At 69.5% G+C, this 227,639-nt stretch carries 204 protein-coding genes and 15 pseudogenes (2 of these 219 cut by a window edge); 106 read left to right on the forward strand and 113 right to left on the reverse strand.

Annotation, left to right across the window (positions count from 1 at the left end):
• Positions 1-463: the start of a helix-turn-helix domain-containing protein gene (locus OG285_RS36605; protein ID WP_331760176.1), read on the reverse strand. The gene continues 518 nt to the left of window position 1, outside the view; only the first 463 of its 981 coding nucleotides appear in the window; its start codon is at positions 461-463; its stop codon lies off the left edge, out of view.
• A gap of 135 nt (positions 464-598) precedes the next feature.
• Here OG285_RS36605 and OG285_RS36610 point away from each other — a divergent pair, with 135 nt between their 5' ends.
• Together OG285_RS36610 and OG285_RS36615 are read left to right on the forward strand one after the other, a co-directional pair.
• Positions 599-1,561 (forward strand): NADP-dependent oxidoreductase, encoded by a 963-nt coding sequence (locus OG285_RS36610; protein WP_331760177.1) that lies wholly within the window; start codon positions 599-601, stop codon positions 1,559-1,561.
• Positions 1,558-1,773, forward strand: coding sequence for an NmrA family NAD(P)-binding protein (locus OG285_RS36615; protein WP_371793711.1), 216 nt, complete (start codon positions 1,558-1,560; stop codon positions 1,771-1,773). The genes OG285_RS36610 and OG285_RS36615 overlap by 4 nt, the downstream gene beginning before the upstream one ends.
• A 779-nt stretch (positions 1,774-2,552) precedes the next feature.
• Here the strand turns inward: OG285_RS36615 and OG285_RS36620 are convergent.
• The 3 genes and pseudogenes from OG285_RS36620 to OG285_RS36630 form a co-directional block, all read right to left on the reverse strand.
• Positions 2,553-3,176: a hypothetical protein gene (locus tag OG285_RS36620; protein WP_331760179.1), complete on the reverse strand. Its 624-nt coding sequence runs from the start codon at positions 3,174-3,176 to the stop codon at positions 2,553-2,555.
• 183 nt (positions 3,177-3,359) lie between these two features.
• Positions 3,360-3,887 (reverse strand): HNH endonuclease, encoded by a 528-nt coding sequence (locus tag OG285_RS36625; protein ID WP_331760180.1) that lies wholly within the window; start codon positions 3,885-3,887, stop codon positions 3,360-3,362.
• A pseudogene (locus OG285_RS36630) lies at positions 3,870-5,002 on the reverse strand (reverse transcriptase domain-containing protein); the annotation flags it as partial. The pseudogene OG285_RS36630 and the gene OG285_RS36625, both read right to left, overlap by 18 nt.
• Between OG285_RS36630 and OG285_RS36635 the strand changes: the two are divergent.
• Positions 4,947-5,207 carry a hypothetical protein gene (locus OG285_RS36635; RefSeq protein WP_331760182.1) on the forward strand — a complete coding sequence of 87 codons (261 nt, stop codon included), beginning with the start codon at positions 4,947-4,949 and terminating at the stop codon, positions 5,205-5,207. The pseudogene OG285_RS36630 and the gene OG285_RS36635 sit on opposite strands and share 56 nt — an antisense overlap.
• Positions 5,208-5,210: 3 nt before the next feature.
• Here OG285_RS36635 and OG285_RS36640 read toward each other — a convergent pair whose 3' ends face one another.
• Complete coding sequence (locus tag OG285_RS36640) at positions 5,211-5,708, reverse strand: hypothetical protein (protein ID WP_331760183.1); 498 nt, start codon at positions 5,706-5,708, stop codon at positions 5,211-5,213.
• A 158-nt stretch (positions 5,709-5,866) separates the two neighbouring features.
• Here OG285_RS36640 and OG285_RS36645 point away from each other — a divergent pair, with 158 nt between their 5' ends.
• The 5 genes from OG285_RS36645 to OG285_RS36665 all read left to right on the forward strand — a co-directional run bounded on the left by OG285_RS36645 (position 5,867) and on the right by OG285_RS36665 (position 7,929).
• Complete coding sequence (locus tag OG285_RS36645; protein ID WP_331760184.1) at positions 5,867-6,058, forward strand: hypothetical protein; 192 nt, start codon at positions 5,867-5,869, stop codon at positions 6,056-6,058.
• A gap of 308 nt (positions 6,059-6,366) precedes the next feature.
• Complete coding sequence (locus OG285_RS36650; protein ID WP_331760186.1) at positions 6,367-6,603, forward strand: hypothetical protein; 237 nt, start codon at positions 6,367-6,369, stop codon at positions 6,601-6,603.
• Positions 6,604-7,057: 454 nt separating this feature from the next.
• Entirely contained in the window at positions 7,058-7,306 is a 249-nt protein-coding gene (locus tag OG285_RS36655; RefSeq protein WP_331760187.1) for a DUF6355 family natural product biosynthesis protein, read from the forward strand.
• A gap of 10 nt (positions 7,307-7,316) precedes the next feature.
• On the forward strand, positions 7,317-7,700 hold the full coding sequence (locus tag OG285_RS36660) for a hypothetical protein (RefSeq protein ID WP_331760189.1): 384 nt from the start codon (positions 7,317-7,319) through the stop codon (positions 7,698-7,700).
• 94 nt (positions 7,701-7,794) lie between these two features.
• Complete coding sequence (locus OG285_RS36665) at positions 7,795-7,929, forward strand: hypothetical protein (RefSeq protein WP_371793712.1); 135 nt, start codon at positions 7,795-7,797, stop codon at positions 7,927-7,929.
• Between the two features lie 75 nt (positions 7,930-8,004).
• Here the strand turns inward: OG285_RS36665 and OG285_RS36670 are convergent, their stop codons facing one another.
• Entirely contained in the window at positions 8,005-8,424 is a 420-nt protein-coding gene (locus tag OG285_RS36670) for a nuclear transport factor 2 family protein (RefSeq protein WP_331760191.1), read from the reverse strand.
• A gap of 282 nt (positions 8,425-8,706) precedes the next feature.
• Positions 8,707-9,876 (reverse strand): cytochrome P450, encoded by a 1,170-nt coding sequence (locus OG285_RS36675; RefSeq protein WP_371793713.1) that lies wholly within the window; start codon positions 9,874-9,876, stop codon positions 8,707-8,709.
• A gap of 829 nt (positions 9,877-10,705) precedes the next feature.
• Here OG285_RS36675 and OG285_RS36680 point away from each other — a divergent pair.
• From OG285_RS36680 to OG285_RS36700, 5 genes and pseudogenes are all read left to right on the forward strand, one after another.
• Positions 10,706-10,966: pseudogene (locus tag OG285_RS36680) on the forward strand (alcohol dehydrogenase catalytic domain-containing protein); the annotation flags it as partial.
• Positions 10,967-11,232: 266 nt separating this feature from the next.
• Positions 11,233-11,400 carry a hypothetical protein gene (locus tag OG285_RS36685; protein ID WP_331760194.1) on the forward strand — a complete coding sequence of 56 codons (168 nt, stop codon included), beginning with the start codon at positions 11,233-11,235 and terminating at the stop codon, positions 11,398-11,400.
• 20 nt (positions 11,401-11,420) lie between these two features.
• Complete coding sequence (locus tag OG285_RS36690) at positions 11,421-11,546, forward strand: hypothetical protein (protein ID WP_371793756.1); 126 nt, start codon at positions 11,421-11,423, stop codon at positions 11,544-11,546.
• A 118-nt stretch (positions 11,547-11,664) separates the two neighbouring features.
• Positions 11,665-12,276 (forward strand): NAD(P)-binding domain-containing protein, encoded by a 612-nt coding sequence (locus tag OG285_RS36695; RefSeq protein ID WP_331760195.1) that lies wholly within the window; start codon positions 11,665-11,667, stop codon positions 12,274-12,276.
• A gap of 33 nt (positions 12,277-12,309) precedes the next feature.
• Positions 12,310-12,651: a nuclear transport factor 2 family protein gene (locus tag OG285_RS36700; RefSeq protein WP_331760196.1), complete on the forward strand. Its 342-nt coding sequence runs from the start codon at positions 12,310-12,312 to the stop codon at positions 12,649-12,651.
• Here OG285_RS36700 and OG285_RS36705 read toward each other — a convergent pair.
• Positions 12,646-13,107: pseudogene (locus OG285_RS36705) on the reverse strand (transposase); the annotation flags it as partial. The gene OG285_RS36700 and the pseudogene OG285_RS36705 overlap by 6 nt on opposite strands.
• 180 nt (positions 13,108-13,287) lie before the next feature.
• Positions 13,288-14,148 carry an alpha/beta hydrolase gene (locus tag OG285_RS36710; protein WP_331760197.1) on the reverse strand — a complete coding sequence of 287 codons (861 nt, stop codon included), beginning with the start codon at positions 14,146-14,148 and terminating at the stop codon, positions 13,288-13,290.
• Positions 14,149-14,217: 69 nt separating this feature from the next.
• Here OG285_RS36710 and OG285_RS36715 point away from each other — a divergent pair, with 69 nt between their 5' ends.
• A complete protein-coding gene (locus tag OG285_RS36715) occupies positions 14,218-14,343 on the forward strand; it encodes a hypothetical protein (RefSeq protein WP_371793714.1) in 126 nt (41 codons plus the stop codon).
• Between the two features lie 102 nt (positions 14,344-14,445).
• Here the strand turns inward: OG285_RS36715 and OG285_RS36720 are convergent, their stop codons facing one another.
• Positions 14,446-15,315, reverse strand: coding sequence for an SDR family NAD(P)-dependent oxidoreductase (locus OG285_RS36720; protein WP_331760198.1), 870 nt, complete (start codon positions 15,313-15,315; stop codon positions 14,446-14,448).
• A gap of 58 nt (positions 15,316-15,373) precedes the next feature.
• Between OG285_RS36720 and OG285_RS36725 the strand changes: the two genes are divergently transcribed.
• Positions 15,374-16,027, forward strand: a complete 654-nt coding sequence (locus tag OG285_RS36725) for a TetR family transcriptional regulator (RefSeq protein ID WP_331760200.1) — start codon at positions 15,374-15,376, stop codon at positions 16,025-16,027.
• A 111-nt stretch (positions 16,028-16,138) separates the two neighbouring features.
• Here OG285_RS36725 and OG285_RS36730 read toward each other — a convergent pair whose 3' ends face one another.
• The gene (locus tag OG285_RS36730) at positions 16,139-27,880 is read right to left on the reverse strand and encodes a hypothetical protein (protein ID WP_331760201.1); all 11,742 of its coding nucleotides are present in this window, start codon (positions 27,878-27,880) and stop codon (positions 16,139-16,141) included.
• Between the two features lie 1,978 nt (positions 27,881-29,858).
• On the opposite strand from OG285_RS36730, the gene OG285_RS36735 reads away from it, so the two are divergent.
• Positions 29,859-30,206 (forward strand): hypothetical protein, encoded by a 348-nt coding sequence (locus tag OG285_RS36735; RefSeq protein WP_331760202.1) that lies wholly within the window; start codon positions 29,859-29,861, stop codon positions 30,204-30,206.
• Between the two features lie 330 nt (positions 30,207-30,536).
• Here the strand turns inward: OG285_RS36735 and eccCb are convergent, their stop codons facing one another.
• The 3 genes from eccCb to OG285_RS36750 all read right to left on the reverse strand — a co-directional run bounded on the left by eccCb (position 30,537) and on the right by OG285_RS36750 (position 35,921).
• Positions 30,537-34,595 (reverse strand): type VII secretion protein EccCb, encoded by a 4,059-nt coding sequence (gene eccCb / locus OG285_RS36740; protein WP_331760203.1) that lies wholly within the window; start codon positions 34,593-34,595, stop codon positions 30,537-30,539.
• Between the two features lie 109 nt (positions 34,596-34,704).
• Complete coding sequence (locus OG285_RS36745) at positions 34,705-35,163, reverse strand: WXG100 family type VII secretion target (RefSeq protein ID WP_331760204.1); 459 nt, start codon at positions 35,161-35,163, stop codon at positions 34,705-34,707.
• 29 nt (positions 35,164-35,192) lie between these two features.
• Positions 35,193-35,921, reverse strand: a complete 729-nt coding sequence (locus OG285_RS36750) for a ricin-type beta-trefoil lectin domain protein (protein ID WP_371793715.1) — start codon at positions 35,919-35,921, stop codon at positions 35,193-35,195.
• A 465-nt stretch (positions 35,922-36,386) separates the two neighbouring features.
• Here OG285_RS36750 and OG285_RS36755 point away from each other — a divergent pair, with 465 nt between their 5' ends.
• The 4 genes from OG285_RS36755 to OG285_RS36770 all read left to right on the forward strand — a co-directional run bounded on the left by OG285_RS36755 (position 36,387) and on the right by OG285_RS36770 (position 41,293).
• A complete protein-coding gene (locus OG285_RS36755; RefSeq protein WP_331760206.1) occupies positions 36,387-36,752 on the forward strand; it encodes a WXG100 family type VII secretion target in 366 nt (121 codons plus the stop codon).
• A gap of 70 nt (positions 36,753-36,822) precedes the next feature.
• Complete coding sequence (locus tag OG285_RS36760; protein WP_331760208.1) at positions 36,823-37,137, forward strand: WXG100 family type VII secretion target; 315 nt, start codon at positions 36,823-36,825, stop codon at positions 37,135-37,137.
• Between the two features lie 51 nt (positions 37,138-37,188).
• Positions 37,189-38,544, forward strand: a complete 1,356-nt coding sequence (gene eccD, locus OG285_RS36765; protein ID WP_331760209.1) for a type VII secretion integral membrane protein EccD — start codon at positions 37,189-37,191, stop codon at positions 38,542-38,544.
• 43 nt (positions 38,545-38,587) lie between these two features.
• The gene (locus OG285_RS36770) at positions 38,588-41,293 is read left to right on the forward strand and encodes a right-handed parallel beta-helix repeat-containing protein (RefSeq protein ID WP_331760210.1); all 2,706 of its coding nucleotides are present in this window, start codon (positions 38,588-38,590) and stop codon (positions 41,291-41,293) included.
• Between the two features lie 57 nt (positions 41,294-41,350).
• On the opposite strand, the gene OG285_RS36775 is transcribed toward OG285_RS36770, so the two are convergent.
• Entirely contained in the window at positions 41,351-41,935 is a 585-nt protein-coding gene (locus OG285_RS36775; protein WP_331760211.1) for a hypothetical protein, read from the reverse strand.
• Between the two features lie 193 nt (positions 41,936-42,128).
• On the opposite strand from OG285_RS36775, the gene OG285_RS36780 reads away from it, so the two are divergent.
• Entirely contained in the window at positions 42,129-42,431 is a 303-nt protein-coding gene (locus OG285_RS36780) for a WXG100 family type VII secretion target (RefSeq protein ID WP_331760212.1), read from the forward strand.
• Positions 42,432-42,685: 254 nt separating this feature from the next.
• The gene (locus OG285_RS36785; protein WP_331760213.1) at positions 42,686-43,309 is read left to right on the forward strand and encodes a response regulator transcription factor; all 624 of its coding nucleotides are present in this window, start codon (positions 42,686-42,688) and stop codon (positions 43,307-43,309) included.
• Between the two features lie 13 nt (positions 43,310-43,322).
• Here OG285_RS36785 and OG285_RS36790 read toward each other — a convergent pair whose 3' ends face one another.
• Both OG285_RS36790 and OG285_RS36795 read right to left on the reverse strand, forming a co-directional pair.
• Positions 43,323-46,226 (reverse strand): AAA family ATPase, encoded by a 2,904-nt coding sequence (locus tag OG285_RS36790; RefSeq protein ID WP_331760215.1) that lies wholly within the window; start codon positions 46,224-46,226, stop codon positions 43,323-43,325.
• A gap of 530 nt (positions 46,227-46,756) precedes the next feature.
• Positions 46,757-47,188, reverse strand: a complete 432-nt coding sequence (locus OG285_RS36795; RefSeq protein WP_331760216.1) for a VOC family protein — start codon at positions 47,186-47,188, stop codon at positions 46,757-46,759.
• A gap of 43 nt (positions 47,189-47,231) precedes the next feature.
• Here OG285_RS36795 and OG285_RS36800 point away from each other — a divergent pair, with 43 nt between their 5' ends.
• Positions 47,232-47,834 carry a TetR/AcrR family transcriptional regulator gene (locus tag OG285_RS36800; protein WP_331760217.1) on the forward strand — a complete coding sequence of 201 codons (603 nt, stop codon included), beginning with the start codon at positions 47,232-47,234 and terminating at the stop codon, positions 47,832-47,834.
• 684 nt (positions 47,835-48,518) lie between these two features.
• Positions 48,519-50,270: a LuxR C-terminal-related transcriptional regulator gene (locus OG285_RS36805; protein WP_371793716.1), complete on the forward strand. Its 1,752-nt coding sequence runs from the start codon at positions 48,519-48,521 to the stop codon at positions 50,268-50,270.
• Between the two features lie 131 nt (positions 50,271-50,401).
• Here the strand turns inward: OG285_RS36805 and OG285_RS36810 are convergent, their stop codons facing one another.
• The 16 genes and pseudogenes from OG285_RS36810 to OG285_RS36885 all read right to left on the reverse strand — a co-directional run bounded on the left by OG285_RS36810 (position 50,402) and on the right by OG285_RS36885 (position 68,053).
• Positions 50,402-51,061: an HD family hydrolase gene (locus OG285_RS36810; RefSeq protein WP_371793717.1), complete on the reverse strand. Its 660-nt coding sequence runs from the start codon at positions 51,059-51,061 to the stop codon at positions 50,402-50,404.
• 145 nt (positions 51,062-51,206) lie between these two features.
• Positions 51,207-52,142: a nucleoside hydrolase gene (locus OG285_RS36815; RefSeq protein WP_331760542.1), complete on the reverse strand. Its 936-nt coding sequence runs from the start codon at positions 52,140-52,142 to the stop codon at positions 51,207-51,209.
• A gap of 112 nt (positions 52,143-52,254) precedes the next feature.
• On the reverse strand, positions 52,255-53,469 hold the full coding sequence (locus tag OG285_RS36820) for a cytochrome P450 (protein ID WP_371793750.1): 1,215 nt from the start codon (positions 53,467-53,469) through the stop codon (positions 52,255-52,257).
• 270 nt (positions 53,470-53,739) lie between these two features.
• Positions 53,740-54,204: pseudogene (locus tag OG285_RS36825) on the reverse strand (MOSC domain-containing protein); the annotation flags it as partial.
• Between the two features lie 455 nt (positions 54,205-54,659).
• Entirely contained in the window at positions 54,660-55,376 is a 717-nt protein-coding gene (locus OG285_RS36830) for a class I SAM-dependent methyltransferase (protein ID WP_331760222.1), read from the reverse strand.
• A gap of 256 nt (positions 55,377-55,632) precedes the next feature.
• Positions 55,633-56,241, reverse strand: a complete 609-nt coding sequence (rdgB, locus tag OG285_RS36835) for an RdgB/HAM1 family non-canonical purine NTP pyrophosphatase (protein ID WP_331760224.1) — start codon at positions 56,239-56,241, stop codon at positions 55,633-55,635.
• A gap of 98 nt (positions 56,242-56,339) precedes the next feature.
• Positions 56,340-57,620, reverse strand: a complete 1,281-nt coding sequence (locus OG285_RS36840) for a transposase (RefSeq protein WP_331760225.1) — start codon at positions 57,618-57,620, stop codon at positions 56,340-56,342.
• The gene (fabI, locus tag OG285_RS36845; protein WP_331760226.1) at positions 57,617-58,396 is read right to left on the reverse strand and encodes an enoyl-ACP reductase FabI; all 780 of its coding nucleotides are present in this window, start codon (positions 58,394-58,396) and stop codon (positions 57,617-57,619) included. Before fabI ends, OG285_RS36840 begins: the two co-directional genes overlap by 4 nt.
• Positions 58,397-58,400: 4 nt before the next feature.
• Positions 58,401-60,362 (reverse strand): anthranilate synthase family protein, encoded by a 1,962-nt coding sequence (locus OG285_RS36850; protein ID WP_331760228.1) that lies wholly within the window; start codon positions 60,360-60,362, stop codon positions 58,401-58,403.
• Positions 60,359-60,982 carry an isochorismatase family protein gene (locus tag OG285_RS36855; protein ID WP_331760229.1) on the reverse strand — a complete coding sequence of 208 codons (624 nt, stop codon included), beginning with the start codon at positions 60,980-60,982 and terminating at the stop codon, positions 60,359-60,361. The genes OG285_RS36850 and OG285_RS36855 overlap by 4 nt, the downstream gene beginning before the upstream one ends.
• 99 nt (positions 60,983-61,081) lie before the next feature.
• Positions 61,082-61,852 carry a 2,3-dihydro-2,3-dihydroxybenzoate dehydrogenase gene (locus OG285_RS36860; RefSeq protein WP_331760230.1) on the reverse strand — a complete coding sequence of 257 codons (771 nt, stop codon included), beginning with the start codon at positions 61,850-61,852 and terminating at the stop codon, positions 61,082-61,084.
• Positions 61,853-61,908: 56 nt separating this feature from the next.
• Entirely contained in the window at positions 61,909-63,087 is a 1,179-nt protein-coding gene (locus tag OG285_RS36865) for a 3-deoxy-7-phosphoheptulonate synthase (protein ID WP_331760545.1), read from the reverse strand.
• A gap of 49 nt (positions 63,088-63,136) precedes the next feature.
• Entirely contained in the window at positions 63,137-63,901 is a 765-nt protein-coding gene (gene fabG / locus OG285_RS36870; RefSeq protein WP_331760232.1) for a 3-oxoacyl-[acyl-carrier-protein] reductase, read from the reverse strand.
• Complete coding sequence (locus OG285_RS36875) at positions 63,898-65,145, reverse strand: beta-ketoacyl synthase N-terminal-like domain-containing protein (RefSeq protein ID WP_331760233.1); 1,248 nt, start codon at positions 65,143-65,145, stop codon at positions 63,898-63,900. The genes fabG and OG285_RS36875 overlap by 4 nt, the downstream gene beginning before the upstream one ends.
• The gene (locus tag OG285_RS36880; protein ID WP_331760234.1) at positions 65,142-66,263 is read right to left on the reverse strand and encodes a beta-ketoacyl synthase N-terminal-like domain-containing protein; all 1,122 of its coding nucleotides are present in this window, start codon (positions 66,261-66,263) and stop codon (positions 65,142-65,144) included. The genes OG285_RS36875 and OG285_RS36880 overlap by 4 nt, the downstream gene beginning before the upstream one ends.
• Positions 66,260-68,053: an AMP-binding protein gene (locus OG285_RS36885; protein ID WP_331760235.1), complete on the reverse strand. Its 1,794-nt coding sequence runs from the start codon at positions 68,051-68,053 to the stop codon at positions 66,260-66,262. The genes OG285_RS36880 and OG285_RS36885 overlap by 4 nt, the downstream gene beginning before the upstream one ends.
• A 201-nt stretch (positions 68,054-68,254) precedes the next feature.
• On the opposite strand from OG285_RS36885, the gene OG285_RS36890 reads away from it, so the two are divergent.
• The 3 genes from OG285_RS36890 to OG285_RS36900 all read left to right on the forward strand — a co-directional run bounded on the left by OG285_RS36890 (position 68,255) and on the right by OG285_RS36900 (position 71,867).
• Positions 68,255-69,943, forward strand: a complete 1,689-nt coding sequence (locus OG285_RS36890; RefSeq protein WP_331760237.1) for a long-chain fatty acid--CoA ligase — start codon at positions 68,255-68,257, stop codon at positions 69,941-69,943.
• Positions 69,940-70,398 carry a hotdog fold thioesterase gene (locus OG285_RS36895; protein WP_371793718.1) on the forward strand — a complete coding sequence of 153 codons (459 nt, stop codon included), beginning with the start codon at positions 69,940-69,942 and terminating at the stop codon, positions 70,396-70,398. The genes OG285_RS36890 and OG285_RS36895 overlap by 4 nt, the downstream gene beginning before the upstream one ends.
• A 686-nt stretch (positions 70,399-71,084) precedes the next feature.
• The gene (locus OG285_RS36900) at positions 71,085-71,867 is read left to right on the forward strand and encodes an AfsR/SARP family transcriptional regulator (RefSeq protein ID WP_356830587.1); all 783 of its coding nucleotides are present in this window, start codon (positions 71,085-71,087) and stop codon (positions 71,865-71,867) included.
• 77 nt (positions 71,868-71,944) lie between these two features.
• On the opposite strand, the gene OG285_RS36905 is transcribed toward OG285_RS36900, so the two are convergent.
• Entirely contained in the window at positions 71,945-73,354 is a 1,410-nt protein-coding gene (locus tag OG285_RS36905; protein ID WP_331760240.1) for an MFS transporter, read from the reverse strand.
• Between the two features lie 247 nt (positions 73,355-73,601).
• Between OG285_RS36905 and OG285_RS36910 the strand changes: the two genes are divergently transcribed.
• Positions 73,602-74,057 (forward strand): Rrf2 family transcriptional regulator, encoded by a 456-nt coding sequence (locus tag OG285_RS36910; RefSeq protein WP_331760241.1) that lies wholly within the window; start codon positions 73,602-73,604, stop codon positions 74,055-74,057.
• Positions 74,058-74,226: 169 nt separating this feature from the next.
• Here the strand turns inward: OG285_RS36910 and OG285_RS36915 are convergent, their stop codons facing one another.
• Positions 74,227-74,574 carry a cupin domain-containing protein gene (locus OG285_RS36915; protein ID WP_331760242.1) on the reverse strand — a complete coding sequence of 116 codons (348 nt, stop codon included), beginning with the start codon at positions 74,572-74,574 and terminating at the stop codon, positions 74,227-74,229.
• A gap of 534 nt (positions 74,575-75,108) precedes the next feature.
• Positions 75,109-75,507, reverse strand: a complete 399-nt coding sequence (locus OG285_RS36920; RefSeq protein ID WP_371793719.1) for a winged helix-turn-helix transcriptional regulator — start codon at positions 75,505-75,507, stop codon at positions 75,109-75,111.
• 112 nt (positions 75,508-75,619) lie between these two features.
• On the opposite strand from OG285_RS36920, the gene OG285_RS36925 reads away from it, so the two are divergent.
• Positions 75,620-76,471: an alpha/beta hydrolase gene (locus OG285_RS36925; RefSeq protein ID WP_331760245.1), complete on the forward strand. Its 852-nt coding sequence runs from the start codon at positions 75,620-75,622 to the stop codon at positions 76,469-76,471.
• A gap of 19 nt (positions 76,472-76,490) precedes the next feature.
• Positions 76,491-76,701, forward strand: a pseudogene (locus tag OG285_RS36930) (transposase); the annotation flags it as partial.
• A gap of 11 nt (positions 76,702-76,712) precedes the next feature.
• On the opposite strand, the gene OG285_RS36935 reads toward OG285_RS36930, so the two are convergent.
• The 5 genes from OG285_RS36935 to OG285_RS36955 form a co-directional block, all read right to left on the reverse strand.
• Positions 76,713-77,393, reverse strand: coding sequence for an XRE family transcriptional regulator (locus OG285_RS36935; protein ID WP_331760246.1), 681 nt, complete (start codon positions 77,391-77,393; stop codon positions 76,713-76,715).
• A gap of 267 nt (positions 77,394-77,660) precedes the next feature.
• Complete coding sequence (locus OG285_RS36940; RefSeq protein ID WP_331760247.1) at positions 77,661-77,963, reverse strand: hypothetical protein; 303 nt, start codon at positions 77,961-77,963, stop codon at positions 77,661-77,663.
• 245 nt (positions 77,964-78,208) lie between these two features.
• Positions 78,209-78,580, reverse strand: a complete 372-nt coding sequence (locus OG285_RS36945; RefSeq protein ID WP_331760248.1) for a hypothetical protein — start codon at positions 78,578-78,580, stop codon at positions 78,209-78,211.
• Positions 78,581-78,986: 406 nt separating this feature from the next.
• Positions 78,987-79,502: a hypothetical protein gene (locus OG285_RS36950; RefSeq protein ID WP_371793720.1), complete on the reverse strand. Its 516-nt coding sequence runs from the start codon at positions 79,500-79,502 to the stop codon at positions 78,987-78,989.
• An 85-nt stretch (positions 79,503-79,587) separates the two neighbouring features.
• A complete protein-coding gene (locus tag OG285_RS36955) occupies positions 79,588-79,830 on the reverse strand; it encodes a helix-turn-helix transcriptional regulator (RefSeq protein WP_331760250.1) in 243 nt (80 codons plus the stop codon).
• Positions 79,831-80,343: 513 nt separating this feature from the next.
• Between OG285_RS36955 and OG285_RS36960 the strand changes: the two genes are divergently transcribed.
• Both OG285_RS36960 and coaD read left to right on the forward strand, forming a co-directional pair.
• Positions 80,344-81,309: an MFS transporter gene (locus tag OG285_RS36960; protein ID WP_331760251.1), complete on the forward strand. Its 966-nt coding sequence runs from the start codon at positions 80,344-80,346 to the stop codon at positions 81,307-81,309.
• Positions 81,310-81,675: 366 nt separating this feature from the next.
• Positions 81,676-82,095, forward strand: coding sequence for a pantetheine-phosphate adenylyltransferase (gene coaD, locus OG285_RS36965; protein WP_331760253.1), 420 nt, complete (start codon positions 81,676-81,678; stop codon positions 82,093-82,095).
• Between the two features lie 451 nt (positions 82,096-82,546).
• Here coaD and OG285_RS36970 read toward each other — a convergent pair whose 3' ends face one another.
• Positions 82,547-83,248, reverse strand: coding sequence for a DUF4232 domain-containing protein (locus OG285_RS36970; protein WP_371793721.1), 702 nt, complete (start codon positions 83,246-83,248; stop codon positions 82,547-82,549).
• 647 nt (positions 83,249-83,895) lie between these two features.
• Here OG285_RS36970 and OG285_RS36975 point away from each other — a divergent pair.
• Together OG285_RS36975 and OG285_RS36980 are read left to right on the forward strand one after the other, a co-directional pair.
• Entirely contained in the window at positions 83,896-84,045 is a 150-nt protein-coding gene (locus OG285_RS36975; RefSeq protein ID WP_356830609.1) for a hypothetical protein, read from the forward strand.
• A 1-nt stretch (position 84,046) separates the two neighbouring features.
• Positions 84,047-84,451 (forward strand): rodlin, encoded by a 405-nt coding sequence (locus tag OG285_RS36980; protein WP_331760254.1) that lies wholly within the window; start codon positions 84,047-84,049, stop codon positions 84,449-84,451.
• A 414-nt stretch (positions 84,452-84,865) separates the two neighbouring features.
• Here the strand turns inward: OG285_RS36980 and OG285_RS36985 are convergent, their stop codons facing one another.
• The gene (locus OG285_RS36985) at positions 84,866-85,270 is read right to left on the reverse strand and encodes a nuclear transport factor 2 family protein (RefSeq protein WP_331760255.1); all 405 of its coding nucleotides are present in this window, start codon (positions 85,268-85,270) and stop codon (positions 84,866-84,868) included.
• 39 nt (positions 85,271-85,309) lie between these two features.
• A complete protein-coding gene (locus tag OG285_RS36990; RefSeq protein WP_331760256.1) occupies positions 85,310-86,155 on the reverse strand; it encodes a DUF1684 domain-containing protein in 846 nt (281 codons plus the stop codon).
• A 279-nt stretch (positions 86,156-86,434) separates the two neighbouring features.
• Between OG285_RS36990 and OG285_RS36995 the strand changes: the two genes are divergently transcribed.
• Positions 86,435-86,563 (forward strand): hypothetical protein, encoded by a 129-nt coding sequence (locus tag OG285_RS36995; RefSeq protein ID WP_331760257.1) that lies wholly within the window; start codon positions 86,435-86,437, stop codon positions 86,561-86,563.
• Between the two features lie 2 nt (positions 86,564-86,565).
• Positions 86,566-87,558 carry an NAD(P)/FAD-dependent oxidoreductase gene (locus OG285_RS37000; protein WP_371793722.1) on the forward strand — a complete coding sequence of 331 codons (993 nt, stop codon included), beginning with the start codon at positions 86,566-86,568 and terminating at the stop codon, positions 87,556-87,558.
• 33 nt (positions 87,559-87,591) lie between these two features.
• On the opposite strand, the gene OG285_RS37005 is transcribed toward OG285_RS37000, so the two are convergent.
• The 3 genes from OG285_RS37005 to OG285_RS37015 all read right to left on the reverse strand — a co-directional run bounded on the left by OG285_RS37005 (position 87,592) and on the right by OG285_RS37015 (position 89,840).
• Entirely contained in the window at positions 87,592-87,909 is a 318-nt protein-coding gene (locus tag OG285_RS37005) for a hypothetical protein (RefSeq protein ID WP_331760259.1), read from the reverse strand.
• 296 nt (positions 87,910-88,205) lie between these two features.
• Entirely contained in the window at positions 88,206-89,030 is an 825-nt protein-coding gene (locus OG285_RS37010) for an SDR family oxidoreductase (RefSeq protein WP_331760260.1), read from the reverse strand.
• 231 nt (positions 89,031-89,261) lie between these two features.
• A complete protein-coding gene (locus OG285_RS37015) occupies positions 89,262-89,840 on the reverse strand; it encodes a TetR/AcrR family transcriptional regulator (RefSeq protein WP_331760261.1) in 579 nt (192 codons plus the stop codon).
• Between the two features lie 90 nt (positions 89,841-89,930).
• Here OG285_RS37015 and OG285_RS37020 point away from each other — a divergent pair, with 90 nt between their 5' ends.
• From OG285_RS37020 to OG285_RS37035, 4 genes are all read left to right on the forward strand, one after another.
• Positions 89,931-90,377: a DUF1772 domain-containing protein gene (locus tag OG285_RS37020; protein ID WP_331760262.1), complete on the forward strand. Its 447-nt coding sequence runs from the start codon at positions 89,931-89,933 to the stop codon at positions 90,375-90,377.
• Positions 90,378-91,500: 1,123 nt separating this feature from the next.
• Positions 91,501-91,938, forward strand: a complete 438-nt coding sequence (locus OG285_RS37025; RefSeq protein WP_331760263.1) for an XRE family transcriptional regulator — start codon at positions 91,501-91,503, stop codon at positions 91,936-91,938.
• 8 nt (positions 91,939-91,946) lie between these two features.
• On the forward strand, positions 91,947-92,537 hold the full coding sequence (locus OG285_RS37030; protein WP_331760264.1) for a toxin: 591 nt from the start codon (positions 91,947-91,949) through the stop codon (positions 92,535-92,537).
• The gene (locus OG285_RS37035; protein WP_331760265.1) at positions 92,534-93,769 is read left to right on the forward strand and encodes an MAB_1171c family putative transporter; all 1,236 of its coding nucleotides are present in this window, start codon (positions 92,534-92,536) and stop codon (positions 93,767-93,769) included. Before OG285_RS37030 ends, OG285_RS37035 begins: the two co-directional genes overlap by 4 nt.
• A 123-nt stretch (positions 93,770-93,892) precedes the next feature.
• On the opposite strand, the gene OG285_RS37040 is transcribed toward OG285_RS37035, so the two are convergent.
• Together OG285_RS37040 and OG285_RS37045 are read right to left on the reverse strand one after the other, a co-directional pair.
• Entirely contained in the window at positions 93,893-94,741 is an 849-nt protein-coding gene (locus tag OG285_RS37040) for an SMP-30/gluconolactonase/LRE family protein (RefSeq protein ID WP_331760266.1), read from the reverse strand.
• 66 nt (positions 94,742-94,807) lie between these two features.
• Positions 94,808-95,944: a DUF1611 domain-containing protein gene (locus OG285_RS37045; protein WP_371793723.1), complete on the reverse strand. Its 1,137-nt coding sequence runs from the start codon at positions 95,942-95,944 to the stop codon at positions 94,808-94,810.
• Between the two features lie 340 nt (positions 95,945-96,284).
• Here OG285_RS37045 and OG285_RS37050 point away from each other — a divergent pair, with 340 nt between their 5' ends.
• Complete coding sequence (locus OG285_RS37050; protein WP_331760269.1) at positions 96,285-96,656, forward strand: antibiotic biosynthesis monooxygenase family protein; 372 nt, start codon at positions 96,285-96,287, stop codon at positions 96,654-96,656.
• Between the two features lie 151 nt (positions 96,657-96,807).
• Here the strand turns inward: OG285_RS37050 and OG285_RS37055 are convergent, their stop codons facing one another.
• Positions 96,808-97,626 carry an aminoglycoside phosphotransferase family protein gene (locus OG285_RS37055; RefSeq protein ID WP_331760270.1) on the reverse strand — a complete coding sequence of 273 codons (819 nt, stop codon included), beginning with the start codon at positions 97,624-97,626 and terminating at the stop codon, positions 96,808-96,810.
• 425 nt (positions 97,627-98,051) lie between these two features.
• On the opposite strand from OG285_RS37055, the gene OG285_RS37060 reads away from it, so the two are divergent.
• Entirely contained in the window at positions 98,052-98,492 is a 441-nt protein-coding gene (locus tag OG285_RS37060) for a VOC family protein (RefSeq protein WP_331760271.1), read from the forward strand.
• 189 nt (positions 98,493-98,681) lie between these two features.
• Here the strand turns inward: OG285_RS37060 and OG285_RS37065 are convergent, their stop codons facing one another.
• Positions 98,682-98,915 (reverse strand): hypothetical protein, encoded by a 234-nt coding sequence (locus tag OG285_RS37065; protein WP_331760272.1) that lies wholly within the window; start codon positions 98,913-98,915, stop codon positions 98,682-98,684.
• Between the two features lie 311 nt (positions 98,916-99,226).
• Here OG285_RS37065 and OG285_RS37070 point away from each other — a divergent pair, with 311 nt between their 5' ends.
• A complete protein-coding gene (locus OG285_RS37070) occupies positions 99,227-99,442 on the forward strand; it encodes a DUF6243 family protein (RefSeq protein WP_331760273.1) in 216 nt (71 codons plus the stop codon).
• Positions 99,443-99,802: 360 nt separating this feature from the next.
• Positions 99,803-100,645 carry a phosphotransferase gene (locus OG285_RS37075; protein ID WP_331760274.1) on the forward strand — a complete coding sequence of 281 codons (843 nt, stop codon included), beginning with the start codon at positions 99,803-99,805 and terminating at the stop codon, positions 100,643-100,645.
• Positions 100,646-100,857: 212 nt separating this feature from the next.
• Here OG285_RS37075 and OG285_RS37080 read toward each other — a convergent pair whose 3' ends face one another.
• A complete protein-coding gene (locus OG285_RS37080) occupies positions 100,858-101,754 on the reverse strand; it encodes an SDR family oxidoreductase (protein WP_331760275.1) in 897 nt (298 codons plus the stop codon).
• Positions 101,754-102,152 (reverse strand): nuclear transport factor 2 family protein, encoded by a 399-nt coding sequence (locus tag OG285_RS37085; RefSeq protein WP_331760276.1) that lies wholly within the window; start codon positions 102,150-102,152, stop codon positions 101,754-101,756. Before OG285_RS37085 ends, OG285_RS37080 begins: the two co-directional genes overlap by 1 nt.
• Before the next feature lie 26 nt (positions 102,153-102,178).
• On the opposite strand from OG285_RS37085, the gene OG285_RS37090 reads away from it, so the two are divergent.
• Together OG285_RS37090 and OG285_RS37095 are read left to right on the forward strand one after the other, a co-directional pair.
• Complete coding sequence (locus OG285_RS37090) at positions 102,179-102,802, forward strand: TetR/AcrR family transcriptional regulator (protein WP_331760277.1); 624 nt, start codon at positions 102,179-102,181, stop codon at positions 102,800-102,802.
• A 255-nt stretch (positions 102,803-103,057) separates the two neighbouring features.
• Positions 103,058-104,428 carry a DEAD/DEAH box helicase gene (locus OG285_RS37095; protein ID WP_331760278.1) on the forward strand — a complete coding sequence of 457 codons (1,371 nt, stop codon included), beginning with the start codon at positions 103,058-103,060 and terminating at the stop codon, positions 104,426-104,428.
• A 63-nt stretch (positions 104,429-104,491) separates the two neighbouring features.
• Here OG285_RS37095 and OG285_RS37100 read toward each other — a convergent pair whose 3' ends face one another.
• On the reverse strand, positions 104,492-104,800 hold the full coding sequence (locus tag OG285_RS37100; protein ID WP_371793724.1) for a hypothetical protein: 309 nt from the start codon (positions 104,798-104,800) through the stop codon (positions 104,492-104,494).
• A 12-nt stretch (positions 104,801-104,812) separates the two neighbouring features.
• On the opposite strand from OG285_RS37100, the gene OG285_RS37105 reads away from it, so the two are divergent.
• Together OG285_RS37105 and OG285_RS37110 are read left to right on the forward strand one after the other, a co-directional pair.
• Positions 104,813-105,112: a hypothetical protein gene (locus tag OG285_RS37105; RefSeq protein WP_356830644.1), complete on the forward strand. Its 300-nt coding sequence runs from the start codon at positions 104,813-104,815 to the stop codon at positions 105,110-105,112.
• A 255-nt stretch (positions 105,113-105,367) separates the two neighbouring features.
• Entirely contained in the window at positions 105,368-106,780 is a 1,413-nt protein-coding gene (locus OG285_RS37110) for a threonine/serine exporter family protein (RefSeq protein ID WP_371793725.1), read from the forward strand.
• 388 nt (positions 106,781-107,168) lie between these two features.
• On the opposite strand, the gene OG285_RS37115 is transcribed toward OG285_RS37110, so the two are convergent.
• Positions 107,169-108,020: a class I SAM-dependent methyltransferase gene (locus OG285_RS37115; protein WP_331760281.1), complete on the reverse strand. Its 852-nt coding sequence runs from the start codon at positions 108,018-108,020 to the stop codon at positions 107,169-107,171.
• A 276-nt stretch (positions 108,021-108,296) separates the two neighbouring features.
• Between OG285_RS37115 and OG285_RS37120 the strand changes: the two genes are divergently transcribed.
• The 4 genes from OG285_RS37120 (at position 108,297) to OG285_RS37135 (ending at position 112,251) form a co-directional block, all read left to right on the forward strand.
• Complete coding sequence (locus tag OG285_RS37120; RefSeq protein ID WP_331760282.1) at positions 108,297-108,572, forward strand: hypothetical protein; 276 nt, start codon at positions 108,297-108,299, stop codon at positions 108,570-108,572.
• A gap of 354 nt (positions 108,573-108,926) precedes the next feature.
• Positions 108,927-109,802 carry an aminoglycoside phosphotransferase family protein gene (locus tag OG285_RS37125; protein ID WP_331760283.1) on the forward strand — a complete coding sequence of 292 codons (876 nt, stop codon included), beginning with the start codon at positions 108,927-108,929 and terminating at the stop codon, positions 109,800-109,802.
• Entirely contained in the window at positions 109,799-110,266 is a 468-nt protein-coding gene (locus OG285_RS37130) for an NUDIX domain-containing protein (protein ID WP_331760284.1), read from the forward strand. The genes OG285_RS37125 and OG285_RS37130 overlap by 4 nt, the downstream gene beginning before the upstream one ends.
• Before the next feature lie 23 nt (positions 110,267-110,289).
• Positions 110,290-112,251, forward strand: coding sequence for an ABC transporter ATP-binding protein (locus OG285_RS37135; protein WP_331760553.1), 1,962 nt, complete (start codon positions 110,290-110,292; stop codon positions 112,249-112,251).
• A gap of 244 nt (positions 112,252-112,495) precedes the next feature.
• Here OG285_RS37135 and OG285_RS37140 read toward each other — a convergent pair whose 3' ends face one another.
• Positions 112,496-113,815: a PAS and helix-turn-helix domain-containing protein gene (locus OG285_RS37140; RefSeq protein WP_331760285.1), complete on the reverse strand. Its 1,320-nt coding sequence runs from the start codon at positions 113,813-113,815 to the stop codon at positions 112,496-112,498.
• A gap of 308 nt (positions 113,816-114,123) precedes the next feature.
• On the opposite strand from OG285_RS37140, the gene OG285_RS37145 reads away from it, so the two are divergent.
• From OG285_RS37145 to OG285_RS37155, 3 genes are read left to right on the forward strand one after another with little or no spacing between them, the layout of a single operon-like run.
• Positions 114,124-115,488, forward strand: coding sequence for an ATP-grasp domain-containing protein (locus OG285_RS37145; protein ID WP_331760286.1), 1,365 nt, complete (start codon positions 114,124-114,126; stop codon positions 115,486-115,488).
• A complete protein-coding gene (locus OG285_RS37150) occupies positions 115,485-117,497 on the forward strand; it encodes a PEP/pyruvate-binding domain-containing protein (protein WP_331760287.1) in 2,013 nt (670 codons plus the stop codon). The genes OG285_RS37145 and OG285_RS37150 overlap by 4 nt, the downstream gene beginning before the upstream one ends.
• Positions 117,498-117,556: 59 nt before the next feature.
• Positions 117,557-118,804: an MFS transporter gene (locus OG285_RS37155; protein ID WP_331760288.1), complete on the forward strand. Its 1,248-nt coding sequence runs from the start codon at positions 117,557-117,559 to the stop codon at positions 118,802-118,804.
• A gap of 135 nt (positions 118,805-118,939) precedes the next feature.
• Here the strand turns inward: OG285_RS37155 and OG285_RS37160 are convergent, their stop codons facing one another.
• Entirely contained in the window at positions 118,940-119,515 is a 576-nt protein-coding gene (locus OG285_RS37160; protein ID WP_331760289.1) for a CGNR zinc finger domain-containing protein, read from the reverse strand.
• Between the two features lie 103 nt (positions 119,516-119,618).
• Between OG285_RS37160 and OG285_RS37165 the strand changes: the two genes are divergently transcribed.
• From OG285_RS37165 to OG285_RS37180, 4 genes and pseudogenes are all read left to right on the forward strand, one after another.
• On the forward strand, positions 119,619-120,791 hold the full coding sequence (locus tag OG285_RS37165; protein WP_331760290.1) for an epoxide hydrolase family protein: 1,173 nt from the start codon (positions 119,619-119,621) through the stop codon (positions 120,789-120,791).
• Positions 120,792-121,317: 526 nt separating this feature from the next.
• Positions 121,318-122,391: a C40 family peptidase gene (locus OG285_RS37170; RefSeq protein ID WP_331760291.1), complete on the forward strand. Its 1,074-nt coding sequence runs from the start codon at positions 121,318-121,320 to the stop codon at positions 122,389-122,391.
• 4 nt (positions 122,392-122,395) lie between these two features.
• On the forward strand, positions 122,396-123,307 hold the full coding sequence (locus OG285_RS37175; RefSeq protein WP_331760292.1) for a hypothetical protein: 912 nt from the start codon (positions 122,396-122,398) through the stop codon (positions 123,305-123,307).
• Between the two features lie 159 nt (positions 123,308-123,466).
• Positions 123,467-123,553: pseudogene (locus OG285_RS37180) on the forward strand (IS5/IS1182 family transposase); the annotation flags it as partial.
• 27 nt (positions 123,554-123,580) lie between these two features.
• On the opposite strand, the gene OG285_RS37185 reads toward OG285_RS37180, so the two are convergent.
• From OG285_RS37185 to map, 3 genes are all read right to left on the reverse strand, one after another.
• Entirely contained in the window at positions 123,581-124,477 is an 897-nt protein-coding gene (locus tag OG285_RS37185) for an alpha/beta hydrolase (protein WP_331760555.1), read from the reverse strand.
• A 555-nt stretch (positions 124,478-125,032) separates the two neighbouring features.
• Positions 125,033-126,748, reverse strand: a complete 1,716-nt coding sequence (locus OG285_RS37190) for a glycosyl hydrolase family 18 protein (RefSeq protein ID WP_331760293.1) — start codon at positions 126,746-126,748, stop codon at positions 125,033-125,035.
• 617 nt (positions 126,749-127,365) lie between these two features.
• Positions 127,366-128,148, reverse strand: coding sequence for a type I methionyl aminopeptidase (gene map, locus OG285_RS37195; protein WP_331760295.1), 783 nt, complete (start codon positions 128,146-128,148; stop codon positions 127,366-127,368).
• A 413-nt stretch (positions 128,149-128,561) separates the two neighbouring features.
• Here map and OG285_RS37200 point away from each other — a divergent pair, with 413 nt between their 5' ends.
• Positions 128,562-129,392 carry a class I SAM-dependent methyltransferase gene (locus OG285_RS37200; RefSeq protein WP_331760296.1) on the forward strand — a complete coding sequence of 277 codons (831 nt, stop codon included), beginning with the start codon at positions 128,562-128,564 and terminating at the stop codon, positions 129,390-129,392.
• Between the two features lie 202 nt (positions 129,393-129,594).
• Positions 129,595-130,317, forward strand: a complete 723-nt coding sequence (locus OG285_RS37205; protein ID WP_331760297.1) for a hypothetical protein — start codon at positions 129,595-129,597, stop codon at positions 130,315-130,317.
• A 190-nt stretch (positions 130,318-130,507) separates the two neighbouring features.
• Here OG285_RS37205 and OG285_RS37210 read toward each other — a convergent pair whose 3' ends face one another.
• On the reverse strand, positions 130,508-131,608 hold the full coding sequence (locus tag OG285_RS37210; protein ID WP_331760298.1) for a hypothetical protein: 1,101 nt from the start codon (positions 131,606-131,608) through the stop codon (positions 130,508-130,510).
• Between the two features lie 499 nt (positions 131,609-132,107).
• Between OG285_RS37210 and OG285_RS37215 the strand changes: the two genes are divergently transcribed.
• From OG285_RS37215 to OG285_RS37230, 4 genes are all read left to right on the forward strand, one after another.
• A complete protein-coding gene (locus OG285_RS37215) occupies positions 132,108-133,124 on the forward strand; it encodes a MerR family transcriptional regulator (RefSeq protein WP_331760299.1) in 1,017 nt (338 codons plus the stop codon).
• A gap of 88 nt (positions 133,125-133,212) precedes the next feature.
• Positions 133,213-134,373, forward strand: a complete 1,161-nt coding sequence (locus tag OG285_RS37220) for a ThiF family adenylyltransferase (RefSeq protein WP_371793726.1) — start codon at positions 133,213-133,215, stop codon at positions 134,371-134,373.
• Complete coding sequence (locus OG285_RS37225; protein ID WP_331760301.1) at positions 134,370-135,005, forward strand: GNAT family protein; 636 nt, start codon at positions 134,370-134,372, stop codon at positions 135,003-135,005. Before OG285_RS37220 ends, OG285_RS37225 begins: the two co-directional genes overlap by 4 nt.
• Before the next feature lie 843 nt (positions 135,006-135,848).
• Complete coding sequence (locus tag OG285_RS37230; protein ID WP_371793727.1) at positions 135,849-136,673, forward strand: restriction endonuclease; 825 nt, start codon at positions 135,849-135,851, stop codon at positions 136,671-136,673.
• 152 nt (positions 136,674-136,825) lie between these two features.
• Here the strand turns inward: OG285_RS37230 and OG285_RS37235 are convergent.
• Positions 136,826-136,929, reverse strand: a pseudogene (locus OG285_RS37235) (IS5/IS1182 family transposase); the annotation flags it as partial.
• A gap of 33 nt (positions 136,930-136,962) precedes the next feature.
• Here OG285_RS37235 and OG285_RS37240 point away from each other — a divergent pair.
• Positions 136,963-137,172: a DUF4291 family protein gene (locus OG285_RS37240; protein ID WP_371793728.1), complete on the forward strand. Its 210-nt coding sequence runs from the start codon at positions 136,963-136,965 to the stop codon at positions 137,170-137,172.
• Between the two features lie 450 nt (positions 137,173-137,622).
• On the opposite strand, the gene OG285_RS37245 is transcribed toward OG285_RS37240, so the two are convergent.
• A complete protein-coding gene (locus OG285_RS37245) occupies positions 137,623-138,372 on the reverse strand; it encodes a thioredoxin domain-containing protein (protein WP_331760302.1) in 750 nt (249 codons plus the stop codon).
• Positions 138,373-138,518: 146 nt separating this feature from the next.
• Between OG285_RS37245 and OG285_RS37250 the strand changes: the two are divergent.
• Positions 138,519-138,947 (forward strand): annotated as a pseudogene (locus OG285_RS37250) (maleylpyruvate isomerase N-terminal domain-containing protein); the annotation flags it as partial.
• 14 nt (positions 138,948-138,961) lie between these two features.
• Here the strand turns inward: OG285_RS37250 and OG285_RS37255 are convergent.
• Positions 138,962-139,591: pseudogene (locus OG285_RS37255) on the reverse strand (transposase); the annotation flags it as partial.
• A 191-nt stretch (positions 139,592-139,782) separates the two neighbouring features.
• Between OG285_RS37255 and OG285_RS37260 the strand changes: the two are divergent.
• Both OG285_RS37260 and OG285_RS37265 read left to right on the forward strand, forming a co-directional pair.
• Positions 139,783-141,135 (forward strand): sensor domain-containing protein, encoded by a 1,353-nt coding sequence (locus tag OG285_RS37260; RefSeq protein WP_331760303.1) that lies wholly within the window; start codon positions 139,783-139,785, stop codon positions 141,133-141,135.
• A 53-nt stretch (positions 141,136-141,188) separates the two neighbouring features.
• A complete protein-coding gene (locus tag OG285_RS37265; RefSeq protein WP_331760560.1) occupies positions 141,189-141,833 on the forward strand; it encodes a response regulator transcription factor in 645 nt (214 codons plus the stop codon).
• Positions 141,834-141,864: 31 nt separating this feature from the next.
• Here the strand turns inward: OG285_RS37265 and OG285_RS37270 are convergent, their stop codons facing one another.
• Positions 141,865-142,725 (reverse strand): hypothetical protein, encoded by an 861-nt coding sequence (locus OG285_RS37270; protein ID WP_331760304.1) that lies wholly within the window; start codon positions 142,723-142,725, stop codon positions 141,865-141,867.
• 573 nt (positions 142,726-143,298) lie between these two features.
• Between OG285_RS37270 and OG285_RS37275 the strand changes: the two are divergent.
• From OG285_RS37275 to OG285_RS37285, 3 genes and pseudogenes are all read left to right on the forward strand, one after another.
• A pseudogene (locus OG285_RS37275) lies at positions 143,299-143,938 on the forward strand (hypothetical protein).
• Positions 143,939-144,104: 166 nt separating this feature from the next.
• The gene (kdsB, locus tag OG285_RS37280) at positions 144,105-144,848 is read left to right on the forward strand and encodes a 3-deoxy-manno-octulosonate cytidylyltransferase (RefSeq protein WP_331760306.1); all 744 of its coding nucleotides are present in this window, start codon (positions 144,105-144,107) and stop codon (positions 144,846-144,848) included.
• Between the two features lie 276 nt (positions 144,849-145,124).
• Entirely contained in the window at positions 145,125-145,952 is an 828-nt protein-coding gene (locus OG285_RS37285; protein WP_331760307.1) for an alpha/beta hydrolase, read from the forward strand.
• Positions 145,953-146,173: 221 nt separating this feature from the next.
• Here OG285_RS37285 and OG285_RS37290 read toward each other — a convergent pair.
• The 8 genes and pseudogenes from OG285_RS37290 to OG285_RS37325 form a co-directional block, all read right to left on the reverse strand.
• Positions 146,174-146,868, reverse strand: a pseudogene (locus OG285_RS37290) (DUF899 family protein).
• A gap of 185 nt (positions 146,869-147,053) precedes the next feature.
• Positions 147,054-149,423, reverse strand: coding sequence for a GH92 family glycosyl hydrolase (locus tag OG285_RS37295; protein ID WP_331760308.1), 2,370 nt, complete (start codon positions 149,421-149,423; stop codon positions 147,054-147,056).
• Positions 149,424-149,487: 64 nt separating this feature from the next.
• Positions 149,488-150,429: a LysR family transcriptional regulator gene (locus OG285_RS37300; RefSeq protein ID WP_331760309.1), complete on the reverse strand. Its 942-nt coding sequence runs from the start codon at positions 150,427-150,429 to the stop codon at positions 149,488-149,490.
• A gap of 106 nt (positions 150,430-150,535) precedes the next feature.
• Positions 150,536-151,933: an MFS transporter gene (locus OG285_RS37305; protein WP_331760310.1), complete on the reverse strand. Its 1,398-nt coding sequence runs from the start codon at positions 151,931-151,933 to the stop codon at positions 150,536-150,538.
• A gap of 162 nt (positions 151,934-152,095) precedes the next feature.
• Positions 152,096-153,244, reverse strand: coding sequence for a M20 family metallopeptidase (locus OG285_RS37310; protein ID WP_371793729.1), 1,149 nt, complete (start codon positions 153,242-153,244; stop codon positions 152,096-152,098).
• 17 nt (positions 153,245-153,261) lie between these two features.
• A complete protein-coding gene (locus tag OG285_RS37315) occupies positions 153,262-153,936 on the reverse strand; it encodes a DUF1028 domain-containing protein (RefSeq protein ID WP_331760312.1) in 675 nt (224 codons plus the stop codon).
• On the reverse strand, positions 153,933-154,403 hold the full coding sequence (locus OG285_RS37320; RefSeq protein ID WP_331760313.1) for a RidA family protein: 471 nt from the start codon (positions 154,401-154,403) through the stop codon (positions 153,933-153,935). Before OG285_RS37320 ends, OG285_RS37315 begins: the two co-directional genes overlap by 4 nt.
• A 41-nt stretch (positions 154,404-154,444) precedes the next feature.
• Entirely contained in the window at positions 154,445-155,737 is a 1,293-nt protein-coding gene (locus tag OG285_RS37325) for an NAD(P)/FAD-dependent oxidoreductase (protein WP_331760314.1), read from the reverse strand.
• 312 nt (positions 155,738-156,049) lie between these two features.
• Between OG285_RS37325 and OG285_RS37330 the strand changes: the two genes are divergently transcribed.
• The 4 genes from OG285_RS37330 to OG285_RS37345 all read left to right on the forward strand — a co-directional run bounded on the left by OG285_RS37330 (position 156,050) and on the right by OG285_RS37345 (position 159,891).
• Positions 156,050-157,015, forward strand: a complete 966-nt coding sequence (locus OG285_RS37330) for a glycerophosphodiester phosphodiesterase family protein (RefSeq protein ID WP_331760315.1) — start codon at positions 156,050-156,052, stop codon at positions 157,013-157,015.
• A 92-nt stretch (positions 157,016-157,107) separates the two neighbouring features.
• Entirely contained in the window at positions 157,108-158,712 is a 1,605-nt protein-coding gene (locus OG285_RS37335; RefSeq protein ID WP_331760316.1) for an ABC-F family ATP-binding cassette domain-containing protein, read from the forward strand.
• A gap of 34 nt (positions 158,713-158,746) precedes the next feature.
• Positions 158,747-159,070, forward strand: coding sequence for an alpha/beta hydrolase (locus OG285_RS37340; RefSeq protein ID WP_331760317.1), 324 nt, complete (start codon positions 158,747-158,749; stop codon positions 159,068-159,070).
• A 206-nt stretch (positions 159,071-159,276) separates the two neighbouring features.
• Entirely contained in the window at positions 159,277-159,891 is a 615-nt protein-coding gene (locus OG285_RS37345) for an SMI1/KNR4 family protein (protein ID WP_356830704.1), read from the forward strand.
• Positions 159,892-160,056: 165 nt separating this feature from the next.
• Here OG285_RS37345 and OG285_RS37350 read toward each other — a convergent pair.
• The 5 genes and pseudogenes from OG285_RS37350 to OG285_RS37370 all read right to left on the reverse strand — a co-directional run bounded on the left by OG285_RS37350 (position 160,057) and on the right by OG285_RS37370 (position 165,423).
• A pseudogene (locus tag OG285_RS37350) lies at positions 160,057-161,449 on the reverse strand (IS1380 family transposase).
• A 166-nt stretch (positions 161,450-161,615) separates the two neighbouring features.
• Positions 161,616-162,317: a maleylpyruvate isomerase N-terminal domain-containing protein gene (locus OG285_RS37355; RefSeq protein ID WP_331760319.1), complete on the reverse strand. Its 702-nt coding sequence runs from the start codon at positions 162,315-162,317 to the stop codon at positions 161,616-161,618.
• Between the two features lie 129 nt (positions 162,318-162,446).
• Positions 162,447-163,508, reverse strand: a complete 1,062-nt coding sequence (locus tag OG285_RS37360) for a phosphotriesterase-related protein (RefSeq protein WP_331760320.1) — start codon at positions 163,506-163,508, stop codon at positions 162,447-162,449.
• Positions 163,505-164,521: a DMT family transporter gene (locus OG285_RS37365; protein WP_331760321.1), complete on the reverse strand. Its 1,017-nt coding sequence runs from the start codon at positions 164,519-164,521 to the stop codon at positions 163,505-163,507. Before OG285_RS37365 ends, OG285_RS37360 begins: the two co-directional genes overlap by 4 nt.
• A 149-nt stretch (positions 164,522-164,670) precedes the next feature.
• The gene (locus OG285_RS37370) at positions 164,671-165,423 is read right to left on the reverse strand and encodes a glutamine amidotransferase (RefSeq protein ID WP_331760561.1); all 753 of its coding nucleotides are present in this window, start codon (positions 165,421-165,423) and stop codon (positions 164,671-164,673) included.
• A 127-nt stretch (positions 165,424-165,550) separates the two neighbouring features.
• On the opposite strand from OG285_RS37370, the gene OG285_RS37375 reads away from it, so the two are divergent.
• The 3 genes from OG285_RS37375 to OG285_RS37385 all read left to right on the forward strand — a co-directional run bounded on the left by OG285_RS37375 (position 165,551) and on the right by OG285_RS37385 (position 168,767).
• Positions 165,551-166,558: a LacI family DNA-binding transcriptional regulator gene (locus OG285_RS37375; RefSeq protein WP_331760322.1), complete on the forward strand. Its 1,008-nt coding sequence runs from the start codon at positions 165,551-165,553 to the stop codon at positions 166,556-166,558.
• Positions 166,559-166,620: 62 nt separating this feature from the next.
• Complete coding sequence (locus OG285_RS37380; RefSeq protein WP_331760323.1) at positions 166,621-167,733, forward strand: M20 family metallopeptidase; 1,113 nt, start codon at positions 166,621-166,623, stop codon at positions 167,731-167,733.
• 293 nt (positions 167,734-168,026) lie between these two features.
• The gene (locus tag OG285_RS37385; RefSeq protein WP_331760325.1) at positions 168,027-168,767 is read left to right on the forward strand and encodes a class I SAM-dependent methyltransferase; all 741 of its coding nucleotides are present in this window, start codon (positions 168,027-168,029) and stop codon (positions 168,765-168,767) included.
• 48 nt (positions 168,768-168,815) lie between these two features.
• Here OG285_RS37385 and OG285_RS37390 read toward each other — a convergent pair whose 3' ends face one another.
• Positions 168,816-169,664: a helix-turn-helix transcriptional regulator gene (locus OG285_RS37390; protein WP_331760326.1), complete on the reverse strand. Its 849-nt coding sequence runs from the start codon at positions 169,662-169,664 to the stop codon at positions 168,816-168,818.
• A gap of 138 nt (positions 169,665-169,802) precedes the next feature.
• On the opposite strand from OG285_RS37390, the gene OG285_RS37395 reads away from it, so the two are divergent.
• The gene (locus OG285_RS37395) at positions 169,803-170,582 is read left to right on the forward strand and encodes an NAD(P)H-dependent oxidoreductase (protein WP_331760327.1); all 780 of its coding nucleotides are present in this window, start codon (positions 169,803-169,805) and stop codon (positions 170,580-170,582) included.
• 571 nt (positions 170,583-171,153) lie between these two features.
• Complete coding sequence (locus tag OG285_RS37400) at positions 171,154-172,155, forward strand: aldo/keto reductase (RefSeq protein WP_331760329.1); 1,002 nt, start codon at positions 171,154-171,156, stop codon at positions 172,153-172,155.
• Positions 172,156-172,377: 222 nt separating this feature from the next.
• On the opposite strand, the gene OG285_RS37405 is transcribed toward OG285_RS37400, so the two are convergent.
• The 6 genes from OG285_RS37405 to OG285_RS37430 form a co-directional block, all read right to left on the reverse strand.
• Positions 172,378-174,111: an IucA/IucC family siderophore biosynthesis protein gene (locus OG285_RS37405; protein ID WP_371793730.1), complete on the reverse strand. Its 1,734-nt coding sequence runs from the start codon at positions 174,109-174,111 to the stop codon at positions 172,378-172,380.
• Positions 174,078-175,547, reverse strand: coding sequence for an IucA/IucC family siderophore biosynthesis protein (locus OG285_RS37410; RefSeq protein ID WP_331760331.1), 1,470 nt, complete (start codon positions 175,545-175,547; stop codon positions 174,078-174,080). The genes OG285_RS37405 and OG285_RS37410 overlap by 34 nt, the downstream gene beginning before the upstream one ends.
• 179 nt (positions 175,548-175,726) lie before the next feature.
• A complete protein-coding gene (locus tag OG285_RS37415; RefSeq protein WP_331760332.1) occupies positions 175,727-176,404 on the reverse strand; it encodes a hypothetical protein in 678 nt (225 codons plus the stop codon).
• Positions 176,405-177,183: 779 nt separating this feature from the next.
• A complete protein-coding gene (locus tag OG285_RS37420; protein WP_331760333.1) occupies positions 177,184-177,744 on the reverse strand; it encodes a TetR/AcrR family transcriptional regulator in 561 nt (186 codons plus the stop codon).
• A gap of 10 nt (positions 177,745-177,754) precedes the next feature.
• Positions 177,755-179,224 (reverse strand): amidase, encoded by a 1,470-nt coding sequence (locus tag OG285_RS37425; protein ID WP_331760334.1) that lies wholly within the window; start codon positions 179,222-179,224, stop codon positions 177,755-177,757.
• Positions 179,211-179,417, reverse strand: coding sequence for a hypothetical protein (locus OG285_RS37430; protein WP_331760335.1), 207 nt, complete (start codon positions 179,415-179,417; stop codon positions 179,211-179,213). Before OG285_RS37430 ends, OG285_RS37425 begins: the two co-directional genes overlap by 14 nt.
• A 160-nt stretch (positions 179,418-179,577) precedes the next feature.
• Between OG285_RS37430 and OG285_RS37435 the strand changes: the two genes are divergently transcribed.
• Positions 179,578-180,507 carry an MBL fold metallo-hydrolase gene (locus tag OG285_RS37435; RefSeq protein ID WP_331760563.1) on the forward strand — a complete coding sequence of 310 codons (930 nt, stop codon included), beginning with the start codon at positions 179,578-179,580 and terminating at the stop codon, positions 180,505-180,507.
• A gap of 42 nt (positions 180,508-180,549) precedes the next feature.
• Here OG285_RS37435 and OG285_RS37440 read toward each other — a convergent pair whose 3' ends face one another.
• Positions 180,550-181,128, reverse strand: coding sequence for a helix-turn-helix domain-containing protein (locus tag OG285_RS37440; RefSeq protein ID WP_331760336.1), 579 nt, complete (start codon positions 181,126-181,128; stop codon positions 180,550-180,552).
• Between the two features lie 86 nt (positions 181,129-181,214).
• Between OG285_RS37440 and OG285_RS37445 the strand changes: the two genes are divergently transcribed.
• On the forward strand, positions 181,215-182,096 hold the full coding sequence (locus OG285_RS37445) for an SDR family oxidoreductase (protein ID WP_331760337.1): 882 nt from the start codon (positions 181,215-181,217) through the stop codon (positions 182,094-182,096).
• Here the strand turns inward: OG285_RS37445 and OG285_RS37450 are convergent.
• From OG285_RS37450 to OG285_RS37470, 5 genes are all read right to left on the reverse strand, one after another.
• Complete coding sequence (locus OG285_RS37450) at positions 182,087-182,875, reverse strand: alpha/beta fold hydrolase (RefSeq protein WP_331760338.1); 789 nt, start codon at positions 182,873-182,875, stop codon at positions 182,087-182,089. The two genes, OG285_RS37445 and OG285_RS37450, sit on opposite strands and share 10 nt — an antisense overlap.
• A 115-nt stretch (positions 182,876-182,990) precedes the next feature.
• On the reverse strand, positions 182,991-184,535 hold the full coding sequence (locus tag OG285_RS37455; protein WP_331760339.1) for an FMN-binding glutamate synthase family protein: 1,545 nt from the start codon (positions 184,533-184,535) through the stop codon (positions 182,991-182,993).
• A gap of 128 nt (positions 184,536-184,663) precedes the next feature.
• Positions 184,664-184,894, reverse strand: coding sequence for a hypothetical protein (locus OG285_RS37460; protein ID WP_371793731.1), 231 nt, complete (start codon positions 184,892-184,894; stop codon positions 184,664-184,666).
• 232 nt (positions 184,895-185,126) lie between these two features.
• Positions 185,127-186,080: an aminoglycoside phosphotransferase family protein gene (locus OG285_RS37465; protein WP_331760565.1), complete on the reverse strand. Its 954-nt coding sequence runs from the start codon at positions 186,078-186,080 to the stop codon at positions 185,127-185,129.
• Between the two features lie 178 nt (positions 186,081-186,258).
• Positions 186,259-186,948: a restriction endonuclease gene (locus OG285_RS37470; protein ID WP_356830738.1), complete on the reverse strand. Its 690-nt coding sequence runs from the start codon at positions 186,946-186,948 to the stop codon at positions 186,259-186,261.
• 270 nt (positions 186,949-187,218) lie between these two features.
• On the opposite strand from OG285_RS37470, the gene OG285_RS37475 reads away from it, so the two are divergent.
• Both OG285_RS37475 and OG285_RS37480 read left to right on the forward strand, forming a co-directional pair.
• Positions 187,219-187,665 carry a MarR family transcriptional regulator gene (locus OG285_RS37475; protein WP_331760342.1) on the forward strand — a complete coding sequence of 149 codons (447 nt, stop codon included), beginning with the start codon at positions 187,219-187,221 and terminating at the stop codon, positions 187,663-187,665.
• 114 nt (positions 187,666-187,779) lie between these two features.
• Positions 187,780-188,601, forward strand: a complete 822-nt coding sequence (locus OG285_RS37480) for an SAM-dependent methyltransferase (RefSeq protein ID WP_331760343.1) — start codon at positions 187,780-187,782, stop codon at positions 188,599-188,601.
• Between the two features lie 258 nt (positions 188,602-188,859).
• Here the strand turns inward: OG285_RS37480 and OG285_RS37485 are convergent, their stop codons facing one another.
• Complete coding sequence (locus tag OG285_RS37485) at positions 188,860-189,693, reverse strand: PIG-L family deacetylase (protein ID WP_331760344.1); 834 nt, start codon at positions 189,691-189,693, stop codon at positions 188,860-188,862.
• A 248-nt stretch (positions 189,694-189,941) separates the two neighbouring features.
• On the opposite strand from OG285_RS37485, the gene OG285_RS37490 reads away from it, so the two are divergent.
• The 4 genes from OG285_RS37490 to pip are packed head-to-tail and all read left to right on the forward strand — an operon-like array spanning position 189,942 to position 192,802.
• Complete coding sequence (locus tag OG285_RS37490) at positions 189,942-190,133, forward strand: hypothetical protein (RefSeq protein WP_371793732.1); 192 nt, start codon at positions 189,942-189,944, stop codon at positions 190,131-190,133.
• Positions 190,126-190,797: a hypothetical protein gene (locus tag OG285_RS37495; RefSeq protein WP_331760345.1), complete on the forward strand. Its 672-nt coding sequence runs from the start codon at positions 190,126-190,128 to the stop codon at positions 190,795-190,797. The genes OG285_RS37490 and OG285_RS37495 overlap by 8 nt, the downstream gene beginning before the upstream one ends.
• On the forward strand, positions 190,794-191,831 hold the full coding sequence (locus OG285_RS37500; protein ID WP_331760346.1) for a Fic family protein: 1,038 nt from the start codon (positions 190,794-190,796) through the stop codon (positions 191,829-191,831). Before OG285_RS37495 ends, OG285_RS37500 begins: the two co-directional genes overlap by 4 nt.
• A gap of 11 nt (positions 191,832-191,842) precedes the next feature.
• Positions 191,843-192,802, forward strand: a complete 960-nt coding sequence (gene pip / locus OG285_RS37505) for a prolyl aminopeptidase (protein WP_331760347.1) — start codon at positions 191,843-191,845, stop codon at positions 192,800-192,802.
• An 821-nt stretch (positions 192,803-193,623) separates the two neighbouring features.
• Here the strand turns inward: pip and OG285_RS37510 are convergent.
• The 3 genes from OG285_RS37510 to OG285_RS37520 all read right to left on the reverse strand — a co-directional run bounded on the left by OG285_RS37510 (position 193,624) and on the right by OG285_RS37520 (position 196,060).
• Positions 193,624-194,388, reverse strand: coding sequence for a class I SAM-dependent methyltransferase (locus tag OG285_RS37510; protein ID WP_371793733.1), 765 nt, complete (start codon positions 194,386-194,388; stop codon positions 193,624-193,626).
• Positions 194,389-194,545: 157 nt separating this feature from the next.
• Positions 194,546-194,905 carry a 50S ribosomal protein L7/L12 gene (gene rplL, locus OG285_RS37515; protein ID WP_371793751.1) on the reverse strand — a complete coding sequence of 120 codons (360 nt, stop codon included), beginning with the start codon at positions 194,903-194,905 and terminating at the stop codon, positions 194,546-194,548.
• Positions 194,906-195,148: 243 nt separating this feature from the next.
• Positions 195,149-196,060 (reverse strand): MerR family transcriptional regulator, encoded by a 912-nt coding sequence (locus OG285_RS37520; RefSeq protein WP_331760567.1) that lies wholly within the window; start codon positions 196,058-196,060, stop codon positions 195,149-195,151.
• A gap of 110 nt (positions 196,061-196,170) precedes the next feature.
• Between OG285_RS37520 and OG285_RS37525 the strand changes: the two genes are divergently transcribed.
• Together OG285_RS37525 and OG285_RS37530 are read left to right on the forward strand one after the other, a co-directional pair.
• Entirely contained in the window at positions 196,171-197,694 is a 1,524-nt protein-coding gene (locus OG285_RS37525; RefSeq protein WP_331760350.1) for a dienelactone hydrolase family protein, read from the forward strand.
• Between the two features lie 22 nt (positions 197,695-197,716).
• Positions 197,717-197,791, forward strand: a pseudogene (locus OG285_RS37530) (oxidoreductase); the annotation flags it as partial.
• Between the two features lie 15 nt (positions 197,792-197,806).
• Here the strand turns inward: OG285_RS37530 and OG285_RS37535 are convergent.
• Entirely contained in the window at positions 197,807-198,808 is a 1,002-nt protein-coding gene (locus tag OG285_RS37535) for an SDR family NAD(P)-dependent oxidoreductase (RefSeq protein WP_331760351.1), read from the reverse strand.
• A 63-nt stretch (positions 198,809-198,871) separates the two neighbouring features.
• Between OG285_RS37535 and OG285_RS37540 the strand changes: the two genes are divergently transcribed.
• The 3 genes from OG285_RS37540 (at position 198,872) to OG285_RS37550 (ending at position 201,445) form a co-directional block, all read left to right on the forward strand.
• Complete coding sequence (locus tag OG285_RS37540; RefSeq protein ID WP_331760352.1) at positions 198,872-199,444, forward strand: TetR/AcrR family transcriptional regulator; 573 nt, start codon at positions 198,872-198,874, stop codon at positions 199,442-199,444.
• Positions 199,445-199,713: 269 nt separating this feature from the next.
• The gene (locus tag OG285_RS37545) at positions 199,714-200,238 is read left to right on the forward strand and encodes an ATP-binding protein (RefSeq protein ID WP_331760353.1); all 525 of its coding nucleotides are present in this window, start codon (positions 199,714-199,716) and stop codon (positions 200,236-200,238) included.
• A 202-nt stretch (positions 200,239-200,440) separates the two neighbouring features.
• The gene (locus OG285_RS37550) at positions 200,441-201,445 is read left to right on the forward strand and encodes an NAD-dependent epimerase/dehydratase family protein (protein ID WP_331760569.1); all 1,005 of its coding nucleotides are present in this window, start codon (positions 200,441-200,443) and stop codon (positions 201,443-201,445) included.
• A 208-nt stretch (positions 201,446-201,653) separates the two neighbouring features.
• Here OG285_RS37550 and OG285_RS37555 read toward each other — a convergent pair whose 3' ends face one another.
• Positions 201,654-202,889 (reverse strand): epoxide hydrolase, encoded by a 1,236-nt coding sequence (locus OG285_RS37555; RefSeq protein WP_331760354.1) that lies wholly within the window; start codon positions 202,887-202,889, stop codon positions 201,654-201,656.
• A 219-nt stretch (positions 202,890-203,108) separates the two neighbouring features.
• On the opposite strand from OG285_RS37555, the pseudogene OG285_RS37560 reads away from it, so the two are divergent.
• The 4 genes and pseudogenes from OG285_RS37560 to OG285_RS37575 form a co-directional block, all read left to right on the forward strand.
• Positions 203,109-203,324: pseudogene (locus OG285_RS37560) on the forward strand (aldo/keto reductase); the annotation flags it as partial.
• A 273-nt stretch (positions 203,325-203,597) separates the two neighbouring features.
• A complete protein-coding gene (locus OG285_RS37565; protein ID WP_331760355.1) occupies positions 203,598-204,173 on the forward strand; it encodes a GNAT family N-acetyltransferase in 576 nt (191 codons plus the stop codon).
• A 271-nt stretch (positions 204,174-204,444) separates the two neighbouring features.
• Positions 204,445-204,676 (forward strand): annotated as a pseudogene (locus OG285_RS37570) (TetR family transcriptional regulator); the annotation flags it as partial.
• 114 nt (positions 204,677-204,790) lie between these two features.
• Positions 204,791-205,618: a phosphotransferase gene (locus OG285_RS37575; protein WP_371793752.1), complete on the forward strand. Its 828-nt coding sequence runs from the start codon at positions 204,791-204,793 to the stop codon at positions 205,616-205,618.
• Positions 205,619-205,680: 62 nt separating this feature from the next.
• On the opposite strand, the gene OG285_RS37580 is transcribed toward OG285_RS37575, so the two are convergent.
• Positions 205,681-206,592 carry a chlorophyllase gene (locus OG285_RS37580; protein ID WP_331760357.1) on the reverse strand — a complete coding sequence of 304 codons (912 nt, stop codon included), beginning with the start codon at positions 206,590-206,592 and terminating at the stop codon, positions 205,681-205,683.
• A 102-nt stretch (positions 206,593-206,694) separates the two neighbouring features.
• Here OG285_RS37580 and OG285_RS37585 point away from each other — a divergent pair, with 102 nt between their 5' ends.
• Positions 206,695-207,264, forward strand: a complete 570-nt coding sequence (locus tag OG285_RS37585; RefSeq protein ID WP_331760358.1) for a TetR/AcrR family transcriptional regulator — start codon at positions 206,695-206,697, stop codon at positions 207,262-207,264.
• Between the two features lie 177 nt (positions 207,265-207,441).
• On the opposite strand, the gene OG285_RS37590 is transcribed toward OG285_RS37585, so the two are convergent.
• Positions 207,442-207,924 (reverse strand): DUF6314 family protein, encoded by a 483-nt coding sequence (locus tag OG285_RS37590; protein WP_331760359.1) that lies wholly within the window; start codon positions 207,922-207,924, stop codon positions 207,442-207,444.
• Between the two features lie 225 nt (positions 207,925-208,149).
• On the opposite strand from OG285_RS37590, the gene OG285_RS37595 reads away from it, so the two are divergent.
• Positions 208,150-208,284 carry a hypothetical protein gene (locus OG285_RS37595; RefSeq protein ID WP_331760360.1) on the forward strand — a complete coding sequence of 45 codons (135 nt, stop codon included), beginning with the start codon at positions 208,150-208,152 and terminating at the stop codon, positions 208,282-208,284.
• A 392-nt stretch (positions 208,285-208,676) separates the two neighbouring features.
• Here the strand turns inward: OG285_RS37595 and OG285_RS37600 are convergent, their stop codons facing one another.
• A complete protein-coding gene (locus OG285_RS37600; protein WP_331760361.1) occupies positions 208,677-209,702 on the reverse strand; it encodes an NlpC/P60 family protein in 1,026 nt (341 codons plus the stop codon).
• Positions 209,703-210,291: 589 nt separating this feature from the next.
• Between OG285_RS37600 and OG285_RS37605 the strand changes: the two genes are divergently transcribed.
• On the forward strand, positions 210,292-211,065 hold the full coding sequence (locus tag OG285_RS37605; protein ID WP_331760362.1) for a polysaccharide deacetylase family protein: 774 nt from the start codon (positions 210,292-210,294) through the stop codon (positions 211,063-211,065).
• A gap of 58 nt (positions 211,066-211,123) precedes the next feature.
• On the opposite strand, the gene OG285_RS37610 is transcribed toward OG285_RS37605, so the two are convergent.
• The 6 genes from OG285_RS37610 to OG285_RS37635 are packed head-to-tail and all read right to left on the reverse strand — an operon-like array spanning position 211,124 to position 218,287.
• Positions 211,124-211,963, reverse strand: coding sequence for an ATP-binding cassette domain-containing protein (locus tag OG285_RS37610; RefSeq protein ID WP_356830782.1), 840 nt, complete (start codon positions 211,961-211,963; stop codon positions 211,124-211,126).
• Entirely contained in the window at positions 211,960-212,961 is a 1,002-nt protein-coding gene (locus OG285_RS37615; RefSeq protein WP_331760363.1) for an ABC transporter ATP-binding protein, read from the reverse strand. The genes OG285_RS37610 and OG285_RS37615 overlap by 4 nt, the downstream gene beginning before the upstream one ends.
• A complete protein-coding gene (locus OG285_RS37620) occupies positions 212,958-213,920 on the reverse strand; it encodes an ABC transporter permease (RefSeq protein ID WP_331760364.1) in 963 nt (320 codons plus the stop codon). The genes OG285_RS37615 and OG285_RS37620 overlap by 4 nt, the downstream gene beginning before the upstream one ends.
• Entirely contained in the window at positions 213,917-214,864 is a 948-nt protein-coding gene (locus OG285_RS37625) for an ABC transporter permease (RefSeq protein WP_331760365.1), read from the reverse strand. Before OG285_RS37625 ends, OG285_RS37620 begins: the two co-directional genes overlap by 4 nt.
• On the reverse strand, positions 214,864-216,561 hold the full coding sequence (locus OG285_RS37630; protein ID WP_331760366.1) for an ABC transporter substrate-binding protein: 1,698 nt from the start codon (positions 216,559-216,561) through the stop codon (positions 214,864-214,866). The genes OG285_RS37625 and OG285_RS37630 overlap by 1 nt, the downstream gene beginning before the upstream one ends.
• Positions 216,562-216,619: 58 nt before the next feature.
• On the reverse strand, positions 216,620-218,287 hold the full coding sequence (locus tag OG285_RS37635; protein WP_331760367.1) for an amidohydrolase family protein: 1,668 nt from the start codon (positions 218,285-218,287) through the stop codon (positions 216,620-216,622).
• 144 nt (positions 218,288-218,431) lie between these two features.
• On the opposite strand from OG285_RS37635, the gene OG285_RS37640 reads away from it, so the two are divergent.
• Positions 218,432-219,142: a TetR/AcrR family transcriptional regulator gene (locus OG285_RS37640; RefSeq protein WP_331760368.1), complete on the forward strand. Its 711-nt coding sequence runs from the start codon at positions 218,432-218,434 to the stop codon at positions 219,140-219,142.
• A 73-nt stretch (positions 219,143-219,215) separates the two neighbouring features.
• On the opposite strand, the gene OG285_RS37645 is transcribed toward OG285_RS37640, so the two are convergent.
• From OG285_RS37645 to OG285_RS37665, 5 genes are all read right to left on the reverse strand, one after another.
• Positions 219,216-219,644: an SRPBCC family protein gene (locus tag OG285_RS37645; protein WP_331760369.1), complete on the reverse strand. Its 429-nt coding sequence runs from the start codon at positions 219,642-219,644 to the stop codon at positions 219,216-219,218.
• An 81-nt stretch (positions 219,645-219,725) separates the two neighbouring features.
• The gene (locus OG285_RS37650; protein ID WP_331760370.1) at positions 219,726-220,529 is read right to left on the reverse strand and encodes an SDR family oxidoreductase; all 804 of its coding nucleotides are present in this window, start codon (positions 220,527-220,529) and stop codon (positions 219,726-219,728) included.
• A 170-nt stretch (positions 220,530-220,699) separates the two neighbouring features.
• Positions 220,700-221,239, reverse strand: coding sequence for a GNAT family N-acetyltransferase (locus OG285_RS37655; protein WP_331760371.1), 540 nt, complete (start codon positions 221,237-221,239; stop codon positions 220,700-220,702).
• 122 nt (positions 221,240-221,361) lie between these two features.
• Positions 221,362-222,051, reverse strand: a complete 690-nt coding sequence (locus OG285_RS37660) for an SDR family oxidoreductase (protein ID WP_331760372.1) — start codon at positions 222,049-222,051, stop codon at positions 221,362-221,364.
• Positions 222,048-222,944, reverse strand: a complete 897-nt coding sequence (locus tag OG285_RS37665; RefSeq protein WP_331760373.1) for an NAD(P)H-binding protein — start codon at positions 222,942-222,944, stop codon at positions 222,048-222,050. Before OG285_RS37665 ends, OG285_RS37660 begins: the two co-directional genes overlap by 4 nt.
• A gap of 68 nt (positions 222,945-223,012) precedes the next feature.
• Between OG285_RS37665 and OG285_RS37670 the strand changes: the two genes are divergently transcribed.
• Positions 223,013-223,822, forward strand: coding sequence for a LysR family transcriptional regulator (locus tag OG285_RS37670; protein WP_331760374.1), 810 nt, complete (start codon positions 223,013-223,015; stop codon positions 223,820-223,822).
• 107 nt (positions 223,823-223,929) lie between these two features.
• On the opposite strand, the gene OG285_RS37675 is transcribed toward OG285_RS37670, so the two are convergent.
• Positions 223,930-224,523 (reverse strand): helix-turn-helix domain-containing protein, encoded by a 594-nt coding sequence (locus tag OG285_RS37675; protein ID WP_331760375.1) that lies wholly within the window; start codon positions 224,521-224,523, stop codon positions 223,930-223,932.
• A 123-nt stretch (positions 224,524-224,646) separates the two neighbouring features.
• Between OG285_RS37675 and OG285_RS37680 the strand changes: the two genes are divergently transcribed.
• Together OG285_RS37680 and OG285_RS37685 are read left to right on the forward strand one after the other, a co-directional pair.
• Positions 224,647-225,825, forward strand: a complete 1,179-nt coding sequence (locus OG285_RS37680; RefSeq protein ID WP_331760376.1) for an NAD(P)/FAD-dependent oxidoreductase — start codon at positions 224,647-224,649, stop codon at positions 225,823-225,825.
• A 6-nt stretch (positions 225,826-225,831) separates the two neighbouring features.
• Complete coding sequence (locus OG285_RS37685) at positions 225,832-226,149, forward strand: DUF1905 domain-containing protein (RefSeq protein ID WP_371793734.1); 318 nt, start codon at positions 225,832-225,834, stop codon at positions 226,147-226,149.
• Between the two features lie 107 nt (positions 226,150-226,256).
• Here OG285_RS37685 and OG285_RS37690 read toward each other — a convergent pair whose 3' ends face one another.
• A complete protein-coding gene (locus OG285_RS37690) occupies positions 226,257-226,712 on the reverse strand; it encodes a VOC family protein (protein ID WP_331760377.1) in 456 nt (151 codons plus the stop codon).
• Positions 226,713-227,161: 449 nt separating this feature from the next.
• Here OG285_RS37690 and OG285_RS37695 point away from each other — a divergent pair, with 449 nt between their 5' ends.
• Positions 227,162-227,639, forward strand: the 5' portion of a protein-coding gene (locus OG285_RS37695) for a hypothetical protein (RefSeq protein ID WP_331760378.1). It continues 101 nt past the right edge of the window; the window shows 478 of its 579 coding nt (coding positions 1-478); its start codon is at positions 227,162-227,164; the stop codon falls past the right edge of the window.

Genomic DNA, 227,639 nt, shown 5'->3' on the forward strand with positions numbered 1-227,639 from the left:
TGTCGACGAACAGCACGTCGGGATCGACCGCGATGTCGGGGAAGAGCCGGGTGAAGCGGTCGCACAGCGCCCAGTGGGTGGTCGCCCGCAGCCCATCCAGCAGGCCCGCCGCCGCGAGGAGGAATGCCGATGTGCACAGGCTGACGATGCGCGCCCCGGGTCCGATCCGGGCGAGCGCCGCAGCCACCGGTGCGGACAACTCACCGGTGGCGAGCAGCTCTTCGCCGGGCTCCTGGGTGGCGATCACGACGGTGTCCGCGCTCTCCAGGAGGGACTCGTCGTCGTCGACGACGATCCGGAAGCCCTCGTTCGTACGGACGGGCCGGCCGCCGATCGAGCAGGTCGTCACGGAGTAGAGCCGCGCTCCGGCCGGGTCGAGGGCCTCGTTGAACACCCGGGATGCGATGCCGAGGTCCATCGGCACGACCCCGTCCAGGGCAAGAACAGCAACACGGTGTGGCATGGCTGGAATGGTACGACAGGTGGCTGCCCAGCCACTCACGGCATTTCCGGGGCAACGGCGAGGCTGAGACCTGCGGGCGCCAAGGGGCTCCGGCATCGAAGAACAACATGCCAACCGGACAGGAGCGGGAAGAACATGAGCGAGCAGACGATGCGCGCCGTCACCATCGAGGAGTTCGGCGGCCCTGACGTGTTGAGCGTCGGCCGGGTGGCGCGCCCCGGGCCGCTGCCGACCGAGGTGCTGGTGCGTGTGCACGCTGCCGGGATCAACCCGGTGGACTGGAAGACCCGCGCAGGCCACGGTATGGCAGGGCTGCAGACATTGCCGCTGATCCTCGGCTGGGACGTCTCCGGCGTGGTCGAGGAGGTCGGCTTCGGCGTCACGACGCTCGTACCCGGCGACGAGGTGTACGCCATGCCGTGGTTCCCGCGCCCGGCCGGCGGGTACGCCGAGTTCGTCACGGCGCCGTCGCGCCAGTTCGCCCGCAAGCCGGCCTCACTCTCGCACGTCGAGGCCGCGGCTCTGCCGCTCGCGGCGCTCACGGCCTGGCAGGCCCTGGTCGACACGGCGCGCGTCACCGCCGGGCAGCGGGTGCTGGTACACGCCGCGGCCGGTGGCGTGGGGCACTTGGCGGTGCAGTTCGCCAAGCACCTCGGCGCCGAGGTCATCGCGACCGCCCGCGAACCCCGGCACGCCTGGCTCGGGGAACTGGGCGCTGACGAGACGGTCGACTACACCCGGCAGCGGTTCGAGGAAGCCATCGGCGGGGTCGATGTCGTCATCGATCTCGTCGGCGCCGTGGACGACACCGACGTGCGGTCCGTCTCGGTGACCCGGCCCGGCGGCCTGGTCATCTCCGTCCCGGGGGGTGTCTCCGACGCTCTGGCCGTCGCGGCCCAGCAGGCAGGTGTTCGCACCAGTCCACTTCTGGTCGAACCCGATGCCACCGCACTGACGGCCATCGCCGGCCTGGTCGAATCCGGCGTGGTCCGGGCCGAGGTCGAGCGCACCTTCGCTCTGGAACAGGCCGCCGAGGCACACCGGCTGGGCGAGACCAACCGTACCCGCGGGAAGCTCGTACTGGAGGCGACGCAGTGACACCAACGACCACGCTCGTGGTGGGAGGCACGGGGACCATGGGCACCCGCGTGGTGCGCGCCCTTGCCGCACGGACCGACACCGTCGTGCGGGTGCCGGCACGGGACCCTTCCTCGAAGCGGGCCCGTGCCCTGGTCGAGAACACCCCAGGTGACGTGCGGACCGTCCGCGGTGATCTGGACGACGAGCAGTCCCTGGAGTCGCCCTTCTGACCGTAGTCGTCCCGGCGGAAGCCGGAGCGACGGCCCCCGCCCGGTTGTCCCAGCTGCTACGGGATGCCGACGCGTTACGTGAGGACGGAGTCACTGGCGTATCGGTCGGGCTGGAGACACCCCGAGGAGTGCGGACCCGCCCGCAGTGGGGTCGGGAATCCCAGCACCACGCAGCCGGTGCCCCTGAATGGTTACGTCAGGATCGGCAGTACCACGAAGCGGACTGCCCGACTACATCGGTGACGTCGCCCCAGATCTCAGCGCTGACGGCTGTCGCGGGAATCGCTGGACCACCTACACCTCCGAGCAGCGGGTTGCTGCCGGGCCTCCATGCCCACAATTACCAGCAGTTCGAGCCGGGCGGCGCCATGACCGATACCACGGTCGCATATCTGCCCTTCGGGCACGCGCGACGGGCTCGGACTGGACTGGACACCATTGTCCTGTGGCGGCGGGTACTGGAGCCACAGTGGCGATGGATTCGGCTACTTGATATCGCCTGCCACGACTTCGGACGGGCGGAGCGCCATCACTGTCTCCTTGCACAGCCGGCCTGGTGATGAGAGAACCGCTGTGCGGCAGATCCAGAAAGTCACAGCTCTGGTGGCCGGTACGAGACCGGCCACGGCTCTGGACGGCGGCCGGAGGAGCAAGCGGCATCGCGTACCTCGACGCAAGGACAACGCAAGGTCAACGCGCTTACTGCCCGCTCCTCCCGACACCGTCACCAGCAGCCCGGAGATGGCCGTCGCGGCGAGGTGTGTTCGCCCAGCCTCTCCCTAGACCGCGATTGCCGTGCCGCCGTCCGCAGTCTCAGCACCGGCCGGTTTGGCCTGGTAGTAGACAGAGCGGCCCTGCTTGGAGCGCTCGATGAGACTGCGCGCAACGCCCTGCTCCAGAGCATTACGCACGACGACCACCTGCACACCGCGCTGCGGGTATGCCTCGGCTACTCCAGCGGCGACTTCGGTGGACGACTTCGGCTCACTCTGGTCGGCGAGGTAGGAGCTGACCAGCTCGATCCACGTCGGCCCGCTCACGCCCTGTGCAGGAGCGGCCTTCTTTGCGGGGGCCTTCCCGCGGCGCGCGGGCTCCGCCTCGGTCTTCGAGGAACGCCCTGTCTTCGGAGTCTTCGCGGCTGCGGTTTTGCTCTTTGGCCTGCGTGCCGCGGGCACCTTGGCCGGCTTCTTCCCAGGCTTGGCTGACGGCACGGAGAAGGCGCCGAGGATGTCCTGCATCTTCGCGAGGACCTGTCCGCTCTCCTCAAGCTGGACCAATTCCTCCTGCAGACGGGCCAGTTCGGCACGGACTCGGTCTTGTTCACTCTGATTGGCTACGAGGTCGTCCTGGACCTTCTGTGCGTACTCGGCTTTCACACCGGATGCGGCGTTGGCTGTGGACATGAGACCCTCATCTTTCGCTGTGCTGGACAGGTGTGTTCCGGATGCTACTCACTCCGTCGGAGGAGAACCCTCAGTCGGGTAGCCGGGTCACGTTGTCGTGACCCGGCCCCCTCAGAACCGGACGTGCCAGTCATCCCGGCATCCGGTTCAAGCAAGCCCCGTGGGCTTCGCAGGTCAGCAGGGTTATGTGGTCCGTTCGCCGTCGCCCGCGTGGTGTTGGCGGTGGCATTCGGAGTGCACGAGACGAAGATTGTTCCGTTCGTCCCCGCCGCCGTTTCGCCTGTAGGTGAAGTGATGCTTATGGAGCATCCTCTTCGAGGCCGCGAACCAGTTGATCCACTCCCGTGGGCTGTCCGGTTCATATTCGGCCCCGGCGATCAGCGCCTGTTTGCAGAGGGGGCAGAGCCCCTGCTGCCGGACCGCTAGGAGAAGACTGGTCTTGTCCATAGGCGGCGGCGCTTTCCTGCGGCGACGGTTACTCCAGTACTCGGTCAGGGTGGGGTCGTCCGGGGACGCTCCGCCCTTGACGAGTCGGTGACGGACGATTCCGGTCCAGGCGAACTTGAGCAGGAAGGCACCGTTGCTGCGGTTGCCGAATACCCACCGGCCTCGTCTGGATGGATGGAACCTGCCGAAGTACCGGTCTGCGACCCAGTATCTTGACTTCTTGGGATGGCTCCGCCTGGCCCAGTTCCAGGTCAAGCGCCACATGTAGCGGTCCAGCGACGCAAATGTCGTCGTAGAGGCCACCCCCGGTAGTAGGCGGCCCAACCGCGAACGATCGGGATAAGCCTGCGCAGGACAGCTTCGGCATTGGCCCCGTTCAGGGCCTTCACCTCGGTCCGTAACCGCGCCCGGAGCCTCTTGCATGCCTCAGCACTGGGCCTAATGATCATTTTTCCGCCCGTCCGGCGGACGGTGAATCCGAGGAAGTCGAACCCCTCTTCGAGGTGGACGACCTTGGTCTTCTCTTCGTTGAAGCGAAGCCCTCTCGGCTCCAGCCAGTCCTCCAACCGGGCCCTGACCTCATGCACTTGGACTTCGTCGTGACAGAGCACGACGAAGTCGTCGGCATATCTCACCAGTACTGGAGTGCCCGGGGTCGCGCCGGGCTCGCGCCCGGCCTGAGCGACCCTGTAATGGCACCCTGCGGCTTGTTCCAGTCCGTGCAGAGCCACGTTCATCAGCAGTGGGCTGATCACTCCTCCTTGAGGGGTTCCCTCTTCAGTGGGTGCGAACCGACCACGTTCAATCACGCCCGCCTTCAACCACCCTCGAATCAGGCCCCTGGCGGGGAACTGTCCGATGGCGGATATCAGATGGACGTGGTCGATGCGGTCGAATGCCGCTGACAGATCCGCATCCAGCACCCAATGACGTTTCGAGGACTTGCCCTTCGCCGTCGAAAAGATTGCCATGATCGCGTCCTGACAGCGGGCACGGCCGTCCTTGGTGATCACTGAGCGTAGAAGCTCCATCAGCACGCAGCACCGTCCCGTAGGCACACCCGACGTGACTGACACCGTGAGCCGGACGCCTGGATCGCAGCCCACCTCACCATCCACCAGAGCGTCGAGCCCACCACCCTGGCGGCCGAGATGACCATCCGCGGCGAGGGCGGACCCGCGCGCCCCACCATCGCTGTCGTCAGCCGCACACAACGGCACGAGGGCCAGGCACACCGCGAGACTGCAAGGTCGCGCCTCGTGCCTGGCCTCTGCGGACCTCTCTCGGCAGCCCAATCGTGCCGTGTGGGACAACAACCTACGCATGCACCTGGTCGCGCCACTGAAGGAGTTTGTCGAGGCCAACGCCTCATGGCCCATCGTGTTCCAGCTGCCGGCACACACCCCGGACCTCAACGCGCAGGAGGGTATCTGGGCCCTGGTCAATCACGACATCGGCAACCTGGCCGCCGCCGAACTCGGCCAGGTCACCCGCGCTGTGAAGCACAAGCTCAAACTGCTGCAATACAGAGCGGAGGTGATCGACAGATGCGTGGCCGACACCGGCTTGAGCCTGTCGGCGTGATCGTCAGAAGATGCCGAAGAAGCGATCCGACCAGCTGGGCCGCTGAACGTGCCAGGGCAGTTGGCTCGGCCCGTCGTAGTCGCTCTCCAGCAGTTCCTCGGCAATCACGACATAGCCGAGCTCGACCAGCGCCCGGTTGACTTTGGCAAGGTCCGTGTCGCCCAGCTCACCTTCGGCCTGGGCGTCATCCGTTCCGAGGAAGGCGCCCGGGTTGTCGGCGCAGACCAGAGCCAGCGAGCCGAACTTGCTCACGCAGACGACGATCCGGGTTCCGCATATGGTTGCGTCGCCAGGCACGACGACGCGTCCGTACTCGCTGGAGTCCTGGGTGTCCTGCTCAACAACCGTGCAGTGAGCTGCGAAGTCACCTTCGAGCCGGGCCACCAGCCCACCGAAGAGGACGGCGGTCTCGCCACGGTCGTAGTGCTGCGGCCACTCCAGCCACTCCGGATCATCGAGCTCGCGCAGCAACACCAGCAGATCCGCTTCGCTCTCGGTCATGGCTCATCTTGACGCAACAGCCATCCGCGCAGCAGGCCGGGCACCAGCGCGCCCGCCGTTCCCCCGACATCACGCATTCAAGTTCAGTGCTTCCGGTCAATGGCGGCGGGATGAGAATGGTGCAGCGGCTACTGAGGACCTGTGTGCTATGAACGGGCATGGCATTGAAGATCGAGCGAACTGACGCGCATACGTGGCCGGATGAGCAGCTGAAGGAGCTTTTCAGTGACGGCTTTCCGGAGTTCATCACCGCTGACAGGCTGGTGAAGGATTACACAGGCAGGGTCGGTGAGTGGTTCGCAATTCCAGACCTCACGCTGGTGGATGAGCACGAGGTGCCGGTCGCATAGGGCTGGGGTGTACCAATCCACTGGGACGGCCTGAAGGAGACGCTCGCCACCGGGTATACCCAGGCCCTTGTCCGTGCGGTCGAAGGTCGTGAGCAGGGGACCGAAACCAATACCCTCGTCATCTGCGGAGCTGTCGTCACCTCGTCGCTCAAGGGGCGCGGGCTTGCGGGAGAGACCCTCAAAGCCTTGCGTCAGACAGTCGGGGAAGCCGGCTTGGTCCAGGTCATCACGCCGGTCCGCCCGAGGATGAAGGCCCAGTATCCGTTGACACCCATCGAGTCCCTCATCAGGTGAGTCGTGAGGATGGGATGGTTTTTGACCCGTGGATTCGGACCCATCAGCGTATCAGTGCCGAGATCCTTTCGGCGGCTCCCGCTTCGCAGACGATGACCGGCACCGTTGCTGAGTGGGAACAGTGGACGGGAATGACCTTTCCCGAGTCGGGCGGCTACGTGATTCCAGGAGGATTGAGCCTGCTTCGGGTCGATCGCTCCGCCGATCATGGCGTGTATCGCGAGCCCAACATCTGGATGCGGCACAGCTGAACAAGGGCAGCCCGTGCGCCGGGGCGGGATATCTGTTTGGTGGCCCGGCGCTGTCGGTGGGGCGTCGGGCCGTTGCGACGGACCGACCGGGCCGCGGGGCAGCTTCTTCCTCGGCTCCGGCCAGACGGAGTCCGCATGGCGCCGCTGCCCACCCCCGGGCTGGGCGAACACCCCGGGGGCGTACGCCGCGTGCCGAGTCCGAGACCTCGCGCCGCCTTCACTCGTTGGAGGCATAGCTTCGGCCAGCGGGGACGACCAGCATGAAGAAGAGAGCGAGGGCTGGCTCCGCGGGCCGTGCGGGCCCGGCCAGGCCTCCGTCAGTCCCGAAGAAAGGACTTCCATGCGGTCAGGACGCTCCCCCATTGGCCGAGTTCAGACGAAAAGCCGGTTGGGTCTCGCCGCACTGACGATCGTGGGCGTAATGGCACTCTCCCCGGCAGCACCGGCGGATGCCATGTCGCAAGCGCCGCAGCGACTTGCGGCCTGTGGCTGGAACAACCCAGGCACAGAACACCCGTTCTACGAGCACTGTGACTCCAGGACGAACGTCTGGATCCAGGTCACACGGACGTTCATCTCGGGCGACTACCACCGCTGTGTGGGGCCCGGCAAGACAGTCCTGGACTCGAATGCGACGGGGGCCTGGTACGACAGTGGCTACCGGGGCGGTCTCTGCTCACACCCGGGTGACACTGGGCCCTGATCGTCAACCGATGTCTGACGGCGGCGCCTTGCACCTGAAGAACACCTTCGGTGCAAGGCGCCGCCGTTCGCCCGTACTGATCAAGCATGGGACCGAACAGGGTCGTCATACCGATCGCGAAAAGCGGAACGATCCATGCGAGTGCAATGATGCCGAGCTGACGGCCTCCGAAAGCGCTCGCGAAGGTCAGCTGCATCTGAAGAACGTCCGGGCCAACTGCCCCGGGATCGAGGTCCTGGCCAGACACGCCCGGACCTTTGCAACCATGATCACCGAGTGCCAGGGCGAGCGGGTGCGGTCGATGGGCACGTCAACCCGGATCAAGAGGCTCAAGCGGCAGATGTTCGGCCGAGCCGGCTTCGCTCTCCTTCACAAGAGGGTTCCGCTTGCCTGACCCTGCCCTCCGACACAGGGTCCGCGAGATCCTCAACCGGTCGAAAGATCGGCCGCCTGCCCGCGGCTTCGCGGCCAAGGGTGTTGAGCAACTCATGCATCACCTGGACGTCAAGCCCGAACATGGCCGGCTCGGGCGCATGGTGCACGGGATGCGGGCCGGGGCGGCGGTCCCGGCGGACGAGGCACGACCGCTTCCGGTGATCGATGCGAAGGGTCCCACCCGGTGACCGGTGGATGCGGCGGCGCAGCCCCGGGCGGGCGGGTGCCGACTGAGCGGGTGGAGCCGATCAGGACCACGTCCGTTACATGACGCCCAGTTGGGACAGCAGCACCGTCGCGGCGGTGTAGCAGTGGAACGACTTGATCTTGCCGTTCTCCAGCCGGAAGACGTCGCAGCAGGGCGTCTTCATGACCTTCCCTGTGGGAGGGATGGTCGCCGAGGGGAGTTCCAGCGGCCCCTCGTGCGTCCCGTTCAGGGACAGCTCAACGACGACGACATCACCACTCACGTAGATGTCGTAGAGCTCACGGTGCATGTCCGGGAAAGCCTTGGCGTAGATCTCGACAACGGTTCCCAGCTCGGTGGAGCCGGAATAGGTGCGCCCCGCCGAGACATCGGTGAACGTTCCGTCCTCCGTGAAGAGCGAGACCCACTTCCTGATGTCCTGCTCCTCCGCGATCTGGTAGGCATCGCGTATCGCTTGCTCATTGCTCTTGGTCATCGAATCCTCTCTCCGTCCGCTTGCCGTGTCCGGCGAGGCGGTGAACGAGTCTGTTTCTCGGAGGCCCCTGATAGGGGTCCGGGCCCGGCGAGTTCGCTGTCCTGGTGGGCGCCCGCCTCCACGAGGCGTCACCAGGGCGATGCGGTGAACGCTGTGGCCGCGCCGTCCCGCGAGCCTCGATCGAGAGCGTGCCATCCGCGCCGCGCTGACAGGAGCTTTCAGCGCCGACCCCGCCCGAAGGGGCAGGGACTGCGAACGACCGGGCGACCGGGCGACCGCACATCAGCTCACTCGCACCTTCAGCGAGCCCAGCCCGCGCAGGGTGTTGTTGAGCGCGAGTTCGGACTCCAGCAGCTCGAAGCGCCCGACTCGCGGCAGCAGGGCCTCGAAGAGCGCGCGCATCTCGATCCGGGCCAGGTTCATGCCGATGCACACATGCTCCCCGCGTCCGAAGGCGAGGTGGTCCGATGGCTTGCGGCGCACGTCGAACCGGTCCGGGTCAGGGTACTTTCGCTCGTCGCGGTTGGCCGCTCCGTACAGCAGGACGACGCGGGAGCCGGCAGGCAGTGTGTACCCCTCGACGTCGTAGTCCTCGGTGAGCACGCGGGTGAAGCGCTGCACCGGGGATTCCAGGCGCAGTGCTTCGTTGATGGCATGCGGGATGAGGGAGTGATCCTCGCGCAGAACATTCCACTGCTCCGGATGCCGGGCGAACAGGTGGATGGCGCTCGAAATCGCGTAGATCGTCGTGTCCAGGCTGGGCGCGATGTAATCGATCATCATGAACGGGCACTTCTCCACGGGCAGGTCGCCCTGCTCGGCCGCCGTGTACAGCTGGGCAGCCCAACCGTCCGCCCTGAGTGTGTCCCGCGTCGCGTCGCTCAGGGCGAAGGCGACCATCTCGTCGAGTTGGGGGAAGGAGTCGCGGGTCCGCTGGTTCATCGGCCCCTGGGCGTCGAAGGTGGCGGCAGCCCACTCAAGCATGCGCGCCCGGCCGGCGTCGCCGAGGCCGACCTGCTCGGAGACGATGGTGAGCGGCAGGTGCTCGGCAAGCTCCGTCGCGGCGTCGAACGACCCCTGCCTCACCAGGCGTTCGACCACTCGCTCGGCCTCCTCCTCGATCCGCGGGGTCAGCTCCCGCAGCCTCTCCGGACGCAGGGGCCGCCCCAGCACGCTGCGCATCTGCGTGTGCTCGGGTGGATCGCTGCACAAAGTGACGCCTTCCAGAGCCGAGTTGATCTGATCGTTCATCATCACGCCCTTGGCGGACGAGAACACCTCCCAGTTGCCTGAGGCCTCGCGTACCTGACGGTAGCGGGGGAAGGCGTACATGCCGTTCTGCGTGAGTTCGACCACGGGGCCCAGGTCACGCAGCTCCCGGTAGAGCGGGTAGGGGTCCGCCAAGGCCTCGTCGGTGAACAGGTCGACATCGCTTGCGGGAATCTCTTTCAAGATCAGCTCCAATTCCCCAGCTGTCCGGGGGGGGGACGTGTTCTGGATGTTCTGGATTCGGGACGGTGCGCCGTGGCCGGGGGCGGCTTGGTGGACCGGACAGCGCGACGAGTTGCCAGTGACACTGCGGTCACAGCGGCCTCGGTTCAGACGAGTTCGCCGAGGGTGCCCGCCAACTCATGCCCGCAGAAGTGAAAAGCAGTTCCGTGGCCCGAGCCCGGGACGAGCGTCGAGGTCTCGGTGCCGGCTCGGCCACTGACTGGCCGATGGCACGGAGGTGAATGGTCGGTTCGGATGCGACCGCTCACGAAGTTAATAGCATTCACCACGTGAACGGAGCCGACTCTACTGACGTCGACCCCCTTGTCAAGCGGCACCCCGGCGGTACCACCGCGGCGATGCCCGTCAGGCCCTGGAAGAAGCGGGCGAACGGTCTCCGGGCCCGGTCCGCGGGCTTCGTCCTGCTGCGTGGGCCACCCGGAGCCATGAACAGAAGGCCGATCGAGACCGGCCCGACGGTGGCGAACCCGGGACGTTCGGGATGTGAATCGGCAGCGGGTCTGCACGAAAGTGCAGACCCGCGCTACCGCGTCCATCGAGCGCCCCGACCGCTGACGTGGTCTTTTGCCACTTCGTATCGGATGTTGAGACGGAAGTCCAACGGCTCGCGGCCATAGTCTTCCGCAGGGCTGCGGTCGTCCCGCCGATTCAGGCCGTGCGAGGACCCGCAAGCGGAACTGAGATCTACAGGCATCAGTGCGAGGAGAGGTGAGCTCCGGTGAAGGGTGTCGCTTTCAGCCGTCGAGGAGAACCGGCCGAGGTCGCGCGAGTGCGCGAATTGCCCCCGGCTCCCGGGCCAGGGGCTGCTGAGGTCCGGGTGAGCGTCGCCCTCGCCCCGGTACACCGAGGCGACCTGGTGGGTGTCGAAACGGCCCCCGACGGTACGTTCGCTCCCCGGCCGCTCGGCAGTGAGGGGGCGGGAACGGTCACCGCGGTGGGTGAATCCGTTCGCGGCCTGAGCGTCGGTGACCGGGTGGCCGTCTTCCCCGCTCAAGGTGCGTGGTCGCAGCAGGTCACGGTCCCGGCGGAGGCCGCAGTGGCGGTATCCGCCTCGACCAGCGACGAGGTCGCGGCGGTGACACTCGTCAACGGGATCACATCGCGTCAGGTGTTGCGCGTCGTCGACGAGGTGCGTACGGAGGCGGGCGCCACCGCTGACACCCCGCTGATCGTGTCCGCCCCCGCCTCGGCGGTCGGCAAGCTCATCGTGAGGCAGGCCCTCGACGGGGGAGTTCCGGTCATCGCCGTGGGCCGCAGCGAACGATCGGCCGCGACGGTCAGGAGCCTCTTCCCCGGGTGCCGGTTGTCGTCACCGGACACGAGGGGTGGCAGGACAGCCTGCGTGAGCTCACCCGGGGACGCGGAGTGCCGGCGATCACCGACGCGCACGGCGGTGAGTTCGTCAGCGAGATCCTGCCGTTCCTGGCCGATGCGGACACCCTTGTCGTCTGGGGGGGGACCTGACGTCACACCCGTGGCCCCTGATGACGCCCGACCTGCTGATGCGTGAACTGCGGGTGCGAGCCGTCAGCATTTCACGCTGGATGACGCGCCCCGACGAAACCAGGGCCGCGGACCGGCAGGCCGCCGTCCGACTGGCCGCGCAGTGACCCGAACTGTTCGCGGTGTACGGCGAGTGTCCCCTCGACCGACTGCGAGCCGCTGTCGGGGCGGTACGGGCCAATGGCAGCGGAACCGTCCTGCTTCGGCTCAACTGAGAGGATTCCCATGCTGTTTCAGACGATCGGCACCATCGGGGCGGGCCCCGTCGCCCGCGCGGTGGCCAGGCACGCGGCGGAAGCCGGCCACCCCGTGCGGGTGAGTAACAACCACGGCCCCGACACCCTCGACGACGTCATCAGAACGATCGGGCCAGGCGCTTCGGCCGTCTCTTTCGACGACGCGGTGGCCACCGACATCGTGCTGCTCGCCGCCCCCTTCGTCGCGGTTCCCGCGATCGGGCGGCGGTTGGACGACTGGACCGGCCGAGTGGTGGTGGACATGACCAACCAGTTCGCCGAGATGAACCCTTACCGCGGGTTCGCGGCCGTGTCGCCCCTCACCGGCAGTGAATGGGTGGCACAACACCTGCCGGGTGCCACCGTCATCAAAGCGTTCAACGCCATGTTCGCCGACCGTACCGCAGCCGAACCGCGGCACGAGGAGGGCGCCCAGGTCGTCTTCTTCGCCGGCGACGACGCGCCGGCGAAGGCGGACTTCGCCGAATTGGTGGCCGGATTCGGTTTCGCACCGATTGACCTGGGCGGCCTGCGCGAGGGCGGCGGTCTCATGCAACTCGGCGGCGCGCTGAACGGCAAGCACTTCCTCCTCCAGAAATGAGGCCGCCGTCGCCGATCACCGCACTCCACCGCGATGACCACACCGCTGAGCTTGATCACCCCTGATGGGACTGTGAGCGTGACCTCGAAGAGCGACACCACACGAGCCCTGGCCGAGAAGCTCCTGGACCGCCTCGGCGCCCAGGACCAGGACGGCATCCAGGAGCTTTTCGCCCCTGCCATCGACTGGCACGTCCCCGGTGCCGGGACGCTGCCCTGGACCGGGCGCCGATCGCGGCGCGAGGAGGTCGCACCATACTTCACCACGATGTGGGCGGCGTACGTCCACAGGAAGAGCGAGGTGGTGACGGAGCGCCTGATCGTCGAGGACGAGCATGTGGTGATCCTCGGAACCTTCTCTCATCTTGTCTTTTAACTCCTTGCCATGCTTCGGCGGTCGCCCGCCCTGGGGATAGGACAGGGCGTACTCCTTGGGCGAGGGCGTCGGCCGTCGCATGACGCGGTCGGAGCGCATCCGTCCCAGGACCTCGACCGGGAGGCCGTCGAGGAGGTGGGCCATGCGCGGGGCGTCGTAGCCGGCACCGAAGACGATCAGGATGTCGCCGTCACCCGCGTGCCAGCGGCCCATCTCGATCAGATCCACGACCACCCGGCGGACCTGGGCGGCGGTGGCCTCGGCGACGTCGTCGTCTGGCCCGAGACGCACGGCGTCCAGGAGCTGGCACCACGACGTCCGGCCGGATTCCAGGGCCGCGTCGGCGAGGTCGAACAGTTCGTCCCCGCGCGCGGTCAGGCAGTCGAATAAGTCCTCCCGGAAGCGTGAGGCTTTCGCGAACGCCTCCCCCGGAACATGATCAGGCAGCAAACTCACCTTCAACGGCCTTCGTCGTGGTCATGTGTGTCCTTGGTCGGAGCACATGATCAGACGAAGGCCGCCTCAGCGTCCGGCGAACACCCAGGTGAGCGGCCTAGTTCGAGGACCATTTCGACACCGGCCCTGCCGCGGTGCCGACAGCCGGGGATGAGGCCGGCCGGCAATTCGGTCGAAGCCCTATGAGCCCACCGCGCCTTGCACGAAGCGCCGAAGGTGCGCACGCACGGTGTTGGGCTGCTCCAGCCAGGGCTCATGCCCAGCGTCTTCGACCCGGGTCAGCGGAAGATCGAGCCTGAGCGCGAGTGATTCAAGAGCCGACACAGGACGGGGATCGTCGGCCCCACCGAGAAGCTCCGCCCGCGCGGGCAGGCATGCGCGCAGCTCGGCAAGATGCTCATCGAGCGGGTCCGCGCGCCCTGCCTTGCCAAGCTCGCTGTTCATAGCCCAGTTGACGGGGCGACGCCGCCGGGCACCCTGCGCGGCCCAGTGCCACCCCCGTTCGGGATCGGCGTGGTCGGTGAACCAGGCCAGTGTGAGCAGCTCGATTTCCTGCTCCTCCGTGCGGTGCGGCAACTCCTCCAATGCGTGGAGCCGCTCCAGCTGCGCTGCGGACATACGGCGGCCTCGCTCCGCTCGGTCCCCGGTACGCCAATCACCGACGAACGGCCCGCACATCAGAAGCATCGCGGCAACGCGGTCAGGATGCGTCAGGCAGAACCGGCTCGCCAGGTCAGTACCGTAGGAGTGCCCGATCAGCACAGCTCTGGGCACGTCCCATGCGTCGAGCAACTCGACGAGATCGTCGACATGCCGGGCGAAGGAATGGCGCCCCCGCCACGGGGATTGACCCGTGCCCCGCTGGTCGTACCGGTACACAGGCGCGAGGTCCGCGACCATGGGGGCGACATCGCCCAGATAATCCGGCAGACCCGGACCGCCATGGAGCATGACCACGGCCGGCCGCCGAGTCGAGTCCCCCAGCGCCATCCAACGTAACTGCGCCTCGTCGGTCATCGACGTCAGGCCCTGCGTCTCCATCAAGGTCACCGCGGAGAACCTACCGGTGTCACTGAGACTCCGCCAAAGGTTAAAGAGCAAGCTCATACGGTGGCCGAGAACGGCCGGCGATTCACCACCCCCTCCGTGCTGCACCTGGTGGTGGAGGACGGGGAGATCACCCGTCTCCACCTCTATGAGGACACACTCGCCGTGGACAAGGCCTTCGCACCCTGAACCGCTGACCCGCCGGACCAGCCGCCTGCCCGTCCCGCACCCGGCGCGGGAGGCAGGCGGGCTCAGCGGGTTCACGTTCACGCGTCGCGTGTCCGGCGCGGCTCACTCAGCCGTGTCGGGCGGAAAGGCGGCGGGATAGGGCTCGGCGAAGTCCGCGGAGCGGCTGACTCCGCGCCACTTCAGGTCGTCCTCCAGGAGCCGCCGGTCGGACTGGATGGAGCCCTCTGCCGCGGTCACCCCGAGCGGCAGGTGGTCCGGGATGTCGTGGCGTTTCGCGACCGCGACCAGGATCTCGGCGGCCCGGACGGGGTCGCCCGCCGGGCCCTCGGTGTTCTGGCGGACGCGCGTGTTCATGACGCCGACCGTCGGGGCGTACGCCTCCGGGATGTCATGGACGAGCATCGAGGGCCCCGCCCAGTCGGTCCGGAATCCACTCGGCTCGACGACCAGCACCTTCACCCCGAACGGGGCGGTCTCGGCGCGCAGCACCCGGCTGAAGCCGTCGATCGCGAACTTGGCGGCCTGGTACGAGGCGATGCCGGGAGAGCCTCCCACCCGTCCGCCCATGGAGGAGAACTGGATCACCAGCCCTCCCTTCTGCTCGCGCAGGATCGGCACGGCCGCCTTGGTTACGTTGTACACGCCCCAGAAGTTCGTCTCGAACTGCGCACGGAAGTCCTCGTCCTCCGCCGTCTCGATGGGCGAGACGTTGGCGTAACCGGCGTTGTTGACCAGCACGTCGATACGGCCGAAGCGCTGCCTGGCCTCGGCGAGCGCCGAGCGCGCGGCCTCGGGATCGGTCACGTCGAGCCGCAGCGGCTGGATCCGCTCGCCGAACTCCGCCTCCAGGTCGGCGAGTTGCTCGGGGCGGCGGGCTGTCGCGGCGACCATGTCGCCGCTTTCCAGCGCCGCGCGGACGAGAGCGCGACCGAAGCCGCGCGAGGAACCTGTGATGAACCACGTCTGTTGCATGCATTTAGCAAAACACCGTTTCGCTAATAACGCAACTGCGTTGCGCTAGTATCGAGGTGTGAACCAGCCGGAATTCCAACGCGCCCGCTCCCCCGAAGCCAAGCGGCTGCGCGAGGACGCCATCCTTGAAGCGGCCCGGGCCCTCGGAGTGGAGCGCAGCATCAGGGACGTCACGTTGACGGACATCGCCGCCAGGGCCGGGATGCACAAGTCGGCGCTGCTCCGCTACTTCGAGACACGCGAGGAGATATTCCTGCGGCTGACCGCGGCAGGCTGGCAGGAGTGGTCCCTCGCACTGGCCGCGCGGATCCGCGCGATCGCGGAACCCGGTCCCGCGCCGGTGGCGGAGGCCTTCGCGGCGACGCTCGCGCGGCGCGGGATGTTCTGCGACCTCCTCGCCCAGGCACCGCTCAACCTTGAGCGCAACGTCTCGGTCGGCGTGGTGCGCGACTTCAAACTGGCCTCACTCGCCGCGAGGCAGGACATCTTCGCGGCGCTCGACGAGAAACTGCCCTCCCTCGACCGCGACGACGGCCTGGACCTGATCGCCACCGCGGTCGCGGTCGCCGGCGCGTTCTGGCAGATCGCCACACCGGGCCCGGAGATCGCCGCGCTCTACCGGAGCGACCCCCGCCTCGCACACGCCGTCATCGACGTCGAGCCCCGCCTCGCCCGCATTCTCACCGCAACGATCAAGGGGATGACGCCCTGACCGGCGCGACCCGCCACTGACCTCTCCCGCCCTTGGCGAGTGATGCGTCCTGGGGTCATGACCGCGGCCGACAGCGGCAGCGGCAGCGGCAGCGGCAGCGGCAGCGGATCGTCACGGTCGACGACGCACCGCTGCCTGTGCTCCGCCGACCGGGGGCGCGGGCAGGGCGGCCACCCAGTCGCCACCTTGCCGGTAGAGCACACTGCGGGATCCTGGACCGGCGCCCGCCCAGCCGTTGACGTCGAGTTCCACGGTGCCGTTCTCCGCGACCAGAACCACGTGGATCTTCAGCCACTGAGCGATCCGGCGGACCACCCGCACAGTGGTCGACGCGCTCCAGCCGTTGGCAGCGAGCACATGGGCGACGACGAGCCCCTTGCGCTGATCGTCGTTGAGCGCTATACCGTCGGGCAGCCGACCGCCGTTGTCGTGGTGCCATTCCTGCTGTTCGGCTGTCAGGTGGATTCCTCTCGACTCCAGTTCACGTGCCGGGAACACAGCCCGTGGGTCCAGCGGCATGTCGTGCGGCAGCCACGCGGTCCCGTGGACATCCGGTTCGCTCATGCGCACGAGGCGGGTGCGCCGCCGTTCGTCCAGCGTCCGTGAGAGCGCGCCGAAGATGCCGTTACCTCTGCCGGTGGCGGGCTGCAGGTCGTACCAACGCCCGTCGGGAGCCCTCAGCCGGCCCGGGTCGCTCGTGTCGTAGCGCCCCGGAGCACCGGCGGCGGCCCCCGCGTCCGACCACGGTGGCGTCCCGTGCGCGGGCAGGAGCCCGTCCGCGGTCCCGACGGCGGGAGCGACCGACGGCGGACGGGACTCCCCTGCCGCTGAGCCGGGCACCTCGGTATCCGTCGCCGACCACGGTACGGCCGGGCGGAAGTGACGGCCCGCCAGCCGCAGCACCACCTTGGGGGCCTCACCGGCGCCGGTGAGCGGCGCGAAGTCCTGGGAGGAGCCGTCGGCGTTCACGACCGTCACCCGCAGGTTCAGTTCGCGTGCGGCGAGGGGCGCCAACAGGTCGGCTCCGCTGTGGTCCCAGCCCGCGTGATCAGCGGCGTCCGGCGACCGGCGCATCTGGGCGGCCGCCAGGCGCAGGCGCTGCTCCTCACTCAGCTCCTGTGCGTGCGGCATCACCCCGAGCGCGTCGAACTCCCGGCGCGCCGGCGTGTCCTCGCCGAGATCGACACCGGCCGCTGCGAGGTCGTCCGCGGTGAACCGGTCGGACTCATCCGGTGCGGCGAACGCGGCGAGATCGGCGTTGCGCGGGTCGAGCAACCCGCTCGCCAGCCGCTCCCTCAGCCCGTCCACCACCTGCGTTGGGGCTCCGGCTCCGGCCGGGAAGACCCTCCGGAAGGCCGCGGGCGAGCTGTACCGCACGGCCTCGGCGAGCGCGTGGTAGAAGGACGCGCCGTCCGACGGCACCTCGTCCAGCCGGTGGACGTCACCAGTGGGCGCCACCAGCCGGTCGGGCACCTGACCCCCGGTTCCCGTCTCCTCCAGCACGTAGCGGGCCTCATCCCGCTCCGTGGCCCGCGCCGGCTCCTGCGGCCTGCGGTACGTCACCTCGGCCGGCCGGGGCACCGCGGCGCGGGTCGCCGCCGGCAGCTGGTACCAGCGGGTGAGCATGTCCGCGCCGGCCCGTATCCGGTGCAGTTCGACCGCCGCCCCGTCAGCCGCCTTCCGCTGTTCCGCCACCTCGCCCGCAGCGGTGTCGTAAGCGGATCGGGCCTGCCGCAGCCGCTCCCCGGCTTCGCGGGCCCGCCGCACGCTGTCCTGCCCGTTCGGACTCCCATCGGGGGCGGACGGCACCTCGCCGGCGTCCCGGGCCCGTTTCGCCTCCTCGGTCAGCGCCGCCTGTGCGGCGTCACGCTCCTGGAGCAGTCCGCGCAGCGGCCGCCGTACGTTCCAGTACGTCTTGGCTGCGGCGATCCAGCCCTTGGCGGCGTCATCGGCCTCCCTCCAGGCCGCGCGCAGTTCCCCCGGGAACCTGTCGTCGTCGAGCAGCCCCAGATCACGCGCCGTCTGCTCGCGTACCCAGGCCAGGACGGGTGCGTCGGTCTCGGCCACCATCGGCACCGTGGTGATGTCACCGAAGGCACTGCGCGCCGGCCTCCCGGGCATGCTGTCGTCGACGCGGTGGTGGACGCTCGTCACGCTCAGCCAGCGTGTGGGGATCCAGAAGAGGAAGAGGGGTTCCTTCTCCGGCCACATGGCGGTCCGTTCGCTCGACCCGTCGACGTTTCTGCGGCCTTCGCCCTCCGATGTCTGGATGCCGGTACCGCCGATGGCGGGGGCCGCCGATCCCACGGGGTCCGACGCGATCGACGGGTTGGTGCCGATGACCGCGTCCTGGCCGTCCGAGCGGGTCACGGCGGTGTCGACCGTTTCGCCGTTCTCGTCCATGGTCCAGATGTGGGCAGCGGAATCCACGGCCAGCAATGTGGCCGCGGTGAACTCCGGCCGCGAGTACAGCCGGTGATCGGCCTCCGCACTCCCCCAGGCACTCGCGCTGCTGACGCCGGGGACCTGGTATCCCTCCGGTGTGAGGGTGTGCGGGTAGAAGCCGGCCAGGGCCGCGTTGCTCGCGCCGTCCTGCAGCGCCTGTGCGCCCTGGCTGCCCGGGCGGGTCAGATCGGTGGCGCGCGCCTTGCCGAGGGCCCGGGCGAGGCGGTCGCCGTCCAGCGTGCCGGCCTTGCGCCCGGCGGCTGTGTGCGCGCCGCCGATCGTCAGGGCGGCGGCCGCGTGGACGTTCGCGATACCGGCGATGTACCGGACCGCGAACTTGTCCTTGCCCAGGAGGGGCGCCTCGTCGCCGCTGCGGCCTCGACCCGCGCCGACGCGACGCCACTTGTCCAGTTCTCCGAGGGTCGTCCGGCTCGGCTCCCACACCACCTGTCGTGGCTCGGGCACCGTCGAGCGGGGCGAGCGCAGCAGCGGGTGGACGTCTTCGGTGACCGGGGCGGTGAGGCTCAGTGGCAACAGCAACTGGAGCGTCCCCGCACGGCCTTCGAGCTGTACCTCCGGTTCTGCGGCTGCTGTCTCCACGGCCAGACGCAGTGAGTAGTCGACGGCGTACTCGGCATGTCCCTGGGTGCCGAGGGTGAACTCCAGGGCCGACCGGGTGGTGGTCTCCGTCGCCCCGATCTGCTGTTCGCTGAATCCGATGTCACTGAGGGTCGGGCCGGCGGAGGAGACGTCGTGGCGCTGCACGGTCACTGCCTCGCTGAGCGAGAACCCCGCCTCGGTGCGCTGTCTCGTGGTGCGGCCGTGGGAGACGGATTCGGTGGTGCTGCGGGACTCCTCGATGTCCAGGGAGTGCCGCAGGCCCTCGAACCGGTGCTCGCGGGCCGTCAGTTCGATGCGCACGGTCATCTGCCGGCCGCCGATGCTCACCCGCCAGCGGCGCACCGCTGAGCCGCGCCCCGGCACGGTGACACCGGTGTCGGCCATCTCCATCAGGAGGGCCCGGATCGCGCGGGGGGTGAGCGCGGTGCGCACCTTGTCCAGGTCGTCCTCGCCGAAACCGAGACGGCGCAGTTCGGACAGGAAAGGTGCCTGAAGCGCCGAGGTGTCCAGGGAGTTGACCGGATAGCCGCCGAAGAAGTTGTCCCGCAGCCACCGCGGGATCTCCCACTCCTGGGCATCGAACTCCGGGACCCCCTCCAGCCCGTCACGGACCAGGCCGAGACGGTACGCCGAGGGCTCCGGCAGATGCCCCAGATACCCGGACGGCAGCTCCAGGCGCCGGCCGGCCGGCGTTCCGCCCGGGAAGCGGGTCCGCAGGAGTCCGCCGACCGCCGTCCACCGGGCGGACGCCGCGATCTCGGTCACCAGGTCCGCGGTGACCAGGTACTGGGGGCCCTCGTGTGTCAGGTTCAGTCCGCGGTTCACCGAACGCCTGACCTCACGTGTCGCGTCCCGGCTCCGCGCGTACCGGAGAACCGCGCCGTAGCCGCCGGTGAGGGTGTGCCCGGTGTCATGGAACCGGGTGTAGGTCACCGCACCGCCGAAGCTGCTCTGGAAGCTGTGGGTGATCCCGCCCGACGCCTCCAGGTCGGCGCTGACGCCGCGTTCGGAGTAGACCGTGACGGGCTCGCCCAGCACGGTCAGGTTCCGAAGCCGGGTCCGTACGGCCATCGCGGCCCAGTCGCCGGAGTAGGGCCCCTTGCCGAACAACCCGCTGAGGCGCCAGCCCAGGGGGCCGGACGTCTGGTCGAGGTTCGCGGACCAGAACACCGGATGGAACGGGCGCAGCATCGCGTCGTGCGCTGGGACTCCGACCAGTGCGAAGTGCCACGACCTGCTGGTCGCCTGCGCCATCGTCGCCTCGGCGGCCCGTACCAGTGCCGGGTCCGTGAGTGCGGCGACCGTCTGTACCGGCTGCCGCCGTAGCCGGTCGTGGTCTTCGTCCGCTCCCGTTCGTACGGCGCTCGCAGTGCCGTCGGCCAGTGCGCGGGCCTCTTCGGTGGTCATCTCCTCGGTCCGGATCGAGCGGCTGAACTCGCGGAAGCGGTCCGCCGTCCGCGCGTCCTCGCGCGTGTCCCCCGTACCCGGCTCGCGCACCGGACTGTGCCCCGAGGGTGCCGTCATCAGGACGCGGCCGTTCAGCGGTGCGCCCGCGGCGCCCCCCACCAGGTCCGTGGACGGCTCCCGGGACACGAAGTGGCCGAGTCCCAGCAGGCCGGCGCTCAACTGCCGGTACAGGCCCCGGACCCGGCCGTACCCGCCGGAGGTCGCGCTCAGCGACAGCCGATAGCTGTAGAGGTGGGACGGGCCCGTGGGCTGCCCCATCGGTTCGTCGTGCAGCGTGGCTCCGGAACCGGCGGTCGTGCGGGTCCGCCACATCCAGCGCGGCCCGATCTGCAGGGTGCCGGAATTGACCGGGGCCTGGGTGGCCTGCGACTTCGTGGTGTCTCGGACCGACATGCTCAGCTCGGTGCCGGCCTGGAGCGTGCGGGCGGAGCCGGACTGCTGCCCCATCCGCTCCCCGCCCAGAAGGTAGTTGCGAATGGTGTGGTCCGACGTGCCCTCGTACCGCCGGTCGGTCAATTCGGCCGTCAGCCACACATAACGGTAGTGCCGTCTGAACCTCACCTGCTCCATCAGCCCGATCCGGTGGCCTACCGTGGTCAGGGCCTGGAGGTTCTGCGCCATGGTGTGGCGGCTCAGTGCGGCGATGACGGTCATGGTGTTGGCCAGCACCGTGCGGTACTGGTCCGTGGTGCGCCACATCGTCGAGGCAGGGGCGCCCAGGTCCTCCAGGCGTGCCACCATGCCGGGGTATTTCCTGGCGACGGCGTCGAGCACCTGGTCCGTGAACGCCTCCAGCGTCGTGCGCGGCCGGCCGTTCACCTCCCGTACCGTGGAGCCGTCCTCGAAGGTGAAGTCCTCGATCCGGCTCATCCCCAGGGTGGGCGGGTGGTCCCGCGTCAGGTAGTGCGGCGGGAGCGGCAGCGCCCCGGTGCGTTTGCGCAGCGCGGTGCCGTCGTCCCAGCCGGCCAGGCGCCGGGCCTCGGCGCGGGTCATCCTGTCCAGGCTCCAGGTGCGGAAGGCGACCGCCTCGCTGTCACCGGTCCAGCGCACGTACAGCGTCTTGTCCACCAGGTAGAGATCGGTGGGGATCCCCTTGGCACGGCCGAGCGTCTTCATCGCACCGGTTCCGCCGAGGTTCGCGGTCCGCTCGCCTGCGAACCCGTAGTCCGCGGACGGCCCGAACTGGGCCCGCAGATCGGCGGCGCCGTCGAAGAATCCGAGGACGTCCAGGCTGGGGCCCGCGGCGGCGAACACGCCGGCCGACAGTGCCTTCGAACGCGTCAGCTCGTTCCGTACGGTCAACTGCACGAAGTGCCGCATTTCGGCCGCACTGGTCTCCGACAGGAGGATGGCCCGGCCGGGCACGGTGCGCTCCATCAGGAACGACCCCAGAGAGGTGCCGCGGGCGTCGTCTGCGAACAGCGGTGGCCCCGGTACCGGGCCGTGCGCCATCAGTTCCGCCATCCTGTGCATCGTGCGGGCGGAGAAGAACCCCGCGAGAGTGCGGTAAGCGGGATCCTTCGGGCTCACCCCCGCTTTGTGCGCCGCCCAGTCCAGCATGTTGTCGACCGGGCCGAAGCCCTCACTGTGCACCATGCGGTACGACGACCCGGGCGTCAGGCGCATCTCCCTCGGTGCACGCCCCGGCTCCTGCGGCAGGGCCGCGCTGTCCATCAGCCGCACCGTCAGACCGTGGCGTACGGCGAAGTCGAACGGATCGGACGGGTCTTGCGTCCCGGCCACCGGCCGGACCTCGTAGTACACGTCGTCGAGGTAGAGGTGGGAACCTTCCTGGCTGCGCGTCTCGGCGTTGTTCACCAGCTGCTCGACCATGGTGTAGCCGGTGCCCACCGCACGGCCGAACCGCAGGCCCACCCGGCCGAAGCCCGACAGCGGTCCTTGCGGGCCCAGCCCCGTCGAAGGCGCAACCACCACGTTCGACGTCACGGTCTTGTTCGCCCCGGTGGCCAGTTGGCCACGGTGGCTGGAGACGTACTTGACCGGCGCCCCGCCGTCGTCGGCGAACCGTTCCCACTTCCCGTAGTGCCGCGCGGTGACCCGTATCCACTGCGTGCGTCCGCGCGCGTCCCGGTAGGCGAACAGCCGGCCGTCCGGGCCGGTCAACGACCCGGCGTCCAGTCGCAGCGCGTACTCGAGCCGCCCCAGCAGACCGGCCGGGCCACGCTCGGCCTGCCCGAGACCTCGCAACTGCCAGCCGATCTCCTGGACCACCTGCTCCACGCCGCGCAGGGTGATCCGCGCGTGACCGTAGCTCCCTCCCCGCATCCCCGCTCCGGGACCGTCCGGGTGCAGCGGGGCGACGCCGTTGAGGTAGGCGGGCAGCAGGCTGCCGTCCGTGAACCCGACGGAGCCTCGTTGCACCGCGGGGCCGGGGATGTCGCGCACCACCCGGGCCGGGCGACGGTCGTCCAGATCCCCTTCGGTCCAGCGCCCGTTCGCAGACCGCGCGGCAGGGTCCGAGGCAGGTTCCGGGGCCCCCTCGGGGGACTGCGCGGACGCGGTCGCGCCGTCGTCGTCCCGCGCTACGGTCGCTTCGGCCCCCGTACGGTCACGGTCCGGGTCGGGGGCGAACCTCACGCGGCGCCGGCGCGCACCCGTGGTCCCGTCCGGGCGCCGGGGCCCCTCACCAGAGGCTGTACCGGCTTGCCCCGCGCGGCGGCCCACCGACTCCCGCTCCACACTCACCAGTGCGTCGAGACGGTCGACCGCGTCCCTCCGGTCGTGGTGGGCGCCCGGGGCCGCGCGCCAGGCGGCGATCGCGTCCGCGACGGCTCTCAGTTCCCGCTCGTTGCGCTCCAGGTCGTCCGGGTCCCGGCGCCCGCTGTCCTGCCATGCCGCGAGTTCCCGATCCACCCTTCTCAGCTGCGCGGAACGCGGCCTCGTCCAGGACAGCGCGGACTCCGTCAGCCAGCGGTCGACGATCGCGTCGTCGGCGGTCGGGGCCGCCCCCGCGGCCAGGCGGCCGGAGGGCACGTCAGCGGACGACTGTGTCTGCTCCGCACCCGGGCTCTTCTGGGCGGGCAGCGCGGGCGACGCGGGCAACGGCCTCTCGTGCGCGTCGGGGGGAAGAGGCGGCAGAGGTCGCTCGTCCACAGCCGCGTCAGCGGGCAGTGGAGCCAGCGGCCGGTCGTGGCGCGCATCGGGGTACGGCCGGGCGGCGGGCGCCCGCGACGGCACGACGCGCAGAGCGCTGTGCGCACGCTCACAGGCCTCCCCGAACCCCCGCCGGTCATCGCTGATTTCAGCGCCGAAGTCGTGCCCGGCGGCCTCGGGGTGCTCCGTCCCCTCGGCGAGGCCGGTGGAGACACGGATGTCACCTTCGGCCAGTGGGGCTCCTCGGACCGCACGCTGCCGCAGCCGCTCCACGTCCCGTTCGACCTGCGCCGCCACGAACCCCTGCCGTATACCCGCACGCACCTGCTGCTCGTTGTACACCGCCACGGTCACCTCATCAGGCATCACATAACGCGCACCCCCCAGCATCCGGGCAAACTCACGGCTGTTGCCGTGCCCGATACCGATGTTGTGATGCTCAGCGTTCTGCACGACATCCACAACCTGCTGCCCGTGCACGAAATTCGCCAGCGGACCCAACCGCAGCAACTCCTGATGAACCAACGCAGACATCCGAATATTGTACGCACCCGTCTGCTGATTCGGCGTACCGTACTTAGCCACAAACCCCCAGTAATCAGCCCACGACACCGTGAACGCCAACACCACATCAGAATTCGACGCATTCACATTACTGAACGCACTGGTATGAGAAAGAGACGTCGAGAAAAACTTCCGATACTGGTCACTGGCGTTGTAACGCATCGCCTGGAGAAGACCGGCCTGCGCACTCTGAGCACTCATCATCTGATGAGCCTCCACAGACGACATCTTCCGGTACAACCGTACAGAACCGCCCTGCGCAATCCGCACCGGTTGCATATCTGCAGCATTCACAGCCTCCACCAACCGTCCATGGAAACCGGACATCTGCGCCTGCATCCGATAATCCCAAGCCAGCTCCTGAGTCACAATCCGCTGAGTGGCAGCAAACTCCGCATACGCCGTCACAAAATCAAGATGCTCAAGACCGGACAAGTAACCGGCATACGCCCGGAAATACACCGCCAGCACACCCGCATCAAGCCGCGTAGCCGGCCCCGAAGGAGCCCCACGCAACCCCACACCAGCTCCACTGGCGCCACGAGCCCCCGCCACAGGCTCCAACTCCTCGCCGGTCGCGCCCCGCCCCGTACCTTCGACGAGGTCGGTGAAGGTACGGAAGGCTTCGTACCGGGCGTTGTCGGCGGCGGTCTCGTCGACCGGGTTCGCGTGCGCCTCGTGGACCGTCACCGGATCCGGTCCGAACAACCGCTCCAGCAGAGGCACCAACTCCGGCTCGTGGACACGGACCCAGTCCGCTCCGTTGTTGCGGGGCCGGCCGGTCGCGACGTCGACACCGTGATTCGTTCCCACATAGGCGTTGCTGGTCTGCGCGAAGAACTCGTACTCGTCGACGGACGAGTAGTTGTCCGTCTCCTCACCCTTCTGGTTCAACCGCGGCCCGTCCGGCCACTGCGCGGCCCCGCCCAGCCCCCTCTTGCGCGCGAAAGCCCGTGAGATCATCTCCCGATCCACAGAGTCCAACACCCCGTGAATCAGATGCGCGATCTCGTGCGTCGCCGTCGAATAACCGTCCGCGTAATGCGCGTTCGGGCCCACCGGAGTCTCCTCACCAAGGAGGTTCTCCTCCGATATCACCGCCGTCAGATCCGCATCCGCCCCGGCCCGCATGGCCTCCACCGGCCTGCCGAACTGATCCGAGCGACCGTGCAAATACGCGAACGAAGTGAGCCGGGTGATCGGCACGTCCTGGGGAACCACCACCACCGAGGCACCGGAGCTCAGCAACCGCGCGGCCACCTCCGCGTCCAGCAACATCCGCGACACCTGCGCATACGCCTCGCTCCGCGCGGACGCCGGCCGCAACGTCCGCCCGGGTACCACGACCACCAACCGAGCCGCCACCCGCGCGAACTCCCGCGCGGACAACATCCCGCGCAACCCCGCCACCAGCGGCCCGTGAGAAGCCAGCCACCGCCGGTGCTCCGGACTCACCACCTCCAGCGCTTCCGCCACGGCATCAGCCGGCAGCGCCAGCAACTCCGCCACCACAGCGGCCGACCGCGGCGGCTCCACCGCCGCAACCACCTCGACGGAGTCCGGGGACGCCCCCTCCCCCGCGACGAAGGGCGCGCCCTCGTCCGGTGTCGGAGCGTTCAGCGCCAGAAGGGCGTCAGCGCCGGAGAGTGGGGCTCCTTGGACCGCATGCTGCCGCAGCCGCTCCACGTCCCGTTCGACCTGCGCCGCGACGAACCCCTGCCGTATACCCGCACGCACCTGCTGCTCGTTGTACACCGCCGCGGTCACCTCATCAGGCATCACATAACGCGCACCCTCCAGCATCCGGGCAAACTCACGGCTGTTGCCGTGCCCGATACCGATGTTGTGATGCTCAGCGTTCTGCACGACATCCACAACCTGCTGCCCGTGCACGAAATTCGCCAGCGGACCCAACCGCAGCAACTCCTGATGAACCAACGCAGACGCCTGAATATTGTACGCACCCGCCAGCTGATTCGGCGTACCGTACTTACCCACAAACCCCCAGTAATCAGCCCACGACACCGTGAACGCCAACACCACATCAGAATTCGACGCATTCACATTACTGAACGCACTGGTATGAGAAAGAGACGTCGAGAAAAACTTCCGATACTGGTCACTGGCGTTGTAACGCATCGCCTGGAGGAGACCGGCCTGGGGACTCCGCGCGCCCATAATCTGATGAGCCTCCACCGACGACATCTTCCGGTACAACCGCACAGAACGACCCTGCGCAATCCGCACCGGCTGCATGTCCGCAGCATTCACAGCGTCCTTCAACCGCCTGTGAAAACCGGACATCGGCCCCTGCATCCGGGGATCCCAAGCCAGCTCCTGAGTCACAATCCGCTGTGCGACGGCAAACTCCGCATACGCCGTCACAAAATCAAGATGCTCAAGACCGGACAAGTAACCGGCATACGCCCGGAAATACACCGCCAGCACACCCGCATCAAGCCGCGTAGCCGGCCCCGAGGGAGCCCCACGCCACTCACCGCCAGGCTCTCGCGGGGACAGAGGCTCCGCGAGGGGTCGAGGGGTGGGGTCGAGCCGTGTTCGCAGCCGTACGGGCGCGGGTGCCCCGGGGGCGTCGAAGTTGGCCCGGAACGTGCCGCGGCCGTCGGCGGGCACCGCGGCGGTGGGCTCTTCGTCGTCGAGGACGGACCGCGTCGGCAGCCACCGCTCGTGCTCGCCCCCGGCGGCAGGCAACCGGACGAGCGCGGCCTTCGGGTCGGTTTCCGTGCCGGAGACCGTGTTCAGAGAGCCGTCGGGTTCCATGACGGCGACACCCCAGGCGCGTTGGGCCGTCACCAGCGCGAGGGCGGCGGCCAGGACAGCGTCGTCGCCGCCCGCCTCTCGTACGATCCGCGCGGCGCCGCCCCGCAGTGCGTCCGTCACGGTTACGCCCGGCTCAGCGAGCAGTTCGTCCAACCGCGGCCAGTACACGCGGCTGGACGGCGGACGGCCGAGGTCGGTCTCCAGCAGTTCCGCGAGAGCCGTACGTACGGACTGGGCCGTCGCGGTACCCGTCATCGCGTCGGCCGAGCTTCCTGGTGCTACGGCCGCGAGGGCATCGAACAGGCTGTCGCCGGCCGGCACTGTCTCGGCGTACCGCGCGTGCCGGGTCAGAGTGACCCGCTGTTGGACGGTGAGGCGGTCGGCGGTCACCGCGCCGGCCGGCTCCGGCCCCGCCTGGTCCGGTGCGGTGGGGGCGGGGTTCTGCGTGGGCATGCGGGCGGATGCCTCGTCGGCGGTGGCGGGCGAAGCCGCCGCTGCCGCCGAGTGGTTGAGCGCGTGCTGCGCGGCGGCGGTCAGGGCGTCCGCCGGCGTCCGGGCTGTGCGAGCCGCCTCGATGGCCTGAGGCGTCGCGTCGACCGTGGGCGGCCGGCTCACCACCGGCCCGGGGATCAGTTGCTGCGCACGTCCGATCGCCGGAAGGTGGTGGCCCCGTACGTACTCGGCCGCCACCATCGTCACGACCTCGTGGACACGTGGCACGACACCGTGCGGGTTCATCCCTGGGGCCACCTGCTCCAGGCGGTGCCGCACGTAGAAGTCCGCTGCGTCCAGTGCCTCCTTGCGCTGCTCGGCGGTCAGATCCGGCGCGCTGAGCCGTTGCTGGGCGGCAGTCAGGTCCATGCCGCGCGACCTCGCGTTGGGCGCCCGCGAGACCTGCCGGTTCCCTCCCGTGCCCGAAGCGTCGGTCCGGTGGATGGCCCCGGGTCGCCCCGCATCGGATGCGGCCGCGCTCCCGGGCTCCTGTCCGCTCGAACGCGCATATCGGGCAGGGGGATTGACGAGGCCGCTCTCCGACACCGCCTGACCACGGGGCCCCGTCGGCTGGAGGGTCTCGGCGCCGTGCCGCACCCCGGCGCCGGCGCCGGGGTGAGCGTCGGAAGCCGACGAACGCGCCGCGCCGTGGCCGGCCGGCTTCTGGTTCGGCACAGGTCCGTGTTCGGCGGTGCCCGTGGGTAGTTCAGCGCTCGGCGACGGAGCCGTGGACACCCGAGGGCCGTCGCCGGCGTGCGTGCCGTCGTGCGAAGCGGCAGCGTGTTCTCCGGATCGCGCGGCACCATTCGACGGGGTGACAGTGCCCTTCGGATCCTCGGCACCACTGTGCGTGCCCGAGCCGGGGCGAGGCCCGGCGGCGCCCGGTTTCGGCTGTTCCGATCGCGTCAGCGTCACAGAGCCGTTGGCATTGCGCACCTCCGTGAATCCGCCAGTGCCGGAGTCGCCCCGTGAGTCGGACGGGCCCGGTACGTGTTCATCGTGGGCGACGGTATGGATGTTGTTCCGGCCGCTCCCGAAGGAGCGCGGGAGTCCGGGCCCGGAACCACCGGACTCCCGTGGGGATCCCGCGGATGCGTCGAGTCGCTGGAACTTCTCCTCATGGAGAGCCTTGAGATGAGCGTTGGGGTGGCCGAAGGCCCCGCTGTCGCCGAGCCTGTTTCCCGACCCTGGAAAACGCTGCGCTTTCCCAGCCGGCCCACCCGACGGAACACCCCCACCAACATCCCCGAGCGTATGCACACCACCACGACCCAAACCCCCAGACCCCACACCACCCCCACCCGAATCCGAACCCGGCCTAAAAGCAGACACACCCCCAACCCGACCCAACCGCTCACCATGAACAACCCCCAACCCAGAATTCAACCCACCACTCCCCCCACCACCAAGCCGCTTCCCCAACCCAGGAAAACGCTCCGCCTCCCCACCCGAACCACCCGACGAAACACCCCCACCAACATCCCCGAACGTATGCACACCACCACGACCCAAACCCCCAGACCCCACACCACCCCCACCCGAATCCGAACCCGGCCTAAAAGCAGACACACCCCCAACCCGACCCAACCGCTCACCATGAACAACCCCCAACCCAGAATTCAACCCACCACTCCCCCCACCAGCACTGCCAAGGCGCTCACTCGACCCACGCAGCCCGGACGCACCGTCAGTACCCGGGCCCGTACGCGTACCGGCTCCGGCGCGGCCGGCCCCACCGGCCGCATGTCCCTCCGCCGGGGGTGCACCGGCCGCCCCGCGTCCGGGCCCGGGACCGCGCGGCGCCGCACCGGTCGGTGCGGCAGCCCCATCGGAGCGCCCCAGCGCCGGAGGCGCACTCGCCTTCGCCCCGCCTGACACGCCGCCGGGCGCGGCATCGCCGGGGCGGCCGGTCGCGGGGGGTGTGGAGACCCGGGCGCCTCCCCCGGGGGTACGGGGATTGACAGGGGCGCTGCTGCGCGGCGGGTCGGCGACGGCCTTGGACGCCGGCAGCGCTCCGGGGGTGCTCTCGGGGGCGATGCGGCCCCCCACGCCGGAGTCCGGGTGCAGATCGGCTGGAGTGACGGGCCTGCCGTCGACCTTGATGGTGCCCAGCCCGGAGGCGCCGTCGGCCCGGGGAGGCGCCGGGAGGTTCACGGAAGCGCCGCCCCCGCCCACGGTCCTGGGGTTGAACCCGGCCTCACCCCCGACGTCCGGGAGCCCTCCCAGCTTGCCGTTGCCTACCTTGTTGCCGGGGCCGGGGAACTTGCTGGAGCCCTTGTACGGGTTCCCGCCCAGGTGCCCGCCGAAGGCGCCCCCGAAGGCGCCCCCGGCCGCCCCGGCGAAGCCCATGCTGATGCCTTCGGCCTTCCAGTCCACGTTGAAGCCCGAATCGGTGATGGCGCCGGCGATCGCGTTGCCGAGCATGTCCTCCCCGAGCTGGACCGCGGCCGCCGCTGCGGCGGAAGCAGCGGCGAAGCTGATGGATCCCGCGATGCTGCCCATCTTGGACAGGACACTCGCGATCGAAGTCATCAGCCAGTCGACGAGTTCACCTACGAACTTGATCACGTTGGCCAGGAGCGCACCGATACCCGGCAGGACGAGCGAGAAGATCGAGCTGAAGATCTCAGCCAGGAACGCCGTCAGCATCTGCTTCTCGATCTGCTTCTCGGCGGACACCAACTGGTCGGCGTAATTGTTGATCGCCTCGCCGATCTTCCAGCAGGCATCGGCGTTGGGCGCCACCGCGTTGTAGACACTCGCGCTGGTCCGCACAGCGGCCACTGAGGCGTCACCCGTCCACGCGGTCGTCATGGCTGACCGCGTCACCGCCTGGTACTGCTCGTAGAGGGTGTCGCCGAGAGCGACCCACGCGTTGCCGAGGTCGTAGATGGGACCGACATCGACACCCAGGTTGGGCAGGTTCTGGCTCGACACGCGAAATCTCCCTCTCGGCCGCCGGTCCCGGCGGCCTCTCGAACACGACAACCCGCCCCGGACGCCCTTGGCGAGATGCGGACAGCCCTTAAGCCCCGTCCACCGGGTCTTCGACCAGCACCGACTGGAGAAGCACGGGCGGTCTGCGCCGCCGCACCAGCACGCCGCGACCGGGCGGCCGGGGCGCCGGCCTCTGGTCACCCAGCAGGACGCCCTCCTTCGGGTCGCCGGACAGCACCAGGCCGCCCGCGCCCAGTTCCCGCAGCCGGTTCAGCATCGGATCGGTCATGAGCGACCGGCCGGTGCCGCCCACCCGTCGAGCGAGCACGACGTGAAATCCCAGGTCGCGTGCCTGCGCGAGGAACTCGGCCAGCGGTGCGAGCGGTCCGCGCGACGACGGGTCGGCGACCAGGTCGTAGTCGTCGACGACGAGATACAGCTCGGGGCCGCTCCACCAGGAACGCTCGCGCAGCTTTCGCGCGCTGATGTCGGGCGGTGGCAGCCGTTCCTTGAGTTTGCCGGCCAGTTGGGCCGCGTAGGCGGCGGCAGAGTCCGCGTCGCCCGCCTGGGCTGCGAGGTACTCCTCCGCGACGGCGTCCATCAGGCTGCGCCGGTAGTCGACGACCAGGAAACGCACGTCGTTGGAGGACTGACGTGCGGTGAGACCTCTCATCCACATCCGCAGGAAGCTGGAGCGGCCGGACTCTCCCTCGCCCAGCACCATGAAGTGCGGGTCGCCGGCGCACAGGTCGAGACCCACCGGTGCGAGATCGGCCTCGCCGACACCGATGAGAACCTCGCTGTCCGGCACGGTGCGTTCCGGGTCGAGCAGTCCGCCGGCCGCGTCCAGGTCGGACGGCCGTACGAGCTCGGGCAGAACGCGCAAGGGAGGTGCGGGCTCCCCCTCCCAGTTCGCCGCCAGCCCCCCGATGATCGCTTCCTGGCTGCCGGTCGTGTCCCGGCTGTCCCGGAACGAGTCCATCCGGGGCAGCGCCGTGTGGAAGAGCAGCCCGGGCGCCACCACGCCGCGGCCGGGCACCGCGCCCAGCAGTGAGCGCGCGGCCTGGCGCTGGACCTCTGACTCCGCCGGGTCGTTCAGCCGCAACTCGATCCGGGACTGAATGGTGTCCCGCAGGTTCATCCGGATGTCGGCCCAGCGGTTCGCCGTCACCATGACGTGTATGCCGACGCCGAGGCCGCGGGACGCGATGTCGGTCAGTGCGGCGTCAGCGTCGTCGACCATGGTGCGGACCGAACCCCAGTTGTCGACGACGAGGACGATGTCAGCGCCGCGGGTACCTGCCGGCAGGTCGCCCTCGTCCCGCAGCCGGCGGAAGTCCCCGGCCGCTCCCACACCCCACTCGCGGAAGAGACGCTCACGGTCCTCGACCAGCCGGCGCACCTCGGCCAGAGCGCGCCGCGTACGTTCCTCGTCGTGGCGGCCGGCGACTCCGGCGACATGCGGGGAGTGCTCGAAGGCGTGCAGTGTGCCACCGCCGTGGTCGAGGCAGTAGAACTGCAGCTCGTCCGGGGTGTGCGTGAGCATGGCGCTGATCAGAGCGGTCCGCAGCAGGGTGCTCTTGCCGCTCTGCGGAGCTCCGACCAGGGCGAGGTGCCCTTGCTTCCCGCCGAGGTCGAGAACCAGGGGGCTCTGTTCCTGCTGCGAGGGCAGATCGATCACGCCGATCGGGAACTGGAGCTGCCCGCACTTGGGCCACAGGGCCGCCGCGAGCCCCCGGCTCTTCCCCGGGTGTACGGGACCGATCAGGTTGTCGAGGGGGAACCGGGCCGGCAACGGGGGAAGCCAGACCTGGTGGGTGGCTTCCCCGAACCGCTTCAACTGCCCGACCGCGACCTCCATCTCGGTCGGACCGTCCAGGGCCGCCACCACCGGCAGGGATGACTCCTGCCCGGCCTCGTCCGGGTCGGGTGCGGTCCGCAGACCGAAGGGCGTGGGGTCGGTGGGCAGTACCGCGAGGGCGGCAGCCACCTCGTCGGGATGCTGGTAGGGGCCGGAGACGTGGGCGGCGCGGAACCGCTCGTACAGTGTCTCGTCGACCTTGAGGTAGGCGGAACCCGGTATGGACGGCAGCCGGTACGCATCGTCCGTGCCGATCACCGTCCGGCTCTCCGACGCACTGAAGGTCCGTAGGCAGATCCGGTACGAGAGGTGGGACTCAAGGCCTCTCAGACGGCCCTCCTCAAGCCTCTGGGTGGCCAGCAGCAGATGCATTCCGAGGCTGCGGCCGACGCGGCCTATCTGCACGAACAGGTCGATGAAGTCGGAACGTTGGGAGAGGAGCTCGCCGAACTCGTCGACCACGACGAGCAGGTACGGGAGCGGCGCCAACGGCTTGCCGTACACATCCTTGCCGCCGGCCGCGTGGCGGAGCTGATAGGCCCGCACCGAATCCAGGTTCCCGGCGTCCCGCAGCATCTGCTGGCGTCGCTGCTGCTCTCCGTGCAGGGCGGCACGCATCCGGTCGACCATGGCGAGATCGTCGGCCAGGTTGGTGATCAGCCCCGCGACATGCGGGAGTTCGGTCACACCGGCGAACGTGGCTCCCCCCTTGAAGTCGACCAGCACGAAACCGAGGTGCTCGGGCGAGTGGCGCATCGTCAGGCCGGTGACCAGGGCGCGCAGCAGTTCGCTCTTCCCGGAGCCGGTCGCGCCGACCACGAGTCCGTGCGGCCCGTATCCGCCCTGGGCCGACTCCTTGAGGTCCAGAACGAGTTCCTCACCGTGGCCGTCCACACCGATCGGCAGCCGCAGCAACTGTTCGTCGTCCGGCGCCAGCCACCTCGTACGCGGGTCGAGTTCGGCGAGGTCCGGACAGTCGAGCATGGCCGGCAGTGACACGGTGCGGGACAGCACCTGCTCACGCTCGCCGGACAGGCGCAACGGCGCCAGCGCACGCGCCAGCTGTTCCGACAGGATCCGGTCGGCGGAGTCGAGCGTGGCATCCTCGACCGGGCTGTGCAGCGCCGGGTGGGGGCCTTCCAGCGACAGGGCGCCGGAGGCCGCCACGCGCGCCCGTACATCGACCCGGCTCGGCTCCTCGTTCTCCTTCTCCACCAGGCACACGACATGAATGCCCAGGGCGGCGCCGGCTCCCTGGAGCAGCGAGGTCGCCAGCGACGACGACGCCCAGGCGGACGAGGGGCGGTAGTCGTCGAGAAGCACCACGAGGCGGCGTTCCGGGCCGGGGCGGCGCCGGGCGCCGAGACGCCCGGCCCGCTCCTGCCGTTCCGACTGGGCCCGCTCCAGTTCCCGTTCCAGGAAATCGGCCACGTCCTCCAGGCGCTCCGCCACGAGTGGCACCACACCCGCTTCACCGCGAGCGTCCGGCTCGTGCGTGTGCGGCAGCCATTTGGTCCACTCCCAGTGCCGGGCCGGCCCGCACACGACCAGCCGCACCTCGTCCGGAGCGTGCAGGACACCGAGTTGGCCGAGCAGCGCACGGGCCGCCTGCCGTGTGCGGTCGGTGGGTCCCAGGAGGCTCAGCACACCGGCTTGCGACAGGTCGACCCAGGCGGTCTGGCGGTCCACCCGTGTGTGCCGGCGCACCAGTTCCTCCGCGGCCCGGCGGGCCTTCGGCTCGTACTCGACGGTGGGGTCAGTACGCCGGCCGAGCGACAACCGGACCGCGAGGGGACCCCAGCCGGTGCCCAGCCGGAGGCGGAGGAAGTCCTCGTCCGCCGGGCAGCGCTCCCACACCCGGCGGCGTCCCGTCGCCACTGCCCACAGCCGCTCCGGGCCGGGATGGAGCCATGCCGCCGCCACGCGCTGCCGGGCGGCGGCGGCGTAGGCCCTCTCACGGGTGTCGGCGAGGTACTCGAAGTAACGCTTGTTCTGACGCTCCTTGACCTTCCTGCTGTTCTTGCGTGTCTGCATGCGGACGGTGAAGGTGAGACCCACCGAGAGCACGACGAAGGCGACCCCGAGGACCACCATCCACGTCTTTCCGTAAGTGACCATGTACGCGGCCATGCTGACGCTGCTCAGCAGGGGCAGGAGCAGCATCAGCCAGCCGGAGGCGCCGCCCCCGTTGTCGGGCGTCTGCGGTGGCGGCGACAGCGATACGTCCGACTCGGGGACCGTCGGCGGAAGGATGCGGGCCGGGCGGTGGAATGCGATCCGGCTCATCAGGAACGGCCCGCCCGGGGCCGTCCGGCGTTGTCCGGAGGGAAGGTGGGGCTCACGCCGCACTGCCTTTCTGCTTCGTACGCGGGCGCTCCGGCCCGTCCTCGGCGTGTCACCAGGTTTCGGTGATGGCCGTCTTGGTGCCGTCCTGCCTGGATCCGGTCGCCCAGGAGACGATGCTGCCCGCCGCTGTCTCGCCCGCGGACGCTCCGCCGGAGACCGCCGAGGTCAACTGGTCGAACATCTTCACGAGCGCCTCCTCCGCTCCGTCGTAGGCGTAGCAGGCGGACTGCGCCCCGGCGGCCATCGCGTTGAGCGCGCCTGACATCTGGTCCTTCTCCGTACCGAACAGTTCGGCCATGACGTGGTTCCAGCGGCGAATGAAGTCCTGTACCTCGTCGGATGTCTTGCCCGCCCAGCCGAGCTTGAGGTGGAACATGGCGTCGACGATGCGCTGCACGCTCTGCGAGATCTCGTCGACGTGGTGGTGCAGGCTCCGCGCGTGGACGTTCAGCTCATGCGGATCCACGGCGATGAGGGCACTGTCGTAGTCGGTGCTGCGCTCTGCCATCGGTGTCGTCCTTGGTCAGGTGGCAGGTGTCAGGCGAGGTGCCACTTCTGGTTCGACGTGCCCTTGCAGGTCCACAGCTGGAGGGCGGAACCGTTCCCTGTGGCCTTGTCCTTGACGTCGGCACACTTGTCGGATCGCGAGTTGACCAGATCGTGTGCCGTGTTCAGGTAGAACTTCTGGTTCCGGTCACCACCGCACGCGGCGAGGTAGACGGCCGAGCCGCTGCCGGGCGAGGTGTCGGCGGTCAGACAGAGGCCGCCCGCGCGGAGCGTGCTGTCCTCACCGAACGACCAGCGCTGGCCGGCCACGTTGACGCAGTCCCAGATGTCGACGGGGTTACCGGAGCGCACCTGGTTCTCCTGGACGCTGATACAGCGGTTGGAGGCGTAACCGAGGATCGCGTACGTCTTGCTGGCGGGGACGTCCACGGCGGCCTTCTTGCTCAGGGCCGCTTTCTTCGTACGGGCGGATGGCGTTGCCGACGGCTTCGCGGTGACGGCCGGCGGCGAAGCCGCCGCGAACACGGTCCGGGCGGTCGCCACAGGGTCTTCCGCTCTCCGGCTGCTCTTCGCCCTCGGGGGCGCGCTCCTCGACGGCGAGTCGCTCGGGGAGAGGCTGTCCGCGGCCTCGACGGCCTTCGACCCGGTCTTCGGGGAGGGGCTGTCACCGGAGCTGACGAGGGCACCGACCGCCAGCGCGGCCCCGGCCAGCACCACTACGGACGCTCCCGCGGCGAGCGCGCGGCCGCCGGGGGACATGCGACCGCCTTCAGGTGTGCCGTCCCTGCGCAACTGACGGGACAGCACATCGGCAAGACGCCGGCGTTCGTCACGGTCCGGCTCGTTCGACGGTGATTCACGCAAAGCTGAAGACCTTCCTCTGGTCGGGCCGACGTCCCCGGAGGCGGGGAACCGTCCGCGAACCTCGGCGGGCGGACGCTCGGGGTGCGGCGTCCGGGACATCGTTTCCGCCTCCATGCAGAGGATACGAATGCCGGTCGCCCGGCCTGTGAGCCCACCGCGTGCCGCAGCCCGATCGGGCAGCACCGCCTCCCTTTGGTGCTGTTGCCGCGGCTGTGCTCCCTGCGCCGCTGTGCGGGCCTGGCACGCTGGCCGCCGGTTCGCGTGGCGATCGGTGTCGTGCGCCGACCCATGGCCCCGGGGGGCACGGGGCCGCATCCGACCGGACCTGGGTCTTCACCTCTTTGCGGAAGCAGGCAGTCAATGAGCGACAGCCCCACCGTCACCGCCGGCGGAGTGACCTACCACGTCACTCCCGAATACCTCGCGGGAGCGGCCTCGTCCTGCAACAGCACCGCGGCACAGATCGACGCCATCCTCGGCCAGATCAGGACGTACGTCGTGAATCTGGAGTCGGAATGGCGCGGAATCGCGCAGCAGCAGTTCCAGGCGCTGATGACCGACTACGACGTCTACTCCAAGATGCTGCACGACGCGCTGACCTCGATCGGCAGCGGGTTGCAGGGCAACTATGTGAACTACACCGAGTCCGAGCAGGCCAACATCAACAACCTGGTGGCCGTGAACGGTTCGATCCCGGGTCAGGGCAAGCTCGCGAACTTCTCCTGATCCGGGCACGAGAACGAGCACCGAACAACCAACCACTTTGAGATCGAACGCAGTTCGTGGAGGTACACACATGGCCGATGTCGACGGAACTCCCATCTGGGTGGGCTCGGGCCTTCAGGGCGCCGGGGCCTGGATGAACGGCATGGCGACACAGGCCGCGGACGACCTGGATCAGCTCAGGAAGCTGCTCAGCCCGCTTCAGGAAGCCTGGACCCGGAGCCAGGCCGCCGACTACTACCAGGGCCTCCAGACGGAGTGGAACGTCGCCGCTGAGGGCGTGTTCGGGCCGGACGGCGTGCTCGGCCGGATCGCTCAGGCGATGCACGTCAACTGGAACAACTACGAGGAAGCTGAGTGGTCGAACATCTCCACGTGGAAGCACTGATGGTGCTTCATTCGACGATGCGTCGGTACCGGTCGGAGAGGGACGAGCCAAGTGGCCGATGAACGCTGCCGGATCACGGTGGTGGGTGAACGCAAGCGGGTGGACCTCGCCCTCCCGGCGGGCTCCCCGATCGCCGAGTTCATCCCCGCGCTGACCCTCATGTGCGGCCAGACCGACCATCCGGAACTGCCCGCGGCCTGGTCGCTGGCGCGGGCCGGTTCCCTGCCCTTCCCCCCGAGCACCTCGCTCGACGAGGCGGGCGTCGTCGACGGCGCCGTCCTGTACCTGCGTGACGTCGTCGAAGGTGAGTCGGACAGCCCCGTCGTCACGGACGTGGAGGTGCTGGTGGTGCGGGCCGACCCATCGGGCCGTACGTGGAACTCCCGCAACCGTGCGGCGAGCCTCTTCGGCTGCGGGCTGCTCACCCTGCTGGCAGGGGTCTTCACACTGGCGGTACGGCTGCCCGGGGGCAGCGCGGTGGCCGGGATCGTCGCGATCGTCCTCGGGCTCACACTGCCGCTGGCGGCCTGGGCAGCGGGACGCGGCGAGCGGCCCGTGCCCGCCACGCTGCGGACGGCTCTCGCTCTTGCCGGGTGTCCGGCCCTGGCCCTGGCCGGCTACGTGCTGGACACGGCGGCCGGTGCGGGAGCCGGAGGTGCCTCGGTGGCCGTCGTGGCAGGCGCGAACATCGGCACCCTGCTGGCCCTGGCTTCGGCCCCGAGGGCCGTCACGGCCATGGCGGAGATGTTCGCGGCGCTCACCCTCCCCGTGTGCGTGTTGCTGGTCGCCCTGCACGCCGGCCTGGTGGAACAGGCCGCCGTCGTCTCCGTGGTGGCATTCGCCCTGCTGTCCGCGGCCCCGACCGTCGCGGGTCGGCTCGCGACACTGATCCCGGCGCCGCCGGGCGCCGCGGTCCCGGACGACACCGATCCCGACGTCACCGGTGTGGTCCGGCGCAGCCGGCGCGTACTGGTCGCACTCACCGTGCTGACGAGCGTGGTGCTCGCCGGCTGCCTTGTCGTGCTCGACGCCTCGGACGACCCGTACGCCCTCGGTCTGGCCGGGTGCCTGAGCCTGGCGCTGCTGCTCAGGGTCGGTGCGGTGCTGCTGGTTCCGGCCGTCCTGCCGGTGCTCCTGGCCGGTGTCTGCGGACTGGGAACCCTGGCCGTCAGGCTCTTCGACTACGCTCCCGTTCCCGCGTGGTCGGGAGCGACCATCACCCTGATCGCAGGTCTTGTGCTGCTCACGACGGGCACAGCGCTGCTGCGGCGTTCGCGCGGTGCGTCCGCACCGCGCCCGGCATGGCCCGACCAGCTGGCCGGAGTGCTCGGCGTCCTGAGCGTGCCCCTCGGCGTGGCGGTCTTCGGCATGGTCGACTACCTGATGGGCGCGGGCGGGAAGCTGTGACCATCCACCGCTCCCCCGGCGGAACGCGACAGGACCGGCCGGCATGAGGGTTCCCTGGCAGCGCGTCTCCCCGCACGCGTGGGGCGCCCATCGCACCATCGGCGCCGCGGTGCGCGCGGCGGCCAGGGGCAGCACCGTCTCGGTGCAACCCGGCGCATACCAGGAGACGTTGGTTCTCGACAAGGACGTCACCATCGTCGCCGAAAAGGGAGCGGACACCGTTCGGCTGGTCGCCGCGCGCGGTCCGGCCCTCACCGTGCACCAAGGCAGCGCCGTCGTACGGGACCTGACCATGGAGGCGACCGATGAGAACGAGCCCGCGGTCGTGGTACGCGGCGGGTCCCCTGTCATCGAGGGCTGCCGGATCGAGAAGGGGCGCCTGGAGATCGCGGGCGACAGCACTCCGGTGGTACGCGACTGCTCGGTGCGTGACGCGGCGGGCACCGGTATCCACCTCACCGGTACCACCCGGGCGGTCCTTGAGAACTGCTCGGTGACCGCGATCGACGGCGACGGCCTCACCGTTGACGCCGCCGCGCGCCCCGAGGTGGCCGGGCTGGTGGTCGACCGCGTCAGCGGGCGCGGCCTGCACATCACCGGCGCCGCGGGCGGAACGTTCGCGGGAGGCTCGATCTCTCGCACAACGGGAGCCGGGATCGAGGTGAGCGGAGCGGCCCTCCCCCTGCTGCGCGAGCTCCGTGTGCATGACACTCAGTCCGAGGGAATACGCGTCCACGCCGATGAGGCGGCGATCCCGGCGCTCCTCCCCGATGGGAGGACAGCCGCGATGAGCCCGGCGGCGGACGCCACGAGTTCCGAAGCCCACGGGGTACGCCTCGAGCGCTGTGACGTCCGGCGCACGGCCGACGGGGTCACCGTCTCCGGCGGGGCCGTCGCGATGCTCCTGGGCTGCCGGGTGGACGACACGCGAGGCGTCGGTGTCCTGGCGGACGGTACCTGCCGGCTCCGGCTGGAGGACATCCGGATCACGGACACCACTGCCAGCGCACTGGCGGCCTCCGGCCGGGCCCGGGTCACCGCCGAACGGACCACCGTGGCCCGCTCGGCGGCGAACGGTGTGTACGCCCTCGGCCAGGCCGAGGTGACACTGCGCGAAGGCGATCTCGAACACTGCGCGTTCACCGCCGTACACTGCGGTGACCACGCGAAGGTGGAGCTCCGGGAGTGCCGGATACACCACACCCCCGAGCACGGTGTCCGGGTGACCGAGGACGCCACCTTGCTGGCCGAGGACGTGCGGATCGACGAGGTCCGGTTGACCGGCATCCTGGTGGACCGCGGAGACGCCGTGCTGCGCCGGTGCCGTATCACCGGTGCCCTGACCGGTATCCACCTGGAGACAGCACGCCGCCCGTTGCTCGAGGACTGCTCGGTCACGGGCACCGGACGCACCGGAATACAGATTGGCCCGGACACCACCGCGCTGCTCCAGGGTTGCCGGGTGTCCCGCACCGGCTCGGCGGGTGTGTTCCTGGACGCACGCAGCGCCGCACACCTGCACCAGTGCGTTGCCGAAGACACCGAAGGCACCGCCGTCGTCATCTGGACCGACAGCCGCGCACAGCTGCGGGAGGTCACCGGCACGCGCAGTGGCAAGAACGGCTGCTATGTCGGCGAAGGCGCTCAACCCCTCCTGGAGGACTGCGACTTCTCGGCCACCGAGTTCCCGGCCGTCTACGTCGGCGCCAAGGCCGCTCCCATGCTGCGGCGCTGTCTCGTGCACGACACGGAGGAGGATCTGTTTCTGGCTGACGACGCGGACCCGCGGTTCGAGGACTGCCGGGTGAGCGATGTCGCCAGGAGCACCCTGCCGACGCGACGACCCGAGCCGGAGACACTGGCCCACGGGTACCGCTCCGGCCACCGGGCAACGACGTCGGGCGACGACACGGACCCGGCCGGAGTGGAGACCGTGGAGACTCTGGACGACCTGCTCGCCGAACTGTCCCTGCTGGTCGGCCTGGAACGGGTCAAGAGCGAGGTCGCCTCCATGGCCAAGCTGATGCGCATGGTCACCCGCCGTCAGGAGGCCGGTCTCGCACCACCTCCGCTCAGCCGCCACCTGGTGTTCGCGGGGAACCCCGGCACCGGCAAGACGACCGTGGCCCGGCTGTACGGGCGCATCCTGGCCGCGCTCGGTCTGCTGAGCCGGGGTCATCTGGTGGAGGCCGACCGCGGATCGCTGGTCGGCGAGTACGTCGGGCACACGGCTCCCAAGACCACGGCCGCCTTCCGCAAGGCTCTGGGCGGGGTGCTCTTCATCGACGAGGCGTATGCGCTGGTCCCGCAGGGGCAGAGTCAAGACTTCGGCCACGAGGCGGTCGCCACACTGGTGAAACTGATGGAGGACCACCGTGACGAGGTGGTGGTGATCGTGGCGGGGTACCCAGGAGACATGGACCGTTTCGTGGGGTCCAACCCGGGTCTTGCCTCCCGGTTCACCCGTACGCTCGCCTTCGACGACTACGCGTCCGAGGAACTGGTCCGGATCGTGCGCCACCAGGCGCGCCAGTACGAGTACCAACTGGCCGACGCGACCGCCGATGTCCTGCTGCGCTACTTCGAGGAGCTCGGACGGGGCGAGGGGTTCGGCAACGGCCGGGCCGCCCGGCAGGTCTTCCAGCGGATGACCGAACAGCACGCGGAGCGTGTATCCGACATGGCGGATGTGCACACCGACGACCTGACCCTGGTACTCCCTCAGGATGTGCCCCGGGTTCTGGACTGACGGGCCCCGCCAGAAATGAATCCGACGGAAGCCCGTACTCCAGGTCCTCTCCCTCTGTCAGTATCCCGCGGGAACAGGAAAAGCCGACTTGTAGTCGGCGGTCGCGTAGGCCTGAGCGGCCCCGTTGAATGCCGCGACCAACTGGCCGATGAGTTCGAGGGAGTCCGCCACCTGTTCGAGTACGTTCTCCTCGGCGGGAAAGATGTACGACGCGAACTGCTTCGCGGCATCCTGAACCGGACTCGGGTTGGTGTCCGACGTCGCCTGTGCGCCGGAGGCCGCTGCCTGGTTCCCCTGCCGGGTAGTCGTGACCGTCGCGTTCTGACCGAAGATCTCCTGGCTGGAGAGGACCATGTTCTTCAGGTTCTCGTACGCGTCCACCATGATGCTTCCGGCACTGAGCATGCCCTGCTCGGATTCCTTTATGGAGCCGATATCGACCTTGAAGGCATTGTGCTCGGGCGGAATGGAGTCGGACGAGTTCCCCTTGCTGGTGTCGGCGACAACCGGAGGTGGCGAACCCCAGGCGACATGCACATCGGGCACCGTGCCATTGAAAGTCGGCGGGGCGGAGTCGGAGCCCCCGCCACCAGCGTTCGGATCCAGCGGCGTCGCATCGTACTTGGAGCGATCGGCTCCCATTCTTCCTCCTGTTCAGCCCGGCGCGCGGGCGCGCCGAATGTCACGCCTCATTCTCCATGGGCGCTACTACTGCCACCAGACTCCCTTGGTCAATAAACCAGAAAATAGCGGGAGAGCCGGACGGAGGAAAACGAGATCCAACCCGGCGGGAAATAACAACTCCCGGCCACTTGCCACCGAAAAGGAATACCTCATGGAGATCCACTCTCTGGCCGAGTTCAAGGCGGACCTCAAGGAGATGAAAGTCGCCCTCGGCGTCGCACAGCACGAAAGCGCACAGATCGACCACCAGCTGACGACACTGGGAGCCGAGTTCGCAACCCTCAACACCACGTGGCAGAGCCCGTCATCGGCCACCTACGAGGAGGTACAACGCTGGTTCAATGCGGCCGCCGCCGATCTGCGCCGCGTACTGGAAGACGGTGTGCATCGCCTGGACAAAGCGATCGCGAATTACGAGAAGGCCGAGGAGGCGAACTTCCACAACGTGACCTGAGCGTCGCGGCACTGGTTCGCCCCGCTGTTTCCTGGCCGGGCGGGTACCGAGCGATGCCCGCCCGCGGCGCCCTGAGTCCCTGTGGCGAAAGCTCCGTGAGCCACCCGGATGTTTCCGTACGTGGCTGTCGCGACGATCGAAACCCCGCGACACATGAGGCGATGCACAGCATGAACTCTGCCCAACGGTCTGATGAGATCAGTGCTTCCCGGCGACGGCCGGCTCCACCGGGTCCGGGCGGTGCCGCAGAGCCGTTGCGGCTGGCGCTGGTCGCGGATGACGCGATCACCGGCGAGGGGGCGAGAGCCTATCTGAGCATGATCAACGGCCTGACCGTGCTGCCGCCCGAACTCCGCGGCGAAGCCGACGTGATCCTCGTCCTGGCCGGCCGCTTCACCACAGCGACCATGGCCGAACTGGAGGCGGCGGCACGCGCCGCGGCCCACGTGCCGGCGGTCCTGGTCGCGGACTCCATCAGCCAGAGCCACCTGCTGCGGGCCATCAGCCACGGTCTGGTCGGCTATCTGGTGCGTACGCGGACCACATGGGAAGAGGCGGTGCGGGTGGTGTTCGACAGCAGGGCGGGCGGCACGGTGTTCCCGGACCACATGATCCGCCTCCTGATCGACCAGACACGCGCGGGTCTCGCCCACCCCTCGATCGCCGAACGGGACAGGCTCCTCATGGCAGACCTGTCCGCGCGCGAGACCGAGGTACTGGAACTCTTCGCGGAGGGTCTGTCGACCGCTGAGGTGGCTCGCAGACTCAGCTACGCCGAGCGCACCATCAAGACCGTTCTCAGCGGTGTGCTTCTGCGGCTCAACCTGCGAAATCGCGCGCACGCCGTCGCCTACGCACTGCGCATCGGCGCCATCTGACCCGGCTTCGCTGTCAGTGCACGCGGCCTGCCGCCGGACGCTCACCCGCCGCCGGTGCCACGTCGGCGACCTCTCGTCGTGAGGGCACTTCCAGCTTGGCCAGGATGTGCGAGACATGGGTCTCCACCGTCCGTCGCGACAGAACGAGTTCGGCGGCGATATCAGGATTGGAACGGCCGAGTGCGACCAGCCGCGCGATGCGGGACTCGGTCTCCGTCAGCGCCTCCCAGCCCTTCCGCGGGCGCCCCCGCGCTCCGCGGACACCGAGCCGGACCCCGTGCTGACGCAGCCGGGCCGCCGCGCGCCGCGCATCCCACCTGGCCCCGAGACGGGTGTACGTCAGCATGGCCTCGTTCAACGCCTCCCGCGCGGAAAGGGGATCGCCCCCGGCGGCCAGCAGACATGCGGCGTCCTCGGCCGTGTGCGCCGCCTCCAGCCGCCGCCCGGACGTCCGGTAGTGCGCGGCGGCCGACAGCACCGGCTCAGGTTCGCCGGAAAGCAGCCCCCGGCACCAGTCGCGGGCCGCCGTGGCCCGGGGCAGCGGGCTGCCATCGGATTCGGCCTCCAGGATGGCCAGCGCTTCGCCGGCCAGCGCCCGGTCGCCGACGACGAGAGCGAGTCTGGCCACCAGCGGAAGCAGCGTCGTGCGGTCGTCCATCACCGCATAGGTGGGCTCGACGACTTCCTTGAGCAGCGTCACCACCTCCGCCACGTCACCGTCCCGTTCCGCGAATGCGGCGCGCGCCCTGAAGTAATAGGCGAGGTTGTTCGTGCGGTAGGGGACGTCCCCGATCTCCTCCACAGCGCGCAGATGGTGCCGCGCCAGGCTCCGGTCGTCGCGATGCGCGGCGATCACCGCGGCGATTCCGTGTGCGGCGACCGGCAGATAGGCGTAGGCGGGGTCGGGAGCGGCCACCGCCGCGAACTCGGTGAGGGCGTCGTCCCAGTCGCCCGTCTGACAGGCGAGTTCACCGGTCAGGAGGGTGAACGAGGTGAGCCGGGAGGTACCGGTCCGCTCAGCAAGCAGCCGTGTCTCACCGAGCACCTCGCGGGCCGGCCCGAAACGGTCCAGATTGCTCAGTGCGGCGACCTGGTTGGTCCGCAACAGCAGCAGCAGGTCGAGCAGTTCGGGATCCGTACCGATGGCATCGACGCCTCGGGAGATGTGCTCCACGCAGCCCTGCATGTCCTGGCGGGCGTAGCACGTCATGGCGAGTGTGTGGCGTGCGTACCCCACGGCCATCGGATCCGGCAGGCGTTCCCCGAGCGCGAGGGCCGCAGCAGCGGTCGACGCCCCCTCCTCGAACCGGCCCGACGCCTGGTCGACCATGGCCTCCATGGCCCGCAGCCTCGCGTACCAGGGAGTGCCGGATGCGAGACCTGCCGCCACTTCACGAACCGCCGTCAGGGCCTCCCCGGGCCGCGCCGTGCGCAGCAGAACGTATCCGAGGGTCCACACGGCCCGGCCGCGCCGCTCCGGGTCCGTGCTGCGTGCGAGGACTCCGCGGGCCACCTCGGCGGCCCTGTCGTACCGCGCCAGGAGGAAGTTGACCGAGGTGAGGTGATCTTCGAGCGACGGCCGTCGCGGGTCGTCCTCGCGGGTGTGCGACGAAGCGTGCTCCAACAGGGCCGCAGCCTCGACGGGAGCCCTGCGGGCGAGCACACCGGCCTTGTCGATGACCCAGTCGGTCTCCCAGCCGTCCGCGGCGTCGATCGCCGCGAGGAGCAACTGCGCGATCCGCTCAGCCGGCCCGTTCGCGGCGATCAGAGACCGTGCCGCGTCACGGTGCAGCGCGATCCGCAGCGCGGCGGGCAAGGACTCGTACAGCGCCTGGCGCAGCAGGCCGTGGCGGAACCGCAGCCGGGGGCCGGAGGACTCCACAACGCCTGCGGCAACCGCCTCCCGCACCGGCCCGGCCAGCGCCGCGGCCGGGCGGCCGAGCACGCCGGAGACATCGGTGACGGAGAAGTCGGAGCCGAAGAGGGCGGCGGTCCGCAGGACGTCGCGGGTGTCGGCGGACAGGAAGTCCAGACGGTCGGCGATCGCCTCGGCTGGTGACATCACGCCCGCCCCTGGGCCGGGGGCCGCGCCGCCGTCGGCGACTGCCCCTGCTCGCACTTCGATGGCGCCTTCCTGCACTTCCAGCGCGTTCGCACGGGTCAGGGCGTCCAGCATCTCCCTGACGTACAGGGGGTTGCCGGCCGCGAGGTCGAGCTGGGCCACCAGGCGGGGGCCCGGCGGGTACCCTCCGGTCAGGCCGCCGGCCAGCTCCGCCACTCCGGGCGCCCCCAGTCGATTCAGTACGACCGACATCCCGCCGTGGTCCCGCAGATCACGGCGCAGCCGGTCTGTCTCCGCTCGCTGCGGTACGGAGCGGCAGGTTCCCACGAGCAGCAACGGCTGCTGCCCGACAGCACGGATCAGCCGCCGCCACACCAGCAGGCTCGTCCCGTCGGCCCATTGCAGGTCGTCCACGGCGAGTACCAGCGGGCCCTGGGCGCACAGCCGGTCCACGAGAACGAGCAACCGCTCGACGGCGGCTGCCACCGGGTCCCCCGAGGCAGCCGCGATGGCTCCGCCCCGATCGACGGAGCCCGTCCCGTCGCCGCCCCGCACGGCGTGACCGGTGCGGGCCCGGGCCGGGACCGCTGATTCCGAGTTGACACCCAGAGCCTCGAACAGCACGGACAGGGGAAGTCGTTCCGACAGTTCGTCGCACGTACCGGTGCGCACGGTGTGACCCGCCTCTTCCGCCGCGGCCAGCCCGGCCGCCATGAGCGCGGTCTTGCCGATGCCCGGCTCACCCTCCACCAGCAGGGCGCGCCCCCGGCCTGCGGAGAGATCCTCAAGCGCCGACATGAAGACCGCGCACTCCTGGTCGCGTCCAACGAGAGGTGCCGAAGGGCCGTTGTGCATACCGAAAGGCTATCCAATGCTGCTCAGGGCTGGTGTGAGGATCTGGATGGGTCTGCGGAACGGCCCGCGGCGCCAGCTCCGGCTCCAGGAGGCGCCGCAGGCCGCCGATGTGCCGGTGCGCGCCATTGACGGCGCTGTCCGGGGGGCCGCCCTCCCCGATCACGTCGACCGCCTCGTGCACGCTGACCGGACCAGGCGCCCGTAGCGCCAGCAGGGCGAGCAGCGCCCGCTGCTCCGGCGGGCCAGGAGTCAGTTCCGTGTCACCGCGCCATACCCGCATCGGTCCGAGAACCGTGTAGCGCCCTGTCTTGACACTGCCCGTCGATCCCGCCACGTTCTTCCTGCCACCGTCGCCGGTCTCCTGCCCGGGGCGGGCCGGTTACATCGCCCGTCGAGCGACTGGCGATTCGAGGGCTCGGACGGTCCACGCACGCCCGTTGCGCCCCGGCGCGGGCGCGCGCCGCCCCTTCCGCTCAAGCGTATCCATCCGTCCCAAACCCGATATGTACTGGCCGGGGCGGGCCGGACCATCAGACTCCGACCAGTTCGATCAGTTCGATGAGGTTGCCCTCCGGGTCGGCGACGTAGGCGTACCGCATGCCCGGGGTCACCCCGGGTGCGGGCGGTGACACCGGGACCGCGCCGCATTCTTCGGTCAAGCGGGCGAACGCGGCGTCGAGGCCGGGGACTTGGACCGCGAGGTGGGTGAAGGTCTGCACGGCGGTGGCGGCGAAGGGATCGTCGTACGCGGCGGGGCTCGAACCGGGCCGCTGGACGAACTCCACCCGCAGGCCGGCCGCGCCGCTCAGGACGACGGTACGGACGTCCGCCTCGGGCATCTCCAGGCGTTCGTCCACGTGCGTGAGACCGAGAGCGTCGCCGTACCAGGCTTCCTGGGCCGCGAGGTCCGCGACCGACAGGCTGACATGGTGGAAACGGGCGGCGATCATGGTGGCTCCCATGGTTAGTACCTTTCACCTGGTAAGTGGTGTTAACCTTACTGCCATGAGTTCTCCCGTCAAGCGGCGACTTACCGGGCAGCACCACGGAGATCTGCGCAACGCCCTGCTGCGGGCAGCCCTGGACCTGGTCGCCGAGCACGGCCCGCACGGCTTCACCCTGGCCGGAGCGAGCCGCCGGGCGGGAGTGAGCGTCGCGGCGCCGTACAAGCACTTCGCCGACCGCGAGACCCTGCTGGCCGAACTCGCCACGACGGGATACCGCGAGCAACGGAAGCGCTTCGCAGCGGCTGTGGCCACCGGCGGGGAACCCGCGGAACAACTGGCGTCCTTCGCGTCCGCCTACGTCCGTTTCGCCGCCGAGGAACCGGCCCTGTTCGACATCACCTTCCACGCGGGCCTCGACAAATCCCGGTTCGCCGACCTGGCTGCGGCCGGCGACGAGGTGGCCGGCCTCCTGCTGCCCATCGCCCGAGAGTTGACCGCGGACGCGGACGACGCGTACGACCTGCTGCTCCGCATCGCCGGCGCCGCCCACGGCCTCGCCGAATTCTTCCGCCAGGGACTGTTCGGCGCGGGAAGCGAAACCCTCACGGAGACGGAGGAGAAGGCTGCCCGCACAGCCCGGGCGATCACCCGGCCGAAGTGACGGGGCACCACCGCCGGGGCCCCTGCCGCCGGTCTTCACCGGCGTTGTGCTAGTTGTTCGGCGAAGGTCAGGGACGGCCGCATCGCGTCGTCGCCACCCGCGACGAGCAACAGATCAGCCCGGGCCCTCTCAACAGGTATCTCCGCTGGGGGAACCAGCTGGCTGAAGCTTTTCTCGCTGAGTTCGTACCATCCGCGGACGGCCACCGGACCGCTTGCCGGTTGTCGATCATTTCTGGGCTGACCGCGTTGACGATGCCTCCGTGGGCCCGCCAGGTGACCACCTGCCGATCCTGTATCGCCTTTCGCGGCCTTCACCTCGCCCCGGCGCTCGACAGGCCCTTCCGGGAGCAGCGTGACTTCGCTGAGCAGGCAGTGAAGCTTCGATACGAGGCTTCCCCGGTGCGGTATTGATACTGCGCCCCCTATGCAGCACGTATCACGCCTGTATCACCGGGGCATTCGCGCCATGCCAGAACCGCGGAGCGGTCTTGTTCACACCCAGAGCGGCAGTAAGACTCACGAGGCAACCACAGGAACAAGCTGATGGGTAATTCGCATGCCGAATCACGCAGCGCACGAGTCACGGTCTGACCCCGCCTCAGAACAGCCGCAACTATCCGATGCCGCTCAGGATTTCACCCACGCTGCCGCGCTCGTCGGCGAAGAGTTCACGCTTCAGGAGGTGGCCCGGGTACAGTCCGTGACCGTGCTCTCCTTGTTGCCTGCGCTTGAAGAGGCGCTCGCCGCAGGAGTGATCGGGTCGACCAGCGACCGGTTCATGTTTCTCTCGCCCGGCCTGAGCCACAGACTCAGGACCGAGATCCCCGCGCCTGTGCGGCAGGCCCTGCTGCGCGGTGTGCCCGTCCCCCGGCCCCGCGAGCACGTCATGGGCACCGGAGGCGCAGGAGCCGACATCGAGGCTGAACCCGGCCGGGAGAGCGGACCGGTGGCGAGGGCGACGGAGCAGACCCCGGACTCCCTGGTGTCAGCCCTCCTGCTGTCACAGGACAACCCGGGCCGGCCTCTCGACCCGCGCAGCGAGGCCGCGATGCGGCGGACATTGGTCCGAACGCCCGGCTCACCCGGGGACACCGCGGACGGGGGCACCGATGGCGCGCTGATTCTTTCGCTGTTCGGCCACAAAGAGACGGAGCAGCGGGACCGGGCGCGGGCCATCGCCACGAAGCGGGGGCAGGGTGCCTCGTCCGTCGTAGCGGCATTGATCCTGTCGAACCTGGAGTGGGCGGCGGGCCACGTCGATCAGGCGCTTGAGTGGGGAGACCGGGCCCAGCGGATGGACCACACTGCCCTGCCGGTCTCCTGGCGCCCCTATCCCTCCCTCGCCCTGGCCGACAAGCTGGCCCATCTCGGCCGATTCGCGGAAGGCGAGACCGAGCTCACTCACACGCGGGAGCTGGCCGAGCGGCTCGACCATCCGTGGGCGAGGGCAGAGTCAGCGATCGTTCGCGGCCGGCTGCTTGCGGGCATGGGCCGTACCGAAGAGGCCGAGGCCGAAGTTCGCACGGGGGTGGCACTGGCACTGCGCGTGAGCGCCCACCTGCCCGCCTCGCAGGGGCTCTCCCTGCTGTCCCTGCTCTCTCTCGCCCGTGGCCGATGGTCCGAGGCCGCGGACCAGATCGGGCGAGCTCGCTCCCAACTCGACTTACAGCCCGGCACGTTGCCGCCGGTGCGACACAGCTGGGCGGATTTCCGCGTCACGACCACCGATATGGACGCGAGCGGGGCGCTCGGCCTGTTCGCCAAGCGGTTCCCCGACCTGCTGGCCAAGCCGTCCCTCTTCCTGCTCAACCCTGAAGTATCCGCGCGCCTGGTGCGTCTCGGCCTGGCCGCGGGCGAATACGGACTGGCCGCGGCGGTCACCCGGCAGGTCACCCGGCTCGCGGACCAGAACCCCGGACAGGCTGGACTCGCCGCCACTGCCAGGCACGCCTGGGCGCTGTTGCACCAAGACCCCGACGCTCTGGAACACGCGGCCCTCCAGCACGTTGCGCCCTGGGCCTCCGCGGCTGCCAGCGAGGATCTGGGTGGCATGCTTCTGAAACGGCGGGAGCACCGTCACACGGCGCGGCGGCACCTGAGGACTGCCCGGGAGCGCTACCACGCCATCGGCGCGCTCGTCTCGGCAGCTCGTGTCGAGTCGCTGCTTCAGGACGCCGGGGAGGACAGTCCGCGACACGTCGGCGTCTCCCAGCCGCCCGCCTCGGGCCGGGAACAGCGCCGGTCCCGGGCCCGCTCCGTGCTTACGGAGGCCGAGCACCGGATCGCCTGCCTGGTGGCTGAGGGTCTGACCAATCAACAAGTGGCGAAGAGGGTTTCGCGGTCGCCACACACCGTCAACTATCACCTGCGCCAGATCTTCCGGAAACTCGACGTGGACTCGCGCGTCAAATTGGCTCGCATACTGCATCCCTGAGACCGGCCGGCGCGGCAGGAGCGACATGGACGTCCTGAGTCCCGGTGCACCGGGACGACCCGTATCCGAGCGCTCCGCCGGAGGGCGGGCATCGGGAGCCGTTGCGCCCTCGCGCTCCCGCCTCCGGCTCCTTATCCGGGTGTCAGCCAGCCCTTCCTGACACCCAGCGCGAGCAGCTCCTCCGTGCAGCTCCACAGCGCGCGCGAACCGTCATCGATGGCGGAGGTGCGTTCACGCACCCGCGCGCCCGTGACGCCCGGGGAACGCCAGGTGCCTCCCTGGTTCCCGGCGTTCAACAGCAGGGGCTGCAAACGGTCCATCGCCTTGGCGAACCTCGCCTCGGGGGTCCGCCGCGCTTCGAACTCGTCCCACAACCCGTGGAACTCCGCCTCCTGGTCGGCGGGAAGTATGGCGAACAGCCGGCCCGCGGCGGCCGCTTCACGCTGTGCCTGGTCCTTCCGTGCCTCGTCGTCAAAGAGGCATGTGTCACCCGCGTAGATCTCCACGAGGTCGTGGACCAGAACAAGCTTCAGTGTGCGTTCGACGTTGATCGGCTCGTTCGCGTACTCCGCGAGGACGAGCACCATCAGAGCCAGGTGCCAGGAGTGCTCGGCGTCGTTCTCCCTGCGAGGTGCGGACAGCAGAGGGCTCAACCGGAGCACTGCTTTCAGCCGGTCGGTCTCGGCGATGAAGGCGATCTGCTCCGCGAGGCGTGGAGAGATGTCGAGCGACATCTCCGCGAGGTCCAGTAGTGGATCCTCGGCCTCGGACGCGGGCATCGGTGTGGTCATGGCCTTTCCTTTCCCGGGGGTGTGTGGCTCCGGCAACCGCGCGTCAGGGACCCGCGGGCCGTGCGGTGCACCGGCGGCGTGGTCTGCGCGGGGGAAGTGTCGCGGTCGTGGCGGGGGGGGGTTCGACTGAGCCTGTTGTCCGCGGTCAGATCCGCAGCAGTTCGAGCAGGCGGCCACGGTCGAGTTCCTGAACGATGGTGAGAGTGGGCCTGTCCTGCTGTGTGTCGCGCCAATCGACGGCGGTGGCACCGTGGCTGTGGCTTTCCGGCCGGTACTCCGCGTAGACGCGGTGCTGCACCGCTCGAGTCACGACCGTGGGATCGACCGCGACCGCCATGGCCAGGGGATCGGCACGCACATAGTCGACACGCTCGGCGTACGCCGGGTCGGTGACGAAGCGGTTCGCCACGATGTTCCGGAGAGTCGTGGCCGCCCTGCTCCCGCCCTCGAAGAAGGACGCGAACTCGTCGGGTGTGAAGGAGTGGGCCAGCGTCGTCTCCCAGGAGAGCAGGGTGAGACGGGGGAAGCCGGCGAAGACCAGATCTGCCGCGGCCGGGTCGGCACCGATGTTGAACTCGGCGCTGATCGTAAGGTTGCCGCGGCCGTGGATGGCGCCGCCCATCACCACCACCCTGTCGAGCAGTTGGGGAAGTCTCGGTTCGAGCCGCAGGGCGAGGGCAACGTTGGTGAGGGGGCCGAGCGCCACAAGGGTGGTCTCGCCCGGATGGCGGCGGGCCGTCTCGACCAGGGCGAGTGCCGCCGGTGCGGCATGCTCCTGGACGTGTTCGACGGGCCACCGGCTGAACTCGCCGAGTCCGTCCGCTCCATGGATGTCCGGAGCCTCGGAGCGCGGGCCTGCGAGAGGGCCTGCGGCACCTCGGTACAGGGGGGTACGGGTCGCGTCGCCACCGTAGGCACCGAGCAGCCATCTCGCGTTGGCCGTCACGGTCTCGATCCCGACGTTGCCTGCGACCGTGCACACGGCGGCCACCGGAATGTGCGGGCGCTTCCCCGAGCGAGTCAGGGCCATGGCCATGGCGTGGGCGTCATCGAGCCCAGGGTCAGTGTCTATTACCAGCACGCTCAAGGTGGGCTCCATGTCTGAGACGGAACAGCCGACGGCTCCGCGCTGCGGCCTGCGGCGGACATCCCCGTGGGGGCTTGCGCGCGCCCTGCGGCGCGGTTCGGTGGGTTCAGAAACGCTCCTCCGAACCTCCTGTCGGGGCGTAGGAGGGCGACGCGCAGGCAGGTAGCGCCGAGCGCAGTAACCGTCCCTGGAGTGTCCGGTACCGCAGCATGGGAAGTTCCGGTTCCCGCTCGATGTGCTCCGCGTGGAAATGCCCACCGAGCCTCTTGAGCGATTCGAGGAGGACATCGACCACCGCGCGGGCGAGCGGGGCACCGGGGCAGTAGTGTTCTCCCGCTCCGAAGCTGAAGGAGCGGGAGGCGCCCCGGTCCCGGATCTGCAGTGGGTCGGCGTAGTGCTTCGGATCCAGGTTCGCCGTGGCGAGGCACAGGTTGATCCTGTCGCCGCGGTCGAGGTGGTACGGGCCGACGTGGACCGGGACGCGCGCGTATCGGTTCGCGAACCGGAAGGGAGTGGCCAGCCGGAGCACCTCTTCTCTGAGCTGGGGTACCGGGGTACGCGTCAGCATGTCGCCGGTGACACGTTCCCCCACGACGCACAGGGCCGTGGCGGTCGGATCGTGAGCGCCGGTGACAACCTGTGTGAGCAGGGCGGTGGCAACCTCGGGTCCGAAGGCGGGGTCGTCCCACAGCTCCCCGACGCCCGCCACGAACGGTGTCCGCGGGGCCGTCCGCGCTGCGCGCAACCAGTCGCGCATCCCATCGACCGCCGTGATCGCGCGTTCGATCCGCGCCATGTCCAGGCGTGGCGTGGCCAGTTCGTCCATCACGGCGCGGCCCAGCCGAATGAGCACGTCCGCGTCGGAGTGTCCTGTCAGAGCGGCGACGACCTCCCGGGCCAGCGGATTCGCCAACTCGGTCAGCCAGTCGACGGACCCCTCGCCCATGGCGGCGAGCCGGTCGTCGGCCACCGTGGCGCACGCGGTCAGCAGCGCCGGCGTCACGGCGGCGCGCAACAACCGCAGGGCCACCCGGCGAACCTGTGTGTGGTAGTCGGAGTCGGAGAACACGGGCCAGTGGGCGAAGAACTCCTTGAGCCTTCTCCGCTGGCTCCTGTCCACCTCCGGCAGCGAGTCGATCCGCTGGTCGGAAGAGCTCTGGGACCAGAACTCCCGGCTCGTCAGCACGTGCCGGACGTCGTCGGCCCGGAGCGCGTAGATGCCACCGTTCTCGGCCGACTCCTGGAACGGGCAGGCGGCCACCGCTTCAGCCAGGGCCGTAGCGGGATCCTGCGTACTGAAATCCCCGAATACGTCAAGCATCGGTCGCACCAGCTCGGCAGGAGCAGGAGCAGGAGCAGGCACAGGCACAGGCACAGGCACAGGAGAGGCGGAAGGTGTTCCGCTCGCCCCGCCGGCACGGGACCTGGTTCGGTTCGAGACATGGAACATCATCGCCGTGCGGTCCCACGCGGGTTCTTCGTCGGCCATCTCGGTGATGCGACGCAGGACGTCTTCCTCGTCCAGGATCGCTCCGACCGCCTCCGCCACCGTCACGTGCTTGGCCGGCCGCCATACGACTTCTACGGGATCCCCTGCGGCGATCCGCCCCTCTTCGAGCACACGGAGGTAAACCCCGGGCCTGCGAGCACTGTTGAAGCGTTTGGCCCAGCCTTTCTCCTTCATCCAGCCTCCGAAAGTGCCGCAGGCCATACGCGGCGCCATGACCTGAAGGAGGACTTCGCCCACCCGCCACTTCTCGGCGAGTACAGAACCACTCGCGTCGAAGTGCGTGAGGTCGAGGTTTTCCCCGAATATCCCGTTCCGCAAAGGCCTCTGCAGGCGGCTCGACCACCAGTCGAGATCTTCCCGCGCATAGGCGTAAACAGCCTGGAGTGCCCCGCCGTGAAAGTCTGCGGCCTGTTCGTCCCGGTGGAAGCCGAGTTTACCGACTTGGACGCTTCCCTCGATGGGAACTTTCTTGATGGCCGACTTATGGCGCGAAGCGAACTCCGCAGGAACGATCGGACCCGTGTTAACCGAAATCACGTAACCCATAAGAAAAACGCTAGGCGCTGCTCGATGTCTCCGGCAATAGCTCCCCGAGCAATGTGTCAGGTGCCAGAGGAGTCGGATTCCGAAATGCGGTGCGCCCTACCGAGTTCCGTTCGGGACTATTCCCACCGACTTGCTGAAGGGGCCCCGGACGCTCGCCCACGGCGACGCCGCCGTCGACCCTCCCCCCTGCGCAGGGTTACGGCCGGGGATCGGCCCACCACCCTGCGGCTGCTGACCGAGCGGCACAACAACCTGGTCAACGAGCGGAGCCAACTCGCACCAGCGGCTTGAACAAAAGAGGCGCTGATTCGCCGGATTGATTGCAGGCCGATGTGACGACGAGTGGCGGGGCCCGACCGGGCCCCGCCTCCCCTGACGAACCACGGGCCATGCGTGGCCTGCGCCGACAGACCCCACTCCGCCCGCTCGATGGCGACCGCCCGATGCCTCCGGGGCTACTGCCTCGCCCCGGCTCGCGCCATCACGAAGAACGCGGGGACGTTCACATGCCGCCCCTCCGCCGTGACCGTGCCTTGGTAGTCGATGGGCGCTGTGGAGACGATGTCGAAGCCGGCCGCAGCGAGTTCGCTCTGCAGAGCGCCGTCCTCCCGGGCGACGGGCAGCGGCGCCCGGTCGAAGACGAATCCGAACCTCTCCGCGGGAGCGCCCTCCCCCTTGAGCTGTCCCAGGATGAAGTCCCTGCTGGCCGGGGCCAGTTCATACAGGAAGATCCCGCCTGTGGCGCCGGCCAGGTGTGCCAGAGACGTCACCGCGAGCTTCAGTTCGTCCGGGGTGAACGCGTGGAGAACCGTACGGACGTAGAGACCGGCGTCACCGATCCTGTCGTGCAGGGCGGCGGCCTGTTCGGGTACGAGCAGATCCAGCTGTTCGTACTCGACGCCGGGAGCGCCGTGGTGTTTGCGCGCGCGCTCGACGGCGCTCGGGGCCACGTCCACGCCCACCACCCGGCCGAAGTGTGTGGCGAGGGCTGCGGTCTGCGCGCCGTCTCCACAGCCGACATCTATGACGGGCTTGGACGGATCGAGCACGCTGCCGAACAAGTGCACATGAGCATGGGCGACATACGTGGGGTCCACGTCCCACGGAGATGCGCCGGAAGTGGTGGGAAGGTCGGTCCAAAAGCGATCCCACATAGCCTCGAAGCGGCTCATATGCCCTTCCTCTCACTGGATGATGCTGTTCCTGCCTTGATCCCTCGCGATTCAGGTGCACGCGGTGAGGAACGCGAATGCGTGGGTGGCCGGAATTACCTTGCAATCATTCACCCGAGCGGTCCGGGCGGTAAAGTGGAGGATAGGAAGTGTGTCAGGTCGTCCGGTCGAGTAAACAATTTAATTGAGATATCTCGCACGTTCCCGGGCCGGCCAGGTCGATTGTCGCTGCCTCAGGGCCGCGCCGGGCCGCCTGTCACCCCACCAGCTCTCGAATCACCGGTACCAGCTTCCGGAATGCGGCGGCCCGGTGGTTGAAAAGATGCTGGCGCTCCGGGGGCAGTTGCGCGTTGGTCAGAGTCTCGCCCTCGGGCTGGAAGGCCGGGTCGTAGCCGAATCCGCCCGTGCCTTCCGCGACCGTACGCAGCACACCGGGAAGCTCTCCGCGGGTCACGTGCTCCGTACCGTCGGGAAGCGCGAGCGCGGCGGCACAGATGTAGCGGGCGGCGCGGTGAGGATGGTCAATGTCACTCAACTGCGCAAGGAGCAGGCGCAGGTTGGCCTCGTCGTCGCCGTGCCGGCCGGCCCAGCGGGCGGAGAAGATACCGGGCGCACCGTTGAGGACATCGACACACAGACCCGAGTCGTCAGCGATGGCGGGGAGCCCGGTGGCCCGGGCGAGGGTGTGGGCCTTCAACAGTGCGTTCTCGGCGAACGTGACTCCGGTTTCCTTCACGTCCGGGATGTCGGGGTAGGCGTCGGCGCTGACCAGGTCGTAGGGGAGGGCCGCTTCGGCCAGGATCGTCTTGAGCTCTACGAGCTTTCCCGGGTTCCGGGTGGCCAGGATCAAAGTGGTCGTGTTCATATCTCACGTATCCAGTTCCGTAGGCAGAGTTGAGACATCGGTGGTGGCCGGGACGGCTCGGTTCGACCGTGATCCCTGCCAGGGCCGTACGCGGCCGGTCACAGCCGAAGGCAGGACCGGGCCGCACGGTGCGCCTTCCCGCCCCGCCGTGGAGCGGTGCCCGATCCCCGCACCAGCTCCGACGCGATGTACGCCGCGGACGCCAGAGTCACGTGGCGGTGCCACCCGGCGAGTGACCTCCCGCCGAAGTCGCGCAGTCCGACGGTCTCGGCGGCCCGCGAGGCATCCCGGTCGACCCGGTCGGCCAGACCCGCGTACTCCACGAGCCGCTGCAGCGGCGTCTCGGCCATGTCGGTCAGCCACAGCCGCTCGGGAGGCCGCTTCGGGTCGCACCATTCACCGATGAGGAGGTACCGCGCCCCTCCGCCCGGCTCGTTCGCCAGCCGGACAGGTACGGCGACCGCCAGGGAAAATGCCGTCGGCCGTGTGTCCCGGGGCGCGATTCGCCGCACAGGGCGACGGGCACTCCTCGCGGCTTCGAGGATGACGTGCGCGGGAAAGGAGCCATGCCCGTAGCCGGGCATGCCTCTGTCGGTCACGGCGAGGCGGGTGGAGAGTCCCGCCCGTACAAGAACGGGGGTGGCGTCTTCCCTGAACCGCGCCATGGTGGTGGGTGTCGCGGTTCCGGGCACGTTCAACACCACCGGCCGGCCTCTGGTCCAGGTGTCGCGGGGCGTGGTGAGGGCGGCGGTCACGGCACAGCTTTCCGGTGTGTCCCCGCCCTCGCTGCCGAGCTGGGCGGGCGGCTGCCCGTCGCGGTCCCCTGCCGCCCGCGACGGTGAACCGCTTTCGAGGAACCCCCTGCCCGACAGGAAGAGCAACCAGTCGACCGGTGCGCTCAGCGCTGGGGACGCCGACCACACACCGTATGCCAGCTGTCCGTGGAAGGTCCGCCGCAGGAACGGGTCGAACATCTCGTCCACGCCCACGAACTGTTCTCCGGCCCTGGGAATCGGCATCGGGTGCACGACGAGCGCATGGCCCGGTGCGACCCTCTCCGCATAGGCGGCCAGCGCCGCCCTGGTGGGGCGCCAGTCCCAGGTCGAGTTGACGATGAAGTGGTGAAGGCTCTGAGCCGCCGCCGGATCTCCTGTCGACGTGGCGACATTCCGGATCGACTTGCGGCCCTTCGTCGCCAGGAGACCGCGGAGGTACTGCCTGGCCTTGAGCTGTTGGTCCTTGCGCCGGAGGGACGAGAAGAGCTCGGCGCAGAAGTCTTCCAGGACGTCGGGAAGGCCGCCCCCGGAGCCGTGACCGGCGTCCGGGTGCACAGCGGTCCCCGCCGCCGCATGGCCGACCCTCCGCGTAGGGTTCGTCATGCCCCGACCATGTGAGTCCCGCCGTCCACGTGGACGATCTCGCCGGTCGTCTTGGGGAACCAGTCCGACAGCAGAGCCACCACGGCGCGGGCCGCGGGCTCGGGGTCCTCCAGATCCCAGCCGAGCGGGGCACGGACGGTACTGGCCTCGGCCAGTGCCTGGAATCCGGGGATGGACTTGGCGGCCGTGGATCTGATCGGCCCCGCGGCGACCAGATTGCAGCGGATGCCCCGGCCACCCAGTTCGCGGGCCAGGTAGCGGGACGTCGCCTCAAGGGCCGCCTTGCTGACACCCATCCAGTCGTAATAGGGCCAGGCCTGCTGAGCGTCGGAGTCCATGCCCACGACCGCCGCACCGCGCGGTTCGAGGAGCTTGATCACGGCGACGGTCAACGCCTTGAGTGAGTACGCCGATACCTCCATCGATGTGGCGACTGAACTCCAGTCCGTATGCAGGAAGTTCCCTCCCAGGGCGTCCTGCGGGGCGAACGCGATGGAGTGCACGACGCCGTCGAGCGCCGTGTCGGGTCCGAGATGCTCGGCGACCCGGTCGGCCAGAGAATCCAGGTGCTCCTGGTTCTGCACGTCCAGGTCCACGATGGGGGCGGGGCCGGGAAGCCGCTTGGCTATCAACTCCACGAGGCTGCGCCGGCCATAGGCGGTCAGCACGACGTTGGCGCCCTCGCGTTGGGCGAGCCGCGCCACGTGGAAGGCGATGGACTTCTCGGTGAGCACACCCGTGACCAGGATGTTCTTTCCGCTGAGTATTCCGCCCATGCCGTCACACGTCCCTTGCAGACGCACCATCGGCGGCCGAGGCGGCCAACGGTGCTGTGTTGTCGGTTGAGTTCGGTCCAGCGGTCGGCGCGAGACCTGCGAGCAGTTCCCCGACGATGCGCGGGCCGTTCCGGGTGAGGACGGACTCCGCGTGGAACTGCACCGAGGCGAAGCGCGGGGCCCGCAGGGCGTGCACCTCGCCCGTGTCCCTGTCCCTGCTGACCTCGACGCATGACGCGTGGGGCGCCTCGATGACGTCGCGCGTGCTGTGCGCGGCGAACGTGTTGTAGAAGCCGACGTGCTCCTTGCGGCCGAAGAGGTCGATCTCGCGCTGCAGTCCCTGGTGAGGTACGTCCTTGCGGACGAGGTCGAGGCCGAGCAGGCGGCTGAGCACCTGATGACTCAGGCACACGGCGAGGAACGGCCTTCCCGCGTGCAGGAGTTCACGCATCGTCGCCTCCAGGTGGGCGACCTTCGGATCCGCCGACGCACACGGGTCGCCGGGGCCGGGTCCCATCACGACGAGGTCGTGGCCGTCGACGGAGTACGGCTCGTCGAAGCGGCGGACCGTCACCTCAAGACCCAGGCTCCGGAGCTGCGCCCTGATCATGGATGTGAAGGTGTCCTCGGCATCGATCACGAGGACGCGCAACCCGGTGAGCCCGTGCTCGGGTACGCCGGACTCCCGTCTGTCGGCCAGCCAGAACTCCGCCAGTGGGTCGTTGCGCCTGCGCAACGCCGCACGTACTTCGGGGTGGTCCCCGAACGCGGTGGGCGAGCGTTCCCGCAGCGCGAGGATGAGACCGGCCGCCTTGGCCCGGGTCTCGGCCACTTCGGCGGCCGGCTGGGAATGGCGTACCAGCGTCGCTCCGACGCCGATGGCGAGCCGCCCCCTCCGGTCGATGTCGGCGGTACGGATCATGATGGCGGAGTCCATCGTCCGTCCGCCGTGCTCGTCCCGGCCGATGAGCGCGGCGACACCGCTGTAGTAGCCACGACCGCCCGGCTCGTACTTGGCGATGACGCGGCAGGCGCTCTCCAGCGGGCTGCCGGTGACGGTGGGCGCGAACAGGGTTTCGCGCAGGATCTCCTGCGGCTCGCGCGGCGTCCGGCCCTCGATGTAGTACTCGGTGTGGGCGAGCCGGGACATTTCCCGCAGGTACGGGCCGTCGACCGCGACACCGTGGGAGCAGACCCGGCTCATCATCTTGAGTTCCTCGTCGACCACCATGTACAGCTCGTCCGTCTCCTTGCGATCGGCAAGGAAGTCCAGGACGCCCGGCAGGGAGGGGCCGCTCTCCGGATAGCGGTAGGTGCCGCTGATCGGATTCATCACCGCGGTCCCGCCGCGCAGGCTCACGTGCCGCTCGGGCGAGGCGCCGACGAAGGTCCGCTCGCCCGTATGGATCAGGAAGGTCCAGTACGCGGCCGACTCACGCTCCAGCAGTCGCCTGAACAACGTCAGTGCGCTGTGGGCGCCGTAGTCCGTGATCTCGGCGACGAAGGACCGTTTGATGACGAAGTTCGCGCCGAGACCGGTACCGATCTCGTCCGCGACCACACGTGCCACGATGTCCTCGTAGGCGTCGTCGGGAACGTCGAAATGCCCCTCGGACAGTTGGATGCCACCGTCCGGCACCCGCCGCAGGACGTCGGCGAGCGGCACCCTGGATTGTTCACGCACCGTCAGCGCGAGAAGCGGCGCGCCGTCGTCGGCACAGTGGTAGCCACGCTCGGTGATCTGCCGGAAGGGCACGACGGCCAGCACCTCATGGTGCCGGCCGGGCCTGTGTGCGGCGCGCGAGAGGGGCAGCGCGTCGAGGGAGACGCACTCGGACACCTCGCCGAGGAGCACGTCGACCACGCCCGCTTCACTCGCCGCGGGGCGGTGCAGCAGGGCGTAGGCCGCGGGTTCTGACGACAGGACGCGGTGGAGGAGGTCGGCCTGCTGCTGCGCCCCGGTCATTCGAGCACCTCTTTCGTCGTCGTGACGACGGCACAGGTACGGGACGCGTATTCGAGGGTCCTTCGGTGATCGTCCTCGCTGAAGTCGGCGACGGCGTCGGCCACGAGGAACGCTTCGATGTCGTGGGTGTACGCCTCCATCGCGCTCATCAACACGCCGACATGGGCGTATACACCGCACACCACGAGCTGGTCGCGCCCGCTCCGGCGCATCTGCTGGAGGAGGTCGGTCTTGAAGAAGGCGCTGTACCGCCACTTGGTGAACACCCAGTCGTCCTCCGCGGGTGTCAGGGGGTCGGCTATCTCCCGGTCGGTGCGGCTGGCCCGCATACCGTGGCCCCAGAAGTCGGCCAGGAGCCCGCGTTGTTCTGGCGTCATGCTGCCGGGTTGCGCCGTGTACGCGACAGGCATGCCGACGCTTCGGCAGTGGTCGCGCAGGGCGTGTGTATTGCGGACGAGTTCGGTGCGCAGTCCGTCGGGCAGCGGCCGCAGAAAGAATCTCTGCATGTCGTGGATGAGCAGTACGGCCCGCGCGGGATCGACGGTCCAGCGGGGTGTGCGGGCCGGCAGTTCCCCGCTGGTCGGCATCGAGTAGGGCTCGATGGGCGGGATGCTGGGCATGGCCATCCTCTCGGGTGGGTGGGGGAAGCGACGCGGGCGCCGATCGAGGTCGTCGCCGGTCTCGGCGGGCCCTGGCATTCGGAAGGCAAGGGTCAGGACCTAAGCACCGAGGGTCGCTCCGCCGTCGACGGTCAGGTCGTGGAGCGTGATGTGCGAGGCCTCGTCGGACAGCAGGAAGAGCACGGCGTCGGAGATGTTCTCGGGTTGTGCGATGCGGCCCAGCGGGATCCCGAGCCGGTACGCCTCCGGGCGGCCGCGGACCGTGGCCTCCCGGCCGGATTCGTCGTGCCACATCGAGCTGAGCATCGGTGTCTCCGTCGACCCGGGGGCGACCACGTTGCAGCGGATGCCGTGCGGTGCGAGTTCGATGCCCAGGGACTTGGTGAGCTGGGAGGCGGCGGCCTTCGATGCGGCGTAGGCGGCCATCTCCGCGCGTGGGGTGCGCGCGGCGTTGGAGGCCACGGTCACGATCGCCCCCGAGCCCCGGGGGGCCATCCGCTCCGCCACCGCCCGGCACATGTGGAAGACGCCGGTGACGTTGACCTGCATGGTGCGGGCCCACTCGTCGTCGCCGAAGCCGACGACGGGCCCCAGGTGCAGCACCCCCGCCGCGTTGACCAGGAAGTCGACGGGGCCCAGGCGCCGTTCGACCTCACCGACGAGAGTGTGTACGGCCGCGCTGTCCGTGACATCGGCGGGGAAAGCCGTCACCGCAGGCGTGTCGGCGATGCTCTCGGCCGCGTACTGCTCCAGTCGGCCCGCGTCGAGGTCGACCGCCGCGACCTTGACACCGCGCTTGGCGAGGGCCGTGGCTACCACGCTGCCGATCCCGCCGGCCGCTCCCGTAACGATGGCTGTCTTGTTCTGCATGGCCTTCCCTTCCGAGTCCTGTCGTCTCACGTGTCCTGTACGCCGGCAGTCACCTCTCAGGGCCGCCAGGCCCCCACGACCGCCATCGCTTGGGCGGGGTTCAACCGCGGATCGCACAGGCTGGTGTACGCGCCGTCCGACTCGACGTGGTCCCCGGCCGACGCCTTCGGCAGGCACTCCAGGACATCGTCGGGGGTGGTCTCCAGGTGCAGTCCGCCGACGACACCGCCGGCCGCGCGCACGACGTCCTGGAACACTTCGATCTCCTGGATGATCGTTTCGATGTACCGCCTTTTGCGTCCGTCCTCAGCGGAGACGGTGTTGCCGTGCATCGGGTCGGTGAGCCAGATCACCGGATGTCCCGCTCCACGGACCGCGTCGACGAGCGCCGGGAGCACCTCGGCGGCCCGGGCCGCGCTGGTCCGGGCGATCAGGGTGAGCCTCCCCGCCTGCCGCAGCGGATCGAGCCGGGCGCATATCGCGAGCAGTTCGTCGGCGTTCGTTCCCGGGCCGACCTTGCACGCCACGGGGTTGATCACCTCGGCGAGCAACGCGACGTGGGCGCCGTCGATGTGCCGGGTGCGGTCCCCGATCCAGGGGAAATGGGTCGAGGAGAGCAGCAGCCGGCCGTCCTCCGTCCGGCGCAGCATGGGCAGTTCGTAGTCCAGGAGCAGGGCCTCGTGGCTGGTCCACACGGCGGGCTCGCCCATGGTCGCCCGCCCGGGCCCATCCCAGCCGAGGTGGCCCATGATGTCGGCAGCGGCCATGTATCCCGTGATCAGTCGCAGCGGGTCGGGGCGGCGGCTCTCCGGCTGGGGTTCCGGTCCGTTGACCATGTGCCCCCGGAACACCGGCAGTTCACGGCCGTCTACCGTCTCGTTGGGGTTCGAGCGCGGCTTCGCGAACTGGCCGGCGATTCGGCCCACCCGCACCACGGGTCTGCCCGTGATCAGCTTCAACGAGCCGGCCAGCAGGTCGAGTACGGCGCTCTTTCGGGCGACGAGGCCGGCCGTGCATTCCTCCGGGTTCTCCGCGCAGTCGCCCGCCTGGATCACCTGGGCCTCTCCTGCGGCCACCCGGGCGAGCAGGGAGCGCAGGGCCAGGACGTCCGTGGACCGTACGAGAGCGGGGCGCTCGGCGATCTCCCGGCGTACGCGCTCCACTTGGGCCGGATCCTCCCAGGGCGGTTGCTGCCCCGCCGCCTTGCAGCGGAGGTCTAGCAATGTGTTGTCCACTGATGTCTCTCCCATGCGGGCCTGATGAGTGCGGCGAACAGACGGGTTCTCACGGGACGAGTCCGCCGTCCACGCCGAAAACCTGGCCGGTGATGTAGGACGCGCGGTCGGAGACGAGGAAGCCGACGAGGTGGGCGACGTCGTCAGGAACGCCGAATCGTGCGAGCGGTATCCGCGTCTTCAGCCGGTCGCGGGCCTCGTCGTTCAGGGCAGCCGTCATGTCCGTGGTGATGAAGCCCGGGGCGACGACATTGGCGCGTACGCCATAGGGCCCGCATTCCTTCGCCAGGGCCCGGGTGAATCCGATGATTCCGGCCTTCGACGCGGAGTAGTTGGTCTGGGTGGCGTTGCCGTGCAGGCCGGCAATGGAGGAGAGCGTGACGATGGTGCCCTCCTTCCGGCGCATCATGCGGTAGATGACGGCACGACAGATGGCATAGGTGCCGTCCAGGTTGGTGGACAGGACGTCGTGCCACTCCTCGTCGTCCATGAGGGCGAGGGGACGGTCGCGTGTGATGCCCGCGGCGCTGACGACGGTGCGCACAGGGCCCAGCTCCTGTTCCGTCTCGGCCACGAACTCCCGCGCACGGGCCGGTTCGGAGAGGTCTGCGGCCCGGGCATGCACCCGGGCTCCCGCAGCGGTGGCGAGGTCCGTCACCTCCTTCGCTGCGGCTTCGTTGGAGCGATAGCAGAACGCCACGTCGTGGCCGTCGCGGGCGAGCCGTTCCACAACGGCCCGGCCGATGCCCCGGGAGCCGCCGGTGACCAGCGCCACCGGACGGCCGCCGGCCGACGGGCCGGCTTGCGCGCTCATGCCTCCGCGAGCTTCCGGCGGACCAGCTCTCGGACGCTCAGAAGGGTGCTGATGCTCTTGAACTCTTCGTCCGTGACATCGACGCCGTAACGGTCCTCCAGCCGCGTGGCGATCTCCAGGGTGGTCAGGGAGTCCACACCGAGATCCTGTGTGAAGCTGGCGTCGTCGGTGACGTCTTCGGGCGCCAGCTCGAAGGTTGCCGCCATGAGGCTGCGGAGTTCTTCCAGGTCGACGGAGTCCGCCGTGTTGTGGGACACGTTCTGTTCCTTTCGCTCGGATGAGGAGAGACGGGGCGCGCCCGGTGGCGGCAGGAGAGTCAGTGCGAGGGAGAGTTCCGCGGTGCGGGCGGTGGCGAGCACCGGACCGTCGCCGCCGGCGTCGAAATGGGCGACCGCGGCCGCGCACTGCAGGACGCCGAGCGCGCCGCCGCACTCCCCCAGCGTGTCCTGCAGAGCGACGTGCCGACCCAACGTGACGCGTTGCGCGGGATCGGTCTCGCGGTCCCCCGTCAGCCACAGGCCGATGTCCTCGGGCCGGGATCCGACGGCGACGCACAGCACCTCGTGATGGTCCCGGCCGCGGCCGTGGACGCCCAGAACGGCGCGGGCGCGATCTGCACGCTCCGCGTCGTGCGCCGCGGACTCCAGTAGGACGGTGGCCGCGCCGTCGACAGCTCGGGCGCCCAAGAGCTTCTGCACGACATCGTTGTGCGGCTCGACGCCCGTGACGACGACGGTGTCGGCGCGGTCCGCGGCGATCAGGTTACGGCCCCAGTAGACGGCGTCGAGGCCGCTCGTCGCCCCGTTGCACAGGGTTACGGCAGGGCCGCGCAGGCCGAAGTTGCTGGCGATCCAGCCCGCGATCGCGCTGGTGGAGGTATGCGGCAGACCCATCGCACTGATGGCACGCGAGGTCTGTCTCGCGGCGGTGTCCACGTATCCGCAGACACTGTCGTAGTTTCCGGTGTTGGAACTGACGACAACCGCGGTACGTGTGCCGTCGAGAGCGGGGCCGTCGGCGCCGTACAGTCCGGCGTCCCGCAGGGCCGACTCGACGGACCGCAGGGCGAGCCGGGTCGCGCGGTCCTTGTGCCTCAGGTCCCTGCCCCGCAGGCCGGTCTCCGGGTCGAATCCTCCGTCGCCGCCTGTCGCGTGCAGCAGGTCGCCGGGGCCCGCGAGTCCCGGCACCGCGAGGCCGGCTCCGGTCACCACCACGGTGGCCTGCGCCGTCTGTTCGCTGTTCACGCCTTCTCCACCACCGTAACGGCGTTGATCCCGCCGAATCCGAACGCGTTGACCTGGGCCAGATCGATCCGTGCGGGGGCGTACGCACCCCGCACCAGGCGGAGCCCCGCGGCCTCGTCGATCGGATCGGTCAGTCCGATCACCGGCGGCACCGCCCCGTGCCGCATGCTCAGTACGGCGACCAGCAGGCTGAGCAGCCCCGAGCCGCCGAGTGTGTGCCCCACTCCGGACTTGATCGCCGTCATGACGGGCCCGGGGGTGTCCGCGAAGACCTTGGACATCACGGACGCCTCGGTCTCGTCGTTGCGGGCGGTGCCCGTGCCGTGCAGCATGACCAGCCCGATGTCGGCGGGCGTCACGCCGGCCCGCCGGTGGGCCTCGCGCACTGTGGCCGTGATGCCGTCGGCGTCGGGGGCGGTCGGGTGGTTCGCGTCGCAGTTGAGCCCGACGGACCGCAGCCGCGCCAGCGCTCTGCCGGTGCCGGCGCGTCTGAGCACCACGGCCACGGCGCCCTCGCCCATGACCATGCCCCGGTGGCCCTGGTCGAAGGGCCGGGCCGCCTCGGGCACCAGGTTCTGGACGCGGTCCATGGCCGCGAAGGTGGACTCGGCGATGGAGTCCGTGCCCGCCACGACGACGGTGTCGGCCTGTGACAGCGCGATCATGTCGGCGGCCAGGCCCAGCGCGTACAGGGAAGCAGCACAGGCATTGGCGAAGGTATAGGTCGTCGTGGCGTCGAAGCGGTCGCGCAGGGCGGTCCCGAAGTGCAACCGGTCCGTGGACAGCGGGGGCCCGCCCCGCCACCACAGCTCCACGCTGCGCTGTTCGCGCAGCGTCGTCCCGACGAGTACGGGCACGTCGGCGAGGTTCTCACTGAGCCCGGCGTCTGCCAGTGCCTGTTCGACGGCGGTCAGGAGCCAGCCTGTGGCCCGTAGTGGCCGGTCCCCGTCCGGGCCCCTGTCGTCGATCTCGTAGGCGTGGCCCGCGCGGTAGTTCGCCTTGTCGAAGACGCGTACCGGGCCTCGGCCATCACGCCCCTCGCACAACGCGTCGTACGTCGTACGGGCGTCCACGCCGACGCTGCTTACCGTGCCGAGTCCGGCGATGTCCCAGGTCATGTCCGTGCCACCCGTCCGCGCAGGAGGTGCGCCGCCACTTTGCCGCTGCCGGTGGCGGGCAGTTCCGTGAACAGCTCCACCCTGGAGGGCCGCTTGTGGGCAGGCAGGTCGCGCCGTGCGGCGGAGATCACCTGGCGGCGCACACGTACGGGGTCGCTCCCCTCGGCCGGCTGCACGCAGGCCACCGCCTCCTCCAGCCCCTCGGGGTCACGGCCGGCGACGACCGCGCACGCCGCGACTCCGTGAACCGAGCGCACCACGACCTCGATCTCGGCCGGAATCACTTTGTAGCCACCGATGTTGAGGACGTCGTCGGCACGGCACAGGTAGTCGAAGGAGCCGTCTTTCTCCCGCCGCACCAGGTCGCCGCTGTAGGCGCCACCGTCGGCAAAGGCGATGCGGTCGGCGTCACCTCCGCCGACGTAGCCGAGAGCCACGGTCGGCCCGGCGATGTGGAGCCTGCCGTCCTGTCCGTCGGGCAGCGGGCGGCCGGCGTCGTCGCGCACCGTGACGCGGACCCCGGGGACCGGGAGGCCGAGGGACCCCGCAGTCGCCCGGTCCTGGGGCGTGACGATGGCCACGTGCATGAGCTCGGTGGCACCGAAGCAGTTCACCAACGCTGCTCCGAAGACCGATCTGATGCGGTCGGCCAGCGTCGGCGGGCAGTTCTCCCCCGCCGTCGTGCACAGGCGCACCGTGTCGGGCACGGCGTCGACGAGATCCGGGAGCCGCAGCAGAGCCGTGTACAGCCTGGGCACGGAGCAGAAGACGGTGGGACGGTGACTGTCCAGCGCGTCGGCCACTCCGTAGAGGTCCACGGCGCCGCGGATCAGGCCCGCGCTCGCGCCACTCGCCAGTACACACAGAACCGCGTTGCCGAAGCCGTAGCCGAACGACAGCCGAGCCGTGGTCAGCAGCATGTCGTCGGGGCGCAGGCCCAGTTCTCCGCCGAAACCCTCGACCATGGCCATGAGACCGGCGGCCGAGTGGCGCACCCCCTTGGGCGCCCCTGTGCTGCCCGAGGTGTACTGCACGAGTGCCTCGCTGGCCGCCGCCCAGCGGAAAGAGGCATCAGGGCCTTCGGACCGCGCGGTGCCCGCCGTAGGCGGTTCGGTCAGTTCGCGACGGACGTCCTCTCCGTCGAGGCGGGCGCGAGCGCTCAGCGCGCCATGGAGAGCCGCCCGCTTGGCGGCGTCGCCGTCCACGTGCACCATGCGCGCGCCACAGTCCTCCACGGCGAACTCGATGTCACGATCGTCGAGGAGCGGGCTCACCACGACGGGTACGGATCCGTTCCACCAGTGGCCGAGGACGGCGACCACAGAGGCGACGGAGTCCTCGGCGACCACCACGCCCCGCTCACCGGCCCGCACGCCGAGGCCACGCAGCGCGCCCGCGTAAGCGCGGGTGGCCTCGTACAGGCCGGCGTACGAGACCCGACCGACATCGGGATCGGCGTAGGCGGTCGATCCTCCGTCGCCCGTCGTGATGCGGTGCCGCACCAGCCGGTCGACCAGGTCGTGCGCACCCGGCGCGGGCCCGTCGCCCTGCTGGGAACCGAGCGCGGCGAGCACGTCCGTCACGGATCCGACAGCGGCCGCGGCCCGCGGCGTGAAAGCCGTGTCGAAGCCTTCCTGAATGCGCGTGATGACCTCCACCTTCTCCAGCGAGGTCATACCGAGTTGGTCCACCCATCGGTCGGTCTCACCGACCTCGTGCGGTTCCATTTCCATCACCGTTGCTACGATCTCGCGCAGCAAATCACTTGCGGTGGCTTTTTGCGCGGTCACTAGTGGATTCCCTTTCCGTCGGTGCAGCGACGCTATCCCGGCCCCCTGGAGCCCCGGTACCGCGCGAACGAGTAGGGGGCCTCGGCAAAACCCCTACTCGTTCGAGTAGTTCCGGCGGCAAGCGCTTCAGGTCTACCGTCGTCACAGACGTGACATGCCCGATCGGGGCTCCGTATCGCACCAGACCAAGGCCAGGTGGACATGCCGCTCACAACGGACACCATGCTCGATCAGGAAGCGCGCAGGCGCATTCATGAGGACGCATCCATAGGCGGTGGAAACGCGTGGCAGAAGGCCCTCGAATACAGCCCGCATCCCGACATCACATGCCTATTGGCAGACCGCCCCGTCAACAATTGTGACGGCGTCCCGCAATCGGAATTCAGTCTGCGCCAGCTGAGCGAACTATCGGATTCCTGGGCGTCTTTCTACTGGGACCGGGGAGTCCGCCGCAGGGACCGTGTCGTTGTCTACATCGACGACTCCTTCGACGACCAGCTCCAGCTGGCCGCGCTGGCGCGGCTCGGCGCCATCCCGCTGCTCATCAACGGCCGGATGGATCCCGAGGTCGCCCTGAGCCTCATGATCCGCACGGATCCGATCGGCCTGTACACGGACGCCGCCCATCTCGCCGTGCTCGCGGGCCGGCACGAGAAGCTGCCAGGGCTGCTGTGGACGATCACCGCGGACGACGCGCGGGGGCTGGGGCGCAGGGAGCTACCCGCGCAGGCTCAGCACCGGCATGGGGACGACGACCCCGTCTTCCTGTGCCACTCGTCCGGTACGACGGGCGTCCCGAAGGCGGTCATCTGGGCGCACAAACAGAGCCTGTTCGGGCCGGGCTGGCGGCTGTCCGTTCCCGAGGACCCTGCGATTTTCATGTCGGCGGCACCGCAGTCGCACTCGTCCGCGATCGCGTACACCTCCTACTCGCTGCTGTGCGGCCTGCCGCTGATCTCGTTCTCCGACCAGTCGGGCCAGGGCGTGGCACGGGGCGCCCGCGAGCACCGTCCGACGCGCATCCTGGCCTTCAACCAGACCTACTCGGAACTGGCCGCCATGGACATGGATCCCGATGACTTCGCGTCGGTGCGTGAGTGGCAGAACACCGGCGACTCGGCGCACGACGCCCACATCCGCAAGCTGATCCAGTACGGCCACCACGTCGCGGACGGCGAACGCCTGCCCGGTTCCGTCTTCAGTGACGGTCTCGGCTCCTCGGAGCTGGGCTGGGCGACCCTGCGCCGCTACGTGGACCAGGACACCCCGCCCCGGCCGCGCTTCATGGGCAATCCCGTGCCGGCCGGCGAGGTGGCCGTACTCCGGCACGACGGCACCCCGGCCGCCGACGGTGAGGTCGGTCTGTTCGGCCTGCGCAGCCGCTCCGTCGTGCCCGGCTACTGGAACGACGCCGACACCTACTACCGCAGCAGGCTCGCCGGCTACTGGCTCTCGGGCGACCTCGCCTACCGTGAGGGAGAGGACTTCTTCCACGTGGACCGCGCGTCGGACGCGATCCACACCTCCGAGGGCCCCGGCTACTCGGTTCTGATGGAGGAACTCATTCTGCTGCACCTGCCGCAGGTCACAGACTGCGCGGTCGTCGCGGGACGCCGGGACGACCTCGTCCTCCCGGTCGCCGTGGTCAAGGCGGCGCAGGACGCCGAACCCGCGGAGCTGCTCGCGCGCGCCAACACCGCGCTGCGTGAAGCGGGCCAGCCGCCTCTGGTCCTGCTCGAAGTGGCCGACGCAGAGGCGGACTTCCCCACCGGTCCCACCGGAAAGGTGTTGAAGCGCACGCTGCGTGAGAAGTACGCGGACCTCCAGGCCTACGCGGAGTTCACCACCGGGCACTTCGCCACCAGTGGGAAGGGCGGCACGGTCCGATGACGCAGTCCTCCGGGGCCGAAGCCGATGCCACCGACCTGTCGGCGTGGATCACCAGGCCCGGCGCGCCCGAGACGCTCGCCGCGCGTATGGGCATCACACTCGTCGAGGCGTCCCCGCAGCGCCTCGTCGGCACCATGCCGGTGATCGGCAACAAGCAGCTCTACGGCATGTTGCACGGCGGCGCGTCCGTCGTGCTGGCCGAGACGCTCGGGTCGATCGGTGCGGCGATGCACGCGGGCGGCGGGCACATAGCACTTGGTGTCGACATCAACGCCACCCACCACAGGCCGGTGCGCAGCGGCATCGTGACCGGTGTGGCCCAGGCCCTGAGCCTGGGCCGCACCACCGCCTCGTACAACGTGGTGATCACCGATGACGCCGGACGGCTCCTGTGCACCTCGCGGATCACCGTCGCCCCGAACACGGCGGAGGTGATACGGCGAGCGAGAGGCTGACTGTGTTCGCGGTGGGCCTGGCCGCCCGGCTGCGGTACCACGGCTGCCGCGGAACAGGGTCGCTGTCCGGTCGCCGTGTCCTGCCGGACCGACGGCCGACGGATCTTCGCGATCGGTGACCGCGCGGCGGTGAGCGGCCGTTGCTACGGTCTCGTCACCCCCGGGTACCGCATGGCGGCCGCTGTGGCCAAGCGACTACTCGGCCAATCAGCCAGGTTCGATTACAGCGGGCCGGTGACGCGATTGAATTGCCGGGCGCCGACGTGACTACCTTGGGTGATGCCAAGGCCACAGCTCCAGGAACGCTGCACATCGGCTGCACGAAACGACTGGTGTGCCGCTGCATTTACGCCAAGATTGTTCTTGACAAGGCGGCACCGAGACTCCTCGGCGGTACCCTGACCGGAGAAGCGGCTGTCGGTTCACTGTTGCCGGCATTGCTCGGACAGCAGTTGCCCGCACCTCCGGAGGAACTCCTCGTGTGATGTAACTCCAGTGCCGTACCGACCGCCCGGTCTCCGTGATCGTGACTGTCTGGCATCGGAATGGTCCGGGTCGCCCGGACTTCTTCCCTGCCGCACCATGAACGCCAGCAAGACCGTACCGCTCTGTAACGCAGAACAAGGGGGAGCAGCATGCGAGTGGATCGGCCCGACGGAGGGATTCATTACAGACTCCTTGGCCCCTTGGAAATCAGCACGGCAGGACAACGGATAGGAGTCGCAGGGATACGCCAGCAAACCCTGCTGGCCATACTCCTGTTGGATGTCGGCAAGACCATCGGCGTCGCTCGGCTGATCGACGGTATCTGGGGCGAGCGAGCTCCCGCGACAGCCCACGCCCAGCTGCGCATCTGCGTCTCCCGGCTGCGGCGCCGGATGAACGAGACCGGGCTGCCCGCCCTGATCAGCACCGAGAACCAGGGTTACCGCCTGACGGTCGCGAATGAACGCATCGATGTATACCATTTCGCCCGTTTACTGGAAGTCGCGCACGAGGTCGAAACCCACGGGAAGCTCTCCGAATCCGTACAGTTGCTGCGTGTCGCTCTCGGCCTGTGGCGAGGCCCCGCGTTGGAAGGTCTATCGAGCCCGCTCGTACGAACCGCGGCAGCGCGTCTCGACGAGGAGCGCCGGGGAGCACTCGAACACTGCTTCAGCCTGGAACTCCGGCTTGGTCAGCACCACCGCATCGTCCCTGAACTGATGGCCAACGCAGCGGAGTTCCCCTTTCGGGAAAATCTGCAGTTCCAGCTCATCACCGCTCTCTACCGCTCCGGTCGCCAGGTGGACGCACTCAACGTCTACCGGAAACTCAAACGGCGATTCAGGGAGGAGCTCGGAGTCGATCCCTCACATTTCCTGCGCAGTCTGGAGAGGAAGATCCTGGCGCAGAGCCCGGATCTCAATGGCGGCACTCCCGCGCAGGAGACCAGGGTTCCGGCGTGTTCGGCGGTATCTGGAATGTGACTCTCCGTCCGGCCAGGCCGAAGGGTGACTGCGGACACGCACGGAGATTCCCCACGCGGGCCCGCCCCCCCGGCGAGTCATTCCGCGGCTGCGGCAGGCCGGCGCGACAGGCGTGACAGCTGCTGGACCGTGGCGGCGGTCGCGATCGTCAGCCCGATCGCGACCAGCGCTGTCGCCACCATCGCGCCGGCGTAGCCATCGGCTCCGTGACGGGATCCCAGCACGGTGTAGAAGAACGTGCCGATCACGGCGACACCCATCGCCGACGCGAACTGTTGCGTGGTCGCCAGCACACCCGACGCGGAACCGGCCTGATGCGGGCGTACCAGGGCGAGAGTCGCACCGTTGAGAGCGGGCAGCACAATGCCGTTGCCGGTGCCGACGATCGAGAGGGCCACCACGACAACGGGCAGCGCGACATGCCCCGATGACACAACGAGCGCCGCGGCGAGCAGTGCGAGACCGGCACCGATCAGCACCGTGCCGAGCAGGACCACTTTCAGTCCATGGCGGGCGATGAGCTGTTTACCCACCATGGACGACACACCGAACAGCACACCCATCGGCGCGAAGATCAGTCCGGCCTCCACCGGGCTGTGGCCCAGGCCCGTCTGGAGCAGCAGCGTGAGAGTGAACATGAAGCTGCCGAAGTAGAGGTAGAACGCCGCACCGGCGAGCAGGCCGGTCCGGAACGGCGGGCTGCTGAAGAGCGAGAGTTGCAGGGTCGGCGTACCGCCTCGGCCCGACAGCCGTTGCTGCCAGAGCACGGTCGCGAAGCCGACCGGAACCGCGGCGATCATGCAGATCCAGGTCCAGAGCGGCCAGTGCTGGTCGCGCCCGAGCGTCAACGGGATCACGAGCAATGCCAGCGAGCCTGCCACGCCGAGCGCGCCAAGAGGATCGGTCGCACTCCTGCGGGCAGACGTCGGGGCGTCGGCAGCGCGCCCCGGCAGTACACGCAGCGCGACAAGTGCGGCGACCACTCCAATGGGGCCGTTGACGAGGAAGATGGCACGCCATCCGAGCCCGAACACGTCCGCCTGGAGCAGCATCCCGCCGAGCACCTGTCCGGCGATGGATCCGATGCCCGCCGCCGCGCTGTACCAGGCGATGGCGGCCGGTCGCGAGGCGGCGGGGAACACGGCGGTGACCGTGGCCAGCACCTGGGGCACCATCGCGGCGCCCGCCAACCCCTGGAGCAGCCGGAACACGACGAGTTGGGTCGGATCGGCGGCCGCACCGCACAACACCGAGGCGACGGCGAAACCGAGCATGCCCGCGACGAACATCCGGCGATGGCCGAACAGATCGCCGAGCCGACCGCCTGTGATCATGCCGCTCGCGTACGCGAAGGCGTACCCACCGACGATCAGTTCCAGAGCGGCCCGCCCCGCGTGCAGGCTCACCGACAACGACGGCGCCGCAACATTGGCGACAAAGAAGTCGAACTGGGCCATGAAGACCGCGACGAGCAACACGGCAAGCATGCGCCCGGTCCTCAGGGGCGGAGTGGACGCGCCATCTAACGATCCGCTGGTCGACGGCGCGCCGGGCGACGACGCGTCAGCAGTCGAACTCGCACCACTGGGCGCGGCAGCACTGTCGGCGGGCATGAGATCCCATCTCATCGACTATGTAACGGACTTGACCGCATCGCACCGGTCGAGCCCAATCGAGGATTGACCCTATCATGAGCAAACTATGTCCACTATCTCTTATGTCTAGGATAGAGATATGAAGCTGTCGCAGGGAGTCGAATGGGGCGTGCACTGTGCGGTCGCGCTGGCGCAGACGGCACCAGGGGTGTCGGTGTCGCGCCGGACGCTGGCCGAGCGCTACGCCCTCTCCGAGGCGTATCTCGCCAAGCATCTCAAAGCGATGGTCAGCGCCGGCCTGCTGTACGCCATGACGGGACCCAACGGCGGGTTTCGACTGACGCGCCCGCCCGAGCAGATCACCGTGCTGGACGTCGTGGAGGCCGTCGAGGGGGGCGGTCCACAGTTCGTCTGCCAGGAGATCCGGCAGCGCGGTACCGCCGCACTCCCGCCGGAGCACTGCCTCGAACGCTGCGGCGTCGCCATCGCCATGGACGAGGCGAAGGAGGCATGGCGCTCTTCACTCAGCGCGACCACGATCGCCGACCTCGTCGCCCGACTCCCCGCCGCGGCGCGAGGCCGGCTCGGCACCTGAGGCTTGTCCCGTCAATACGTCGGGTCTGCAATCACCATTGAGGACATGCCCTGGGGCTCCGACCGGAAACGATCACCGGATTGGTGTCGCCCGGCCCCGCCCGGGCGCCCGACGACCCGAACGCGCCCGCGTCCACGGCGAGAAGGGCATCCGCCGGGGCGGACGCCCCTCAGGGCTCGGTCTCCTCGACTGCCACGGGGCAGTGTTCGACCCCGCGGGGAACCACGAACAGCTCGCCGGGTTCCAACACCACATCGCCATCCCTGAGCTGGAGGGTGGGCCGCCCGCTGATGACCATGATCAATTCAGCGGTATCCTCGTGGGTGTGCCGGACGAACTCCCCCTTCAGTTTGGCGAGCTTGACCTCGTAGGCGTTGAGCACCGCCACGTTCTTCTGCGACCACAACTCGCTGAACTGCGAGAGTTTGTCGGGCTGGGCGGACAGCGGCGTCCTGGAGACGTTCGCCCAGCAGGCGCACGATCGGCAACGTCCCTCCCCCCGTGAGCGCGAGACCAATCACAACGCTCAACACAAGCCCGGACAGGCGGTTGTCTCGGAGGCGGGTGCAGCCGACAGCAGCCGGAGTCCGGAGGCGTCCAGAGGTGGAGGCCGCAGGGAGAGGCGCAGGAGGTCCGCAGGAAGGCGTATGAGCGCATTGAGGGCCACAATGTCCCGCCATTTCACCCGTGTGAGCGGGGTCTTAATTACCGGGAATTTTTGTCCCGTTGAATAGCTGGATCCGCTCAGCCATCATCATCAGCATCGGATGCCGGCCATCCGGATGTGCTGGTCACAACCGGGAGCCGGAGCCGATCACGTGAGTGTGCGTGGCTGCGCCGGGGGATGTGGCGGCCGCGCACACCACGTGCTTCATCCGTACACGCCGTACACGCTCTCGGGTTTGTACGGCGGCCGAATCGGCCCGCGGAGCAGTGGGATCACCGCGCGGTCGAGTGCGGGATCATCCGCCTCAAGAGGCACCGCGCGGTCGCCGTGCGCTACGACAAGCTGGCGGCCCGGTACGAAGCGACCGTCCCGTCGCTCTTCCTGTCAAGTCTGTCGCGCCTCGGCGAGCCGGTTACTGCGCTCGATCTCCGGCATGTGTGTCTCGGCCCAGACCCGCAGGGCGGAGAGCGGCCTTTCGAGAGACAGACCGAGCTCGGTGAGTCGATAGTGGACGGCGGGCGGCACTGTGGCTTCCACACGTCGCCCGACCAGGCCGTCACGGACCAGACTCTGCAGCGTGACAGACAGCATCTTCTGCGAGATGCCCGGAACGCGACGTCGAAGCTCCGCGAACCGGAGTTCTCCGGGATCCGCCTCGGCCAACACCTTGACCACCATTGACGTCCACTTGGTGCCGATACGGTCGAGCAACTGGCGGGTCGGGCAACCCGGGTCCAGCAGATCACCGCACTCACCGGACCGCCGACCGGGTCCGGCGGGCATGGACGTGGTCACCCCGGGCTCACCACCTGTCGGGAAAGTGCGGTCTTGGAAGGACCAGGCTAGTTCCCTAGCGTGACCCTGTCACCATTCCTCACCACCCCTGGAGTCCCCCATGCCCGAACTGCGACGAGTCGCTGTCAACGGTGTCGAACTCAACGTCGCCCTCGCCGGATCCGGCCCGGCCGTCCTGCTGCTGCACGGCTTTCCGCACACGTGGGAGCTATGGAAGGACATCATGGCCGACCTGTCCGACCGCTACCGCGTCATCGCGCCGGACCTGCGCGGATTCGGCGCGAGCAGCCCGGCCGCCTCCGGATATGACGCCGCCACCCTGGCCGAGGACGCCACGACGCTTCTCACCGAGCTCGGCGTGTCTTCCGCCGCCGTGGTGGGTATCGACGCCGGTACCCCGGCAGCCTTCCTCCTCGCCCTGCGCCACCCCGGTCTCGTCCGACGCCTGGCTGTCATGGAGTCCGTGCTGGGCGGGCTGCCCGGCGCCGAGGACTTCCTCGCCGGCGGGCAGCCGTGGTGGTTCGGCTTCCATACCGCCGCACCCGGCCTCGCCGAGACCGTGCTGGAAGGCAACGAGGCCGCCTACATCGACTGGTTCCTCCACAACGGCACACTCGGCGACGGAGTATCCCCCGCCATCCGGGACGCCTTCGTCCACGCATACACGGGCAGCCACGCGTTGAGCCGCGCGTTCTCCTACTACCGGGCTCTGCCCGAAAGCGCGCTGCAGATCTCGCAGGCCGTCACCACCGCCCGCCTGACCGTGCCAACCATGGCGGTGGGCGCCCACCCTGTCGGCACCGCACTGGAACGCCAACTCCGCCCCGTCACCGATGACCTCACCGCACACGTCATCGAGGACTGTGGCCACATCATTCCACTGCACCGACCGCACGCCCTGCTCACGCTGCTGAAACCGTTCCTGGCCGGTGAGGACGCGATCGCAGCATAACCGGGGCAGCCCCTGCTCAGTCCTCGACGCCGCCCATGTCCGCGCTAAAGAGAGGAGGGCGACCTTGCAGGTCCGAGCCTCGTGGACCGAGGTAGGCCCGGCTCCAAGACGCACGTCTTGTCCCATGCGAACGGCCTCTGCCTCTCCGTGTCGGAATCTCGGCCGGGAACGTCCACGACAGTCGCGGGCTGAAGCCAGTCCAAGCCCGAACTCCCCCACCGCGGACGCGCCAACCCTCCCACTATGATGCGCTCTCCGGCGTTGCCGGATCCCACGGCAGAATGATCAGCCGGGATCCCCGTGAACCCAGAGGTTCCGCGCCAGCAATCGTTGTCATTCCAGGGCCGAACAGCGCGTGATTCAAGGGCCGTCGGTCACCGTCCGGCTGGATGTAGGGCTCAGTTTTCTGCCGGTAAATGGGACCGGTCGCGTCGTCCGCGAGGACGTCTTCGTGCAGCTGCCTGATGACCGCGTTGTCCGGGTAGGCAATGTATGCCGCCCTGAGCTGGGGCAGCACGAATGGGGCCCAGCGAGTGGCCCAATCAGTCAAGTTGACCCTCCGGGCTTCCTCGGAGAGCATCATCCACCGCATGGTGTTCTCCGGCGGCTCGCCTCGTGCGAAGAGGGCCCGAAATGCATCGTTACAGTAGAGCAAATCCCACTGCACGTTGGTGACGTACGCCATATCGCGCTGACCATCGACGACCCGCCGCCAGACGTCGGGCACTGTCATGCCGGCCTGCGGATTCAACGGCCGTGCGGGCGCGTGCCGAAAGGTGAGCAAATACAGCTGCGTGTACTCACCCTCACTGAGCTTGAGAATCTGACCGATACGCCGGAGGTAGTCGGCGTCCCTTGTACGCGACTTGCCGTTCTCGAATTTCCGGTACGTCCCGTCTGCCCGGGTCGTCAGCAGATCCATATCCGTCTGAGTGAGCCCCGGTGTTCTCGGCCCCTGACGTCCCGGCACCCGCGGAGGGAGCCCGACATCCTCCCTCGTGACGTGGCGCCGCCGCTCGCTCAACAAACTTTTCAAATCCATGGATTTCTCCCGACACTCAGCAGTCACACCGCACCGCATCGCATCGCACCGTCCAGCCATACGCCGTTTTCGATCGAGCGATGCCGAATTTCTTCGGGTCCAGTTTTCGTACATCCAGTCGCCTGAACAATCGAGCTATGGATCGAGCTACGGGAGGAAGTCGGTCCGAAACTCATCATGCTCGCCATACCGACTGTGGGCCAGTAACCGAAGGGATCGGCCAAGCGCATCCTTGTAGCGCTCCAAGCCAGTACCTGTCACGTTGGCGGCGCCCACCATCGTCTCGAACTCCTCCAGTATCGAATTGACGCCGACGAGAAGGCGATATTCGCCTTCTTCAACGGGCAGGGTCTCGGCAAGTCGGGCCCTGATGAAAGAGATCAGCGAGCGGTCGCGTTCGGGTGTCTGCGCGTAGACAATTTCGCGGAATCTCTCACTCATCTCGTCCATTGACGTGCGACTCCCCTGCTGAATCGACGGCCGAGTATTCGTCCTTTTGAAGGTATCTGACACGGCCAGCCGAGATGAAGACGCCGACGACAATCGGCCACCTGTCGCACGCCTTTGGCTCTTGAGTGACCTACGCAGCCGCCTCCACTCAGAGATAGTTGACTCCTGAAATTTGTCAGATTTCCCGGCAGGTGCCACGCAGCGCGGTGACGGACCAATAAGGTCCGCAGAAGTTAAACGTAGAATCAATTGGTCGTCATACGCTGCGCCGCTGCGGATCCTCCGCTCATCCTTGAGTGGAATGAGACCGCCTTGTCCATGATTTCGTCCATATACCTTTCGCACCAAAAATCTTTTTCCGGCGATGCCATGTCACCCCCCCTCTCGGGCAAGGCCTTCGGATTGACGACCTGGTGCTCGGCCTTGGGCGGTATCGGCGGGGTGCGGGGCGCAAGAAGCCATGCCGCATCCAACATCCCCGCCACCCGCAGCACTTGGACCTGCTCCGGGTAACACCGGGCAAGCTCTTCTCCTGCCAGGTCAGGCGCGTTGTCGCCGAAATCGAGCCGGGTGTGGAGTGAGGTAATTTGATCCAACGCCGCCTGTTGAGTAGTCATTTACCCTCCGCCTGCGCCGAGTTGGCGGTCCATCCCTCTCTGGAACCCACTGAGGTTACGCCATGGCGATCTCGAATGAGCGACCGGGACGCCCGTCGAGGGCTCCAAGGATGAGAACTGATCCCGGGTATCCGCGACGTTGGTCCATTCGTCGCGCCTCGTGCAGGCCAGGCGCCACCGCCCGGGGCTGAAGGTGAGAGGGACCATGACGATGAGCGTGGTCGTCCCGGAACCCGAGGTGAAAGGGCGGTCTGTCGAAGGACTTGGCGGCGCGCTGCACCAGGCTAAAAGGTCATTGAGGTGGGCGCGAGCACCTCTGCCCTGCCGCGGCCGTCCGGCTGCTGGGGCCGGTCCTCCCGAGCCGTGAGTGGTCCGAGGGTCCTGCCCAGCGGCCACGCAAAGGTTCTCAGCGCTCGGACGCGGCCTGTTTCAGTGCCGTGTGGGTGAGGGCGCCTTCGTCGGCGGTCAGGACCACGAGTTCGAGCATATGAACGCCGGGGATGACGTGGGCGGTGTAGTCCAGGTCGATCCGGCCCGCCTGAGGATGGAGGAAGCCATGGCTTCCGGCGGCTGGCCCCCGTACGTCGTGCTCCTCCCAGATCGTTGCGAACCGGCTGCTCTGCGCGGTGAGTTCGGCCACGAGCCGGCGGCCTCGTGCGTTGAGCGGATCGGCCGCCACTGCATGCCGGAGCCGGTGCACGTTGCTGCGTGCCACCTTCTCCCAGTCCGTGAGGAGCAGGGGTGCGCGGGGATCGCAGAAGACGAACCAGGCGAAGTTCCTGTGCTCGGCCGGAAGGTCGGAGAAGTCGAAGAGGAGCCAGGTCTCTGCGTCGTTCCAGGCCAGGATGTCGCGCATCGGGCTGACCACGTGTGCGGGCCGGACGGTCAGTGACTTGAGCAGTTGCAAGGTTGTTTCCGGCACGACCGGGGCCGTGACCACAACCGGATCGGTCTGGTGCACGGGGTTGCCGACACCGAGGTGGTGCAGGTGCCGGCGGGCGTCATCGTCAAGCTGGAGCGCGCTGGCGAGCGCGTCCAGGACCCTCGGACGAGGGGTGGTGCTGGCGGCCCTGTTCGAGGCGGGTGTAGTACTCGGGGCTGATGCCGGCCAGCGCGGCGACCTCGGCCCTGCGCAGTCCGCTGAGCCGGCGGGTACTCGTCCGGGGCAGGCCGACGGCTTCCAGGGTCAGCCGGGCCCGTCGGGAGCGCAGGAAGTGGGCCAGCTGAGGCAGAGCTGCGGACGGTGCCATGAACCAAGTATCAGCCCGCCCTGACCAGGTATCGGCCCGCCCGAGGCGAAGGGGGCCCCGGCAGGGCCACCCCCGGCGGGACCTGCCCTCAGCGGTGTCTCGTGCTTGTTCGCGGCCGAGACCAGAATGGCCGCAGATGGCGCCCACGACACGGGCGGCCCGGTGACTGACGGGCCGGATTCCTTCCGTTTCGGCACGTCCGCGCCGCTTTCCCTTGGAGCCCGCACATGCCTGCGCACCCTGGTGAAACGCTCTCGACCCCCTCGTCCCCACCGGCGTCCGCCGCCACCGAAACACGTACCTGTCCCGAAGCCCCGGCACCCGCTGGACCAGCACTTGGCCGCTACCTGCCCCTGACGGTGCAGAGCGCGGCGGCGAGCCTGGACGCGGGCGGGGTCGCCGTACTCAACAGCGCCCTGCCCTCGGTGGGCGCGCAGTTCGGCACGTCGGCGCAGAACCTGTCCTGGGCGGTGACCGGGTACGCGCTCGCGTTCGCGGGTCTGCTGCTGTGCGGTGGAGCGATGGCGGACCGGCTGCGGCGCCGGCCTGGTCCTCGGCGGCGTGGTCACCAATGCCTTCGGCTGGCGCTGGGTGTTCGCCCTGCAAGCCCTGGCAGCCGTGATCATCGCCCTTGCGGCGGTTCGGTGCCTGCCCCTGGGGACACAACGCCACAGTCGCCGTCTGGACTTGACCGGGGCCGGAGCACTGGTCACAGCCATCATTTTGATCGTTCTGAGCGCGGACATGGCATCCCGCCGTGGAGGGGGCCTGACCGCGAGTGTTCTCATCGCGGCCGCCGTGGCCAGCGGATACCTGTGGTGGCGCCGTGGCCGTCGCCACAGCGGGGACGCCGTTCTGCTGGACCGGAGCCTGCTGAAGGTGCGCGGCCTGCGGACCGCAGCGGTGGTGGCGAGCGCGTTCTACTTCTGCGTCACGGGCTCACTGTTCCTGCTGCCGCTCTACCTCCAGCAGGTACGCGGCATGTCCCCGGCCTCATCGGGCCTCGCGATCCTTCCCGTCAGCCTGGCCGTCGCCGCCGCGGCCCTCCTCTCCGGGCGCCTGATGAAAACCCGGGGACCCCGCCCGCTCCTGGCATCGGGCCTCCTGCTCACCGCCGGCGGCGTGCTGCTGTGGTGCACAGCCGGGGCACACAGCCCCTACCTGGGCGTCGTCCTGGTCGGCCTGATCGTCACCGGCATCGGGCAGGGCCTGGCTTTCTTCCCCGCCATCACCGCCACGGGCCTGCGCGACGTGCCCGACCAGACTCACGGGACCGCCTCGGCCCTCACGACCACCGCCTTGCAGATCGGCAGCGGCATCGGCCCCACTGTCCTCGCCGGCATCGCTCAGCCCCTGGGCTCAGCGGGCCACGCCACGCTGTCGCTGCCCGGTCACCACCTCGCCTACGCCGCGGCGGCCGGACTCCTGCTCCTCATCGGCCTCCCGGTCACCGCTCGCCGCAACAAGATCGTTCACTGACGGTGGAGCCCGGCCGACGCCGACTCCTCGGGAGTGCCGGTCAGCAATCAGCAACGGCGAAGCCCTGCGCAACCGATCCGCGGGCCCACGGATGGGCCGTCCGGATTGGCGGCCGGTGATGCAGTCCCGCTCAACAACTCCCGGGCAGCCGCCACCCGGGTCAACGATGATGCGGCGAGGTCCTGGGCCGGACCGGTCTTTGCCGACCAGGACGTTGACTACGGCCGGTTCGGTGCGGCCGACGAGGGCCACGGCGGTTGGCCCTGCCCGTAACCTTCACCTCGATGTCAGCCGCGGTCAGCGGCCGGCGGTCTCGCTGCCCCGGCACTGCACTACCGGGGCGGACGCTTGTTATTCTCTCCGGTCATGCGAGCCCTCTTCCCAGGATCCTTCGACCCGGTCACTCAAGGGCACCAGGACGTTCTCCGCCGCGCCGCCCTCCTGTTCGACGAGGTCGTCGTCTGCGTGATGTTCAATGCGCACAAGACCGGCCGCTTCCCCATCACCGAACGGCTGGACCGGCTCCGCACGGCAGCAACTGACCTGAGCAACGTCACGGTCGACTCCCACACCGGCGGCCTGCTGGTCGACTACTGCGGCCGAGTCGGAATCGACGTCGTCATCCGCGGAGTTCGCGACGTTCACGACCTGGACTACGAAATGCCGATGGCCCGCATGAACCACGAACTGGCCGGAGTCGAAACGTTCTTCATCGCTGCAGACCCCGCCCTGGCCCACATCTCCTCCAGCCTCGTCACCGCGATGAGCCAACAGGACCGCAGCTGAGGACGGCAGCGAAGGCGCGGCAATCGTCCCGGTCAGCCAGCATCCGGTGAACCTTCGCCGGAAGAGCGGCCCCGGAAGGGACACGGAGCGAGCGGCGGAGCGGGCGGAGCATCTGGCGCCGATCGACCCGGATGGGAACTGCCCCTGACCGCTGGACCGGCAGCGCCACTACCGCGTCGTCGCGAGCCTGGCCGACACCGACGGCAGCCTGTCCGACATCCCACCCGGCGTGCTGATGGACGGCGATGACATCGGGCGGTGGCTGGAGAGGCAGAAGCGACCGGGGCGCCTGGGCGCAACTCCCCGCCGAACGAGAGGACACGGCTGGCGACACTGGGCGTGCAGTCAGCCCGGGCGCCGTCTCCCGCCCCGGGGACCACGAACACGGCGAAGAACCGGGCAAGGTGGAGAACGGGGCAAGGTGGAGCAGGCGTTCCCGCCTGCTCCACCTCTAGTTGGTCGTGTGCGTGGGGTAGACCTCGACCTCGGTGTAGCCGCCCTTGATCTCCCCCGCGCCCGCAGGCCACGGCAGGTTCACGGTGTGGGTCTCGTTCGGGGGCGTCACCTGGATGTTGGTCGGGTGCGCGACGCTGTTGCCGCTGGTGTCGATGGTGTAGGAGAGGTTGAAGACAGCGGCATCGCCGGGCTTCAGGGTGGTGATACGCGGCTGGGCGTGGCCGCGCGAGATGGGTTCCGAGGTGTGGTCGGTGTCCTTGATGTCGACGCCGGCGAAGCCCGTCGCCGAGCAGGTGGTCGAACCCCGGTTGATCATGGTGATGTCTATCGTGCCGGTCTTCTCGTCGGGCGAGGCGTCCCTGGCGTCGATGGCCAGATCCTCCGTCTTGCAGAACGTGACCTTGCCGCCGGTCGTCGTCGCGCCGTTCGCAGCGCCGGCGCGGGCCTCGGTGTCCTCACCGGAACCCGAGCCACCCTCCGACTTCGAGCTGCCGTCCGAGGACGAAGAGGATGAGGAGGACGAGCCCGAGCCGCTCTCCGACTTCGCGCTGCCGTCCGAGGACGAGGAAGTCGAGGACGAGGAGCCCTGGGAGGACGAGTCCTTCCCGGAGCCGTCGTTGCCGTTGCCGCAGGCGGTGAGCGAGAGGGTGGCGGCGAGGCTGATGGCGGCGAGAGCAGTGATGCGGGTGTACTTCACGGGATTCCCCCAAGAACGAGCGCGGTGCATGTGGACTGACGTATTTCTATCTCGCGCCGGGTTACAGGCCGTCCTCCGCGACGTCCTCGTTCTGTCACAGGCGTATTGACCTCAGGGATGACGGCGGGCGGCCTCGGCGTCGGTCTTCGCCTCGCCCGGGAAGAGGATTGAGGATTCCGTCAGATTCGTGATCTTGAACCCCATCGTCCCCGCGGCTACGGAGACAACCGTTGCCCACCTGCCGAATCAGAGCGAGCCGGATGAGGGCCGCTTCGTCTTCGCGTACTCGTCCACCATCAACAGCCTTGGCCCGACTGCCTCCTGCGTATCTCCTGCTCCTGCGTGTCTCCGGCTGCCACGTGCTCCTCACCGGCGCGAAGGGCACGCAAAGGGCAAGCGGGAAGACAGGCGGGAAGAGCTGCAAACGGCTGGGATCGACGGTACGTACCAGTCCGTACGGGACCTCGCCGCCGCACGCGAGGCAGGCGCCCCGCCTCTCGGCCCGGCCCAACCGCAAGGGCTACTCCCGTGCGGCGCAGCCCAGTCCGGCGAGCAGCGCCGTGGCCTCGGCCTCGGCGAGGGGCCGTCACCGCGCCGGGGACGTCGTCAGCCGCCCGGACCCGGGCGTGGAGGAGCGTCGACCGGGCGTGGCCGATCCGCAGGCCGGCGGCCTCGGCGAGAAGCTCGACAACCTCCGGCGGACGACACTCCGACGATCAGGTGAATTGATCCAGATCTGCCTGATCGCTGCGTCTACTGGTGCGCGTTCCTGTTCCATCACCATTTCACTGGAGTGACATGCGCGCCCGTACCGCCCTTACCGCCGCAGCCCTTGCCGCCGCGGCCATCGCCGGCGCCGCCGGTAACGCAGCCGCCATCGGCAACGACGGTGGCACCACATCCCTGAGCGGCAACGGCTCCGAGCAGGCCTTCGGTAACTCGGCCACCAACGGTGCCCAGAGCCCGCAGCTGACCCTCGTCCAGGGCTCCCTGAACAAGCTGTGCGCCGGCGTGCCCGTCAAGGCCAACGTGGGCTCCCTCGTCGGTCTCGTACCGGTCGCGATCCAGGACGTCCCCGTCCTGTCGTCCCCGCAGAACCAGCAGTGCACCGAGAACTCCACCCAGGCCAAGGGCGACGAGCCTCTGTCCCACATCCTCGACCAGATCCCGGTGCTCTCCGGCAACGGCGTCGGCAACGGCTGACCGTTCGTACCGAGCTTGTCAGCGGCCCGCCCACCACGAATCACCCTTCGCCCGGAAAGCATCCTGAAGGAGATCACGTCGACGGGCGGGCCGCAGTCATGGCCTGAGAGCCCCACGCTGGCGCAGCGTGTGCTGTCGCCCCGGCCCGTTGGGGTGAAGTTGAGAACGGCTCCCGGTCCGCACCTCGCGGAAGACCGTCATCCACGAGCCCGGAAGCCCGGACCCGCATCCGCTGTTCGCTCAGGACACCGGCCCGGACCTGCCGAAGAACGGACCTGCCGAAGAACGGACCTGCCGAAGAACGGATCAGCCGGGTCCCTGTCGACCGTGAGGCACCCCCGCACACCCCGTAGTTGAGAATCCAGGACGGCGAGACACCCTCGCCGTCGTACCGCCCTGCGGGAGCGGACGCGATCAGCGCTGTTCGGGCGAACCGGACGACGGCAGGGATTCGTCGAGCGGTACGACGTTGAAGTATTCCTCGATGCGGTCGATGAGGCCACCGTCGAACCGGAAGTACATCGCCGCATGTACGTCACTGCGGGACCCGTCGGTCATGGTCAGGTGGAGTACTTGCTGCTGGAGCACTTCGTCGCCGTCCTGGAACTGCCGCACGGTCTCGTACCGAAGTGTCTCGACGTCGGCGGCCAACTGCTTCAGCAGTTCCATGTTCTCGTCGATCGGCTGGTCGCCGCTTCCGTCGTTGTGCCACACGCTGGCGGCCTCGGTGCACAGGGATCGCATCGTGGCGTAGTCCCGTACCTCCCACTGCCGGAGGTAGTGCACCGCTGCTGCGCGAAGGTCCTGGTCGGTTGTCATCGTCTTTTTCCTTTCGGGGTGCGCCGGTTGCGGCGGATGTCAGACGGCGGGGCCGGTCACGGTGCCGGCGGCCGCGTTCTCTTCGAAGACGGGGGCGCGTTCCCCCGCTTCGATGCGTAGGAGGAGGTGGTTCTCCCGGGGCGGCAGGGGGCAGGGGAAGGCCGGGGAGAACATGTGGTGGGGGACAACGGCCCGGTTGAAGTCGATACGGGCCGTGCCCGTGGCGTCCTTCGGCCGGGGCAGGATCAGCCAACGGCCCATGCCGGGCGTGTCCTTGTCGCTGGTGCCGTCGGTGAACGTGATCAACAAGGTGTCGCCACCCACACCGAACGCCTGGAGCGTGTGCCGCTCGCCTCGCAGCTCGAAGACGAAGTCACCCGGGGCCGGGAAGGAGTCCCGCATACTCGGGCTGGTCAGCCGGGTCACTTCCAGGAGGCGTCCGGCATCCGCCGGACGGTACTCCGCCTCGACAGTCCAGGCCGGGTCCCACGGCCACGCGTCGATCCCGCGCAGGCCGACGAGGGTGGGCGCGGCCGGATCCCACACGACCAGGACATGGGCTCCACCCAGCTCCTCGATGGTGCCGCGCCGCCCGTCGGGGAAGGACAGGCGGCCGGCGCTGGTCAGTTCCACCGCGCCGTCGACGGCCTGGTCATCGACGAACACGCCCTCCGCACGGGTTGCGGTCAGCGTCAGGCTCCCCGAGAAGCCGGTGGACGTCCACCGCCCCGGAACCTCGGGGAATTCCTGACCCGGTTCCGTGATCAGGCGATAGGCGATGCGGCCCGCCTTCCCCTCCGGGCCCGCCATCTCCTCCCACCGGCTCCGACGCCACCTGTCGTACCCGGTCAACGCGTCGTCGCCATCGAAGCAACCGCTGGACACAGTGTTCTCCTCTGTATGGGGCCGGCCACCCGCGACCGCCGTCAGGACTTACCGCCGGCCGGGAACCCCGGCCGGTTCGACGGCCGACCGGTCGTGCCGATGGTTTGGATGGTGCGCTCGCCCTGAGGACACAGCAAAGCTTCTTGCTCTTAAGGCAAACAACTGGCCCGGGAACTTGCGGAGAACGGGAGTGCCACGGCTACTTCGTCCCCATTGAGTACGAAGAGAAGTACTACGTCGTCGACCAGGCAGCCACCGAACCAGTGAGGCTGAAACCACGTGGAACCCCTGCCGCGCGGGGACGGGGTCCCGGACGCGCTGCGGGCGAGTCTGCTGCTCGCCGCCGTTCCGCTGGGGCGGATATGCCGATTCGGCAAGTTCCTTTGCCTCATCGGCCAGGGCGAGTGAACATGCCTGATATGAATACAAACCAGTCCGTGGAAGTGATCGTCATCGGCGGTGGTGCCGCCGGTCTGTCCGGGGCACTGACCCTGGCCCGGGCACGCCGCTCCGTGATGGTGATCGACTCGGGGGAGCCGCGCAACGCGCCTGCCTCCGGCGTGCATGGGTTCCTCTCGCGCGACGGCATGCCGCCTCGCGATCTCGTCGCTCGTGGCCAGGAGGAGGTGACGCGCTACGGCGGCAGCGTGATGCCCGGTCGTGTGGTCTCGGCCGAGCGCGTCGACGGCCTGTTCGAGGTCACGACGGAGGCAGGCAACCGCTACCGTGCCCGGCGGCTGCTGGTGGCCACGGGGCTGGCCGACGAGCTGCCTGAGGTGCCCGGTCTCGCCGAGAGGTGGGGACGCGATGTTCTGCACTGCCCCTACTGCCACGGGTGGGAGATCCGCGACCAGCCTCTGGGGGTGCTGGGGACGGGGCCGTTGTCGGTGCACCAAGCACTGCTCTTCCGGCAGTGGACCACACGCATCACCCTGTTCCCCGCCGACCGCGTCGAGGTGACCGGTGATCAGCGCGAACAACTCACTGCGCGCGGCATCGACGTCGTGGAGGGCGCGGTGGCCGCTGTCGAGGTGGACAAGGACCGGCTGACCGGGATTCGGCTGGCTTCCGGCCGGGTGGTCGAGGTCATGGCGGTGGCGTTGAGTCCACGGATGCGTGCCGGGAAGGTGCTGTTGAGCCTCGGCCTCGACCCGGTCGAGCACCCGATGGGAGCCGGCGAGCACATCGAGGCCGATGCGACCGGCCGCACTGCGGTGCCGGGCGTGTGGGTGGCCGGCAATGTCACCGACCTGACCGCTCAGGTCGTCGGTGCGGCGGCGGCCGGCAACGTGAGTGCAGCCGCGATCAACGCTGATCTGGTGGCGGAGGACACAGGCATCGCCGTTGCCGCGCTGCGGCGCGCGCAAGAAGGCCGGGGGCGGGTGGAGAGCCAGGGGCTGTGAACCCCGCCCCCTGGCGGAAGGTGCTTCAACCGTTCATAGACCGGTGACTTCCCTGGCCCGCTTCACTACGGAGTCGAGGCTGTCCACCATGGCGTTGTGCCGTCTCGCGCGCGCCGCCCGGTCCGCCGGCACCAGCCGCTCGCCCGCCTGCACGGCGTAGGCGTCCGCTTCGCCGAAGGCGGTCTGCGGGTGTTCTCCCGTATCGGCGCAGTGCGTCGTGACCTCCTTGACCGCCTGGAGCACGACCGCACGGTCCACCCCCGGCTGCATGGCCAGCCGCACCTGGAAACGCGCCATCCACTTTTCGCGGCTCTTCTCCTCCGCGTCCGTCTTCCGGTCCTTCTTCGCCACGTGCTCTCCTGGATGATCGGTAGCCGTCCGTCACAGAGTTGGACGCCGCAGCGTCGACGTTGGTTGCGTAAGCGGGAGTGTGACAAGTTCGGGCGACTCCCGGGGCGTGGCGCTGACAGGTCCCTTGCTACAGAACGACGTCCCAGATACCACCTGGGTCCCACCACTCCTGATCACACAGTGCCATCCGGAAGGGGGCCGACCGGATCCGCTCCGGCCGGCCCCCTTCTTCGCGTACGGAGGCGGCTCCGCGTACGGCTGCCCGCTCCGTACGCCGGGTCTCCCGCCCCGGCTCCTCAGCCCTGCGCCAGCTCCGCCACGGGCTGCCACTTCTCCCACCCCGCGAGACGCTGCTCGTAGTCGGCCTTGGCCAAGCCCAGCGGCGCCGAACCGAAGAAGCAGCGCAGCGGCGGCTCGTCGGCGTCGACGATCTCCAGCACGGCCGCGGCGGACGCGGTCGGATCGCCCGGCGTGCCGACGCGCTTGCGGCGCTGCTCCTGCACCTCCTTGTGGAAGTCGGCGTACGCGGGCAACGGCTCGGACGTGCTCGACGAGGAACCCGCCCAGTCGGTGGCGAACCCACCGGGCTCGATCAGCGTGACCTTGACGCCGAACGGCGCCACTTCCTGGGCCAGCGCCTGGCTCATGCCTTCGAGGGCCCACTTCGACGCGTGGTAGATCCCGACCAGCGGGAAGGCGCTGATGCCTCCGATGGAGGAGACCTGGAGAATGTGGCCGCTGCCCTGCTCACGCAGGAACGGCAGCGCCGCCTGCGTGATCCACAGGGCGCCGAACAGGTTGGTCTCCAGTTGCGCGCGCGCCTCGGCCTCGGTGAGTTCCTCGACCATGCCGAAGTGGCCGTAACCGGCGTTGTTGACCACCACGTCGAGGCGCCCGAACCGCTCGTGCGCCTGCTGCACGGCGGCGAAGTCGGCGTCACGGTCCGTCACGTCGAGGCGCAGGGGCAGCAGCCGTTCTCCGTACTTCTCGCGAAGGTCACCCAGCGTGGAGAGATCGCGCGCGGTCGCGGCCACCGAATCGCCACGTTCGAGGGCGGCGATGGCCCACTCCCTGCCGAAGCCGCGTGAGGCACCGGTGATGAACCAGATCTTCTGCGTCATGGTGTGCTCCTCAAGGAAACTCGTCATACGTACGGTCAGCACGTTGCGGTGTTTCTCCCACCAGCCAACACCTTCGAGTGGACTCGATGTCAATTTCAGTACTCCCGGAGGCGGCTTTCACTGTCACGAGGAGCGACTGCCCAGCGGGGCCGTTACGCGGCGCTGCCGAGGGATCGGCGTCCAAGGGGACGCAGGTCGGCGGAGCGGCTGCCCGCGGGTTCGGATGGTGTGTCAGACCCCGGTGAGCCGGTCCACCAGCAGCTCCACCCTCGGCTCGACGTACTCCGGCGGCAGCCGTCCCGCCCGGGTCAGGGTCGCCAGCCCGTGCAGGGCCGCCCAGAACACCTCGGTGAACAGCCCGGGGTCGACTCCGCCCCCGGCGACCTCACCCAGGCTCTCCAGCAGCGCGGCGAAGGCGTCCTTGAGAGGTTCGGGGGTGCCCTCGTCCGCGAAGGCCAGGCCGCCGTCGAGCTGGAACAAGGCGTCGTAGACCGCCGGGTTGCGTGCGGCGAAGCCGAGGTAGGCACGGGCGAGGGCCGCGACCCGCTCGCGCGGGCTGTTCGCGCCGGCGGTCGCGGCCCGCACCGCCACGGCCATCTCGGTGGCCCCTTCCAGGGCGACGGCGCCGATGATCTCCCGCTTGCCGCGGAAGTGGCTGTAGAGGACGGGCTGGCTGTACTCGATGCGCTCGGCGAGCCGGCGGGTGGTGACCGCGTCCCAGCCCTGCTGCTCAGCGAGTTCGCGGGCTGTCGCCACGATGAGGCGCTCGCGCTCCGCCCGCTCGCGCTGCTTGCGTTCCTGTACCGACATGATTCGACCCTAGCACCGCTAGACAATCGAGCGGGAGCAGTACTAGCGTTGCCTCATCACCTAGCGTTGCTAGATACCAGGAGGGGCATCATGCTCAACGCACTTGAGGTCATCACCACCGTGGTCGTCGGCGTGATGGTCGGGGTGGAGTTCTCCGTCGCCTTCGTCATGAACCCGATCTTCAACGCGCTCCCCGAGGACAGCGGCCAACTCGGCCGCGCCCACGGGGGCCGGATGCTCGGCGCCGTGATGCCGGTCTGGTACATCACCTCGCTCATCCTCGTCGCGGTCTGGGCCGTCGCCGGATGGCACCACCACGGCACCGGCCCCGTCGTCACGGCCGGCGCGCTGCTGATCCTCACCGTGATCATGTCGATCCTGCTCCTCGTCCCGATCAACAACCGGGGCAAGACATGGACCCCCGACAACCGGCCCGCCGACTGGAAGCAGCAGATGAACCGCTGGGACCGCCTCCACTACGTCCGCGTCGCCATCCTCATCGCCGCCTTCGCCCTGCTCGTCGCCGCCCTCGCCTGACACCGAAGCCGCCCCGACATGCGCTGGTCCGCCCTGTTGTCTCGACGGCTTTCGCCCCGCCCGCCTCGATGGCTTTCGACCGCTGTCCGCATCCCGGGGTCGGGGTCGTCGTCGGTCGCCTCCACGAGAGGCCCTTCGGGCTCCGCCCCGAGGAACATCACTTGCACCCAGTCATGCTCGACCCACCGCAGGTGGCTGATCAGCAAGCACGCGACCACTGCCGCCTTGTGCGAGCACGTCCTGCACGATCCGCCGGACAGGCCCTGAGCTTGTCGTTAACCTCATCTCCCTGAAGGGATTGAGATGGAGCAGACGGTCGTTGAGTCCATCAGGTACTCGGCTGGGTGCCAGGACTGTGGTGCGGAGACGGAGTGCTGGGGTGTCCAAGCTCTTGTAGCCGGCTCCTTGCGCTGGGACACGGAGTCCAGGTGCCCAGCCTGCGGGTTCGCGATGGCTTCGTGCGGTGATGACCTGCCAGCCGCACTGCGGAGCCGGCTGCTCACCGAGTGTGGGCCGGCGCACCTGCAGGTAGATCCCTCGGCAAGGAACGCTGCGATCATGCGCGTTCTGCGGGCAGAACTCGGGATTGGTCTGGCCGACGTCAGGTCCGTGCTGAGCGAGGTCGTGGCAGGAAGGCACTCAGGCACGATGCCTGAGATGGAGTTCCTGGCTCGCAAGCTGCGCGCCTCTGGGATCGATGCCGTTGCCGCTCGGCCGGAGAGGCTTTGACCTGGGCGTGTGCCGCGATGACCAGCCAGGTCCATCGGCCGGCGGCCTCCGGTTCGCGGACCTTCGGCTTCGTCCAGCCCATGGTCCGTTGATCAGCCGGCACACTCCACCCCACCGTCATCCCAGGTCTCCAACAGCTTCCGAACGCCGCGTGGGTCCGACCACGACACCCCCGTGCCCGTGGTCGGACCCACGCGGCGACCAACGGTCTGATCTCCGGGGCCAGGGATCGGGCCGTGCCGAAACACGTCCGGCCACATTGGCTGACGGAGGACCAGTTTCCGTTTTTTTCCGCTGACGCCATGAGACCCTAGATAGGCCTCAATTCGCTGTCAACTAAGATGAACAGCCACGCGACGCCCGGCACCGACCGGCACCGATGAGGGAGACGCGGATGCCGACATTGTCCGAAAGACTCGACACACTCTTCACGACGGTACGCAAGAAGGGTCGGGAGTACACGTACGAAGAAGTGGCGCGCGGCTGCAGCGAGTTGACGGGCGGCACCTTCTCCAAGACGTACGCCTGGCAGCTGCGCACCGGACAGCGGGACAACCCGACGAAGCGTCACTTGGAGGCTCTTGCCGCCTTCTTCCGGGTCCCGGTCGCCTACTTCTTCGACGACGACACCACCGAACGCGTCGACTCCCAGCTGGCGGTGGCCACCGCCATGCGTAACGCGGACGTTCGCGACATCGCCCTGCGCGCGATGAGTCTGGATGACGCAGGCCGCAAATCCCTGGCCCGCATCATCCACGAGGTCAGCATCCTGCACGCCTCACGGCCCGCCGACGATCCCCGGCACCACGAGCCGCCCGACGACGAGGAGTAGGGGACCCGGTGTTCCACCCTTGGCGAAGCCGCGACGGGGACGGCGGCATACCGAACCAGCGACGCACCATCGGAGCCCTGCGCCGCGGCTGCCGGCGGCGCCTGGAGAGCCTGGCGCTGCCGGGCTCGTACGACCTGCGACTGCTCTGCGAGCACCTGGGCAGGGCACGCGGCAGGACCATCCACCTCGTGCCGATGCACATGGACGCGACGGGCCCGTGCGGCATCGTGCTTTCCCTGCCGGGCGCGGACTACGTCGTGTACGAAGTGCAGACGAGTCGCCACCACCAAGAGCACATCATCGCCCACGAACTGGCCCACCTGATCTGCGGACACCGCACCGCGGACCCGGCACACGCCACCGCGTCCGGCGATGCCGCGACCCTGCTCTTCCCCGATCTCGACCCCGGTCTCGTACGGGACCTGCTGTACCGGGAGCACTACTCGGACGTGCAGGAGCAAGAGGCCGAGGTCATGGCCTTCCTGATCGGCACTCGGCTGCGGGCCACAGACGCCTCCGCAGGGCGGGCCCCCGCCCCTGACAGCACCCTGGGCCGCATACAGAATTCGCTCGACTGGCGACGACGGGACGAGACATGACCAACCCCTGGTACCTCGTCGGCTCGTTGGCCTGCTGGGTCGCCTTCGCGTGCACGCTGATGCCGCTGCTGCGCGGCTACCGCCGCGACCCGGCGGTCATCGCCCTGTGCGCCGCCTTCGGGAGCCAGGCGATGTATCTGCTGCTCTCGGTGCCCAAGCGCTGGACGGGCACCCTCTTCGGCACGGTCACCTGGTACAACGTCTCGGTCCAGATGTGGATGATTGCCACACTGGCCTGTCAGCAGGTGCTGCTCGTCCATTGGACGCACCCGGTCGCCCGGGCCCGGGCGGTGGCCCTGCGCCGCATGCTCGTCCTGGCCGGTGTGCCGACGGTGATGGCCGTTCTGTTTCTCTGCGCCACCCTCCAGGGCTCCCCGCACAACTCGTTCATCGACCTGCCCGGGTACCGCCCGGCCGACCAGCCGTTCTTCGTCGCGTACCAGGTCGTCTATCTCGCCACGCTGGCCACCGGGAAAGCTCTGGTGGGACGCGCCTGCTGGGCCTTCGCCCGGCAGAGCGAGCTGTACGTACGCCAGAACGGGCTGTACGGACAGCAGCACGAGGGCATCTGGTTGCGGCGCGGCCTGCGGACCGCGGCCGCCGGCGCCGCCGTCGAGCTCCTCTATCCGCTGGGCCGTTTCGCGGATGTCTTCCTTGCCTCGTACGGCTGGGACTCCGCGCAGTGGGCGGTGGTCTCCCGGAGCGCCCTGACGGTGGGCATGGTCCTCAACATCCTCGGCTGGACGGCCCCCTTGTGGGGCGCGCGCGTCTCGGCCGCCCTCGCCTGGTGTCGCGCTTATCGCGACTACCGCAGACTGCGGCCCCTGTGGTGCGCGCTGCACCGCGCTTACCCGCGCATCCTGCTTCAGCCTCCTTTCGCCCACGACATCGCCGCCGTGCGCGATCTGCGCTTCTACCTGCACCGCAGGGTGATCGAGATCAGGGACGGCTATCTGGCGCTGGAGGGCACCGCCAAAACGGCAGAAGGTCTCCGCGACGGGCGGCACGTGGAACGGGAGGCCGCCTGGATCGCGACGGCCCTGGCGGCCGGTCGCGCCGGGAAGACCGCTTCCTCCGAGGAAGCAGAGACCCGGTCCTCGCGGACCGACACGCGGCCCGCCGGCGTACCCGATGGAACGAACCCGACACCGGACGCGGGCTTCCAGGACTTCTCCGCTGACGTGGCATGGCTGGCGGAGGTCTCGCGCGCGTACGCCCGAGCCCACGGCTGACCGGAGCCCGCGGGAAGGTCCGCTCAGGCCAGGGACCGGCCGCCCAGCCGGAGGGAAGGTCCGACTGCCCACACCCGGCCGCTCAGCCGACGGGAAGGTGCGCCCAAACCCGGGTTCGGCCGCTCAGCCGGCGAAGGGCACGGACGGCACGCCCTGGCCCGCGCCGGGGACCACGAACAGATTTCCGGCGAGGGGCTCGACGTCGCCCAGGTCGCGCCGCGCAGAGGTGACGTACAGATCGGTCAGGCCGGGCCCGCCGAACGCGCAGGACGAGGTGAGCGACACCGGGAAGGAGATCTCCTGGTCGAGGTGTCCGCCGGGGGTGTACCGACGGACCGCGCCGCCCCGGAACAGGGCCACCCACACCGCGCCTTCGGCGTCCACGCACAGGCCGTCCGGCGCCCCCGCCGTATCAGTGACCTCGACGAACACGCGCCGCCCCGTGGCCCGCCCGGACCCGGTGTCGTAGTCGAAGACATCGATGCGACGGGTGAGCGTGTCCACGAAGTACATCCGGGTGCCGTCCGGGCTCCAACCAATGCCGTTGCTCAGCCGTACGCCGTCGGCCGCCACGTCCAGCGTCCCGTCCGGGGAGACCCGGGACAGCCACCCCGGGGCGGACTCGCCGGCGATGGTGCCGGCCCACAGCCGTCCCGCCGCGTCGATCCCGGTGTCGTTCCCTCGTATGCCGCGGTCCGACCAGTCCACCAGCCACCGCAGGGAGGTGTCGTCCGCCTCGGTGACGGCGATCCCGTCGCGCAGGCTGAGTACGAGGCCGCCCCCCGCGCGGGGCCGCGCAGCGGCCACAGGCTGGTCGAACGTCCACGTCGCGACGGGGCCCCGGGCGGGATCGAAGCGGTGGACCGCACAGGCGTTCATGTCGACCCAGAGCAGAGTGCCGTCCACGGCGTCCCACGCGGGACACTCGGCGAACGACGCCCGCGCGGCCAGCGCGACCTGAGGGGTGGGCATGGGGGCTCCTTACGTGACGCAATGGTGGAAGTACACAGAGGGGGATCGCCCCCAGGCCCGGGTCGGTCAGAGGCGCGGACCGGAGTGCGGCGGCGCTGTCCGGTCCGCCGGCCGCGTGAACCCGGACCGCCCGGCCAGCGCGGCATCGACAGCATCGATCACGATGTCGGCACCGCCGTCCAGGACGTCGACGACCGGGAGGCCGAGGCCGCCCAGAGCTCGTACGTTCTCCCGGCCCCGCGTTACGACGGCTATCACGGGGGCCCCGCCAAGCTCCTCCACCAGCGGGATCTCTCGCTCCGGGGCCGCCACCGGGAGGTGTTCCCAGTGATAGCGCGTGCGGCGGGACGGGTCGTGTACGAAGACGACGGCGTCGGGCCGGGAGCCCTGGAGTATCGACGTGGCCAGGCCTCCGAAGGCGGGATGGAGGACGGACGCCTGCCCCTTGGTGATGAGCAGGTCGTGGCGCGGGTCGGCGGCCTGAACCAGGTGCTCGACCAGACCGGCCGCCTGGAACACCGGGGCGCGATCGATGATCGCACCCGTCGTGCAGCCGACGAGCTGGCAGGTCTGGCCGGTGCCCACATAACCGGTGTTCACACCACGGGCCTGTGCCGCGCGTTGGAGTTCGAGGGCGGCCGTGCGCTTGCCCACGACGCAGTCGCTGCCCGCGACGTGCACCACGGACGCCCGGGTCCTGTCAGACCGGCCGGAGTATTTGGGCAGATGAGGGTAGGGGCGCCGGATGTCGACGATCCGACGGCCGTCCGCCATCAGCTCCCGCAGACCTGTGCCGGAGAGCTGGAGATGCAGGCAGGACACGATGTGCAGACCGGCCCCGGCCGCCGCGCGCAGCTGGTCCCACCAGAAGGCGGGCAGATCACCGGGTGGCAGCGGTACGTGTCGGAAAGCACCGCCCGCCGTGTCTCCGTGGTCGGACTCGGTCATCGCGACAACGAACACGTCCGGGGCGTAGGCCAGCGCCCGGTCGATGCTCGACACGACCGGAACGTCCGTTCCGGGCACGGCACTTGCCGTGGTCCGCGCCCCGTGGAAGCGGTCGACCACGGCGACGGTTTCCAGCACCGTGCTGTGCCGCAGCACCCCTTGCGCGGTCTTGCCCTCGGGGTGGGCGAGGACGCCATCCGCGAACAGCACGGCCCGCAGGGGCAATCGTGAGAATTCTTCCGACAGCATGGGCATGGGACCCGAGGCTACCGGCCGGACATGCAGAAGCCGGAGGAGGGTCTCAAGTGCACATACGGGGCGGCCCTCGTGCGGATTGACGGGATGTCACCTCCGCCCGCGCCGGCCGCGAGCCCGCGCCCCGCAGGGTCCGGTGTCATCCACGGGTCTGACACAGCTTCGCGTGGTTTGACCGAAGTACCCCATCGGAACGGGAACTGCGGCTGACTCCACGGCCCGCTCATGCCGGGACGATGGAACGGTCCCCGGAAAGCAGTATCCGTCGGGACAGACGAGCGTCGTGAGCGTCGCCGGATCCAGTACGCCGGGGGCGGGCCTCGGTACCGTGGGACAACCGATGGCGAGAGGACGTACCGAAGATGACCACGTCGCGGAGCCTGGACCCGATGACGCCGATGGTCGCGCAGTTCAAGGAGAGGACCGGACCCATCGTCCTGGCCAACACCTTCTTCGTTCCGAAGGAGAGGACCGAAGCGTTCCTGCCCTCCTCCGGAGGCAGGCGGAGTTCATCAGGGCCCAGCCGGGATTCGTCTCCCCGCAGATGCACAAGGGAACGGCGGACAGCCAGCTTCTGATGAACGTCGCGGTCTGGGAGTCGACCGAGGCGTTCACCACGGCGTTCGGCAGCCCGGAATTCCAGCGCATGGTTGCCGAGATCGCCGACGACATCGTGTCGTACCCGCACATCTTCGAGCAGGTCGACGTATGACACAGCGACTGTAGAGGCGTGACCGTGCCTGGCGACGACTCCGCCCTGCACGGCACCGTCATCACCTCTGGTCGACGGGCTCGTCGTCCCCGTTCTCGTCCACCGCGGCAGTTCACGTCCGCCGAGTTCGAAGTGGAGGCCAAGACCCTCGTCAGTCCAGCAGGGTGGTCATGAACACCTCGCGGTGGGCCACGAGCCACTCCTGAACGCGGTCCCACCGTCGCCAACCATCGCGCTGGGACAGCACCTGTGTGTAGACAGGGTCACCGCCGGCCACGCGGTCGGCGACGAAGGCCCGGCAGGACGCGGTGGCCTGTTCAATGACTCCGGGCAGTTCAGCGCGCTGCTGCCGGGACAGGCCGTAGCTGTCGGCGAGGAGTCGCAGTCGCTTCGGGACGTCCAGCCCGGCCGGGTGGAGGGCTGCCGCAGACTCGGGATCGAGCATGGGGACCCAGTAGCGGGCGGCCATGGCGACATCCCACAGTGGTCGTCCTGGTGCCGCCAGGTCGAAATCGATCAGGGCCGTGGCCCGACCGTCGCGGAAGACGACATTTTCCGGGCACACGTCGTTGTGGCACAGCATCGTTCCTCCCTCCGGGTCGGCCAGAGCCTGGGGCCACGCGGCGCGGGTGTCCACGGTGATGGCCGCGCCGGCGTCGTGCAGGCGTCGCAGCAGGCTCCCCACCGAACGCAGAGCGGTCTCCGTCATCGCCCAGCGGGGAAGCGGCGGCAGGGCAACATCGCCGGGGACGTAGGTCAGCTGCTCGCGGCCTTCCGTGGTGAGCCGGACCGGGGTCGGAGCCGCGTCGAAGCCGTGCTCCTTGAGCGCGCGGAGGTGGGCGTGAAGGGCGCGCGCAGTGGGCGGCGCCGGGCGTTCCACCAGGGAACCGCGGCGGAAGACCGCGCCCGCGTTCGCCAGGCCGCCGTGCAGTGCTTCGCCCTGTGCCGCCCCGTCCTCCTCCGACGTCATGCCGATCACGCTACGGGCCCGCCGGGGGACAGCGCGGCCCCCAACTCGTGCCGGCGCCGGGCGGCGGAACCCGGGCGGGTGCGGCGAGGGCGAGCCGCACGGGGAGCTCCGCCCGCCAAGAGTGACCCGGCACTGCGAAGAGGGGGAGGCGCAGTGCTCAAGCGCGCACGCTGCGAACCGTCGAGGAAACATTGAAAAGCGGGGACGGCCACGCTGCGGCTTATCGTCTTCATGGGAGCGGCCACCTGCGCCGCAGTCACCCTCGATGCCGGCGCCCGGCTCGCGGGACTGCTGTAGCGGTGCTGAGGCTCGATCCAGATTTTTCGGAGTCCGGCGGTCTGCGGATGCCGAGAACGTGCCACCGGCTCCGTCCCAGGGACACCAGCGGCCACCACCGGCCGCACGAGAAAGAAGGAGAGACCTGCATGGCGATTCAGCGGATGGACAACGTCGGCATCGTCGTCGAGGACATGGAGGCCGCCATCGCGTTCTTCGTGGAACTCGGCATGGAGCTGGAAGGCAGGGCGGAGATCGAGGGCCCCTTCGCCGACCAGTGCACCGGACTCGACGGCGTCCGCTGTGACATCGCGATGGTCCGGGCCCCGGACGGCCACGGCCGGCTCGAACTGGCGAAGTACCGCAGCCCCGCGGTGATCAGCACCGGGCCGCGCAACCGGCCGCACAACGTTCTGGGCACGCACCGCGTCATGTTCGCCGTCGACGACGTCGAGGACACCGTTGCCCGCCTGCGCCCTCACGGCGCCGAACTCGTCGGCGAGATCGCCCGGTTCGAGGACAGTTACCTGCTCTGCTACGTCCGCGGCCCGGAGGGCATCATCGTCGGTCTGGCCGAGCAACTGCGTTGATCTTGATCCTTGACGCCCGCAACGATCATCGCGACGTCAAGGACCAAGGCTTGCCGCTCCGCCGCAGGAGCACGCACCAGACCCCGGTCACATCGACGGAACCCGCTGAGAGAACCACAGGACGTGGTGGCTCCTGGGCTTGGCCCAGCTCAGCGCGCCGATCCCCACGGGCTCCGTGTCGAGGGTGTTTCACCCATCAGGTGACACGTGCTCGATGATCTCCAGGACCTCAACACGATCGGCCGGGACCATGTGTGCCCCGTCAATGTCCCGGGAGGTCCACCACCAGGCGTCGTCGACGGGCCGGCCAGCACGGCCCCCCAGAATGAGAGTGAGCTCCTCACCCGCGGTGAAGAGCCGCCGGACAGGTGGATCCACAGCACCCGCGTCGTAGTCGCTGACGATCCTGACGCGGGCTCGCATGTGCCAATGACGCTGAGAGATCTTGATTTCTTGCCGCATACCGGATCCAGAGGTCGCTGGTACGTGTCGCGGGAGCGACTCCGGCAGGAAACGGCTGTCCCCGGGCGCTCGCCGCAGCCCCGGCCGACGCCGGGGAGGCGAAGGGGTTGGTCTGCGGGGCCGCCGGAACCGGGTAACGTCTTTGTCATGTTCTTCCAGACGCCGATTTACGAGTGAGAGCGTGATGGGCCCCCGCTGACGTCCTTCGACGTCGCCGCCCGTCCCCCACCGATGAATCCGTAGATCACTTCACATCATTACCGGGAGAACCCGTGACCGTGAGCAAGAACATCAACAACCCCGTGGGCATGGGCGGCGGCCAGCGAAAGAAGCTGTCCCGCACCGAACGGCAGAACAACGGTCCGCACCGCAACCTCGACCGCCAGAGTGCAGCCGACCAGAAGGCGGAGCTGGTGCGCAAGATGCGCGAGAAGGCAGGCGCAGCTGAAGGCGCCGGGCAGGCGGACGACGACACCGCACAGAGCTGACGCGGTGCCGCCACAGGGCGGCACCGCACGGGGCAGAGCCCGGACCGCAACGCGCGGTCCGGGCTCTGCTGCTGTACCGGACGTGGCCGGACCCGCTCCGTTCCCGGCCGGCCACCCGCGTCTCAGCCGGCCATCCAAAACAGCCGCGGATTCAGCAGCCCCGTCACTGCCACCACCCCGAGCTGACCAGCGGCGTCACCACCATGATCGGCCGAATAAATCCCAGGGCCTGTGCGGGTCCCGATTTGCGATGCTGAGCGCCGGGTCCCGTTCTGGACACCGGATGGTGTTCACGAAGACATCGGGGGCGACCTGGCCGCCCCAGGCGTGTCTGTGTACGCAACAACGAGGGAGAACGGCGTGGAGCCATCAGAACTCCACCGCGCAGTTGAAGCAGGACGGGCGACCGCCGCAAAGCTGGGCCTTCAGGCCGACGATGCGATCGTCGTCCACAACTCGGACCGCGTCGCGCTGCGCCTGATCCCTTGCGATGTCCTGGCTCGGGTCGCTCCTTCGGGACACCTGGCCGATTCCGAGTTCGAGGTGGAGGTCGCCCGCCGCCTCGCCGATGTCGACGCTCCGGTGGCTGAGCTGGACCCTCGGGCCGAGCCCCGCGCCTATGTACGTGGTGCCTTCGCCGTCTCGCTCTGGACCTACTACGAACCGATGGGCTCAGAGATCGCGCCGGCCGACTACGCGGATGTGTTCCTGCGACACCACTCCGCCCTGCGCCGGATCGATCTGGAAGCACCGCATGTCACCGATCGCATCGCCGTAGCGTTGAGAGAGGTGACCGACCGGGAGCGGTCCCCCGAGCTGCCCGATTCTGACCGGGAACTCCTCAGCGGCACACTCAGTGGACTGAGCGCCACGATCAGCACCGGGGAAGCCCGCGACCAGTTGTTGCACGGTGAGCCGCATCCGGGCAACCTCCTGAACACGCGGAGAGGGCCGCTTTTCGTAGACCTTGCCACGTGCTGCCGCGGGCCGGTCGAGTTCGATCTCGCCCATGCGCCCGAAGAGGTGGGGAAGCACTACGCGGGGGCTGACCACGGTCTGATTCACCGGTGCCGCGCCCTGAACTGGGCGATGTTCTCGGCCTGGCGCTGGCGCCGGGACGACCACATGCCCGACCGGGACCACTGGAGAGTGGAGGGGCTCAATCGGGTTCGTGCCGCACTCGATCGCTGCGGACTGAGCTGAACTCAGGACGTGGCGGCCGCCGGCCCGGCCCGCTGCGCCGTGTGCGGCATCCCGACACGGTGCAGCGGCGAACTCGGCAGACTTGAGAGGACATCTCATCCCCTCGGCCCGTGCCCACGTCAAAGGCCCGGAAACGGACCAGGACCCGTCCGGCCGAGTGACTGCTCCGTGCCTGGGTCGTTCCTGTGGGATCTGGTGTCCTACCGAGGTGCTCAGCTGGTGAAGTACGCGGGTCGGTCGAGGTCCTCCAGTAGCCCCGGTCCCTCGGGTACCCAGCCGAGCAGTTCTCGGGTAGCGGTGCTCGACGCCGGCCCGTCTCCTTCCGCGTAGGCCGTGTACAGGCCGAAATGGCGACGGGCCTTGAGCGGCGACATGCTGACCGCCGGTACCCCGAGACGGCGGCCGATGACTTCGGCGATCGACCGGTAGGGCACTCCTTCTTCCGCAACGGCGTGGTAGCGGCCGGCCCGGGCACCGCGCTCGACGGCGAGCCGGAACACACGAGCCGCATCCGTGTGGTGAACGGCCGGCAACCGGTTCTCACCCTGGCCGACGTAGCCCGATGTGCCCTTTTTGCGGGCGAGTTCGATGAAGCGAGGGAGCGTGAATCGGTCACCATCGCCGTGTACGCACGGCATCCGCACGATCGATGCGTTCACGCCCGACTCCGCCAAGCCCATGATCGTGCGCTCGACATTGCGTCCGACGGGGCCCACGTTGGGGGAAGCCGGGTCGTCTTCGGTGCAGACCGGTCCGGACGTGATGACGGGTGCGAATCCGCCGGCCGCGACCAGCGGCCGGTCCGTGCCGGCAAACACCTCTGCGACGGCCTGCAGAGCGGCGCGCTCGATGCGGCTGTTTCGGGGGAACCTGGCGATGCTCCTGTTGTCGAACGCGGTGTGAATCGCCGCGTCGCTGCCGGCGGCTCCGTCGCGCACGCGCTCGGTCTCTTCCAGGCTGCCTGGGTGTGCCGTGGCACCTGCCGCCTGAAGTGACGCAGCGGAAGCCTCCGAGCGGGCCAGGGCCAGGACTTCGTGCCCCGACTCGATCAAATCGCGCACGACCGCGGAGCCGATGAAGCCGGTGCCACCTGTGACGAAGACACGCATCAGACTGCCCCTCCAGCGGGACGCCGCGGCCCCATGTAGTCCTTCAGCCGGGTCACGAGGCCGTCGCGCCGCGCGATGATCCACAGGTAGCGGATGTCGAAGGGATCACCAGTGGCCGCATCGAAATGGTGCCCCTCGGCCTCGATCATCACCTCCTCGCCCAGCTCACGCACCGTGATGTCGTCCAGGGTGCCGAACTGCACGCTGCCGCCCATCGCGGACATGTGGGCGCGAATCCGGGACTTGCCTTCGAGCCGGCGGACGTCACCGGCTGCGGCAAACGGGAACTCATGCACAGCGTCATCGGCGTACATCTGCAGCCAGGTGTCGACATCGCCTTCAGCGAGGCCGATCGCGGCCTCCGCCAGCCAGACGGGGAATTCCGCTTCGTCGTCCATGACGGGCTCCTCTAGAATTACGGACCATGAGTCCCAAAAAGCCTATCAGCATTACGGACCCAAAGTCCGAAAAGGTTCGGCGGGGGCGTCCCGCGGTCCCCCGCGACCGCATCCTGGGCGCCGCCGACGAGCTCCTGGCCGCCTCCACGGCCCCCAACACGGTCACGATGGACGACATCGCGGCAGCCGCCGGGGTCGGCAAGGGCACGCTCTTCCGGGCCTTCGGAAGCCGAGACGGCTTGCTGGACGCACTGTTCGCGGCACGCCTGGAACCCTGGCGCGAGGATCTCCACCGCGCCGGGTCCCCGATCGGCCCCGATGTGCCGGCAGCCGACCGGGTCGTGTCGATCCTGGAGCAGCTGCTGAACTTCAAGCTGGAGAACCCGGGCCTGCTCGCGGCGCGCGAGATGAGCGGTACGAGCCTGCTGGCAGCCCCGCACTACGTATGGGTGCACACGGTGTTGCGCGACCTGCTGGAGCAGGCGGGCTTCCGAGCGCAGTCGGCGGAATACACGGCTCACCTGCTCCTCGGGGGGCTCCAGGTCGAACTCATCGCCACGCTCAAGGCCTCCGGATGCTCCGAGGCCGACATCAGGCACGCGCTCGTGAGCACTGCACGCCGCATTCTCACCATGCCCACGGACACCTGAGCAGGCACAGCGTGGCCCTCGGCCGATAGCGACGCGTCATCTGCCTTGTAAGGCAAGCCCCTTCGGCAGGGCCGGGCCAGGTCCGAGCGCTGCCCCCGGACCAGGGCGGCGCCGAGAGCGGGCGGGCCGACGGAACCGGGAGGGGCCGGTGCCCCCGCTGATAAACTGGGGGACACGCTTCGAAACCGTTGGGGCCCGTACCGAGGGGTACGGGCCCCGGCGCGTTCCGGGCGCCAGACCGAGGAAGGTTCCCCCATGAACGCGAAGCCGCCGGACCCGAAGGGCGACGTCACTACGCCGCAGAGTGCTGCCCGTGACCTGCCGCCGGTCGAGTCCTTCGACGCACTCGGGCTGCCGCCGGAGCTGACGGCGACGATGACCGGCCTCGGCGTGACAGAGCCCTTCCCGATCCAGGCCGCGACCCTGCCCCACGCGCTGGCCGGCCGTGATGTCCTCGGCCGCGCCCGGACCGGTTCCGGCAAGACGCTTGCCTTCGGGCTTGCGCTGCTGGCACGGACGGCAGGTATGCGAGCGGAGTCGAAGCGGCCGCTCGCACTGGTCCTGGTGCCGACCCGGGAGCTCGCGCAGCAGGTGAGCGATGCGCTGGCGCCGTACGCGCAGGCGCTGAACGTGCGGCTGGCGACGGTGGTGGGCGGGCTGGCGATCAACCGGCAGGCAGCGCTGCTGCGGGCCGGCGCCGAAGTGGTCGTCGCGACACCGGGGCGGCTCGCCGACCTCGTATCGCGTCGGTCCTGTGATCTGGAGCAGGTGCGGATCACGGTGCTGGACGAGGCGGACCAGATGTGCGACCTGGGGTTCCTGCCGCAGGTCTCGGACATCCTGGACCAGGTCCGCCCCGACGGACAGCGGCTGCTGTTCTCGGCGACGCTCGACCACAAGGTCGACCAGTTGGTGCAGAGCTATCTGCACGAGCCGGCGGTAACCTCGCTCGACCGTGTGGCGGGCGCGGTCACCACGATGGAACACCACGTGCTGAACGTCCATCCCGCCGACAAGTACGCGACCGCGACCGAAATCGCGGCGCGGGACGGCCGGGTCCTGATGTTCCTGGACACCAAGGCCGGCGTGGACCAGTTCACCCGGCACCTGCGGGCCAGCGGGGTACGGGCCGGCGCCCTGCACAGCGGGAAGTCGCAGCCCCAGCGCACACACACGCTCGCGCAGTTCAAGGACGGCGAGATCACCGTGCTGGTGGCCACCAACGTCGCGGCGCGAGGCATTCACATCGAGGCGCTCGACCTCGTCGTCAACGTCGACCCGCCTGCCGACGCGAAGGACTACCTGCACCGCGGCGGGCGTACGGCTCGTGCCGGGGAATCCGGGAACGTGGTCACGCTGGTCACCCCGAACCAGCGGCGGGACGTGAACCAGATCATGACCGATGCCCGGATCCGGCCGACTGTCACCCAGGTGCGCTCCGGCGAGGAGAAGCTGACCGCCATCACCGGGGCGAAGCGCCCGCCGATCGAAGGGAAGGGCAGCGGCAATGCCCCCTTCCGTGGCATGGGCGCTCGTCCGGGCCGCCCCAAGGAGTCCCGGAGAACGGCCGACGCCCGCAAGACGGCGGAGGCACGCGCGGCGGCCCGGGTACGCAGGGGCCGCTGACCCGCACGGGGTTGCCGGAAGGGGACCGGGCGCCTCCGAGGCCTCCATCCGTCCGAGCACCGGTCAGTGGTCACTGCCGAACATGGGCGCCTGTACGTCCTCATCACCCGTCACCACCCCGCGCACCGGATGCGGACCGGCTCGCCGGTGGGCCGGCTCCCCGGTGGGCCGTGGCGATGGCTCCAGCGGCAGACCCTCGACTGGGCGCAGCTGTCGACCGGGCAGCAGGAGCGGCTGTCCAGGCTCGGCGTACAGCCGCTTGAGACCCCCTCCTCCCCCGCCGGCCGCCGCACGCGGGGCGAAGTCCGACACCAGGTCGAGGCGCGACAGGTTCTCGGCGGAGCAGCTGGACGCACTCGCCGAACTGGACATGGAATGGGCAGCATGAACCCCGAGGACGAAGCAAACGAGGCGCGGCTCGCAGCGCCTGAGGTCAGCGTCGAGGGGGATGGGCGGCTGACCGTACCCGCCGACCAGGTCACCGCGCTTCTGCGTTCCATCGCCCACACCTGGAAGACCGGCACGCGCGACGGTGTCCCCGTGCTCGTTGTGGAAGAAGGCGCCGACGTCAGCCTTGAGCCCGTGACCGTCCGCGCCCTCGCCGACACCCTCACCAACATCGCCGATCAACTCGACGTCCAGTACATCCACATCACCACCCACACCCACAAGAACAGCGACTGAGGGGGCGGGACAGGAACCCGCCGCGGCACTGGGACGCGCAGCAGTCCAGCCCGGGGCCGGTCGATCGCCGCCCCTACCGGCCCCGGGCGTTCGGCCGTGTCGCCGTCGACTTGCGCCGGTCGGGCCGACCGGCGGGAAGACCTCCCGGCCAAGAAGCGGACTTCAGTGGCTAAACTCCCCTTTTGTTCGCATTTCCTCCTGTGTGTACCGCCACGTGCCCCCTGTACCCGGAAAGGCCGTGCCGCCATGTCACGGATGTTCTCCCTCGGTAGACGCCATGCCCGGCGGGAGCGCCAGGAACGCCGCCAGAAGGACGAGTCCACGGCGCTCGACCGGCTCTACGGCACCGAGTTCGAAAGCTTTCCCTTCCCCGTCCCGGAGCAGGTGGACGAACAGACCGCCACCGACTTCCTGCGCTTCGTCCTCCGCCACGCCCGGGAGCTCTTCCTTGCCGGCGCGGAGACGCAGGCCATCGACGCGGCCGCCATCGCGATCACGGCACGCTGGCGGATGGACCATGTCAGCATCGACATCACCTCCCGGACGGTCCAGGCCCAGTACGCCCCGGAGGGCATCCTGCCGCTGATGATGATGACGGTGACGGGCTCGGAGGACAGCCGGGATCTCGACCAGCTCGACCAGCTGCACAGCCTCACCCGGCACATCCTGCGCGAGGACATGCCTCCATCGGCCGCCGAGCGCGCCCTGAACCAGATCATCTCCCGCAAGGGCATCTGGCCCTGGTGGACGTCGGTGCTGGGCGGCGCCCTGCTCGCCGCGATGCTCTGCGTCCTCGCCTCCGGCACCCTCAAGGCCGCGCTCTTCTCGCCGCTGGTCTTCGTGATCAGCAACCGCGTCAGCTGGGCCCTCGGCAAGAGCGGCCTCCAGTCCTTCTACGTCACGGCGCTCCAGACCGCCTGCTCGATCGGCTCCGCCCTGCTGCTCGCCGACGCCAGGGTGCTGACCGGCGGCGAGGCGGCGAGCGTCGCCGCCGCCAACGTGGTGATCCTGCTGCCCATCCTGTCCCTGGTCAGCATGGTGGAGGACGCGATCTCCGGGTTCCGCTCCATGGCGAGCGGCCGGATCATCAGTGTGGGGCTCTTCTTCGCGGCCATGGTCGCCGGCGTCTTCCTCGTCGGCTTCCTGTTGCGGCACAGTGATCTGCAGGCCCGGGACACCGCCTTCCGCGCCCTTCCGCTCGCGGCCACCCTGCTGACGTCGGCCATCGGCTCCCTCGGCAACGCCGTCTTCATGGGCGGGCCGCCCCGCCTGCTGCCCTGGGCGGTCGCTGGTGGGGTGCTCGCCGGTTTCGTCAACAACGGCACCCAGCAGTACCTGGACCAGCCGACCCCGGTCGCCACTCTCACCGGGGCGGTGTTCCTCGGTGCGGCGGCCGGTGCGGTCGCTCCCAGCCTGCGCCTTCCGGCCCGCTCCCTCGTGGTACCCGGTGTCGCAGGGGCCCTGCTGCCGGGCCCGGACGTCTACCGCAGCCTGCTCCAGGCCGCGTTGCACGTCTCGGGGGCGGGTTCGTACGCCCTGATCGCCTTCGTCGCCACCGCCGCCATCGGGGTCGGCAGCGTCCTCGGCAGCTCCCTCGGCAACGCCGCCCAGCGCGAATGGAGCCCCCGTGCCCGCAGCCCCCGAAGCGGCTCCACCTCGTCCGCATAAACGACCGGCCGTGCCTGTGCGCCACCACTGCCGCAAGGGACTTGATCCACTGGGCTCGATTTGCCGGGTGGGCGGTGACTTGTCCGTGATGGCAGTTACTTGTCCGTGATGGCGGTGACTTGTCGGCGGACCTCAGCCTGTTCCCGTCCGACGGGGTGTGGTGCCTTGTTCATGGTGAGCGGGACGGGAGCACGGTTCGCCGGTTCTGAGCACTCGGCCGGCGTCCTGAACGGCGGCTCGTCCGGCGGTTTGTGGAGCCGGGCGGGCGCCCGTCGGCGGCGAGCCATACATGGGCAGACGGCAGCAGCATGCTGCTGAGCGCGCGAGGCGACAAGTGCCGGGTCCCCGGGGAGCGTTACCGCGCGTCGGCGCAGGTACTCCGGATGCTCTACCGGCGGACCGCCGAGATCAGCCCGCCGGGCCGCTCCTCACGCTGCGGCGGGGTGCTGATCGGGCGGCCGTAGGCGGCAGCGCGCTCGCGCAGGGTGTGGCTGTCGGCCTCCCAGTCGTGCCCGGCCAGCCAGCCCACCGGGTCGTCGGGCATCTCCGAGATCCACATGGACGCCGCCGATCCCGGCGTGGCTTCCGCGCCGAAGCGCTCGATCACGCCGCGCGAGCCCAAGGTCAGCCCCATCCGACTGCCTGCTGCCGACTGCCTGCTGATCCGGGCCAGCAGCAGCTCCACCGCGTCCTCGGGCAGATAGATCAGCAGCCCTTCGGCGATCCACGCGGTCGGCACGGCCGGGTCGTGCCCTGCGGCGGCCAGCGCGGCCGGCCAGTCCTCACGCAGATCCACCGCGACGGTGATCCGCTCGCAGCGCGCGACGGCCCGCTCCTGGCGCAGCACCGAAGCCTTGAAGTCCAGTGGCGCGGCAGTGTCGACCTCGAACAGCCGGGTGCCCTCGGGCCAGTCCATCCGGAAGGCCCGGCTGTCCATGCCGGCGCCGAGCAGCACGACCTGCCTGACCCCGGACGCGGAGGCCTCCTGCAACAGGTCGTCGAGGAACTTCGTCCTGATGACGATGGAGAACGACACGGCCCGCCGACGGCGTCGCGCGGCCTCGTCATCGGACAGCCGCGGCGAGGAGGGCCACAGGCCGCCGGCGGTGGCGAAGGCCTGTGCCAGTGGGTCGCGGAAGAGCGCGTTCTCCCGCTCGGTCTCCAGCGCCCGCACCCTGGCCACCCCCACCGCCGTGGCCCACACACCCGACGGCTGCACCCGCTCCTGCTCATCAGCCACCGCGCCAGCCTAGATGATCGATTCCGAGGGGCCTGAAAGGGGCCTGAAAGGGGCCTGCTGAGGGGAGCTGGCTTCATGCGCGGCCGGCCAGTCATGCGCGCGCCGACCGCCTGCGACCACTGAAACCACCCTGAGGCGAAGATCAACAGTCACGCTGTGTAGGCGACGTGTAGGCGACCACGCGAAGTGGGAGGTATACCTGACCGAGGATCTGAGACTCCGGGTCCGGGCCATGCCGCCCTTCCAACGCGTCCGCTACGACATCCAGTGCGATCGATGCGCACCGGCCACGTCTACGGCATCTCCCTCGACCGCTGCGCCCCCCTGGCGGCCCCCGAAGCGGTGCTCTCCCCGTGCGAGCCGGAGTACCTCCGTTCGCGCAGCATCCTCGACGACGACCAGGACGCGGTCCTCATCGAGATGGAGCGGATCGACGGCTTGCTCCGCGGCTACCTCTCCGCCCGCGGCTGGGCGACCGAGCACACCTTCTGTTCGAAGCGCAGCTGCCTGCGCGAACTCGTCGCCGTCCGACCGGAACTGGCTCCGTCATGACCGACCACGCGGCACTCGGCAATCCCCCGGAGGAAGTACCGGAACCCACACGAGTGATCGAACGCAGCATCACAGCACAGCATTCCCGGCCACACCAAGGGCCACTCGCCTATTCGAAATCAGGTTCTAGATTTCGCCCCCGTGCACCCGTGACGGCGAAGGGAAAGGCCCAGTTACCCGATCACCTGTCCGCATCACGTCCCGAGGAGCACCCATGCATCGCTTGCACCGCCCTGCGCTCGTTCATCCTGCGTTCGAACATGCCGCCTGCCCCCCGGATACCTCCGCTCGCCCCGCTGACGGCCGCACCGGCTTCTTCACGGACGGTTCACGACCGGATACGAGGTACCTGACATGACCGAACCCGCCAGCATCCCCGCGTCACTGGCCAGGTGGGTGGAATCCGTTCTGGGGCCGATCCAGGTCGTACGCGACGCCTCCCACGCGCGGACGGACTCTCAGGTGTGGGAGGTGACCAGCAGGGCGGGCCGTCACTTCGTGAAGGTGGCGCCCAGGCCGATCCTCTACACCCGCGAGACACGGGCCTACCGTGAGTCCGTTCCCCGCCTCGGCCACGCCAACGCGCCGGTAATGAAGGACAGTTCGGCTGAACTGCTCGCCCTCGTCCTCACCGCCGTGGACGGCAACACCCTGGGGGGTGATACGGCACCCGCAGGACGCCGCGTCGCACACCAGCAGGCCGGCCGACTCCTGCGCCTCTTCCACGATGCGCTGCCGAACCACCAAGCCCAGGCCGAGACCGCGAACACCATCGAGGACACGGTCACCGGGCTGGAGAAGCACATCGCCGCCGCAGGCAGCCATCTGTCCACCGCCGAAGCCGACATGCTCCGCAGCATCGTCAGCACCCTCCCCACTCTCGGACCGCTGCCCACCGGACTTCTCCACGGGGACTTCTGGGAACGCAACCTGCTCTGGAACGGCCGGCGCTGCGCGCTGATCGACTACGAACGCAGCACGCCAGGCCCCCTCGTCGCCGACTTCGTCAAACTCGCCACGGCCGCATGGCCGGGCCACCCCCACCTGAACACAGCGCTGTTCACCGGCTACGGGCGTCAGCTCTCCCCCGTCGAACAGCAGGCGCTGACGGCCTTCGCCGCGGCGGACGCGGCCGGCGCCCTGGCCTACGGCCCCCGCCACGGCGACACCCATGTGACCGCGCGCGGCCGGCGCACGGTCGAGCGTCTGGCACGGGAGGGGTGGCGATGAGCGAGCACCCCCAGCTGCTGACTGCCTGCGTGGCCCAGGTCCTGCTGCATGCGAACGGATCCGCCCTGTGCGTTCGCGGAAAACCCGGCGCGGCACTCGCCCAGGGAAGGCTGACCGTCCTGGGAGGCCGCCTCCAGGACGGCGAACCACTGGACCGTGCGGCACGGCGGGAAACGGAGAAGGCAACCGGAGTCCGCGTCAGCCCCACCCACCAGGAGTTCTGTGGACTCCTCCACCATCACGCCCCCGGAAGAACCGACCAGATCACCGCCGTGTTCGTGGCGCAGTCCTGGACCGGTGAGCCGAACAACGCCGAGCCACACAAGCACCAAGGACTCTTCTGGGTGTCGATGGAGAATCCCCCGCCGGACTGTCACCCCGACACCACCGCCATCTTCCAGACGCTCACCGAGGGCCCCTCGTACAGGGCACTGAACTGGATCAGCCCGGGAGGCTCCCTGTGAAACGCTTCTTCGGGCCCGTACGGATGGCTGAACCCCAGGTCTCCGACGCCGAACAAGAACTCTTCGGCGGACCGCTGCGCTACGACATGGGCTGGGCCGAACACGAGCACGCACGACTCGACTTGACGATGCTCTCGGCCATCCGCGCCATGCCCCGGTTGGTCGGCGGCACCCTGCGCCGCGCCTGGTCCGTGGACCGGCCGGCCCTGCTCGCTGTCGGGTTCAGTGAGATCGGGCAGGGCATCGCGGCGGCCGTCAGCCTGCTGGCAGTCAATGCCGTGATGCACGCCCTCCTCGGTGGCGGCACACCGGACCACCGCTTGCACAAGGCGCTGCCCGCGCTGATCGCCGCAGCCATCGTCGCGGTCGCCAACGCCGCCCTCGCCGGCTGGTCCACCTCCCGGGCCGGACGTCTGGAGCCGCTGGTCGAGCGGGTCGCGACGACCGAGTACCTGGCCGCTGCCACGGCGGTGGAGCTGGAGGCCATCGAAGACCCCGAGTTCCGCCGGCTGATCGACGTCGCGCAGTACGGCGCCGCGTCCGCCCGCCGCATGATCAGTGCCTGCGTCGCCGCCCTGAACGGCACGATCTCCCTGATCGCCACCGCCAGCATCCTCACCGTGCTGCACCCCGCTCTGCTGCCCATGCTGGTCCTGATCGCGGCTCCCCGCGGCTGGGGGGCCATGCGGGTGGCCCAGGAACGCTACGTCTCGGCGATGAACTGGATCGAGCACCTGCGCGCGAGCCGCCTCATCGGCAACCTGCTCACCGAGCGCACTGCGGCCCAGGAGGTGCGGATCCACGCCGTCGGTCCGTTCCTCCTGGACAAGTACCGGGACATGGCCGAGAGCGCCGAGGCCGAGCAGAAGCGCCTCGCCAACGGCAAGGCGCTCACGGAACTGGTGGCCGCAGCCCTGTCCGGGGTGGCGATGGCCTGCACGTACGCGGTGATGTTCTGGCTGGTCATGACCGGGCGCATGAGCCTGGCCGTGGCCGGGACCGCCGTGATCGCGGTCCGTTCCGGCTCGGCGAGCCTGGGCGCGCTGGTCATGAACGTCAACCAGCTTCACGAGGAGTCCCTCTACGTCCAGGACCACGACCGGTTCCTGAGCGTCGCGGCGGGCCGCGCCATCCCGGCCGGCGGCGGCCCGGTGCCCCGCAAGGCCGGCCAGGTCGACCTCGACAAGGTCACCTACCGCTATCCGGACCGCGACGAACTGGCACTGGACGGGGTCTCGCTCACCCTCCCCATGGGCTCGGTAACGGCGGTGGTGGGTGAGAACGGCTCGGGTAAGAGCACCCTCATGAAGGTCCTGGCGGGCCTGCTGCTCCCGCAGAGCGGCACGGTCCACTGGGGCGAGGCCGAGCTGTCGAGCCTGGACCGGGCCGAGGTGTTCGACCGCGTCTCGCTGCTGACGCAGGATTTCCAGCGCTGGCCGGTGACGGCCGCCCTGAACATCCGCATCGGCCGCCCCGAACACCCGGCGACCGACGACGAGCTGCGCTCCTCGGTCGACTACGCCGGGGCCTCCCCCGTCATCGCGAAACTGCCCGAAGGACTGCGGAGCCTGCTGGCCCGGATGTTCCGCGGTGCCACGGAACTCTCCGGAGGTGAGTGGCAGAAGATCGGCCTGGCTCGCACCCACTGGCGCAGCTCCACATCGGACGCGGACAGTGTCCTCATCGTCGATGAACCCACCTCTGCCCTCGACCCCGAGGCGGAAATCGCCGCCTTCGACCGCATCCGCCGGCTTGCCGGGCCCCATCGGGCGGTCGTCCTCGTCACGCACCGCATGTCCGGCGTCCGGCACGCCGACCAGATCTACGTCCTCGACCGGGGCCGTCTCGCGGAACAGGGACACCACGACGAACTGATCGCAGCCCAGGGCCGCTACGCGTCCATGTTCGACGCCCAGGCCGCTCAGTACGCACCCGGTCCAAGCATCCCGAGTCCCGCCTCTCCGACCGTCACAGATCCCGTGTGACCCCTCACGATGAAAGGAGCACCGTGACGACTCCTCCCACCACCGAACTGCACGAAGCCAGCGGCCTGCGCCAGCAGCTCGCCGACCGGCTCCTGGCCGCCGGGCACATACACCGCGATGGGCTGGACCTGACCACACCGCTCCGCACGGGGCGGCCGGGCGCAAGGTCACACGGCGGACGAGGGGGTGGTGCGGCCGGACGGTGGCTGAGCGCGGCCCGGGGTACGGGGCGCCGGCCCACCGCTCAGATGGCGCTCTGCGGGTGGGGGGCCGTGGCGGAGCGCGGAGGCCAGGCCTGCGGGGCGAGGATGCCCAGGACGTACGCGCGGGCCACGAGGGCGGGTCGGGTGGCGGCGCCCAGGATGTCCCGCAGCCTGCTGAGGTGGTAGTCGACGGTCTGCCGGGACAGCCGCAGCGAGGCGGCGATCTCCCCGTTGCTGCGGCCTCCCGCGAGCAGGGACAGGATGCGGACCTGGCTGGCGGTCAGTGGCGGATACGCCTCGTGCGCGAGCGCCTGCTGCGTGACGACCGCCCAGACACTGGCGGCACGGGCCGAACCCCGGCCCACCGTCGTCAGTTGCAGCCGGGCCCGCCGTTGCCGGCCGAGACCGTCCACCAGCACGGCGGAGGTCTCTGCCCGCCTGCTGCGCCGGGCTATGAGGTCCTGCCATCTGCTGTGCAGTACCGCGAGTTCGGGGGCGGGCGCCAGCACGGTGTGGGCGGGCCGGCCGATGAGGTCCGACAGCCTGGTCTGGAGTAATTCGGCGGCGGCGACGCTCGCCTGCCGGATCCGGCCGCCTGCGGAGATCAGTGCGCAGGGCAGCCCGCTGTGGTCGCGCAGCGCGTGCAGATGGTCCTCGGCCTCCCGGCGCTGCTGCAGCGCGTGGGTGTAGTCGGTGATGTCCACGTAGATGCCCGCGACGCAGACCTGACCCTGCTCGCGGACGGGAAAGCGGTGACCGGCCGCGTGGCCGGCGCTGCCGTCGGAGCGGTGGTAGCCGATGGTGTGCCGGACCGGTTTGCCACGGGACAGGATGTCCCGGTCGAGGGCGAGGAACTGCGCCGTGTCGGCCGCGGTGTTGAAGTCCCGCACATTGCGTCCGACGATCCCCTCGGGCGTGGTCCCGTACAGATGCGCGTAGGCGTGATTGGTCCAGAGGTAGTGGCCTTCCCCGTCCCGGATGAAGGCGGCGGCGGGGGCGAAGTCCGCGAACGCATCGAACCGGCGCGCTGCGACGGCGTCCGGCGCGCCGATCTCCACGGCCAGTCCGCGGGCCCCGCCGTGGTCGTGGACGTCATCGAGGGACTGGCTGACGTCGAAGACCCGGCCGTCGAACCGCGCCTGCCAGTGGCGGACTTCGGGCGGATGCCGCGGCGCGGCGCAGTCCTGCCGCACGGTGTCGAGGAACCGCTGCGCCGTCCGCGGGTCACCGAAGGCGCCGCCGCCGCTCTCCACGACCCGCATCTCCGCGTCGGCCTCCCACCAGGACACCGGGAGGTGTTCCAGCAGCGCTTTGAGTCCGGTCTCGTCCACGACGGCCTTTCTGTCACGAAGGGTTTCCATGAGGTTGCTCAGCGTGTCATGGCCATGGGTTTCCCGTGCAGCTCCCGCGTATGCCCGATTATCGGCCACTCTGCGAGGCGCCCAGGGGGCCTGTACCGCACGGCACCCGCCCTACGTGAGCCCGAAACCTTCACACCACCCGTACGAGTCCGACAACTCTGGCGTTTGCCTGATCATGCACCCCTCTCCGTGGCACATCGGGACCCCGCCCTGCTGGTTCGCTTGAGGGGAGGGCCAGAGGCGGAAATGTCCGCCTGTTCCCGCCCGTTCCGCTGCCCCGTTCCCGTATCAGAAGGAGTCGGATTTCCGTGAGCAAGGTGCTGTTTGTGCATGCCAAGGGCGGACCGCCGCTGGGGTACGCCCTGTCACGGGTAGCCGCCAGGTCGACAGTGCACCTGCTGGCACTCAGCGCGCTTCCGCCCACCGCCGCCGAGGCGGCCGAGCGCTTGTGCGCCTCGGTCCTGGTCCCCTTCGGTCCTGACCGGAACGACCTGGTGTCCCTGATAGCGGCCCACGCCCGGGCGGTGGGCGCGGACGCGGTGGTGACGTTCTCCGAGTACGCGGTCGTGGCGGTCGCCGAAGCCTGTGAGGAGCTCGGCCTGGCGGGCGCCGGCCGCTCCTGTGTGCTGGCCCGCGACAAGCGGCTGATGCGTCGCGCCTGGGACGAGCACGGCATATCCCAGCCGCGGTGCCGGCCGGTCGCATCGGCGGAGGATCTGACCGACGCGACCGGGACCCTCACCTTTCCGCTGCTGCTGAAGGCTGCCTGGAGCGCCGGTTCCACCGCGCACCAGATCATCCGCTCCGCACCGCAGGCGCGGGCGGCCTGGGAGCGGGCGCGCCAGGTCATGGCCGAATCCGCCCTGCTGGGGTACGCGGAACTCCATGTGGCGGACGCCGGAGCCGACTTCCTGGTCGAGGAGATCGTGCAGGGCTCCCCCGGGGAGTGGTTCGGGCAGCCCGGGTGGGGTGACTATGTCAGCGTCGAAGGCGTCGTCGTGGACGGCGACTTCCGCCCTGTCTGCCTCAGCGGCCGTATGCCGACGGTCGATCCGTTCACCGAGCGCGCCGGAATCGTGCCGGCCTCGCTGCCGCACGACGCCCAGGAGCGCGTCGTCGCCCTCGCCCGTGCCGCCGTCGACGCGCTCGGCCTGGAGAACTGCGGGACCCACACCGAGATCAAACTGGGCTCGGACGGCCGGATGTGGGTGATCGAGACAGCCGCACGGTTCGGCGGTGCGATGACCGTCCCGCAGATCGAGGAGGTCTTCGGCCTGGACATCATCGGGATGCTCGTCGATCACCTCCTCGGGCGCCCCGTCTCCTGGCCTGCGCGGGCCCGCACTCCCGACGAGGCGCGCGGCGCGTCCGGTTCGCTCGTCGTGCTGGCCGTGGACGGCGCGGGCGACGCCTGGCAGGACCGGCGGCTCTGGGACTTCCCGACGGTGGACAAGGCCGTTCCGGTGAGTCCGGGCAGCCGGCTGTCAGTGGTGGCGGAGAGCTCGCTCCCCGACGGCACCCCGGTGCCCGTGTACGACCCGGCCGCGGGCGCCAACACCATGGCGGCGCTCTGCCTGCTCTCCGCAGCCGACCCCGAGACCGTGCTCCGGGACCTCCGGACCCTGGTGGACGCCCTGCCGCAGATCCTGCCCCCCGCCGGGAGCCCGGCATGACCACCACCACGCTGCCCGCAGACACCCCGGCCCCCGGCACGGACCGCACCGTCGTCGGCGAGAACCTGTCACTGCCGCTGTTCCGCACGCTCTCCGGTGTACTGGCCGGCCACCCCTACCTGAAGGTGGTCGTCGACCGCGCCGAGGACACCTGGCATCTCCTCGACACCGCCGCCCACCCGTTCCACGTCAACTACATCGCCACCCGGATCCTGGGGATCGGGCTGGACACGCTGGACGCCCGCCTCGACGCGTTCAACACCTCGGTCTACATGGACCCGGACCGCCGGTTCCTGCTGGGCGTGCTCTCCCTGCACAGCGACGAGGACACCGACGGGCGGGAACGGCCCTTTCTCGTCCTGGAGACGACCGAAGCAGACACCATGCACGGCGCCCTGCTCGAAGAGTTCTACACCTTCGCCCGCCACCGGGTGGACGGCCGGCTGCCGCTCCTGGTGAAACCGGCCAACCACGGCCAGGAACACGAACTGAGCACGGTCAGCGACATCCGGGTACCGCGGATCCTCAGCCACGAACTCTTCGGCAACCGCACCCGCACGCCCCTGAACCCAGGCGAGGCCACCGGCCGCCTCCGCTACTTCCGCACCAACGAGGAGTACGCGGCTCACGCCGGAAAGCTCGGCTGGTCGGACATCGTCGCGATGCCGTGTCTCCCCGACGACGTGCCGCGCGTCGCCGGCTTCCTCAACACCGCGCCCATCACACCGCTCTCGCACACCAATGTCCTCGCCGCAGGCTGGGGCATCCCCAACGCGATCGTCCGGGACCTTGAGCGGATCGTCGAAGCAGGTGGGCTGGACGGCTCCTGGATCCGCTACCGGGTCCAGGACGACGAGATCACCCTGGTCCCGCTGGCCGAGGCCCCCGCCCTCGACGTTCCGACGTGGCACCAGCAGCGGATCCGGCTGGAGACCCCGCTGCTGGAGGACGTACCGGCACTGTTCCTGCACCGGCTGCGCCGGGCCGACCGGGACCGTTACGGCACCAAGGCCGCCAACCTCGGGGAACTCCACCACGTCCTCGACAGCCGCACCGCCGACCTCACCGCCTTCCACGGGCAGCCCCGGCCTCCCCGCCAGGACCTCTACGGCCATCTCGCGGCCCGTCTGGGTGTACCCGAAGGGGACACCGGCGCCCTGCGCCGGGCAGCGGCCGCCTTCGCCGCCGACCATCTCGCCGCACCCGACGGAGTCGCCCTGCCCTTCGCACTCCAGCACCGCTTCCTCACCTCATCGCCCGCGCTGCAACAGGTCATCGGGAAACTCAAGCTGGCTCTGGAGCTCGACGCGCTGGACGTACTGGACTCCCTCTGCCTGCACCTTCAGCACCTCATCCGGCACGCCCCCATGCCCGAGGAGGTGACCCGGCAGATCACCCAGGCCCTGCCGGACGACCTGTCCGGTGGCAACCGTCTGGTGGTGCGCTCCTCCTCCAACGCCGAGGACCTGCCCGGGTTCTCCGCGGCCGGGATCTACGACTCGCTCACCACCGTCCGCGGCGCCGGAGAGCTCCTCGACGCAGTACGCCAGGTGTGGGCCTCCCTGCTGTCGCCGCGCGGTGTACGGCTGCGCCACCAGGCCGGCATCTCCCTCGACGACACCTACATGGGGGTGATCATCCAGCGGTACGTACCGGCCGACCTCGGCGGCGTCCTGGTGACCTGCGACCCGACCAGGCGGGCGGACTTCCGTAATGTCTACGTCAACTGCTCACCCGGCTCCCCCGAGGCAGTCGTGGACGGTACGACGCTGCCCCTCCAGTACCTCTACAACACCGTCGAGGGCGGCGGCCGTACGGTCGCACTCGGTTCGTCCGGCGAAGACCTCCCTGCGACGACCCGTAAGCGACTGGCGGACCTCGCCCTCGCCGGGCGGTTGCTGCAGTCCCACTTCAGTGACACCGATGTGGACCAGCCGCTCGACATCGAATGGCTGATGACCGATCAGGGAGACTTCCGCCTGGTCCAGATCCGTCCGTACGCGCTGTGATCCGCCGGCCGACGACCGCACCGGGCGGGGCAGGCGGGGCGGGTCCGTCCCTCAGCCCGGTGGCACGCCGGATCCTCCGGCTGAACAACGGCTTCCAGTTGCTGTTCAACCTGCTGTGGTGGATGCCGGTGTTCTACGCCTACCAACGTGAGGCGGGACTCTCCGACGGGCAGATCTTCGGCATCCAGAGCATCTACTACCTGGCGTTCTGCCTGTTCGAGATCCCCACCGGGATGGTCGCCGACCGTATCGGCGCGCGCAACTGCCTGCGGGCGGGCGCCGTCGTGATGGTCGCGGCGAACCTGGCCCCGGTGTGTGCCCCTTCCTACACCGGCTTCCTCGTCCACTTCCTGGCCATCGCCGCAGGCCGTTCCCTGACGTCCGGCGCCGCCAGCGCCTACCTCTACGACGGTCTGCGTGCCGAGGGCGCCGACGGGCACTACCTGAAGGCCGAGGGCCAGGCACGAGCCCTCGGCCTGGCCGCGAAGGTGCTGTGCTGGCCCCTGGTCGGCCCGGTGATGGCAGTCGCCCACGCGGCGCCGTACGTGCTCAGCGCGGCCGGAGCGGCAGGCTCCCTCGTCTGCGCCGCCGCCCTGCCGCGGCTCGCCTCGCCCCCGGCCGGCACTCGCATTCCCCCTGCGCCGAAACGCGGTTACAGCGCCTTCCTGCACGACGCGGCCACGGCCCTGCGCTGTGTGCGCGCCAGCCCCTGGCTCGCGCTGGTGATGGTGCAGGGGGTGGCCGTGTTCACGCTGTCCCGTATCTGCCAGGTGAACCTGTTCCAGCCCATGCTGCTCGCCCACGGCGTCGGCGAGAACGCACACGGAGGGGTGCTCGCGGCCATGACCGTGGCGGAGGCCGTCGGCTCGGCGCGCCCCCAGTGGCTGGGGCGGCGCCTGCCACCGGTGGCGTGGGTCTCCCTGCTGAGCATCGCGCTGGCGGGCACCCTGGCGGGGATCGCCCTCGGCGGTCCCTGGACCGTGGTCGCGCTGTTGTGCGTGTTCGCCTTGGGCACCGGTTTCGCCTACCCGCTCCAGCGGAAGCTGGTCAACGACGCCATCCCTGCGCAGGCTCCGCGCGCCACCTTGCTGTCCGTCGAGAGCATCGTGGACCGCGGTGTGTGCGCTCTGGCGGCGGTGGCCGTGGGGGCCTACCTGGCGGCGGGGCGGCTGGACGCGCTGCTCTGGCACAGCGCGATCGTGACCGGCGCGCTGATGGTTGCCCTCCATCTGATCCTGCGCCGGGGGAAGATCCGCCCGGACAGCGGGGCCTCCCCCGCCCGACGGGCCGTCACGGCCGGGAGCTGAGTGCGGCGCCGGCCACGGGACATGCCACGCCGGTGGACCGGTGATCTCCCCCGCCCCGGGCGCACCGCTCGAACTCCGCCACTGCCGCGGCCGCGAGGCCCACTTGGATGCGCCGAGGACGTACCTAGGGCACCATCACTCCGCTGATCCGGGGTCTTTGCGCTGGTTGGCATGGAAGCGCGCTTTCTTCTGACGATTTCCACACGTGTTCATGTCACACCATTTGCGGGTGCGACTTTGGCTGGTGTCGAAGAAGGCGGCTCGGCAGGTTGGTGACGCGCACAAGGCCAGTTTTCCGTCTCGTTCGCCTGCGATGACGCTGATCGCGTCGGCGGCGATCACGCCGAGGGCGTCTTCCACGCGGGAAGCCGGGCCAAGGAGCCAGCGCCGCTCACCTTCGGGCGTCAGGATGGCCGCGGCCCGGCCCTGAGCGCTGCAGTCATTGATGGCTTGGACAGCAGACGCGGGGAGAGCGTCCTGGATCGCGGCCGCTGTCGCGACGGCGTGGATCGACTCCCTCAGCTCCCGGGCGCGGTCGAGCTGGGCAGTGGTGCAGGACGCCACGGCGAGGCCGTTCACTGCCAGCCAGTCGACGAGTCGGTGCGGCGTGGGAATGCGCTCCACAGCGTTGCCATGACGCTCCGACAGAGTCCCCGTGAAGCTGGTCGCCAGCACGTTACCGAGGCGGAAGTCAGGGAAACCAGGACGCATGGAACCACCTTAGCCGGTTGCGCTCCGGCATGAAGACGCGGTAGAACCGGCTTAGCCGGTTCACAGTACTTCGCAGCCGGCCCCACGCCGCCCAGGAGGTCTCATGCCCCGTCCGACCAGTGACGTACAAGCATGTGAAGCCCACGCATCTGACGCCGACCTCGACGATCTGCGCGCGCGATTGGCCGCGGCGCGGCTGCCGGAAGCGGAGACGGTCTGTCGCGCCTCGCCCGGCCCTCGCCGATGGGAACAGGGCGTTCCTCTCGCCGACCTCGTGGACGTCGTGAACTACTGGCGCACCGGGTACGACTGGCGGTCGTTCGAAGCGCGCCTCAACCGCATCGGCCAGTTCCGCACGACCATTGATGGTCTGGGAATCCACTTCCTGCACCGGCGATCCGCGCGCGCAGATGCCACTCCTCTGCTCTTGACGCACGGCTGGCCGGACAGCGTTGCCCGGTTCATCGATGTGGTGGAGGAGCTGGCAGATCCGAAGGACGCGGACGCGCCGGCGTTCCACGTCGTGGTCCCGTCGCTACCAGGCTTCGGTTACAGCGACAGGCCGGCCACCACCGGGTGGGGAACCGAGAAGATCGCGGCCGCGTGGGTGGAATTGATGGGAAGGCTCGGCTACAGCACGTTCGTGGCTCACGGGGGCGACTGGGGAGGCAATATCACCACGGTTCTCGCCGGCCGGTTCCCGGCGCACGTTCTCGGCATCCACACAACGTTCGCGGAGGCGCCGCCCGGGTTGACAACGGACGGGCTGACGGCGGCCGAGCTCAGGTGGACCGAGGAAACCCGCGATTTCTGGCGCCATCGCGCGGCCTACGCGAAGCAGCAGGCGACCCGGCCACAGACCATCGGCTACTCGCTCGTCGACTCACCGGTCGGGCTTCTCGCCTGGATCCTCGACAAGTTCGCCGAGTGGTCAGACACCGAAGACAGTCCGTTCGAGACGATTTCCATGGACAGAGTTCTTGACGACGTCACCCTGTATTGGCTGACGCGGACCGGCGCATCGGCGGCCCGTATTTACTACGAAAGCCACAACTCGCTCGACCCCGAACTTCGGGTCGACGTCCCGTCAGCGCTCACCATGTATCCCCGCGACGTCGAGAAGTGTCCGCGCCCCTGGGCACAGGAGCGGTACCGACAGATCGTCCGATGGAGGGCACCCGAAATCGGGGGCCACTTCCCGTCACTGGAGGTTCCCGGGTATTTCGTCAGAGATCTGCAAGAGGGCCTCGCGGCAGTGCTGGCCGCTCATCGGTGAACGCGGCTGGGTGCGGGAACTTCCGTCCTGGAAGACCCACGTCGGTTGTGACGAACCGGCATCCCAGGCGCCGCACCACCCGCGACAGGCCGGCCGGGTCGGCGAGATCGGGAATGAAACACGCCTGCTCCCCCTCGTGCTTGCGGGATTTGACGTAGTCCTTCACGATCCCTGGCCCCGGCAGCAAGGGCTCGGCGAGAACAGCCAGGTCCTCGGCGGCCAAGGTCTCGCCAGGCTTGGCGGGCCACTGGTTTCGGCCTGCCGGGGCCCCGTCGCCGGTTTCGGAGCCCAGGAGGGGAGTGCGCCGTCATCACCTGCGGTCGACTCAGCCGGCGTTGGCCTACTGGGTCGAGGTGCACCGGGCGTATACGGGGACGTTGAGACGCGCGAGGATACCGGGACCGGCCGTTCGAGTGAGGGTAGTGTGTTCAAAGGTCGAACAGATCTCCATATGCCCCGTGGTGGCGACCGCGATGGCAGGCCGTCCGGCCGCGCTGTCCGCACGCGACCCCTGAAAGTGGAGCTGATGAACGTGTCGACCGGCGGCGGTCAGCTGCGAAGTCGGGCCACCGTAGCAGTCCTTGTCTGCGCGATCACCCTGATATCCGGGCCGAGTTACGCGGCTCCGAACGACCCCGCGCCGCGGGGCGACGGGTCGATCGAGCACATCCGTACCGAACTGGACGGCCTCTACCGCGAGGCCGAAGTGGCCACCGAGGCATATGACGGCGCCAACGAGAAGGCGACCAAGCAGGCGAAGCTACTGGCGTCGCTGCTCGATGACCTCGCCCACACCGAGGACCGGGTGAACAGCCTGCGCGACCTCGCGGGCGTGGCCGCCCGGACGCAGTACCGCGGCGGCTATCTCGCCTCCACGGGCCTCCAGTTGCTGCTCGGCGACCATTCCGACCAGGCACTGGGCGATGCCGCCCAGGCCCGCCAGGCCATGCAGAGCCTCGTCAACGTCTCCGGGACCCAGAAGACCGCCCGCACGGAACTCGACGGGCAGACCAAGGCCGCCGCGAAAGAGCTGGGCGTGCTGAAGCGCGTCCGCGCGGACAAGGCCAGGGCGAAGGAGAAGATCGAGAAGAAGATCGCCGAGGCCCAGCGGATCGAGTCGGGGCTGGAGAAGGGCGAGGCCCGCAGGCTGGCCCAGTTGGAGAAGCAGCACACCCAGGAGGCCAAGTCCAAGTGGCGGGGCCCCGGCGGCCCCCCGGCCAGGGGCGGCCCGGGCGGCGGGACGAAGGTGAGCGGAACGGCCGGGAAGGCAGTCGCCTTCGCCATGGCCCAGATCGGCAAGCCCTACGTGTGGGGCGCCGTGGGCCCCTCGTCGTACGACTGCTCGGGCCTCACCTCCGCGGCGTGGGCGGCAGCCGGACACCCCATCCCCCGTACCTCGCAGGCGCAGTGGCAGGGACTGACCCGGGTCAGCCTGGCATCCGCGCGACCCGGCGACCTGATCATCTACTACAACGCCACGCACGTGGGCATGTACATCGGAGGCGGACAGATCGTCCACGCACCACGGCCCGGACGGACGATCACCACCGCGCCCGCTGCCTCCATGCCCATCCTCGGCGTGGTCCGACCAGGAGTCTGAGCGGATGTCCCACTCGCTGACACCCCGTGACAACGGGAACCTGCCCGCGCTCAGCGCACCGCCGCTGATCCGTCTCGACGCGTACGTGGCCGAGGACGGGTCGACGGTGGTCAACGGCCATCTGCTGGAGATGGGCGGCATGCGCCCGCCCAACGAGGCGATCCTCGACGCCGTAGCCATGTTCGCCCGCACCCTGGGGGCTCCGGTGGCGGCGACCGTCATCGACCGCAGCGTGCAGCAGGTGGCCCGGCTTCGGGTGTACCCCGACGGCTCCAGCCGGACCATCGCCGAGGAGGAGGACCTGCCGCCGGGGCGCGAGCGAACCACCGCGGAGGAGGAGGCGTTTCCTCCGCTGGCCCGCGTCGAGCGGATCATCCAGCACGCGCAGCGGGAGGAACTGCACACCGCGTTCGTCCTCGCCAGCGCGCTGCGGGAGCACCTGACGCTGCGCCGGGGTGCGGAGGACGAACTGTCGCTGGAAGCAAGGGGCGTCGAGGCGTACATCGCCTATCTCCGCGGCGACTACATGATCTCCACCGTCCTCGCGCTGACCGTCGCGCGCATCCGCTGCCGCACCGACCTGAACCGGGCGGTGCCCGAGGTGGTCCGTGCCACCGCGGCGTGGCAACGGCTGCGGGAGGAGGGCCAGATAGCGACCCGGGGACAGGAACTGCTGCACATGTGGGACCGGTTGTCCGCGGAGGGTCTGCTGCACGAAGCGTCCCACCACGCCATGGCCCAGGCCGTCCGGAGCCGAATCGAACGGGGCAGTCAGTACGTGGAAGGACCCGCCCGCGCCCCCGTAGCAGCCCTGCCCACGGCTCAGAGTCCCGCCGCCCCCGAGGACAAGCCTCTCAAACCCACCCGAAGGGGACTACAACGCTTCACCAGGCGGCTAGGCCGGTCAGCCGACTGAACCGGAGCCCCACGACCAGGAGCACTACGGCCGTCACCACCCGCACCCGAGGTGTTCGGACGGCGGTTCCGTGTGTCGGTGACCTCATGAGGTCGGCCTGAGGCCTGTCTTCACGGGTGGTTGATGGGCCGTCATGTGCTGCATGGTGCGGCTACATGCGCTCTCGGACGGTCCCGCGGTGGACTGACCACGAAAATCCGCCTCGCCTGCGACGGACGCGGCCGCCCGCTCGGCTTCGTCGTCACATTCGTCGTCACAGGCGGCCCCATCCCCCTACCCTGCGAGCGTGTCCAGGATTTCCGCGACCGGGATGGGATCCAGAGGGCCGACGTGTGACGCCCCGGGAAAATCGTGCACGCGGAAGCTGTTGCCGGGCGTGAATGCGTCGGCTTCCGCGATCATTCTGTCCTGGAGTGGGGTGGCGATGGTCCGGTCCCTGCCGAAACGCAGGTAGGTGCGGGGAATGCGTCCCCAGCTGCCAGCCCGGCCGACCGCTCGGCCCGCATAAGCGGCGATGGGCTCGTCGGTCTGCATGCCGGCCAGTATCCGGCGGAATTCGGCGTCGGGGTAGTCCGCGCAGATCATCTCCTTCAGGAGGGCCAGTCCATGGCTGTCACCTGTCCGGAAGTTCAGTCGCAGTACACCGAGCCGGTCCGGGTCACCCACCGTCAGCTCGACCGGGCTGACGGCGTTCGCGTTCTCGGGTGCCGCCGTGCAGGCGTCCGCTGTGGGCAGGACACGGCTGGGACAGAAGGCTGCCATGTAGCAGATGTGGTGAAGCAGATGCGGGACGGCGTCGCCGACACGGCTGACCGATACGCCACCCAGGCTGTGCCCGACCAGCACCACCGGGCCGTTCCGTGCCGCCCGCCGCACGATGCCCGTGACGCGCGCCTCGTAGTCCTCCAGCCCGAGGCCCTTCAGCGGGGAGGGCTCGGCCGCCATCGCTTTGAGGTCCTGCCGCTGATACGACTCCGGCACGAAAGCCTCCACGCCATGACGCGGCTGGTCCACCATGACGACGCGGTGACCGCGCAGCGTCAGCTCACGCGCGATCGGCATCCAGAACGCGCCGGCGCTGTGGGTACCGTGCACCAGCACGTAGGTGGTGAGCCCGCGACGCGGGTCCGCTGCGGCCGGCGAGGTGCCCAGCCCGGTGGCCAGTGCCATGCCCCCCACCGCGAGCCCCAGCCCACGCAGTGCTGTCCGCCGGGTGGTACCTGTCCGTTCTTCGTTCGTCGCATTCATCATGAGCACGACGCTACGAAAGCCCCACTCGGCCCGCCAGCGGTCCAGCACCACCACAGGGGTAGACCCAACACCACCTGGCAATGCAGCCGTTCCGCGGGGTCTGGAAGCGCGCAACTCGCGTTTCCCCTCGTACGCATCTTCTTCCGCGGCTCCGACAACGCCGACACCAGAGCCCCCTGCACGGTGTCGTAGCCGACGCCGTACCTCCGCAGGAGGAACCGCAGCGGCCCACCCGCGCGGCGCGGCCCGGCGGCACGGTCCAGGGCCTGGCAGAACGTCAGGCCCTGGCAAGGACTCTTGGGCAGTCCCGCTGTCCGGTGAGGAAGAGGCGGGCGGCGGTGGGCGGCGGTGGGCGGCGGTGCCAGGGTGGCGTGGCGGGTGGAAGAGCGGTGCGCATGCGGCCCGCGAGGCCAGGCCGGGGCCGTGGGAGCCGGCAAGTCTCCCCGGCCCGGCGTCGCGGGAGTTGCGGAATGATCAGCAGGCGCCCAGGTCTTGCCAGGCCCCCCACTCGCCCGTGCTGCCCGGTTCCTCATTGGTGGTCCACCACTTGGCCTTCCAGTTGTGGCCCTTCCAGGAGATCTGCTTGCCGCCGACGTAGACCTCGGATGCGCTCCACGATGGCGCGGTGCAGGTACCGGACGGGGGCGGGGTCGTCGGCGGCGTGGTGGGAGGCGTCGTCGGCGGAGTGGTCGGGGGCGTCGTCGGCGGCGTCGTCGGGGGCGTCGAGCAGTCGGACGCGGACCCGTTCGTCGCCGTCACGATCTTGTTGAAGAGGGTGGCCGCCGGGTCGAGGTCGAGCAGGGAGTACATCATCGAGCCGCCCAGGCCCTGGCAGTGTGCGTAGTCGGCCTTGGCCTGGATGCTCTTGTCGCCGAGGCCGGTCCAGAACTCCGTCCCGTTGTAGAAGTAGTTGGACTGCGAGGCCGCGTCGTAGAACGTGGTGGACGGGTTGGCGACGATGTCGGTCAGTTCCTTGTAGTACGCGGTCCCCGGGACCTGGCTGATGCCGCGCGCCGGGGCCGGTCCGGTGGCCGGCTGGTACAGGCCGTGGTTGCTTCCTGCCGAGACGCCGGTCCAGCCGCGGTAGTACAGCGGGTAGCCCATGGTGATCTTGTTGGCCGGGAACCCGCCAGGGATGCCGTAGGCCGGATCACCGGTGGTCCATGCCTTGATGGCGTTGTCGGTGGAGTACTTCTCGGTACCGGGCGAGATCGGCGTCGACGGGTCGTCGGGCGACACGTACGTCGGATCCTGGTTGTTGGTCGGGCCCGTCGCGTCCCAGGCGCCGTGCATGTCGTACGTCATCACGTTCGCGTAGTCGAGGTACTGGCCGAGCTTGTCGGTCTCGAGGTTCGCGATCTTGTCCTGGCCGGCCGGCAGCGCCGCGGTGAGCAGCATCTTCTTGCCACCGTTGGAGGCACCGTAGGCATCCAGCTCGGTGCGGAATTCGGCCATCAGCTTGGTGTAGTTCGCCTTGTCCGCCGTGCTGTAGTGGTTGCCCGTGTGGCCGTTGGGCGAGCCGGGGTACTCCCAGTCGATGTCGAAGCCGTCGAAGATGCCGGCCCCGGAGCCGTCGCCCCCGTAACCGCCCTGCACCGGCAGGTTGCCCTTGATGAACATGTCGATGCAGGAGCTGACGAGCTTCTTACGGCCGGCGTCGGTCGCAGCCGCATCGGAGAAGTACTTGGAGTACGTCCAGCCGCCGATCGACGCGACGATCTTCAGCTTCGGGTATTTCGCCTTCAGCTTCTTGAGCTGGTTGAAGTTGCCGACGATCGGCTGGTCCCACTTGTCGGCGACACCGTCCACGCTGATGTCCGCACCGAAGGACTTCTGGTAGTCGGCGAAGGCATCGCCCGCGCCGTCCCCGGCGTTGGGGTCGCTCTCGTTCGTCGAGTCGGACGCCTTGGTCGCCTCGAAACAGGTGTGGCTCGTCGGGTCGATGTTCTCGAACGAGTAATTGAGGATGTCCAGCTTGCCCGCGATCCCCTCGGTGTCGAGATTCTTGGGGTAGAAGGCGTTGCCGTACACGCTCCACTGGTCGTAGTACGCGATCTTGACCCCTCCGCTGCTCGCGGCGACAGCCGAGGGCTTGGCGGCCGACGCGGTGTCCGCCTGGGCGCCGGTGACACCGGCTGCGAGAGCGGTGAGCACTCCCGCGGCCAGCGCCGCGCTCGTGGCGGCGGCCATGAGCGTTCTCTTCCTGGATTGCACGAGGACCTCCAGATGGCGGATGTGACACACCGGCTCACTCGGCGCGGTTGGTAAGGGGATATCCGCTGGTGGAGGGCACGTCAATAGTCTGGACCAATTAAGGACTAGACCACTTCACCCCACGACGACGTTGTCATGGCCCTGGCGCTGGCGGGTCCGGACTGGACCAAGCACCGGACAGAACCGCCGCATGGACACCGCCACATGGACACCGCCGCCCGGGCGGATTCCGCCTGCGGCGGCGGACCCCTCATCGGCCGGCCCCCGATCCGCCCCCGCCCTCGCCTTCGCCTTCGCCCTCGCCCCCCGCCCTCGCCCTCGCCCTCGCCCTCGCCCTCGCCCTCAGGACAGTGCCCCGGCGGAGGAACCAGAGCGGCTTCGCCGTCCTGGCGAAGCCGCGGCGGGTCGAGCGGGCGATCTCGTGGATCATGTGGGCGCGCAGAAACGTCCGCGATCACGAGAGGCCCGTCTCCCACAGCGGGGGCCACCTCGCCTGGGCCTTCGCAACCCTCATGGTCCGCCGCCCCACCCGGTCTCCCCTTCAACGCTGTAGGTGCTCACCAACGGGAAGAGGAGCACGGGGGTTTCAAGCCTTACGGCTGCGACGGCTTCGGCAACGTGAGGATTTCGGCTCCGTCCTCGGTGATGGCGATCGTGTGCTCGGTGTGTGCCGTCCGGCAGCCCGTCGCACTCCGGAGCGTCCACCCGTCGGCGTCGGTGACGAGTGTGGCGGTGTCCGCCATGACCCACGGCTCCAGCGCCAGCAGCAGCCCGGGGCGCAGCTTGTATCCACGGCCGGGCCGTCCAGTATTCGCGACGTGCGGGTCCTGGTGCATCGTTGACCCGATGCCATGCCCTCCGAATTCGGTGTTGATCTTGTATCCGGCCTGGCTGAGGACCGTGCCGATGGCGTGGGAGATGTCGCCGATACGAGCCCCGGGTCCGGCGGCGGCGATCCCTGCAGCCAGTGCGCGTTCGGTTGCCCTGATCATCGCCACGCTCGCCGTGGGCTGCGCATTGCCCACGACGAAGCTGATGGCGGCGTCCGCGGCGACTCCGCGCTTGGAGACGGCAAGGTCAAGCGTGAGCAGATCGCCGTCGGCGAGCGTGTAGTCGTAGGGCAGCCCGTGGAGCACGGCATCGTTGACGGCCGTGCAGATGTAGTGCCCGAACGGACCGCGTCCGAAGGATGGCGCGTAGTCGACGTAGCAGGACTGCGCTCCCGCCTCGGCGATCATGGCCTTGGCCCACCGGTCGATGTCCAGGAGATTCGTACCGACCGTGCTCCGGCCCTTCAGGGTCTGCAGGATGTCTGCGACCAGCGCGCCAGTGTCTTTTGCCCGGGCCAGCAGGGCGGGGTTCAGGATCTCGATCATGTGCCACTTTCCTCACGGAACCAACAACTATACCGGTCAAACTATACCGGTACTGGAATCGGGGCCATGGCCGGACCGCCGCCCGCTCCCGCCGAGGTCGCACGCGGCCGGTCCCCCGGCGCCCCCTGCGCCGGGCCCGAGCCGACGGCCGGCCTCCTGATTTCTCCACCGAGCCGATGAAGCGCAGCGAGACATCGTTCGGTCATCGGCCAGGCAGGCGCGGCGCGCCTCGGCCGCGGCGGCTGCCGCTGATGGAGGATCGGTGGAGCGGTGGCCGCGGAACGGGCCACCCGGTCACCACCCCCACTGCGTGGAGAGGTCCGGATGAAACCGTCTGGCAATCCGCTGGCCCAGTCCCTCACTGCCCGGGCACTGGGACTCCCCGAGGACGACACGCCCGTACCGAGGGCGGCGTGACCGCCGCTCGACGCGGGGGCGCGCCGGACGGCGGCCGCTACGGCGAGACCTTCTTCCGTCCCGGACAGGCGGGAGAGGGCGAACGTATCGACTTCGGAGCCCTCGCCTACGACGACATCACCATGGCGCGGCTGCGGGCCATCGGGGCCGGCCCCGGGTGGCACTGTCTCGATATTGGTGCCGGCACAGGCACGGTCTCCGGTCGGCTGCTGGAGGAGGCCGGGGTTGCGAGCGTTCTCGCCGTGGACCGCGACGTACGGTTTCTCACGGAACGGTCCTCGCCCGGACTGGACGTGCTGGAGGCCGACATCACCGCCCCGGGCTTCGCCCCCGGCCGGTTCCAGCTCGTCCACGCACGCTTTGTGCTGATACACCTGCCCGAGCGCGAGCGCCTGATCAAAACACTGGCCGGACTCGTCGCGCCCGGCGGTGTGCTGGTGCTCAGCGACGCGGTCGACCTGACGAGCGGCCGGACGCCCAGCACTCCGTACACCGCGGTGATGCGGGCGATGTGGCAAGGGCTGCGGGCCACCATCGGTACCGATGTCTCCTGGGTGCCGTCGTACCCGCAGCTGCTGCGAGAAGCGGGGCTCAAGCCCGTCGCCGCCGAGGTCCATGTGCCACCGCTGCTGCCGGGCAGTGCCATCAGCCGATTCTGGGCGGACACATGGGAGCGCAGCAGAGCGGCGATGCTCGCCACCGGCCTGGCCGATGATGCGGCCATTGATGTGGCGATTCGGTATCTCGGGTCTGACGAGTGCGCCGCACTGTCGGCCGGCATGCTCACCGTCTGGGGATGGAGAAAACCTGAGGAGGGTGCGGGATGACCGGCCCCCGGCCACGCCCCAGCCGTGAGGCCAAGGGGACCGGCCCACTGATCGTTTCGAGATGAAGTCGGTTGTGGGGCAGGGCAGTTGTGTGGTGCGTCGACGGGCAGGCTCAGCGTGCGCGTCCCTCATTCACGAGCGCCCCGTCTGCGCCGCACCTGACCGCCTCGGTACCGGCCTCTCGGCCATCCTCAGCAGGTCCATGCAGACCGATGACGCGATCGCCGCGCAGCAGCGTGCCGTTGAGGTCTGCCGCACCGCGGGACACCGACGTGGCGAGGGGCTGGCACTGTCGCAGTTGGGACAGGTGCTCGCCATGGTGGCCGGACATCTCGGAGGAGCCATCGACGCGCACCGGAGCGCCGTCGACATCTGGCGGGAACTCGCCGACAGGGACTCCGAGGCCACGGAACTGAGGGTCCTGGCGGGACGGTTGGCCGAGGCTGAACAGAACGTCGCCGCGCGGCAGACCGGCGAAGAAGTGATCGCTGCGATGAATGACACCGGCCGTCACGCGGAGGTCCCCGCCTTCGAGGCATGGCTGGAAACGCTGCCCGCGAAGGATCACGAAGGGAGACGGGCCGTTCCGCCGGGCGCGGAGGCACGTATGCCGCGGATATACAACGCGCCAGGGGGACGCGCGGGCGGCTTCGTGCCGGCGGTTGCCGCCCTCGGTGCGGTGGTCGCCCACTTCCTGACAGGGCCGTGGTGGCTCGTGCCGATCCTCTTCGCGCTTGCTGCCCTCGGCTGGGGGTCCTGCCTGACGACTCTCCTGTTCCTGTCCGCCGGGACGTTCATGATCTGCACGGCGTGGGGCACCTGGTGGTCCGCCGCAGGGTTGGCGCTGCTGCTGTCCGGCGCGGGCTCTCTGGTCACCGGAACCACTCGGGTGACCGCCGGGCTTCGTGACGTACGGGCCTCATGAGTACGAGCCGGCTTGCCGCTTATCTGCGGCACACCGAGTGCGGACCAGCTCGCGTCACACACTGGGCGCCCCATGAAAGCTGTACGTCGCCGCCCGGCTGCGCGCGGTGCTCGGCCGACCGCCCTGGTTCTGGCGCTGGCGCAGGGGCCGGAACTGGCGCTGGGAGCGCATCGGCGAGCAGCTGGATGTTCTACGACCGCGTAGCCCTCCCGCACTCGTCCCCGACAGACTCGCCCTGACCGACCGGCGCGCTGCGGTCGTACGGGTCGACCTCCGTTCCGGCCTCGTCCGCCCGGCGGTCCGGGCCGAAGGGCGGGGTGAAGTAACCCGTGGGGGCGCCGCAGCCGCCGTTGGTCATGTCGTATTTGTACGAGACGATCGAGAACGTGCCAGGCTCGGTGATCACTTTGTCAGGGTTGTCCCAGCTCAGGATCAGCTCGCGTCGGACGATGGTGCGCACGATCTCGTCGTCGCCGCCCGCGTGCGCGCGGGTGACCGGGTAGACGAAGGTGACGTCGGCGGTCACCTGGAGCGCACCGCGCTCGCCCTCCCGGTAGGTGAGCCGGCCCCGGGTCTTCACGACGTCGCCGACCAGGTGGGTGCGGGAGGGCTGGAAGCGGCTGAAGAGGAGGAGGGGGTCCTTCTTCTCGCTCGGGGTTCGGAAGGCGGTTTTCAGAAGGTCTTGAACGTCCTTCTGATGCGGGTTGATCTGTGCAATCGCCTTCTCGGGGCGCGCGCCCCGCAGCACCTCGCGGTCCAGGCCGGACCCGACGAGGAAGTCCCGGCTGCGGGCGAGGGCACGCTCGACCTCGGCCGCACTCATCCAGCCGACCGCCCCGGCCTTCGGCACGCTGATCCCTGCCGCGCCGCTCGCCCAGCCCGCCGCCGGCGAGCCGCGGAACGGCTCCTGCACGGTGGGACGTTGGACTGCCTCTGCCGGGGGTGCCTGGGTCGGGCGGGCGGTCTCGGCCGCCGGCGGCGGGGAATCAGGGTCGTCGCCTGCGAACAGGTCCACTGTCCGCCCGGGCGCGAGCGCCACCAGCAGCAGCACCAGCGAGGCCAGCAGCCCGACGACGTACCAGCCCGTGCGCCGCTTGGGCCGCGCGGGCGGGTAGCTGCGCCAGCCCTCCATGTCGCGGCCCGGCTCCGCGCGCAGCCGCCTCGCCACGTCGCGGGCCCTCGCCGACGGCTCCTTGGGCGAGCCGGGAGCACCCGCCACCGACTCGCGCAGAAACCGCTCCCACTCCTCGTCGGATCTGGACGAACCGTCCGGCTCCGTACCCGCACCCATCCCCAACCCCCTGGCAACCGGTAGACCGCGGCCCACTCCCCTGGGACGCGTCCGCATAATGACACAGAGCACTGACAGCGAGACCGGCTGGGCGGACGGTGTGGGGGCGCCGTCCTTTCCCCACTGACCGACTCCAGCGCCATCCCAGCGCCCAGTCACACCAAGCCACTTGACCGCCCGCACCGTATCGACCTGTTGACCTATTGACCTGCGGAGAGTCCCACCGGAAGGTCGACGTGCTCCCGACACACGGAGCAGGGGGGCCGGCCGCCCGACCCCGGCCGCCGACCGTGCGGCAGTAAGCGGTCGACTGATCAAGAGTCAGCTCCACGGCCGAGGCGGCTTCGATACGCTCCGTAATAGGATCTTCCGCCGGTAACTCCTCGCGACGATACCGATCCGTCCCTGTTCGGTGTTTTCCGGACACCCGCGCAGAGCCGCCGCCGGAAGTCCTGGCCTGGGTTGAGTCTCCCTCGGGGGGAGACATCAAGCTGGGGGCATGGACAGCGACCCGCTCTATTCCATCGGAGAACTATCCCACCGGACCGGTCTGACGGTGAAGACCATCCGGTTCTACTCCGACCAGGGCATCGTTCCGCCAACCGACCGGACTCCCGCGGGGTACCGGCTTTACGGCCCCGACGCACTCGCACGCCTGAACCTGGCCCGCACACTGCGCGATCTCGGGCTCGGCCTGGCCACCGTGCGCAAGGTGCTGGACCGGGAGGCCTCCATACCGGAAGTCACTGAAGCGCACGCCAACGCCTTGGACGTGCAGATCCAGACTCTCCGCCTGCGCCGGGCAGTACTCCGCGCAGTCGCCAGACGCGGCCCCACCACCCTGGAGATGGACCTCATGCACCGACTCGCCACGCTCTCCCAGGCAGAACGGCACCGACTGGTATCCGGCTTCATCGACGACGCCTTCCAAGGTCTGCGCACCAACCCCGAGTTCGTGACCCTGATGCGATCCGTCCTGCCCGAGCTCCCCGCCGATCCCACGCCCGAACAGGTCGAGGCCTGGGTGGAACTCGCCGGACTCTGCCAGGACCCGGACTTTCGTGTCGCGATACGCCGCACAGCTGAGGATCAGGCGGATGAGTCTTCCCAGCAGGACGTCGGCACTCTGCACGACACTCTCAACCAGGCGATGTGCGAACGAATCGCCGAGGCCGTATCCGCCGGCCTCCTACCGGCCTCGGCGAAAGGCGCATCCCCCACCGACTCGCTGGGCGGCCTCTACGCCGACGCATTCGAGCGCGCCGACGAAGGCGATCTGCGCCGCTGGCTCCTCGCCCGCCTGCAGGCAGCCGCCGACCCACACACCGAACGCTACTGGCAGCTCCTGGCAACGATCAACGGATGGCCCGCATCACCCACGCTCGCTCCCGTTTACTCCTGGTTCACCGCCGCCGTCGGCAAGATCGGTGAAGACATTCCGGGAACGAGCCGTAGACCGCTGCCTACGACTTTCTGGCGGAACAGTGGCCCGTGGAACCCCGAACGGGGGGTGTGAAGGTGGTGAAAGGGTGTGCATGTTTTCGAGCGTGCGCGCCCCCTCAGTGAACCGTTTCCAAGATCGCACGCTGCTACCTTCCGTGCTCGTGATCAATTCCGATATTTCCGCTCCGCACGTTTCGCAGCCGCACAGTGTGCCGCGCGCTCCCGGGCAGGACACTGTCCGGCCGGCCCTCTTTCGCCTGGCGGAGACCGGCGACCGGGCCCGCTTCGACGCACTGCTCGCCTCCGGAGCCGTACGCGAGACGCACGACCGCATCGACGATCAGCTGGACGAGCTGGTGCGCTGTCTGCGGCCCGGCGACTCTCTGTCCGGCGCTCAACTCGCTTCTGCCGTGGACGAGGTGTGCGGGGGAGCCGGCCGGAGCGGTTACGGCACCTGGGTCTGGTATCCCTGGTCCGGGCGGCTGGTCCACGTTCTGCCGGAGCCGGACTTCCGCCGTGTGCGGACCGACCGCAACCGCAACAAGATCACCACGACCGAACAGCGGCACCTGCTCGGCGCCCGGATCGGCGTGATCGGCCTGTCCGTCGGCAACAGCGCAGCGCTCACCTGTGCCATGGAAGGCGTAGGAGGATCGTTCCGTCTGGCGGACTTCGACCACCTCGGGCTGAGCAACCTCAACCGGCTGCGCGCTGGTGTCCATGACCTCGGCGTTCCCAAGACCGTGCTGTGCGCCCGGCAGATGTACGAGATCGACCCCTACCTCGATATCGAGTTGTGGAGCGAGGGCATCACCGAGAACACCCTCGAAGAGTTCTTCGGCGATGCCCAGCACCCCCTCGACCTCCTGATCGAGGAGTGCGACACCCCCTGGGTCAAGGTCGCAGCCCGTGAACACGCCCGTTCCCGCCGTGTCCCCGTCCTGATGGACGCCAACGACCGGGGGCTGCTGGACATCGAGCGCTTCGACGAAGAACAGGATCGCCCTCTCTTCCACGGCCGTTCCGGTGACCTCACCGCACGGGACGTACGCGGCCTCGACCCGGCGGGCACCATGGCGTACCTGCTTCAGATCTGTGACGAGAGCCGGCTGAGCGCTGCGATGACCGACGCACTCGGCCGGATCGGAGACAGCCTGTCCAGCTGGCCGCAACTGGCCAGTGGCGTGATGCTCGGCGGCGCCGTCGTCACCGACACCGCACGACGGATCCTCCTGGACCACCCGGTGAAGTCCGGCCGCTACTACGTCGACCTCGACGAGTTGATCGGCTCGACCCCGGCCCTCGCCGGAGCCGCCTCGTGACGCACCTGCCCGAACTGCACGGCCACCACCTCTGGCTGCGCGAGATGCGAGCCACCGACCTCGCTCCTTTCGAACGGATCCACACCCATCACCTGCTGACCCGCTTCCTCGGCATGGACCGCATGGACGCCCGGCAGGCCCAGGACGCCTTCGCCCAGTGCCTCGCCCAGCCCTACGCACACCCGCGCCGCAAGCACACCATGGCTGTCTGCGTGCCCGGCGACGACACCATGGTCGGCACCATGGGGCTGCTCGTCGAGGAGTACGGGCGCAACGCCATGCTCACCAGCCTGGTGCTTCTGCCCGGCGCCCGGGTCCGTGGCCACGGTCACGAAGCGGGCCGGCTCCTCATGGCCTACGGCTTCGGCCGACTCGGCCTGCACCGCATCCGGGCCGGCCACCGCGCCGACCACAACCGCATGCGGGACATCATGCTCGCAGCCGGCCTCCACCCCGAAGCTACGCTGCGCCAGCTGTTCCACACCCAGGGAACCTGGCACGACGTCACCACCTATGCGGCCGTGTCACCGGAGTGGATCACACAGGCCAGTGCCGCCGAACGCCGCATCCTCGGAGGCGACACCTCACCGGCTCCCAGCGCGACGAACACCACGGACGCCACCGTGAGTTGACCGATGACGTTCCCGACGGAGGACGTGTCAGCCTGGGAACCTGGTCCGGTGCACTACACGTGCACTGCCCGGGGGGCGTTCGCTTTGTGCATGCCGCGGGAGTTGTCCCAGACCACGACGTCACCGATGTGCCACTGGCGCCGGTGGAGGGGAGGCGGTGCAAGCCCCGGTCGCGGCCGGCACCTGCCGACCGCGGTGTCCGGAGTCTGCGACGGGCTCGACCGGTACAAGGCCACGACGATCGACGACGGCCCAGCACGCGATCGGTTCCACAGGCTGCCCGGCCCCGAGCTGTGGTGGCGGCGCCGTCCCCGCGTCCTCACCGGTCACCTCGGGCGTTGGCTTCGCTCGGCCGGTGCCGTCGGCGCCGGCCCGGACACGGCATGACGCTCAGCATCGTGGGATGACGGAACAGCCCGCAGCCTGGGCTGAACACATTCCGGATGTGAGTCTCTTCGGTCCCTGCAGGGAACCTCACATGCCGCTTGGCCTGGGATTTCGGCCAGGGACTCAGCCCGCCTGCCGTCGTACGGGGAGCCGTCGTACGGCTGCCCCCAGCCCGCGTACGGCTATCCGCAACCCGGCTACGCGGGCGCACCGGCGCCGTATGGCAGACGCCTGCCCCGTACGGCAAGAGCCCGCGGCCCGTCACACATCGGCCTTCCCCAGCGACCAGCGGAACGGCAGGACCGACCGGGCCAGCCCCGGGCCGGCGAGCCGTACCCGTACCTCGGGAACAGCCGCTCCGCCACGCCGACGGCGGGGCCAGCCTTGTTGATCATGGATCGCGCTGTTCGGGGCACACGTTGGTCGAAGAGGTTCGGACCATGTGGAGGAGGCCCAGTGCTGATACGGGAGACCAGGAGTAACACCGGCCGCCGCACAACTGCGGCATCGCTGCCCCGGCCTGTCGTTGCTCTCGCGCTGGTGGGCGCCCTGCTCTGCGCCGGCGCGCTGCTTTTCGTGCGCTTCGCGCACTGGGCCGGGGCGAATCCGGTCCCTGCCGTACTCCTCGCGCTGCTCGCGGTTCCCGTGCTCTACGCCCTGTTCCGCGCGATGCCGAGGACCCGAGAGCTGCGCCGCGCCGCCCGTGCGGGGATGGCTCAGGCCGACCGCGAATTCACCGAGACGACCCAGGCCGACGAGGCCTTCGTACTCTCCCCCGTCGCCCGGGCCCAGGAGCCGGCCGACTTCGCTCCCGCCACGGCCCGGGACGGGCTCACCGCCGTACTACCCGATCCTGCCCCCGACTTCGCGGCCCTCGATCCCGACGGTTTCGAGGCGGCCGTCGCATCGCTGTGCGAACGAGATGGCTGCCGCGAGGTCGAAGTCGTCGGCGGCGCCGGTGACCTCGGCGCCGACGTCCTCGCGACCGCGCCCGACGGCCGACGCGTCGTCGTGCAGTGCAAGCAGTACGGCCCTGCGCACAAGGTCGGCTCCCAGGACCTCCAGCGCTTCGGCGGTACCTGCTGGTCAGTGCACGGAGCCCAGCTCGCCGTAGTGGTCACCACCAGTCAATTCACCGCACCGGCCGAGGACTACGCCGCGGAGTGCGGTATCCGCTGCGTGGATGGCACCTCCCTCGCCGCCTGGGCAGAAGGCTCAGGACCCGCACCCTGGGGCCCCGCGAACGTCCCGACGCCTGCCCCTCCGGCCCCTGGACCGTAGAAATCCAGGCGTAGTCGAGAGCTCTGCCAGATCACCCACGCCCAAAGCGCACAGCAGCGGAAAGAACCCTGCGGGTCAGTACGCCCAAGAGGGTTCCCTACATGGGGAGTTTGAGGAGTCGTTCGTAGCAGCAGAGGACTGCGGCGCGAGAGTGTCGTGAACGTTGGCGGCGGATTCCGACGACCAGAGGTAGTCCGTTCGCGCCCGACGAAATGTGCATCGTGGAACCCGGCTTGCCCCGGCCAACGGGGCCCGGAAGCCGAACCAGGAAAGAATTCTGCGAATCGACATGGACCAGGCCGGGTTCGAATGGGCGTTGGCACACGCGGCCCTCAGCCACTTCCAGCCTGGTGTGCACGAGGGCCGGGCTCAGTGGCAAGCGGAGGCTGCCGAGTGCTCGGTGCGTGTGCGGTGGGATCCGGACCGGTCGATCCAGCTGGAACCGCAGCCATGGCGAGCCATTCAGGTCGGTCTGTCCGGTGAAGCCGTGGACCGTTAGGTGAACGATTGGATCGTGGACATGGCGGATGTCACCGAACGGGCATGGTCGGTCCAGGCCGCTGTACTCGATGGCAGGATTGATGAGGCACTGAGCCGGCTGCCACATGAGCGCCCATATCCGCTTCCAGAGCACCTCCGTCGGCGATTGGGTGCGGACGGATGACTGCTCCATCGACCTCTGATCCACTCTTGGCGTTCGCGACCCCCGGGCCACTGTGCCCTCACCGCCTCAGCTCCAGGGAGAACTGGTCGGCTACGGGATGTTGCGCCAGCCGGAGTCGAGACGAGGCGCCCGCCACCCCGTCTGCTCCAGGCGCTGTTGCCCCATCTGCCAGCCGGATTTCTCTGCACGGGCCCGGCGAAGACGTGTGGGGCGGGGACGGCCCGTCGGGCCACTGCTCGCGAAGGACCCGGGCACCACCTCTGCGCCGCCCCCGCCCGGGTGCCGCTAGGAGAGCTTCGGACGGCTCGACGGGGGCATCGCCGTGTACTCGACCGCCGTCGCCAGCAGTTTCGGGTCAAACATCGCGCCCCGGACCGTGTCGGGCACGAGTCGGCCGTTGACTCCGAAGCCCGGCGTGCCGGACGTCTTGGCCTTCTCGTACGCCTTCTCCGAGGCCGTGACGAAGCCCCGGTACTCCATGGTCCTGACCGCCGAATCGAAATCGGCGCCACGGAGGCCAGGGACGAGGGACGCCATACGCAGCAGGAACTCGTCCGTGTAGCCGTCCACCGATTCCTCGGGCTGATGGGCGAAGAGCACATCGTGGTACTGCGTGAACTTCTTCTTCTCCAAAGCCGCGCGCAGAGCGTTCGCCGCGCGCTTCGAGCCCGCGCCGCCGAGCCCGTCGTCGAGGAAGGAGGCAAGCGTGTACTCCGTACGGAATATGCCCGCCTGCGTGAGCTCACGCAGGGCGGGAGCGCCGCTCTCGGCCCCCTCGAACTCCTTGCAGACGGGGCAGCGCATGTCCTCATACACCTGTACGGCCACTGTGTCGTCGACTGAGCCGACAATTATGGTGGTGCGATCCGCACCGAGCCGCTCCGCCAACTCCGTGGTTTTGGCGTGCGTCGCGGTGTTGTCCGCGGGCCCCGATCCCTCGTCGGAGTCAGCTTCGGCGGCCCGACCGCATCCCGTCGCCAGCACGGCGACCAGAGCCAGGCCCACCGCGCTCACCGCGGCCTGTCTGAACTGCATTGATCTTCCCCTCCCCTGGATGTCAGGGAGGACACTATGCGAGCCCTGTGAGGAGCGTGCGGCTGTGGCGTGGCGGAAGCCCGAGCGCGGGCTCGCCTGGGCCGGAGTTCCCCGCCGTACCGGCTGGGAAAACCGCTGTCGGGCAAATGAACCAAGATGCTAGAAGTACCGCCGTGCGCAAGACTCTGGAGTTTCCTGATCTGCTGCGGCTGATCGACGAACGTGCAACTGCCTTCCGCGCAGCGCTCGCCGCCGCGCCCAGCCTCGGCCTGCCCGTGCCGACCTGCCCCGGGTGGACGCTGTTCGACCTGGTGCAGCACATCGGCGAGGGCCGCCGCCGCTGGGCCGCCACCGTCGCCGCCGGGCCGGACGCCACGTCCAGGACCCCGGCCCAGGGTGACGCGGTCGCGCCGCAGGAGCCCGAGGCTGTGCCGGCCTGGCTGGCCGCCTCCACCGAGCTGTTGCTGGCGGCCCTGCGGGAGGCCGGTCCGGACCAGGGCTGCTTCACCGGCTGGGGCAACACGCAGACGCCGCACACCGCCGGTGGCGTCGCCCGGCACCAAGTCCAGGAGATCGCGGTGCACACCTACGAGTCGGGGTCGGTGAAGTTGGCCTGGGCCTTGGGCTTGGGCCGTGCGTTGGCTGCTGCCTGCTCGCCGGCGTCGGCGACGGCCCGCTCGTCGCCGGTGCCTGCACGCTCCTGGCGGCGGCGTTCCTTGTCTTCGGCGTGAGCGCGTGCCTTCTCGGCGGCCTCGGCCTCGATCTGCGCGCGGGCGGCCTGCAGCTTCGCCAGACGCTTCTCGCGTCGGTCCAGCTCGGCGGGCAGGTCCGCTTCCTTGCCGTTCACGCCGAAGGTCTCGTCCTCGGCCTGGCCGGTGGCCAGGTAGCGGAACGCGATGTCGTCGGCGCACTTGCGCTCGATGGCGCGTGAGGAGCGGACGCCGGTGGTGTAGCCGTAGATCAGGAGCCGCAGCATCAGTCCGGGGTCGTAGGGCGGGTAGCCGCGCTTCTCGGTGTAGTCGGCAAGTATCGGCCCCAGGTCCAGCACCTCGTCCACCAAGTCAGCGACGAAGCGGGCCAGGTGGTCCTCGGGCAGCCAGTCGTCCAGCGATGGGGGCAGCAGCAGGACCTGGTGCGGGTCGAACGCACGGAACTGCTTGTCGACCGCCACCGCACGGCCCTGCGGCTGCTTCTTCTCGACTGGCTCGACCTCGAACAGCCCATCCCCACCACGCATATCGTTATCGACCAGCATGAATGATGACGAAACGCAGGCGGGTTGCCGGTTGCCGGGACACATTCCTATGCCACCAGGACTGAGACAATTGGGGTCAGTCGACGCACCGTGACCGGCTGTGGCCGGGGCCTCGGTGAGGCTTCGCCGACTTCGATCGCGATTATGCTGGGCGCGTGGCTGAGTCGTCGTCTTCCGTGGTCGCGGGCGTGGCTGCGGGTCGGTGGCGGCTGGGGGCCCGGTTCGCGGTGCGCTTGGGACGCCGCACGCTTCTGGACTCGTTGTACCTGCTGACCGCGCCGGTCAGTGCCGCGTTCGGGCTGCTGCTGGTGCTAAGCGGCCTGTTCGTTGGCACGGTCGGTCTGCTGTTGTCGAGCGGGTCGCCGGTCATGACCAGTGCTACGGAACTGGCGCGGTGGTCCGCCGACGTGGAACGGTGGCGGATCGCCAAGGTGCGCTCCCAGGCCGACGGGGCGCGGGGCGCGCGTCGGCGTCCGAGGCCGAGGGGGACAGCCGCCGCGTCCGACCCGGGGCTGTGGCTCGACGTGGCACACACGGTGCTGGTACTCCCCGTCGTCGTGGTCACGTCGGCGGTAACGGCGCTGTGGTGGTTCGTCGGCGTCGCCGCTGTCACGGCTCCTCTGCGCAGCCCGTATGCGACGCCCGGGCCGCTGCGGCCGATGAACCTGTACCTGGGCGGTCCCCAATCCCACATCGCGTTGAGCCTGGGGCTGACGTCGCCGGACGAGCGGGTCGCCTTCGCGGTCACGCTCGGCCTCCTCGTGCTGGCCACCGTGCCGCTGGTGACCCGGGTGGGCGTCGCCGCTCAGGCCGGGCTGGGGAAGGCACTATTGTCCGACCTGTCGGCACTGCACCGCAGGATCAACGGGCTGGAGCAGGAGCGGGACACCGCCCGCGCACAGACCCTCGCCGCGGTGACGGCCGAGGCTGCCGCCCTGCGCCGACTCGAACGCGATATCCACGACGGCCCCCAGCAGCGTCTGGTCCACCTGGCGATGGAGCTGGGCCGCGCCGAGCACCACTTCGACAGCAGGCCGGAAGCCGCCCGGGAGGCGCTCGCCGACGCGATCGTCCAGACTCAGGAGACGCTGGAGGAGCTACGGGCCCTGTCGCGCGGCATCGCCCCGCCGATCCTCACCGACCGCGGCCTGCAGGCGGCGCTCGCCGCGCTTGCCGCGCGCTGTGTCGTATCCGCTGAGCTCGACCTCGGCCCCCTGAACCGTCGGCCGGACGCCGCAGTCGAGACGGCCGCGTACTTCGTGGTCGCCGAGGCCCTGACCAATGTGTCCAAACACAGCCACGCCCACCGGTGCGCCATCGGAATGCGCCACGGCGATGGAATCCTGCGGGTCTGGGTGACGGACGACGGCGTGGGCGGCGCGGCCGTGGCCAAGGGATACGGCCTGCGGGGCCTGGACGACAGACTGCACGCGGTCGGCGGCCGGCTGCGGGTCGCCAGCCCCGACGGCGGCCCGACCACGATCACCGGGGAACTGCCATGCCACTGATCTCGGCCGAAACAGATGCCGAAGCACCACGGGATCGCGCGGCCCGCAGTCCGCTGCGGATCGTCGTGGCCGATGACGCGGTGCTGCTGCGTGAAGGCCTGGTCCGACTGCTCACCGAGGACGGGCACCATGTGGTCGCGGCGGTCGGTGACGGCCCCGCCCTGGTCGAAGCGGTGCTCGCCCACCGCCCGGACGTGTCGGTCGTCGACGTACGGATGCCGCCGACCCACACGGACGAGGGCCTGCGTGCAGCGATCAGCGCCCGCGCACAACTGCCCGGCACCCCCGTACTGGTACTCAGCCAGTACGTGGAGGTGTCGTACGCCGCCGAGCTGCTCGCGGACGGCTCTGGCGGGGTCGGCTACCTGCTCAAGGACCGGGTCGCCAGAGTCGCGGAGTTCCTGGACGCCCTAGACCGGGTCGCCGGTGGCGCGACGGTGCTCGACCCCCAGGTCGTCTCCCAGCTACTGGCCGGCCAGCGCCGACAGGACCCGCTGCAGGCACTGACCGCGCGTGAACGGCAGCTCCTGGGACTGATGGCCGAGGGCCACTCCAACACCGCCATCGCCCGGCAGTTGGTGCTCTCCAACAGCGCGGTGGAGAAACACATCGGCAACGTCTTCGCCAAACTCGGCCTGCCGCCCGACGACGCCCAGCACCGCCGAGTCCTCGCCGTCCTCGCCTACCTCCGCTCCTGACCGGGCCCGTCCGCCGATCAGCCGCGAGGCGTCACAGGCCGCCCTTGTAGAAGCCCAGGAGGGCCGGCGCCGGGTCCGCCGCGGTGTCCGTGTTGGCCAGTGCGACGACGATCACGATCAGCGCGAGCAGGGCCGAGAGGACGCCGAACGACCTCATCGTGCGCCGGGTCCGCCCGTTCGACCTGTCCGCCGCAGCGAACCTCCGCCACGCCATCACGCTCAGGCCGATCAGGGCGACCGCTACGACGGACGCCAATGCGGCGAGCACCGCGTGGTACCGGCTGAAGTCGTCGACCATCACCTTGAGGGCGACCGCGTTCTCGTCGCTCGGGCTCGGGTAGTGGGCCAGGCCCCGCTTGATCTGATCGATCGCACAGGCGAGTTGGCCACTGGGTGCGCCGAGCGGGAGCAGCGCGGTCGCCGAGGAGAAGGGGGCCATCGCACCTTGGACATTCGCCATCAGCGCCGCCAGTGACACCAGCGCAAGCACGCTGGCGAGGACGGCAGCCGAGGCGAGGCCCCTACCCCCGGCTCCGGGACCGCTGGACCTCAGGAACGCCTTCCAGAGCCGGACGGCGAGGGCGACGAACACGATCAGCAGAGCCGCGGCCAGGACGCCCTTGACCACGTGGAAGCGGAACCAGCAGTCGACAACCCGCTGCAGGTCCGGGGGGAATCCTTGGTCCCCGGACGTCCAGTACGTAACGAACGCCGGGCTCAGGGCGTCGACGAGATTCCGCTGCGACGAGAGGCCGCCTTCCGTCCCGATCGCCGCCAGCCTGCTCGGGACGAGGACAAAGGCGGCACCGAGTGCCACGGCGAGGGCGACGAGCACAGCCAGTGCCCGACCGGGCACCTCCGCTGATCGCGACAGGGCCTTATGAGTGCGCATGGAGGGTCCTTCGGCTCGATCGGGCATGGGGGCAGCGCCCGAACCACGTGGTGGGCGGGCCCCTCGTCATGCCGATCACGATGTCGCGCTGTCGATCAACCGGTCACTGAGGTACGCCATCCATCTGGGGTGTGGCCTGCCACACCCCAGCCGAGCAGGGCGGACGGGCCGCGCACCGCTGCACCTGGTCCAGTGTCGGTGTGAGTCCCGCCTTCATCTCGCAGAGTCCACCGGTGGCCAGTTGCGGCTGACCGGTTCGGGAGCAGGACCGAAGGAGGTGCCGACCTGGTCGCCGACCTGTGCGGCGGCGTACCGCCAATCGCCCGAAGTCGCTCGTTACTGACCCACACTCCTAGCCACGCCCGTCGCAGGCAGGGGAACATGGTGTTCCCGGCCGCTTCCCCGTAAGTCCCGTAAGTTTCGTAAGTCCCGTAAGTTCCGTAAGTCAACCCACAGCCGTACGGTGCAGGCTCGCGCAGCGCAGCGCGGTACGTCGTGACGTGAGAGGAGACGTCAGTCGTGACCGACGGGGAATACGCCGCAAGGCCCGTCGTCCCGCGGTCGCGGGTACGGATCGGTGAGGTGTCGGTGGATCAGGACGGTCCGTTCACGCTGATCGCGGGGCCCTGTGTGATCGAGGGCGCGGACATGGCACTGCGTCACGCCGAGCGGATCGCCGAGACGGCGCGGCGGGCCGGGGTCCCGTACGTGTTCAAGGCGTCCTACGACAAGGCGAACCGAACCTCGGTGTGTTCCTTTCGGGGCCCCGGTCTTCAGGAGGGGCTGGAGATTCTGGCACGCGTACGGGCGGAGGTGGGGGTCCCGGTGCTTACCGATGTCCATGAGCGCCAGGACGTGAGCGCGGTGGCGGAAGTCGCGGATGTGCTCCAGATTCCGGCGTTCCTGTGCCGGCAGACCGACCTCCTGCTCGCGGTGTGCGCATCGGGGCGCCCGGTGAACATCAAGAAGGGCCAGTTCCTCTCCCCCGCAGCAGCCCGGGGCGTCAGGAGACTCAACAGGGGGCCGGCCGCAGTTCATTGCCCCGCTGGCGCGGGCAGCCGTAGCAGTCGGTGTCGCCGGGGTGTTCATGGAAGTCCACGAGGATCCTCCTCGCGCTCTGAGTGATGGCAGCAACAGTCTCCGTCTGGACCGTCTGCCGGATCTGCTCGCCGAACTCAAAGCAGTGGACACGCTGGTCAAGGGATTCCGATGACAACGTCCCCCGAAGGCAGCGCTGTTCAGGCAGGAGTGGCGGCGCCTGTGCGGGCGTGGACGCTTCAGGAGGCCCATGCGGTGCGCTCAGCGGCAGAGCGTCTCGACAGCGACGGTCCCACAGGAGCATTCGCGCTGCTCGTCGGCGGCCTGACGCGGGAGGAACCGTGACCGGCACGGCCAGGACATGGGGCGTCATCCCGGCCCGGTACGGGTCGACGAGGCTTCCGGGCAAAGTGCTGTGCGACATCGCGGGCCGCCCCATGATCGAGCACGTCTGGCGCCGCGCGATGCGCGCACGCTCGCTGGAACACGTACTGATCGCCACCGATGACGAGCGGGTCGCCGCGATCTGTACCGGATTCGGCGCCGAGGTCGCCATGACCTCGCCTGCCCACATCAGCGGTACTGACCGGGTGGCCGAAGCCACAGCCGGCCGTGGCGCCGACATCGTGGTGAACATCCAGGGCGACGAACCGCTCCTCGACCCCGACTGGATCGACCAACTCGCCCTCGGACTCCTTGAGAACCCCGATTCGGTCATGGCAACCCTTGCCAGCCCGATCAGCGACCACCAGCAGGTAAACGACCCGGGTGTGGTGAAAGTCGTCTTCGACGCCACGGGGCGCGCGCTGTATTTCTCGCGCTCCCCCATCCCCTATGAACGGCACGACACCCCGGTCACCCGCTACCAGCACATCGGCCTCTACGCCTATCGCACCAGTTTCCTGACCCAGTACACCCGCCTGCCTCCCGCCCCGCTGGAACAGGCCGAAGGCCTCGAACAGCTTCGCGCCCTCCACCACGGACATCGCATCCACGTCATCACTGTCGAGGGAGAGCACACCGCCATCGACACCCTCCACGACCTTCAGCAACTCCGTACACGCCTCGCAGTACAGAGCGAATGACCCCGGATCAGGCTGACGTTCTCACCACCGCGGCCTGAGCGGCCGGGCGAACCTGTGCGGTCCAAGCCGGGGAGTTACGTCATCGGGCGCCGTCCTACAGAAACCCATGTACTAGTTTCACCCTCAGGGTGGTGGCTCACCGTCACCATTCCGTCCCACGTTGTCACCTTCAGGTCTCTGTGCCGGAGCCGGCGCATGGGCCGAAGGCGGCTTCCCGGTGCCTGCGGCGCTGCGCCGCTACCGGCACCTCCTCACATGGCGAGCAAGGGAGCACACATGCCGGTCTGCACGACGCGTGACGGCGTCGAGATCTTCTACAAGGACTGGGGCCGGGGCAGGCCCGTGGTCTTCATCCACGGCTGGCCCTTGAACGGCGACGCCTGGCAGGACCAGCTCAAGGCGGTCGTCGACGGCGGGTTCCGGGGTATCGCGCACGACCGGCGCGGCCACGGCCGGTCCACCCCGGTCTTCGACGGCTACGACTTCGACACCTTCGCCGACGACCTGAACGACCTGATCACCCAGCTCGACCTGCGGGACGTGACGCTGGTCGCGCACTCCATGGGCGGCGGCGAACTCGCCCGCTACATCGGCCGCCACGGAACCAGCCGCGTCAAGTCGGTCGTACTGCTGTCGGCGATCCCCCCGCTGATGATCCAGAACGCGGACAACCCCGAGGGTGTCCCCCAGAGTGTGTTCGACGGGATCAAGAGCGGCATCCTCGCCGAACGCTCGCAGTTCTGGAAGGACACGGCGGTCGGGTTCTTCGGCGCCAACCGCGAAGGGAACAAGGTCACCCAGGGCAACAAGGACGCCTTCTGGTACATGGCCATGCAGGAGACCATCCAGGGTGGTGTCGCCTGCGTCGACGCCTTCGCCACGACGGACTTCCACGAGGACCTCAAGAAGTTCGACATCCCCACCCTCGTCGTCCACGGCGACGACGACCAGGTCGTGCCGATCGACGCCACCGGCCGCAAGACCGCGGAACTCGTGCCCGGCGCGGAACTCAAGGTCTACGAGGGCGGCTCGCACGGCATCGCACTGGTCCCCGGCTACAAGGAGAAGTTCAACAAGGACCTTCTGGACTTCCTGAGCAGCTGAAGTCCCCCCAGCACCCCGCGCCGGCCCCACACCCGTGCCGACGCGGGGCTGCTACCCGCGAGAGGGGACAGCCCGCTGCTGCTGCCCGGGCAGGCTGATCCGGCCCCAGTGATGGCTGACGGCTGACGGCTGATGGCTGATGGTGGTGGCGCGCCACGGAAGGTGACGCACCCCCTCGCCCCGAAGACTCCGGTGCCTCTTGTCCCGAAGACCCCGGTGCCTCAGGAGTCGCCCTGTCCGTACGCCGCCGCGATCTCCTGCGGCGCGGCCCAGCGGCTGTAGGTCGGCGACTGGGGCCAGCCCTCCGGGGAGTCCTGCCACTCCTCCTGGCGTCCGTAGGGCAGGAGATCGACCAGGGCGAACAGATAGCTCAGCTGCTCGGTCCCGCGGCCGTCGGTGTGCCAGGTGCGGTACACCGTGTCGCCGTCGCGCAGGAACACGTTGACCGCGAAGCCGCCGTTCGGCGGGGCGCCGACATCGGCGCCGAACGTGCTGTCCGCCGTCGAGTACCACGTCATCGTGTTGCCCACCTTGCGCCGGTAGGCGAGCGCCTCGCCGATCGGGCCCTGGGTGACGATCACGAACCGGGCGTCGAACTTCTCCAGGCCCGCGAGCCGGGTGAACTGGGAGGTGAAGCCGGTGCAGCCCCCGCACTGCCACTCGGCGCCCTCATGCCACATGTGGCTGTAGACAATCAGCTGCGGGTGATCCCCGAAGATCTCAGCGAGCCGGACGGGGCCCCCTCGCCCTCCAGGACGTAGTCGGGCATCTCCACCATCGGCAGTCGGCGGCGTTGGGCCGCGATGGCGTCGAGCTCACGGGTGGCGGCCTTCTCCCGAACGCGCAGAGCGGCCAGATCCTTCTCCCAGGTGGCGGCGTCGACGACGGGAGGCAAGGCATTGCTACGGGTGGACATGGTTCCTCCGGGCGGGCGGTCGGGTGCCGTTCTGTAAGTACCGACTCCCCCTCCGGCCAGAACTCATCGGTCACCCCTCGGGTGCGCCGTGCGCCCACGACGTTCCGGGCGTCGAAAGGAGCGCAGGAACCGGTGAACCCCCCGGGGGTGCGGCCCCTCGCGGGAGGGACCGCACCCCCTGAGCCTCAGGGCCTGTCCGGCCGGGCCAGGGCCGGAGGGGCGGCGTTGGCTCCCCAGCTGGTCGGCTTGTCAGAGAGTTTGATCTTGATCGTGCCGGAGCGGAGCAGGTCCTTGTGGGACAGCCAGCTCTGGCGCAACTCGCCCTTGTCGGTGCCCACGGAGGACACGTACTGGAGCTTCGACGCGTTGGCGCCGGGGGCGTCGATACGGATCGTCCGTCCGTGTTCAGGCCGGATCTCGACCTTCTCGAACATGGGCGCGGAGATCACGTAGGTGGCGGAGCCGGGCTGAGCCTCGAAGATGCCGGCCATGGCGAAGACGAGCAGCGAGGACGTGGCACCGAGGTCGTCATTGCCCGGCATTCCGTACACGTTGTCGGTGAAGAGCGTCCGCATCGCGCGCAGCACGGCGGAGGTCTTCCACGGCGCGCCGGTCCACGTGTACATCCACGGCGCGTGGAAGTCGGGTTCGTTGTTGGGGTTGAACGCGAAGTTGTTGTGGTAGTCGTACGCGCCGGTCACCCACGAGTCCGAAGCTGCCTTCGCCGGGTCGGTCAGCACGGTCGGCATGTCGAAGAACTTGTCGAGCCGCTGCTCGGCCTGCGAGGAGCCGCCCATCAGTCCGAAGATGGTCTGCGGGTCCTGCTGCGCGAGCCATTCGTACTGCCACGCGGTGCCCTCGTGGAACGCGCCGGCCTGGGCGGGATCGGGGTCACCGGCAACGGTGCCGTCCGCGTTCTTGGCCACCGGGAACCCGGAGAAACCCTGCGAGGTGACGGTGGGGTCCCACAGCTTGGTGAAGTTGTCGCAACGAGAGGAGAGTGTCGCGGCCTTGCCCCTGTAGCCGAGGCCGTCGGCCATCGTGGACAGCGCGCAGTCGGCGAGCGCGTACTCAAGCGTGGCCGAGCCCGACTGGCGGCTGTCGCCGTACTTGTACCCGGGCAGATTCTGGTAGCCGACCCAGCCGTTCTTGACATACGTGGGGTTGCCGTCACGGCCACGGAAGATCGACTGGTCCGCGGGGACGTCGTTGGCGTTCTTCCACAGCGCGCCGAAGAGCTGGCGCGCGGTGCGTTTGTCGAGCAGGCCGCGGTTGTAGATGTCGACGATCCACGGCGTGACGGGGTCGCCGCTCATCACGTTGGTCTCGCTGTTGCCGAGTGCCCAGCGCGGCAGCCAGCCACCGTCCTGGTAGATGTGCAGCACCGACTTGGCCATATCAGCGGCCTTGTCAGGGTTCAGCAGGTCCACCAACTGGTTCTGCGAGCGGTAGGTGTCCCAGAGCGAGAACATCTGGTAGTACGGGGAATCCGCGCGGTGCACCTGGTCGTCGAAACCGCGGTAGCGGTTGTCCACGTCGGACCCGACCGACGGGTGCAGCAGCGAATGGTAGAGCGCGCTGTAGTACGTACGCTGGTCGGCGGTGCTGCCGCCGGCCACACGCATCCGGTTCAGCTCCTCCTGCCAGGTGTGGTGCGCGGCGGTGCGGGCCTTGTCGAACGACTTCGGCTGCTCAGCCTTGCGGTTGAGGCGCGCGCCGTCGACCGACGTGTAGGACAGGCCCACCGAGGTGCCGACCTGGTTGCCCTTGGCCGGGTCGAATGTCGCATAGGCACCGGCGCGCTTGGTGCCGCGCGACGCGTCGCGCTGGTTCGGGGTGATGGTGCCGTCGGTCCAGGTGCCGAAGCTTGAGAACTTCCGGTCGAACTTGGCGCTGAAATAGATCCGGTAGCGCTCCTTCCCGGTCTCACCGCAGAAGTTGCCGCCCTGGAGCCAGCCTTCGATGGTGTCATGGCCGACGACGTGGACGTCGCCGGCATAGGTGCTGCCGTTGCTCTCCCCGGTCTCGATGAGCACGTTCTCGGGGCCTGATCCGGCGGGGTACGTGTAGCGGTGCTGGCCGGTTCGCTGCGTCGCGGAGAGTTCGGCCCGGATGCCGTTGTCGAACTTCACTCCGTAGTAACCGGGCGCGCGGGTTTCGTTGTCGTGGCTGAACTTCGCCCCGTACTGGGCCGGATCGGACGACGTCACCGCACCGGTGGTCGGCATGAAACGGAAGTTGCCCATCGTCTGGCAGCCGACGCCCGAGAGGTGGGTGTGGCTGAAGCCGAGGATCGTGTCCTGCTTGTAGTCATAGGAGGCGTACTGGTTGAGCTGCGTGTCCGGGCTCAGCTGCACCATGCCGAACGGGACGGTGGCGCCCGGGAAGGTGGTCCCGTCGCCGTTGTTGCCGATCGACGTGTCGACCAGCCTGGTGGGGTCACCGGCGAACTTCGGCCCCCGCTCCTTGGCAGCTGCGACGCCGGGGGTGGCGGATGCCGCGGCCACGGTGGTGGCGAGCAACACGGCGGCGAACGCGCGTTTCCATGCCCTCATCGCGATCCTTTCTGTGACAACGTTGTCAAGTCTCTGTGATCTTTGCCCTCCAAGTACTGCTCCGTCAATGCAGTTGGCCGCAGGAGCCGATTTGCCCGGTCGCGATCTCACGCAGCAGATCCATGACGGCGCGGGCGCGGGGGGTCTGTGTCACGCCCTGCACCGTCGCCAGTTTCAGTTCCAGTGGCGGGCGCCCGTCGCTGAGTTCCAACTCCACGACCTCGCCGCCGCCGTAGGTCTGTCCGGTCGCCGGACGCTGATTCAGCACCGAGTAGCCCAGTCCTCTGGCCACCATGGAGCGGACGGTCTCATAGCTCTGCGTGCGGTAGCGCACGTCGGGTGCGGTTCCGCTGTCCGCCACGAGCGCGCGGAAGTAGTCGCGTGTGTAGGGAAGGTCGAGCAGGACCAGCGGCTCTGCGGTCAGTTCGGCCAGCTCCACCGTGCCGCGGCCGGCCAGCGGGTGGCCGGCCGCGACGATGGCGTAGGCGGGGAAGCGGGCGATCGTCTCCCCGTGCATCCCCGGATCCGTTGACAGGCCCAGGTCGTAGGTGAGGGCGAAGTCGATGCGTCCCGCGTCCAGCGCCTGAAGCAGTTGCTCGGCCTCCGCCTCCACCACGTCGATCTCGATCGCCGGGTAACGGCGGGTGCATTCACTGAACAGGACGGGCAGGTAGAACGGCGCCAGCGTGACGAAGCATCCGACGGTCACCGGACCCGACAGTGTCCTCCCACTGCCGCGGGCTTCCCCCTCGACCTCACGCGCACGGGCCAGGAGCTCACGGGCCTGGTGCTGGAGCCTCTCCCCCGCAGGTGTCAGGATCAGCCCGCGGCCTCTGCGGCGGATGAACAGCTGCACCCGCAGGTCGTGTTCCAGGTTGTGGATGGCAGTGGACACCGCCGACTGCGCGATGTTGAGCTCGGCCGACGCCGCGGTCATGGAGCCGTGTTCCGCCGCGACGAGGAAGTAGCGGAGCTGAACGAGGGTGAAACCCACCGGTGATGTCATGCGTGATCCCTGCGCCTCGCGATCCGTGTCCGCCCATGAGCCTATGCGGCGGGCCGGGTCCTGTCCGGTCGGTCTCCGTGGTCCATGAAGACCGACCGGACAGGATCTAGTGGCTCGGGGTCCGGTCCGGGACGTCCTCCGGGATCCGGTCGGACGCCTCCCCGGTGGCCCGGTCGGGCACGTCCCCAGGACGCAGCAGGGAGGAACCGGCGGTTTCCTTGAGGGACAGCGCGGCGACGAGCCCGACGACGGCGAACACCATCAGGTAGAAGCCGGGCAGCAGGGTACTGCCGGTCGCGTCGATGAGCACGGTCATCACGTAGGGCACCGTGCCTGCGAAGAGGGCGGCGGTGATGTTGTAGGCGATGGACAGGCCGCTCTGGCGGGTACGGGTGGGGAAGATCTCCGCCGACCACACCGCGTAGGTGCCGAGGATCGCCGCCAGCACCACCCCGAGCAGCAGACCCGCGATCCAGGTGCCGGCCGGTCCGGTCCGCATGAGCAGGAATGCAGGGACGGAGGCGACCAGGAGGGCCGCTGTCGCCCCGACGAAGACCGGCTTCCGTCCGACGCGGTCGGACAGGTGACCGAACACCGGGACGAACACCAGCCCCAGCAGCGAGATCACCGTGGTCAGCAGAGCAGCGCTGTCGGCGGAGCGGCCCAGGTGGTCGGTCTCGTAGGTGACGAGGTACGTCAGCACGGTGTAGAAGGGCACGTGCATGGCGGTCATCAGGCCCGCCGCCTGGAGCAACTGGCGCTTCTCCGAGCGGACCAGTTCCCGTACGGGACTGCGCGGGACCGCGTTGTTCGCTTCGAGCGACCGGTATTCGGGGGTGTCCTCGATCTTGCTGCGGATGATGAAGCCGATGACGCCCAGCGGCGCGGCGACGAGGAAGGGGATGCGCCAGCCCCAGGAGGTCAGCTGGTTGTCGTCGAGCCCCGCCGACAGCAGCAGGAAGACGAACGAGCCGGTGAGGAAGCCCAGCAAGGAGCCGACCTCCAGCCAGCTGACTCCGAACCCACGACGGCGCCGCGGGGCGCTCTCGGCGAGGAAGCTCGCCGCGCTGCCGAACTCGCCGCCTGCGGCGAAGCCCTGTATCAGGCGCAGCACCAGCAGGAGCACCGGGGCGGCGATGCCGATCGTCCCGTAGCCGGGCAGCAGGCCGATCGTCAGAGTCGCACCGGACATCATGAAGATGACCAGTGACAGGGTGCGTTTGCGGCCGATCCTGTCGCCGAGCGGTCCGAAGACCATGGCGCCGATCGGCCGGATGCCGAACGACACGGCGAACACGCCGAAAACGGCGAGCAGTCCGGTGGTGCGGTCCTCTGACGGGAAGAACACGGTAGCGACCGTGCCGGCGAGATAGGCGTAGGCGGCCCAGTCGAACCAGTGCACGAACACCCCGATGGCGCCCGCGGCAACGCTTCTGCGCAATGCGACCACGTCGGTGGCCGTCTCGACCTCGGTCGTCCTGGCGCCGGTGCTAGGGGCGGGCATTCGCGCCTCCTTGGGGATGGGGGAAGAAGCCGGAGCTGGAGGAAGTCGGGGGCATCGGTGTCCTCCGGTTCGTCGGGAGTCGAGAGGGCGGCGGGAGGATCGGCCGGACAGGGCCGAGCAGGCGGGCCGCGGCCACCGCTGCCGGGGCGGCGACCACCCCGGTCATCCCGGTGCTTCCCCTCCTGACACGGCCCGGTCGATACCGGTCCAGGCCAGCGCGACCGCGCCGTCGAGCAGAGCCCGCTGGGCCGGTCCACCCACGCAGAACGCGGCGAACTCGTGCTGATGGTTGGTGGCGGGCAGAGAGCCGATGCCGATGTAGGGGTGGATGGCCGGAACCACCTGGGAGACATTGCCCATGTCGGTGGAGGCGCGGTTCATCCGGGCGGCCTGGCCGGGCGGCGCGAACTCACGGCCCAGCGCGACGGCGTTACGGCGGTAGTGGCCGAGCGCCTTCTCGTCGGCGCGGAACTCCGCGTACGGCTTGCTCTCCGGCTCGATCTCCAGCGTGGTCCCGGTCGCGAGGGCCCCCGCCTCGAAGGCCCTCATGACACGTGGCTCCAGCTCAGCCAGCTCGGCGAGGGTCTCCGCCCGTACGTACCAACGTCCCGTCGCCCGCTCGGGGATGGCGTTCGGGGCGCTCCCCGCGTGGGTCACCACTCCGTGCACCCGGGCCGAGGCCGGCAGCTGCTGGCGGAGCAGGCCGATGGCGACCTGGGCCACCGTGAAGGCGTCGGCGGCGTTGATTCCGGCTTCCGGGTAGGCGGCGGCGTGGGCGGACTTCCCGGTGTAGGAGATCTTGGAGTGGCTGACCGCGAACGGACTGGCCTCCGCGACGTCCACCGGCGCCGGGTGCACCATCATGGCGAGGTCCACTCCGGCGAAGGCCCCCCGGTCGAGCATCTCGATCTTGCCGCCGCCGCCTTCCTCGGCGGGTGTGCCGTAGACCTCTACGGTGAGGCCGGCGTCGTCGGCGACGGCGGCCAGGCCGAGCGCGGCACCGACCGCACTCGCCGCGATGAGATTGTGCCCGCAGGCGTGGCCGAGGCCGGGCAGCGCGTCGTACTCGGCGCACAGTGCGATCCGGGTGGGTCCGCTGCCGAGCCGTGCCAGGAACGCCGTCTCCAGGCCCAGGTAGGAAGAGGTGACCTGGAAGCCGGCACGGTCCAGCAGTTCCGGCACGGCGGCGGCGGCCCGGTGCTCCTCCCAGGCCGTCTCCGGATCGGCGTGCAGGCGCTCGGAGAGACCGATCAGCTCGTCGGCATGACGGTCGATCTCACGCCGTGCGGCCTCTTTGAGCGTGCCCCTCACAGATGTGGGCGTGCCCATCAGAGATCACCCGGGACGCCGTACGAGGGTGCGGCCGCAGGGTCGAGTCCGCGCCGCACGTAGTCGTCGCGCTGCGGCAGCCAGACTTCGAGCAGCTCCGCGAGCCGGTCCACGGGGTCGTCGGCCCAGTCCACGCGCAGGTCGGTCACCCGCCAGTCCACGTCGGCGACGACGGCCAGGCCCGCGGAGTGCACAGGCCCCATCTCGCCGCCGGCCTCGACGGCGGCACGCAGGGCGGCGACCAGACGCTCTTCCAGCTCGCCGGTGGCCTCCGCATAGGCGTCGAGAAGAACCCGCGGGATGTGCTCACCGGCCAGCATGTTGCCGGCCGCGACCGCGCCGTCCGCAGTGGCCGACGCGTACGTGCCCAGCGTCCCCGAACCGCTGTGGGCGAACCCGGGGCCGGAGCGGCCGAGCACCGTGAGCTGCCGGTGCTCGATGGTCTTCGCGTTCCGCGCCGCACCGGTGACGCCGCTCAGGGCGCGCTGCGCATCGCCGTGTTCCGCGAGTCCGGCCAGCAGGCTCGTGCCGAGAGTGGGGTCGGTGACGTTCTGCGAAGCCGCAGCGCCGACACCGGGCCTCAGGTGGACGACGCGGGCCGCGACCGCCGGACTCGACGAGCTGACCGCGATGCCGAACCGCTCACCGTCACGCACCACCAGGGAGAACGTCATGCCTGCTCCTCCCCGGGGATCACAGCGACCGCGTCGATCTCGCACAGCCACTCCGGGCGGGCCAGGGCCGACACCACCAGACCCGTGGAGATGGGGTGCACGCCCTTGGTCCAGCGGCCCACCGTGCGGTACACCGCCTCGCGGTAGCGCGGGTCGATCAGATAGATCGTCAGTTTGACGAGGTGCTCCATGCGGCTGCCCGCTTCTTCGAGCAGCGTCTTGATGTTGGCCATGGCCTGCTCGGCCTGGGCCCCGGCGTCACCGACACCGACCGACTCACTGGTGTCGAGATCCTGGCCGATCTGGCCCCGTACGTAGACGGTGTTGCCGGCCACGACGGCCTGACAGAGGTCATTGGAGAGGTTCTGCTCGGGATAGGTGTCCTGGGTGTTGAACGGCCGGATCCGAATGTGCCCGCCGGCGACGATCGGGGCCTTCGCCGGGCGGCCTTCGCGCGTGGAGGTCATGACCAACTGCTCCTGGTTTCTTCCGCGTCAGTTCTTCTGCGTCAGTTCTTCTGCGTCGTCGTTTCCGGCACGGCGCCGGGCCGGTCGTCGGTGCCGTACGCGAGGTAGCCCCGCTGGGTTGTGATGTGGTCGGCGATGTACCTGGCGTCGTGCCACACGCCCCAGATGAAGCTCGATCCGCGGCGGGACAGCCAGGGCAGGCCCAGGAAGTAGACACCGGGTTCGGGCGACACGCCTCGTCGCTGCTTCGGCCGGCCGTTCTCGTCGAACGCGTCGGCCTCCAGCCAGCTGTAGTCGGCGGCGAAGCCCGTCGCCCAGACGATGGAGGTGACGCCGGCGCCGGCCAGGTCGAGCTCCAGGCGCGGGTCGGCCACGCATTCCGGGTCCGGGCCGAGGACGTGCGCCTCCGGCTCACCGGGAAGGTCCAGCCCGTTGTGTGCGACGTACGCGTCGGCCGCCTGAAGGAGTTCGAGGTACTTGGCGTCGCCCTGCGCGATGTTCGTGGCGAGATCCGGCGCGAAGCGCAGTACGCCGTTGTCGTAGGAGCCGGTCATGCCGACGAGCTCGATGCCGTCGGCGGCCAGGGCACGGAAGTCCACGGTGTGGCCGCCGCGGGCGCCGCTGACCGCGATGGTGACGTGTTCGGCCCCCTGCGGGGGCGTCTCCGCGTCCCAGCGCCCGAGCACACCGAGCCACCAGCAGAAGTCACGTCCGCGGTACTCGCGGGGCGGGCGGTCGTGCGGACCGACGGAGAGGAAGACCCGGCGGCCGGACCGGCGCAGCTCGTCGGCGATCTGGACCCCGGAGGAGCCGGCCCCGACCACGAGGACGGCACCATCGGGCAGTTGCCCCGGGTTGCGGTACCCGCTGGAGTGGATCTGCACGGGGATGGCGTCGTCCGGGACGATGGGCGGGGTCACGGGCCGCTGGAACGGTCCGGTCGCCGCCACGACGAAGCGCGCGTCGATGGAACCTTCCGACGTCTCGACCCGGAAGCCGGGCCGGCCCGCGTGCTTCCGCACCGAGGTCACCTCGACACCGCACCGGACCGGGGCACCGATCTTCTCGGCATACGCGGCGAAGTAGTCCGCGACCTGCTCCTTCGAGGCGAAGGCATCAGGGTCGACGCCGGGGAACTCCAGACCCGGGAACCGGTCGTGCCACGCGGGCCCGTTCGCGACCAGAGAATCCCACCGCTCCGAGCGCCAGCGCTCGGCTATACGGTGCCGCTCCAGAACGACGTGCGGGACACCGTGGGCTCCGAGGTGCTCGCTCATCGCCACACCCGCCTGGCCCGCCCCGACGACGACTACTTCAGTCTGTTCACTCGGCACTTCAACCTCCACTCATGCGGTAGTCCGTCCCGATGTCGCGTCGACCGTGCTACGCGCTACCGCGTGAGGAATCCTCGGCTCGCGCCCGGAGTTCTGTCCAACAGATGTTTCAGTTGTGAGTCATCTGTTTTATGGATGCCAACCTCGCGCCGTCACCGTTCTGGACGCCCTCGGTAGCGCGGCCGCCGCCGTGGCGGACTTCTCCCTGTCCAGCTCGGCCGGCCGGGCGATCTCCGCAGCCACAGGCGCAACGTCTGCCGCTCAGCTCCCGTTTGACGCAGCAGCAGGGCCCACAACCCGAGGAGAACGCACATGCACGTCCGACCCGGGCGACCTGACCGCGCACGCCCTTCCGGTGCCGCGGCGACCGCCGCCTTCCTGTGCCTCGCCCTCACCGCACTGGGCGCCGCCCCGGCCACCGCCGTTCAGCCGCTCTCCCCCTCCCCCACACTCGCGTCACCCTCGGGCGGGTCCGCCCGGAGCCTCGGAGGGCCGGTCGTCTACGCCCACCGGGGGGCCTCGGCGTACGCACCCGAGAACACCCTGGAGTCGATCGACCGCGCGATGGCCCTGGGCTTCGACTGGGTGGAGAACGACGTCCAGCGCACCAGGGACGGCGTCCTGGTGGTGATCCACGACGACACGCTCACCCGGACCACCGACGTCAAGCGGGTCTTCCCGGACCGCGGGCCCTGGCGGGTCAAGGACTTCACGGCGGCGGAGATCGCGCGGCTGGACGCGGGCAGTTGGTTCGACAAGCGGTTCGCGGGAGCCCGGGTGCCGACCCTGCGGGAGTACATGGAACGAGTCGGGCGCAACCGGCAGCGGCTGCTGCTGGAGCTCAAGGAGCCCGAGGCGTCCCCGGGGATCGAGCGGCAGATCCTGGACCTGCTGGACGAGCTGGGCTGGCTGGACGAGCCGCACGTGACGCGCCGTCTGGTGGTGCAGAGCTTCAGCGCCGACTCGATCCGTACCGTGCACGCGCTGCGGCCCGATCTGCGGACGGCCTTCCTCGGCACCCCGAACGTGGCCGACCTGCCCCGGTACGCCGCCTTCACCGACCAGATCAACCCGCAGCACACCACGATCTCGGCCGGCTGGGTGGCAGCGGTGCACAGGCTGCTCGGAGCGCACGGCAAACCGATGGAGGTGGACACCTGGATCGTGGACGACGCGGCGACGGCGAGGAAGGTCAAGGAGATGGGCGTGGACGGGATCATCACGAACGCGCCGGACGTGGTGCGGCACGCGGTGGGCCCGCTCCAGGCGTTCGGTTAGTCTGGGGTGATGTCCACGCCCCGAGTTTCTTAGCTCAAGGACCCGCTTCCACGTCACCCGTGTGTCCTTCTGCTTTCTCGGAGCGTTACCTCATGATCACCATTCGTGGTGTCGACGTGCGCGCAGGCGCCCGTCTGCTGCTGTCCGACATCTCCTTCACCGTCGCCCCCGGCGACCGCATCGGCCTGGTAGGGCGTAACGGCGCGGGTAAGACCACCCTCATGAACGTCCTGGCCGGCCGGGCGAAACCTGCCGCGGGAACCGTCACCCACTCCTCGCCGGTCGGGTACCTGTCGCAGGACTCCCGCACGGCCGACCCCGGGACCACCGTCACCGACCGGATCCTGTCCGCCCGGGGCCTTGATCTGGCCGCCTCGGCCCTGCGCAGGGCCGAGGCGGCGATGGCCCGCGCGACGGACACGGCCGCGCAGGAACGGGCCATGGGCTCCTACGTCCGCGCCGAGGCGGAGTTCCAGACCCGCGGCGGGTACGCGGCCGAGGCCGAGGCGGCCCGCGTGGCCGCAGGACTCGGCCTGCCCGTACGGGTCATGGGCCGGCCGGTCGGCGACCTCTCCGGCGGGCAGCGGCGCCGCGTCGAGCTGGCCCGGATCCTCTTCGCCGGCCACGACGGCACACTTCTGCTGGACGAGCCGACCAACCACCTCGACGCAGACTCCGTCGCCTGGCTGCGCACCTTCCTCTCCGGCCACCAGGGCGGCCTGGTGCTCATCAGCCATGACACCGCGCTGCTGGCCGACACCGTCAACCGGGTCCTCCACCTCGACGCGCGGCGCACGACGATCGACGTGCACAACACCGGCTGGCACGCCTACCTCACCCAGCGGGAGACCGACGAGCGGCGCCGGACCCGCGAGCGCGCGAACGCCGAGCGCAAGGCGGCCAGCCTGCACGCCCAGGCGGACAGGATGCGGGCCCGGGTGGCCACGGCCGTCGTCGCGAAGAACATGGCCCGCCGCGCCGAGCGCATGCTCTCGGAACTGGAGCCCGCGCGGCGCGTGGACAAGGTCGCAAGGATCCGGCTCCCGGAACCCGCACCCTGCGGACGGACACCCCTCGGGGCCGTCAGCCTGACCAAGTCCTACGGCGACCACCGGGTGCTGACCGGCGTGGACCTGGCCGTCGACCGGGGCAGCCGGCTGGTGTTCCTCGGCCTCAACGGCGCCGGCAAGACCACTCTGCTGCGTCTGCTGGCCGGGCAGGGAAGGCCCGACAGCGGTCGGGTGGTGCACGGGCACGGCCTGCGGCTGGGTTACTTCGCCCAGGAGCACGAGACCCTCGATGCCACTCGTACCGTCCGGGAGAACCTGGCCGCCGCCGCACCTCACCTCACCGACGGCGAGGTACGCCGGGTACTCGGGGCGTTCCTGTTCACCGGGGACGACGCCGACAAGCGGGCCGGGGTGCTCTCCGGCGGGGAGAAGACGCGCCTCGCGCTGGCCGGACTGGTCCACAGCGGCGCGAACGTGCTCCTGCTGGACGAGCCCACCAACAATCTCGACCCCGCCTCCCGCCACGAAGTCCTGGCCGCGGTGGACACCTATCCGGGTGCGATCGTGATGGTCACCCACGACCAGGGCGCCCTCGACGCCCTGCACCCGGACCGCGTCCTGCTCCTCCCGGACGCGGAGGAGGATCTGTGGAGCGAGGAGTACCGGGACCTGGTCGCCCTCGCCTAAGCCCGACTCCGTCGACGACTCCACCCCTGCTCCGATGCGGGAGTTCTTCGACTACTACAGGACCCCGCGCGGCCGGCACCCGCGTTCGATCGGAGCGTACGCACTGCGCAGCGTCGACCAGTTGGACCAGTTCGACGCCTACGAGGACGTGCACAAGATCGCTCCGCGTCCCCTGCTGATGATCGCCGGGTCCGAAGCGGCCACCCTGCCCTTCAGCCGGACCGCGGTCGAGAAGGCCGGTGACAGCGCCGAGCTGTTCGTCATCGACGGCGCGACGCACGTCGACCTCTACGACAGGGACGAAGCCGTCACCCCGGCCGTCGCCAAGCTGGCCGACTTCTTCGGCAAGCACCTCTGATCCACGTACCGACGCCATGTACGGCGCCTGACCGTGTGCCCCTGCCCCGCCGGGCGGGGGCACCTCACGTGTCCGGGCAGGACAGCTCCTCCTGCCTGGGGCGCCAGGCCCTGCCGTCAGATGTCACGTCCACATCAGGGGTAGGAACCGCTCCTCGCACGCCGTACGGTCGACCCCGGTCGGCGTTGTCATAGCCGGCTGGCAGCATGGGCGGTATGAGTGAAACAGCTGGTTCCGACGAGGGTGTATTCGACGCTGTGATGACCACACCGCAGGAGTGGCGTGGCTTTCTGGAGCAGTACGCCGAGCTGTACTTGAAGAACTGTGATGACGAAGACGAGTTGGCCGATCTGCTGGATGAAGATCAGCTGGACCTGCTGGAGCGGGAGGGCCGGGTCGATGTGTGGTTGGGTGAAGCACCGGCTCGGGAAGAGGCTCTGGTGGCAGCCGAGGAGCGGCTCGGGGTGCGGTTCCCGCCGAGCCTGAGGGGGTTCTTTCTGGCGAGCGACGGGTGGACGCCCCTGGATGCCTGGGTGGACGGTATTCATCCGTGCGGCCGCGTCTCATGGATGCGGGATGGCGATGCCGGCAGCAGCGTGATCGAGGTCTACGACTCGATAGCCGACAACGAGGACATTGTGCAGCTGTTTCGCCGATCCCTTGAGATCGCCCGGGGAGAAGACTTCTGGCTGCTCGATCCGACCGACGTCGGGCCGGACGGCGAGTGGGCCGCCTTCGATTTCGCGCCCAAGTACGGCTCCGTGACCGAGTACCCCAGCTTCTCAGCGCTGTTGCAATCCGAGTACGAGGACTTGGCCTAAGCCTTGATCCACCGAAGTGGTTCGAGAGTGGTCCCTGATCGTTTTTGCGTCCACTTTGAGCTGGTGGCTGGGTGCGAGCAGGTGGTATCTGCTGGTCTGCCCAGCTTTCCACAGGTTCGGTTCCGGTTGGGTCCTGGCGGGCGGGGTGGTCAGGGGCGGTTGGTGTCAGCCGGCCGGGCCGTGGGCGGTGTGGAAGAGGTGTGTCCAGGCGTGCTGCCAGGGCCAGTTGTGCGGTAGGTGCAGGGTGATGCGTCGTGCGGAGCGGGCGATGCGGGCAGGGACGTGGATCAGGTGGGTGCGGAGGGTGGCGGTGGTGGCCTTGGCGTGGAACGCGGAGGTCAGGGAACCGGTGGCCCGCAGCAGGTTGTAGGTCATCGCCCACAGAGTGAGCCAGGCCGCGTTGGCGTGGAAGTGTCCGGACGGCAGATGGGCGAAGGCACCGGCCTTGCTGTCCGCGATGACCTGCTCGATCACGGCGTGGTGGCGGTGTTCCCGCTCTGCCTGGAGCCTCGGGGCCGGCTGGTCGGTGAGGAAGGGGTGGTAGCGCCAGACGGGAAACAGTTCGCCCTGCCCGCCCGCGACCGGTGGTTTGGCCAGGTCACAGACCCGGCGAACGATCAGCCGGGCGGTGACCCGGTCTGCTTTCTTCCGGCTGGCGAACGCGGTGTATTCGGGTAGTTCGGCGACTTCGGCGTCCGAGATGAGTTCGCCGGTCTCGGGGTCGGGCACCCCGGTCGGGTAGGTGATCTGCTGCCAGGCATCGTCGGGAACGCTGTGGATGGCCCGCTTGATGGAGGGGTTCACGCCGGCGGTGATCGAGAAGTGGGTGCCGGCCCGGCGGCAGGCGGCGATGACCCCGGCGTTGTAGAACTGCGAATCGGCCCGCAGGATACGGGTCCCGGTGCAGCCGGCCTCGACGGCGGTGGCCAGGGCCTCGCTCACGAACTTCGGGGCGCCCCGGGAATCTGCCGCTTTGCCGCGTCGCATCCGCACCGCCGCGATCACCGGTCTCGACTGGGGGGTGCAGATCGTGGCGAGGAGGGGGTGCGGGGTGCGGATGCCCTTGAACCGGCCGTACTCGGCTCCCTGTTCGGTCCGGCCGTAGACGCGTTTGTGGGTGGAGTCGACGTCGAGGAAACGCCATCGTGTCCGAGCCGGGCAGCAGGGGGGTGTGCGCGGCCAGCTCGCCGAGGAACCCGCGGTGCACAGCGTGGAGTTGAAGAGCATGACCGTGGGTGAACGCACGCAGGAACGTGCCGAGCGTAGTCGGGGCGCGAATACCACCGAACACCGCGGGCATCGCCCCGTGGCGCAACATCGCCAGGTCGTCGATGCTGTCCGCGCCCGCGGCCATGCCGCCCACGATGCTGGTGGCCTTGGCGTCCGCCGCAGCCCCCGCCCCGTTTTTCGCCCCGGCCAGCTTCACCTTCTCGGCCACCAGCCGGGACAGCCCGCACCGCTCGGCCAGCCGCAGCATCGGGACCAGCCCGGCATGCGCAATCAGATTCGGGTCATCGAACGCAGCGGAGACCGCAGCCGACGTGTGGGAAACCTGCATCTCGGAAGTGCCTTGCTGACTGTGCGTGCTGGAAGCCTGAAGAACTCCCATCATCGCAGGTCACAAGGCACTTCCTCGTTCCAAGAAGAATTATCCACAGGCATCGAATCGGCGGATCAAGGCTAAGGGCTGTCCGCTCGAAGACCGGCCGGACAGGACCTGGAGGTCACGAGGGCGGCACCGGTGGAGGTGAGGCGGACACACCTGCGGCCCGGGCGCGAGGTGTGCCGTCCCACCGCCATGCGGTCGGACGAGGGCGCCCGGGCAGTTCGGCACGTCCGGTGGCCCACAGCAGGGTCGGCCAGGGATCCGTGGACGAGGGTGCGTCCGGAAAGAGCCGGGCGAGAACGCGCGAGCACAGATCAGCGGGCGGGCTCCATGGGAGTCCGAGCCCTTGCGTCACGTCGTGCGCGTGCACCAGGGTTTCCACGATGCCCATCGCGGCGAAGCCGTCCGGGTCCGAGACCCCGAAGACGTGGTGGGCGCGGGTCTGCGGAGGCGTCGTGCGCACCATGGCGACGAGCAGCGCACCACTGGCTTCCAGGACCTGCAACAGCCCGGCGGGCCCCGCCTTCCGGTCTGCGTGAATGGCGTTCGCCGGGCCGCCGGGCCGCCGGCTCTCCCATACGAAGGGCACATCGCCGTCCAAGGGCGGGGCTTTGGGGCCGAGTTGCGCAGCGTAGGCGAAGAGGTCATCGCTGAGGTGCTCGACCGTCTCCCAGCAGTCCCATTCCAGCGAACCGGCCTTGCCTTCCCACGCGGCTGGGGGTGCCTCGCGGAGGACTGACACAGCGAGCTGCACGGCATGGTCGAGGTCGTCCGCGGGAGCGGGGACCCGGGGGAGGTCAGTATCGGGTGAGCGGGACATGGCAGGACGGTACCGCGACCGGCAGGAACCACGCCCTCCTTTTGCTCACCGGCCCAGCAGCCCGGCGGAGTGATCCGTCCAAGGGTGCGGGCGTCCGGGCGCACCACCGCCTGGGCCCGGCGACGCCGGTCAGGCGAAGGGGCCGGCGAGCATACGGGCGGGGTTCTGCCGGGTGAGGGTGTCGATCAGATCGCGGCCCGTTCCCCGTGCGACGAGCATTTCGGCGAAGACGGTGGGCACATGGATGAGCCCGTTGCCGCCGTGCTGGGTCCACATCTGCTTGAGGAAGAGGTCGTGGCTGAGCAGAAGCTGCGGGGCGAGGCCGTGGTCGATGTGGCCGGCGACGGCGTCCGCGGTGGCGGTGGACGCGGGTGACCCGCCCTCCTTGGGGAACGTGACGTCCATGCCGATCATGTCGAATTCGAGCCATACACCGCGATCGGCCACCGAGCGCTGGTAGTCGACGTCGGCGCCGGAGGGATCCATGTGCGCCAGGACGACCTTCTCCGGTTCGACGCCGATCTCGTCGAGCACGATGTCGAGCACCTCGTGTGCCCGCCGTTGCCAGCCGGGCAGGTGGATCATCAACGGGACGGAGGGGTGGCCGAGCTGGGCCAGAGCAGCCGCGCGAAGCGATCCCCGCTCGGCCGCGGTGAACTGGGGGGACACCCCGATCTCACCGATGATGCCGGGCCGGATGCCGGTGTCCCCCACGCCGTTGGCGAGCTCGTCCGTGATCGCGGCCGCCTGCTCGTCGACCGCGCCGGCCGTGATCCGCGTGTCCTCGAACTTCTCCAGGTAGGCGCCGCAGCCCATGACGACGTTGAGGCCACTGCGCCGCGCGAGGTCGAGGAGGCGCTGCGGGTCGCGTCCGATGGCGGGACTTGAGGTGACGTCGACGATCGTGCCCCCACCGACGGCCTGGAAGGCGGCCACTTCACGGTGCACGTCCTCGACCGGCTTGGCGGCGACGTTGTCGAAGCAGCAGTAGGGGTCGTGCCGCAGCGCCCAGGCGGAGGAGGCGCTGACCTGCTCGTCCTTCAGCGCCGCCGAGAACGCGTAGCTCGGTTCGTCGAGAACCCGCGAGAGGTTGTTGAACAGGTGCTCGTGGGGCAGTACGAGACCGAGTCCGGCCGCGGGCACGGCCCCCGTCACGGTCTGCACGTACGGGAGCCCGCCGGTGCCGGTCATGATGCCTCCACTGATGGGACGGAGCGGGACGGAATCATGCCGATGCCCGCTGCCACCAGAGCGACGACCGTGCCGATGACGGTCACGACATGGAGGGGCTGTCCGACGGACGGGCTGATCACATCGAGGAGGAGCGAGCCGACCAGCTGACCGGCGATCGAGGCGAGCCCGAGGAGGAGCAGGCCGAGGCCGCGCACGAGCAGTGCCATGAAGGCGATGGAGAGCAGACCGAGCAGACCCCCTGTGTACATCCACCAGGTGCCGGGGAGCGTGAAACTCACCGATCCGGTGGACGCGCGCACCAGCAGTCCGATCCCCAGGACCACGAATCCGACGAGGAAGTTGAGGCCGATCGAGACCAGCATGGATCCGCTGCCCTGGGCGACGGCGGAGTTGCCCGCGGGCTGCCAGCCGGCGAGCAGCCCGGCGGCGAACGGCAGGATCGCCAGCGCGATCGTCCCGGGGACCTGGAAGTTCGGCGAGATCGCGATGGCCGTCGCCACGATGGCCAGGAGGGCGCCCAGCCCACGGGGAAGTGTGACGGGCTGCTTGATCGTGGACGTTGCCCCGACCCGGTCGCAGACCACGCCCGAGATGACGAGCCCGGAGATCAGCGCGATCTGGAAGACGGCGACGCCGAGGGTGCCCACGGTGATGCCTTCGGAGAGCACGACGGCGGCGCCGCACAGGCCCGCGACGCAGTTCCACCAGGGAATGGTGCCGTCGCGGAGCAAGCGGGGAACGTTCAGTGCCTGCCGGCGGGTGGCCGGCCGGGCGAAGACGATGACGGCCATCAGGATCAGGCCGCTGCCGAAGGAGATGACGGCTGCGGCGTTCCCGTCGTTGATGTTCTTGCCCAGGGCGCCGTTGACGGTGGACTGCAGGGGGCTGAGCAGCCCGGCCAGTACGGTGGCCAGGACCAGCACTGCCGTGGTGGTGCGGCGGGCGGTCCGCGCGGGCGGCGCCGCGGACACGGTTCCAGGTTCGGGGCCTGCGGTGTTGAGGCTTGTCATCGTGTAATCGCTCTCCTTTGAGCCAGTATGTCCGACGGAACCGATGCAATCTCTGGGCGTGTGGGCGGTGTCATGACGGGCTGTGGTCGCTGTCGCGGCCCTGTCGGCCCGGCGGGCGGTTGCCCGGCGGGCCCGGCGCGTCGGTCAGGTCAGTCCGCGGGGCCGGCGAGCCAGGTGACGGCCTGGTGGAAGAGCTGCTGGTAGCCCTCCCACTCGATGAACTCGGTGGGTGCCCAGTGCGGTGAGATGTCCGATGCGAAGGCGAGCGTGCGCCCGGCACCCTCTTCGCGGACGGCGAGCAGGGGGCGCGATTCGACCGTGGCGAGCACGCTCGCGTCCGGCTTCGCGACGAGCCGCTGGTAGCCGAGAAGGATCGGCCACTGGGGCGCCAGCCCGGTGGTGACCTCGTGCGTCTCCCCGGTGAGCTCACCGCGGACGCCTTCGGGGCACTCCACGCGGTCGTCGTACGGGAGGATCTGCACCGGCAGGACGTCCTCGATCGGGGTCGCGTGGTAGTTGGCCTTGGCCTGGAAGCCCTGGAAGCTGAGGTATCCACCGGCCATGGCGAGGCCACCGCCCTGCCGGACCCACTGCGCGAGAAGCTTGAGCCGGTTGGGGAACGGACGTCCCTGCGCGAACACCTGCGGGTGGAGCAGCAGCGAGTTCGCGCCGATGTCCGACAGGATCACCACGTCATAGGCGTTGAGCTTCTCCAGGGTCTCCGGGAAGTGGGCCGCCACATCGTGCGAGAGCAGATGCGTGACCTCGTGGCCCGCCCGCCGCAGGGCCTGGAGCAGCGGGGTGACACCCACCTCCAGCTGGGCGTGGGGGAAGGCGTCGTAGCCCTTGAAGTCGGTGGATGCGTTGATCCAGGACTCGCCTGCGATGAGTACGCGGCTCACACGTACCTCCTCAAAATGATCGTGCGCAACGTTGCGCTGGTTTTGCGCAACGATAGAAGCGAGTCGATACGCCGTCAATGTCCTCCCGGGAACGCACTAGACTGCGGGAAAGGTGAGGGAGGTTCGGATGACGTTGACCAGCGTTGCGCAACATGCGCAGGTGTCGGCCTCGACGGTGTCGCGGTACTTGCGCGGGCAGCTGAAGGTCCAGCCGGACACAGCGGCTCGGATCGACGCCGCCGTACGCGAGCTGAACTACGAGGTACCGCTCGCGGTCCCGTCCGGCCCGCGCGCGGACCGGCCGCTGATCGCCCTGGTCGTGCCGGACCTGATCAACCCCTTCTTCGCGGAACTGGCCGAAGAGGTGGCCGCCGCGGCTGCCGTCAGCGGAGTGGCCCTCGTCGTGGGGATCACCGGTCAGCAGGCCCGGCGCGAGTCGCTCTTCAGTGACTTCGCCGCCTCGACCGAGGCCGTCGACGGGCTGATCTACGTCGGGATGCACCGCCGGAACCCCCGGCTGACCCGGGCGATCGCCGACGGACTGCCCGTGGTTCTCCTGGACGAGGAGGTCGCGAGCCCGTCCGAGCTCGACACCATCGCCGTCGACAACTACAGCGGCGCCTACCAGGCGACGTCCTACCTCGTGCAGCTGGGGCACCGGCGCATCATGCACATCGCCGGACCGCAGGAGCTGTCCACCACCCGCGACCGGCTGCGCGGCTACCGGGACGCCATGGATCACGCGGGACTGGACGTCGACGAGGACCTCGTCCTGCACGGCCCGTACACCGAGCAGTTCGGCGCCAGCACGTTCCCCTACCTGGCGCGCGCCGCGCAACCGCCGACGGCGGCCTTCGTGGGCAGTGACATCGTCGCGGTCGGCATCCTCGGCGCGGCGGAACTGCACGGGCTGCGCATCCCGGAAGACCTCTCGGTCATCGGCTGCGACGGCATCCGGGTCGGCGAGTGGCTGCGCCCCAAACTCACCACGCTGCAGCAGCCGGTCGCCGACCTCGCGCGTACGGCGCTGGAAGTCGTCCAGAACCGGATCGAAGCCCCGGACGGCGCCCGCGTGGCGAAGTCCTTCCCCTTGCACCTCGTGATCCGCGGCTCCGCGGTTCCCCCGAAGCACTGACACAACACCGCACCGACACGGCACCGCACCGCACTGACACCGCACTGACAGGAGACCCTCGCGTGCTCGACCCCGTTTCGCTGACCCAGCGGCTCGTCAGACTGGACACCAGGGCCGGGAACGAGAGGTCCGCCGCCGCACTTCTCGCTCCGATCCTCGCGGACGCAGGCTTCAGCGTGCGGACCGAAGAGCCGGAGCCCGGACGGGTCAATCTCGTCGCCCGCTTCGGCAGCCGCACCCCGGTCACCCTGACCGGGCATCTGGACACCGTTCCCGCCGACGCGTCCAGCTGGTCGTTCGACCCGCTGAGTGGCGACATCCGGGACGGCCGGCTCCGCGGTCGGGGCAGCAGCGACATGAAGGCCGGCGTGGCCTGCATGGTGGCGGCCGCCGCCCACCGGGCCTCGACCCACCCCACCGACACCGACGTACAGCTCGTTCTCACCTTCGGCGAGGAGACCGGCTGCGAGGGAGCGGCGCGGCTGGACGGTCTGACACCGAGCCCTGTCCTGCTGGTCGCCGAACCCACTGCGAACAAGATCGTTCTCGGGCACAAGGGCGTTCTGTGGCTGCGGCTCACCGCCGAAGGCCGCAGCGCACACGGGTCCCGGCCCGAACTCGGCGACAACGCACTCGCCAGGCTCGCCGCGGCGGCGGTGCGGATCCACGGCCACCAGGACTGGCCGCGCAGCGCGACACACGGCGCGGCCACCGTCAACGTGGGCACCTTCCACGCCGGCGTACAGCCCAACCTCGTCCCCGACCATGCCGAGCTGATGGTCGACATCCGCACCGTCCCGGAGTTCAGCTCCGACGACGCGCTCCGGGCGATCGAGCGGCTCGCCGGGCCGGGCACCAGGATCGAGCGTGTGCTCGACCTGAACGGCGTGGCCACCGATCCGGAATCCGCCCTTGTCCACGACCTCACCGATGCCCTGCGTCCTGCGGAAACCGACGGACCACCGCAGTACGCGACCTACTTCACCGACGCATCGGTGCTGGCCGGGAAGCTGGACGCCCGGGCAGTCGTCATCTACGGTCCGGGCGACCCCGACCAGGCGCACGTCTCGGACGAGACCTGCCCCGTGGCGGCGATCCCCGAGGCGGCCGAGGCCGTCCACCGGCTGCTCGCGTCCTGGAGCGACGGGACGGACGCCGCGTCACGTTCTCGCTGAGGGGGGGTCCGCGCCCCGCATGTCTACTCCGACGCGCGGCGGGCCTTCTTCTGGACCGCACCCATCTCAAGGACGGCTGCGATCAGAACCACCGGGAAGAACAACGGGAAGAACAAGAGGGAACTCACCAGGCTGGCGGCCGGCAGCGCCACCGGGATGCGGGCCAAGCCTGCCCGGACGGCCCCGGAAGGTCTGTACCGGCCCGCCCCGCCCCGTGTGATCGGAGCCGGTGGAAGGCAGCGGAAGGTAATTGCGTCGACAGTGTCCCTCGGCACCCGGCACAGTGGCTGCCCGTGACGAGCAGTGAGCTGTGGACCCGTGCGACCGCCGACCGCTACGACGCCGGAGAGACGGAGAGGTCCTCGGCCGCCGTTCTCGGACCGACTCTCGCCTTCCTCGCCGAGCTCGCCGGAGACGGCCGGGCTCTTGAATTCGCCATCGGAACCGGCCGCGTGGGCGTCCCGCTCCGGGAACGCGGTGTGCAGGTGGTGGGGATCGAACTGTCCGAGCACATGGCAGCGGCCCTGCGCCGCAAGACCGACGAGGACACCCTCCCGGTAGCCATCGGGGACATGGCCACCACCGTCGTCCCTGGCGAGTTCACCCTGGTCTATCTCGTCTACAACACCATCACGAACCTGCTCACGCAGGACGAGCAGGTCGAATGCTTCCGCAACGCCGCACGTCATCTGGCGCCCGGCGGCCGATTCGTCATCGAGCTGGGCGTGCCGCCGTTGCGACTCCTGCCTCCCGGTCAGGTCGCGGTGCCGTTCGACGTCTCCGAACAGCATCTCGGCTTCGACACCTTCGACCTGGTCGAGCAGATTCTCGTCTCGCACCACTTCACCCGCGAGGGCGACGACGGCCGCTACCGCCGCGGCAACTCCCGGCATCGGTACGCCTGGCCGGCAGAGCTCGACCTGATGGCACGGATCGCCGGGCTGGAACTGGAACGTCGCGTCGCGGACTGGAACGGGGCGCCGTTCACCCAGGATTCCGCACAGCACATCTCCGTGTGGCGCAAGCCGACCTGAGGTCGGACACCGGGCACCCCGCCCGAAGCGCCGGTACGGGAAGTCGGGTTACTCGCGAACCTGAGCGTTCACCCTGGGATGCGCGTCACCGCTGTCCGCGTCGAGGCCCGCGAGCAGGCGCAGCCCGTCCTCGGCGGGACTGCCTGATGCCGCGGACAGCACCAGGAGCTCCATGCCCGATCCGTCCGGCAGGGCGAAGTTCTCCTGGTGCAGTTCCAGCAGTCCGACCAGCGGGTGCCGGTATGCCTTGCGCCCATGTGTGCGGGCGCGGACGTCCGCGCGGGCCCAGAGACGACGGAAGCGCTCGCTGCCCATCGCCAACTCGCCGATGAGCGAGGTCAGGCGGGGGTCCTCGGGGTACTTGCCGGCGGCCAGGCGCAGATGCCCGACGGCGTCGAGGGTGCACTTCTCCCAGTCCACGTAAAGGCCGCGCTCGGCCTCCTCGAGGAAGATGTGGCGGGCGGTGTTCAGGCCCGGCACCGGCCGGCCGTAGAGGAGCCCGGCGAGGCGGTTCCCGGCGATCACGTCCAGGCGGTGGTCCATGATGAGCGCGGGTGCGTCGGCGACCAGTTCGAGGACGCGGAGCAGCTCCGGCCTGACCCGGCCGCCCGGCGCCTTCGCGCGGCGGCGGCGCTGCCGCGCGAGCCGGTGGAGGTGCCCGCGTTCGATCTCGTCCAGGCCGAGAACGCGGGCGAGCGCGTCGAGGACCTGCTCGGAGGGCTGGGTCGCGCGGCCCTGCTCCAGGCGCACGTAGTAGTCGACGCTGACTCCGGACAGGTGCGCGACCTCTTCGCGGCGCAGCCCATCGACCCGGCGGCGGGTGCCGGCGGGAATGCCGACGGCTGCCGGGTCGACTCGGGAACGCCGGGTCCGTAGGAAGCCCGCGAGATCGTCCATGTCCCCAGTATGGCGACGGTGTTGCCCGTGAGGGTGGCTCTGCCAGTACCAGGAAGTCCCGTCCGGCGGTAGCGGCGCCCCTGAACACCGGGCGCCGCCAGGCCCAGGATCGAAGTCATCCGATCCGAAGGAGTTCTCATGAAGACGCTGATCGTCTACGCCCACCCGGAGCCGAAGTCACTCAACGGCTCGCTGAAGGACCTCGCGGTGTCCACATTGGAGAACGCCGGGCACGAGGTGCGAGTGAGCGATCTGTACGCGATGAGCTGGAAGGCCGTCGTGGACGGCGCGGACTACGGCCCGGACGCCTCACGTCCGCTGAAGGTCGTCCGGGACTCGGGGCGGGCCTTCAACGCCGGGACGCTCACTCCGGACGTCCTTGCCGAGCAGGAGAAGCTGCTGTGGGCGGACTCGGTCATCTTCCAGTTCCCGCTGTGGTGGTACACGATGCCCGCGATCCTGAAGGGCTGGGTGGACCGGGTGTTCACCCATCGCTTCGCGTACGGCGTCGGCGAGCACAGCGACACCACGTACGGCGAGCGCTACGGCGAAGGAACACTCGCGGGAAGGAAGGCCATGCTGTCGGTGACCATCGGTGGCCTTGAGCCGCATTACGCCGCTCGCGGGGTCAACGGACCCATCGACGACCTGCTGTTCCCGATCCAGCACGGCATCCTCCACTACCCGGGCATCGAGGTGCTGCCGCCGTTCGTGCTGTACGGCACCGACCGGATGGCCAGTGAGGACTACCCGGACGTCGCCAAGGCCTGGGAAGAGCGTCTGCTCACCCTGGAGTCGACCGAGCCGATCGCGTTCCGGCGGCAGAACTCCGGTGACTACGAGATCCCCTCTCTGCATCTGAAGGAGGGACTGGAGCTCGCGGGCCGCACCGGTTTCGGGCTGCACGTGCGCGGCTGACCGCCGGCGATGGACAGGAGGCGGCGAGGCGCGAACCCGAGGAGCAGCCCACCCAGGGACCACCGGCGGGTGCAGCCGACGCTGTCCCGCTGCTCGCCAGTCCGATCCCGGCGAGCAACGCACCAGCGGCAATCGCAGTCGTGATTCTGCGCAGCATGAAGAAGTCCCGTTCGTCTGTGGCCCTTCAGATGCCGACGAAACGGTCCGATCGGAGACCTCACCGGCACCAGCTCCGGCAACGCCGTCCGATGGACGACCGTTGAAAGGCGTGACGGGCGACCGACTGCGTCGCTGCCCGCACACGCGACACATCAAGCTGATCAGTGGTCGACCCCGGAGGACCGGGGCGCGGAGGAGCCGGCGGTAGCCGGACAGCCATCACATCGTGCGCTCGATCACGCCGACCCCGGGCATCGGGTTCCCGAGGTGCCCGCACCCGGGGACCGTCTATGCGCAAGAGTGGCGACTACGCCACAGAGGTGGAGTGGCTGCTGGGTGCGGCCAAAACATTCTCCAGTCTTCCGTCCGCCCGAAAGACCGCCCGAAAGACCGCCCGCAGGAGGAGTTCCTCGTGAAATACCGCACGCTCGGCACGCACGGACCATCTGTGTCATCCGTGGGACTCGGCTGCATGGGCATGTCGATCACCTACGGGGCCCCGGACGACGCCGAGTCCGCACGCACCCTGGACCGGGCACTGGATCTGGGTGTCACATTTCTGGACACGGCGGACGCCTACGGGCGGGGCGCCAACGAGGAACTCCTGGGCGCCTGGCTGCGACGCCGGGCGGCCGACCGGGAACGCGTCGTACTGGCCACGAAGTTCGGGCTGCGTCACGACGCGGATTCGGGCCGGGTGAACGTCGTGGACACATCGGCGGGATACGTACGAACCGCCTGTCACGCCTCGATGCGACGCCTGGGTGTTGAGTACATAGACCTCTACTGTGTGCACCGCCGCGACCCCGCGACCCCCATTGAGGAAACGGTCACCGCCATGGCCGGGCTGGTGGCAGCGGGCGACATCCGGCACCTGGCGCTGAGCGAGGTGAGCGCAGACACCGTGCGCAGGGCCCACGCCGTCCATCCCATCAGCGCGGTCCAGTTGGAGTATTCGCTCTTCACCCGGGACGTGGTGGAGGGCGACATGCTGGACACCTGCCGGGAGCTGGGCATCGCTGTGGTGGCGTACGCACCGCTCGGCCGCGCCATGCTCACCGGGAACATCACCTCATCCGGCGAGTTGAGCAGCGACGACAATCGCAGGCGCTGGCCGCGGTTCGCCGAGGAGAACATCCGGCACAACCTGACGCTCGTCGACGCGGTGCACCAGGTCGCGGCCGGGATCGGCTGTACCCCCGCCCAGGCTGCCCTGGCCTGGCTGCTGGCGCAGGGCGAGGACATCGTCCCCATTCCCGGCACGAAGAAGAGGCACTATCTGGAGGAGAACGCGGCGGCTGCCGATGTGGCCCTGAGTACGGAGCACATCGGCCTGCTCCGGAATGCCGTGCCGGACGGCTCGGTGGCCGGCGGTCGATATCCGGACCAGGCAATGTCCCGGCTGGGGCACTGACCCCGGCGCGGCCCGCCCCGACGTGACGCAGCCCGGAGCTCCGGCACCCGGGGTGCCGCCCGCGGGCATCCCACGATTTCGGGGAAAACCCCCAATGCCAGAGCCGAGCAGTCGTCGAAGGTGCGGGCACGACGAGTTCGCCGTCACCGAGCGGGCCGCCATCCCCGCGGCCTCGATCGGCAAGGCCGTCCAACTACGCCGGCAGGAGTGCGTAACGCCCTGTCACCGCGCGTCGCGTGCGTTGGTTCCGGGCTGTCGGGGTGAAGTGCTGCTGGTGCGCAGGGGGTTGGGCATCGGAACGTAGCGCGAACTCGCGCCGTCCGCGCCGAGCCAGCGCAGCAGGAGGTTGGCCTTGGCAGGGATGTGGGTGGTGGCGAGCAGGTCATGGATCTCGGGCGGGTCTCCGGCCGCGGCGCCACAGGCGGCGAAGACCTGCTGGGCGTGGGGCCACAGTGTGCCGGCGAGGTGGGGGTGGCGCTGGGTGATCGCGCCGGCGATTTCGTGGAGGTTGTTGGTGACCAGGCAGTACGTCAGCCGGTGCCAGCCCTCGGCGGGTTCCACCACGGGTGCGGAGGTCCCCGGGGGAAGAAGGTGGAGGGGTGCGGTGTGCCGCCCGGCGAGGAGTTTGACCCCTTCGTGGTCACGGAAGAGGACCTTGGCCGGGAGGCCGGTGGTGTCGTCGACGCAGACCAGGACGTTCTGGAGGTGGCATTCGAGAACGAGGCCGTGGCGGAAGAAGGCATGCAGGACCGCCGGGACCACGTGGTGGAGGTAACGGCGCCACCAGGTCAGGGCGCCTTCGGCGGTGGTGGAGTCGAGGGGGTTGCCCGGGAAGCCCTCGCTGATCCCGGCCGTGAGGAGAGGGGTGGTGCCGGCGTCCAGGTGGGCGCGGGGCCCGTCGCGGATGATGACCGCGAAGGCCCCGTAGGAGTCGGCGTCCGCGAGATCGGCGGTCCGGTGGCCGCGGTCGGCCAGCATCCCGGCTGAGGAGTGCGGCGGCAAGTCGGCGAAAGCAGAGCGCAGGAGTACGTCGATCGTCCGCAGTCGGCGCAGGTCGTGGGTCCACAGACGGCGGACGTCGTTCGTGATCCGCACATCGAGGCTGAACTTGCAGAACAGGTCCGCTTCCGGCAGGTACACCGTGCGCAGGGATGAGGTCGGCACCACCGTGGCGGAGGTTTCGCCCAGGCGTTTGATGCGACCGTCGTGAAAGGCGGGGAGGTCGCCGAGGAGGGCGAGCTGCCAGGGGTGGGCGGGGAGCAGCCGGTAGCCGGGAGGGGCGGTGCCCAGGCTGTCCAGGCCCGTGCAGTCGCCCTCCTGCGCGAGGAGGTCGGCGCGTACGGCGAGCAGGGCGAGGGGGAAGCGCGCGTGGGCCTCGGGTGCGTAGGGCAGCCAGGTGCCTGGCGGTTCGGTGCCACGGGCCTTGGGGGCGGGGTGGTGGCGGTGGCCGGCGAGCAGCGCCTGTTCGGAGCGGATGTAGAGGTCGCGGGGCGGATCAGCGGTGGCGCGGGCGTCCAGGAATGCGGCGATGGTGTCGCGACTGGCGGTGATCTCGCCGGCGAGGGTGTGGTTGGGGAGTCCTGTGTGGCGGGTGAGTTCGTCGGTGACCAGCGCGGCCAGCGCGGGGAAGGCCAGCGGCGACCAGCCGTCGGCGGTGCGCAGTTCGGGCTCGGTGGGATGGCGGCCGGCCCCTACCCGCAGGAGTGCGCCGGTCGCCGGCAGGAGGTAGGCCGCGTGGCCGCCGGCCGTGTCCTGGCAGAGGTGCGGGCGGGCGATCTCGCGGATCAGACACCCCAGGAGCGCGGTGGCGGACAGGGAATCGGCGTGCTCACCGGCGCCGGCCGGGATGCCGCCCGGCACGGGCCGGCGCTGCGGCGCCTCGTCGTCGGGGAGGGTTCGCTGGTCGCACACGGTGTCGGCCCCTAGCGGAGTGCGGCGTACGGGTTGGCAATCCATGCCCAGGTGTCGGTGTGGGCGTCACCGGCCAGGCGTTTGGCCGTGTACGCCTTCACCGGCAGGCGGGGGGCGAAGAACAGGGCATGGTGCCTCCGGTTCCAGTCATCGGCGGGCAGCTCCGCGTAGGTGGAGTCGATGTGGTGGGCGACGTGGCCCCACAGGCCGGGGTCCCCTGCGCTGTGGACGAGTTCAGCGAGTGTGGCGACCATGGCGGCGGCGAGTTTTGCGTGCAGGACGTCCGGGTCGTCGCACGCCACCGATCCGTGGAGGGGCGGCAGACCGCCCAGACGGTGAGGGCTGGCCCGGATACTGCTGAGGTCGCGGTAGAGGAGGCCCTTGGGAGAACCGTCGGCGTCCAGCGTCAGAAGGGTGTTCTGTCCGTGCGCCTCCAGCGCGACGCCGCGGTCCAGCATCCGCAACAACGCCGGCACGATGGCGGCCACGGCCGCCGCCACATCGACTCCCGCGCCGGGCAGGGCCGAGAGCGGGACCGCGACGTGGCCGGGGGCGAGGTGGTGTTCGGGTGGCTGTCGCAGGACCGCTGCCAGGTGCGCGTCGATGCCCGCGGCGTGCACGTCGCGCAGCAGCGCCAGGCCGGGGACGTCGGGCAGGACCCGCGACAGGGCAGGCCCGTTGTGCAGACTGCGTGCGGACAGACCACGCACGGCAGAGGTCAGCTGCACATCGATCGAGGTCTTGATCTGCCAGCGGTCCGTGGCGAGCGTGCGCAGCGACATCAGTGGCCGCGCCCGCATCGACGTCGCCGGTGCGAGGCCGTAACGGGGCAGGACGTGGTCACGCTGCCACGGATGAACCGGGAGCAGCACGTGCTCTCCTTCGGTCAGCGGCCAGTTGGGTGCGTGGGTGTGCAGGCGTGCACGGGGTACAGCCACCAGGGGCAGGTCGAGGACCGGGCGGAACTCGGGTGCGTACGCGAGGGTTTCAGCCAGCGACATCCCTGGCCGGTTGCGGCAGCACGGGTGCAAGGGGTGCCCGTCCACGACGCTCTGCTCGTACCAGGTGCTGTCGCGCTCGCCCGTCTCCGCGTCCGCGTGCGGCCGGTGAGCACGGGCCAGGGCGAGTCCGGCGACGCTGCCCGTCACCTCACCGGCGAAGCGCGCCCCTGCCGCTCCCGGCCACAGAGCGAGCACGACGGCCCGCGGGTCGTTGACAGCACGCCCGTCGACCATGAGCGCGGTCAGGTCCCGGGCAACGAGGCCGGCAGCGGCCGAAGGGCCGGTGACGCGGCGGCCGTTGTCGAAGGTCACCGTCAGGGAGGACCCGTCGCTCCTGCGGTTCGCCAGCCCGGGCAGCGGCTCCCGGGCGAGCGCTCCCCACAACCGGCCCAGCACCGCCGCCGACGCGAGGGGATAGGCGGCGTCGTAGGGGGAGAGCATGTCGGGCCGGGCCGCGGCGAGCTCCGCGCGATACACCATGGCGGGTTCCCTCCCCTGGGAACCCGCCCGCTGCACCCGCCGGTACCCGCTTTCGTCCGTACGGGGGAAGGACCTGCCCCGTCGGGGAACTCAATGACCGATGACACAGGTCCACACCGTTCGCCGGTGGTGGGTGCCTCACTGAGGAGGGGCCCTTCCCGTACCAGCTGCTTCCCGTATCAGCTCACGAACTCCTTGTCGCCGTAGCGGATCGTGGTCTTGTTCCAGTCCACGCCGAGACGGGCCGTGAACTTCCTGGCCAGGTCCAGATCCGCCAGCGAGGCGACGAGGATGAGCCGGCCGTCGAGTGTGACCGACCCTCCGCCGAGCCGGGCGCGCGCCTCGGGGTCCTGAACGAGGGCGTCGTGCAGGCGGGTCCAGCTGACACCGGAGGCCTGGATCTGCACTGCGTCGGTATCGGGCGAAGTGCGCTTGAGGCAGCGGAAGGTGAGGACCGCCTCCTGGCCGTAGCGCTTGGCGATCACACTGGCGACGTGGTGGAGGCCGGCGGGACTGATCTTGTTGACCTCGAACTCACGGGAGCGCTCGTAAGTGGCCTGCTGCAGGTCGGTGGACCAGAAGACACCGCCCAGAAGGGTCGAGGCACCGGCTGCCGCCCCTTGGGTGTGGATGATGCTGCGCACCTCCCGGTCGAACCGGGTCAGGTGGGTGCTGAGACGGGGGTCCCCGGGGTCGGTGATGATCGCGGTGTTGTCGGTGGCGAAGACCTCCGCCGTCGGGCAACTGCGGGCTGCGGGTTCTCGCTGCGCCGCACTCGCCGTACCCGTGGCTCCCAGCGTCAGGGCGGAGATCATGGCCAGGATGCGGACCGGCCGCTGCGCGATGATGTTCTTCATGAGGTTCTTCTTACAGTGAGCAACGAGGCGTGACGAGGCGTGTTTGCGTCGCACTTACTGATCTTGCGGCAGACCGCAGCCGGTACGCCCCCCTGTGTGTGGCCCTACCCCGGTGACGGCTTCGCGCGGTGGCGACGAGCCCGGCCGGGTGGTGCAGCGAGCCGGGGAGGTCACTCGGGGCCGAACGGCGGTCGGTTCGTCGTCGCGGCCTTCCCGCCTGCGGACTTGACGGCGGAGGGGGACGTTGAGCTGGCCGAATAGGCCCTCTTTCTGCCGACGGGCGAAGTAGGCGTGGACCGTGTCCCGGTCCGGGTGGTCGTGCCGCGGACAGGGCAGGCAGAGAACTCCTCGTCGGTGCGGCGGTGTCGGCGCACATCCACGACACCACAGTCACCGACGCCCGTACCCGGCTCGAAATCGCTCCGATCGGCGAGCTGCGCCTGCTCGGAACCCATCCCCAGAACGGCTCGTGGCAGGAGCTCCCCGTCCCCGACCGGCACCGCTGGGCCCGGGACGCGGCCAGCAGCTTCGAGCCCTTCAACGTGGCCCAGCCGTATGCCCGGTTCGCGAAGACCTGCGCACCGGAACCCGCAGTACACCGGATGTCGAAGCCGGCCTGCGGCTGCACCGACTGCTCGACGCGATCAGGCGGTCCGCCGAGACGGGCACCCGGCAAACCCGCCTCAGGTAGGAGACCGCGCCCACAGGTGCGGTGGTGGGCCCCGGGAGCCAGGTCTGGATGGCGACTCCGCGCGGTCGCTCCCGTGCGGGTTTCGCCGTCAGGTCCGGTCGAGGGCGTTCGTTACGAGTTCGCGCGCGTACGCGGCGTCCAGTCGACCGGGGCGGAAGAGGATGCGGTACATCATCGGCGCCACGACCCGGTCGATCACCCGTTCCGTGGCAGGCACTGCCTCTCCGCGCCGTGTCGCGCGGTTGAGGACGGAGTCGATCTGCTCCGCGGCGTAGGCGGAGCACTGGCCGGCGTTGGTGCCGTCCGGATCGCCGAGGAGCGCATCACGGATGTACGCCCGCCCGGGCGGAGAGGCCATCTCGTCGAGGAACTGTTCCGCCCATGCGTCGAGGTCGGCCCGCAGGCTGCCGAGATCGACGGGGTCAGTGTCCGGGCGCAGCCGTTCGACTGCGACGTCGGACAGGAGTTCCTGCAGGTCGCCCCAGCGGCGGTAGATCGTGGACGGTGTCACACCGGCACGGGCCGCCACCCGGGGAACGGTCAGTGCTTCGCGGCCCGTCTCGCCGACGAGTTCGCGGACCGCTGCATGAACGGACTCCTGCACACGGGCGCTGCGCCCGCCGGGGCGCGTCATGGGCTTGGGGCTCATGCGTTCTACCTTAAGGCGAATACGTTGCTTCAAGCCGCCTCCCTTTCGTTTTCGGCGACTGGGCGTCCCGGGTGGCCACCGGGGCGACCCGCCCCACATCGGCGGCCGCCTCCTCGTACACCCGCCCCACGCGCAGCACCGTCGCGTCCTGGAAGGGACGTGCCATCAGCTGCATACCGATCGGCAGTCCGGCGTGATCGTGCCCGACCGGCAGAGTGAGGGCCGGGACGCCGGTGATGTTGGCCGGGGCGGAGAGGCGGACATAGCTGTCGGACACCGTTTCCACGGTGCCGTCGGCCCACACGACCGTGTCCTGGCCGGACTTGGCAGCCGTCATCGGCACCGTCGGGGCGGCGAGGACGTCGATCCCGTCGAACATGCGGGCCCAGCCGTCGCGCATCATGGTGCGGGCCCGCTGGGCGCGCAGGTAGTCGCCGGCCGAGGTGAGTTCGCCGGCTTCGAGCAGGATGCGTACGTCAGGGGTGTACAGGTCCGGGGCGGCCCGCAATGACCGCTCGTGGTAGGCCGTGGCCTCGGGAACCATCAGCCCCCACTGAGTGGCCCGGACATAGCGTGCCATCGGGATCTCCACGTCGACGAGCTTCGCGCCGAGCTCCGCCAGCCGCTCGATCGCCCGGCGCACGGCCTCCTCGACCTCGGGCGAGACCCTGTCGAAGTAGTGATTGCGGGGGATGCCGACCCTGAGCCCCCGCAGATCACCGCCCGGCCCCGTCGGACCACCGCCGCCGGTGAAGGACGCCGCCGGGCCGGGCACACTCGCCGGGTCGCGCGGGTCGTACCCGGCTGTCGCGGCCAGCACCAGAGCCGCGTCCCGCGCGCTGCGGGTGATGGGGCCGACATGGTCCAGGGACCAGGACAGCGAGGTCACACCGGAACGGGAGACGAGACCGTAGGTCGGCTTGAGGCCCACCACGCCGTTGAGTGCGGCGGGGACCCGGATGGAACCTCCCGTGTCGGTGCCCAGGGCGAACGTCGCCCCGCCCGCGGCGACCGCCACCGCGGAGCCGCCGCTCGACCCTCCGGCGACGCGGCTCTGGTCCCATGCGTTGCTGGTCTGTGGAGTGGTCAGGCCGTAGGCGAATTCATGGGTGTGCGTCTTGCCCAGGAGAACGGCCCCGGCAGCCTTCAGACGTGCGGCCACCTCGCTGTCGTGGTCCGCGATGTGCCCGGCCCGGACGTCCGAGCTCGCCGTGGTGGGCAGGCCTGCGGCGTCGATCAGGTCCTTGAGGCCCATGGGGATCCCGTGCAGCGGGCCGCGCGGTCCGGTTCCGGAGATTTCCCGTTCGGCGCGAACCGCCGCGGCCAGAGCGGCGTCCGCCGCGACGGTGACGAAGGCGTGGAGCCGTCCGTCGACCGCGCCTATGCGGGCCAGTACGGATTCGGTGAGCTCGACCGGGGACAGTTCCCGTGCGCGTACCGCGCGGGCCGCCTCGGCGAGGGACAGCTCAAAGGGCTGCATCGGCGTTCCCCTGTCCGGCTCGGTACGAGACCGCAGGGGGCGTGTCCGCGAAGTCGAGTTCTCGCAGCGTGGTGATGACGGAGTGGATGTGGTTGGCGGTCGCGGCCACCGCTTCGTGGCGGTCGTCCCCGAGGGCGAGTCCCGCCCGCAGGGCGCCGTGAGCTGCGTGCTGGGGAGTGAGTTCGCTGGTCATGAGAGTCCTTCCCGCGCTGTGCGGTGGATCGGCCCGGGAACTGGTCCACGGTCCGCGACCACCTAAAAGCGAATCGTTTGCTTTAGATGACGGTAGAACCTACGGTGACTTAAAGCAAACCAGTTGCTTTTAGCGAACGTAAGGGAAGATCACCGTGCCCGTGCCCTCGAATCCCAGCGCCCCGGCAACCGCACAGACCCCCGCATGGTCCGTGGGCGACCACACCGTGCGACGTATCGACGAAGCAGCCCTTCCCGCCGCGACCGGCCCGTGGCTGCTGCCCGGGGCGACTGCGGACGTCGTGACCCGGACCCCTTGGCTGCGCCCCGACTTCGCCGACGAGGAGGGCGTCCTCCGGCTGGCGAGCCACAGCTTCGCGGTCGAGGCGGACGGGCTGCGGATACTGGTCGACACCGGCATCGGAAACGGAAAGCAGCGCACCAACCCCGCCTGGCACAACCTGAACAGCGACTACGAAGCGCGGCTGACGGCGGCGGGCTTCGCCCCGGAGACCGTGGACGTCGTCATCCTGACCCACCTTCACACCGACCACGTGGGATGGAACACGCGCTCCGAAGGCGGCAGTTGGGTGCCCACCTTCCCCAACGCGCGCTATCTCACCTCGCGTACCGAATGGAACCACTGGGCCGGTGTCGAGATGGAGGAGGCGCGGCTACAGATGTTCCGGGACTCGGTGCACCCCGTCCGGGACGCGGGCCTCTTCGACCTCATCGACGTCGCGGACGCGGGCACGGACATCGCGCCGGGTGTCCGCCTGCTGCCCAGCCCCGGCCATACTCCGGGCCAGGTGACGGTGGAGCTGAGCAGCCGGGGCGAGAGCGCACTCATCAGTGGCGACAGCATCCACCACCCGGTCCAGATGGGGCATCCGGAGCTCTCCAGCTGCGTGGACATCGCCCCCGGACTCGCCGCCAGGACCCGACACCGGATGCTCGACTCGCTGGCCGGCACCTCGACCCTGCTGCTCGGCAGCCACTTCCCGCCGCCGACCGCCGGTCACGTGCGGCGCGAGGGCCATGCGTACCGGCTGACGCCGTCCGCACCCGGGGGCGCAACGGCCCGTGGCTGAACGGAGGATCAGCGCCGTATCCGGATCAGCGCCGCAGCTGGCTCAGCTCAGCGTCGCCGTTGCCGCGCGCAGGTCCTCCAGGGCCGCCAGTGCGTGAGGCGCGAGCTCGTCCGCGTCATCACGATCACTTTCGGACCACTGGGCGTAGCCCCGCTTGAACGCGAGGACTCCCAGCTCGCCCGCGAGATGAGCAGTCGGGTCAGGGACACCGCGGGCGATGAGCGCGGCTGTCATGGCGGCCGCGAGACCGACGCTCTTGAGGGCGTCGCGCTCCTGAAGTTCAGTACTGGCCGCCACGGCCGCTTTGAGGCGGGGGCCGAGTTCGCGGTTCGTCGGTCCCATGGCGTTCGACGCGCGCTCAAGACCTGCTGCCACCGCCTGGAGCGGGCTGGCGCTCGCAGGCGCCTCGGTGATGCCGTCGGCGAGCAGTCTGCCGAGTGTCTCCTGGCCGGCGACCAGCAGCTCCCGCTTGTCGGAGAAGTGCCGGAAGAAGGTGCTCTTGGTGACGCCGGCGCGCTCGGCGATCTGCGTCACCGTGGTGGCGTCGTACCCCTGCTCGGTGAACAGATCGACGGCTGCGACGACGAGTCGCTGGGTCGCCCCTGGTTGCCATCTGGTCATAAGAACAGGATAGGTGATGGGACAGCTGTCCCATCACCATGTAGGGTCAGTGATGGGACAAGGGTCCCATCACTGAGGGAGAGCTCATGCACGTCTTCATCACCGGCGGTACCGGAACCATCGGCTCCGCCGTCGTCGCCGAACTGCTCGGCAACGGTCACACCGTTCTCGCACTGGCTCGCTCGGATCGCTCCGCGCAGACGCTCGAAAGCGCCGGCGCCAAGGTGCTGCGAGGAGATCTGGCGGACCTCGACGTCCTGCGGTCCGGCGCCGCGCAGTCCGACGGCGTGATCAGTCTGGCGTTCGGGCGCGACTACAGCAGCCCGGACGCGCTCGCGCAGGCCATCGCCCAGGAGAGCGCCGCTCTCACCGCTCTGGGGCAGGAGCTGATCGGGAGCGACCGCCCGATGGCCACGGTCTCGGGTACGCCCTGGGTGCCGGGCCGCGCCTCCACCGAGGCCGATCCGCTGCCGACCGACGGACCGGTGGGCGGTCGGGGCCGTTCGGTCAACGCACTGCTGGATCTGGCCTCGCGTGGTGTGCGCAGCGCGGCTGTCCGCATGCCGCGCACGGTCCACAACGAGGGCCAGGGCGGATTCGCCGGCCTGTTGGCCGATCAAGCGCGCCGCAGCGGAGTGGCCGGCTACCCGGGCGACGGCACCCAGCGCTGGCCGGCCGTGCACGCGCTCGACGCGGCGGTCCTGTTCCGTCTGGTCCTCGAGTCGGCGCCGGCCGGCACAGCCTGGCACGCCGTGGCCGACGAGGGCGACGCGGTGCGGGACATCGCGACCGTCATCGGCCGTCGGCTGGGCCTGCCGGTGGAGACCGTACCGGAGGAGACCTTCGGCCCGTTCGGCCCGATCTTCGCCATGGACCAGCCTGCGTCCAGCGCCCACACCCGCGATGCCCTCGGGTGGCAGCCGACGCACTCCGGCCTCCTCGACGACCTGGAGAACATTCAGCCCTGAGACGCCTTTCCTCCGGACCCTGACCCGTCGATGTACTGGTCGGCCCAGGCGCTGATGATGTGGGCGGCTCGCTGCGCCTGTCCTCGCGCGGTCAGGAGATGGTCTGCCCCTTCGAGCGAGACGAAACTCCGCGGGTGTCGTGCCTCGCGGAAGATCTCACCGGCGTTGGCGATGTCGACGGTGGAGTCGGTGGGCGAATGCAGGACGAGCAGCGGCTGGTTCACCTTGCGTATCCGGTCGCGCAGGTGAGCGTGGTGGACGTCTTCCACGAAGGCGCGCTTGAGGACCAGGGTTCTCCCGCCGACGAACCACTCGTGCGCCCCTGCACTGAGAACCCGGTCCATGACCGCGTCGTACTGTCGCTCGACGTGGCTGGGATCGACAGGCGCCCCGATGGTGGCGAGCGCGCGGACCCCGGTGATCTCCGCCGCTGCGGCGAGGGCGGCGGCGCCTCCCCATGAGTGCCCCACCAGCAGATCCACCGGAGTCCCTCGCTCCGCCATCAGATTCGCCGCCCGGACCGTGTCCTGGACCTTGACGGTGAAGGAACCGTCGCCCCAGTCGCCGTCGGAGCCTCCGATCCCGAGGTTGTCGTAGCGCAGCATTCCGATCCCTTCGCGTGCCAGCTGCTTGCTGACGCGCGAGGCGGCCGGCGAGTCCTTGCCGAGCGTGAATCCGTGTACGAAGAGTCCCCAGCCGCGGATCTCGCCCTCCGGCAGGTCGATCACTCCGGCCAGTTCGGGTCCGACGGTGCTCCGGAATCTCACTTTTTCGGTCATGTTGTGATCACCTAGGCGTGGACTGGTCGTGGGGCAGGGGAGGGCGACGCCGGCTGGCGCCCCGCGCGTGCTCCGGGCAGGAGTGCGGTGAGCGCGGTGCTTGTCACTGTCGGCGTCAGACGGCCGGTCGCCGCACGGAGGCCGGATTGGTGGCGAGCAGTGCGGTGATCTCCTCGGCGAGGTGCGGGCCGAGCTCGCCCCAGCCGTCCTTGTAGCCGTAGACGCTGAGCAGGGTGCGGGCGTCGTAGTCACCGTTCATGATCTCGATGTCGGTGGCTTTGATGAGTGCCGGGTGGGCGACACCGACGGCCCCCGAGATCTTCACCAACTCCTTGCGCAGGGTGCGCAGGTAGACAGCGGCCCGGGTGGCCTTCGAGGTCGGGTCGAGGCCGCGGGCCAGCCAGGGGTTCTGGGTGGCGACGCCGGTGGGGCACTTGTCGGTGTGGCACTTCTGCGACTGGATGCAGCCGATCGACAGCATCGCCTCACGAGCCACGTTGATCATGTCGGCGCCCAGCGCGAAGGCGACCGCGGCGTTCTCGGGCAGGCCGAGCTTGCCGGAGGCTATGAAGGTCAGGTCGTCGGTCAGCCCCAGCTCGGCGAAGGTGCCGTAGACCCGGGAGAAGCCCATCCGGAACGGCAGCGAAACCGAGTCGGTGAAGGTCAGCGGCGCCGCCCCGGTGCCGCCCTCGCCACCGTCGATGGTCACGAAGTCGACACCACGGTCACCACGCGCCATCAGCGTGGCCAGCTCCTGCCAGAAGTCCATCTCTCCCACCGCGCTCTTGACCCCGACCGGCAGGCCGGTCTCGGCGGCGAGCAGTTCGACGAAGTCGAGCATCGAGTCGACGTCACCGAACGCGGTGTGCCGCGACGGGGAGGCGCAGTCCTTGCCGACGGGGATGCCGCGGATCTCGGCGATCTCCGGGGTCACCTTCGCGCCCGGCAGCAGCCCGCCCAGACCAGGCTTGGCGCCCTGGGAGAGCTTGATCTCTATCGCCTTGACCGGGGCGCCGGCGACGACATCCTTCAGCTTGTCGATGTTGAAGCTGCCGTCCTCGTTGCGGCAGCCGAAGTACGCCGTACCGAGCTGAAGGATGAGGTCCCCGCCGTTGCGGTGGTACGGCGAGAGGCCGCCCTCTCCCGTGTTCTGCAGCGTGCCCGCCAGTGCCGCCCCCTTGTTGAGCGCCGTGATCGCCGCGCCGGAGAGCGATCCGAAGCTCATCGCCGAGATGTTCACCACGCTCGCCGGCCGGAACGCCTTGGCGCGCCCGCGCGGGCCGCCCAGCACCTTGGCCGATGGCAGGGGGGCCTGCGGGTCGTGCGCGTCGGGCAGCGTGTCGGCGAACGTGCGCTGCTTCAGGTAGGCGTGGCCCTGCATGTGCTCGACGTCATTGTCGGTGCCGAACCCGAAGTAGTTGTTCTCCGCCTTCGCCGACGCGTAGATCCAGGTGCGCTGGTCACGGCTGAACGGACGCTCCTCGTCGTTGGAGGTCACGATGTACTGCCGCAGCTCCGGCCCGATCGTCTCCAGCAGGTACCGGGCGTGTCCGATCACCGGGAAGTTCCGGAGCAGTGCGTGCTTCTTCTGGACGAGGTCGCGGGCCACCAGCAGCGCCAATGCTGTTCCGGTGGCCGCGGCGATGCTCCGGGCGCGCATGAACGTTCCTCTCCTCGACGCTCGACTCCATCGCCGTGCGGTGGACGTCGTCGCGTCGTCGTGTCGTGTCGGGCGTTGGGCGGCGGGCACGACCAAGCGGGCGTCGGCGTCCGTCGGAGAACGCGAATTTAATAGTAGAAGCCCGTGCGAACAGCCATGTGATCAGGGTCGTCGGGTGGGTCGGTCGCCCCCGCGAGGAAGGCGGCGCGCAGCGGCACACCGGTGCGGGACTTGACCGCGTGGTAGCCGCGTCCGTCCCGGACGGTCCGGGCGAGCAGAGCGGATTCGTCGAAGACATCGAAGTCGGTGAGTTCCGCCCGCCCGGACCAGGCAGCGCTCACCCCGGCGTGCTCGGCCACCCGCCGGGAGGTTCAGCGTGACGGCCGGCCCGTGGCCGAGCGGACGCTCCAGCTCCCGACCGAGCGACTCGCCAGGAGCCGCGTCCAGCAGCAGGACTCGGGCCCGCTCCATACGGTTCCCCTTCCTGCACGGACCCTCCTGCGGTCCAGGGGCACCGGTAGGTGCGAGGTCGCGAGGTACGGCACAGACCATGGCGGTTCGCTGCCGTGCCACGCGCCGGACCGCCTTGGCTCAGCCCAGCCCGTCCATCAGGGCGGTGACATAGGCATCCAGCCGCTCCTCCACAGCTCGCGTCGTCAGTTCCGTCCTCCCTGCCTCCCGCCATGGCTGCGCCACCAACCGCACTTCTTCCGAGGACGCCAGCCCGTCCCGTACCCGCCAGTACAGCCGCTCGCTCGCGGTCGCGGCCAGCACCCCGCCGGCCGCCTCGTACGCCTCAGCGAACCGCAGACCCCACGCCGGGCCGTGCAGCAGCGCGAGAATGGCGGAGCAGTGCGCCACATCGAGATCCGTCGGGCCCCAGGAGGCCGCCGCCCAGTCGACCACGCCGGTGATCCGGGCGCCTGCCGGCTCTTGGGGCGGCATGTCGAACAGCACGTTGCCGGGTTGGAAGTCCCGGTGCAGGAACCGCCCTTCATAGGGCGGCGCCGGCTTGCGGATCACATCGATCGCCGCGGCCCAGGCCGCCGCGTCGGCGCCCTTCGGAATCACGACGGTGTCGGCGGTCGTCCACGCCACGTACTCCCGGGGCCGCTCGACGGGTCGCAACGCGTGGATCGCCACGAGTTGACGGGCGAGCAGGGGGACGCGCGTCTCCAGTCCCTCATCGTCGAGGACCGTCCGGCCCGCCAGATGTGTCATGAGGAGCGACGGATACTCGCAATGCGCGGCGGTCGGATCAACCGCGATCAGTCCGGGAGCCGGCACGCCGGTCCCGGTGAGCAGGGGCAGGGCGCCGGCCTCCCTGGTCAGCCAGTCCTCGGCGTGCTCCACGTCGACGAAGGTCCGCAGCACCAGGTCACGGGTGCCTCCGTCCCCCGTGCCGACGGTCAGCCTCCGCACTTCGGCAGTGATACCGCCGTGCAGCGCCTCGGTCCTGACGACCCGTTCGCCGGCCTCCAGGTACCGGCTCACCCAGGCCAGTGTCAACGGTCGCACAGCCGCCGCCTCTTCGTGGTTGGTCACCGTGCCACCCCACCATCCGGACCACAGCACGCGCAAAATGCTTTTCACTGGAGGCGAGGGCCACCCTGCTCCCTTCCCTGTGCCCCTCAACGGCGGCCCGTACGGCACCGGCGGCAGCCGACTCCTCTGCCACGGGGGTAATGCGGGCGCTGAGCAGCCGGGGGGGGCTTCGCTGCGGTCAGGCAGGCGGGCGCCGCGAGGCACCACCGCCGCTTCCGTTCAAGGGGATCAGGGATTCCAGATGCGCGCCTTTGACCCAGGAGCCCAGCAGGTCACGGTGCACGGCCACCACATCCTGACGCAGGGCCAGACCGAGTGCGGCCGACGTGAACGTGCGGCCGGTCGTGACGAACAGGGCGACGTCCGCGCCGTGTTCCGGGCGGGCAGTACCGACGAACCTCTGCATGTCCTGCGAACCCACCCCCCGGGCAGGGGCGTACTTCTTGCACTGGACGACGAGCTTGCGGCCGTCTGCGAGGTAGCCGACGACGTCCGCGCCCAGGTCGCCGCTCCTGCCGCTGACGACCACCTTCGTACAGCCGTCCCGCCGGCACAGGTCGGCGACGTACGTCTCGAAGTCCTGCCACGACAGGGCGTCGACATCGGCCATCGACAACTCCCTTGCCCGGGCCTCCTCCTGTGCCCGCCACTTCCGGTCCCGGCCTACCGCCAGACGGTGCGTGCGCAGCAGCATCCAGCCGGCCCCACCCACCACGACCGCGGCCGGCACGGCCACCAGGACCGGCCACACCAGCGTCCAGTGTCCGGCCGTCCACACCACGGCCACCGCCGCAGCCACCGCACCCCAGCCCTGCAATTGCCTGCGCGTCCGCTTCTTCAGTCTCCGACGCCGTCGTCGTGACGCCATCACTCCCCCGCTCCCGGACTGTGCACCGCGGTACCCCACCCCAAGCTCTCTTGTGTAGTCCGCGCCCGACATCGCTGTAGCCGAGTTGCGGATGAATGGCAGAAAGCGTTCCGTGGCCGGAACCAGCAGATGAGGCCCTGTTCTCGTACGGCTACGGCCGGGTGGCGTGTAGCTCTGAGCAACGACACGGGCTGCGGTCGCGCTGCTGAAGGGCGGCGCAGTGCCACTTAACGCATTGACTGTTAAGTTCTTAATGGTTACCGTCGGGGTATGGATCAGTCGGAACACCGTCCCGCCAGTCCCCTCGAAAGCCTCAGGGTCATCAATTGGGCCCAGGTGCGGGCAGGGCAGGAGTGGATCCGCACGCGAGGACTCAGCTTGCAGCAGGCGTTCGTCCTGAGCCATCTCGCCGCCCATCCCGGTGCCATCCAGCGCGACATCGCGCGAGCGTCCCGTACGACCGCGGCGAACGTCTCCGGCGTCCTGCGCGGGCTCGAAGCGCGAAACCTCGTTGAACGCCGATTCGAGGGCGGCGACGAACGCAGCAAGCGCGTCTTCGCGACCGACGCCGGGATCGCGCTCACAGCCGGGCGCGACGAGGCGATGGCCGCGGCGGACGAGTCCATCCTCGCGCCGCTGACCGAGTCGGAGCGGACCACCCTCCACATGCTGCTCGCCAAGATCACCGCCGGCCTGCCGAACCCGGGTGACTCGTAACGCGCCCGACCCAGCCCGTCGGACCGCATTCCTCATTCCCGCCGTGGCGGCATCCGCCGCCGCGCCCGCGAACCTGCCCGGACGCACGCGTCCAGCGCCGAAGGAGCAATCATCATGACGCAGGAACATCCGCTGCTGACAATGATCCGCGAGGTCTGCGCCCTCGGGCGCGCCGAGTTCGAGCGGCCGTCCACCACCGAGGGCGTCCCCGACGCCGGGCGTGCGCTTGCCCAGGGGTTGAAGGCGATCGATCCGGGCGGCGCGCCCACTGACATCTCGCTGTCCCTCGCGCTTCTGGCGCCCCGCGCTCCGTACTTCGACCAACTCGTGCTGGACGCCATCGCGGCGGGGGTCCCCCAGGTAGTCAATCTCGGCGCCGGCCACGACGACCGCGCCCTGCGGTTCCGGCACTCCGGCGTGACGTTCTTCGACCTCGATCTGCCCGACGTCGTCGCGGACAAGGCCCGCCGCCTCCGGATGATGGGCACCGACACCACGCACCTCGCCCTGACCGCCGTGGACTTCCACACCGACGATGTCGCCGAGGTCCTGGCGCGCGCCGGGCACGACGCCCACCGACCGGCTCTCTTCCTCGCCGAACACCTCGCTCTGTTCCTCGAACCCGGCGACGTCGCATCACTCCTGGCGCGGCTCTCCGGCCGCGCGGCAGCAGGGAGCACCCTGGCCATCACCGCCGAAGTGCATCCTGCCGGCCTCGACTCCGGCCTCGTCGTCTCCACCGTGGACGACGTCATGTTCGGCGGCGCCGGACCGCTGCACACGATCCAGTCCCGCGACGCCTGGCTGACACTCTTCGAGAGGACCGGCTGGCGGGTCGTCGACGCGGACGAGGTGACGGCGGTCAACCACTTCGAAGTGACCGTGGCCGACCGCCCCACCCAGATCCAGACGCAATTCCTCACCGCGACGGCGTGAAGCATCGGCCGACCCACCCGCGCGAGCCACAGCTTCGTGTCACTTCCCCGGCGGTCTGTCCTGATCGGAGCAGACCGCCGGGGTGGTGACCTGGGCTGTCGCGCTCCGTCCGAGTCAGCGGCCAGCCGCCAGCAGCCGGCCGGTCTCCCACCTGTGCGGTTGCCAGGTGGTCCTGGTCCGGGGACGAGCGCGGTGTCGGGTCGGTGGTGCGGGCCTGCGTCGATGCCGTCGGCGAGGGCCCGGACGCGGGCTGCCGGATCAGCGCAGTCCGGCGAAGAGGTCGTTCTCGGGCACGGCCGCGCCGGTGGTGTCCTTGACCCGTACGAAGGTCTCCATGCCCATCAACTCGCCGAACCTCTCCTTGCCCATCTTGAGGAAGAAGATGTTCTCGCCCTGACTGGCATGCGCGGCCAGCGCATCGAACTTCTGGCCGCTGAACGCGGTGGTGTCCACCCACGTGGTGATCTCGTCGTCGGGGAGACCGATCTCGGCCATGGCGGCGGCCTCGGCAGGATCCGGCTCCGGCATGTCCTCCTGAAACTCGTGCATGGTCTCCCCGAACCGCTGCATCATCGAGCGGGGCATCGTCGTCCAGTACACCTTCGGTGTCAGCGCGGTCATCTCCAGCGCCGCCATCGTGATGCGGTGGGCCTGGATGTGATCGGGGTGGCCGTAGAAGCCGTTCTCGTCGTAGGTGACGACCACATCGGGCCGGTAGTGCCGCATGAGTTCCGCGAGTCGGGCGGCGCCCTCCTCCACGGGGGTCTGCCAGAAGGATCCGGGGGCGTCGTTGCTCGGCCAGCCCGTCATCCCGGAGTCGGCATAGTCCAGCATCTCCAGATCGCTGATCTTCAGGACGTCACAGCTCGCCTCGAGTTCTTGCCGGCGCATCAGGGCGACGGCCGCCGGATCGTGTCCGGGACCGCCCGGCTTGACACCCCCCGGTCCGTCACCGCAACCGCCGTCGGTACAGGTCACGAGAACCGTGCGGATGCCCTCCGCCGCGTACCGCGCGAGCACCCCTCCCGTTCCGGTGGCCTCGTCGTCGGGGTGGGCGTGCACTGCCATGAGCGTCAAGGGCCGGTCAGTCATGAAAAACAGTCCTCCATAAGAAATACGTCTTGGTCCGAGTCCGCGGCGGGCGTACCGCGGTCCTGGGGCCCGGGTTCTGGTGGGGCGGACGGCCTTGTGGTCTCCGTGATTCCCGCCCGTGCGGCGCCGGTCCCCCGGTCGATGCAACCGTGCCGACCGGACCTGCTGTTCCCGGCGGGCGGAGTCAGGCCGTGGGAGCCGTCCGGCACATCCCCCGGCCGACCTCGGATCGCTATTGTCCAGCCCTCGTGGCAGACAGCCGATCCGGGGTCCGTGCCTTCGCCGGTACCCGAGACGTCGCAGCCCAACCGGTACGACACCGGCTGGACCGATACGGCTGGACCGAGGACGGCTCGGCCTGGGAGGACAAGGTCCGCACCGGCGCCCCCCTCCTCCTCACAGCCGAGCGGCTGCACACGGCAGAGTGGGAGGGTGACTGAGCTGTGGGCGCATACCCTGACCTGGGCAGAAGTGGATCCGTTGCGGCATCCGTTCGAACTTGACGAGGACGAGGCAGAGGCCTTGGCCGCGTGTGTGGCGCCCCTGCTGCCCGGGGCAGACGCCGATGAGGAGAACCGCCCGCATTCGCTTGATCCGGTCACCGAGTGCCTGATGGAGCGGTACGGCCGGTGGGCCTGCGGGTGGAACTGGTCGGTGGGTGAGGGGGACACCGATGGCGGGGTCGTCGGCGTGTGGTGCTGTGCTGCCGATTCCGTGACGACGGCGGACGAGACCTCCTCGCTGGTCGTCACGGCCCTGCTCGAATGGCGTGGCTGGCTGGAGGAACTCGCACAGCGCTTCGCCGCCCTCGCACCGCCGAGCCACTCTGCGGTCTCCTCGGTGGATCCCTGGCACTGGGAGCGGGCCTGCACGCGGCTGGTCACCGTGGTGGCCGACCGGACCCGGGCGGAGAGTGGCTGGTACGGGCACTGCATGCAGGTCCTCGCCTGGTTCCTCACCTGTAGCGGTGTCGACCAGGAGCGAGCGCGGGAGATCGTGGAGAGCGCGGTCGGTGGCCTCTTCGGCAGTTGGATCGCACCGGACGCCGCGGTGGTCGACTCGGCGAGTTCACGATTCGCCCACACTGTGAGAGGACAGGAATGACTTCCCCGTCGGGAGGTCGGAGGGATGCCCTTGCCGACTGGCTGCGCATCCGTACGGAGATCTCCTGGCCGCGCTGGAGCGGCGGCCGCCCCGCTGCGGGACCGCCGGTGCTCGACGGCGTCCGGGACTTCCTCCACGCGACACGCGGAGGCCGCGACCCCGAAGGGGCCGTGCGGGTTCTGACAGCCCTTGACCAGTCTCTCGCCGACGCGAACCAGGGCAGACAGCTGACGCTCGCCCTCATGGCGGGCTGGCAGCGAACCGTACTGCGTCGCGACCCCGTCGGCTTCCGCACGATGCCCGCCTTCGCGAAGGGAGGACGAGAGCGCTACGGCCTTGAGCCCGACACACCCGGGCGGTTCGAAGAGTGCTTGTCCGAGAGCGCTCAGTCCGACCTCCCCCTGCCTTCACGCGCTGCCCGGACGTACCTCGACGTCCTGTTCTTCCATCCGTTCGAAGACGGCAACGCCCGCGCAGCCATGCTGGCACTGGCCTTCGTCCTGGCCCGTGACGGTGTCTCCCTCGACCAGGCGCACTCGCTGCAGACCACCCGCTGGGCCGACGACGCCGATGGCGCGGCCGATCTGGCGCTGCTCCTCGGAATCCTGCTCACTGCGGCCCGGCGCCGCTCGTCCCCGGGCCAACCACAAGAGCAACGATCAGGTATGGCTAAGGGCCGCCCCGGGACGACCTCTTTCGCGCTGGTCGCCCAGAGGACAGTTCCAGCTCAATCCCCATGCCTCCTCCTTCGGCCTCGGACACCGGAGCTTCGCAGAGATCATTCGTCAGACAGGGCCCAGGACGCCCCGGTCGAGGACTGCCGACTGCCCGTTCTGGCGCTTGGCGTCGCCGAGGGACGTCTGATCCCGGCCGTCGCGGGTGACGTGGCGGATGACGTCGTGGTCGCAGAGCACTCAGGTGGCTGGGGAGCCGGCCGGGCAGAGGAGGTCGAGGGTGGTGTCGGCCCCGCGGCGCGGGCCGTCCGCGTTCCACGGGCAGCGTTCCATGGGCAGCCGACCGTGCTCTGCTCCTAGGATCGTCGGTCATGGTCGATTTCTATCCCCCGACAAGTCCCTTTGATTCAGGGTTCCTCGACACCGGAGACGGCAACCGCGTCTACTACGAGCAGCTCGGCAACCCCGAAGGCAAGCCCGCCCTGATGGTCCACGGCGGCCCGGGCGGCGGCGCCATGCGGCGGCCGACCAGGTCCTGGGACCCCGAGGCCTACCGGATCATCCGCTACGACCAGCGCAACTGCGGCCGCAGCACCCCGCACGCGAGCGTCCCGGCCGCCGACATGAGCCTCAACACAACGCGGCACCTGATCGGCGACATCGAGCGGCTGCGCGAACACCTCGGCATAGAGAAGTGGCTGCTCAACGGCGCCTCCTGGGGCCCGACGCTCGTCCTGGCCTACGCGGAGCAGTATCCCGAGCGGGTCAGCGAGATCGTCATCCAGGCGGTGATGACGACCCGCCGCTCCGAGATCGACTGGCTCTACCGGGGCGCCGGGCGGTTCCGCCCCGAGGCGTGGGACCGGTTCCGCGACGGCGTTCCCAAGGACGAGCGGGACGGCGACCTGCTCGTGGCCTACGCACGGCTGATGGAGAACCCCGACCGTGCGATCCGCGAGAAGGCCGCCGCCGACTGGCTCGCCTGGGAGGACGCGGTCATCACCGGCGAGCCCAACGGCGTGCCCGGCATGTACAGCGACCGCGAGGTCGACGCGCAGATCGCGTTCGTACGGATCTGCGCCCACATCTTCAGCAACGGCGCATGGCTGGAGGAGGACCAGCTGATCCGGAACGCGCACAAACTGGCCGGGATCCCCGGGGTGATCGTGCAGGGCCGGCACGACATGGGCTGCCCGGTCCAGACGGCGTGGGAGCTGGCGAAGGCATGGCCGGGCGCGCGGCTGCACATCATTGAGGACGCCGGGCACGCCGGCAGTGACGCGGCGGGCGAGGTGGTCCGGGACGCCATCGAGGAGTTCAAGAACCGCTGAACACCTCAACGTACCGGGGCCGGGGCGGGGGCCGGGACAGGGCCGGGGGCCGGGCGGAAGGATCGTCCTTCCTGTGGATCGAGATCCTTCAGAGGTCCTTGGTCGACCGCCCCGCGTCGCGCTGTTTGGTCATCTCGCCCCGCCACACCGGCCTCCGGGGCCACGGACGCGCAGGCCCAGCCCCGCCTTCCGGGCAGCACGGACACCCGGCTCGCCCGCGTACTGCCTGACCGATGCCTCCACCAGGGCCCTCAGCACGGCAGGGGTCAGGTTCGAAGCGATCGCGCCCGCCACACTCATCACCGAGAACGGCCACAGGTGCATGAAGGCCACCCTGGACAGCGGTCAGATCAACACTGATCTGACGGGGCTCAGCGGGGCGGCCAGGGGCGGATTCGCTTTCCGGCGTGGGACGCACCGGGCCGAGTTCACCGCTCTGGAGATCCGTCTCAAGCTGGACCGGGCCGGCGTCGTCACCGCAGAGCACCTCGGTAAGAGGATCCACACGCTCCCCCAGTCCGCTCAGGGAGTCGAACTCTCCCTGACCAAGCTCAGCGCGCAGAACACTCCGGTGAACCTGGCCCCGCCGCCGCGGACGCCCTGGCAAAGGAGTTCACGCACACGCCACTGGCCGTCGGCCAGCAACTCTTCTCCGCCACCGTCAGCTTCGACGTCCTTCAGGGTGTCACCGGCCTTCACACGGCCAGGTAGAGGCGCCGGCCGGTTTCGGCGGCGAGAGGACCGCCGGGCGGGCGACCGCCGTCAGCCCGGTGTTGAGAACCGGCTTGCATCGGCCGGCGGTGCCCTGCGCTCGTGAGGTGTCAGCCGACGGTCGCATTCAGGATGACCGCTTGTGGGGCGTTGAGGTAGGCGGTCCAGTATGCGCTCCCGTACTGGCTCGCCCCTGTCTCCGACACGGTGGGCACAGCCCATGACGAGCGGGCGAAACCTGCGGCTGAGGCCGCCTTTTCGTAGGCACGGTGCGACCACCATCGGGCTGTGACACTCATCGGCAGCCCGCCGGGCAGCGTGGCGGCCAGCGTGACCGGTGCGCCTTCTCCTTCCTCGTGCTGGGTGAGTGAGAACCCGTAACCGGCGTAGTAGCGAACTCCGCGGCCGTAGTCCGGATTGAGGGTCATGGCCACGAGCCGGCCGCCGGGTTTGAGTGCTCGCCGAGCGGTGGTGAGGAAACCGGTCAGTTCCTGCTCGGTGACGGCGTAGCACAGGGCGTACACCGAGACCACCACGTCGCATGTGCCGTCGAGGAGCGGATCGCCCGCGGGGCCGGGGCGGGTTGCGTCCCGGCGGAGGTAGGTCACTCCTGCCTGCTGCGCGTGTTCGCGTTCGTGCCCGGTGGCGAGCATGCCCTCGGAAACGTCGATGCCGGTGACGTGCCTTGCGCCCCAGGTGGCAAGCCTTCGGGTGTAGATGCCCGAGCCGCACCCCATATCGAGCACGGTCAGCCCGGTCACATCGCCGACGGCCTGGCGTACGGAATGGCGCTCAACGTGTTCCCGAAAAGGGAGCTCCACCGCGGAACGCTCATAGGTGTCGCCCAGCGTGTCAAATTCGCTCATGCCAAGCATCTCCACCAAGGTTCGGGCAGGCGGCAACCGCGTGGAGCTTGACCTGATGAGAACATCCCTGGAGGAAATCGGGGTACGGACGATCGAGGCCGAACCACGCGAGGTCGAACCGGGCCCTCGCGCCGGTCGCACTGAGCGCGAACCAGGTCGCCTGCGTCTACGCAGTGGCCGAGCATCTGGTCTCCACGGTGGCCCCCGCAGCTTCGAGCACCTTCTTCGTTTCTCCCGCGTCAGCCGACGAGATACCTTCCTTCAGGGCCGCGGGGGCGGACTCCACCAGGTCCTTCGCCTCCTTGAGGCCCAAGCCGGTCACCCTGCGAACTGCCCTGATCGCCGCGACCTTGTTGTGGCCGGCCGCGATCAGGACCACATCACACTCGGACTCGGACTCGGACCCGGCGTGGGCTGCTCGCGGTGCCGAGAGCGCTGTGACCCCACCTTGCGCCGCCGCGCTGACAGGCGTCGACAGGGACAGCGTCACCGACACTGCCGACAGCACCACGGCCGCTGCCGGCATCCGTCTGCGCGCGTCGAGCAATCCAGCAGTCATGGGTGCTCCGTAAGTTGTTAGGCGGCCCGGGAGGGCCGGGTGTGGCTGATGGGTTCTTGCCTTCAGTGGCTTCGAAGGAGTGGCCGCCCGGCTCTCTTGGGCGCCCTGGCTGCTGATTGAGATGTGCGCTGCCGGCGTCGCAGAGGCCGTCCTCCGGGTGTCCGGTTCACCGGCAGGCGCCTGCCGGTGAGCCGGGCACCTGAGGGGCGGTCAGGTCCGGCGAGCTGGGGAGCCCGCGATGTCGCCGTCCAGCGCGGCCAGCAGCCAGTCGTGAGCCGCGCCCGGCGTGGGGTAGGCGGGGCCGGCCAGTTCGGCGACGAGCTGCCAGTAGTGGTCGATACGGGGGTCCGCCGCGAGCATGCCGACGAGCCGATGCCGGAAGGCGGCCGTGTCGCGCGCCCCGCGCGAGCGGGCGTACGCGGCGACGAAGCAGTCGAGCGCGTCGCCCGTGTCCGGCGGCCGCCCCGCCCGCAGGGCCGGGGCGGCCAGAGCGTACGCCTCCGCGAGCCCGTCGTAGAGCACTGCCGGACGGTAGCCCTCGTCGGGCCGGTGCACTGCGGGCTGGCCACGCTCGTTGCCGACGCAGGGCCGCGAGACGAAGGCATGCAGCCGGGCGAAGGCCAGCACCTGGGCAGGGTCCGGGTCCTCAGGAGGCTGCGGCACCGTCTGTTCGAGGAACGACGACACCAGCCGGGCGGGAAGCCGCGGCGGCAGCCAGCGCCGCCAGAACCGCGCCAGCGCTTCCGTGCTGGGCGGGGCGGTCACGGCCCCGACGAGCCGCAGCCGCTCGGCACGCTCCTCCGCGGTGCAGTCCCGCAGGACGCGCAGGGCCGCCTCGCGCCAGCGCAGGGCGGCGAGTTGCGAACCGAGCGCCCGCAACTGCCCCTCGATGACGTCCTCCAGGGCGTCCTCCTCGTCGAGGACCCGCCCCACGTCCGGCACCGGCAGGTCCAGGGTCCGCAAGGAGCGGATCAGATGCAGCCGGTCGCGCGCCTCGGGGCCGTACCGGCGATGTCCCCCGGAGCTGCGCGCGGTCTCGGGCAGCAGACCACGGTCCGAGTAGAAGCGGACGGTCTTGACGGAGACGCCGGCGTGCTCGGCGAGCTCTCCGATGCTCCACATGCCGTCCGGCGACAAGGCTTGAACCTCCCTCAGGGGGAGTTCTTACGGTACCGGCGAGCGCGGACGGCCGTACGGCGGCCCGCGCACCGAGAGAGCGTGAGGAGAGGTTCGTGGCGGCATTCATCCTGGTATCGGGCACGTACACCGGCGGCTGGGTCTGGCAGCAACTCGCTGACCGGATGCGGGAGTCGGGGGCCGAGGTCCATCCGGCGACGCTCACCGGCCTGGGCGACCGCCGCCACCTGGCAGGCCCCGGGACGGACCTGGAGACGCACATCCAGGACCTGGTCGAGCTGATCGACCACGTGGACACGCAGGACGTGGTGATCGTCGGCCACGACTACGGCATCCACCCCGTGCTCGGCGCGGCCGACCGGCGCCCGGACCGGATCGGCCGGATCGTCCACCTGGACACCGGCATCCCGCAGGACGGCGAGCCTGCCCTCAGTCTCGTCCCCGACCCGAAGCTCCGCGAACTGCTCCTCGGCGGGTCGGCCCCAGCCGGGGCGGACGCAGCCGGCGCCGACTGGCGGGTCCCCGTCCCGGCACCCGACGACTGGCAGCGCTGGGGCAGCACCGCCGGCATCCCCGACGACGCGCTGGCCCGGCTGACGCGCCTGGCCGCCCCGCACCCCAGGGGCACCCTCAGGCAGCCACTCCGGCTGACCGGCGGGACAGCCGAGCTGGCGACGACCGGGGTCCTGTGCACCGGGAACGGGTCGAGCATCGCCACGGTCGAGGCCTTCGTGGGGCTCGGCGACCCCCGGTTCCAGAGGCTCGTCGACCGCCGCGTGACCTTCTTCGAACTCGACACCGGGCACTGGCCGATGCTCTCCGCCCCGGACGAGCTCGCCACCGTCCTGCTCAAGGCCGCTGCGGGGGGCGGATACCGGCTGGACCCCGCGGCGGGCGAGCGGCCGACGCATCTGCGGCCGTTCCTCCTCGACGTGCCGGAGCAGCCGCGCGAACGCACAGGACACGTCGACCTCCACCTGCCCGAAGCGGACGGCCCCCGCCCCGCGGTGGTGTTCGTGCACGGCGGTCCCGTGCCCGCCGGCGTGGCGCCGACTCCGCGCGACTGGCCGGCCTTCATCGGCTACGGCCGGTACGTGGCGAGCCTGGGCGCCGTCGGCGTGACGGTGGACCACCGGCTGCACGACGTCGGCGACTTCGAGCGGGCCGCCGAGGACGTCGCTGCGGCAGTCGAACGGGTCCGCGCCGACCCGCGCGTCGACCCGGACCGCGTCGCGCTCTGGTTCTTCTCCGCCGGCGGGCTGATCTCGGCGGACTGGATCGCGGCGCCCCCGCCGTGGCTGCGCTGCGTGGCCGCTTCGTACCCGGTCCTCGCCCCGCTGGCGAACTGGGGCCTGACCGACACCCGCTTCAGGCCCGCGGCCGCGCTGCGCACCGCCGGTGCGCTGCCGATCGTGCTGACCCGGGTGGGGCGGGAGCGCGTCGAGATCGCGGCGACCGTTGAGGAGTTCCTCACCGCCGCGGCGGCCCACGGACGGGACATCGAGGTGATCGACGTACCGGAGGGCCTGCACGGCTTCGAGACGACGGACCCCACCGAGGAGAACCGTCAGGCCGTGCACGACGCGGTGCGCTCCGTCCTCACCCACCTCGAAGCCTGACGCGTCCGTGTTCATGCCCGCCAGGACGGAATCCGCCGGGGACATCCGGGTCACCCTCGTCTCTCCGGGCGTGACCGAGTCCGAACTCGCCGACACCACCGACCGCCGCTGACTACAGCCGCCCGGTGCGAGACTGCGGGACCCGGGCGCACAGCAGCTCGGTCGAGACTGCCCAGAGGCGCTCGGCGGTGGCGGGATCGAGCGCCCATTCCTTGACACCGTGGGGGTGCTGCGCGAGGTCGGCGTCGCTCGGCACGGTGTATGCCTCTTGTGTGTCATCGAGGTAGTGGCCGCCGGAGTGGGCGAAGGCCGGGGAGACGGCCGCGACGATGCTGGTCGCGGCCCCCTGCTCAACCGTCTTGTACGTGAAGACGCCGGCGGCCTCGGCCGCGTCGAGCGACTGCCTCTGCCGTGAGGTGAAATTCCGTTGGAGACCTGTGGCGACGCCACCGGGGTTCACGGCGTTGGCAACGATCCCATCCGGTGCCCACAGGCGGGTGGCCTCGACCGCGAACAGGGAATTCGCTGTCTTCGACTGAGCGTAGGCGACCTGCGGGTCGTAGCTGCGGTGCTCGAAGTGAAGGTCGTCGAAGTCGATGCCTGAACGCATGTGCGCCGTCGAACTCACCGAGACGATCCGAGCGCCGTCGCGGTCGGACGCTCCCCGGGCCAGGGCGCCGTGCAGGCCGGTGGCGAGGGCGAAATGGCCGAGATGGTTTGTTGCGAATTGCAACTCCCAGCCCTCACCGGTTCGTTCGAGGCCACCGGTGACAACCCCTGCGTTGTTGATCAGTAGGTGCAGCGGGCCACGCCACGCGGTGACGAATCGCGCGACGGTCGTCCTGTCCGCGAGGTCAAGCCGGGCGACCTGGGGCCGCGCTCTTCCGGTGGACGTCCCGATTGCCTCAGCGACCGTGTCGCCCGCAGCCATGTTCCGTACGGCGAGGGTGACTTCTGCACCGGCAGCGGTCAACGCCCGAGCGGTCTCGGTCCCGATTCCGGAGGAACCCCCCGTCACGATCGCGCGGACGCCGGTCAGATCGAGGTCTCGCAGCACGTCGGCTGCGGTACTGGCGGCGGTGAAGGGCGTGGAGATGAGCACAGACTCAGCCATGGCCCGGACTATACACACCAGACTCTATTTGTATAGTCCGAATACTCCTCGTATGCTCGGTCCATGAGTAGTCCCGATGTCGGCCGCCCGGCCCCGACGGTCGTCGACACCAGTCGGCGGGCCACGGTTCTGGACGCCGCCCTGACCACGTTCGCGCGATTCGGTTACAGGAAGACCTCGATGGAGGAGGTGGCGCAGGCGGCGCACATCTCCAGGCCGGGGCTCTACTTCCTCTTCTCCTCGAAAGAGGTCCTGTTCCGTGCCGCGGTCACGCAGGTCCTGGAACACGACATCGCAACGGTCGAACACGTCCTGGCCGACACCGGACGCCCCCTGCCAGAGCGTCTCGTCGAAGCGTTCGACCAATGGGCGGGCCGCTACACCGGCCCATTGACACGCAATGTCACGGAGGTCATCGAAGCCAACCCCGGTCTTCTCGGCGAGATCGTCGAGACCGCGCCACGGCGTTTCGAGGAGCTGATCACTGATGCGATCGCCGTGGAGTCGGGGCGGGAGGCGGCGCTTGCCGTCGCGCGGACGATGATCAGCGCATCGATCGGCCTCAAGCATCAGGCGCCGTCACGGGAGTTCTTCCTCGAACGACTGAAGGTCGCCATTGATCTCTTGGCGCGCTGAGCAGACCCGGCTGTCGTCCGCAGCGCGATTGCTCCACCAGATCGAGCCAGTTCGAGCCAGGTCCAGCCAGGTCCAGGCCGTGGCAGATGGCCACGACGGCCACGGAAAAGCCCCGAGAGGGCTGTGTGGGACGGCGCTCAGGGGCACATGTCCGGAAGCAACAACTACCGTTCGGTGCGCTCGGATCCGAAGGTGATCGCGACGGCACGGAACGCGGTCGCTTCCCTGTGCCTTTTCCCGCTGCCCGAACAACGCTAGCGTCCAGTCTCATGATCGTATGGCTCAACGGTACCCATGGCGCCGGCAAGACGACGACCGGTGCGCTCGTGCAGCAGCTGATCCCGGATTCACGGGTGTTCGACGCCGAGAAGGTCGGCGAGACACTCATGGACATCACGCCGGCGCTGCCCTGGACGGGCAACTTCCAGCACTGGCCGCCGTGGCGGCCGCTCGTGGTCGAGACCGCCCGGCACGTACTCGACTACACCGGCGGCACTCTGGTGATGCCCATGACCGTCCTGGTCGAGCAGTACTGGCGCGAGATCAGCACGGGCCTCGCCCACCATGGCATTCCGGTCCGGCACTTCGTCCTCCATGCCGACCAGGACACCCTCCGCGGACGCATCGCGGGCGACACGGTCCTCGGCCCCGACTCCCCGTTCCGTCTCCAGTACCTTGAGCCCTACGCCGAGGCGGCGCGCACATGGCTGCACGCCGAGGCCGAGGTCGTCGACACCACACACCTCACACCTGCCCAGGCCGCCCTGCAGATCGCGGAAGCCGTCAAGAGTTGAAAGACGAGCTGCCGGCGTCACGCCTCGCCTGTCGTGACTGAGCACGCGCTTCACGTGGCGGTCAGCCGGGCATCTCAGCCGGCCCAGAAGTCCGGGTTGCGGCCACTGGCCGGGCAGGCCGTTCCCGTGGCTCGTCGCGGATTCGCTCTGCCCTCGGCGAAGCAGGGGTGTGCGGAGCCACAGTCCGTGTTTGAGTCTGCTGATGGAGATCCTGGTACTGGGTGGGACAGCGTGGGTGGGCCGCGAGATTTCGCGGCAGGCACTGGAACGCGGGCATCGCGTGACCTGCCTGGCCCGTGGTGAGAGCGGCGAAGTGGCAGAGGGCGCGGCCTTGGTCGCCGCGGACAGACGCGACCCGTCGGCGTACGAGAGCCTGGCGGGCCGCGACTGGGACGCCGTGCTCGAAGTGTCGTGGCAGCCGGCGTTCGTCCGCGAGGCCCTGGCGGTCCTCGGTGAGCGAACGGCCCACTGGTCCTACGTGTCCTCGACCAGCGCGTACGCCACGCATGCGCAGCCGGACGCGGACGAGTCGGCCGAACTGCTCCCCGCGACCGAGCGGGACGAGGTCGGTCGCGAGGAGTACGGAGAGGCCAAGGTGGCCTGTGAGGAGGCCGCCGAAGCCGCAGTGGGCGACCGGCTCCTCATCGCGCGGGCCGGACTGATCGGTGGCCCCGGTGACCACAGCGGCCGCACCGGGTACTGGGTCGGCCGCTCGGCGCGCGAGCCGCTGACGCCGCTGCTGGTGCCGGCCTCCCCCGGGATCGCGACGCAGGCCGTTGACGTGCGGGACCTCGCGGCGTGGCTGGTCGCGTGTGCGGAGAAGGGGACGGCCGGAACGTACAACGCCGTCGGCCCGGTCGTGCCCTTCGGGGAGTGGGTCGCACTGTCGCGGCAGGTCGGCGGGCACACCGGGCCAGTGGTGGAGGCAGACTGCGACTGGCTGCTCGGACAGGAGGTGGGTCAGTTCATGGGCCCGGAGTCGCTCGCCCTGTGGACGGCCGACCCGGACTGGGCCGGCTTCAGCGCCCGCAACGGGTCTGCGGCCAGCGCTGCCGGCCTGCGGCACCGGCCCCGGGCGGAGCTGCTGGCGGACACCCTGCGCTGGGAGCGGGAACAGGGCCTGGACCGGCCCCGCCGGGCCGGCCTCAGCGGCCGGCGCGAGCGGGAACTGCTGAAGAGCATGGGGCAGGGTGCTGTACGGGGGTAGTTGCGCCCCCGTACAGCGCTCGGTGGCCGGCTGATGGATCCAGCCACAGCTGCTCCCGGGAGGTGGCGGCGAGCGGTCCCGCAGGGAGGCCGGCTCAGGCAGACGGCATGGCCGACGAACTGGCGGGCGGTGCGGGCCGGGCGGCCGAGGTACGTTCCCGCCGGGCAGCTTTCGCCAGGCCCGTTGCCGGACGCGCCCGCGGGGTCGTTCAGGGCCTGCGGGCGCGGAAGGTGCGGCGCAGGTCGCTCACCCAGGCGTCGGGGTTCTCCCAGGGGATGAAGTGGCCGCCGTGGTCGTGGGCGCTGACATTGACGTGGTTGAACCAATCGGCCTGCGGGCCGGCCGTGAACGCCCGGACGCGCTCGTCGGCGGTCCGGATGCCGGGCGGGTTCTCGTACGTGACGAAGGTGAGGCCGACCGGGGCCTGCACGACCGGGGTGCGGTCGTGGGCGGGGGCCCAGGGGTAGCGGTTGGCGTTGGCGTAGTAACGCATCGACGTGGCGATGGAATTGTTCACCCAGTAGATCGTGGCGTGGGTGAGCAGGTCGTCCTTGGTGAAGACGGACTCGACGTCGCCGCCGTTGTCACTCCAGGCGTTCCAGCGCTCCAGCAGCCAGGCGAGCAGTCCGGCGGGTGAGTCGCTCAGCCCGTGGGCCAGGGTGGCGCCGTCGAGCATGTGCACGGCGAGGTGGGACGCCGAGCGGTGGTCCAGCTCGATGATGCGGGCACGGACGTCGGCGGGCTGGTCGTCGGTGAGGGGCCGGTTCCGGGCGAAGTCCCAGGCGCGGGGGCCGGTGAAGAAGTCGAGCGGCAGCCCGGAGCCGATGTGGATGCCGTACAGCTCGTCGGCGTACTTGTGGCCGAGCTGGCTGGAGACGATCCCGCCGATGTCACAGCCCCCGGCGGCGTACTTCTCGTATCCCAGGGTCTCGGTCATCAGGGTGTGCCAGAGGTCGGAGACCTTCCAGAAGTTGACGTCCGAAAAGCCGGTGAGCGGGCCGGGGAAACCGAAGCCGGGCAGGGACGGCACGATGACGTCGAACGCGTCGGCCGGATCACCGCCGAACGCGGCCGGGTCGGCGAGCGGGTCGATCACCTTCGACCAGTGCCAGAACGTCCACGGCCAGCCGTGGGTGAGGATCAGCGGGATCGGGCGAGGGCCCCGGCCGGGCTTCCGCATGAAGTGCACCGGGACACCGTCGACGCTCGTCCGGTAGTGCTCGTAGACATTGATGGCGGCCTCGGCCGTGCGCCAGTCGTAGCCGTCCCGCCAGTAGGCGACCAGCTCACGGAGATAACTGTCCGGGACGCCGTAGGACCAGTCCCCGTTCGCTTCGTCCAGCGGCGGACGGGTCGATGTGAGACGGGCGCGCAGGTCATCGAGGAGTTTGTCGGACACGTGGATCGGGGTGGGCTCCAGGGGGAAGGCGTGAGGGGTGGTCATGGCGTGGGTCCTTATTGGGTAGGAGGGAGCGATGTCGTCGGCCTGTCGGGCGGGCGGTGAGCCGGGCCATTCGAGGCGTTTCCCCATCCGGCCCGGGACGGCGTTCCATCTTCTCGGAGAAGATCTCCCCCCGCGCTACCAGCCGCCCCGGGCCGGAGGCCGCCTTGAAGCCGCCGTGAAGCCCGCCGGGGAGATCCGCTCCCCCCTCAGTCGCCGTCGCCCTCCCCGGAGCAACTACGCGGCCAGGTCGAGGAGAACATGCGCCGGCCCGGCCGCGACCATCTCGACGTAGTGAACCTTCGCGGCGTCGGGACCGACTCGATCGCCGAACGCTTCGGCGCAGTCGCCGAACTGCGCGTGGCCGGACTCGTCCGTCAGCTGGGCCTGTCCACCGTTCGCCCCCATCGCCTCTCAGAGGCCCACGCAGATCGGCCGGACAGGGCCTGAGCCTCGACCCACCGACGTGATGCCTGGGAGATGGGTGTCGGGACGTAAGAGATACCTCGTGACCTGTGGTGATGGCCTTGCCGAAGCCTTCGCCACGCGCGCTCGGCGAGGCATCTCGTGGGTGAAGACATCCATGCTGCTTCGGCGGTGTCTGTCTGGTTCGACGGAGCGAATCCGACTGCGGACGCGGGTCTGTTGCCGGTGGTCCTGCTGGCGGGTTGGGCTGAGCACCGTGGTGTACCAGACCGGTATCGTGAGGAAATGACCTCACCTGACCGTAGCTCAGCCGAACGTGAGGCGGCGGAGGAAATCACCTACCGCGTGGCGGAGAGCGAGAGAGACAAGTCCGCCGTCATCACGGGCGAGTTCAGCTCGGATGCCGTCTTCGAAGTGGTCGGTTTCGAGGGCGGGTTCACCTTTCGGCCCATCCGGCTGGACCCGCCGATCCACAAGGTCTTCCCCGACGACGGGCCCGAGGCCGCCGATGAGACGTCGGAGGGCAAGCGGCGGTTTGTCGCGCTGGATGGTGAACTCGTATGCGGCTATGTCGATACGGAGTATGAGCCCTGGAACCGGCGGCTGATCATTGCCGATATCGAGGTGGCTGGGCCCTACCAGGGCCGGGGAATCGGGCGGACACTCATGAGTTACGCCATCGGCTGGGCCCGGGAATGCAGTGCCGGACACGTGTGGCTGGAAGTGACGAACATCAACGCTCCGGCGATCCGCGCCTATCAGCGGATGGGGTTCACCTTCTGCGGTCTGGACACCTCCCTCTACCTCGGTACCGAGTCCGAGGGGGAGACGGCACTGTACATGAGCCTCTTCCTCAACTGATCCGCTGGCGCCGGTAGCCGGTCCAACGCTCGGAGAGGGAGACGCGGATGTCCTCTGAACTGGGACGATGGGACTTCCTGCGGTTCCACGTCCGCAGAGCAAGAGGACACCCCGCGAGATGCGATCTTCCCCTGCCGCTTCAGCGGTGTCCGCCGCGTTCGATGAGCCGAATCTGATCGCGTATGGCGGGCTGGTCCCAGTGATGCGGCTGGCCGAGCGGTGCGGCCTGTCGCGGCTGGTGGCTGCGAAGGTGAAGCTGACCGGGGTGAAGAACGGGGCTTCGTGCGTCAACCCTGCGCGCGGCGGGTGCGCGGCTCCTCACCCGCGCCCAGGCCGCGGGCACAGCGCGCAGCGACCTCGATGGCACCGATCTGTTTGCGCTGATAGCGCCGCTTGCCTGGCTCGGCGATCAACCGTCGCTCGCGCCACGCGCCGAACGCCTCTTCGATGGTGTCGCGAGCGCGATTCTGACGAACACGACGAGCAAGAATCGATCAACGTGATGGTGTTTGCTCGGGCACGGGCAGAGACAACGCGTCGACTCGGGCAGGGACACTCGGACAGTGAATTCTTCTCCGGAGAAGTGGCCGAGGGCCGACCGGCTCGATGCCGAGCGGATGGCTGAAGCCTTGTATGTGCGGACGGGGGTTCGTCTCACGGTCCAGGGCCCATGTCCTGGTGGGCAGGTGGGTGCCGCCTACGTGCGGTGGGCCGACGGCCGCCGGTCGGTTCTGAAGTGGCGGCCGCACAACACGCTCGCCGACATACAAGCAGGACCGCTCAGCGTGGCCGACATCCTCCGGTCCGCGCAATACCCGGCGCCCGCCACCGAGTTGGCGGTCCAGATCGACCATGCGGTGGTCGTTGTGCAAGAGCTCCTGCCGGGCGCGAAGATCGACGATCTGGACCACCGTGGTCTGGAGCAGGCCCTCGAACTCAACCAGTCGCAGACCGGTCGGCTCACCGACCGCCTGGACATTCCTCCGGTCGGCCTGCACCTGAGCAAGGACGGCTCCGGCTACTGCCTGCACGAACCTCTGCGCCGGCACAACCGTCGCAGCGCCGCCCTCGAACGCTGGATCACCGCGGTCGGGGAGAACAACCCTGACCAGCTCGCCGGATACGACGCAGTGCACTACGACTTTCATCCGGGCAATATGCTGGCCGTCGGCGGTGCGATCACGGGCATCGTCGACTGGGATGGCGCCGGTCGCGGTGATCGCCGGTTCGACCTGGTCACCTTGCGCTTCGGCATCCACGCGAAGACGTGTGAACCGGGTGTCGCCCAACGGCTTGATGACGTCCTCGACGCCCTGCCCGGCGATTTCCTCCGAATCGCCTGGGCCCACATGAGCCTGCGCATGGTCGACTGGGCCATCCGGCATTTCGCTCCGGCCGATGTCGAGCACTGGCTCGACCTGGCCGAACGACGCGCCTACCAGTGAGCTCCGGAACACCTGCCCCGGTGGGGCGTGAGGTGAAAGTACTCAGCGTGGGCCGACTGAGTTCACTTGCTGGAAAGGCTCCACGTGCCGTCGTTGGCGGCGGCCTCAGCGCTGAGGTCCGTCCACGCGGTGCCACTCAGCTCGAAGGCGTCGAGGAGGTAGGCGGAGACCGCGTCGGCGACGAGGTTCACGCGGGCGGGGTCCTCGTCGGTGGTCTCGGCGACCATCTCGCCGGCGAGACCGCCGAGGGTGTGTTCGCCTTCGGCGATGGTGAGCAGGCTCTTCGGGGACGGGCTGAGGTGGTAGGCGTCGGTGAACCACTCCGGCCCCCGGGTGGAGAGCTGGGACTGGTCCTTGCCGCCCGCGATGATCAGGGCCGGGGTGGTCATGGTGGAGTAGTCCGGCCTCATGAACGGAAGATGTTCGAGGGCGAACGGAGTGAGGGTGTCGCCGGTTCCGGTCGCGGCGATCAGTGCGCCGGCCGAGACCGCGGAGTGGGAGAAGTCCTCTCCGGGGATGCCGTCGGCGTCGAGCACGCGCGCGCCGAGGAGCGCGCCGGTGGTCTGGGCGCCCCAGGAGTGGCCGACGATCGCGATGCGCTCACGGTCGACGCGGGTCTCCAGGCCACCGGCCTGGACGAGGATGTCGTCGAGGCCGTCGAGGACCGCGTGGAGGTCGGCGATCCGGACGCGCCAGATGGTGGCGAAGCGCGGGTCGTCCCACCCGAGGCCGTTGCGGCGGGAGTCCAGATGGGTGGGCTGCACGACGACGAATCCGGCTGCGGCCCACCGGTCGACGAGAGGTTCGTATCCGTCCAGGGACCATGCGTTGCCGTGGGAGAACACGATGACGGGCAGGTTGTGGCCCGCCAGGGGCGCGGTGACCTTCACCTGTAGGGCGGCGCTGCGGTCGGGGGCGGGAACGGTGAGGGGCTTGACCGCGACGATCCGCTGGCCGAGATGGCTGGAAGACATGGGGGACCTGCACTTTCTCCATGGGATCGCTCTGCCATACTTTGGCGGAGCGCCGTTCCGCCAACTTAGCGGAACATGGTTCCGCGAGCAAAGGAGGGCCTCGTGCCGGAAGCGGTCGGAGTACGCCAGGCACAGGCACAGCGCACCCGCAGCGGCGTGCTGGCGGCCGCAGCGGCGGTCTTCGTGGACCAGGGCGTCCAAGCCCCCATCCGCGACATCGCCGAACGCGCCGGGGTCGGAGTCGGCACGATCTACCGAAACTTCCCGACCCGGGCGGACCTCGTCACCGCTGTCTACCGCCACCAGATCGACACCTGCGCCGCACTCGCGCCCCAGCTCCTGGAGGAATCGGACTCCGCGTTCACCGCGCTGACCCGCTGGGTGGACGCGTTCGTGGAGTTCCTGGTGACCAAGCACGGTCTCGGTGCCGCTCTGGGATCCGAGGATCCAGGGCTGGGGAATCTCCACGTCCTCATGCTCGACACCCTGGTCCCGGCCTGCGCGACGCTGCTCGACGCCTGCGCCGCCGCCGACGAACTCAGCCCCGGCGTCACCGCCTACACGCTCATGCGCGCCATCGGGAACCTCTGCATCACCGGTCCCGACTACGACCAGGCCGACGCCAAGCACATGGTGGCCGTCCTCCTGGCGGGATGTCGTCACCAGGCATAGCGACAGCTCCCGGCCCACCCCCACCGCCTGCCACACGCACCATCGATGGCGCCGCCGCGATCAGCCGGCCAGGGGGCCTGTTCGACCAGAACCGCCCGCATGGCAGCCGGGAGGGCGGGTGGTGTTCCGGAGGACGGCCGCCCTCCCGGCCGCTCCGGTGGTCTCAGACCGGTGGTCTCAGATCCGGTGGTGCAGGGTCACCAGCCGCAGATCCTTCGCCGGGCCGCGTACCGTCCACACCACCTGCCAGCGGTCCGCGGCGAGCACACTGAACTCGCCGCGATAGACGTCCTCGGCGCACGGATGGTCGGCAACGCAGCGTCCGTCACGCAGGTCCAGGGGGTGGAAAGGGCGGCCGTCGGCGAACCGTACGAACGCCGCCCCGTCCCCGGCCGGCTCGAAGAGGTGCTCACGGGAGGCGGGCCGGGTCACCCCGCCCCAGGTGAACTCGCCCTGTTCGACGTGACGCAGTCCGGCGCCGGGCTCCCCGCGAGCGAAGTCGGCCGTACCGCGGAACGTGCCGTACCGGTCCTGGGACAGGTCGTACACGGTCCGCTCGACCCGCCAGCGTCCGGCAAGATAGCCGAGAGTGTCCGCCACGCAGTGAAGCCCGCCGGGCGGGAAGGCGCCCTCGACCGCCGTCGTGTCCTGTCGTACCACCGTCGCGTCCCTCCGCCCTGCCGGCCCGTCCCCGCGATGCTAATGCGCGGCACTGGGCCCCGGTGTCGAGCCGCCGCAGACCCGGGCCCGGGACGGAGCTCTCCCCTGCTCCCTGCTCCCTTCGAGGGAGTTGGGCGAGCCATTCCGGTGATTCACCACTTGGGCGGCGAACTGTGCGTATTCGTGTTCGTTTGGTCGACCATGCGACAGATCAAGCGTGTAGCCGTGACCCTGGGAACCTGCGCCGTCATCCTGACCACCACGTCAGCCGCGTCCGCCTACGCGGCACCCCCGAACCTGGCTTCGCTGCAACCGGTTCTGGTGACGCTCCTCGCCTTCGTCCGGCGAATTTTCCTCTGACCGCAGCGGAGGCGCGACCGAGGACAAACTGGCCCTGGCCACCGGCAGCAGCAGCCAGATCCACTCCGTTGGGGCCACAACGCCAATGGCCGGCTCGGCGGGCGGGCTCGGCCTGTTCGGACCGCTCCCTGAGACGCCCCCCTACGCCCGTCGTCCGCCGTCCACCGACAGCGCGATCCCGGTGATGTACGAGGCGGCGTCCGAGCAGAGCCAGCCCCATATTGACATGGAGCAGCCGTGCGAGCTCCGCCGGAGCTTCACCCGTACGCGCCCGGTGCCCTCGAACGCCCCCTTCAAGGAGTCACGCGCGAACTCCCGCCGATCGGGCCGAGTACCCGAAGTACCCGGCCCGTGGGCGCGTCAATCGTCAGCCGTCACCCGCCAGGGCGTGATCAGATGCGCACCGCGGCCTGGAAGCCGCCGATGGTGTTCATCGACTCGTAGCGGACGTAGGCGCCCGGGTACGGGGCGTGCAGCACGGTGTTGTTGCCCGCGTAGAGCCCCACGTGCTGGGTGTTGTTGAAGAAGACCAGGTCGCCCGGCTTCAGCTGGCTGCGTGCGATGCGGGTGCCCTCGTTGATCTGGGTGAACGTGGTGCGGGTGATGTGGGCACCGGCCTGGGCGTAGGCCCACTGGGTCAGACCCGAGCAGTCGAAGGAGTCGGGTCCGGTGGCGCTGCGGACGTACGGCTTGCCTATCCGGGTGGCGGCGGCCTGGAGGGCGGCGGCGCCGAGGGCCGATGCCGGGGCCTCGTGGCCGAGTTCGACGCGGTCACCGGCGTCGCGGCTGGCGCGCACGTCGTCGTCGCGCATCTTCGCGCGCTCGGCGACGGTCAGCGTGTTCAGCACCTTCCGTGCCTCCGCGAGCTTGCCCTGCTGCTTCTTCTTCCTCTCACCGAGCGTCTTGCGGACGTCCGCGAGGTCGTGCAGTTTGCCCTGGGCCTCCGTGCGTTCCTGCGCGAGGGACCGCTGCTTCTTCTGGATCTTCGCCAGCGACTCGGCCTGCCTGGCCGTCAGCTGATCGAGCGCGGAGGCCCGGTCGAGGAAGCTGTCCGGGTCCGAGGCGAGGAAGAGCTGCACCGAGGGGTCGATCCCTCCGTCGCGGTACTGCGATGCGGCGATCGAGCCGAGGCCGGCGCGGAGCGTGTTGAGCTCCTGCTGACCACGGGCCACCCTGTCCTGCAGCGCGTCGGTCTGCTTCTCCAGCTTGTCCTGCTGCTCCTTGGCCCCGTTGTACTGCTCGGTGGCCACCTCTGCCTCGTCGTAGAGCTTGTCGACCTTCGCCTTCACCTCGCTCCTGGTCGGCTTGGGATCGGCCTGGGCCGCCTGGGAGGTCAGGGCCACGGCGGCAGCGGCGGTCGCGGTGAGCACGGTCACACGGGCACGGCTCGGCTGCTTGGGACGACGGTGGGACGCCACGAAGGCGAGCTCCTTCTTCCTCAGAGCCGCCTACCGGGCTGTGGGGGGAAGTGAATCCCCGGCTCCGCGCACATCACGGACTCGGCGGCGCCTTCGCCGCCACCCCGGTTGGGTGATCAATCGAGCGAAGGTTCGAGGCCCAACCCTAGTGACCATCTCGTAACCATTACAATCTTCACCGGGAGAAACTCGACACACGACGTACTTCTTTTACTCACAACACACAGCGTGTAGCGGCAACTTGACGGCCGGTTGCGTAACCCGGAGAGGTCGTCGCTCCGCGCGGACACAGTCATCCAGTCACCACGGCATGCCGTGCGCGTGGGGCAGCGACCCAGCTGTGCGGGAGCCTGGTCCCTTTGTCCCCCCCTGACCCCTTGGTGACCCTGGCCCCTTGGTGACCCTGGCCCGCTTCGGCGGTACCCGGCCGGCCCGCTTCCGGGCGGTGCTCGCGGAGGGTTTGTCCGCGAACTCCCCCGGAATTGTGCGTGATCGGTAACAGACGCATCCTTCGGCCCCCACACCTCGTCCTGCCATGTGGTCGCAAGGTGACCGCGATCGGCGAGGGACTGCGAAGCAAGGGGCGGACATGGCACGGCACGGCGGCGGGCGGGGTTGGTACGGCAAGGTGCTCGGGGCGGGGCTCGGGGTGACGCTGCTCGCCGCCGGCGCCTCGGTGTGGACCGCGCAGGCCGACTCCGCGGGCGGCTCGTCACCGCGGGCGACCGCGCCGGCCATGCCGGGCAGCGACGTCAAGCCGGTCGCAGCGACCATCGCGCACTCCTCGGATGCGGGGGCGCACGGCGTCAACATCACCATCGACGACGGCCCCGACCCCACGTGGACCCCTCAGGTGCTCGACCTGCTGCGGGAGTACGGGGTGAAGGCCACGTTCTGCATGATCGGACCGCAGGCGCAGGCCCACCCGGACCTCGTGAAGAAGGTGGTCGCGGCCGGGCACCGGCTGTGCGACCACACGGTGTCGCACAACACCGCCATGGACAAGGCTTCCCAGACGTACCAGTCCCAGCAGATACTCGACGCCGAACGCATGATCACCAAGGCATCCGGGGGTGTACGGCCGATGTACTACCGGGCGCCCGGCGGGGCCTTCACCCCATACAGCCGCAAGCTCGCCTCGTCCCGGGGCATGCGCCCGCTGGGCTGGAACGTGGACAGCAAGGACTTCGAGCGTCCCGGTACGGACGCCATCGTCGCCACCGTCGAGAAAGAACTGCCCAACGGACCGACGCTCCTCTTCCACGACGCGGGCGGTGACCGTACCCAGACCGTCGAGGCCCTGCGCCGCGTCCTCCCCCGGCTCAAGGAACAGGGGTACTCCTTCGGCTTCCCGGTGCGCTGAGCCCCGGTCCGTGTGCACCAGCCCCAAGACGGCTGCCGGGCGCCCGCCGGACCGCCCCTCACCCGCCGGGCCGCCAGCCGGGTGTCGGGACGGCCGCGCGCAGCGTGCGGGTGTAGTCGTCCGCGGGGGAGTCCAGCACCTGCGCGCAGCTGCCCTGCTCCACGACCCGGCCGCGCCGCAGCACCAGCGCGGTGTCGCACAACTGCCTCACCACCGCCAGGTCGTGGGAGATCAGCAGGTAGGCGATCCCGGTTTCGGCCCGGATGTCGGCGAGCAGATTGAGGATCTGTGCCTGGATGGAGACATCGAGCGCGGAGACCGCCTCATCCAGGATCAGCACCCGCGGTTCGGCGGCGAGAGCGCGGGCGATGGCTGTCCGCTGCCGCTGACCGCCCGACAACTCCTTTGGTATGGAATCGGATTGACGTGCCGTCAGTCCGACCTGGTCCATCAGCTCATGCACACGGATCGCGCGTTGGGGTTCCGTCAGGTCCGTCTGGTGGCGGAGCACCTCCTCGACCGCGGACCGTACGCTCTGCGTCGGGTCCAGAGAGGTGTAGGGGTCCTGGAAGACGATCTGCGCCTCTCGCGCCCTGCGGCGGCGTTCGGCGGCGCCACGGCCCGGCCGGGAACGGTCGCGCCCCAGGACGGTGATGGTGCCGCTGGTGGGGCGTTCCAGGCCCACCAGCATCCGGGCGATGGTGGTCTTGCCGGACCCGGACTCCCCCACGATGCCGAGCGAACCGCCGGCCGGAACGGTGAAGTCGACGTCCGCGACAGCGGTGTGGCGGGTCTGGCCGCCGCTGCCGTCCGGCACTCTGAAGACCTTGCCCAGGCCGTGGACGGAGACCGCTTCGGCCGCGGCCCGGTCGGGCTGGTGCTGTGCGGCGCTGGTCACGCGCTCGCCTCCTCGGCACAGATCTCGGCGACCCGGTGGCAGCGCACCAGACCGTCCTGGAAGGGCAGCAGCTCCGGACGGCTGTGCCGGCAGATGTCCCGGACATGCGCGCAGCGGTCGGCGAACGCGCAGCCGGGGCCCGAATCGAACGCCGAGACCGGACGTCCCGGAATGGCGTCCAGCCGCTCCATCCGCGCGTCGATGGACGGCCGCGAGCCCAGCAGTCCTCGCGTGTACGGATGCGAGGCGCGGTCGTGCAGTGTGCCGGCGGCGCGGATCTCCACGATCCGGCCCGCGTACATCACCGCGACGCGCCCGCACACCGCGAGTGCCAGGTCCAGGTCGTGGGTGATGAAGACCATGCCGATGCCGCGTTCACGGCGCAGCCGGTCCAGGATGCCCACGACGTCCGCCTGGATCGTGACGTCCAGGGCGGTGGTGGGTTCGTCGGCGAGGATCAGCCGGGGCTCGGCCAGCAGAACCGAGGCGATCATGACGCGTTGCAGCATGCCGCCGGACAGTTCGTGCGGGTACTGCCGCAGCCGCCGGGCCGGGTCGTCGATGCCGACCTCGGCCAGTACGGCCTCGGCGAGGGCCCGGGCCTGCTTGCGGCTGACACCGCGGTTGCGGACCAGGGCTTCGGTGAGGAAGGAACCGACGCGCCGGATCGGGTTGATGTGGGCTCGCGGATCCTGGAACACCATGCCGACGCGGTTGTCCCGGTAACGGCGCAGCGCCGCGGCGTCCATCGCGCCGACGTCCTGGCCCTCGAAGCGCAGTACGCCTTCGGCACGGGCCCCGGCCGGCAGCAGCCGGGTGACGGCGCGCACCGTCATCGACTTGCCCGAGCCGGATTCGCCGACCAGACCCAGTGCTTCGCCCGGGGCGAGGGTGAGGTCGATGCCGTCGAGGACCGGCCGCGGGGTGTCCTGCGCGGCGAGATGGACAGTGAGGCCGGCGATTTCCAGCAGCGGTGGGGATGGTGTCGTGTCGGTCATGACGGGGCTCCGGTGGTTCGGACAGTGCGGCGGGGTGTGCGGCGGCGGCGCAGATACGGTTGCGGGCGCTCGCCGCTGATCCGGCTGCCGAGGACGGTGAGCGCCAGTACGCACAGCACGATCAGCACCCCGGGGGCGATGACGGTGAGCCAGTAGCCCTTGGCCAGGGCGTCGCTGTCGCTGACCATGACGCCCCAGTCGGAGCCCGGTGCCTGCACGGCAAGGCCCAGGTACGACAGGGAGGCCAGGTCCAGCAGGGCGTAGCCGAAGGCGATGGCGGCCTGGCCGAGCACGACCGGGGTGATGTTGCGCAGGATGTGCCGGACCGTGATGCGCAGCGTCCCGAAACCCTGGACGGCGAGCGCGTCCACATAGGGGCTGACCCGCTGCTGGCGGGCGGCGGCACGCACGATCCGGCCGAGGAAGGGGATGTAGGCGATGGAGAGCGCGGCGACCGCCGGCGTGAGCCCGGGTCCGAACAGTGCCACGGCGAGCACCGCGAGCAGCAGCCCCGGCAGGGCGTACACCAGGTCGAAGACACGGGCGATGACGGCGTCCACCGCTCCGCCGTACCAGGACCCGGCCAGTGCAAGCGGGATGCCGATCAGCAGCGAGACGACCACGACGAGTGCGGGCCCGAGCAGGCTGGTGCGCGATCCGTAGACGAGCCGGGAGGCGATGTCGCGGCCGAGGCCGTCGGCGCCCAGCAGATGGGTACCGGACGGTGCGGCGTAGGAGTCCAGGAGGCTCTGCGTGTTGGGGTCGGTGGGCGCCAGCAGCGGCGCCGCGACCGCGAGTACCAGGACGAGCAGCAGGAAGGCGGCAGCCGCGATCCCGGAGACTCCGAGGGCGGCTCGGGTCCTGCGCGACCAGTCGGCCCCGGGGGCGGACCGGACGGCAGCGGCGGCGGTCTCCGTGGTCTCCGCGGCGGAGCCGGTGGAATCGGTGAGTGCGGTCATGCGGTCCTCCCCGCGGTGCGCAGGCGTGGGTCGATCAGGGCTTGGACCAGGTCGCTGACGGCGTTGCACACGACGAACACGCCGACCAGCAGCAGCGCGACGGCCTGCACCACGGGGAAGTCCTTCTGCGCCACCGACTGGATGGTGAGCTGTCCGATGCCGGGTACCGCGAAAGCGGACTCCACCACGAGCGTGGAGGCGAAAAGACCGGAGGTGAGCAGCCCGACGGCGGTGATCACCGGCGGCAGGGCATTGCGGAACACGTGGTCGCGCAGCACCACCCGCCGCGGCAGGCCCCGTACCAGCGCGGTCTGCACGTGCTCGCGGTCCAGTTGCTCGCGCAGGGCGTTGCGGGTGACCCGGGCCAGGAAGCCGGCCGAGATCAGCGCGAGCGCACAGGCGGGCAGTACCAGGCCGTGCACGGTCCCGCCAGGACCGCCGCCGGTGCCCGACGCCGGGAACCACCCAAGGCGTACCGCGAACACCGAGATCAGCAGGGTGGAGGCGACGAACGGCGGTACGGTCACCGACACCGAGGTGACGGTGTTGACGGCGGCGTCCACCCGTCCGGGCCACAGCGCGGCGGCCGTTCCGAGCGTCAGCCCGAGCAGCACCACCAGCACGATGCTCAGACCGACCAGCAGCACGGTGGTGCCGAGCCCGGCACCCACCCGGTCGCTGACGGGCTGTCCGGTGACCATGGAGCGGCCGAGGTCGCCGTGCAGCAGACCGGTGAGCCAGTCCCAGTAACGCACCAACAGCGGCTGGTCGAGGTGGAGTTGGTGGCGGACCGCGGACCGCGCCTCGGCGGAGGGCGCGCGGCTGCCGAACAGGACGTTCTCCGGACTGCCGGGCGCGAGGTAGAGGCTGCCGAAGACCAGCATGCTGGAGAGCAGCAGTGTGGTGACCATCCCGCCCAGGCGGTACAGCAGCAGGCGCCCCATCAGGGCGCACCGATGGCCGCGGCCCAGGCGGAGGCCATGTAGGAGAAGGTCAGCGGCGCGCCGGTGACCGCCTTGTTCTGGAACAGCACGGCGCGCGGCGCGACGATCGGGATCCACGGCAGATCGCGCGCCAGCACCTTCTGCGCGGTGAGCACGTGGGCCGCGCGGGCCTGCGGGTCCGCGGCGCCCTGGGCCCGCAGCAGGGCCTGCTCCACGGTGGGGTCGGAGTAGCCGTTGAAGTTCTGCGCGCCGGCCTTGGTGGCGTAACTGGCGTACATCGTGGCGGCCTCGGGGAACTCCAGGTAGTTGACCGTCAGGAACGAGTCGTAGGCGGAGCGGGCCCTGCGGTCGGTGAACAGCTGTCCGTACTGCTGATCCGGCAGCCCGGTGATCTTCACGTTCAGGCCGATGGCGTTGCCGGTCTCCTGCAGTACCTGCGCGAGCTGGGTCTGGCTGGGGGTCCCGGCGGCATAGCCGATGGTGATCTTCCTGCCGGTGGCGTTCGCCTGCTTGACCAGCGCGGTGGCGGCGGCCACGTCGGGAGCCTTGGCCAGACTGTTGTATCCGGCGGAGTACGTGGACTTCGCCGGGCTGCCCTGCCAGAATCCGGGGCCCGCCACCGCGTACAGCGGGTCGGCCGCGCCGTTGAACAAGGTGGTGGCGATGGCCTTGCGGTCGATCGCCATGGACAGCGCCTGCCGCACCCGCCGGTCGGCCAGGCCGCCGGTGAACCGGGTGACGATCAGGTCGATGTTCTGGGTCGTCGATCCCCTGGCGCCGATGTAGAGCTTTCCGCCGGCTGCCCTGCTCAGCTTGCCGATGCCGGAAGCGGGCAGGTCGAAGCCGCCCTGCAGGCTGCCCGAGGCGAGCGCGTTGGTCAGCGCGGACGGGTCGGTGAGGAACGTGAAGGTGATTTTGTCGGCCTTGCCGGCCCGGCTCGGGTCCCAATACCGGGGATTGCGTTTGAGGACCATGGTGTTGGTGCCGTCGAAGGACCCCACGGTGTACGGACCGGCGCAGACCACACCGGTTCCGGGGCTGCCGAAGTGCTGCCCGGCCTTGACCGCGAACTCCTTCTCCACGACAGCGGCGGCCAGGACACCCAGGTCATGGACGAAGAGGTAGTCGGGCCGGCTGAAGGTGATCGTGACCTGGGCGGGGCCGGTGGCCCTGATCGCGCTGACGTCGGCATAACTGTCGGAGAAATTGCTGGCCACTTTGGGATCCTGGTTGCGCGCCAGGCTGAAGGCGACGTCCTCGGCGGTGACCGGATGGCCGTCGCTGAAGACGGCGCGCGGATCCAGGCCGAGCACCAGGTGGGTGGCGTCGGGCTGCTTCCAGGACTTGGCGATGCCCGGTCCCAGGCTGTAGTCGGGCGCGGTGCGCAGCACCGGCTCGCAGACGTTGCCCAGGATGGTCTCCTCGGGGTAGTCGGCGGTCTTGAGCGGGTCCTCGGAGTACGGGGCGTGGTAGTCCCCGGACCAGGTGAGGTTGCCGATCGTGCCCGTGCCGGGGGCGGTGGTGACCTGCGTGGTACTGAAGTTGCTGCCGGATCCGGAGGTGTCGGCGTGCGTGCCGGATCCGCCGCAGGCGGTGGCGAGCAGCGCGAGGGCCGCGACCGGGACGGCGGCGCGCAGCGGGCTGCGTCTGGCCGGGCGCGCCTTCGCATGTGCCGTGACATGTGCCTTGATCTGCATGGTGGTACCTCTCCGTGGGACGGCGAAGGGGAGGGGGGTTACGTGCAGGACGGTGGGGTCAGGACGCGGTGTGCACGAGGACGCCTTCGACGTAGGTGCGCTCCACCCGGCTGCGGCCGATGTCCCGGGCGGGCCCCGCGAAGGGGTCGCGGTCCAGCACGACCAGATCGGCGTACTTGCCGGTCCGGACCGAACCGGTCTCCGCCTCCAGGTGATTCACCCGCGCACTGCCCGCGGTGTACGCGGCGATGGCGGCGCCCAGGTCGATCCGCTCCTCGGGGACGAAGACCCGTTCGTCGTCCCCGGTGCCGCACCGGTTGACGGCGACGTGGGCTCCGAGCATCACGTCAGGGGTGCTCACCGACCAGTCACTGCCCGCCGCGAGCATCGCCCCGGCGCGCAGCAGTGAGCCGAACGGGTACTGCCGGCCGGACCGGCGCTCGCCCAGGAAGGGGATGGTGAGCTCGTCCATCTGCGGTTCGTGCATCGCCCACAGCGGCTGGATGTTGGCGGTCGCGCCCAGCGCCCGGAAGCGCGGGATGTCGTCGGGGTGGACCACCTGCAAGTGCGCGAGATGGTGCCGGTTCCCCCGCCGGCCGTTGCGCCGCTGCGCTTCCTCGACGGCGTCCAGGGCACTGCGCACGGCGCGGTCGCCCAGCGCGTGGAAGTGCACCTGGAATCCGGCCGCGTCCAACTCACTGACGTACTCGGCGAGTTTGCCCGGGTCGATGAAGTCGATCCCCGACTCGCCGCTGGAGCAGCCGCAGCCGTCCAGATAGGGCTCCAGCATCGCGGCGGTGTGGTTCTCCGCGACACCGTCGAGCATGATCTTCACGCTCCCCGCCCGGAACCGTCCTCGCCCGTCCCCCGCGCCGGCCGCCCGCTCCCGGCGGTCCGCGAAGCCCGCGAGCTGTTCGAGTCCGCCGTCCCGGTCCCACCACTGGGCGCCGCGGACGCGGGCGGTGAGCGTCCCCCGGCCGACGGCGGCGAGGTAGGCGCCGTACACATCGCCGGGGCCGAAGGCGCTGCCGACGGCGGCGTCCTGCCAGCCGGTGATGCCGAAGCCGTGCAGGTGGCGTTGCCCTTCGAGCAGGCCTTCGTAGAACTCCTCGTCCGTGACGGCCGGGATGTGACGGGTCACCAGGTCGGCGGCGCCCTCCTGGAGCATCCCGGTGGGGACGCCGTCGCCGTCCCGCTCGATGCGGCCGTCCGCCGGGTCGGGCGTGTCACGGTCGATGCCGGCGATCTCCAGGGCACGGGAGTTGACCCACAGGCCGTGGCCGTCCCGGTTCGGCAGGGCGACCGGGCGTTGCGGGACGACGGCGTCCAGCATCGCGCGGTGCGGAGTGCCGCCCGGGAACGCCTCCATGCTCCAGCCGCCGCCGGTGATCCACTCGCGCTGCGGATACGCGGCGGCGTAGGCGGCTACGGCGTCGACGTAGGCATCCGCCTCCTCCAGGTCGTACAGGGCGCAGCTGCGCAGACCGGCCCCGGCGAGGACCGGATGGACATGCGAGTCCTGGAAGCCCGGCAGGAGCAACTTCCCTGCCAGGTCTATGACTTCGGTGTCCGCACCGATGAGATGCCGGACGTCCTGGTCGTCGCCGACGACCACGATCCGGCCGTCACGGACGGCGACGGAGCCGGCCCGGGGACGGGCCGGATCGACGGTGTGGACGGGGCCGCCGGTGAAGACCAGGTCGGCGAAGTGGTGATCGCGGGGCACGGGGCCTCCGTAGGGGGAAGTGGCACTGCTGGATGATCGAGCAGCAAACCCGATGACAATGCCACTGTCAACGCCGTTGACAACGATGCTCGGTTACGATCGGATCAACCGGCGCCTACGGGGCCGACCGATGGAGGGAGCAACATGGGGCAGGCCAAACCGACCGCGGTGACACCCCGCACTCGCAGGGCGGCACTCACCAGGGAGTCGATCCTGGAGGCGGCACTGCACGTGTGCTCACCCGAAGGCGGTGCGGTCCTGACCTTCAGCCGGCTCGGCAAAGAGCTCGGCGCCGACCCCACCGCCGTCTACCGGCACTTCCGCGACAAGGACGAACTCGTACTGGCGCTCAGCGAGGTGCTGGTCAGGGAGTCGGAGGAACTCACCGCCGCCACCGCGCCCGGCCGCGAGGACTGGCGCGGCTGGCTCACCGCCACCGCCCGCGCACTGCGCACCGTCTATCTGCGCCGCCCGGTCCTCGCCGTACTCGCCGCCGGACGCACCACGGCCGGACCGGCGGAGACCGAGAGCGTCGAGGAGATCATCGGAGTACTCCACCGGGCCGGGCTGCCCGTGATCGAGGCGGCCGAGTGCTACCGGATGGCCGTGGACCTGACGCTGGCGTTCATCCACACCAACGCCTCGTTCCTCGTCCTCGACGCCGACACCCAGGCCAAGGACGACATCGCCTGGTCCGTCAAGTACGGCCTGCTGCCCGCCGACCGCTTCCCGCTGCTCCAGCAGAGCGCGCCCCGCCTCACCGAACTCTTCCGCAAGGACGAGGAAGTCTTCGAGATGGTCCTGTCGACCTTCCTCGACGGCGTGGCACTGCGCATCGAACGCGCCGGGGAGTGAGCGGGGCGCTGCGCCCAGGGACGACCGGGGCGCTACGGGCCACCGGTCCGCAACCCGCTCGACAGCTCACAGTTCAGGAGAGGCGTGCCTTCAGAGCAGTGAGGCCGGAGGCGAAGGTCGCGTCGCCAATACCCGCTTCGACCTGGGGCACGACATCGTCGGCACCTTCGTAGGTCGCCGACCAGACGACCTCGCTTCCGCCGGGGTGCTGCCGGACTGCCAGCGTCGCGTGATACCCGGTGATCGGCAGAGGGAGATCGAGGACCGCGTAGGTGTAGAAGCGGTGGGCGGCATCGTGTACGAGCAGGCGCTCATGGGCCACGTCCTCGCCGTCCACCGTGAACACCCGGACGGCTCCGGGCTCATTCGGGTCCTCGCGCTCCTCGATCCGTGGGCTCGGTACACCAGGTACCCAGTCGCCGAGTGCGGCGAAGTCCCCGATCAGCGCCCAGACCCGTGCGGGTGGGGCGGGAACGACGATTGAACGGGTGAGTTCGTGCATGTGCAAGCCTCTCTGCCTTTCCGATTGCTGCCGATTGCCGCCGGGCGCCGCCGGTTGCGACGCGAAGGGGCACTGCCCAGGTCAGGCGGGGGTCCAGGCCTTGGGCCAGTCCGCGCCGCGCAGCTTCCCGTCCAGGCCCCCGTCGCAGAAGAACAGCGATCCGACGCAGTAGGACGCCCGGTCCGAAAGCAGGAAGTCCACCAGCTCGACCACTTCCTCCGGTCGCCCGGCGCGGCCGGCCGGAACGGAGGCGAGGAAATCGTCCATCGCGGCGGCGATCTGCGGGTCGTCGCGTCCGTCCTGCGTCATCGGGGTGTCTATGAAGCCCGGCGCGACCGCGTTCAACCGGATGCCGTCGGCGATGTAGTCCGCCGCGCGGGTGCGGGCGTAGTGGGCGAGGGCGGCCTTGGTCGCCGGGTAGGTCAGCACTGCGCCTTCGTCGTCCTGCGCGTCGGCAATCCGGCGGGCCTCCCGCTCGTCGCCCGCCAGGCAGGCCTCGGCCAGCTCGGGATGCCAGCCCGGCTGCGTGGTGGTCGAGTTCGATGACGCGAGGACGACCCCGGACGTACCGGCGGCGGCGAGCAGGGGACTCACACCCTCAAGCATCCGGATGGCGCCGAAGTAGTTCACCGAGACCAGGAGGCTCGGCCGCCGCCCCACGCCACTGGCGAGGCCGGCGAAGGGCAGGAATCCGTCGAGCCGTCCGCCGGACAGTTCGGTGAGCCGTGCCACGGCCCGGGCTCGACCGCTCTCCGTGCCCAGATCGGCCTCGACATCGGCGTTCCTGAGGTCGACCCCGATGACGCGGTGGCCCTGATCGGTGAACCGGGCGGCGAGTGCGGCACCCATTCCGGAAGAGGAACCGGTGATGGCGATGGTGCTCATGTGCGTACTCCTCCTGCGTTCCGTGCGGCCCCCGGGGCAGCGCCGTGCCTACCCCTCCTCCGAGGGAATCGGGCACTCGTTGCACATATTGCACTATCGTTCCGTGCTGCCACCGAGGCGGGGGTACGACGTGCGCGGGAGGATCTGGCCGCCGCTGCCGGAGCAGGGACTCAATCGGACGCCGTGACCGGGGACCACATACCGAGCCACTGCTCGGCGCCGTAGGCTTCGAACCGCTCCACCTCGGTGAACCCCAGCTTCGCCGCGAGTCGCATCGAGCGGGCGTTGGCGGTCTGCGTAAAGAGCACCACCGGCTCACCGGGAAGCTCGTGGGCGAGCCAGCCGAGTGCCGCTGCGCACGCCTCGGTGGCGTACCCGAATCCCCACGTCCGCGGCAGGAACAGGTAGCCGAGCTCGGCTTTCCCGGCAGCGGCCGGAGTGCTGTGCCCCGTTGCCCTCCTGAGAATGATCTGGCCGATCAACGCTCCGTCGAGGTCGACCACGAAATGGCCGGGGCGCCGCTCGGGCGCCCCGGCCATCTCGCGCTCAAGCTCTTCACGCGGCCGGGGGCCACCGAGGTAGGTGTGCACCTCTGCCGAGGCCAGCAGCTCGATGAACGCCGTACGGTCCCGGGCCTCGGGCTCGCGGAGCACGAGCCGCTCGGTCTTGATCGGGGCAGGTGGCCAGGCGACGGGGCCGAGTTCAGTCATGCCGGCCACCCAATCAGCAGGGTCGGCAGCGATCAAGGTTCGCGGGGACCGGCCGACCCACCCGGGGGTCCGCCCCTCGCCAAGGCCGTGACGGGCTCCTGACCGGGAGATCACTCCGGCGGCTACCAGGGAACCACCTGATCCTGGTAGTTGAGAAATTTCAGGCCCGGTTCGCCGCTGTGGCGCTCGATCGTGTCCACCACGCCCGGGACGGACTGGTTGACGGTCAACGGTGCGCCCGGCCCGCCGAGTTCGGTGCGGACATGCCCGGGACAGATGAGCAGGAGGGTGTGCGCGGCGTCGGCGTACCGGGCCGCGTAGCTGCGCATCAGCTGGTTCAGAGCGGACTTGCCGGCGCGGTAGACATCCTGCCTGCCGTTGGTGTTCAGGCTGACGCTGCCCTGTCTTGAGGACATGACGCCAATGGTCCCCGTGGGCGTGACCAGCGACCGGAAGGACTCCACCACGTGCATCGGGCTGAGCGCGTTCGTGACCATGACCTCGACGAACATCTCCTCCGGGACGTCGCCGACCGGAATGTCGCCCCGTGTGATGGCGGCGTTGACGAACAGCAGGTCGAGGGTGCGCTCCGCCAGGCGGTCGCGCAGCGCGGTGATCTGCTTCGGCTCCGTCGTGTCCAGTGACTCGACCGTGACCCTGCCCCCGGACGCGTCGGCCAGGTCGTGGAGACCGGTGCGGCGACTGCCCCGGACGGTCCCGATGACGTCCCAGCCCCGGTGCGCGTACTCGGTGGCGAGGCCGAGCCCGAGGGTCCGGGACGCCCCGACGATGAGAGCGGTCTTGGCGCTCATGCCAGGACCGCCGGCTTCAGGACCTCTTCACACCATGCGCGGAAGGTTGTCGGGCTCGCGGTCCGGGGGGTGCGCCGTACGCCGCCGTCGAGGCCGTCGTCCTTGGCACGCATCATGTCCACGTAGCCGTCGACGATCGCGTTGCTGATCCCGTACCCGGTGAGCGCGGCGCGGAAGTCGCCGAGCGACTGCCGTTCGTAGCGAACCGGGCGGCCGAGCACCTCGGTCAGGATGCGCGCCATGTCGTTCGCCGAAAGGTCCTCGGGGCCCAGCACCGGGACCTCCCCCGCCCCCGACCACGAGCGGTCGAGCAGCAGGCCGGCGGCGGCCGCGGCGATGTCCCGGGTGGCGGCCACCGGTGCTGTGCGGTCGGCGGTGACGGTGTCGGTGAACACGCCCTGGTCGCGGATCGGCGCCACCTGCCGCAGCAGGTTGTCCATGAAGGTCGGGTTCGCGAGCGCGCGGTAGGCCACGCCTGTGCTCGCGATGAGGTCGTCCATGGCGAGCGACGCCGTCACCTGCCCGGCGCGGGCGGCTGCAGGAGTGCCGCGGCCGAGCGCCGAGACGCCGACGACGTGTCCCACGCCGTGGGTCTTGAACGCCCCTGCGGCGGCGCGAGTGAACCCGGAGTACACCGAGTCCAGGCTCGGTGCTTGCAGGTTTGACGGGACGAGCCAGAAGACGGCGTCCGCGCCGGTGAAGGCCCGGTCGACGACCGCCGCGTCGCCGTGGGAGCCGGTGACGACGTCGACGCGGGCGCGGACCGCGGCGGGGAGTTTCCCGGGGTCGCGCACGATGACGCGCAGCTCTTCGCCGTGCGTGGGGGCTTCGTTGAGCAGGATGTCCAGGAGCCGGCTGCCGATCTGGCCGGTGGGAGCGGTGATGACGATCATGCTTCGAGTCTCGGCGCGTGCCACCTGCGGCGTCCAATACCCTTCCCGGCGATTGATACCTTCACGGCATGGATCTCGATCTGCGCAAGCTCCGCTACTTCGTCGCGGTGGCCGAGCACCGGAACTTCGGCCGGGCAGCGGAACAGCTCTACATCACCCAGCCGGTCCTGAGCCGTCAAATCAGGTCCTTCGAGCAGGAGTTGGAGTGCACTCTGTTCGTGCGGACCACCCGCAGCGTGGAGCTGACGGCCGCAGGGAAGCAGCTCCACGAGGAGGCGCAGGAGATCCTCGCGGCCGTCGCGGCGGCGGTGCGACGCGTGCACGACGTCGACCACAGCGTCCAACGGCTCGTTGTCGCCTTCTCCCCCGGGCTGCATGTGTCGGATGCGATCCGGGCTTTCACATCGCGCCACCCGCATGTCGAGACCGACGTCGTCCCGGCACGGTGGTGGGAGCAGGACGCGCCGCTCCGGGACGGCCGGGCCCAGGTGGGGTACCTGCGGCGGCCGTTCGACGACTCGGGGCTGCACACCATCCCCATCGGCCACGAACCCCGGGTCGCCTGCATGCCCACGGCGCACCCGCTGGCGCGCCGTGAGGAGCTCACCTCCGCGGACCTCGCCGACGAGCGGATGCTCGACACGCCGACGCGCCGAACGTCTTCACTTGAGGAGAAATTCGAGCTCATCGCCTCCGGGCACGGCATCGCACTGGTCCCGCTGAGCGTCGCGCGCTCGTACTCCCGCCCGGATCTCACCCACCTCCCCGTCACGGATGCCCCAGAGATCGAGACGTGCCTGGTCGTCCGAGCGGACCGGCGCGACAAGCTGCTGCGCGACTTCCAGGAGATCGCCACCGCGACGCTGCGACACACCTGAGCGATCAGCCGCACACGGCCTCCCCTTCCCCGGGCCCGCCCAGGCGCGCACACCGGATTCCGCACGGACCGCGGGCTCCTCGCACACCGGGACTCCGCGCGGACCGGTCAGCTGCCCGGATGGGAGGCCGCCCAGCCGTGTTCGAGCAGCGCGAAGGTCTCGTCGGCGGCTCGGCGCGGTTCGGCGTGCCGCAGGATGAGGCTGCGGGCCTCCAGGGCAAAACGGGCCAGGGCGGCGCAGCTGACGTCGCCCTCGGGGGCACCCGCAGCCTCGGCGATGGCCCTCGCCAGGGCCGCCTCGTGGCGCGTCCACATCCGGTGGGCGTAATCGCGCAGCGCGGGGGTCTCCTGCACCATGCGCGTGAAGTCGGCGAACCGCGGGTCCGCGACATGGACGGCGAACTGGGTCTGCTTCAGCAGGACGTACTCGCGCAGCGCCTGCGGGATCGACTGTCCCGGGGTGCGTTCGTGTACGGCGGCGACGAGTGCCGCCTCCAGGTCGTCCTCCTGATCGAAGACCAGGGCTTCCTTGCCGGAGAAGTGCTTGAACAGGGTGGTCACCGAGACGTCGGCGGCGTCGGCGACGTCTTTGACACCGACCTGGTCGTAGCCGCGCTCCAGGAAGAGCTCAAGGGCGGCGTCGGCGAGGGACTGACGGGTCTGGGCCTTCTTGCGCTCGCGGCGCCCGGTCGGTTCGGTCACTCGCCCACCATATCTTGAAGTGCACTCGATACAAAAGTTTAGTGATTGCATTTATTTAGCGCGTGTGTTTTCTTGGTGATGCCGGGCTCTCGGCAACTCACCCACCTCCCGAGGGACACACCCATGAACTCTGTCCTTGAACCCCGTATCGCGATGGTCGGCGCCGGCCTCGGCGGCCTCACCTGCGCCCGCGTCCTGCAGCAACACGGTTGCTCCGTCACCGTCTTCGAACGCGAGGCATCCGCCGACGCCCGCCCACAGGGCGGCACCCTCGACATGCATGCCGACACCGGCCAGGCCGCCCTCCGTTCGGCGGGGCTCCTCGACCGGTTCCACGCCCTCTCCCGCCCCGAAGGGGATGAGTGGCGCGTGCTCGACTTCGCCACCGCCGCCCCCCTGGCGCAGCAGGGGCCTTCCGCCACCGGCGGCCGGCCGGAGATCGACCGGGGCCAACTGCGCGGTCTGCTGCTGGACTCGATCGCCGAGGGAACGGTGCGCTGGGACCGCGCCGTCAGCGGGGTCGACCCACTGGCGGACGGCACCTGCCGGCTGCTCTTCGGCGACGGCACCACCGAGGACTTCGACCTGGTGGTCGGTGCCGACGGCGCCTGGTCGCGCGTCCGCCCGGCCCTGTCGGACGCCGCACCCGGTTACACCGGTGTCACCTTCGTCGAGACCGGATTCGACCACTGCGACACCCGGCATCCCGACCTCGCGCGGCTGGTCGGCAATGGATCGATGCTGGCGAAGGGCACCGGCCGGACCCTGGTCGCCCAGCGCAACAGCAACGGCCACATCCGCGCCTACATCGCGTTCCGCGCACCGCAGGACTGGCACGTGGCCGCCGGTATCGACCTCGGCGACCAGGGGGCCGTGCGGGCGCACCTGCTGAGGATGTTCGACGACTGGGACGAGAGCCTGCACTACGTCCTGCGGAACAGCGACAACGGCTTCATCAACCGGCCCCTGTTCGTCCTGCCCGCCCCGCACACCTGGGAGCACGTTCCCGGCGTCACGCTGCTCGGCGATGCCGCCCACCTGATGCCCCCGGTCGGGCTGGGCGCCAATCTCGCCATGCTCGACGGCTCCGACCTCGCCCGCGCCCTCGTCACCGAATCCAGCGTCGGCGACGCCGTCCGCGCCTACGAGAGCATCATGCTGCCGCGCTCGATCGAGGCAGCGACGGGCAGTGCGCAGGGACTCGACCACCTCGTTCCCGCGACGGCCGAAGGCGCGGGGCGCGGGGCACGAGGGGCAGTCGAGGCGTCCTCACCCCACGAGGCGGCACCGCTTGTACGCTGACGGGATGTGGACCTTCGCGAGGAAGGGGCCGGCCTTGTGGACATCGTCTTCTCAAGCCATGTGATCGAATGGCGCGGGCCTTCCCCGTTCTACTTCGTTCCCGTACCGGCGGAGCAGTCCGCCGATATACGGGAGGTGGCGCCGATGGCGACGTACGGCTGGGGCGTCATTCCTGTTGAGGCCCGGGTGGGTGAGATCTCCTTTGCAACGTCGCTCTTCCCGAAGGACGGCGGATACCTGGTTCCGCTCAAGCAGGCCGTGCGCAAGCCGCAGGGCCTTTCTCCGGGGGACGAAGTCACCGTGGAACTGACCGTTCGCCTCTGACTCCGGGGACTGTCCGGGTCTCCATGCTGCTGCCCGACTTGACGGGAGCTCAGTCCCGCGCAGGCGCGGTGAACTGAGTGGCCAGGACCGGCGTCGCCGGACGACTCCTAGACAACACAGAACTCGTTGCCTTCCGGGTCCTGCAGCACGACGGCGTAGTGCCCCATGTCCGGCTCATCCGCGATCCGAAGGACGCCGGCCCCGGCTTCGACCAGTCTCTCCACTGTGGTGGTGACCCGTTGCGTGCGGACCGCCAACGAGACGTCGCGTCCGCCACCGACCTTCAGGTCGAGGTGTATTCGGTTCTTGGCGGTCTTGGATTCCGGAACCTGCTGGAACCACACGCGTGGCCCATGTCCTGCGGGATCGACGATCGACTCCGGGGTATCGCCCGCGCCGACAGGCAACTCCTCGTCAGGCACCCCCGCGGCTGCCCAGTACTCCCGCCAGGTGACATGGCCGCCCGGTGGAGGTTCGGGTACGTATCCCAGAGCCTCGCTCCAGAACGCCACCAGCCTCTGTATGTCGGCGCAGTCGATCGTCAGTTGCAGCGTCGTCTCCATCACCGCAGCCTGGCAGACAGGTCTGACATCGCAGGTGAGCCCACCACCATTCGTGACGCAGTTGCCGCCCGGTCCTGAGTATCCAGAGGGGCCGACAGCGTCAGGTGCCGGAAGCCGCGAGCCGTTGCCGGCAACCTTCGTCGGTCTCCGCATCCCGGACCGACGATTCACGTGTCGAACTGCGACTGCGCCTCAGCGCCTCGTCATCCAACCGACACGCGACGAAGGCACCAGCGTCGAAGAGCCGGCCGCCGTGCGCGAGCGGCCGGCCCCGGGGCGGGATGTCACGGTCCTGTCATACAGCGATCAAGCCAGGAACTTACCGGACCACCTCGCCATCACACCTCGCAGAACCACGGCAAGAGACCTGGGGACACCGGCCGCTCGGCCGATGTCCCACCTGGTCAGAAGGCCTGCCCGGCAAGGGCAGGAACGTTGAGGAGAGAATGATGCTCGTTCGGAAGAAGAAGATATCGATGTTCGCCCTGGCCGCTGTGGCTGCCGGTCTGGCACTCACGGCCTGCGACAACAACGGCACCGACGCGACCTCCTCTTCCCGGGTCGGCTCCTCCTCCAGTACGCAGTCCCCCGCTGCCCCATCCAAGTCCGGCGCAGGCTCGACGTCGGGTACGTCCACGAAGGCGGGGGTGAGCTGCACCAACCAGATCAACTACGCGGGCGACTCCCGCTCCAACGCCGAGATCAACACCATCGGCGAGAACACCGGCCACTGCCCCGCACCCGAAAAGCAGACCAAGCCCGCAGGCACCCCCAAGAAGCCCGGAACCAGCTGCACCAACCAGACCGACTACGCCGGAGACCCCCGCTCCAACGCCGAGATCAACACCATCGGCGAGAACACCGGCCACTGCCCCGCACCCGAAAAGCAGACCAAGCCCGCAGGCACCCCCAAGAAGCCCGGAACCA

This window comes from Streptomyces sp. NBC_01471 (assembly GCF_041438865.1).
Lineage (GTDB): Bacteria > Actinomycetota > Actinomycetes > Streptomycetales > Streptomycetaceae > Streptomyces.

Bases quoted from the DNA above. Each gene is read 5' to 3' on its own strand.
- OG285_RS37605 (WP_331760362.1), top strand. From the start codon at position 210,292: ATGGCACGGCACGGCGGCGGGCGGGGTTGGTACGGCAAGGTGCTCGGG.
- OG285_RS36880 (WP_331760234.1), bottom strand. From the start codon at position 66,263: ATGACCTGGGACATCGCCGGACTCGGCACGGTAAGCAGCGTCGGCGTG.
- OG285_RS37475 (WP_331760342.1), top strand. From the start codon at position 187,219: ATGGATCAGTCGGAACACCGTCCCGCCAGTCCCCTCGAAAGCCTCAGG.
- OG285_RS36645 (WP_331760184.1), top strand. From the start codon at position 5,867: ATGGCATTGAAGATCGAGCGAACTGACGCGCATACGTGGCCGGATGAG.
- OG285_RS36760 (WP_331760208.1), top strand. From the start codon at position 36,823: ATGGCCGATGTCGACGGAACTCCCATCTGGGTGGGCTCGGGCCTTCAG.
- OG285_RS37210 (WP_331760298.1), bottom strand. From the start codon at position 131,608: ATGGGTGCGGGTACGGAGCCGGACGGTTCGTCCAGATCCGACGAGGAG.
- OG285_RS37130 (WP_331760284.1), top strand. From the start codon at position 109,799: ATGAGCGAGCACCCCCAGCTGCTGACTGCCTGCGTGGCCCAGGTCCTG.
- OG285_RS37000 (WP_371793722.1), top strand. From the start codon at position 86,566: ATGCCTGATATGAATACAAACCAGTCCGTGGAAGTGATCGTCATCGGC.
- fabG (WP_331760232.1), bottom strand. From the start codon at position 63,901: ATGAGCGCGCAAGCCGGCCCGTCGGCCGGCGGCCGTCCGGTGGCGCTG.
- OG285_RS36955 (WP_331760250.1), bottom strand. From the start codon at position 79,830: ATGGCACCGTCCGCAGCTCTGCCTCAGCTGGCCCACTTCCTGCGCTCC.
- OG285_RS36745 (WP_331760204.1), bottom strand. From the start codon at position 35,163: ATGGCAGAGCGCAGCACCGACTACGACAGTGCCCTCATCGCCGTGGAT.
- OG285_RS37065 (WP_331760272.1), bottom strand. From the start codon at position 98,915: ATGCGAGCCCGCGTCAGGATCGTCAGCGACTACGACGCGGGTGCTGTG.
- OG285_RS36620 (WP_331760179.1), bottom strand. From the start codon at position 3,176: ATGTCCACAGCCAACGCCGCATCCGGTGTGAAAGCCGAGTACGCACAG.
- OG285_RS36730 (WP_331760201.1), bottom strand. From the start codon at position 27,880: ATGGACCTGACTGCCGCCCAGCAACGGCTCAGCGCGCCGGATCTGACC.
- OG285_RS36945 (WP_331760248.1), bottom strand. From the start codon at position 78,580: ATGACTACTCAACAGGCGGCGTTGGATCAAATTACCTCACTCCACACC.
- rdgB (WP_331760224.1), bottom strand. From the start codon at position 56,241: ATGAACACGACCACTTTGATCCTGGCCACCCGGAACCCGGGAAAGCTC.
- OG285_RS37135 (WP_331760553.1), top strand. From the start codon at position 110,290: ATGGCTGAACCCCAGGTCTCCGACGCCGAACAAGAACTCTTCGGCGGA.
- OG285_RS37050 (WP_331760269.1), top strand. From the start codon at position 96,285: ATGGCGAGAGGACGTACCGAAGATGACCACGTCGCGGAGCCTGGACCC.
- OG285_RS37365 (WP_331760321.1), bottom strand. From the start codon at position 164,521: ATGACAAGCCTCAACACCGCAGGCCCCGAACCTGGAACCGTGTCCGCG.
- OG285_RS37125 (WP_331760283.1), top strand. From the start codon at position 108,927: ATGACCGAACCCGCCAGCATCCCCGCGTCACTGGCCAGGTGGGTGGAA.
- OG285_RS36780 (WP_331760212.1), top strand. From the start codon at position 42,129: ATGGAGATCCACTCTCTGGCCGAGTTCAAGGCGGACCTCAAGGAGATG.
- OG285_RS37540 (WP_331760352.1), top strand. From the start codon at position 198,872: ATGAGTAGTCCCGATGTCGGCCGCCCGGCCCCGACGGTCGTCGACACC.
- OG285_RS37320 (WP_331760313.1), bottom strand. From the start codon at position 154,403: ATGACCTCCACGCGCGAAGGCCGCCCGGCGAAGGCCCCGATCGTCGCC.
- OG285_RS37440 (WP_331760336.1), bottom strand. From the start codon at position 181,128: ATGACCAGATGGCAACCAGGGGCGACCCAGCGACTCGTCGTCGCAGCC.
- OG285_RS37550 (WP_331760569.1), top strand. From the start codon at position 200,441: ATGGAGATCCTGGTACTGGGTGGGACAGCGTGGGTGGGCCGCGAGATT.
- OG285_RS36985 (WP_331760255.1), bottom strand. From the start codon at position 85,270: ATGACAACCGACCAGGACCTTCGCGCAGCAGCGGTGCACTACCTCCGG.
- OG285_RS37025 (WP_331760263.1), top strand. From the start codon at position 91,501: ATGCCGACATTGTCCGAAAGACTCGACACACTCTTCACGACGGTACGC.
- OG285_RS36770 (WP_331760210.1), top strand. From the start codon at position 38,588: ATGAGGGTTCCCTGGCAGCGCGTCTCCCCGCACGCGTGGGGCGCCCAT.
- OG285_RS36655 (WP_331760187.1), top strand. From the start codon at position 7,058: ATGTCGCAAGCGCCGCAGCGACTTGCGGCCTGTGGCTGGAACAACCCA.
- OG285_RS37105 (WP_356830644.1), top strand. From the start codon at position 104,813: ATGAACCCCGAGGACGAAGCAAACGAGGCGCGGCTCGCAGCGCCTGAG.
- OG285_RS37430 (WP_331760335.1), bottom strand. From the start codon at position 179,417: ATGACCAGCGAACTCACTCCCCAGCACGCAGCTCACGGCGCCCTGCGG.
- OG285_RS36735 (WP_331760202.1), top strand. From the start codon at position 29,859: ATGCTGATGCCTTCGGCCTTCCAGTCCACGTTGAAGCCCGAATCGGTG.
- OG285_RS36795 (WP_331760216.1), bottom strand. From the start codon at position 47,188: ATGGGAGCCACCATGATCGCCGCCCGTTTCCACCATGTCAGCCTGTCG.
- OG285_RS37160 (WP_331760289.1), bottom strand. From the start codon at position 119,515: ATGCGTCCTGGTTTCCCTGACTTCCGCCTCGGTAACGTGCTGGCGACC.
- OG285_RS37150 (WP_331760287.1), top strand. From the start codon at position 115,485: ATGACCACCACCACGCTGCCCGCAGACACCCCGGCCCCCGGCACGGAC.
- OG285_RS37410 (WP_331760331.1), bottom strand. From the start codon at position 175,547: ATGGTGTATCGCGCGGAGCTCGCCGCGGCCCGGCCCGACATGCTCTCC.
- OG285_RS37090 (WP_331760277.1), top strand. From the start codon at position 102,179: ATGAGTCCCAAAAAGCCTATCAGCATTACGGACCCAAAGTCCGAAAAG.
- OG285_RS36695 (WP_331760195.1), top strand. From the start codon at position 11,665: ATGCTGTTTCAGACGATCGGCACCATCGGGGCGGGCCCCGTCGCCCGC.
- OG285_RS36625 (WP_331760180.1), bottom strand. From the start codon at position 3,887: ATGTGGCGCTTGACCTGGAACTGGGCCAGGCGGAGCCATCCCAAGAAG.
- OG285_RS37420 (WP_331760333.1), bottom strand. From the start codon at position 177,744: ATGAGCCCCAAGCCCATGACGCGCCCCGGCGGGCGCAGCGCCCGTGTG.
- OG285_RS37015 (WP_331760261.1), bottom strand. From the start codon at position 89,840: ATGTCGGTACAGGAACGCAAGCAGCGCGAGCGGGCGGAGCGCGAGCGC.
- OG285_RS37205 (WP_331760297.1), top strand. From the start codon at position 129,595: ATGCAGACCGATGACGCGATCGCCGCGCAGCAGCGTGCCGTTGAGGTC.
- OG285_RS36830 (WP_331760222.1), bottom strand. From the start codon at position 55,376: ATGAGCCGCTTCGAGGCTATGTGGGATCGCTTTTGGACCGACCTTCCC.
- OG285_RS37020 (WP_331760262.1), top strand. From the start codon at position 89,931: ATGCTCAACGCACTTGAGGTCATCACCACCGTGGTCGTCGGCGTGATG.
- OG285_RS37640 (WP_331760368.1), top strand. From the start codon at position 218,432: ATGGGGCAGGCCAAACCGACCGCGGTGACACCCCGCACTCGCAGGGCG.
- OG285_RS37055 (WP_331760270.1), bottom strand. From the start codon at position 97,626: ATGACGTCGGAGGAGGACGGGGCGGCACAGGGCGAAGCACTGCACGGC.
- OG285_RS37555 (WP_331760354.1), bottom strand. From the start codon at position 202,889: ATGACCACCCCTCACGCCTTCCCCCTGGAGCCCACCCCGATCCACGTG.
- OG285_RS37630 (WP_331760366.1), bottom strand. From the start codon at position 216,561: ATGCAGATCAAGGCACATGTCACGGCACATGCGAAGGCGCGCCCGGCC.
- OG285_RS36850 (WP_331760228.1), bottom strand. From the start codon at position 60,362: ATGACCGGGGCGCAGCAGCAGGCCGACCTCCTCCACCGCGTCCTGTCG.
- OG285_RS37140 (WP_331760285.1), bottom strand. From the start codon at position 113,815: ATGGAAACCCTTCGTGACAGAAAGGCCGTCGTGGACGAGACCGGACTC.
- OG285_RS37085 (WP_331760276.1), bottom strand. From the start codon at position 102,152: ATGGACGACGAAGCGGAATTCCCCGTCTGGCTGGCGGAGGCCGCGATC.
- OG285_RS37445 (WP_331760337.1), top strand. From the start codon at position 181,215: ATGCACGTCTTCATCACCGGCGGTACCGGAACCATCGGCTCCGCCGTC.
- OG285_RS36890 (WP_331760237.1), top strand. From the start codon at position 68,255: ATGCCGCTCACAACGGACACCATGCTCGATCAGGAAGCGCGCAGGCGC.
- OG285_RS37500 (WP_331760346.1), top strand. From the start codon at position 190,794: ATGACTTCCCCGTCGGGAGGTCGGAGGGATGCCCTTGCCGACTGGCTG.
- coaD (WP_331760253.1), top strand. From the start codon at position 81,676: ATGCGAGCCCTCTTCCCAGGATCCTTCGACCCGGTCACTCAAGGGCAC.
- OG285_RS37040 (WP_331760266.1), bottom strand. From the start codon at position 94,741: ATGCCCACCCCTCAGGTCGCGCTGGCCGCGCGGGCGTCGTTCGCCGAG.
- OG285_RS37345 (WP_356830704.1), top strand. From the start codon at position 159,277: ATGGGCGGTATGAGTGAAACAGCTGGTTCCGACGAGGGTGTATTCGAC.
- OG285_RS37185 (WP_331760555.1), bottom strand. From the start codon at position 124,477: ATGGCACTGGCCACCGGGCTGGGCACCTCGCCGGCCGCAGCGGACCCG.
- OG285_RS36860 (WP_331760230.1), bottom strand. From the start codon at position 61,852: ATGCAGAACAAGACAGCCATCGTTACGGGAGCGGCCGGCGGGATCGGC.
- OG285_RS36855 (WP_331760229.1), bottom strand. From the start codon at position 60,982: ATGCCCAGCATCCCGCCCATCGAGCCCTACTCGATGCCGACCAGCGGG.
- OG285_RS37565 (WP_331760355.1), top strand. From the start codon at position 203,598: ATGACCTCACCTGACCGTAGCTCAGCCGAACGTGAGGCGGCGGAGGAA.
- OG285_RS37010 (WP_331760260.1), bottom strand. From the start codon at position 89,030: ATGACGCAGAAGATCTGGTTCATCACCGGTGCCTCACGCGGCTTCGGC.
- OG285_RS36980 (WP_331760254.1), top strand. From the start codon at position 84,047: ATGCGCGCCCGTACCGCCCTTACCGCCGCAGCCCTTGCCGCCGCGGCC.
- eccCb (WP_331760203.1), bottom strand. From the start codon at position 34,595: ATGAGCCGGATCGCATTCCACCGCCCGGCCCGCATCCTTCCGCCGACG.
- OG285_RS37165 (WP_331760290.1), top strand. From the start codon at position 119,619: ATGCCCCGTCCGACCAGTGACGTACAAGCATGTGAAGCCCACGCATCT.
- OG285_RS37170 (WP_331760291.1), top strand. From the start codon at position 121,318: ATGAACGTGTCGACCGGCGGCGGTCAGCTGCGAAGTCGGGCCACCGTA.
- OG285_RS36660 (WP_331760189.1), top strand. From the start codon at position 7,317: ATGTCTGACGGCGGCGCCTTGCACCTGAAGAACACCTTCGGTGCAAGG.
- OG285_RS36710 (WP_331760197.1), bottom strand. From the start codon at position 14,148: ATGGAGACGCAGGGCCTGACGTCGATGACCGACGAGGCGCAGTTACGT.
- OG285_RS37455 (WP_331760339.1), bottom strand. From the start codon at position 184,535: ATGCGCGCCCGGAGCATCGCCGCGGCCACCGGAACAGCATTGGCGCTG.
- OG285_RS36840 (WP_331760225.1), bottom strand. From the start codon at position 57,620: ATGACGAACCCTACGCGGAGGGTCGGCCATGCGGCGGCGGGGACCGCT.
- OG285_RS36650 (WP_331760186.1), top strand. From the start codon at position 6,367: ATGGTTTTTGACCCGTGGATTCGGACCCATCAGCGTATCAGTGCCGAG.
- OG285_RS36755 (WP_331760206.1), top strand. From the start codon at position 36,387: ATGAGCGACAGCCCCACCGTCACCGCCGGCGGAGTGACCTACCACGTC.
- OG285_RS37390 (WP_331760326.1), bottom strand. From the start codon at position 169,664: ATGGACGATCTCGCGGGCTTCCTACGGACCCGGCGTTCCCGAGTCGAC.
- OG285_RS36750 (WP_371793715.1), bottom strand. From the start codon at position 35,921: ATGTCCCCCGGCGGCCGCGCGCTCGCCGCGGGAGCGTCCGTAGTGGTG.
- OG285_RS36810 (WP_371793717.1), bottom strand. From the start codon at position 51,061: ATGACCACACCGATGCCCGCGTCCGAGGCCGAGGATCCACTACTGGAC.
- OG285_RS37580 (WP_331760357.1), bottom strand. From the start codon at position 206,592: ATGTCTTCCAGCCATCTCGGCCAGCGGATCGTCGCGGTCAAGCCCCTC.
- OG285_RS36910 (WP_331760241.1), top strand. From the start codon at position 73,602: ATGAAGCTGTCGCAGGGAGTCGAATGGGGCGTGCACTGTGCGGTCGCG.
- OG285_RS37110 (WP_371793725.1), top strand. From the start codon at position 105,368: ATGTTCTCCCTCGGTAGACGCCATGCCCGGCGGGAGCGCCAGGAACGC.
- OG285_RS37670 (WP_331760374.1), top strand. From the start codon at position 223,013: ATGGATCTCGATCTGCGCAAGCTCCGCTACTTCGTCGCGGTGGCCGAG.
- OG285_RS37405 (WP_371793730.1), bottom strand. From the start codon at position 174,111: ATGGATTGCCAACCCGTACGCCGCACTCCGCTAGGGGCCGACACCGTG.
- OG285_RS37190 (WP_331760293.1), bottom strand. From the start codon at position 126,748: ATGGCCGCCGCCACGAGCGCGGCGCTGGCCGCGGGAGTGCTCACCGCT.
- OG285_RS37215 (WP_331760299.1), top strand. From the start codon at position 132,108: ATGGACAGCGACCCGCTCTATTCCATCGGAGAACTATCCCACCGGACC.
- OG285_RS37355 (WP_331760319.1), bottom strand. From the start codon at position 162,317: ATGTCCCGCTCACCCGATACTGACCTCCCCCGGGTCCCCGCTCCCGCG.
- OG285_RS37335 (WP_331760316.1), top strand. From the start codon at position 157,108: ATGATCACCATTCGTGGTGTCGACGTGCGCGCAGGCGCCCGTCTGCTG.
- OG285_RS36920 (WP_371793719.1), bottom strand. From the start codon at position 75,507: ATGCCCGCCGGACCCGGTCGGCGGTCCGGTGAGTGCGGTGATCTGCTG.
- OG285_RS37080 (WP_331760275.1), bottom strand. From the start codon at position 101,754: ATGCGTGTCTTCGTCACAGGTGGCACCGGCTTCATCGGCTCCGCGGTC.
- OG285_RS37175 (WP_331760292.1), top strand. From the start codon at position 122,396: ATGTCCCACTCGCTGACACCCCGTGACAACGGGAACCTGCCCGCGCTC.
- OG285_RS37035 (WP_331760265.1), top strand. From the start codon at position 92,534: ATGACCAACCCCTGGTACCTCGTCGGCTCGTTGGCCTGCTGGGTCGCC.
- OG285_RS37660 (WP_331760372.1), bottom strand. From the start codon at position 222,051: ATGAGCGCCAAGACCGCTCTCATCGTCGGGGCGTCCCGGACCCTCGGG.
- OG285_RS37415 (WP_331760332.1), bottom strand. From the start codon at position 176,404: ATGAAGAACATCATCGCGCAGCGGCCGGTCCGCATCCTGGCCATGATC.
- OG285_RS36700 (WP_331760196.1), top strand. From the start codon at position 12,310: ATGACCACACCGCTGAGCTTGATCACCCCTGATGGGACTGTGAGCGTG.
- OG285_RS36775 (WP_331760211.1), bottom strand. From the start codon at position 41,935: ATGGGAGCCGATCGCTCCAAGTACGATGCGACGCCGCTGGATCCGAAC.
- OG285_RS37095 (WP_331760278.1), top strand. From the start codon at position 103,058: ATGAACGCGAAGCCGCCGGACCCGAAGGGCGACGTCACTACGCCGCAG.
- OG285_RS36800 (WP_331760217.1), top strand. From the start codon at position 47,232: ATGAGTTCTCCCGTCAAGCGGCGACTTACCGGGCAGCACCACGGAGAT.
- OG285_RS37480 (WP_331760343.1), top strand. From the start codon at position 187,780: ATGACGCAGGAACATCCGCTGCTGACAATGATCCGCGAGGTCTGCGCC.
- OG285_RS36905 (WP_331760240.1), bottom strand. From the start codon at position 73,354: ATGCTTGCCGTGTTGCTCGTCGCGGTCTTCATGGCCCAGTTCGACTTC.
- OG285_RS37690 (WP_331760377.1), bottom strand. From the start codon at position 226,712: ATGGAGACGACGCTGCAACTGACGATCGACTGCGCCGACATACAGAGG.
- OG285_RS36690 (WP_371793756.1), top strand. From the start codon at position 11,421: ATGACGCCCGACCTGCTGATGCGTGAACTGCGGGTGCGAGCCGTCAGC.
- OG285_RS37330 (WP_331760315.1), top strand. From the start codon at position 156,050: ATGCACGTCCGACCCGGGCGACCTGACCGCGCACGCCCTTCCGGTGCC.
- OG285_RS37545 (WP_331760353.1), top strand. From the start codon at position 199,714: ATGATCGTATGGCTCAACGGTACCCATGGCGCCGGCAAGACGACGACC.
- OG285_RS37575 (WP_371793752.1), top strand. From the start codon at position 204,791: ATGGCTGAAGCCTTGTATGTGCGGACGGGGGTTCGTCTCACGGTCCAG.
- OG285_RS37285 (WP_331760307.1), top strand. From the start codon at position 145,125: ATGCCGGTCTGCACGACGCGTGACGGCGTCGAGATCTTCTACAAGGAC.
- OG285_RS37615 (WP_331760363.1), bottom strand. From the start codon at position 212,961: ATGACCGACACGACACCATCCCCACCGCTGCTGGAAATCGCCGGCCTC.
- OG285_RS37120 (WP_331760282.1), top strand. From the start codon at position 108,297: ATGCGCACCGGCCACGTCTACGGCATCTCCCTCGACCGCTGCGCCCCC.
- OG285_RS36790 (WP_331760215.1), bottom strand. From the start codon at position 46,226: ATGCACAACGGCCCTTCGGCACCTCTCGTTGGACGCGACCAGGAGTGC.
- OG285_RS37375 (WP_331760322.1), top strand. From the start codon at position 165,551: ATGACGTTGACCAGCGTTGCGCAACATGCGCAGGTGTCGGCCTCGACG.
- OG285_RS36935 (WP_331760246.1), bottom strand. From the start codon at position 77,393: ATGGATCTGCTGACGACCCGGGCAGACGGGACGTACCGGAAATTCGAG.
- OG285_RS37655 (WP_331760371.1), bottom strand. From the start codon at position 221,239: ATGACTGAACTCGGCCCCGTCGCCTGGCCACCTGCCCCGATCAAGACC.
- OG285_RS36820 (WP_371793750.1), bottom strand. From the start codon at position 53,469: ATGCTTGACGTATTCGGGGATTTCAGTACGCAGGATCCCGCTACGGCC.
- OG285_RS37625 (WP_331760365.1), bottom strand. From the start codon at position 214,864: ATGGGGCGCCTGCTGCTGTACCGCCTGGGCGGGATGGTCACCACACTG.
- OG285_RS36670 (WP_331760191.1), bottom strand. From the start codon at position 8,424: ATGACCAAGAGCAATGAGCAAGCGATACGCGATGCCTACCAGATCGCG.
- OG285_RS37425 (WP_331760334.1), bottom strand. From the start codon at position 179,224: ATGCAGCCCTTTGAGCTGTCCCTCGCCGAGGCGGCCCGCGCGGTACGC.
- OG285_RS37450 (WP_331760338.1), bottom strand. From the start codon at position 182,875: ATGACCGAAAAAGTGAGATTCCGGAGCACCGTCGGACCCGAACTGGCC.
- rplL (WP_371793751.1), bottom strand. From the start codon at position 194,905: ATGCCGGCAGCGGCCGTGGTGCTGTCGGCAGTGTCGGTGACGCTGTCC.
- OG285_RS36665 (WP_371793712.1), top strand. From the start codon at position 7,795: ATGCATCACCTGGACGTCAAGCCCGAACATGGCCGGCTCGGGCGCATG.
- OG285_RS36610 (WP_331760177.1), top strand. From the start codon at position 599: ATGAGCGAGCAGACGATGCGCGCCGTCACCATCGAGGAGTTCGGCGGC.
- OG285_RS37470 (WP_356830738.1), bottom strand. From the start codon at position 186,948: ATGGCGTCACGACGACGGCGTCGGAGACTGAAGAAGCGGACGCGCAGG.
- OG285_RS37045 (WP_371793723.1), bottom strand. From the start codon at position 95,944: ATGCCCATGCTGTCGGAAGAATTCTCACGATTGCCCCTGCGGGCCGTG.
- OG285_RS37060 (WP_331760271.1), top strand. From the start codon at position 98,052: ATGGCGATTCAGCGGATGGACAACGTCGGCATCGTCGTCGAGGACATG.
- OG285_RS37395 (WP_331760327.1), top strand. From the start codon at position 169,803: ATGAAGACGCTGATCGTCTACGCCCACCCGGAGCCGAAGTCACTCAAC.
- OG285_RS36640 (WP_331760183.1), bottom strand. From the start codon at position 5,708: ATGACCGAGAGCGAAGCGGATCTGCTGGTGTTGCTGCGCGAGCTCGAT.
- OG285_RS37270 (WP_331760304.1), bottom strand. From the start codon at position 142,725: ATGCGCACTCATAAGGCCCTGTCGCGATCAGCGGAGGTGCCCGGTCGG.
- OG285_RS37360 (WP_331760320.1), bottom strand. From the start codon at position 163,508: ATGACCGGCACCGGCGGGCTCCCGTACGTGCAGACCGTGACGGGGGCC.
- OG285_RS37535 (WP_331760351.1), bottom strand. From the start codon at position 198,808: ATGGCTGAGTCTGTGCTCATCTCCACGCCCTTCACCGCCGCCAGTACC.
- OG285_RS37300 (WP_331760309.1), bottom strand. From the start codon at position 150,429: ATGACATCACCGGTGGGTTTCACCCTCGTTCAGCTCCGCTACTTCCTC.
- OG285_RS37645 (WP_331760369.1), bottom strand. From the start codon at position 219,644: ATGCACGAACTCACCCGTTCAATCGTCGTTCCCGCCCCACCCGCACGG.
- OG285_RS37305 (WP_331760310.1), bottom strand. From the start codon at position 151,933: ATGCCCGCCCCTAGCACCGGCGCCAGGACGACCGAGGTCGAGACGGCC.
- OG285_RS37520 (WP_331760567.1), bottom strand. From the start codon at position 196,060: ATGTGGAGCATCGGAGAGCTCGCCGAGCACGCCGGCGTCTCCGTCAAG.
- OG285_RS37245 (WP_331760302.1), bottom strand. From the start codon at position 138,372: ATGCAGTTCAGACAGGCCGCGGTGAGCGCGGTGGGCCTGGCTCTGGTC.
- OG285_RS36635 (WP_331760182.1), top strand. From the start codon at position 4,947: ATGCACCTGGTCGCGCCACTGAAGGAGTTTGTCGAGGCCAACGCCTCA.
- OG285_RS37295 (WP_331760308.1), bottom strand. From the start codon at position 149,423: ATGAGGGCATGGAAACGCGCGTTCGCCGCCGTGTTGCTCGCCACCACC.
- OG285_RS37650 (WP_331760370.1), bottom strand. From the start codon at position 220,529: ATGAGCACCATCGCCATCACCGGTTCCTCTTCCGGAATGGGTGCCGCA.
- OG285_RS37510 (WP_371793733.1), bottom strand. From the start codon at position 194,388: ATGCTTGGCATGAGCGAATTTGACACGCTGGGCGACACCTATGAGCGT.
- OG285_RS36895 (WP_371793718.1), top strand. From the start codon at position 69,940: ATGACGCAGTCCTCCGGGGCCGAAGCCGATGCCACCGACCTGTCGGCG.
- pip (WP_331760347.1), top strand. From the start codon at position 191,843: ATGGTCGATTTCTATCCCCCGACAAGTCCCTTTGATTCAGGGTTCCTC.
- OG285_RS37240 (WP_371793728.1), top strand. From the start codon at position 136,963: ATGGACCAGGCCGGGTTCGAATGGGCGTTGGCACACGCGGCCCTCAGC.
- OG285_RS36720 (WP_331760198.1), bottom strand. From the start codon at position 15,315: ATGCAACAGACGTGGTTCATCACAGGTTCCTCGCGCGGCTTCGGTCGC.
- map (WP_331760295.1), bottom strand. From the start codon at position 128,148: ATGATCGAGATCCTGAACCCCGCCCTGCTGGCCCGGGCAAAAGACACT.
- OG285_RS37340 (WP_331760317.1), top strand. From the start codon at position 158,747: ATGCGGGAGTTCTTCGACTACTACAGGACCCCGCGCGGCCGGCACCCG.
- OG285_RS37680 (WP_331760376.1), top strand. From the start codon at position 224,647: ATGAACTCTGTCCTTGAACCCCGTATCGCGATGGTCGGCGCCGGCCTC.
- OG285_RS37665 (WP_331760373.1), bottom strand. From the start codon at position 222,944: ATGATCGTCATCACCGCTCCCACCGGCCAGATCGGCAGCCGGCTCCTG.
- fabI (WP_331760226.1), bottom strand. From the start codon at position 58,396: ATGGGCGGAATACTCAGCGGAAAGAACATCCTGGTCACGGGTGTGCTC.
- OG285_RS37620 (WP_331760364.1), bottom strand. From the start codon at position 213,920: ATGACCGCACTCACCGATTCCACCGGCTCCGCCGCGGAGACCACGGAG.
- OG285_RS37485 (WP_331760344.1), bottom strand. From the start codon at position 189,693: ATGACTGACCGGCCCTTGACGCTCATGGCAGTGCACGCCCACCCCGAC.
- OG285_RS36925 (WP_331760245.1), top strand. From the start codon at position 75,620: ATGCCCGAACTGCGACGAGTCGCTGTCAACGGTGTCGAACTCAACGTC.
- OG285_RS36940 (WP_331760247.1), bottom strand. From the start codon at position 77,963: ATGGACGAGATGAGTGAGAGATTCCGCGAAATTGTCTACGCGCAGACA.
- OG285_RS37100 (WP_371793724.1), bottom strand. From the start codon at position 104,800: ATGTCCAGTTCGGCGAGTGCGTCCAGCTGCTCCGCCGAGAACCTGTCG.
- OG285_RS37315 (WP_331760312.1), bottom strand. From the start codon at position 153,936: ATGACGTTCTCCCTGGTGGTGCGTGACGGTGAGCGGTTCGGCATCGCG.